The following is a 186,495-nucleotide window of genomic DNA, read 5'->3' on the forward strand; positions in this document are numbered from 1 at the left end:
CTGGTGTACGGCCCGATGGACCACGACGGGGCGTGGCCGGCCCACTTGGTGTGGGGGGCCGTGCTGCGCGGCGGCCGCGGCGGGGTGTTTTTCCACGTGAAACACGACCCGACGCCCTATCGAGGGGGCGATGTTTCACGTGAAACATCGCCCCGCTTGTTGTCTCGGCGTGCTTCGAAGCGAGCCATGGCCGCAGCGACCCCGCCATAGATCAGGGCGACAAGTACCACCAGCACCACCGAACGGCCGTCCGGTGGGAGCATCAGGGCGGCCACTCCGGCAGCGCCGACGAAGGCGACGTTGAACAGGACGTCGTACACGGAGAAGATCCGGCCCCGGAATCTGTCCTCGACCGACGCCTGGACGATCGTGTCCGTGGCGATCTTGGCGCCCTGGGTGATCAGCCCGAGGACGAAGGCCGCGACGAGCATGGGGCCGGTGGCGAACGGCAGACCCAGTGCGGGTTCCAGAACCGAGGCGGCGCCGGAGCAGACGGCGATCCAGCGGCCGGGGCCGAGCCGCCCCACTGCCCACGGTGTCACCACGGCGGCCGCGAAGAAGCCCGCGCCGGAGGCGGCCAGTGCGAGTCCGAGCAGTCGGAGCCCGGCGTTGGGGGTCGTGGAGAGGGCGTACCGGCACAGCATGAGCAACAGGACCAGGAGCGCGCCGTAGCAGAAGCGCATCAGCGTCATCGCCGCCAGCGCCCACGCAGCTTCCCGGCGCCGGGGCTCGGCAAGATGCCGGACGGATGCGAGCAGGGCGCGAGCGGTGTCTGCGAGCACGGTCTGCAGGCGAGGTGGTGCCGGCTCCCGGTCGGGCCCGAGGAGTGTGGGAGCCATGCTCAGTGAGGTCAGAGCGGCGCACAGATACAGGAAGGCGCCGAGCAGTACCACCGCGGCATCGGAGCCCGATGCCACGAGCCGTACGGCGAACGCGAGGCCGCCGCCTGCGGTGGCGCTGAGTGTGCCTGCCGTCGGGGACAGGGAGTTGGCGAGCACCAGACGCTCGGTGTCGACCACGCGAGGCAGGGCGGCGGACAGCCCGGCGAGCACGAAGCGGTTGACGGCCGTGACACACAGAGCGGAGACGTAGAACAGCCAGTCCGGCACATGGCTGACCATCAGTACGGCGGTGGCCACCGCCAGCAGCGCGCGCAGCAGGTTGCCGTACACGAAGACCTGGCGGCGCCGCCAGCGGTCGAGCAGGACGCCTGCGAACGGGCCGACCAGAGAGTAAGGGAGCAGCAGGACGGCCATCGCCGAGGCGATGGCCGTGGCCGAGGTCTGTTTCTCCGGGGAGAAGACGACATACGCGGCGAGCGCGACCTGGTAGACGCCATCGGCGCCCTGAGAGAGGAGACGTACGTACAGCAGGCGTCGGAAGTCCCGCAGGCGCAGCAGGACGCGCAGGTCACGGACGACGGGCATGGGGCCCAGCCTCACACATGCGGAGGGTCCCCGGGTCGGGAAACCCGGGGACCCTCACAGCCCTGGCAGGAGCGTTCTCTTCGGCGTGATCAGCGCACCGTGTCATGCCGAGCCGGCGCGCTGCGCAGAGTCGAGCTAGCGCTCGACGTCGCCGCTGATGAACTTCTCGACGTTCTCGCGGGCCTCGTCGTCGAAGTACTGGACCGGCGGGGACTTCATGAAGTAGCTCGAAGCGGAGAGGATCGGGCCGCCGATGCCGCGGTCCTTGGCGATCTTCGCGGCGCGCAGGGCGTCGATGATGATGCCGGCCGAGTTCGGGGAGTCCCAGACCTCGAGCTTGTACTCCAGGTTCAGCGGGACGTCACCGAAGGCACGGCCCTCGAGGCGGACGTAGGCCCACTTGCGGTCGTCCAGCCAGGCGACGTAGTCGGACGGGCCGATGTGGACGTTCTTCTCGCCGAGGTCCCGGTCGGGGATCTGGGAGGTGACGGCCTGCGTCTTGGAGATCTTCTTGGACTCGAGGCGGTCACGCTCGAGCATGTTCTTGAAGTCCATGTTGCCGCCGACGTTCAGCTGCATCGTGCGCTCCAGGCGCACGCCACGGTCCTCGAACAGCTTCGCCATGACGCGGTGCGTGATGGTGGCGCCGACCTGGGACTTGATGTCGTCACCGACGATCGGGACGCCCGCCTCGGTGAACTTGTCCGCCCACTCCTTGGTGCCGGCGATGAAGACCGGAAGGGCGTTGACGAAGGCGACCTTGGCGTCGATGGCGCACTGGGCGTAGAACTTCGCCGCGTCCTCGGAGCCGACGGGCAGGTAGCAGACGAGGACGTCGACCTGCTTGTCCTTGAGGACCTGGACGACGTCGACAGGCTCCTCGGCGGACTCCTCGATGGTGAGGCGGTAGTACTTGCCGAGACCGTCGAGGGTGTGGCCGCGCTGGACCGTGACGCCGGTGTTCGGCACATCGGCGATCTTGATGGTGTTGTTCTCCGAGGCACCGATCGCGTCCGCGAGGTCGAGGCCGACCTTCTTGGCGTCCACGTCGAAGGCGGCGACGAACTCGACGTCACCGACGTGGTAGTCACCGAACTGCACGTGCATCAGGCCGGGGACCTTCGACGCCGGGTCGGCGTCCTTGTAGTACTCGACTCCCTGCACCAGCGACGCAGCGCAGTTGCCCACGCCGACGATGGCTACGCGAACCGAACCCATTCCGGTTGCTCCCTGTGTGTACGAGTGAGGCCCTGAGTGGGTCTCACGTGGCGGTGTCGCCGGGCGTATCCGTCCGGGGTGTTTCCCCGGGACGGGGCAGGCCGCCCGTCGCTCCAGATGTGGTGTCCTGCTGAGCGGACCCCCCGGATACGGAACCCCTCAGGTCCCGCCCGGCCCGCTCGCTCTCGATGAGCTCGTTCAGCCAGCGCACTTCGCGCTCCACGGACTCCATCCCATGGCGCTGGAGCTCAAGCGTGTAGTCGTCGAGGCGCTCCCGGGTGCGCGCCAGAGAGGCGCGCATCTTCTCCAGGCGCTCCTCCAGGCGGCTGCGCCGGCCCTCCAGCACGCGCATGCGCACATCGCGCGAGGTCTGCCCGAAAAAGGCGAACCGCGCGGCGAAGTGCTCGTCCTCGTACGCGTCGGGACCGGTCTGCGAAAGAAGCTCCTCGAAGTGCTCCTTACCTTCTGCCGTCAATCGGTACACGATCTTCGCGCGGCGTCCGGCGAGGGGAGCGGCAAGGGCGTCCTCGTGGGTGCTGCCCGGTTCCTCGATCAACCAGCCGTTGGTGACCAGCGTCTTGAGGCAGGGGTACAGGGTCCCGTAGCTGAACGCCCGGAACACACCCAGAGACGTGTTGAGTCGTTTGCGCAGCTCATAGCCGTGCATCGGGGACTCGCGCAGCAGCCCGAGTACGGCGAACTCAAGGATGCCGGAACGTCGGCTCATGATCGCCTCCTCTCGGTCCGTGCGCCTTTATGTCGTGCTGATGTATCGACTCGATACATCCAGACGATAGAACGGCCTTCCGCATGGGACAAGAGGGAGGACGGTGAACGGGATCACATCACCGATTCGCAGGAGGCAAGTTGCCTGTTTTGGGGTGAACTTCGGGGCTCGGATGGTTTTGGTGGTGCGTAGTCTGTGCGGCATGCAGACCACCGGGAACCAAGTGACGCCTGGGGGGCGTCATCGTCCCCGGTGCAGTACGGGTGAATGCGGGACCGACCACATCCGTACTTCGGGGGGACCGGAAACCAGCCGCCGTTACAGGCGCGCACGGGTGCGCCTGCCCGAGGAGTAATCGTTCGATGAGCGAGCACCGTCGCAAACCGCCGCAGCCGCAGGGAGGCGGACGTGCCGCGGCCCGACGCGGCCAGTCCGGCTCGTCCTCCGGCCGCCGTGCGGCACCGCGAGGCGCCACCGGGTCTTCTGCCGACTCCTATGGTTCCAGTTCCCATGGGTCGGACTCCTACGGCTCGGGGGGTGAAGAGCGCCCCTACAGCGGCCGTGCCGAGGCCCGCCGGGCGGCGCAGAAAGGCGGCGGCCGACGCAAGGCCGCCGACAACACAGGTCCGGGTGGCCGGCGTGGCGGTCCGGGCGGACCGACTGGTCCCGGTCGCGGCAGAGGCCGTGCGGCGACAGCACCCGGCAAGAAGCGGTTCATCGACTACCCGCGGGCGGGCAAGTACGGGTGGCATCGCTGGGTGCCGTCCTGGAAGCTCGTCTCGGGTCTGTTCGTCGGCTTCTTCGGCTGTCTTGTCGCCCTGGTCGGCATCGGCTTCGCGATGGTTCAGATCCCCAGCGAGAACATCGCCGCCAAGTCGCAGAACAACGTCTACTACTGGGCAGACAAGAGTCAGATGGTGGCCACGGGCACTGGCGTGAACCGCCAGAACGTCACCATCGACAAGATCCCCGAGGCCATGCAGTGGGCCGTGATCTCGGCCGAGAACAAGAGCTTCTACCAGGACTCGGGCGTCGACCCCAGGGGTATCGCACGAGCGCTGGCCAACATGGCCCGAGGCGGTCAGACGCAGGGTGGTTCGACCATCACCCAGCAGTTCGTCAAGAACACCTACCTCAGCCAGGACCAGACCGTCACCCGTAAGTTCAAGGAGATGTTCATCTCCATCAAGGTGGGGACGAAGCTCCAGAAGCCGCGGATCCTGCAGGGCTACCTCAACACCTCGTACTACGGCCGGGGTGCCTACGGCATCCAGGCCGCAGCTCAGACCTACTACGGCAAGGACGCGGTCGACCTCGAGCCGAGCGAGTGTGCCTTCCTCGCGGCGCTGCTGAAGGGCCCGACGTACTACGACCCGGCCGGCAACCAGGACCTCGACAAGGCGGCGAGCCAGGCGGCCAACACCAAGCGCTCCCAGGAGCGCTGGTCCTGGATCCTCGGTGAGATGCACAAGGACAAGCACCTCACCGATGCCCAGTACCAGGAAGCCATCAAGAAGTACCCCGAGCCTCAGGGGCGCAAGGCGACGAAGGGCATGACCGGCCAGATCAGCTACCTGGCGGACACGGCGAAGAAGTACGTCCTTGCGCACTCCAACATCTCGGAGACGGACTTCGACAGGGGCGGCTACCAGATCTACACGACGTTCAAGAAGGACAAGGTCAACGCCCTCAGCGCAGCCGTGAAAAAGATCCAGAAGGAGCGGCTCAACCCCAAGCGCAGCCTGGACAAGTACGTCCAGTTCGGTGCGGCGTCGGTGGTTCCCAATGACGGTGCGATCGTCGCTCTCTATGGCGGTGACGGCTACGAGAACGGCCACTTCACCAACAACGCCGACACCTCCGGTGTCCCCGTCGGTTCGACGTGGAAGCCGTTCGTGCTGGCCGCGGCCATGGAGTACGGCACGTACAAATCTCCGGGCACACCGGTGTCGCCGCTGAGCAAGTACAACGGCAACGACCATCTCAAGGTCGCGAGGCCGGACGGGTCATACTATCTCAACAAGGACAACTCGACCTTTTTCCAGAAGAACGAGAGTCCGCACAAGTGGGGTTACATCACGCTGCGCAAGGCGATGGAGCAGTCCATCAACACGCCTTTCGTTCAGCTCGGCGTGGATGTCGGAATGACGCACGTGCGGGACGTCGCCAAGTCGGCCGGCATCCTCGACCAGAGCATGTCGCAGGACCTCAACCCGTCGTTCGCCATCGGTACCTCCACTCCCAGCGCGATCCGCATGGCCGATGCCTACGCGACCTTCGCGGCGTCCGGAAAGCAGGCGGACCCGTACTCGGTGACCGCCGTCAAGAAGGACGGCGAGGACCAGTTCGGCTTCGACAAGCCCAAGGTCAAGCAGGCCATGGGCTCGGACATCGCCGACAACGTCACGGACGTCCTGCAGAACGTCATCCAGAACGGTACGGGTACGAACGCCAAGGCCCTGGGCCGTACGGCGGCGGGCAAGACCGGTACCACCGACAAGAACAAGTCGGCCTGGTTCGTCGGCTACACCCAGCAGCTGTCGACCTCGGTGGCGATGTTCCGCGAAAACCCGAAGGACCACGAGCTGCTCTCCATGAACGGCACGGCGGGCAAGGACTCCATCCACGGTGGTGACATCCCGACGTCGGTGTGGACCGAGTACATGAGAGCCGCACTGAAGAACGCGAATGACCCCGGCTTCCCGGACGCCGGGAAGATCGGTGAGATCCAGGACGAGGCAGGTGCGCCTTCCCCGACCCCGTCGGTCACCATCACGCCGAGCCAGACCCCCAGCAACTCGCCGAGCCCGACGCCGAGCGACACGGCCACGTCCCCGTCTCCGTCGGCGAGCGAGTCCTGTCAGTTCGGCTGGGGCAACAACTGCAACAACAACGGCGGCACGGGGAACGGCGGCACGGACGGAGGCACGACGCCCACGCCGACAGTCACCGATACCTCCGGCACCGGCACCACCAGAGGCAATGGCAACGGCAACGGAGGAATCTTCGCAGGTCAGAACGGGTAGCCCGATGGCCTGACCGGTTGGCGGTCAAATCGCCCGCCAAGGGTGTTTCACGTGAAACACGGGCCGCCGCACCCACGAGGTGCGGCGGCCCTCGCCGTATTCCTAGGCAGGTACGGCAGGATGTGCCCCATGCCCAGTGCAGAGATGACGCCCGCGAGCGTGCACGAGCCCGAGCCTGTGCGGCCTGCCGGTGCGGAGCCGGTGCAGCCGACCCGGGAGGACGAGGTCGCCGCGGCCGGGAGTGAGCTGATCGGCGGCCCCATCGGGCGACGTGCCCTGCTCGGGGCGTCCTGGTGGACCCCCGTGAGGGTCATCACGATCGTCGCGATCGGCATGTTCGCGCTCGGCCTCGTACAGAAGGCGCCCTGCTACCACAGCGCCTGGTTCTTCGGCGCGAGCTCGCAGTACACACACGCCTGCTACTCGGACATTCCGCACCTCTACCAGGGGCGCGGCTTCGCCGACGGGCTGGTGCCGTACTTCGACAAGCTGCCGGGCGACATGGACTACCTCGAATACCCGGTGCTGACCGGTGTGTTCATGGAAGTGGCCGCCTGGCTCACCCCCGGCAGCGGCACCATCCAGCACCAGGAGCAGTGGTACTGGTTCGTCAACGCCGGGATGCTGATGGCGTGCACGGCCGTCATCGCCGTCTGTGTGACCCGCACCCACCACCGGCGTCCCTGGGACGGTCTGCTGGTCGCGCTGGCGCCCGCCTTCGCCCTCACCGCAACCATCAACTGGGACCTGCTCGCGGTGGCCCTGACGGCCGCGGCAATGCTGATGTGGTCACGTGGCCGCCCCGTGGCCTTCGGAGTCCTCCTGGGGCTCGCCACGGCCGCCAAGCTCTATCCGATCTTCCTGCTCGGCCCGCTGTTCGTGCTGTGCTGGCGGGCCGGCAAGTGGCGGGAGTTCTTCCAGGCCGTCGGCGGAGCCGTCGTCTCCTGGCTCGTCGTGAACCTGCCGGTGATGCTCTTCGCCTTCCAGGGCTGGTCGAAGTTCTACACATTCAGTCACGACCGGGGCGTCGACTTCGGCTCCTTCTGGCTGATCTGGGCGCAGAACTCCAGCAACCCGCCCACCACCGACTTCGTGAACACCTCGGCCAGTGTGCTGGTGGCACTGTGCTGCGTCGGTATCGCGGCGCTGACGCTCACCGCACCGCGCCGGCCGCGCTTCGCCCAGCTCGCCTTCCTGATGGTGGCCGCCTTCATCCTCACCAACAAGGTCTACTCCCCGCAGTACGTCCTGTGGCTGGTGCCGCTGGCGGTCCTCGCCCGGCCGAAGTGGCGGGACTTCCTCATCTGGCAGGCGTGCGAGGTGGCGTACTTCCTGGGCATCTGGTTGTACCTCGCCTACACGACCAGCGGAGACGCCCACAAGGGCCTGCCGACGCAGGGCTACCACTGGGCGATCGCACTGCATCTGCTGGGCACGCTGTACCTGTGCGCCGTCGTCGTACGGGACATCCTCATGCCCGAGCGGGACGTGGTGCGCCGGTCCGGGGACGACGATCCCTCGGGCGGGGTGCTCGACGGGGCGAAGGACGTCTTCGTGCTCGGCGCGGCGGCCCATCCTCCGCGGCACGCCGCCCACTTCGACGCGCCTCCGGTGGACTGGGGAAGGCCGGAACCGCAGCGGCACGACGACCGTTCGCTCTGAGCGAACAGGGTCTTCGGCGGCCGTGGAGAAGGCCGTACACGAGCGATTCGTGTACGGCCTTTTCGCTTCGGCAGCCCGCCCGGGCCGGCCCTAGCGGTCGACCAGCCGGTCGAACTGCGTGGTGGTGTGCCGCAGGTGGGCCACCAGCTCGTCACCGACCTTCGGCTCGGGGGCGTCCGACGGGACGAACAGGATCGACACCTGCATGTGCGGCGGCTCGGCGAACCAGCGCTGCTTGCCGCCCCAGACGAACGGAGAAAGGTTCCGGTTGACCGTGGCGAGGCCGGCCCGTGCGACGCCCTTGGCGCGCGGCATGACGCCGTGCAGGGCCTTCGGGGCCTCCAGGCCCACTCCGTGCGACGTACCGCCCGCCACGACCACCAGGAAGCCGTCAGAGGCCGCCTTCTGCTGCCGGTAGCCGAAGCGGTCGCCCTTGGCCACGCGCGTGACGTCCAGGACGGCACCGTGGTACTCGGTGGCCTCGTGGTCCCCCAGCCACAGCCGCGTGCCGATGCGGGCGCGGAACCGGGTCTGCGGGAACTGCTGCTGGAGTCGCGCGAGTTCCTCGGCCTTCAGGTGGCTGACGAACATGGTGTGCAGCGGCAGCCGGGCCGCGCGCAGCCGGTCCATCCAGCCGATGACCTCCTCGACGGCGTCCGAGCCGTCGGTGCGGTCCAGCGGCAGGTGGATGGCGAAGCCCTCCAGCCGGACGTTCTCTATGGCGGCGTGCAGCTGCGGCAGCTCCTGCTCGCTGATGCCGTGCCGCCTCATCGAGGACATCACCTCGATGACGACACGGGCACCCACCAGGCCGTACACGCCGTCGACCGACGACACCGACCGGATCACCCGGTCCGGCAGCGGGACGGGTTCCTCACCGCGCCGGTACGGCGTGAGCACCAGCAGGTCCCCGCTGAAGAAGTCCTTGATGCGTGCGGCCTCGTACGTGGTGCCGACGGCGAGGACGTCCGCGCCAAGTCGCGTGGCCTCCTCCGCGAGCCGTTCGTGTCCGAAGCCGTAGCCGTTGCCCTTGCAGACCGGGACGAGACCTGGGAACTGCTCGTGCACGTGCTTGTGGTGCGCCCGCCAGCGCGCGGTGTCGACGTAAAGCGTGAGCGCCATGGCCGGACCCGGAACCTTTCTCGTGGCTGCGGTGTATCAGAGGTGTGAAAGCTGTGAAGCCTATGGAATCAAACGCCCGCGGCTCAGCGGCGCGACATGTAGATGTCGAGCGCCTTGTGCAGCAGCTTGTTCAGCGGGAAGTCCCACTCGCCCAGGTACTCCGCGGCCTGCCCACCAGTGCCCACCTTGAACTGGATCAGGCCGAACAGGTGGTCCGTCTCGTCCAGCGAGTCGGAGATGCCGCGCAGGTCGTAGACGGTGGCGCCGAGCGCGTAGGCGTCGCGCAGCATCCGCCACTGCATCGCGTTCGAGGGCCGGACCTCACGGCCGATGTTGTCGGAGGCGCCGTAGGAGTACCAGACGTGCCCGCCGACGATCAGCATGGTCGCGGCGGACAGGTTCACGCCGTTGTGGCGGGCGAAGTACAGCCGCATGCGGTTGGGGTCCTCGGAGTTGAGGGCCGTCCACATGCGCTGGAAGTACGACAGCGGGCGGGGCCGGAAGTGGTCGCGCACGGCCGTGATCTCGTACAGCCGCTGCCACTCGGCGAGGTCCTGGTAGCCGCCCTGGACGACCTCGACGCCGGCCTTCTCGGCCTTCTTGATGTTGCGTCGCCACAGCTGGTTGAAGTTCTTGTGGACCTCTTCCAGGGAGCGGTTGGCCAGCGGCACCTGGAAGACATAGCGGGGCTGCACATCGCCGAAGCCGGCGCCGCCGTCCTCGCCCTGCTGCCAGCCCATACGGCGCAGCTTGTCGGCCACCTCGAAGGCGCGCGGCTCGATGAAGTCGGCCTCCATGTCGCGCAGGCGCTTCACGTCCGGGCTCTGGATGCCCCGCTTGATGGTCTCCGCGTTCCAGCGGCGGATGATGACCGGCGGGCCCATCTTCACGGAGAAGGCGCCCTGCTGCTTGAGGTGTGCCAGCATCGGCTGGATCCAGTCGTCCAGGTTCGGTGCGAACCAGTTGATGACCGGGCCCTCGGGAAGGTAGGCGAGGTAGCGCTTGATCTTGGGCAGCTGGCGGTAGAGGACCATGCCCGCACCGACCATTTCGCCGGTGCGCTCGTCGAACCAGCCGAGGCTCTCCGAGCGCCACTCAGCCTTCACATCGGCCCATGCCGGGACCTGCATGTGGCTCGCCGCCGGCAGGCTCTGGATGTAGGCCAGATGCTGCTCGCGGCTGATGGTCCTCAGGGTCAGGCTCATGTCGGGGCGCTCCTCGGGCTGGTGTGTCCCCATGGGTACAGGGGCTCCGGCTCTCGCGCCGAAGCCTACTGCGCCTTGCGAGCGCCCCGACTGGGCGTACGGCACCTTCGCCCCGGCTGTCGGGCCGCTGGGGCGTTTTTACGGCGTCGGAGACGGTGCCGGACCGATGGCCGGGAGGGTCAGCCGATGAGCCCGCCGAACAGCCCGCCGTGTGCCATGCCGATCAGGAAGCCGACCCCCGAGGCACCGAGACCCAGGATCAGACCGGTCCGCTCGCGCGTGGTCTCCGAGATCCACTGCCCGTACATCCCGACGATGATCCCCAGCAGGCCGGTCCAGGACGTGAGCAGATGAAGGCCATGGAAGAAGGAGGTGGCGAAGGACAGCACGCCCAGGACCAGTGTCGCCACCGTCAGGGCGTCCTGGAGTGGATGGGCCTTGCCGTCAGTGGCGAAGAAGGATCCGGCGGTGTTGGGTCGCAATGCCTGGGTCATGAGGGACCTCCTGCGGATCGCGGCGCACTGTAGCGCCTTACACACCCGATGTGTACAGACTGACGGTCCCCACCGCCGGATTTCAACCGGAAGCGGGTGTGCGGGTAGTCTGTACGGTCTGCACCGGTGTCTGCCCAGGCCGCTGTGGGGATCCCCGCGGAAACCCCCGATTGTCAGTGGTGGCCGATACCGTTGCGTACGCATCACAACCCTCCTGCCACGGAACGACCGTGGCCGCTGAGTCCAAAGGAGGTGGGTTCCACATGCGTCACTACGAGGTGATGGTCATCCTCGACCCCGATCTGGAGGAGCGCGCTGTCGCCCCCCTGATCGAGAACTTCCTCTCCGTCGTCCGTGAGGGCAACGGAAAGGTCGAGAAGGTCGACACCTGGGGCCGTCGTCGTCTCTCGTACGAGATCAAGAAGAAGCCCGAGGGCATCTACTCGGTCATCGACCTGCAGGCCGAGCCTGCGGTCGTGAAGGAGCTCGACCGCCAGATGAACCTGAACGAGTCGGTCCTCCGGACCAAGGTCCTCCGCCCCGAGACCCACTGAGCTTTCCCGCTCAGCCGATCTCGGGATTCGAGTAGCAGCACCAGCAGCCAGCAGCAAACCCGCCGAGAGGTTCCCCCATGGCAGGCGAGACCGTCATCACGGTCGTCGGCAACCTTGTCGATGACCCCGAGCTGCGCTTCACCCCGTCCGGTGCGGCGGTCGCGAAGTTCCGCGTCGCGTCCACTCCCCGCACCTTCGACCGCCAGACGAACGAGTGGAAGGACGGCGAAAGCCTGTTCCTGACCTGCTCGGTCTGGCGTCAGGCGGCGGAGAACGTCGCCGAGTCGCTCCAGCGAGGCATGCGCGTCATCGTGCAGGGCCGGCTGAAGCAGCGGTCCTACGAGGACCGTGAGGGCGTCAAGCGCACGGTCTACGAGCTGGACGTCGAGGAAGTCGGCGCCAGCCTGCGCAACGCCACGGCCAAGGTCACCAAGACCGCCGGTGGCGCTCGCGGTGGCCAGGGTGGTTACGGCGGCGGTGGCGGCCAGGGTGGCGGCGGCTGGGGCGGTGGCTCCGGTGGCGGCCAGCAGGGTGGCGGCGCTCCGGCCGACGACCCGTGGGCCACCAGCGCTCCCGCCGGTGGCGGCCAGCAGAGCGGCGGCCAGCAGAGCGGCGGCTGGGGCGGAAGCTCCGGCGGCGGTGGCGGCTACTCGGACGAGCCCCCCTTCTAGGTCTTCGGACCGAGGGTGGGTCGTACCCAAACTTCTTGATCACACAGGAGAAACACCATGGCGAAGCCGCCTGTGCGCAAGCCTAAGAAGAAGGTCTGCGCTTTCTGCAAGGACAAGGTCACGTACGTGGACTACAAGGACACGAACATGCTGCGGAAGTTCATTTCCGACCGCGGCAAGATCCGTGCCCGCCGCGTGACCGGCAACTGCACGCAGCACCAGCGTGACGTCGCCACGGCCGTCAAGAACAGCCGTGAGATGGCGCTGCTGCCCTACACGTCCACCGCGCGCTAAGGGAAGGGTGACTGACACATGAAGATCATCCTCACCCACGAGGTGTCCGGCCTCGGTGCCGCCGGCGACGTCGTCGACGTCAAGGACGGTTACGCTCGCAACTACCTCATCCCGCGGAAGTTCGCTATCCGCTGGACCAAGGGTGGCGAGAAGGACGTGGCGCAGATCCGCCGCGCCCGTAAGATCCACGAGATCCAGACCATCGAGCAGGCCAACGCTGTGAAGGCCCAGCTCGAGGGCGTGAAGGTCCGCCTGGCCGTCCGCTCCGGCGACGCCGGTCGTCTCTTCGGTTCCGTCACCCCGGCCGACATCGCTTCCGCGATCAAGGCTTCCGGTGGCCCCGAGGTCGACAAGCGTCGTATCGAGCTGTCCGCGCCGATCAAGACCCTGGGCGCCCACGAGACGTCCGTGCGTCTGCACCCCGAGGTTGCCGCCAAGGTCAACATCGAGGTCATCGCGGGCTGATCGCCGCGTGATCGCTGTGCTCGCTTGAGCCGGTGAAAGGGGTCGCATCCTGGATGGGGTGCGACCCCTTTCTCATGCCCGGGGGTGGTGGCGACACGCTCATGTTTCACGTGAAACGGTCAGCGCGTCGCACCGGTCACGATCCAACGGCCCGACCGGGCGCGCAACCAGAGGGTCAGCATCCTGACCGTCATCATGAGCGTCATGGCCGCCCAGAGTGCGGTGAGGCCGGCACCCATCGTCGGGACGAGCAGCGCCACCGGGGAGAACACCACCAGGGTCACCACCATGGCCCTGGCCAGATAGGGCCCGTCCCCGGCTCCCATCAGGACACCGTCCAGGACGAAGACAATCCCGCAGACGGGCTGCGAGAGGGCCACCATCAGCAGTGCGGGCAGCGCCGTGTCCGTGACGTCGGAGTCGCTGGTGAACAGCGGGAGGAAGAGCGGCCGGGCGGCCACCACGAGCAGTCCGAGCACGGCACCGGCGGCGATGCCCCACTGGACCATGCGGCGGCAGGCCGCCCGGGCGCCTTCGGTGTCGTTCGCGCCGAGGTGGCGGCCGATGATGGCCTGGCCGGCGATCGCGACCGCGTCCAGAGCGAAGGCCAGCAGGCTCCACAGGGACAGGATGATCTGGTGGGCGGCGATGTCGGCGTCACCGAGGCGTGCCGCGACAGCGGTGGCGATCATAAGGATCGCCCGCAGCGACAGCGTGCGGACGAGCAGAGGAACTCCGGCCTGGGCCGAAGTCCGGATGCCTGCGGCGTCCGGGCGCAGGGAGGCCCCGTGCCTTCGTGCACCTCGTACGACCACGGTGAGATAGACGGCCGCCATGCCGCACTGTGCGATGACGGTGCCCCACGCTGATCCGGCGATGCCGAGGCCGAGGCCGTAGACGAGTCCCGCGTTGAGTCCGGCGTTGGCTATGAACCCGGCGACGGCGACGTAGAGCGGGGTCCTGGTGTCCTGCAGGCCACGCAGCACTCCGGTGGCGGCGAGGAGGATCAGCATGGCCGGTATGCCGAGCGCGGAGATACGCAGGTACGTCGTGGCGTAGGGGGCCGCGGTGGCGGATGCGCCGAAGAGGTCCACGATGCCTGGGGCCAGAGGGAGGACGAGGGCGATGACCGCCACGCCGAGGAGCAGTGCAAGCCAGATGCCGTCCATGCCCTGGCGGATGGCTGACTGGAGATCGCCGGCACCGACGCGTCGGGCCACGGCGGCCGTGGTGGCATAGGCGAGGAAGACGAAGACGCTCACAGCGGTGGTGAGGAGGGCCGAGGCCACGCCCAGACCGGCGAGCTGGGCGGTCCCGAGGTGGCCGACGATCGCGCTGTCCGCCATGACGAACAGAGGCTCGGCGACGAGTGCACCGAAGGCCGGAACAGCCAGCGCGATGATCTCTCGGTCGTGCCGGCGGCGGGTGGCCTGGGGTATCGCTGGAGCCTGTGTCATGAGCACTAATCTAATCGTCCACAGGTAAGAGATGCAATTGCCAAGTGACCCTTACTTCCAGTCTTGAACCGTGCACATGCGCGTACCGTTCGAGGCGATCTTGGTCCGACTGGGGAAGTTTTTCTTCTGCACAGCCGGTGGACGGTAAGAGTGCAGGTCAGAGCATTGTGTCGGGTGAGATCGAGGGCTTGTTCACAGGGCTGTCCACCGGGTCGTGCACAGGTTTCGGCGGGTTCTCCACAGCATCGGGGCCGTCGTCCACATGGCCTGTGGATAACCAGATTGGCTGACGGTGCCGACAGGCCTACCGTTGTCCGGCGCCCGCTCCTTTCCTCGACCCGGGAAACGTCACAAATCCGACGTGCCAGAACCGGAGTTGGGCCTCTCATTTGTCAGTGTCGTGCCGTACAACAGAGGGCACGGCGAGGTCCGCCGTGCGGACGGGAGGAGGTGGCTCGGTGAGCATTTCCGAGCCCTTGGACGATCCGTGGGCCGACAGCGGACCCAGCGATCGTCTGCCCGCCTCCCGCCGGCGAAGCGACGGTGGCCGGGGTCGTGACGAACAACACGACCGGGGCCGGGACAGCGGTGACTGGGACGGCGGGGGCTCTTCCTTCGAACGGGTGCCACCGCAGGATCTGGACGCCGAGCAGTCCGTGCTGGGTGGCATGCTGCTGTCCAAGGACGCCATCGCCGATGTGGTCGAGATCCTCAAGGGCCACGACTTCTACAAGCCCGCTCACGAGACGATCTACCAGGCGATCCTGGACATCTACGCGAAGGGCGAGCCGGCCGACCCCATCACCATCGCCGCCGAACTCACCAAGCGCGGCGAGATCAACAAGGTCGGCGGCGCGTCGTATCTGCACACCCTCGTCCAGACGGTGCCGACGGCGGCGAACGCCGAGTACTACGCGGAGATCGTCCACGAGCGAGCGGTCCTGCGTCGCCTGGTCGAGGCCGGCACCCGGATCACGCAGATGGGATACGCGGCCGACGACGACGTCGACGAGATCGTCAACCGCGCCCAGGCCGAGATCTACGCCGTCACCGAGCAGCGCACCAGCGAGGACTATCTGCCGCTCGGCGACATCATGGAGGGCGCCCTCGATGAGATCGAGGCGATCGGCTCGCGCAGCGGTGAGATGACCGGTGTGCCCACCGGATTCACGGACTTCGACTCACTGACGAACGGCCTGCACCCGGGCCAGATGATCGTCATCGCAGCCCGTCCCGCCATGGGTAAGTCGACCCTCGCGCTGGACTTCGCGCGTGCTGCCTCGATCAAGAACAACCTCCCCAGCGTCATCTTCTCGCTTGAGATGGGCCGCAACGAGATCGCGATGCGTCTGCTGTCCGCCGAGGCCCGCGTCGCCCTGCACCACATGCGCTCCGGCACCATGACCGACGAGGACTGGACCCGGCTCGCCCGTCGCATGCCGGACGTCTCTGCCGCTCCGCTGTACATCGACGACTCCCCGAACCTGTCGATGATGGAGATCCGCGCCAAGTGCCGGCGGCTGAAGCAGCGCAACGACCTGAAGCTGGTCGTCATCGACTACCTCCAGCTGATGCAGTCCGGCGGCTCCAAGCGCGCCGAGAGCCGTCAGCAGGAGGTCTCGGACATGTCCCGTAACCTCAAGCTGCTCGCCAAGGAGCTGGAGCTCCCGGTCATCGCCCTGTCCCAGCTCAACCGTGGCCCCGAGCAACGCACCGACAAGAAGCCGATGGTCTCCGACCTGCGTGAGTCCGGCTCCATCGAGCAGGACGCCGACATGGTCATCCTGCTGCACCGCGAGGATGCCTACGAGAAGGAGTCCCCGCGCGCGGGCGAGGCCGACCTGATCGTCGCCAAGCACCGAAACGGCCCCACGGCGACGATCACAGTCGCCTTCCAGGGCCACTACTCCCGCTTCGTGGACATGGCACAGACCTGACCCGCCCGTCTGCTGGGGAAATGAACTCGACGCACGCCGTCCCAGCGGATGGACTGGGCCCATGACCACATCTCAGGAAGAGCTGCTCCCGGGAACCCGGCGGGCCCTGCTGCACCGGATCGCTGTCGCACAGGCCGAAGGCCGGGCGCCGTCCCTGGTCGCGGCAATCGTGCGGGGCGGCGGGGCTGTCTGGCACGGTGCACGGTCCTCGGTGGACGGACATGGCCCGGACGAAAACGTGCAGTACCGGATCGGCTCGATCACCAAGACATTCACCGCCGTACTGGTGCTGCGGCTGCGTGACGAGGGTGTGCTCGATCTCGGTGATCCCCTGGAAAAGCATCTGCCGGGCACAGGTGTCGGTGAGGCGACGATCGCTGAACTTCTCGCACACACCGCCGGATTGGCTGCCGAGTCGCCCGCCCCCTGGTGGGAACGGACGCCGGGCTCGTTGCGCCCCGAGCTGAGCGATGTCCTGGGTGAGCAGCCGCTCCTGCATCCCGTCGGCCGACGCCACCACTATTCCAACCCCGGCTACACGCTGCTCGGCGCATTGGTGGAGGAGCTTCGGGGCGCCTCCTGGGAGGAGGTGCTGCGCAGAGAGGTACTCGAACCGCTCGGCCTCCACCGCACCTCCGCGCAGCCGCAGGCGCCGCACGCGGGCGGCTGGGCAGTGCATCCCTGGGCCGACGCGCTGCTACCCGAACCGCTGGAAGATCTCGGCCGGATGGCCCCCGCCGGTCAGCTGTGGTCCACCACCGGGGACCTTGCGCGATTCGCCGCTTTCCTGGCCGGGGGAGACGACCGGGTGCTGAGCGCCGAGTCGGTGCGGGAGATGCGGACGCCCGCGGCGCCTGCCGAGGCCGCGGATGTGGTGGACGGGGCGACCTATGGCCTCGGCATGCAGATCCAGCACCGGGACGGCAGGCTCCTCGTCGGGCACTCCGGCTCGCTCCCGGGTTTCCTGGCGAACCTCACCGTCAGCGTGGAGGACGATGTGGCGGCGGTGGTGCTGGCCAACTGCACCAGTGGCCCGCTGCTGGGAGGGGTGGGAGCCGACCTCGTCCGTATCGTGGCCGAGGCGGAACCGCGTATCCCCGAGCCCTGGCGGCCGCTGCGTGAAGTCGACCCGGACGTGCTTGAGTTGGCCGGGCAGTGGTACTGGGGGACTCAGGCCTTTGCCCTGAGAGTGATGGCCGACGGGCTCATCTCGCTGGGACCGCTGAGCGCCGGCGGCCGCCGGGCCCGCTTCCGCTCGAACGGGGACGGGACGTGGACGGGCCTGGAGGGCTACTACGCGGGAGAGCTGCTTCGGCCCGTACGTCGCCCGGACGGGGCCATGAGTCATCTGGACCTCGGGTCGTTCGTGTTCACCCGGCAGCCGTACGAGGAGGGGGTGGACGTGCCCGGCGGAGTGGACCCGAAGGGCTGGCGGGGCATCGCGGAGTAGCCGCTCGAACATGGCCGGGGGCGGGTGTTTCACGTGAAACACCCGCCCCCGGCCACTTTTCAGAGCTGGAGTTTGAAGCCCACATGCGAGGCGGTGAAGCCGAGCCGTTCGTAGAAACGGTGGGCGTCCGTGCGGCTGCTGTCGGAGGTGAGCTGCACCAACTGGCAGTCCTGGCGACGGGATTCCTCGACAGCCCACTCGATGAGCTGTGTGCCCAGGCCGCTGCCGCGCTCGTCGGCGTGGATGCGGACGGCCTCGATGATCGAGCGGGTCGCTCCCTTGCGGGAGAGCCCGGGGATGATCGTCAGCTGGAGGGTACCGATGACCTGGCCCTCGCGCACCGCCACGACGAGATGCTGCTTCGGGTCGGCGCTCAGCCGCTCCAGCGCCGTCAGATAGGGCGTCAGATCGTCGGGTGACTCGCGCTGGGCGCCCAGCGGATCGTCGGCGAGCATGGCGACGATCGCGGGCAGGTCGTCCGCGGTCGCGCGGCGTATGTCAAGATCTCCCATGCTCGCACCCTATGCGGGCACGTTGAGGGACTCCACGACCTTGACCAACGGGGCCAGCTCGGGATTTCTGGCCGCCTCGTCCAGGGCCTCGCGCAGGGCGGCGTCATTGGTGGGCCGCGCCTCGCCCAGCAGCTGAAGCCCCGCCTCGGTGACGTTGGTGTAGATGCCGCGACGGTCGGTGGGGCACAGGTAGCGCTCCAGCAGGCCGCGGTCCTCCAGTCGGGTCACCAGCCGTGTGGTGGCGCTCTGGCTCAGCACGACCGCGTCGGCGACCTGCTTCATCTGCAGATGGCCCCCCTCGCCCTCGTGCTGCCGGCTGAGCACGTCGAGCAGGGAGTACTCGCGCACGCTCAGGTCGTGCTTGGACTGCAGGGCGCGCTCGATGTGCGCCTCGATCCTCCCGTGCAGCAGTGAGAGGGCACACCAGCCCTGGGCGAGGGCGGTGAGCGCGGGGTCCGTCGCTGTCATTGGCGTTTTCCTCCGTCCCGGAGCGACTGAATCCAGAGTAGAGCACTCCCGCAATAGTCCGCTGTTGCACGTAGCCCGCGTCTGCAATTATTGTGGACGCACGCAAAGTGCTTCTGCAATCGTCTGGAAGGTGTACCCCCACATGCCTCTCGCGCTTCTGGCTCTCGCGATCGGGGCCTTCGGAATCGGAACGACCGAGTTCGTGATCATGGGCCTGCTGCCCGAGGTCGCGGGTGACTTCGGGATCTCGATCCCCACGGCGGGCCTGCTCGTGACCGGATACGCCCTCGGCGTGGTCATCGGTGCCCCGCTGATGACCGTGCTCGGCACCAAGATCTCGCGCAAGCGGGTGCTGATGTTCCTGATGGCCCTGTTCATCGCCGGAAACCTGATCTCCGCCGTGGCCCCCACTTTCTCGATCATGCTGATCGGACGGGTGATCGCCTCCCTCGCGCACGGTGCCTTCTTCGGCATCGGCTCGGTCGTCGCGGCCGAGCTGGTGGCTCCCGACAAGAAGGCCGGCGCCATCGCGATGATGTTCACCGGTCTCACCGTCGCCAATGTCGTCGGCGTCCCGCTGGGCACGCTCATCGGGCAGAACGTCGGCTGGCGTGTCACCTTCGGCATCGTCGCCGCCCTCGGTGTCGTCGGCCTGGCCGGCATCGCCAAGCTGGTGCCCGAGATGCCCAGGCAGGAGGGCGTGCACCTGCGCCATGAACTGGCCGCCTTCAAGAACGCCCAGGTCCTGCTCGCCATGGCGATGACCGTGCTCGGCTTCGGCGGTGTCTTCGCGGCCGTCACCTACATCGCGCCGATGATGACCCACATCGCCGGCTTTGCCGACGGGTCGGTCACCTGGCTGCTGGTCCTGTTCGGCCTCGGCATGGTCGGCGGCAACCTCATCGGCGGAAAGTTCGCGGACCGCGCCCTGATGCCGATGCTGTACGTCTCGCTGGGCGCCCTGGCCGTCGTCCTCGCACTCTTCACGGTCACCGCTCACAACAAGATCGCGGCCGCCGTGACCATCACCCTGATCGGCGCCCTCGGCTTCGCGACCGTCCCGCCGCTGCAGAAGCGCGTCCTCGACCAGGCCCACGGCGCCCCGACTCTCGCGTCGGCCGTGAACATCGGCGCCTTCAACCTGGGCAACGCCCTCGCCGCCTGGCTCGGCGGCATGGTGATCGCGGCCGGCTTCGGCTACACCGCCCCCAACTGGGTCGGTGCTGCCCTCGCCGCGGCCGCCCTGGTCCTCGCCGTCCTCTCGGCCGCCCTGGAGCGCCGGGACGGCGCGCGGAGCGCCGTGGTGGCCTCCGGAGCGCCCGTCGGACAGCGGGCCCCCGTCCACCACTGAGCCCGCCCGCACCACAGGGCATCGCCACCTGTACCCGACCGATGGCAGGACTGCCGTGGCGTACATCGCCCCGGCCCGTCCGGTGCCACCTCACCTCACGCACCACCGCACCAAGGAGAACGCTCCATGACCACCGCAACAGTCGCCCCGCTCACCACCGAGGACGCTGAGCTGCTCGTCGCCACGGCCCGTCGCGCGGCAGAGGAGGCCGGAGTCACCGTCAGCGTCACCGTCCTGGACGCGGGGGGCCACCTGCTCGCCTTCCGCCGGGACGACCGGGCCGTGCTGATCTCCGGTGAGACCAGCACCCGCAAGGCCTACACGGCGCTCCAGCTGAACGCGGCCACCGCGGACCTCGTCGACGCCGTCCAGCCCGGGGGCCTCTTCCACACGCTGCCCACGGCCCTCGACCGGCCCCTGCTGTTCATCGCGGGCGGTCTCCCCGTCCACCGGGACGGCCGTCTGATCGGCGCGATCGGCGTCGGCGGCGGTGCCCCGGACCAGGACCACGGCTTCGCCACCGCGGCCGTCCAGGCGCTCGTCTGACCGCACGCGCCGAGGCGTGACATCGCCGGCCCTGCCCTGGAGCGGTGGCCGGCGTTTGCCGTGCGGCCGCTCAGCCCGCGGCGACCGTCAGCGGCGCGAACCGGCGCGTCCAGTCTCCCGGCAGATCCGTGATGCCGTACGTCATGACGGCGTTGAACGCCACGGACGCCAGCCCCCGTGCCTTGGCCCAGGTCAGCAGCTCCTCGTGGCGTACGTCGATGTCGGTGCGCAGCGGGCGGTCCGTATGGGCCGCGAGCGAGGCGATGAGTGCCTTGGCCGTTTCCGTGTCCCGTGCGATCAGCGGACCGACGACATGGGTGTCCATGTTGGGCCACGCGGCCGTGTAGCCGGTGATCCGGCCATCGTCCTCGGCCACGCGCAGTTGGTCGGCGAAGGCGGGCAGGCGGGTGATGAGGGGAGTGCGGTCGGTGCCGAACACCTCCTCGTCGAGACGGAGGATGGAGGGCAGGTCCTCAGCGGTGGCAGCACGCGTCGCCACGTCGCACTCCGGTCCGCCGGGGATGAAGTGCCCCATCAGCATCTCCGCCCGGCCCGTGACCTTGAAGCCGAGTTCCTCGTAGAGCGGCCGCCCGTTGGGCGTGGCGTGCAGGGTGAGGGGGGTGGTGCCCATGGCCGCTACGACATGCCGCATCAGGCGGCGTCCGACACCTTGGCGGGCGTGGCGCCCGGCCACCAGAACCATGCCGATCGCGCCAAGCTCCGACCGCTCCCAGGAGCCGTACTCCGTGACGACACAGGCGGCGACGAGCCCGCCGTCGGGGGTGTCGATGCCGTATCCCTTACCGGCAGTGAGGAGAAGGCTCCATTTGTGCTCCTCGCGTGGCCACCCCCGATCCTCGGACAAGTCGGCGCAGGCGGTGAGATCGCGAAGCGTCAGACGGCGGATGGGCAGAGCAGCGAGGGAAGGAGTCGACACGCAGGTCAGGCTGTCCGACCGGCACCCCTGACGTCCACCTGTTTCGGTGCAGACGCAGGTGCTTTTGGCCATGTCGTGGCCATTCGTACAGGTCGTGGACAGGCAATAGGTGTTTCACGTGAAACACCGGGGGCCCATTAACCTCGGGCCATGGCGAGACTTCATCTCTTCGACCTCGATGGCACTCTGCTGCATGGCACCACCGCTCCCGTGGAGATTTCCCGCCAGTTGGGCAGGGAAGCGGAGGCGGCGGCGCTGGACCGGGCGATCGCGGCGGGAAGGATAGGTCCGCCGGAGTATGCGACCCAGGTGTACGACCTGTGGGCGGAGTTGACCGAGGCGCATGTGAGCGCGGCTTTCGAAGCCGCCCCCTGGCTGACGCGGATCCGTGAGGTCTGGGCAGAGATCCGGGGCGCGGGCGACTACTGCGCGGTGGTGTCCCTCTCACCGTCCTTCTTCGTGGAACGCCTTCTCGGCTGGGGTGCACACGCGGCCTACGGGTCGCGCTTCCCCGCCGTGCCGTTCACCGAGCCCGTGGATCCGGCCGGGGTGCTCAGCGCCGCGGCCAAGGTGACCATTGCGGACCGGCTCTGTCAGGAGTTCGGTGTGACCAGGGCGAACTGTGTCGCGTACGGCGACTCGCTCTCGGACCGGGACCTGTTTGCTGCTGTACCGGTTTCCGTCGCGGTGAATGCGGATGGCCATGTGGCCGGACTCGCCACATATTCCTACACCGGGCGGGATCTGTGGGATGCCTATGAATTGGTGACACGCGTCCGGTAGTTGAGGGAGCTCATGGTTTCGACCCTTGCTCGTTCCATGGGGAAGCAAGGGGGGACTTGTGCGCATGGCGTCGGCCGGTAGGGTCGACTCCGGTTCACGTCCGGGATGGAGTGCACGCATCCCGTGCGGGCCGCGAGCAGGGCAGGCAGCCTAACGGGACGAAGAGATCGAAGACCCGCGTTTCCGGGTAAAGGGCGCGGCATCCGCTCAGGATGGGATGCTGCGGAGAGAGTGCTACGGCTGGCCGCCCGCCGGGGGAAAGCATGCACCTTCCGAGGAGGAGGTGTGCAGTCCGACCGAAAGATGTTCGAGGCGAGGGCACCATGGATGCTCCGACCACCACGTCGGGGGAGAACGGCATAGCGGGCGGAGGCGGCTGGTTCACGCCGCGCAAGGTGCCTCCTGCCCCGCCGCCTGAGGGTGATCAGGAGACGGCCGAGGGGCGCAGGCCCGCGGTCGTACGTCCGGTGGGCCGGCCGTCCCGTGAGGCTGCCGCCCGCCCCGCGCCCGACGCTTCCGCCGCCCCTCCCACGCCGGCGGCTCCCGCCGCGCAGCCGGCCGGGCCTTTCGCACCAGCCCCGCCCGGCCCTCCGGCGCCCCGGCCGGCAGGGGCCTTCGAGCCGTCGCCCCCGACTTTCGGGTCGACCGCTCCGCAGCGGGTCCCTCCCCAACGCCCCGCTCCACCCGTCGAGGAGGCTTCCCCGGACGCGGTTGTCATCCGCCGCACGATGGCCGAGATCGCACCCCTCGCCGACAAGGTCACCTCCTACTTCTATGCGCTCCTCTTCGTCCGCCATCCCGACCTGCGGCCCATGTTCCCGCCCGCGATGGACACCCAGCGGGACCGGCTGCTGAGGGCCCTGCTCACGGCCGCCGAGCACATCGACAACACGCCTGTCCTCGTTGACTACCTGCAGAACCTGGGCCGCGGACACCGGAAGTACGGCACCCGCGCCGAGCACTATCCGGCCGTGGGCGAATGCCTCATCGGTGCGTTGAGCAAGTACGCAGTCGCCGTCTGGAGCCCGGAGACCGAGGCGGCCTGGGTACGGACCTACACGACGATCTCCCAGGTGATGATCGACGCAGCGGCTGCGGACGGACTGCGCGCGCCTGCCTGGTGGCATGCCGAGGTCGTCACGCACGACCTCAGGACCCCCGATGTCGCGGTCCTCACCGTCCGCCCGGACCAGCCGTATCCTTTCCTCGCCGGGCAGTACACCAGTGTGGAGACGCCCTGGTGGCCGCGGGTCTGGCGGCACTACTCCTTTGCCTCGTCGCCCCGCTCCGACGGCCTGCTGACATTCCATGTGAAGGCCGTTCCGGCCGGCTGGGTCTCCAACGCACTGGTGCACCGCGCCCGGCCCGGAGACGTCATACGCCTCGGCCCGCCGACCGGCTCGATGACCATCGACCACACCACCGACAGCGGGCTGCTCTGCCTGGGCGGCGGCACCGGAATAGCGCCCATCAAGGCCCTGGTCGAGGACGTGGCCGAGCATGGCCGGCGCCGTACGGTCGAGGTGTTCTACGGCGCCCGCACCGGCCACGACCTGTACGACATGGACACCATGCTCAGGCTCCAGCAGAGCCATCCGTGGCTCTCCGTCCGCGCGATCATCGACCAGCAGGCCCATCTCCAGCTTCCCGACGTCATTCGGGAGTACGGCCCCTGGAACGAGTACGACGCCTACCTCTCGGGGCCGCCCGGAATGATCCGCAGCGGGGTCGACGCACTGCGCGACATCGGTATCCCCTCGGACCGCATACGGCATGACTCGGTCGAGGAGCTGGTCGTCGTAGGGAACTGACCGGGTGCCTGACTACCCGAGGTCGGGAGCGTGCATGGCGCGGACGCCCTCGATATTGCCGTCCAGGTAGTGCCGCAGCGACAGCGGAACGAGATGGACGGAGGCGATGCCGACCCGGGTGAACGGGACCCGGACGATCTCGTACTCGCCCGCAGGCTCGTCCACCTCGGGGCCGTGGCGCAGCGACGGGTCCATGGACCCCAGCCGGCAGACGAAGAAGTGCTGCACCTTCACGCCGGTTGCGCCGCCGTCCTCGCCGATGTGCTCCACGGTGTCCACGAAGCAGGGCACGACGTCGGTGATCTTGGCGCCGAGCTCCTCGTACACCTCACGGTGCAGGGCGTCGACGACGGTCGGGTCCCCGGGCTCGACCCCGCCACCGGGGGTGACCCAGTAGGGATCGACACCGGGTTTGGTGCGCTTGATCAGGATGAGGTCGTCACCGTCCAGAAGAACGGCGCGGGCGGTGCGCTTGACCACGGGTCGGACGGTCATGGGAGAAATGTGGCCCGACTGGTTCCACGTGAAACATCGCGAGGCACCACGGCCCGAGCGCATCGCGTAGCTGCGCCTCAGCACCAGCTCGCGGCCGTCCGCTGCAGCCACTCGTGCGCCCGCGCGATATGCGGCATGGCGAGCGTTCCGGTGCGCACCGCCAGGAAGTACGTGCGCAAAGGCGGCACCGCCGGGTCGTGCAGTGCCACGATCTCGCCCTGTTCAAGGCCGGTGGAGCACAGATAGCGGGGCAGCACCGCCAGCCCGGCGCCCGCGATCGCACAAGCGAGCACCGCGCGCAGATCGGGGACGATGACCGTGCCCGAGGCAGCCGGGCGCGAGTCGAAGACGGAGGCCCAGTAGCGCGAGACGAAGGGCAGCGACTCGTGCACCTCGACGACAGGCAGGTTCTCCAGGGCGGGCGCCCCCTTGAGGCGCAGTGCTCCGGAGCCGATCCGCTCGGCCCAGCGCGGGGCGGCGACCAGCATGTGCTCCTCGTCGCAGAGCGGGCTGGCGGTCAGCAGGGCGCCGCGAGGCCTGACGGTGCTGATGGCCAGGTCATGGTGTCCGGCGGCCAGCCCCTCCAGTGTCTCCTCCGCGGTGCCGAAGGAGGCGCGCAGGGCAAAGCCCTGGCCGTCGTCGCCGGTCAGCTCGGTCAGGGCGGGCAGGGCGCGCTCGGCGGTGAACTCCGGCGGGCCCGCCAGGTGCAGAGTGCGTAACGCGGACTCGTCGTCCAGGCCGGTCTCGGCTATCTCGACGAGGGCGTCGAGGTGCGGCGCGGCCTTGTGGGCGAGTTCGTCGCCGATGGTCGTGGGCGTCACCCCGCGGGCCTGCCGCAGGAACAGGGGGCGGCCCAGCTGCCGCTCCAGGGTGCGGATCTGGGAGGTGACGGCCGGCTGCGAGAGGCCCAGCAGCGCGGCGGCGCGGGTGAAGGAGCCGGCCCGGTGCACGGTGACAAAGGTGCGCAGCAAGGCCAGATCCATGGCGGGCTTCCCCTTTCCCTGCCCCTCGTCCGGCACCCAGGCAGGCACCAACTATAAATAAGTCGATAGGTCTCTGTCGCTACCGTGATTGGACACTGACAGAGAGTCAACTAGCCTTGGTCGCGCGGTTCTTCGCGCGCGGAACCGGAGGCGGTCCGAGCCACGAGGGGGGAGGCTCGGACCGCCGGCAGAGCGGGCCGGGTGCCCCTCATCCCCTCACTGCGCCGACTCGTCGAGGGCGCGCAACACATCCGCCACCAGATCCTCGGGGTCCTCCGCGCCCACGGACAGGCGGATGAAGCCCTCCGGGACCGGGTCTCCGCCCCAGCGGCCGCGGCGTTCGGCCGTGGAGCGCACGCCGCCGAAGCTCGTCGCGTCCTCGACCAGGTGCAGCGCCTCGAGGAACCGCTCGGCACGCGCGCGCGTGGGCAGCGTGAAGGAGACCACGCAGCCGTAGCGGCGCATCTGCTGGACGGCGATCTTGTGCGCCGGGTCGTCCGGCAGCCCGGGATAGCGCAGCCCGGTGACCTCGGGCCGCTGGTGCAGGGCCTCGGCGACCGTGAGAGCCGTCGCGTTCTGCCGGTCGATGCGCAGCTGGAGCGTCGCGATGGAGCGGTGCGCGAGCCAGGCCTCCATGGGCCCGGAGATGGCACCGACGATCTTGCGCCAACGGCGTACGGCGGCCATCGCCTCGGCGTCGCGACCGGTGACATAGCCCAGCAGGACGTCACCGTGCCCGGTCAGCTGCTTGGTGCCGCTGGCCACGGAGAAGTCGGCGCCCAGCTCCAGCGGGCGCTGCCCGAGCGGGGTGGCGAGGGTGTTGTCGACGGCCACCAGGGCGCCGCGCGCGTGTGCCGCCTCCACCAGTCGCCGGATGTCGCACACGTCGAGCCCCGGGTTGGACGGCGACTCGATCCACAGCAGCCGCGCGCCGTCGAGGACCTCCAGCTGCGCGTCACCCGCCGTGGGCGCGGTGCGCACCTCGATGCCGTACGCCTCCAGCTGGGCGCGGACCAGCGGCAGCACCTGATAGCCGTCGGAGGGCAGGACGACCGCGTCCCCGGCGCGCAGCTGCGAGAACAGCACCGAGGAGATCGCCGCCATGCCGGAGGCGAACACCAGCGTCTCGGCGTCGTCCCGCCCGGGCGCCTCCAGCTCGCCGATGGCCCGCTCCAGCAGCGTCCAGGTGGGATTGTCGTCCCGGCCGTAGGAGTACGGTCCGGTCACCTCGCCCGGCAGATGGAAGTGCGCCGCGAACACCGGTCCGGGCAGGGTCGGCTCGTGCTTGACCGGCTCGGGCAGTCCGGCCCGTACCGCGCGCGTGCCGTCGCCGGTGCGGTGCGCGTCCTTGGTGGCGTCGCTCATGCGGCCCGTCCCTCCAGTTGTTCCCGTACGGCGGCGAGCAGGCCGGTGCTCGCCGCCTCCACCATCTCAAGGCACTCCTCGAAGCCGTCCCGGCCCCCGTAGTACGGGTCCGGTACGTCGAGGTCGTCGCCGGCCGCCGGATCGTATGCGCGCAGCAGACGCACCTTGAGGGCGTCCTCCTCGGTGGACGCGAGGCGGCGCAGGGCTTTGAGATGGCCGGTGTCGAGGGCGATCACCAGGTCGAGACGGGCGAACCAGGAGGGCTGGAACTGCCGAGCGACGTGCTCGGTGCCGTAGCCGTGTTCATCGAGTACCGAGACGGTGCGTGGGTCGGCGGCATCCCCCTCGTGCCAGCCGCCGGTGCCGGCGCTGTCGATCTCCACGAGGCCGGCGAGACCGGCCTCCTCGACGCGCGCACGGAAGACGGACTCGGCCATCGGCGAGCGGCAGATGTTGCCGGTGCACACGAAACAGACGCGGTAGGTCATGGCGGGATCAGTCCTCGTCGGGCAGGACGAGGTTCAGGGCCCACGAGACGACGGAGATGATCAGACCGCCGAGCACGGCCGTCCAGAATCCGTCCACATGGAAGCTCAGGTCGAGCTTGCCGCACACCCAGGACGTCAGCAGCAGCATCAGTGCGTTGACGACCAGGGTGATCAGGCCGAGGGTCAGAAGGAACAACGGGAAGGTGAGCACCTTCACGATCGGCTTGACCAGGAAGTTCACCAGACCGAAGATCAGCGCGACAACGATCAGCGTCCCGGCCTTCTTGGCCGTGTTGTCACCTGTGAGGGTGATCTTGTCGAGCAGCCACACGGCAACCGCCAGGGCGCCGGCGTTGGCGATCGTCTTGACTACGAAATTCTTCATGTGTCTGATCGTGGCAGACCAGATCGACGGCGAGCAGTGGGGCGAGGGCGGACAACAGCGATGAAGGCATTCCGGCTGGACGAACTGGAGACGGAACGCGCCGCCAACGAGGGGGCCTACCTGCAGTTCCTGCGGGAGCGCAACATGTCGGTCGGCCTGTACGCCCTCAACGCGGGCGAGCACGACCCGCAGAAGCCGCACAGCCAGGACGAGGTGTACTTCGTCGTCAGCGGCCGCGCGTCGATCACGGTCGGCCCCGAGACCACGCAGGTGGCGCGGGGAAGCGTGGTGTACGTGCCGGCCGGCGTCGCCCACAAGTTCCACCACATCAGCGAGGATCTGCGGGTTCTGGTCGTCTTCTCTCCGCCTGAGGCCTGAGTCCGGGTCCCGGGGTTCCCTAGGGGGCGGCTCAGGGGAGGACAAGGGGTGCGGGACCCCCGCCGGCCCCTCCGGCGGCTCTAGCATCGGAGGCAGACATCGACAACTGCGTCCACGACAGCGGGCAGTACGCCGTGAACGCACCGGAACACAAAGGACGAGGGCAAATGCGAGAGATCTTCGCGGGGCTGCCGTGGTGGGTGAAGTGGGTCGCGGTGCCGGTCATCGCCCTGGTCGTGTTCGGCGGCCTGATAGCGACCGTCGTCGGTTTCGTGATCGGCCTGCTCTTCAAGGCGCTGGTCTTCGTCGCCCTGGTCGGCGGACTGATCTACATCGTGCGCAAGTTCATGTCGAACTCCTCGTCGCGCGGAGACTGGTGAGGCACGTGGGAGCCGGTGACCGGTAACGGGATTCACCGGTTCCCTCGGGGGAGGGAAGTTTCCCCGGCAGGCCGTCTGCACGCGGTGGCGGGCGGTTAGAGTCCGGAACCCCACGCGGGGCCGGGCCCCGCGGGCGGCGTACACCCCCACCCCGTGTTTCCTCCGCACGGGCTGCCCCACCCTCGCGCTCCGGGAGTGACCCTTGGCCACGGTTGACACCGCACCGTCAGGACCGCACGCACCGCTCACCTCGCCGCACTCCTGCACGCCCCCCGTGCAGCGACCGCCCGCCGCGACCGTCCCAGGACAGCCACACGCCGGCCCCCTCCCAGGACCAGCACACTCCGCGGACGTCCCGGGGCAGCCGACCGCCGCGACCCTCATCGGATCCGTCCAGCGCGCGATGCGACTGCTGGAGACCGTCGCGGAACACGAGTACGGCGCCCCCGCCAAGCAGCTGGCCCGCGAGACCGGTCTCGCCCTGCCCACGACGTATCACCTGTTGCGCACCCTGGTGCACGAGGGCTACCTGCGCCGGGAGAAAGGGCTGTTCTTCCTCGGCACCGCAGCCGAGCGGTTGAGCAGCAGCGGAGCGCAGCAGAAACGTCGCAGCACGGTGGCCGACACCCTCGCCCACTGGCGTGATGCCATCGGCGCGCCGGTGTACTACGCGATGTACCGGGACGGCGAGATCGAGGTCATGTACGTCTCCGACTCGCGGGAGTCCCCGGCGGTCGAGGAATGGGCCGACTTCCGCGAGACGGGGCATGCGCACGCGATCGGGCAGTGCCTGCTCTCCCAGCTGGACGAGGAGGCCCGCCGGGACCATCTGGCCCGCTATCCGGTGCAGTCCATCACGCCGTACACCGTGCGTGACAACCACTCCCTGCTGCGCCGACTGGCCCGGATCCCGCGGATGGAGCCGGTGGTGGAGCGCCAGGAGTACGCGCTGGGCACGGTCTGCGCGGCGATTCCGATCACGGTCGGCACCACCGCGGTCACGATGGCCATCTCGCTCCCCGCCCACCAGGCCGAACGACTGCTGCCCGCCGCCCACCGCTTGCAGGTCGAGATCGGGCGCCAACTGGGCTCGCTGATGCTCTCTATCAGTATCTGAAAACTCACTCCTTGTGATCTGCTGTGTACGTTCAGCAAGATTTGACCACGGTCGAGGGGATCAAACCCGGCCGGTCGATGTCATTTGACGGGGTAGGCGATGCGCGAATCCGTACAGGCAGAAGTCATGATGAGCTTTCTCGTGTCGGAGGAACTCTCCTTCCGCATCCCGGTGGAGTTGCGCTACGAGACCTGTGATCCCTATGCCGTGCGGCTGACCTTCCATCTGCCCGGCGATGCCCCGGTGACCTGGGCCTTCGGTCGTGAGCTGATGATCGACGGGGTCGGGCGGCCGTGCGGGGAGGGGGACGTGCACATCGCCCCCGTCGACTCCGAGGTGCTGGGCGAGGTGCTGATCCGGCTTCAGGTCGGTGGCGACCAGGCCCTGTTCCGCTCCTCGACGCCGCCGCTCGTGGCCTTCCTCGACCGTACGGACAAGCTCGTGCCGCTCGGCCAGGAGGCTGCGCTGGCCGACTTCGACGCCCACCTCGACGAGGCCCTGGACCGCATCCTGGCCGAGGAACAGAGCGCCGGCTGAAGCCTTACGGCAACGGGGCGCCAGGGCGCTCCGCCGTGCCGCGTGAGACTGTGCAGGAACGCTTCTCCGGCGGTTTTCCGGCCCTGGCCGGGCCGCTCACCGCTTCCGGCGCCGACCCCGGCCGCCGCGTGCCGCAGCGGGCTGGGCCCCGGCGGGGGCCGCCGTGTCCGGTCCCGGCCGGTCGGCCGACACCACCAGGGCGGCGAGGGCGGTGGTGACCGGGACGGAGGCGACCAGGCCGATCGAACCCACCAGCGTGCGCACGATCTCCTCGGCGACCAGCTCGCTGTTGGCCACCGTGCCCACGCTGCTCTGCGCGATCGAGAACAGCAGCAGCAACGGCAGCGCGGCTCCGGCGTACGCGAGGACAAGGGTATTGACCACCGAGGCGATGTGATCGCGGCCGATCCGGATGCCCGCCCGGTACAGCCCGCGCCAGCCCATCACCGGGTTGGCCTCGTGCAGCTCCCAGACCGCCGACGTCTGCGTCACCGTCACATCGTCCAGGACACCGAGGGAACCGATGATGACGCCGGCCAGCAGCAGGCCGCTCATGTCGATCGACGGATACAGGCCGTGGATCAGGCCGGTGTTGTCGTCCGTGTTGCCGGTGAGCGCGGCCCAGTCGATGAACTCCGAGCCGAGGACACCGATCAGCAGGAGGGAGACCAGCGTGCCGAGCACGGCGACCGATGTACGGGCCGACAGCCCATGGCACATGTAGAGCGCGATGAGCATGATCGCACTCGCCCCGACGACGGCCACCAGCAGCGGATTCGAACCCTGCAGGATCGCGGGCAGGATGAAGAGCGTCAGCACCAGGAAGCTCACGGCCAGCGCGACCAGCGCCATGACACCGCGCATCCGGCCCACCACCACGACGGCGAGCGCGAAGATCCCCGCGAGCAGTGCCATCGGGAACTTACGGTTCACATCGGTGACGGAGTACTGCAGCTCCTTCGGCGCCGAGGGCTCGTAGGCGACCACGACCTTCTCGCCCTGCCGCAACTGCCGCGACTGGTCCGGCTGCACGATCTCGGTGAACGTACGGCCCTCGTCCTTGCCGGTGTCGACCCGGACCGTCGCCTTCTTGCAGGTGCCCTTTGCCTCCTGCTGTGCCGAGTTGCCCTCCGCGGTGGAGGTGTCGCCGGTCGGGGCGTCCCCGGAGGCATTCACCGACTTGCAGCTCACCTCGACGACCTTGGCGACCGTCGCCTGCTGCGTCTGCCGGTCGAAGCCGACGCCGGTCCGCTCGTGGGACGGTGCTCCACCCGGCCAGAGCAGCACCAGGCCGACCACGACCGCCGCGGTGAACGGGATCAGGATCGCCGCGATGACCTTGCGCAGATGCTTCGAGACGGGCGCGGCAGGGCCATGGCTGTGGCTGTGACCGTGCGAGTGGCCATGCCCGCTGCCCGGACCCGGGCCGTGCCGGTGCCCGTTGCCGCCGTCGCCACGCGAGGCGTGGGCATGCCCGTCCCCGTGAGAATGCCCGGGAGCATGGCCGGTGCGCACCGGCCCGTGGTCGTGGTCGGCACCGCTGCTGCCGCGGGGGGCCTGACCGGGGCCGTCACCGTCTCCGTGGCCGTCATGGCCGTGTCCGCCGCCCTGTCCGGAGCCGCCTCCGCGCGGCGGCTCGGGTGGCGGGTACGGGTACTGCTCCATCGTGGTCACCGCCCGATCATCGCAAGAACGATAGGGGCCCTCTGTTCACCGCGCCCGAATTGACGCTAGCGTGGAGGCACCTTTGCACACGCGGGAGCTCGGAGCACCGGGCTGAGAGGGCGCTGACCTCCGTATTTGCGATGTTTCACGTGGAACGTGGTTTCACGGGAAACATCGACAGACGGAAACCGCTGCGTCGACCGCCGAACCTGTTACCGGGTAATGCCGGCGTAGGGAGTAGGTCTCATGACCAACAAGGACGCACGCACGCCTGCCTCCGTCCAGGACGACAAGTCCCAGGAGGCCGGGAAGTCCATCGGCTGGCACAAGGCGTACGTCGAGGGCACTCGCCCCGACCTGCACGTGCCCGTCCGCCAGGTGCACCTCACCAACGGGCAGTCGGTCACGCTGTACGACACATCGGGCCCGTACACCGATCCACACGTCGACACCGACGTCCGCAGGGGCCTGTCGCCGCTGCGCGAGAACTGGATCATCTCCCGCGGCGACACCGAGGAGTACGCGGGCCGTCCCGTCCGCCCCGAGGACGACGGGATCAAGCACACCTCGCCGCGCGGTGGGCTGCGCAACCTGGACGCGGTCTTCCCCGGGCGCCCGCGTCAGCCGCGCCGGGGCCGTGACGGCCAGGCGGTCACGCAGCTCGCCTACGCGCGCCGCGGCGAGATCACGCCCGAGATGGAGTACGTGGCCATCCGGGAGAACGTGTCTCCCGAGGTGGTCCGCGAGGAGATCGCCGCGGGGCGCGCGGTGCTGCCGGCCAACGTCAACCACCCGGAGATCGAGCCGATGATCATCGGCAAGCGGTTCCTGGTGAAGGTCAACGCCAACATCGGCAACTCCGCGGTGACGTCCTCCATCGAGGAGGAGGTCGAGAAGATGACCTGGGCGACCCGCTGGGGCGCCGACACGGTCATGGACCTCTCCACCGGCCGCAACATCCACACCACCCGCGAGTGGGTGCTGCGCAACTCCCCCGTCCCCATCGGCACGGTGCCGCTCTACCAGGCGCTGGAGAAGGTCGACGGCAAGGCCGAGGAACTGACCTGGGAGATCTACAAGGACACTGTCATCGAGCAGGCCGAGCAGGGCGTGGACTACATGACCGTCCACGCGGGCGTGCGCCTGCCGTATGTGCCGCTCACCGCCAACCGCAAGACTGGCATCGTCTCGCGCGGCGGCTCGATCATGGCCGCGTGGTGCCTGGCGCACCACAAGGAATCGTTCCTGTACGAGAACTTCGAGGAGCTGTGCGAGATCCTCGCCGCCTACGACGTCACGTACTCGCTGGGCGACGGCCTCAGGCCGGGCTCGATCGCGGACGCCAACGACGAGGCGCAGTTCGCCGAGTTGCGCACGCTCGGGGAACTCAACACGATCGCCAAGCGTTTCAACGTACAGACCATGATCGAGGGCCCGGGGCACGTCCCGATGCACAAGATCAAGGAGAACATCGACCTTCAGCAGGAGATCTGCGATGAAGCTCCGTTCTATACGCTCGGCCCGCTGACGACGGACATCGCGCCGGCGTACGACCACATCACCTCCGGCATCGGTGCCGCGATGATCGCCTGGTGGGGTACGGCGATGCTCTGCTACGTCACGCCCAAGGAGCACTTGGGCCTCCCCAACCGTGACGACGTCAAGACCGGTGTCATCACCTACAAGATCGCCGCCCACGCGGCCGACCTCGCCAAGGGGCACCCGGGCGCGCAGGAGTGGGACGACGCGCTGTCCGACGCCCGCTTCGAGTTCCGGTGGGAGGACCAGTTCAACCTCGCCCTGGACCCGGACACCGCACGGGAGTTCCACGACGAGACGCTGCCGGCCGAGCCCGCCAAGACGGCCCACTTCTGCTCCATGTGCGGGCCGAAGTTCTGCAGCATGAAGATTAGTCAAAGCATCACAGAGCGGTTCGGTGGTGCGGCGGCTGACGGGGCGTCGCCGGAGGAGGTCGCTGAGGGGATGCTCCAGAAGTCGAAGGAGTTTGCTGAGGCGGGGAGCCGGGTGTACCTGCCGATCGCGGACTGAGGCACACCTGTTGACGGTCCGTGCGGCCGGTCGGGGGAGATCCGACCCGGGCGCACGGACCGCCCCATCTTCCTGAAGCGAAGGGGCATGTACTGCTGGAGTCGACACTTTGCTAGATATGCAGTCTGCGTGGCCTTCCCCGATCCTGTTCGCCAGAGTTGGCTAGTTCTCAGTGGACCGGATGGGCCTCTGACGAGGGAAAACGAACCATATCGAATCCCTCTCCAAGAGATGGAGAGGCTCTTCTTGTCGACGCCTTCAGCCCAATGCAGCTTCGCCGAACTGGTTGTGGGGCCCTTGACTTTCCGGCCACTTCACCGCTGGCTTTGTTCACGAGTTGCTCGTGGGCAGGGCCACCGCGCCGTACCTGAGAGTCTGGGCCCCACTCGGCGGGGGCCCGGACGAGGTAGGTGACACTCAGAATGGAAGCTCGGGCTTGGTGGCGCCACGCTTGATCGTCATCACCTGCTCGTGGAAGTCACGCGAAGCAGCTTCGCGGGGGTATCGGGACCTGAGTTCCTTATCCAGCTCGTCAGCGACTAAAAAGCAGCGACGGGAGCGACTTCCGGTCCGCCTCCAGGGCCTTGGTCCCCATGCCGATGGCTTCTTCGATCTCACCCATGCGAGCGGCGGCGACTCCGAGTGTGAGGCGGGCTTCTGCGGCGCGCATGGGTGAGATCTCGGTGCCGTCGGGGCCGGTGCTGATGCGGATGCGCCGGCACTGGCCGGTGGACAGCGCGGGGTCAGGCGGTCAGGACGGTGACGACCCGGTTGGTCATGTCCTCGGCCGTGTTCAGCGGGGTCGGGGTGTAGGACAGGAGGAACCGGGTGGTCAGGTCGCGCGTGGCGAACATACGGGTGCGGTAGCCGTAGTTCTCGCCGGTCTTGCCCCAGAAGGTCACGCCGTTCACGGTGGCTGTCTGCAGGCCCATGCTGTAGCGGGCCGGGCTGCCGTCCAGCATGCGCACCGTGGCCGGTGGCAGGGTGAACAGCTTGTCCATCGCCTTCGGTGACAGCAAGGCTCCCGAGAACAGGGCTTGTTGGAAGCGGAAGAGATCGGCCGAGGTGGAAACCAGTTCGCCTTCGCCCCAGGAACTGGACGGGTTGTAGACCGTGGCATCACGCAGGGAGCCGTCGGTCAGGCGCAGATAGCCGTGGACGTGCGGGCCGTGCAGGCGCGGATCGTCACCCGGGAACAGGGTGCGGGTCAGGCCCAGCGGGCGCAGGATCCGGTCCGCGATTGCGTCGCCGTACCGTCGGCCGGTCATCTTCTCGAGGAGCAGGGCGAGCAGGACGTAGTTGATGCCCCGGTACTCCTGGCAGGTGCCCGGAGCGAATTTGAGGGGACTGCCGGTCACCGTCCGGACCCATTGCTGCGGGGTCCACCGGTCGAAGCGGTGTTGCAGGACGGCTTCCGGGGTGCCGAGGTCCGGCAGGCCCTGGTGGTCGGGCAGGCCGCTGGTGTGGTTCAGCAGCTGGGTCGCGGTGATGCGGCCGAAAGTGGGAGGAAGGCGGAGTCCTGGGAGGTAGCGGCCGATGGGGGCGTCGAGGTCGATGCGGTCCTGGGCCCAGAGTCGTAGAACGAGGGTGGCCACGAGCGACTTGGTGATGCTGCCCGCGCGGAAACCGTCGTCCGGGCGGACGTCTCGTCCACTGGTGAGGTCCGCCGCGCCCGCGGTGCCGTACCAGTGGGTGCTCCGGCACTCGACCAGTAGCTGGGCGGAGGTGGCGGGCGGATGGGAGAGGTCGCCGATCGCGGCCCGCAGCGCTGCGGTGTCCACCGGCGGCCGGAGGGCGGCGCGGTGAGGGCCGGCGGTCCGGGCCGTCGTCCGGGCCGCCGCTCGGGCGGTGGCGTTCGAGGATCCGAGCGTCAGTGTGGTGACGGCGCAGGCCCTCATGAGGGAGCGTCGGGAGAGGGAGTCCATGGGGGTCGATGCTGTCGGCGCCGAAGCGCGAAGACATCCGGGATGTCCCCCGATGAGACCCGGGCGGAGCCCCGAGGGGACACCCGCGGTGCGCGCTATGCGGCAGGTCCGCTTCCAGGACGCCTGTGGTCCTGGTGCGGGCGGGCCGGATGTCCGGCCGCGCCCCTGGCGGGGGCGCAAGCCGGGCTATTCCGGCTGGTGGTCCGGGCCGCCGAAGTCGGGGCTCGTGTAGTCCGGGCTGGTGAAGCTCGGGCGGCCGGAGGCAGAGCCGTCGTCGGGGCTGCTGAAGCCGGGCCGGTCGTAGCCGAGGCGCGGCATGCGGCTGGTCGGGGCCGACGGGGCCGTGCGGCGCAGGGCCGCCGTGCCGGGCTGGGCGAGCGCGTCCCGCAGGAACGGCAGGACGCCGCGCTCCAGCAGGGCCTCCCGCCAGGCCGCTCTGGCCCTGGCCACTTCCTCGCTCGCCGCTTCGTGGGCTTCGGCTTCCGCCGAGGCGCTGTTGCGCAGGGCCGTGAGCAGCAGCCCGACCGCGGCGACGAGGATAGCGGCCGCGGTCACGGCACCGAACACCCAGCCCGCGGTGAGCATGGTCTGGGCGAAGGCCTGGCCCGGGGCCAGCATTCTCAGGATGTAGCCGACGAGCAGGAAGATCGCCGCGGCGGTCCCGGCGAGGACGGGGGCCAGCACCGCGATCACGGCGATGGCACCCGCGCCGGTGGTCTCGGCGGCCTCGCCGAGGGTGGTGGCGAGCCCCATCGCGCCCGAAGCCGGCTCGGAACCGGAATCGCGGGCGGCCGAGGGGGTGGACGGCGCCGGGTGGCGCAGTTCCTCGCGGACCTTCACGTAGTGCTGGTACTCCGTCGTCGCGGCCGCCGTGATGAGTGCGGTGGCGTTGAGCGCCATGGTGCGCAGCTGTTCGGGGTTGAGCCGCTGTCCGACAGCGGCCAGTTCGGGTCGTTGTGGTGCGGAGCGCAGCGCCTCATCGAGGACCCGCGCGAATTCCTGGCGGTCCTCGTTCAGCAGGTGCTGCGGAACGCTGTTCATGTGCATCCCCCGATGCTCCGTAGGGCTTGGGGCTCGCACGCCGGCGAGCCGTCGGGCAGAAACGGAGGGGAGCCTGCTACGGATAAGCCGATGGTAGAGCCGTGACGGCACACGGTGACAGGGGGTTGCCGGAATTTACGTGCCGACCTGCGCGCATGCATTCGGGGTGCGTCTGCCCCGTAAACGCTCAGCCATCCAGGGGAAGTTGCTGGACCAGCAGCTTTCCGGCCATGGTCACGCCGCCGTCCATGGCGATGGCGAGTCCCCCGGCGTAGACGTGCGGTCCTTCGACGACGGGGCCGCTGCCCTCCTCGTCGTCCTCGGAGCCGACCTCGCCGAGCAGGTACGGAATGGGGCTGTGACCGTGAACGATGCGGGTGCCGCCGTACGTATCGAGCAGGGAGCGCACGGCGTCGGCGCCGCCCTCGTCGCGGAAGGAGAAGCGCTTGGTGAACTTGCGGAACAGGTCCCAGCACTCGTCCGCGTCGTTGCGGGTGAGCGTCTCGCGGACGGTGTCGTTGACCGCCTCGATCGAGTCGCCGTAGTCGAGGTAGGCGGTGGTGTCGGAGTGGACGAGCAGAAACCCGTCGACCTCCTCGACGGCGTCCAGGCGGGCCATCCACTGCAGGTGGTGGTCCTGGAGGCGGTCCATGTCGGTCTTCTGGCCGCCGTTGAGGAGCCAGGCCGCCTGGAAGGTGGCGGTGCCGGCGCCGGAGGTGACGGGGGTGTCGCCGAACCGCTTGGCGCCGAGCAGCAGCAGTTCGTGGTTGCCCATGAGGGCCTTGCAGTAGCCGCCGGCCGCGGCCGCCTCGGCGGACAGCCGCATCACCAGGTCGATGACGCCGATGCCGTCCGGGCCGCGGTCGGTGAAGTCGCCGAGGAACCACAGCCGGGCGGTGCCCGCGCACCACTGGCCGGAGGCGTCGATCAGCTCCTTCTCCCGCAGGGCGGCAACCAGTTCGTCCAGGTAGCCGTGGACGTCGCCGACCACGTACAGCGGGCCGGGCCCGGTGGTGGTCTGCGGGGCGGGGGCGGCGGCCACCGGCTCGACGGTGACCTGGAGCGTGTCGCCGCGGTTGATGACGGGCAGGTCGCGCTGGGTGGGTGTGTAGCCCTCGGGGTAGGCCTCGTCGACGGGCGGGAGGGTGTCACCGGGGTGGGTGTGGACGTACGGACCGGTCTCGTTGACGTACGCGGGCACCCGGAAGTCGCGCAACGTCGCCGTTCGCTCCGTCTCGGGTCCCTGACCGGCCCCCTGAGTCATCAGACCCCTCCACCATCACGCCGCAACTGCACCGCTTCGGACTGCCTGGTCGCAGCGGCCCGCGGTGTCGTGGGCCCATCATAGGAATGCGCGTCGCGCCGTGTGATGACCCAGGGGTGGTGAATCAGAGCAGGACTCCGGTTCACCGCGGCTTTCGCCCCGTTTGGGCAGGGGTTCGACCGGCTGTCCGTCATGCCTCGGCCGTGCGGCTTGACGGTCGACCGACCCGTTTGGGGGCGCGCGGCGCACGCAGTGAGGTGGCCGAGCCCTGACGGGTGGGCCCGCCACACCGTGCAGCCCGGTTCGGATCGCGCGCGGCGAGCCGTCCGGGAGTGCCCGGCGGGCGGCCATCGCGTGCCCGCGAGGCGCCCGCCCTGCCATCTCCCGGCTATCCCCCTTCCGGGGTCCGCGGCGGGCTGACGGTCGTACGCGGGGGCCGCCGCTGGGACGAGGTACGCACGATCAGTTCCGTCGGTATCACCTGCTCGACAGGTTGGTCCGACTCGAGGCCCTCGATGGCGTCGATGAGGAGCTGGACCACCGCCGTGCCGATCCGGCGCGGTTTCAGGGAGAGCGTGGTGACGGGCGGCTCGGTGTTGGCATACACCGTGGACTCGCTGCAGCACACCAGAAGCAGGTCGTCCGGGACGCGCAGGCCGTAGCGGCGGGCGGCGGCGAGCAGGTCGGTGCCGTTGGGGTCGAACAGGCCGTAGACGGCGTCCGGCCGGTCGGGCCGGGCGAGCAGCCGGTCGGCGGCGACGGCGCCCGCGCACGGGTCGTGCGCCGGGTAGGCCTCGTAGACCGGGTCCTGGCCGACGCGCTCGCACCAGCGCAAGTAGGCCGTGGTCGACAGATGGGTGTACGTGTCCGTCGTCGTGCCCGTGAGCAGGCCGATCCGGCGGGCGCCCGCGTCGGCGAGGTGGTCCAGGATGCCGAGGACGGCGGCCTCGTGGTCGTTGTCGACCCATGCGGTGACCGGGAGCGAGCCGGCCGGGCGGCCGTCGGAGACGACCGGCAGGCCCTGCCGGACGAGTTCGCTGACCACCGGGTCCTGGTCGGAGGGGTCGATGACGACCGTGCCGTCCAGCGCCACGTTGGACCACACGTCATGGCGGGAGGTCGCGGGCAGGATGACCAGAGCATAGCCACGGGCGAGCGCGGCCGAGGTGGCGGCGCGCGCCATCTCGGCGAAGTACGCGAACTCCGTGAAGGTGAAAGGTTCATCCCCGTACGTCGTCACGGTCAGGCCGATCAGACCCGACTTGCCGGTACGGAGGGTGCGGGCGGCGGCCGAGGGGCGATACCCCAGCCGGTCGGCGACCTCGCGGACGTGGCGGCGGGTGGCATCTGGGAGCCTGCCCTTGCCGTTGAGGGCGTCGGACACGGTCGTGATGGAGACCCCGGCGGCGGCGGCCACGTCTCTGATGCCCGCCCGGCCCGGCCGACTGCCTCGACGTGAGGTTTCCGCGCGGCTCACCTGGTGCTTCCCTGCTGCTGTCATGGCGAGCCGATAGTAGGGCTCATGCGGTGGGGTAGTGCGGACGCATATGCACGCGTTGACAGGCACGTTTCTGCAAGGTCATTCAAGGTCAACTGCCTTAGAATGCAAGACAGTTGAACGTTCCCATGGCAAGACGTGACTTGTCGACGCGCATGGGCCTGCCAAGTGCCCGATGTCTCGAAGAGGTCTCAACTCACCTTCACGGGTGATGCGCGCCACGGCGCGAGCTACCGGCGCGTAGATATATGTGCGGCGCGCCCCCCGATACGTACGCCTTCGTCGGGTGATGCCCCTGATGCCTGCGGGACCGATGAGGTTTGCCTCTTGCTGCCCCGCACCTGTACGCACGGGCGCCGAATCCTCATAAGGTGTGGAGTATTGGAAGCCGGCGGCGTCGACGGTCCGCCGGTGGTCGCGAGGAGGACTGCGGTGAGCGAGACGAGCCCCAAGCTGCGCGCCGAGCTGGAGGGTATTCCCACCTACAAGCCGGGAAAGCCCGCCGCGGCCGGCGGGCCGGTCGCCTACAAGCTGTCCTCCAACGAGAACCCCTATCCGCCGCTGCCTGGGGTGATGGAGAGCCTGACGGCCGCGGCCTCCACCTTCAACCGCTACCCGGACATGGCCTGCAGCGGGCTGATGGACGAGCTGGCGGAGCGCTTCGGTGTGCCGCTCTCCCACCTGGCCACCGGCACCGGCTCGGTGGGCGTCGCCCAGCAGCTGATCCAGGCCACCAGCGGCCCCGGCGACGAGGTGATCTACGCCTGGCGGTCCTTCGAGGCCTACCCGATCATCACGCAGATCAGCGGCGCCCGGTCGGTGCAGGTGCCGCTCACGCCGGGCGATGTGCACGACCTGGACGCGATGGCGGACGCGATCACCGACCGGACGCGTCTGATCTTCGTCTGCAACCCCAACAACCCGACCGGCACGGTGGTGCGGCGGGCCGAGCTGGAGCGGTTCCTCGACCGGGTGCCCGGCGATGTGCTGGTGGTGCTGGACGAGGCCTATCGGGAGTTCATCCGCGACACCGAGGTGCCCGACGGCGTCGAGCTGTACCGGGACCGGCCCAACGTCTGCGTCCTGCGGACCTTCTCCAAGGCCTACGGCCTCGCCGGGCTGCGCGTCGGTTTCGCGATCGCCCACGATCCGGTGGCTGCGGCGCTGCGCAAGACGGCGGTGCCCTTCGGCGTCAGCCAGCTCGCGCAGGAGGCGGCGATCGCCTCGCTGCGGGCGGAGGACGAGCTGCTCGGCCGGGTCGGCTCGCTGGTGTGTGAGCGCACACGCGTGGTCGACGCGCTGCGCGCCCAGGGGTGGACGGTCCCGCAGACCCAGGCCAACTTCGTGTGGCTGCGGCTGGGGGAGCGCACGGTCGCGTTCGCGGCGGCCTGCGAGGAGCACGGTGTGGTGGTCCGGCCGTTCGCGGGCGAGGGCGTGCGGGTGACGATCGGCGAGAACGAGGCGAACGACATCTTCCTGAAGGTGGCGGAAGCGTTCCACAAGGAGATCTGAGAGAGCTCCGCAGGAGTTCGAGCGGTTCCGAGGGGCCTCGCCTGGTGCGGGGCCCTACTCGTCGATCAGTTCCACGCGTACGGGGTCGCCGTCGCGCACGGTCGCCAGGACGGCGGGGTCCCCGTCCAGGCGGCCGAGTACGTTGCACGGGCTGGCGAGGCGGCACTCTCCTCCGAACTCCGTTCGGGGGGACCCCCAGCCCCGCGAGATCGGTGTGGGTCCGTAGGGGAGGGCGAGGGCATCGCCGTCCGTCCAGAAGGCCACCGTGCCAGGCTCCACGACCTGCCGGGCGTCCGTTTCACGTGAAACAGAGACACCTGTGTCGAAATAGACCTCCTCGCCCCAGGTGTGGGCGGTGGAGGCGAGCGGCAGGGCCTTGCCGAGGGCCCGGGTGGTCGGTGTGTCGTCGAGGGCCGCGGTGACGTTGCCCGCGGGCCAGGAAATCCGTATCTGCATGGCGTGCAATTCAACAAGATGTTGAAGTCGCTGCCAAGATCCTGACGTCACGGCGAAGGGGGGACCCCCCTTCGATCACCGAAAATCAGTGCGTCATAATGGCTTGTGAATGTGAACGCGTTCACAAGCGTGTCCCGGTTGCTCCCGTGTTGTACGTGACAAAAGGGGCAAACTGCCGCTACCGCGGCGGAGTAAGGAGCTGATGACGTGGACTTGGCTTTGGCGCCGGAAACATTGGCGCGCTGGCAGTTCGGCATCACCACCGTCTACCACTTCCTGTTCGTCCCGCTGACGATCTCCCTGGCCGCCCTCACCGCCGGGCTCCAGACGGCCTGGGTGCGCACGGAGAAGGAGAAGTACCTCCGGGCGACGAAGTTCTGGGGCAAGCTCTTCCTGATCAACATCGCGATGGGTGTGGTCACCGGCATCGTGCAGGAGTTCCAGTTCGGCATGAACTGGTCGGACTACTCGCGCTTCGTCGGTGACATCTTCGGCGCCCCGCTAGCCTTCGAGGCCCTGATCGCGTTCTTCTTCGAGTCCACCTTCATCGGGCTGTGGATCTTCGGCTGGGACAAGCTGCCCAAGAAGATCCACCTGGCCTGCATCTGGATGGTCTCGATCGGCACGATCCTGTCGGCGTACTTCATCCTCGCGGCCAACTCCTGGATGCAGCACCCCGTCGGCTACCGCATCAACAAGGCGAAGGGCCGGGCGGAGCTCACCGACTTCTGGCACGTCCTGACCCAGAACACCGCGCTCAGCCAGGCCTTCCACACCCTCTCAGCGGCCTTCCTGACGGGTGGGGCCTTCATGGTGGGCATCGCCGCCTACCACCTGACCCGCAAGAAGCACATCCGCGAGATGAAGACCTCGCTGCGGCTCGGCCTCATCACCGTGGTCATCGCCGGCCTGCTCACCGCTGTCAGCGGCGACGTGCTGGGCAAGGTCATGTTCAAGCAGCAGCCGATGAAGATGGCGGCCGCCGAGGCCCTGTGGGACGGCCAGAAGCCGGCGCCGTTCTCGATCTTCGCCTACGGCGACGTGGAGAAGGGCCACAACACCGTCGCGATAGAGATCCCGGGCCTGCTGTCCTTCCTCGCCGACGACAACTTCACCTCCTACGTCCCCGGCATCAACGACGTCAACAAGTCCGAGCAGCAGAAGTTCGGGCCCGGCGACTACCGGCCCAACATCCCGGTGGCCTTCTGGGGCTTCCGCTGGATGATCGGCTTCGGCATGGCCTCCTTCGCCATCGGCATCGCCGGACTGTGGCTGACCCGGAAGAAGTTCATGCTGCCGAAGCACCTGAGGGTCGGCGACGACGAAGTGCCGCACCTGGTGCTGTTCAAGAACAAGGCGCTGGGCCCGAAGCTGACCACTTGGTACTGGCGCATCGCGATCTGGACCCTGGCCTTCCCGCTGATCGCCAACTCCTGGGGCTGGATCTTCACCGAGATGGGCCGTCAGCCGTGGGCCGTCTACGGCGTCCTGCAGACCCGGGACGCGGTCTCCCCCGGTGTCTCCCAGGGCGAGGTCCTCACCTCGATGATCGTCTTCACCGCGCTGTACGCGATCCTCGCCGTCATCGAGGTCAAGCTGCTCGCGAAGTACGTCAAGGCCGGCCCGCCCGAGCTGACCGAGGCCGACCTCAACCCGCCCACGAAGATCGGCGGCGACACGCGTGACGCCGACAAGCCGATGGCCTTCTCGTACTAGGCCGAGGGAACAGTCATGGAACTTCACGACGTCTGGTTCGTCCTGATCGCCGTCCTGTGGACCGGCTACTTCTTCCTGGAGGGCTTCGACTTCGGGGTCGGCATCCTCACCAAGCTGCTCGCCCGGAACCGGCCCGAGCGCCGGGTGCTGATCAACACCATCGGACCCGTCTGGGACGGCAACGAGGTGTGGCTGCTCACGGCGGGCGGCGCGACCTTCGCCGCCTTCCCGGAGTGGTACGCCACCCTCTTCTCCGGCTTCTACCTGCCGCTGCTGGTCATCCTGGTCTGCCTGATCGTCCGGGGCGTGGCCTTCGAGTACCGGGCGAAGCGGCCCGAGGAGAACTGGCAGCGCAACTGGGAGACAGCCATCTTCTGGACCTCGCTGATCCCGGCGTTCCTGTGGGGCGTGGCCTTCGGGAACATCGTGGGGGGCGTGAAGATCGACCGGAACTTCGAGTACGTAGGCAGCCTCGGGGATCTGCTCACCCCCTATGCCCTGCTCGGCGGCCTGGTGACGCTCACTCTGTTCACCTTTCACGGGGCGGTGTTCACCGCGCTGAAGACCGTCGGCGACATCCGGCTGCGGGCACGGAAGCTGGCGCTGTGGGTCGGTCTCGTCACGGCTGTCCTGGCGCTCGGCTTCCTGCTGTGGACGCAGGCCGACAGCGGTGACGGCAAGAGCCTGGTGGCTCTGATCGTGGCGGTCGCCGCCCTGGTGGTTGCTCTCGTGGCCAACCAGGTGGGGCGCGAGGGATGGTCGTTCGCGCTGTCCGGCGTGACCATCGTGGCCTTCGTGGCGATGCTCTTCCTGTCGCTCTTCCCGAACGTCATGCCGTCCACGCTCAACGGGGACTGGAGCCTGACGGTCACCAACGCCTCGTCGAGCCCGTACACCCTGAAGATCATGACGTGGTGCGCGGCGATCGCCACACCGCTCGTCCTGCTCTATCAGAGCTGGACCTACTGGGTGTTCCGCAAGCGGATCGGCACGCAGCACATCGCTCCTGACGCTGCCGCCGGCGCCGCACACTGAGTCCGGCGAGGGTGTGTTTCACGTGAAACACACCCTCTGGACCGAAGGGCATGTTTCACGTGAAACCAATCGATCCACGCCTTCTGCGATACGCCCGTGCCACCCGCTTCTTCCTCATGGCGGTCGTCGGTCTGGGGGCCGTCGGGGCCGGGCTGGTCATTGCCCAGGCGATGCTCATCGCCGAGGTCGTGGTCGGAGCCTTCCAGCATGGACAGTCAGTCACTGAACTGCGCACTCCCCTGCTGCTGTTGGTGGCCGTGGCCGTGGGGCGATCGGTCGTCGCGTGGCTCACCGAACTCGCGGCGCACCGCGCGAGCGCGGCCGTGAAGTCGGAGCTGCGGGGTCGGCTGCTGGAGCGCGCCGCTCAGCTGGGCCCGGGGTGGCTGAGCGGGCAGCGGACCGGCTCGCTGGTCACCCTGGCCACACGTGGGGTCGATGCCCTCGACGACTACTTCTCTCGCTATCTCCCCCAGCTGGGACTCGCGGTGGTCGTTCCGGCGGCCGTGCTGGCGCGGATCGTCACCGAGGACTGGGTGTCGGCGGCGATCATCGTCGGCACTCTTCCGCTCATCCCCCTCTTCATGATGCTGATCGGCTGGGCCACCCAGTCCCGGATGGACCGTCAGTGGCAGCTGCTGTCCCGGCTGTCCGGTCACTTCCTGGACGTGGTCGCCGGGCTGCCCACGCTGAAGGTGTTCGGCCGGGCCAAGGCGCAGGCGGAGTCCATCCGCCGGATCACCGGCGAGTACCGCCAGGCCACCATGCGGACCCTGCGGATCGCCTTCCTCTCCTCGTTCGCCCTGGAGCTGCTGGCCACGCTGTCCGTCGCGCTGGTCGCCGTGACGATCGGCATGCGACTGGTGCACGGCGACATGGACCTCTACATCGGCCTGGTCATCCTGGTGCTGGCGCCCGAGGCGTATCTGCCGCTGCGCCAGGTGGGGGCGCAGTACCACGCGGCGGCGGAGGGGCTCGCCGCGGCGGAGGAGATCTTCGCCGTGCTGGAGACACCGGTACCGGCATCCGGCACCACGGGGGTTCCCGAGGGCTCGGTGGCCTTTGAAGGGGTGGCGGTCCGCTATCCGGGGCGGTCGGCGGCCGCCGTGACCGGCGTGTCCTTCACCGTCGAGCCCGGCGAGACCGTGGCGCTGGTCGGGCCGAGCGGCGCGGGCAAGTCGACGCTCCTGACCCTGCTGCTGGGGTTCGTACCGCCGGCCGAGGGCCGGGTGCGGGTCGGGGGAGCCGATCTCGCCGACGTCGACCTCGAGGCGTGGCGCTCGCGGATCGCCTGGGTACCGCAGCGGCCGCACCTGTACGCCGGGACCATCGCGGAGAACGTACGGCTGGCCCGGCCCGACGCGGACGACACCGCCGTGCGCCGGGCACTGCGGGACGCGGGCGCGCTGGAGTTCGTGGACGCGTTGCCCGAGGGGATCGGCACGGTGCTCGGTGAGGACGGGGCCGGGCTGTCCGCCGGGCAGCGGCAGCGGCTCGCGCTGGCCCGGGCCTTCCTCGCCGACCGGCCCGTGCTGCTGCTGGACGAGCCGACCGCCGCGCTGGACGGGGCGACCGAGGCCGAGGTCGTGGCGGCGGTGCGGCGCCTCGCGGTGGGCCGCACGGTGCTGCTGGTGGTGCACCGGCCGGCGCTGCTGGAGGTGGCGGACCGGGTGGTGCGACTGGACCTTCCCGAGTCCCCTGTCGCCGAGTCGTCCGCCGCCGTGGCCACCGGACACGACACCCCCGGGAGGCGCTCGCTGGAAGCGCGCGGCCCTGCTGAGGCCGAGGCCGCGACCGAGGCCGAAGACGGCGCCGCCGCCCCTCAACGACGTGTGCTCGCCCGGGTCCGGGCGCTGGCGGGTTCCCAGCGCGGCAGGCTTCTTCTCGCATTGCTGCTCGGGAGCCTGGCGCTCGGTAGCGCCGTCGGGCTCATGGCCACCTCCGGCTGGCTCATCTCGCGGGCCTCGCAGCAGCCGCCGGTGCTGTACCTGATGGTGGCCGTGACGGCGACGCGCGCCTTCGGGATCGGGCGGGCCGTCTTCCGGTACGCCGAGCGGCTGGTGTCGCACGACGCCGTGCTGCGGATGCTGGCCGACACCCGGGTCGCCGTCTACCGGCGGCTGGAGCGGCTGGCGCCCGCGGGCCTGCGGACGGTCCGCCGCGGCGATCTGCTCTCCCGGCTGGTCTCCGATGTGGACGCGCTCCAGGACTACTGGCTGCGGTGGCTGTTGCCCGCCGGTGTCGCGGTGGCCGTCTCCAGCGCATCGGTCGCCTTCACGGCCTGGCTGCTGCCCGCGGCAGGGGTCGCTCTCGCGGCGGGGCTGCTCGCGGCCGGTGCCGGTGTTCCCCTCGTCACCGCTGCCGCGGCCCGGCGTACCGAGCGTCGGCTGGCGCCCGCCCGGGGAGTGCTCGCGACCCGTGTGACCGACCTGCTCACCGGTACCGCCGAGTTGACCGTCGCCGGCGCGCTGCCGGCCCGTACGACCGCCGCCCGTCAGGCCGACGGAACGCTCACCCGGATCGCCTCGAGGGCCGCGACCGTCACCGCGCTCGGCGACGGGCTCACCGCGCTGCTCTCCGGCCTGACCGTCACCGCCTCCGCGCTGCTCGGTGCCCAGGCGGTGGCCGCGGGCCGGCTCGGGGGCGTGGCGATGGCCGTGGTGGTCCTCACCCCGCTGGCCGCCTTCGAGGCCGTACTGGGGCTGCCGCTCGCCGTGCGCCACCGGCAGCGGGTGCGCCGGAGCGCAGAGCGCGTGTACGAGGTACTGGACGCCCCGGAGCCCGTACGGGAGCCGGAGCGGCCCCGGCAGGCGCCTGCCTCGCCCTTCCCGGTCGTGGTCAGGGGCCTGGCCGCCCGGCACGCGGGCGGGCACCGGGACGCGCTCGACGGACTCGACCTGACGCTGGAGCAGGGCCGCCGGATCGCCGTGGTCGGCCCTTCCGGCTCCGGCAAGACGACCCTCGCCCAGGTGCTGTTGCGGTTCCTCGGCCCGGCGGCGGGCTCGTACACGCTCGCCGGTGTGGACGCGTCCGCGCTGGCCGGCGACGACGTACGACGGCTCGTCGGACTGTGCGCCCAGGACGCGCACCTCTTCGACAGCACCGTGCGCGAGAACCTGCTGCTCGCCCGGAAGGACGCCACCGAGGCCGATCTGCGCGACGCGCTGGCCCGTGCCCGGTTGCTGGACTGGGTGGACGGGCTGCCCGCCGGCCTGGACACGCTCGTAGGCGAGCACGGGGCGCGGCTGTCGGGCGGACAGCGGCAGCGGCTCGCGCTGGCCCGCGCGCTGCTCGCCGACTTCCCGGTCCTCGTCCTGGACGAGCCGGCCGAGCACCTGGACCTGCCGACTGCGGACGCGCTCACCGCGGATCTGCTGGCGGCCACCGAGGGCCGTACGACGCTGCTGATCACGCACCGGCTGGCGGGGCTGGGCGCGGTGGACGAGGTGATCGTGCTCGATGCCGGCCGCGTGGTGCAGCGGGGGACGTACGCGGAGCTGGCCGCCGTGGACGGGCCGTTGCGGGAAATGGCACGGCGGGAAGCGGCGGTGGAGCCCCTGGCGGGGGCGGTGGCAGGAGCGCGGTGACGGGGGAGGCGGCCCTGCGGGAGGCGCGGTCCAACGCCTTCCGGCATGCCGGGACCTCCCGGATCGACGTCGTGGTCGATGCGACCGTGACCCTGCCCGACGGGCGGCCGGGCGTGCGGCTGACCGTCGCTGACGACGGTGCCGGCCTTCCCGAGGGCGGCCGCAGCAGCGGCCTGGAGAACCTGAAGCGGTGCGTCGAGTGGCTCGGCGGCGACAGCCGGCACGGGCCGGACATCGAAGTGGACGGCAGCGGCGGAACGCCGGTGGCGCGGGGGCACTCCCGGCAACCGCCCGCCGGGAGCCCCTTGTCGCCGACCGGGATCAGACGCGTTCGGCGATCATCCGCTCGATCACGACGGCCACGCCGTCCTCGTTGTTGGCGACCGTACGGCCCGAGGCGGCGGCGATGACGTCCGGGTGGGCGTTGCCCATCGCGTACGACCGGCCGGCCCAGGTCAGCATCTCCACGTCGTTGGGCATGTCCCCGAAGGCGACGACCTCTTCGGGAGAGATGCCGCGCTCGGCACAGCACAGGCCGAGCGTGCTGGCCTTGGAGACGCTCGGGCCGCTGAGTTCCAGCAGGGCGCTGGGGCTGGAGCGGGTGACGTTGGCGCCGTCGCCGATCGCGAGGCGGGCGAGGGCGAGGAAGGCGTCGGGGTCGAGGTCGGGGTGGTAGGCAAGGATCTTGAGCACGGGCTGGTCCGCGTCCGGGCCGTCGGCCGCGAGGAGGGCCTCGGCGGGCAGGAGGTTGTCCGGTATCTCCCTGTGCAGCTTGGGATAGGCCGGCTCCTGGTGGAAGCCGTACGTCTGCTCGACCGCGAACACCGTGCCGGGCGCCGCGGCGCGCAGCAGCCGTACCGCGTCCAGCGCGTTCTCCCTGGCCAGTTCGCGCACCTTGACGAAGCGGTGGGCGCCGGGGCCGCCGTGCAGGTCGACCACGGCCGCACCGTTGCCGCAGATCGCCAGGCCGTGGCCGTGGACGTGGTCGCTGACGACGTTCATCCAGCGGGCCGGTCGACCGGTGACGAAGAAGACCTCGATGCCCGCCGCCTCGGCGGCGGCCAGCGCGGCGACCGTCCGCGGGGAGACCGACTTGTCGTCACGCAGCAGAGTGCCGTCGAGGTCGGTGGCGATCAGCCGCGGCGGTAGGGCGGCGGCCGGGGTCCCGGGCTGTCTGGTCGCTGAGGTCACCGCGCCATTCTCGCGCATATGCCAGCACGGCCGTGCGGGAGTCCGCACAGATGAGTCCACGGACACATCACAGATGGCTGACGGACGACGTCTGTCACGGGGTCACGCCAGCTGGGCGGGGGCCTCCATGGCGATCCGCTCGAAGGCCTTCTCGTCCGCGGCGAAATCGGAGTCCGGGATGGGCCAGTGGATCACGATCTCGGTGAAGCCCAGCTCCTGGTGGCGGCCGGCGAAGTCGACGAAGGCGTCCAGGGAGGCGAGGGGCCGGCCGCGGTCCGGGGTGAAGCCGGTGAGCAGGACCTTGTCCAGCTCGGCCATGTCCCGGCCGGCCGCCGCGCATGCCTCGGACAGCTTCTCCAGCTGCCCGCGCAGCGCCTCGACCGACTGCTCCGGGGTGCCGCTCTCGTACAGCCTCGGGTCGCCCGTGGTCACCCACGCCTGTCCGTACCGCGCGGCGAGCTTCAGGCCGCGCGGGCCGGTGGCCGCCACCGCGAAGGGCAGCCGGGGCCGCTGTACGCACCCGGGTATGTTGCGTGCCTCGTGCGCCGAGTAGAACCGGCCCTCGTGCGACACCGAGTCCTCGGTGAGTAGTCGGTCGAGCAGCGGCACGAACTCGGCCAGCCGGTCGGCACGCTCGCGCGGTGTCCACGGCTCCTGGCCGAGGGCGGTCGCGTCGAAGCCGGTGCCGCCCGCGCCGATGCCCAGGGTGACGCGGCCGCCGGAGATGTCGTCGAGGGAGATCAGTTCCTTGGCGAGGGTCACCGGGTGCCGGAAGTTCGGCGAGGTGACCAGCGTGCCGAGGCGGAGCCGGTCGGTGGCGGCCGCGGCGGCGGTCAGCGTCGGTACGGCGCCGAACCACGGGCCGTCGCGGAAGCTGCGCCAGGACAGGTGGTCGTAGGTGTACGCGCTGTGGAAACCGAGCTGCTCGGCCCGCACCCAGGCGGCACGGCCGCCTTCGTTCCAGCGGCGGTACGGCAGGATCACGGTGCTCAGACGCAGACTCATGCGTCCGAGAGTACGGGTGCCCCGTGACAATGGCCGAAATCGGTCACCGTACGTGCCTGCTGAGCCACGGGCTGAGCAGGACCGCGGGGACGTACTCCTTGTGCGCCCGGTCACCGGGGAGCGGTACGACGAGGCGGTAGCCGGGCGGGAAGCGCCGGGCCCTGACGTGGGCGAGGCCGCCGAAGACGGAGCGGAGGAAGGCGGGGACGTCGTCGCGTGCGATGTCGTCGCACTGGACGCCCTCGACGGTGATCTGCGCGTCGTTCTCGGGGTAGAGCCGCACACCGACCCGGGGCAGGCCGCCGAACTCCACGTACGCCTCGTGCGGAAGGGAGCCGTCCGGGTCGGTGGTGACGCCGACGCCCGCGGCGCTTCGGCGCGAGGTCCGGTCGGCGCCGATGTCGTGGGTCACCTCGATCTCGCGCGCGTACTCGGCGGCCAGGGCGCGCAGGGCGGTGACGGCGGCTTCGGTGGTGGGCAGGTGTTCGGGCGAGTGGTCCACACCACTGATCATGAGGGGTGCCAGGTCCCGATGTCAGTGCGGATCGGAAAACCGCAGGTAGCGGGGCGGTACGGCCTTGGTGAGCCACACTCCGTTCGCGCTCACGTGGAAGGTGTGGCCGTCGCGGTGCATGGAGCCGGTGTCCACGGTGAGCACGACGGGGCGGCCGCGGCGGGCGCCGACCCGGGTCGCGGTCTCGCGGTCGGCCGAGAGGTGGACGTCGTGCCTGTTCATGGGCCTGAGGCCCTCGGCGCGGATCGCGTCCAGGTTGCGGGCCACGGTGCCGTGGTAGAGGTACGGCGGTGGGGTCGCCGCGGGCAGGCCGAGGTCGACCTCGATGCTGTGGCCCTGGCTGGCGCGGATCCTCGTGCCCTCGACCGCGAAGCGCTGCTTGTCGTTCGCGGCCACCACGTGGTCGAGCTCCTCGCGGGTGAACCGGAACCCGTGCGCGGCGGCCGCGGCGATCAGGGTGTCGATCTCGACCCACCCGCTCGCGTCGAGCGTGAGGCCTATGCGTTCGGGCTGGTGACGAAGGTGCTTCGAGAGGTACTTCGACACCTTCACGGTGCGTCTTTCATCCATCTCTCCAGCGTGCGGGAGAGACGCGGATCACGCAGGTTATTTTTCCGTCCGGGGTTTGGTCCACAGCCAAGTGCGGTTATCCACAGGGGAATTGAAGAAGTTGTGGACAACTGGTGGGCAGTTTAGAGCGATTCGCCAAGTTCCTTGCTGGATCGCTTCGGTGTAGCCAGATCGTCCAAAGTGCGTGCACTCACCTCGCGTTCGGCTGCCAGAGCGATGAAGGCGGCCAGGTGTTCGCTGCCAACGAGCCGCTCCACAGCGCTGATCGTCTCCGCGGGCAGATCGATGGAACGCGTCCGACCGCGCGGCTCCAGCGGCTCCTGCGGCTTCTCGGTACCGAGACGTGTGCGCAGGTGTTGAACGGCGAACACGCGCATGGCGCGGGCCAGTTCGGCATCCACCGTGTGCTGGGCCAGGGGGCGCAGCCGGCGCACCAGCGCGGCCGCTTCCGCCGCGTGCGCGTCCGTACGGCGGCCGGGGTCGTCGAGGTAGCGGGCGAAGACGTACTCCGTGGTGAACTCCAGGAAACGGGCGGCTATGTGCTCCACCTGGCCCCTCAACTCCCTGAGGTGGCCCGAGATCGCGGAGAGCGGCACTCCGGCAGCATGCAACTCGGCCGCCACGGAAAGCTCTTGGGGGCTCGGTACGAGGAAGGTGTCCGGGTCGCCGTCGACCGCCTCCAGTACGCCGAGCTCGACCGCCTCGGCCACGGCGTCCTCGTCGGGGGCGCCGCCGAAGCGGGCGTCCAGCTCGGTACGGCTGATGCGGGCCGGTTCCTCGTCGGTCCACGGTCCCTCCACCTCGGTGACCAGGCCGAGGACGCCGCCCAGGCCACGGCCGGTGTCCCAGGCGTCCAGGAGTTCCTTGATCGAGGCGAGGGTGTAGCCGCGGTCGAGGAGGTGGGCGATCTGGTGGAGGCGGGTGAGGTGGATGCCGGAGTAGAGGTTCGCGCGGCCTTGGCGCTCGGGGCGGGGGAGGAGTCCTTTGTCCTGGTAGGCGCGGATCGTTCTCACGGTGGTGCGGGTCTGGTGGGCGAGGTCGTCGATGCGGTACGTCGTGCGGGTCGGGGGGTCGGTCATGCGGGGTTCCTTTGCGGTGACCGGAGTCGGGCTCGGGCAGCGGTGGTTCTCGCGTCGGCACGCACGCTTCCCGCTGAACTACACCGACTTGCCCTTCACAACTTCGGCTCCACCCGTGCGATCCCTCTCAACACCCCGGGCATGAACCGCGCCAGCAGATGCGCGCCCCGGGCCTCCGGTGTCACCGGAACCACCGCCTTGTTGTCGGTCACCGCGTCCAGGACCGCCTTGGCGACCTTCTCCGGGGGGTAGTTGCGCAGACCGTACAGGCGGGCCGAGTGCTTCTGGCGGCGGCGCTGCTCGGCCTCGTCGACTCCGGTGAAGCGGGCCGTGGAGGTGATGTTGGTGTTGACGAAGCCGGGGCAGATCGCCGTGACTCCGATGTCCTGCGCGGCCAGTTCGGCGCGCAGGCACTCGGAGAGCATCAGGACCGCAGCCTTGGAGGTGCTGTAGGCGGGCAGCGCCCGGGAGGGCTGGTATGCGGCCGCCGACGCGATGTTGACGATGTGGCCGCCCTGGCCGCGCTCGGCCATCCGCGCGCCGAAGAGGCGGCAGCCGTGGATCACACCCCAGAGGTTGACGTCCAGGACCTTGCGCCAGTCGTCGGTCGTGGTGGTGAAGAAGGAGCCCGAAAGGCCTATCCCCGCGTTGTTGACCAGCACGTCCAGCACGCCGTACGCGCGGTGCACCCTCTCGGCGAGCTTCTCCATGGCCTGCTCGTCGGAGACGTCCGCCTGCTCCGCCCACGCCTCGGGGGCGCCGATCAGCCGGGACAGCTCGGCGGTGCGGGCGGCGGCCTCGGTGTCCCGGTCGACGGCCACCACGCGGGCGCCGGCCTCCGCGAACGCGAACGCCGTGGCGCGGCCGATGCCACTGCCCGCTCCGGTGACGAGCACCAGCTGCCCGCCGAACCGGTCGGCGTGCCGGCCGGCGGGCCTGGGTTCGGGCCGTCCGCCCTCGACACTCGTCACGAACTCCTCCACCCATGCGGCCACTTGGTCGGGGCGTGTGCGCGGGATCCAGTGCTTGGCCGCGAGCGTGCGGCGGGTCAGCTGCGGCACCCACCGCTCCAGATCGTCGTACAGGCGCTCCGAGAGGAACGCGTCCCCCAGGGGCGTGATGAGCTGCACGGGCGCGTGCGCGAAGGCGTCCGGGCGCGGCCTGCGCAGCCGGGCGCGGACGTTGTCCCGGTACAGCCAGGCGCCGTGCGCCGCGTCGGAGGGCAGGGACGAGGTCGGGTAGTCCCCGCCGGGGACCTTCTCGGCCCGCTGGAGGATCTTCGGCCAGCGCTTGCCGAGCGGGCCGCGCCAGGCCAGCTCCGGCAGAGCGGGTGTGTGCAGCAGATAGACGTACCAGGACTTGGCGCCCTGGCCGAGCAGCTGGCCCACCCGGCGGGGCGTGGGGCGCTTCACGCGCGCGTTGATCCAGTGCCCGAAGTGGTCAAGGGAGGGGCCGGACATCGAGGTGAAGGAGGCGATGCGCCCCTCCGTGCGCCCCACCGTGACGAACTCCCAGGACTGCACCGAGCCCCAGTCGTGACCCACCACGTGCACCGGGCGGTCCGGGCTCACGGTGTCCACGACGGCCAGGAAGTCGTCCGTGAGCTTCGCCAGGGTGAAGCCGCCGCGCAGCGGCTGCGGTGCCGTCGAGCGGCCGTGGCCCCGGACGTCGTACAGGACGACATGAAATCCGCAGTGGTCGGCGAGGCGGACGGCGACCTCCGACCAGACCTCCTTGCTGTCCGGGTAGCCGTGCACCAGCACCACCGTCGGCCGCTCGGGGTCACCCAGCTCGGCCACGCACAGCTCGACCCCGCCGGTCCGCACCCGGCGCTCCCGCGCACCCTTCAGCGTCACTTCGCCTCCGCCCAGCGCCGCACGTGCGGCAGATCGTCGTCCAGCCAGAACGCGCTCTGTTCCGCGTCCCGGGAGTCGGTCACCACCAGGATCTCCTCGAACTTCGCGCCGGTACCCCGGAAGCCGAGGTGGGGTTCGACCGCCCACAGGCCCGGCAGCGGCGGGTGGTTGGAGAATCGGTACGGCGACCACAGGGGCGACCAGCCCTCGCGGTGGCCGTGCAGGGCGTCGGCGGCCAGGCCCTTCAGGGACTGGGTGCCGAACCCGAACAGGTGCGGTGACCAGCGGCGCTGCTTCACCCGGTCGACCTTGTGGGCGATCACGCCGAACGGATACGCCCGGTGCCGGTTGGCGTAGCCCTGGCGGGCCATCAGGCGGTCCACGTCCTCGTAGATCTCGCGCAGCGGCCGCCGCTCGCGCACCTGGCGCAGGATCAGGGCACGGTGCGCCTCCAGGTCGGCCATCAGCCGGTCCTGCACCGGGTTCACGCCGAGGGAGCCCGAGTAGCCGATGTCGGCCGTGTATCCCTCGTAGACCGGGGCCATGTCCAGGATGAACGGCATCCCGGGCTCCAGGGCGCGGTCGGTCGGGAAGAACTGCAGCGGGATGCGGAAGTTCGCGAACGCCGTGCGGTCGCCGAACCAGGCGAAGGGCAGGTGGAACCAGTCCCGCACCCCCCGCTCGCGCAGCCACTCGCGCTGCATCCGCGCCGCCTCGCGCTCGGTCATCCCGGGTTCGAGGCGTGCCGCGACCGCCTCCGCGCACTCGTAGGCGAGGCGCTGCACCCGCCTGAACCCCTCCAGCTCCACGGAGAGTTCGCTGCTCACTGCCGTCGTCATGCCGCCCCGTCCCGTCGACTGCGGTACGCGTCCGTAACTTGACACTGGTGAATGTGACAGTTGTTAGAGTCGGCGTCAATAGGCGGGATCAAGGGCTGTGGACAAGGGCCCCTGCGTCGCCGTGGATAACTCTCAGGCAGGGGATCCCCTAGGGCCCCGTAATACTCGAGTCTGACGCGAAGACGGCTCTGAGGTCTGACGACCGTCGTGGTCTGCGTCACTATCTTCGATGGCGTGACTGTGATCGCGACCGAAAGCCTGAGCAAGCGGTTCCCCCGGGTGACCGCGCTCGACCGGCTGTCCGTGGACATCGGAGCCGGTGTGACCGGACTCGTCGGAGCCAACGGCGCCGGCAAGTCCACGCTCATCAAGATCCTGCTGGGTCTGTCCCCCGCCACGGAGGGCCGCGCCGAGGTGCTCGGCCTCGACGTCGCCACCAAGGGCGCCGCCATCCGTGAGCGCGTGGGCTACATGCCGGAGCACGACTGCCTGCCGCCCGACGTCTCGGCCACCGAGTTCGTCGTCCACATGGCGCGCATGTCCGGCCTGCCGCCCACCGCCGCGCGCGAGCGCACCGCGGACACCCTGCGCCATGTCGGGCTGTACGAGGAGCGCTACCGCCCCATCGGCGGCTACTCCACCGGCATGAAGCAGCGTGTGAAGCTCGCCCAGGCCCTGGTGCACGACCCGCAGCTGGTCTTCCTGGACGAGCCGACCAACGGCCTCGACCCGGTCGGCCGCGACGAGATGCTCGGCCTGATCCGCCGCATCCACACCGACTTCGGCATCTCGGTCCTGGTCACCTCCCACCTGCTGGGCGAACTCGAGCGCACCTGCGACCACGTCGTCGTCGTCGACGGCGGCAAGCTGCTGCGCTCCAGCTCCACCACCGACTTCACCCAGACCACGACGACCCTGGCGATCGAGGTCACGGACAGCGACGAACACCCCGACGGCACCCACGCGGTCCGCGAGGTGCTCCACGCGCGCGGGGTGGACACCCACGACAGCAGCGGTCTCCCGGGCGCCGGGCACATCCTGCTGCTCACCGCGCAGGGCGAGGAGACGTACGACCTGGTGCGCGACGTCGTCGCCGACCTGGGCCTCGGGCTGGTGCGCATGGAGCAGCGCCGGCACCACATCTCGGAGGTCTTCACGAGCGAGGAACAACAGCGGAAGGAGGCGGTCGGCCATGGCGGTTGAGCAGCCCACGCGGACACCAGTACCGACCCCGGGTGACCAGACCCGCATTCACAACATCGGTTACCGCAACTACGACGGCCCCCGCCTCGGCCGCTCCTACGCCACCCGCTCCCTCTACTCGCAGTCCCTGCGCGGCGCCTACGGCCTCGGCCGCTCGGTCAAGTCCAAGGTGCTGCCCATGCTGCTGTTCGTGGTGATGTGCGTGCCCGCGGCCATCATGGTCGCCGTCGCGGTCGCCACGAAGGCGAAGGACCTGCCCGTCGAGTACACGCGCTACGCGATCATCATGCAGGCCGTGATCAGCCTGTACGTCGCCTCGCAGGCTCCCCAGTCCGTCTCGCGCGACCTGCGCTTCAAGACCGTGCCGCTGTACTTCTCGCGGCCGATCGAGACCGCCGACTACGTACGCGCGAAGTACGCGGCGCTGGCCTCCGCGCTGTTCATCCTCACCGCGGCACCGCTGCTCGTGCTCTACATCGGCGCGCTGCTGGCCAAGCTCGACTTCGCCGACCAGACCAAGGGATTCGCACAGGGACTCGTCTCCGTGGCTCTGCTCTCGTTGCTCTTCGCCGGTATCGGCCTGGTCATCGCCTCGGTGACACCGCGGCGCGGGTTCGGCATCGCGGCCGTCATCGCCGTCATGACGATCTCCTACGGCGCGGTCTCCACGCTCCAGGCCATCGCCGAGGCGCAGAACAGCACCAACGCCATCCCCTGGATCGGCCTCTTCTCGCCCGTCACGCTCATTGACGGAGTCCAGTCCGCGTTCCTCGGCGCGAGCTCGGCGTTCCCCGGCGCGATCGGACCCACGAACGGCGAGGGCGTGGTCTACGTGCTCGTCGTCCTGGGCCTGATCGCCGCCAGCTACGGCCTCCTGATGCGCCGCTACCGGAAGGTGGGCCTGTGACCACGCTCTCCATCGACCACGTCTCCCGCTGGTTCGGCAACGTGGTCGCCGTCAACGACATCACGATGACCATCGGCCCGGGCGTCACGGGCCTGCTCGGTCCGAACGGTGCCGGAAAGTCCACCCTCATCAACATGATGGGCGGCTTCCTGGCCCCCTCCACCGGCACCGTCACCCTCGACGGCCGGCAGGTGTGGCGCAACGAGGCCATCTACAAGCACATCGGCATCGTCCCCGAGCGGGAGGCGATGTACGACTTCCTCACCGGTCGTGAATTCGTCGTCGCCAACGCCGAGTTGCACGGCCTGGGCGCCAAGGCCGCCGGGCGGGCCCTCGCGACGGTCGAGATGGAGTACGCACAGGACCGCAAGATCTCGACGTACTCCAAGGGCATGCGCCAGCGCGTGAAGATGGCGAGCGCCCTGGTGCACGACCCGTCGCTGCTCCTGCTCGACGAGCCCTTCAACGGCATGGACCCGCGCCAGCGCATGCAGCTCATGGAGCTGCTGCGGCGCATGGGCGACGAGGGCCGCACGGTGCTGTTCTCGTCCCACATCCTCGAAGAGGTCGAGCAGCTCGCCCGGCACATCGAGGTCGTCGTCGCCGGGCGGCACGCGGCCAGCGGTGACTTCCGCAAGATCCGTCGCCTGATGACCGACCGCCCGCACCGATACCTGGTGCGCTCCAGCGACGACCGCGCGCTCGCGGCCGCGCTGATCGCCGACCCGTCGACATCCGGCATCGAGGTCGACGTCACCGAGGGCGCGCTGCGCATCCAGGCCGTCGACTTCGGCCGCTTCACCGCCCTGCTGCCCAAGGTCGCCCGCGACCACGGCATCCGGCTGCTCACGGTCTCGCCGTCCGACGAGTCCCTCGAGTCCGTCTTCTCGTATCTGGTCGCGGCGTAGGAGGCCCAAGATGTACGACCCCACAGTCGCCCGGCTCACCTACCGGGCTCTGCTCGGCCGGCGCCGGGCCCTCATCCTGGGCGCCCTGCCCCTTCTGCTGATCGCGATCTCCGTCGTCGTCCGCGGTCTCGCGGGCGCCGACGACCAGACCGCCTCCGACCTGCTGGGCGGGCTCGCGCTCGCCACGATGGTGCCGATCATCGGCGTCATCGCGGGCACGGGCGCGATCGGGCCGGAGATCGACGACGGCTCGGTGGTGTACTTGCTGGCCAAGCCGGTGAAGCGGCCGACGATCATCTTCACCAAGCTGATCGTGGCGATCGCAGTGACGATGGTGTTCTCGGCCCTGCCGACGCTCGTCGCGGGCTTCATCCTCAACGGCAACGGCCAGCAGATCGCCGTCGCCTACACGGTGGCCGCACTGGTCGCGTCGATCGCCTACGCGTCGATGTTCCTGCTGCTCGGCACGGTGTCCCGGCACGCGGTGGTGTTCGGTCTCGTCTACGCCCTCGTCTGGGAGGCCCTCTTCGGCTCCCTGGTGTCCGGCGCCCGCACCCTGAGCGTCCAGCAGTGGTCGCTCGCCGTCGCCCACAAGGTGGCCGGCGGTGACCTGGTGACCTCGGACGTCGGGCTGCCCACGGCGACGGTGCTGCTGGTCGCGGTCACCGTTCTGACCACCTGGTACGCCGGCCAGAAGCTGCGGGCGCTCACGCTGGCGGGCGAGGAGTAGCCCCGCACGAGCCCCGGTGGCCTTGACGGGGACTTCACCCCTGCCGGCGCACACTGGGCACAGCGGATGTACGGCTAGGAGGCCGCAGATGGCAGAGGAGATACCGCAGCACGACGCCCGTGGGGGGTCCGACGGCGACGTCTGGGACGAGCTGGTCCTGGACGAGGCCTTCGTAGGGGCCGCCGAGACGTCCGAGCCGTCCGCCCGGGCCCGGATGCTCGCCGCCCGCTGGCGCGCCGAGGAACCGGATCCGCAGCCCTGGCGGTCCGACGAGCCCCCCGCGGGCTGGTTCTTCAGCAAGGCGCGGCGACGCAGATGGCGTCGCCAGTAGGGCGGCCTCCGCGCACCGGCCAATTCAGTGGCGTCCAACTCGGCGGTGAGGCACAGTGGTTGTGCCCCATCCGCCGGGAGTGTCCCGGCGTCACGATCTGGGAGAGGAGCTGGGCGATGTCCATGCACGGCAGTACGTCCAGCTCCCGACAGGGCAGCCCGAGGCGGGCTCCGGAGTGATCGTCACCCCTCCGTAGAGCTCATGGGAGCTGCCCGGGGCGGCCGCTTCGAGCACGCGATGTGTCTCTCGCGTGGGCCGCCCACCCGGAGGATTGGCCGAGTGGTAAGGCACTGGCTTGCTAAGCCAAGGTCGGGCCTGAACAGCCCGCGCACGTTCGATTCGTGCATCCTCCGCAAGAACTGTCACGGGAAGTCACCGGGACCGGGCCGCTGCCCGTTCGTCGGCGATCCGGTCCAGCTCGCGCATCGCCTCTGCATGAGCGCTCATCCGCCTGCTCACGGCTCCCGTGGTGAACAGCGCGACGCCCGTGACGGACACCGGGATCGACAGACCGAGCACGGCGAGCGCCTCGGGCCAGTCCCGTTCGTTCGCGCAGTGATCGCCCTTGTAGAGCCCTTCGTTGGCTGTGCCGCGGTCCGTCAGCAGCCGTGACTCGCACTGGTCGGGGTATCGGTCGCCGGGCTCCCGGTCGACCTCATACGGAGTGAGCAGCAATACGGCACACCAGGTCCACAGCAGGCCCGCGACAGCCAGCAGGCCGATGCCCCAGGCGCGTATACGGGCGGCGCGGTCGCGGAAGTCGAGATCGTACTCGCGTGATCGCATGGCTGCCGAATGTAGCAGCGCGCCCCGGGCCGGTCGGCCTCAGCCCAGCAACCGCTCCAGCACCACGGCGATCCCGTCCTCCTCATGGGAGGCCGTCACCTCGTCCGCCACCGCCCGCAGCTCCGCGTGCGCGTTGGCCATGGCCACCCCGTGGGAGGCCCAGGCGAACATCGGGATGTCATTGGGCATGTCACCGAAGGCGATCGTGTCGGCGGCCTTCAGGCCCAGGCGGCGGGCCGCCAGGGACAGGCCCGTGGCCTTGGACAGGCCGAGGGGCAGCAGCTCCACGATGCCCTCGCCGGCCATGGCGACGGTGACGAAACCACCGGCCGCCCGCCGCGCCGCCTCCGCCAGCTCGTCGTCGCTCAGCGTCGGATGCTGTATGTAGATCTTGTTGAGCGGCGCGGTCCAGAGGTCGGAGGCGTCCGTGAAGGGGGTGGCGGGGAGCGTGCCCGTGACCGCGTAACCCGGCCCCACCAGCACCTCGCCGTCCAGCCCGTCCCGGCTCGCCGCCAGGTGCAGCGGACCCACCTCGGCCTCGATCTTCGCCAGGGCCACGCCCGCCAGCTGCCGGTCCAGGGTCACGGAGGTCAGCAGGCGGTGCGCCCCGGCGTCGTACACCTGGGCGCCCTGGCCGCAGACGGCGAGGCCGTCGTACCCGAGGTCGTCGAGGATGTGCCGGGTCCAGGGGACCGCGCGACCCGTGACGACGATGTGCGCGGCGCCCGCCGCGGTGGCCGCGGCGAGCGCGTCACGGGTGCGCTGCGAGATCGACTCGTCGGAACGCAGGAGCGTTCCGTCGAGGTCGGTGGCGATGAGTCGGAAGGGGAATCCGGCGCTCACTTGGCGACCGGCTCCAGGACCTCCCGGCCGCCCAGGTACGGGCGCAGCACCTTGGGGACGTACACCGAGCCGTCGGCCTGCTGGTGGTTCTCCAGGATCGCCACGATCGTGCGCGGTACGGCGCACAGGGTGCCGTTCAGCGTCGCCAGCGGCTGCACCTTCTTGCCGTCACGCTGCCGCACCGACAGGCGCCGGGCCTGGAAGCTGTCGCAGTTGGAGGCCGAGGTCAGCTCGCGGTACTTGCCCTGGGTCGGGATCCACGCCTCGCAGTCGTACTTGCGGGACGCCGACGCTCCGAGGTCGCCCGAGGCCACGTCGATGACCTGGAAGGGCAGCTCGAGGCCGGTCAGCCACTGCTTCTCCCAGTCGAGGAGCCGCTTGTGCTCGTTCTCGGCGTCCTCGGGGGCGACGTACGAGAACATCTCGACCTTGTCGAACTGGTGCACGCGGAAGATGCCCCGCGTGTCCTTGCCGTAGGTGCCGGCCTCGCGGCGGAAGCACGGCGAGAAGCCGGCGTAGCGCAGCGGCAGCTTTTCGGCGTCGAGGATCTCGTCCATGTGGTACGCGGCGAGCGGGACCTCGGAGGTGCCGACCAGGTAATAGTCGTCCTTCTCCAGGTGGTACACGTTCTCCGCGGCCTGGCCGAGGAATCCGGTGCCCTCCATGGCGCGCGGGCGGACCAGCGCGGGGGTCAGCATCGGGATGAACCCGGCCTCGGTGGCCTGGGCGATCGCCGCGTTGACCAGCGCCAGCTCCAGCAGGGCGCCGACACCGGTGAGGTAGTAGAAGCGTGAGCCGGACACCTTGGCGCCGCGCTCGACGTCGATCGCGCCCAGCGCCTCGCCGAGCTCCAGGTGGTCCTTGGGCTCGAAACCCTCGGCGCCGAAGTCGCGGATGGTGCCGTGCGTCTCCAGGACGACGAAGTCCTCCTCGCCGCCGACCGGGACGTCGGGGTGCACGAGGTTGCCGAGCTGCAGCGCGAGACGCTTGGTCTCCTCGTCGGCCTCGTGCTGCTCGGCGTCGGCGGCCTTGACGTCGGCGGCGAGCCGGCTCGCCTTCTTCAGCAGCTCGGCCTTTTCGTCCCCGGAGGCCTTGGGGATCAGTTTCCCGAGCGACTTCTGCTCGGCACGCAGCTCGTCGAAGCGGACGCCGGACGACCTGCGCCGCTCGTCGGCAGACAGGAGAGCGTCGACGAGCGCGACGTCCTCTCCACGGGCGCGCTGGGACGCGCGCACACGGTCGGGGTCCTCACGGAGCAGGCGAAGGTCAATCACGTGGCCAAGGCTACCGGTGCGGGCTCGCACGCCACGACCCACTATTGCGACTCGCGCCCTACGTGACGTTATGGGGCAATTGCGCAGAGTGTCGGTACCTGTCAATAAAAGCCGTCTCATTCCCTGGAACGGGGCAGTCGGTGGACCCCTGGTTGACCGGATTCCCTTGTGGAGAGCGGCACTTGGAAGGGCCGTTGTCCACAGGAATCCACACGCCGGGGAGAGTTATCCACAGGCTGTGCGGAAAGTCTGTGGATTTCGGAATTGATCACTCCGGAAGTTTCGGCCGGACTGAAGAATTCCCGGTTCGAACAGGGGCGACACCCACTTTCGGGTGGAAAGAGGTCGCTCCAAAAGATGAACCAAAGGAAACGGGTGGACGAAGGGTGACCTGCCGGGCGGTGGCCACATCTGGGGCGTCCAGGGCGATTTGTCGACCGGATGGCACTGCCGTGTCGACTTGTCCCCAGGTCGAGAAGCGGACCTGTGGATAACTTCTGTGGATAACGAAGATATGCAGGTACGACTGGCTAGAACCGGCCGTCCTGACAGCGCGCCACCCAGTCCGACGCCACCACGAACTCCTCGTCCGAAGTCCCCGGCAAGGTGGACCGGGCCTCGCCCGGCCGGATGTCCGCGCGCGGATAGGACCCGAGAAAACGCACCTGGAGGCAGATCCGCTTCAGCCCCATCAGCGCCTCGGCCACCCGCCGGTCGGAGATATGGCCCTCGGCATCGATGCAGAAGCAGTAGTTGCCGATACCGGCACCGGTCGGCCGGGACTGCAGCAGCATGAGGTTGATGCCGCGGGTGGCGAACTCGCCGAGGAGGTCGCGCAGGGCGCCGGGATGGTCGTCCCGCTGCCACAGCACCACCGAGGTCTTGTCGGCGCCGGTCGGCGCGGCGGGCCGGGCCGGGCGGCCGACCAGCACGAACCGGGTCTGCGCGTTCTCCGCGTCGTGGATCCCGGTCTCCAGGGCCTCGAGACCGTACCGGGCGGCGGCGAACTCGCCCGCGAAGGCGGCGTCGTACCGGCCCTCCTGGACCAGCCGTGCGGCGTCCGCGTTCGAGGCGGCCGACTCCCAGAGGACGTCCGGGAGGTTCTTCTTGAGCCAGTTGCGGACCTGCGGCTGGGCGGCCGGATGCGCGGAGACCGTCTTGATGTCCGAGAGCTTCGTGCCCGGCCGGACCAGCAGCGCGAAGGTGATCGACAGCAGCACCTCGCGGTAGATCATCAGCGGCTCGCCCGCGACCAGCTCGTCCAGGGTGGTGGTGATGCCTCCCTCGACGGAGTTCTCGATCGGCACGAATGCGGCCTCGGCCTCGCCGGTCCGCACCGCGTCGAGTGCGGACTGCACCGAGACGTACGGGATCAGTTCCCGGGTGGCCGCCTCCGGAAGCGTGCGCAGGGCGACTTCGGTGAAGGTGCCTTCGGGACCGAGATACGCATAGCTCGCTGGCATGTCCTCACCCTAATGGCCGCCGGTGCACGCGGCCCCCGCGTTTCACGGATGCCACTCGACCGGGTGGTTTAGAGCCCGGAATCACCCCTCCAGGAGGCGCTGGCCCACGTACTCTCCCTCGGTCGCGCCCCCGGGCACCGCGAACAGACCACTCGCCTCGTGCCGGATGTACTGCGACAGCGCGTCCCCGCGGTCGAGCTTGCGCTGCACCGGCACGAAGCCGCGCAGCGGGTCCGCCTGCCAGCAGACGAACAGCAGTCCCGCGTCCGGCGTCCCGTCCGCTTCGATGCCGTCGTGGTAGGAGAACGGACGCCGCAGCATGGCCGCGCCGCCGTTCCGGTCGGGCCTGGTGATCCGGGCGTGTGCGTTGACCGGGACGAGGTATTCGCCCTTGGCGTCGGCCTTCTCCAGATCCATCGGGGTCGTCTCGCCGCCTCCGGACAGCGGCGCCCCGTTGGCCTTCCGGCGCCCGATGACCGCCTCCTGGGCCCCCGGCGACAGCTTCTCCCAGTCGTCGAGGAGCATGCGGATACGGCGTACGACGGCGTAGGAGCCGTTCACCATCCAGGCAGGCTCCGCCGAGGCGGGGACGAAGATCCGCCGGTCGAAGTCGGCGTCGGCCGGCTTCGGATTGCGGGTGCCGTCGAGCTGGCCCATCAGGTTGCGGGCCGTCATGGGGCGGGCGGTGGCGCCGGGGGTGCGGTTGAAGCCGTTCATCTGCCAGCGGACGCGGGCAGCGCTGCCGGCGTCCTTCTGGATCGCGCGCAGCGCGTGGAAGGCGACCAGGGCGTCGTCGGCGCCGATCTGCACCCACAGGTCGCCGTCGCTGCGTGCCTTGTCGAGCTGGTCGGAGGAGAAGTCGGGCAGCGGGTCCAGGGCGCCCGGTCGCTGCTTCTCCAGACCGGTCCGGGCGAAGAAGCTGTGGCCGAAGCCGAAGGTGATCGTCAGTGCCGAGGGGCCCGCGTCCCGGGCCACACCGGTGTCGTCGTGCGGCGCGGCCTCGCCCGCCATCAGCCGCTCGGCCGTCGTGGACCAGCGCCGCAGCAGGGCCGCCGCCTCCTTGCGGCCCGCGCCCGCGGCCAGGTCGAAGGCGACGAGGTGGCCGCGGGCCTGCAGTCCCTCGGTGATCCCGGGCTGATGTTTCCCGTGAAACATCGCCCGGTCCGAGCCCACCGAGGTCAGCGGAGTGGCCGGGGCGGGCGCGGCCGCGTAGCCCACGGCTCCGCCGGCCGCGCCGAGCACCAGCCCGGTGGCTCCGGCGGTGCCGAGCAGTGCGCGCCTGGAGATGCCCCGGCCGCCGTCGGTATCGGGTTCCCGCACCGCGGGGTCGGCCGTACGGGCCTCGGGAATGGACTGGTCGGGCATGGTGTGGTTCAGCCGATCTGCGCGTTCTTGGAGACGGTCACCTGGTCGATGTCGGAGGTCCGCACGGTCACGGCGATCTTCCAGTCGCCCGCCATGGGGATCTGCAATCCGGCCGCCGACCAGTGGCCGGTGGTGACGTGGTCGGGGGTCACCGGAAGCGGCCCGATCTTCTTGGCCGTGAGGGTGAAGGCGACCTTCACCTCGGGGACGTCGAAGGCGCGCCCGTTGGGCCGCTGTACGTAGACGTGCATCTCGTTGCCGCCCACGCGCGCGGGGTCGAGATCGATCCGGACCAGGCCCTTGCCGTCGGTGCCGCCGGTGTCGAAGGGCATGTCCAGGGTCAGCGCGCCGGACGAGGACGAGGCGGAGGAACTGGAGGACGACGAGGTGGCGGACTTGGCGTCCTGCTCGGTGCGGCCCGGCTCGGTCTGGGTCAGCCAGGTGGTGACGGCGAGCAGCACGACCGCGACGCCGGCCTCGGCGAGCACCGAGCGGCGCAGGCCGAAGCGGTTCGGGTCACCGTCCCGCAGCTGCTTCTGCCGGGCGGCGGCCACCGCGGCCCGCTGCCGGGCGAGCTGGGCGGCGCGCTTGCCGTCGCCGGAGGCGGCCCCCTTGCCGGCGCCGGTGCCCTTCGACGCGGAGACGTGCTCCTTCTCGGGCTGTTTCACCTTCTTGGCGGCGGTGACCGTGTCCGCGAGCCGTCCGGTCCAGCGCCGCGAGATCCACGCGATGCCCACCAGCAGCGCCACCAGCCCGATCTTGACCAGCAGCAGCTGCCCGTACCGGGTCTCGGTGAACGCCGACCAGGAGCCGAGCTGGCGCCAGGACTGGTAGGTGCCGGTGGCGACCACGACGAGGACTGCACCGAAGGCGAGGCGGGAGAAGCGGTGGACGGCGGCGGTCTCGACCGGGGTGTCGGCGGGCGCCCGGTACAGGGCGACCAGGAGGGCGGTGAGGCCGCCCAGCCAGGCGGCGACGGCCAGCAGATGGAGGACGTCGACGGGCATGGCGATGGCCGGCTGGAGCCCGGTGGAGGCGTGCTCGGCCATGGCCCAGCTCGCCGCGAGCCCGGCGGCCACGACCACCCCGCCGACGGCGAGCCCGAAGGTCAGATCCCGTTTCTCCTCGTCCTCACGCCGGTTGAAGGCACCGAAGAGGACGGCGATGAACAGCGCGGCGGCGGCGAGCAGCAGCAGCCGGGAGACCAGCGCGGCGCCGGTCTTGGTCTGCAGCACCTGGCCGAGCAGGTCCAGGTCGAAGACGTCGGCGAACTTCCCCGAGGAGGTGTAGGAGCCGCGCAGGAGCAGCAGCCACAGGGTCGCCGCGGTGAGCGCGAGCCAGCCGCCGACCACGAGCCGCTGCACGGCCCGTACGCCCGAGCCGCGCTGCCAGCAGGCCAGCACGAAGGCGGCGCCGCCGGCCAGCACGATGAAGCCGGCGTACGAGGCGTACCGGCCGAACGCGTAGAGCCAGCCGACGACTCCGCCGCCCGCGGCGGTCCCGACCCCGGAGACGACGGTCTGCGAGGGCGCGCCGATGGAGAAGGTGTAGGCGCCGGAGACGGGGTGGCTGTCCGCCGAGACGACCTGGTAGGCGACGGTGTAGGTGCCCTTGCCGAGGCCGCTCCTGAGCTTCACGGCGTACGTGGTCCCGCTGACGTTGGTCGGCGAGCCCACCTCGACCTTCTTGCCCTTGGGGTTGAGGACCTGCAGCGAGTCGTCGCTCATCGCCACCTTCTCGGAGAAGGTGAGCGACACCTGGGTGGGCGCCTTGTCGACCACCACCCCCTGTGCGGGGTCGCTGCCGGTCAGCGCGGCATGCGCGGAGGCCGGCCCGGCGCCCGCCAGCAGCGCGCCGGTGACGGCGAGGAGCAGCAGCACCAGGGTCCGCAGGCGGGGGGTGATGGTCCGGGTCAAGGTGGTCCCTCCCTCAGTGGCCGGTCGACGGGTTGTACGTGGCGGACTTCACCGGCATCTCGACGGTGACGGGCCCGGACTTGGCAAAGGTGAGTTTCAGGGTGACCTTCTGGCCCTGCGCCGGCTTGTGCTTCAGCTTCTCGAACATCAGATGGTTGCCACCGCTTTTGAACACGAGTTGACCATGTGCCGGGACGGCGAAGGAGTTCTGCTCCTCCATGGCCCCGCCGACGGTGCTGTGCATGGTGACCTGGCCGGCGACATCGCTGGTGACCGAGGTCAGCTCGTCCTTCACACCGCCCTTGTTGGTGATCGTCAGGAACCCGGCGGCCATGTCGGCGGAGACCGGCTGGGGCATGTAGGACGAACTCACCGACACCTCGGCCTCGGCGGAGCCGGAATCCGAGCCGGATCCGCAGCCCGTCAGGGCCAGGGCGCCGGCGAGCGCGGCCGCGGGCAGGAGCGCACGCCTCACGGGTTCGCTCCCTCGACGAGCTTGGGCAGGTCCTTGGTGTAGTCGTCGACCGTGGCGTCCTCGCCGTAGAGGACGTAACCCCCGTCGGTCTTCGGCGAGAACGCCATGACCTGGGTGCCGTGCACCGAGACGAGCTTGCCGTTCTTGTCCTTCGACGTCGGCTCGATCGAGATGCCGAGGGACCGGGCGCCGGCCTGGATGGTGGAGAAGTCACCGGTCAGACCGATGAACTGCGGGTCGATGCCCTTGAGCCACTTGGCCAGTTCGGCAGGGGTGTCGCGGTCGGGATCGGTGGTGACGAAGACGACCCTGAGGTCGTTCTGCTCGGCCTTGGGCAGCGCCTTCTTGGCGACGGCGATGTTGCTCATCGTCGTCGGGCAGATGTCGGGGCAGTGTGTGTAGCCGAAGTAGACCAGGGTCGGGTGGCCCTTGGTCTCGGCGCGCAGGTCGTACTTCTTGCCGTGCGTGTCGGTGAGGACCAGGTCCGGCTTCTCGAACGGCTGGTCGAGGATGGTCGCGGCCTTGCCCGAGTCGGTCTCCTCGGAGACCACGGCGACGGGCGACTTGCTGTCGTCACCGCTGCCGCAGGCGGAGAGGGTCAGGGCGGCGGCGGCGAGCAGCGCGGCCGCCGCGAACGTCTTCTTGCGCATAGAAAAATGTCCCAGATGTGAGAACTCCGGTGCGCACCGGGGGCGTACGACAGCGTCGCACGACCCCTGGTGCGCCCGCGGAACGGTGGGTCAGGCGGTGCGGCGGCGGCTCGCGAGGACGCCGTAGCCCACGCCCGCGACACCGATGACGATGCCGACCACGCCCAGCACGCGTGCGGTGGTGTCGCTGCCGCCGTTCGAGTCCTCGGCGGCGGCCGTCTTCTCGGACTTGGCGTCGCTCTTGTCGGAGGCGTCCTCGGCGGTCGAGCCGCCGTGGTGGTCGTCGGTGGCCGCGGACAGCTCCAGCACCGGGGCCGGCTTCTCGGGCTCCTCCTGGCCCTTCTGCTGCACCTCGATCCAGCGCACGACGTCCTTGTCGGAGTACGTCTGGATCGCCTTGAAGGTGAGCTGGTCGGCGTCCTCGGGCAGAGCGCCGAGCGAGAGCGGGAACTTCTGGAAGAAGCCGGGCTCGATGCCCTTGCCGTCGGCGGTCCAGGTGACCTTGGTGACGGCCTCGTCGATCTTCTCGCCGTGCATCTCGAGCGGCTTGTCGAGCTTGGACTTGGTGACCGTCACGTTCCAGCCGGGCACCGGCTGGGGCCTGACCGAGGCGATCGGGTGGTCGGCCGGGAGACTGACCTCGAGCTTGGTGGTCGAGGCGTCGTCGCGCTCGTTGGGGACCTTGAAGTCGACGACCGCATAACCGCCCTTGGCGGCCGGGCCCTCGGGCTGCACGGTGACGTGCGCGAAGGCCGGGGCGGACAGGGCGAGAACGGCCGAGCCGGCGACGACGGTGGCGGCGGCGATACGAGAAGCCTTCATGGCGGGGAGCACTCCACTCCGAGTAGGTCCGGTGGTGATCAGGAGTACGCGTGCGCGTGGCGGTACCACTCGCGGTGGCACCGTTCGATGTGCGCACGCGTGCGTGCCGCACGACGGCGGCCTCTCCTGTCCCGGCTTTCCGTCTCCGGCTCCGGTGGAGTGTGGTCGCGTCGCGTCAGGCGGCGAGAAGGAACGCGGCGGCGGGCGGGCCGCGCCGGATCACCGTGTGCTGGAGTGCGGTGGTGTGCGGGGCGGGCGCCTCGTCCCGGGCGGTACGACAGCCGCGCGGGCCGGGCTCGGGTGCGGGCAGCAGCCCGGCGCACAGGGCGTGCGCCAGTGCGAGCGCCCCGCGCAGGGATCGTACGAGCGCCCCCTCCGCGACTCCATGCGCCGACAGCTCGATCAGCCGCAGCAGGGCCAGATCGCCGCGGCGCAGCAGCCAGCCCACGGCGACGGCCGCGAGGACGTGGGCGAGAAGCATCGGCAGGGAGGGCAGCAGCGGTGCCGGGGAGCCGGCGGCGTCGCCCATGTGGTGCATGGCCGGCATGGTGCCCGCAGCCTGGCCCGAGGAGTCGATGAGGCGCGCGTCGAGCAGGAGCCGGTAGGCGTGCCCGGGGGTGAGCGCCGAGGGGCTCGACCCGCACACGAGCCGGGCGGCACGCTCGACGAGCGCGCCGTCGCTCAGCGAGCCGTCCGCCGGGCCCATCGGCATCGCGGCGGACGTCCCGTGCTGACCCAGCCCGAACAGCGTGTGCAGCACGGTCTGGCCGAGCGCGAGGAGCGCGGCGATGCCGGGCAGCGAGCGTTGCCGCCCGGCGAGCGGAGCCACGAGCAGCAGGGAGCCGAGGAAGCCCGCCCCGAGCGTCCACAGGGGCACCCGCGCGCAGGAGGCCAGCGTGTGCCCGGCCGCGGCCAGCACGACGCAGACCGCGGCGAACACCGCGGCCCGCAGGATCCGGAGCCCGGCTCCGGGGCGCGCCGTGCGCGGGTGGGGGGCAGTCATGGCGGGGTCATCATCGCACTGGCCTTGCCCGGTCCCTGCGGCAGGTCGCGGGATTCCGTCACGACGGGAGGACCGCCGCGACGACCGGAAGATCATCCTCCGCCGGAATTTCATGCCCTCATACACCGATTCCTCCCGGGACGCATCGCCTGTATGGGCGGAGTCACGTCAACGGTGCGCTTACGGGTGCGTACGGGCGGCAATAGGTAACGGTATGTCGAGCCGCGGCCAGGAGGCTGGAGCATGAGCATCTGGTGGTCTCTCCATCTGCGACGCGAGGCCGCGAGCGTTCCGCTCGCCCGGCGGCTGCTGATCGGCACGATGGAGACGGCGGGCGTCGACCCGGACGTCTCCTACGACCTGTCCGTCGCCCTCAGCGAGGCCTGCGCGAACGCGGTCGAGCACGGCGGGGACGTCACGGGCGGCGGCCGCTCGGAGGCCTACCGGGTGACCGCCTACCTCGACGGCGAGACCTGCCGGATCGAAGTGGCCGATTCCGGACCCGGGGTCGTGCGCGCCCAGGACATCAGACCCGCTCGCACGGATGCCGAGCACGGCCGCGGGCTGTGTCTGATCCGGGAACTCGCCGATCACGTGCATATCGGAGCCAAGCCGGGCCGGGGCGGGACGGTGGTGAGCTTCGACAAGATCCTCAAATGGAAGAAAGATCCTTCCCTGCTTACGGCATGACGAGCGCTCTGACCGGCCCGCGCGGCTAGGGTGCGCGCATGTATAGCGATCATCTGGAAATGAAACACGAGGAAATAGCGGGCGGAGTGACACTGCGCCCCCTTGCCGCGGCCGACGCATTCACACTCGCCTGTGCCTATACCGAGAACCGCAAACACCTCGAACCGTGGGAGCCGGACAGGCCGGAGTCCTTCTTCACCGCGGAGGGCCAGAAGGAGCGCATCGACGGGCTGTTGCGGCAGTTCACGGAGGGTGGGGTGGTGCCCTGGGTGTTGGCGGCTCCGGGCGGCCGCATCGTGGGGGCGATCACTTTGTCCGGGATTTCCCGGGGCCCTTTCTGCAGTTCCTATCTCGGCTACTGGGTCGCCGCCGACCAGCAGAACAAGGGCCTGGCGAGCTCCGCGGTGGAGCAGGTCTGCCGTATCGCCCGGGACACGATCGGACTGCACCGCATCGAGGCGTCCACACTGACCGAGAACACCGGCTCCCAACGGGTGCTGGTGAAATGCGGATTCGAACCGATCGGGCTCGCTCCCCGTTATCTGCACATCAACGGGAAATGGCGGGACTGTCGGCTCTTCCAGCGTGTGCTGCACGATCACGCGCCCGTTGCGTGACGGTGCGATTCCGGCCTTCTTGCCGGGGGTAGCGGCCTTCACCGCTTTTTCCGGGACGTGCCCGCTGTTCCTGGACGCGTTGCCGGTCAGCCCGCGAACACCCCCTCCGTGACCGTCCGGTCGGCACGGTCGGCACGGTCGGCGGCCCGGCGGGCCGCCGGCCCCATCGCGCAGGCCGCCACCGGCATCAACGCGCCCGGCAGCAGCCGGCCCGGCGTGCCCCAGCCCGTCAGCAGCGAGGTCACCACCAGCGGGCCCAGGGTGCGGGCCACCGTGACGCCCGTGCCGAAGAAGCCCTGGCACTCGCCCATCCGGTCGGCCGGGCCAGGTCGAAGGACAGCTGCCACGAGCCCGCCGACTGCTGCATCTCCGCGACGACCCGCAGCACCGAGCCGACCACCAGGATCACGGCCGCGGACCATGCGGACCGGCCCGCCGTTCGGCGTCGCCTGCAGCCGCGCCGGCAGTCCCGTCCGCTCACCGGCCGGCACCGGCCCCGCCAGCAGTGCCCCGTCTCAGGTGTCGAGGACCTTCGCCAGCACCTCCAGCGCCTCCGGATAGGCCCGCTCCCGAGGGGTGCCGTAGCCGACCACCAGGCCTTGCGGCCGCCCCTCGCCGGGCGTGTGCCAATGGCTTCCCAGGTGGCCGACGGCGAGCCCCTCCGCCTCGGCGCGGACCAGGACCTCGGCCTCGTCGGGTACGTCGATCAGCGCGTGCAGCCCGGCCGCGATGCCGCGCACGCTCCGCCGCGCCCCCAGCCGGTCCAGCAACTGGTCCCGGCGGCGCCGGTACCGCAGCCGGCACGCGCGCACGTGCCGGTCGTAGGCGTGGCTGTCGATCAGTTCGGCGAGTGCCAGCTGCCCGATGGTCTCGGTGTGATGGTCACTGTGCAGCTTGGCGTCGGCGACCGCGTCGGCGAGCTGCGGGGGCAGCACCATCCAGCCGAGCCGCAGCGCGGGTCCGAGGGTCTTGGAGGCGGTGCCCAGGTAGACCACCTGGCCCGGGGCCATGCCCTGCAACGCGCCTACCGGCTGGCGGTCGTAGCGGAACTCGCCGTCGTAGTCGTCCTCGATGATGACCCCGCCCCGCGCGCGTGCCCAGTCGGTGAGCGCGCGGCGCCGCTCGGGATGCAGGGTCACCCCGGTCGGGTACTGGTGGGCCGGAGTGACCACCACGGCGGCCGCCTCGCCCAGTTCCCCGGGCCGGACCCCGCGCTCGTCCACCCCGACCGGCAGCACGGTCCCGCCGTTGCGCCGCACCACGTCCCGGTGGAAGGGCAGCCCCGGGTCCTCCATGGCGATCGAGGCGCCGTCCAGCACGCGCGTGAGAAGCGCGAGTCCCTGGATGTACCCGGAGGTGATCACGATCCGCTCCGGCGGCGCGAGCACCCCGCGCGCACGCCCCAGGTAGCCCGACAGCGCGGTGCGCAGTTCGATCCGGCCGCGCGGGTCGCCGTAGTCGTACGCCAGTGAGGGCGCCGTCGCTATGGCACGGCGCAGCGCGCGCAGCCAGGCCGCCGCGGGGAACGCGCCCACGTCGGGGCTGCCCGGCCGGAGGTCGAAACGCGGCGCACGCGCGTGGGCCGCCGTTCCGGGCTTCTCCTCCTGCACGGCGGGCAGCTCGGCGACCTGGGTGCCGGATCCCTGCCGCGCGGTCAGATAGCCCTCGGCGACGAGCTGGTCGTACGCCGCCTTCGCGGTGCCGCGCGAGACGCCGAGTTCCGTCGCGAGCCGCCGGGTGGCCGGCAGCCGGGTGCCGGGTGCGAGCCGCCCGTCGCGTACGGCGTCCCTGAGCGCCCGCTCCAGACCGACCCGGCGGCCGTCCGCCGCGTCGGGTTCGAGATGCAGGTCCACACCCACACCGGACCAGAAGTCGTCCACGAAAACCCTCCCCCTAGGCACGTGAAGCCCTCGCACGTGTACGGACACGCCGATGGCCGGGCACCTTCCGGGTGCCCGGCCATCAGTGTCCTATCAGCCCTTCAGGGCTGCCATCCACGCCTCGACCTCGTCGGAGCGGCGCGGCAGGCCCGCCGAGAGGTTCCGGTTGCCGTCCTCGGTGACCAGGATGTCGTCCTCGATACGGACGCCGATGCCCCGGTACTCCTCGGGGACCGTCAGGTCGTCGGCCTGGAAGTACAGGCCGGGCTCGACGGTGAGAACCATGCCCGGCTCCAGCGTGCCCTCGACGTACGTCTCGGTCCGCGCGGCCGCGCAGTCGTGGACGTCCATGCCGAGCATGTGGCCGGTGCCGTGCAGCGTCCAGCGGCGCTGCAGACCCAGCTCCAGGACGCGCTCCAGCGGGCCCTCGACCAGGCCCCACTCGACGAGCCTCTCGGCGAGCACGCGCTGGGCGGCGTCGTGGAAGTCGCGGTACTTGGCGCCCGGCTGCACGGCCGCGATACCGGCCTCCTGGGCCTCGTACACGGCGTCGTAGATCTTCTTCTGAAGCTCCGTGTACGTGCCGTTGATCGGCAGCGTCCGCGTGATGTCGGCGGTGTACAGCGTGGTCGTCTCCACGCCCGCGTCCAGCAGGAGCAGGTCGCCGGAGCGGACGGGGCCGTCGTTGCGCACCCAGTGCAGCGTGCAGGCGTGCGGGCCGGCCGCGCAGATGGAGCCGTAGCCGATGTCGTTGCCCTCCACACGCGCGCGGAGGAAGAACGTGCCCTCGATGTAGCGCTCGCTGGTCGCCTCGGCCTTGTCGAGGACCTTGACGACGTCCTCGAAGCCGCGGGCGGTCGAGTCGCAGGCCTTCTGCAGCTCGCCGATCTCGAACTCGTCCTTGATCAGCCGCGCCTCGGAGAGGAAGACCCGCAGCTCCTCGTCACGCTCGGCGGTGACCTTGTCGGTCAGGGCGGCCTCGATGCCGGCGTCGTGGCCGCGGACCACCCGGACCGGGCCGGTGGCCTCGCGCAGCCGGTCGGCCAGCTCGCGCACGTCGGCGGCCGGGATGCCGTACAGCGCCTCCGACTCGGTGAGGGAGTGGCGGCGGCCGACCCACAGCTCGCCCTGGCCGGAGAGCCAGAACTCGCCGTTCTCGCGGTCCGAGCGCGGCAGGAGGTAGATCGTCTCCTGGTGGCCCTCGGTGGTGGGCTCCAGGACGAGGACGCCGTCCTCGGTCTGGTTGCCGGTGAGGTAGGCGTACTCGACCGAGGCGCGGAAGGAGTACTCCGTGTCGTTCGAGCGGGTCTTCAGGTTGCCCGCGGGGACGACGAGACGCTCGCCCGGGAAGCGCGCGGAGAGCGCGGCACGGCGCCGGGCGGTCTCGGCGGCCTGGGGGACCGGCTGCAGGTCCCGCAGCTCGGTGTCGGCCCACCCGGACTTCATGTTCTCGGCCAGCTCGTCGGAGACGCCCGGGTACAGGCCGTTCTTCCGCTGCTTGATGGGCTCCTCGGACTCGGCTTCCGGGCCCTCCGCGGTGGCGGCGGAATCGAAAACGGCCGGGTTGAGCTCGTCGGACACGTGATCCTCCTCGGTACGGCGTGTGATCTCCCCCGGGCCCGCGACGCTCACGCTTGTGGCCGAGCGGAGGGACCTCCATCATCGTACGGGCGTACGGAAAGCGGCCCAGGGCCGGAAGATCTGTTATGCCCGGCCATGCCAGAGGACGCGTGCGGCCTCAGTCGAAGCGGGCCGCGAGCAGGACCACGTCCTCCCCGCTGTCCGCCGTGTCCATGCCGTCCGGCAGAACCGTGCGCAGCACGTGGTCGGCGACGGCCCCGGGGTCACGGCGCAGCGTGCGCGGGACGCTCGCGGCGGCCGCGTGCAGCCGGGCGAACGCACGGTCCATGGGGTCGCCGGTACGGTGCAGCAGCCCGTCGGTGTAGAGCAGCAAGGTCTCCCCGGCCTCCGCCTGGATCTCCACGCTCGGCGCCTCCCAGCAGGCGAGCATGCCGAGCGGTGCGGAGACGGAGGTCTCGGCGAACTCGGTGCGCCGCTCGCCGATCAGCAGGGGCGGGCTGTGCCCGGCGCCGGCCAGGGTGATCTTGCGCAGGACCGGTTCGCAGTAGGCGAACAGGGCGGTGGCCGAGCGCGCGGGCTCGGTCAGCCGCAGCAGCAGCTCCAGGTCGGACAGGACGGCGACCGGGTCCTCGCCCTCCATCACGGCGTAGGCCCGCAGGGAGGCGCGCAGCCGGCCCATGGCGGCGACCGCGCTCGGCCCGGAGCCGGTGACCGAGCCGACGGAGAGGCCCAGCGCCGCGTCGGGCAGCGGCAGCGCGTCGTACCAGTCGCCGCCGCCGCGCGGGCCGGTGCGGTGCCGGGCGGCGAGCTGGACGCCGGCCACCCGCGGCAGCCGGGACGGGAGCAGCTCCTCGGTGATGGTCGTCATGGACGCGCGCGTGCGCTCCACTTCCACCAGCCGTGCGAGGTGCTCGGCGGCGTGGCGGACGTACAGGCCGACGAGGTGGCGGCGGTGTTCGTCCGGCTCGGCGGGCTCGTCGTACAGCCACACGGCGGCGCCGAGGCGGCCGGCGGACTCGGTGGACAGCGGGAGGGCGTAGCTGGCGGCGTAGCCGAGGCGGGCGGCCACCTCGCGGTGGCGGGGGTCGAGGCCGTCCTCGGCGAGCAGGTCGGCGTGCACGATCTCGGCGCCCGCGCCGGGGCCCTGGTCGAGGAGAGTGCCGTAGGGCAGCGACCCGGGCGGCACGGTCTCCATGTGGCCGAGGTCGGCGCGGCCGAGACCGAGGCCGATGGTGGTACGGGGGCCGAGTCCGTCGCCGGGTTCCAGGACGACCAGGCCGCGGCGGGCGCCGACGAGGGCGGATCCGGCGCGCAGCAGCTCCTCGAGAGCGGGCTCGAGTGCGTTCGTCCGGGACAGGCGTTCGGTGAGCTCGTGGAGGGTCGTGAGGTCCGAGACCCAGGCGGCCAGCCGGTCCTGGAGCAGGGTGCCGGGGGCGGGGGCACTCGTGACGGGAAGTGCGCTGTCCGGGGAGGGGGCGGCGCCCGGGGCGGGGGGCGTGGGCGCGACAGTGTGTGCGGGCGTGGGGACCGCCGGATCGATTCCAGCCACTTTCGGAGGGTGGGGGGCGTTCATGGCGTCCGGCCTTCAGACCGGTGCGTATTGCTCAAAAGCATCGCAAACCCCCATGTCATTCTGCGCCGCTAGCAGTGTCTCCACATGTACACGCACTCGTAAGGGGATGTCCAGCATTGTCCTGCAGGGATTCCTGGTGTCCATGGGTCTGATGTGGGTTTCTTTCGAAACCCTTGCCTTACTGCCAAGTTGGCTGAAAACTGCCTCGGGTAACGGTTCATTGCGGTCGACTGGGCCTGCTCCACGGAGCGTCACAGCGGTCGTGATGGGTACGTACTCGGAGAAGGCCAGGGGTGGTTGGGGGCCACCCGGAACCTGGCGACGGACCCGGGCGTCATAGCCACCGACGGCCGAGCCCCATCCTCCCGTGGCGGAGGCGAAGAGACATACGCGCGACGCGAAAACGCCAGACTTCGCCACCCCCGCGCCGCACCCGTGCTTTTGATAGACGCACTATGGACGCGGCCAACGCTCGACCCCCTGGGGTTCCCCTTGCCGTGCGCAGGGATGTGATGCGCCAACAGGTACGCACAGTGAAGTGATCGACACATGGTGTGATGTGGTCCACGGTGTTGCCAGCGGTGCAACGGAAAGGAACGAGCGCTCATGCGCGAGATCCTCGGAAGGCGACGCAGGCTCCTGTCCAGGCGGAAAGGCGGGAGGCTCGAGCTGATCAGCGCGGCCCTGACCTTCGCGACGGAATGGCAGTGGCCCGTACTCCCGGGCGTGGCCCCGGACCCGCAGGGCCGGGCCCGCTGCGCCTGCCCCGACCCCGAGTGCACGGTGCCCGGTGCGCATCCCTTCGAGCCCGGCCTGCTCGCCGCCACCACCGACGGCCGCATGGTGCGCTGGTGGTGGACCAACCGGCCGGGCGCGCCGATCGTCCTGGCCACCGGCGGCACGGCGCCCTGCGCGGTCAGCCTGCCGGCGCTCGCGGCGGCCCGCGCCCTCGACCTGCTCGACCGGCGCGGCATGCGCCTCGGCCCGGTGATCGCCTCGCCGACCCGCTGGGCGGTGCTCGTCAAGCCGTACTCCATGGAGCAGCTCGGCGAACTGCTCTACGCCAAGGACTTCGTGCCCGGCTCCCTGCGCTTCCACGGCGAGGGCGGCTATCTCGCCCTGCCGCCCTCCGAGACCGGCCAGGGTGCCGTCCGCTGGGAGCGTGCCCCGCTGCCCGGCTCGGCCTCGCCCTGGGTGCCGGACGTGGAGGCCGTGGTGGACGCCGTGGTCGACGCCCTCACTCGTACGGGTGTGAGCGCACCCGAGTTGTAGGGGTGTCGGGCGCGGCCGACGCCTGATGTCCGCCTTTGGTCGTTATCTTCCGCTACATGCTGCGTAATTCTGGGGGCCATGGCACTGAATCGCCGCACCGCGGCGGGCCGGACCCCCGAAGGCTCCGTCTCCTTGCCCTCGTGGGCGTCGTGGTGGCCGCGGTCGTGCTGCCGCTGGCCGTGGCGTCCGCGGGGCAGGTGGGCGACTCCGCGGGACGCTCGGCAACGGACGGCCGGGCCGCCGGACGCCCGTCGTCCTCGCCGACTCCGCCTGCCCCGGCCTCCGACGACGACGCGAAGATGCCCTCCGTCGGCCCCACACGCTCCCCGCTGCTGCTCGGGCTGGGCGTGGCCACCGCCGCGCGCTGCGGACCGGAGCTGTCCTCCCCCGACGGCGTCGAGGCGCAGACCTGTGTGCTGACGCAGGGTGAGGACACCTGGGCCCGTACCTACTACCGCAACGCCACCGGCGAGGCTGTGGACGCCGTGCTGAGTCTGATGGGGCCGGGCGGCCGGACGGTGCAGATGCACTGCCCCGCGGGCGCCGACGACGAGCCCGCAACCTGTGAGACGCCCCGCGAACGCACCCGGGGCGCGCTGGACGGCTATACGGCCGTCACCGAGTTCGCCGCCCGCGGGGCAACCGGACTGCTGCTGCGCTCGGGCAGCAACTCCGAGGAGACAAAGGGGAGTTGACGCTCCGCGACGTGCTGTACACCGTGCGCGGACATGGAAAGACCCGGTTGCTGGCGACGGGGGATGCACCAGCAACCGGGCTACTGGAACGGTAACAAGAGATCGGCGGTTCGCAAATTCGATCTCGGCTATTCGGACACCGATTTGCCTGTCACGACGGGGAGTTGTGACAGGAGTCACCTGTTTCGGTGCCCTCCTCACGGCTGACCGGTCGGTCAGCCGTGAGCCGTGTCCGGGCGGTGTCTCAGCTGAGCGTGACCTGCCGGTTGGTCAGCCCGCCGCGCGCCCGGCGCTCGTCGGCCGTGAGCGGCTCGGTGACGGCGAGGGTCGTGGCGAGCCGCTCGGCGAACTCGGCGGCCGGCTTCTCCACGTCCTCGGCCGTGACCCCGCTCGGCAGGTCCCAGACCGGAACGGTCAGGCCGTGAGCACGGAAGGAGCCCACCAGCCGGGTGCCCTCGCCGAGGCTGGAACGGCCCGCCGCGTGCAGCCGGGCGAGCGCGTCCAGAAGCAGTTCCTCCGGATGCGGCATGACCCAGCGCAGGTGGTTCTTCTCGGGGGTCTCGCACCAGTACGCGGCGTCCACGCCGGACAGCTTCACGGTCGGGATGGCGGCGGCGTTGGCCCGCTCCAGGGAGGCGGCCACGTCCGGGGTGGCGTTCTCCGCGTCCGGCACCCAGAACTCGAAGCCGCTGTGCACAACTGGCTCGAAGGCGCCTTCCGGGTCGAGCAGGTCCTGCAGCCGCGGACCCTCGGTGGGCGCGCGGCGGCCCTCCACCGGCGTACCGGGCGCGGCTTCCAGCGCGCGCTGGAGGGTGTCGGCGAGGTCGCGGCTGATGTCGCCGGAGGGCGTGTCGTTCTGCAGGCCGAGCAGGACCGCGCCGTCGTCGCGGCGCAGCGCGGGCCAGGCCATCGGCAGCACCGTGGCGAGCGTGACCGACGGGACGCCCTCGGGCAGGCCGTCCTTCAGGGGCAGTTCCACCGTGGCGGCCGGAACCAGCTCGCGCAGCGCCACCCAGTCGCACTCACCCGGCAGCCCCTCGAACGGACGGTGCACCAGCTCGGTCGCGGCATGCGCGGCGGCCCGGCCGTGGCACGCCTTGTAGCGCCGGCCGCTGCCGCAGGGGCAGGGCTCGCGGGCGCCGACAACCGGGATCTCTCCGTCCGTGATCTGCGGCTTGGCCTTTGTCTGGGGTCGCTTCTTGGCCATCGTGGGGTCTCCCGGTTACGGCTTGTCTCGTACGGGCGGGAGCCTAGCCGTTCGCGCCCCTGACGACGGGAACCTGTGGACAACGGACGCGTGGGCGAGGCCGAGGGGGTGAACCTGGGGACAACTCCCCTGTCCCGCGCGGCCCGAGCGGTGCGGGTCCGCACATGCCGCCGCGCGCTCAGTCCAGGTCTTCGAAGGCGTCCGCGAAGTCGAGTTCGGCCATGGCCTGAACTCCGGCGGTGGTGACGCGCGTAGCGAAACCGCCGCGGTGGCACCCGGCGTCCGGATCGTGCACGTCCTCGTTGACCACGACCCAGACCGTCACTTCGCCGTGGATGTCGTCCCGGACGCCCCAGTCGTCGGCGAGGGCCGTGATGATGTTCAGCCCGCGGCCGCCGTGCGCGGTGACCGACGGGGTGGCCGGAGCCGGGCGGGTCGGGCCGCCGCCGTCCGTCACCTCCACGGTGAGCCGCCCGCGCGGGTCCACCCGCCAAGCGGCGCGCACATCCCCGTCCCCGACCGGAGCGTCGCCCAGCGGCCGCCCGTGCTTGCAGGCGTTGCTCAACAATTCGGACAGGATCAGTACGGCGTCGTCGATGACCGTTTCCGATACGCCACCACTGCGCAACTGCGCACGCATCCGGTGTCGCGCCTTCCCCACGCCCGCAGGGCCATGGGGAACGGCCATGCTCGACGACGTGGGCACCTCCTGTGCCACCACCAACGCCACCCCCGAGACCTCCTTTGCCCCACGCCACGGTGTGGATGCCCCATTGGCCTGTACCGGAAACCGGCCAATCCTCTTCCGGTGACGCATTCGCAACGACCGCCTACGGAACGAATGCGCCGGAGCACTCCCGGTGACGGTCCTGTCGTCGGGTGGCTGGATTTCATTGGTGTGGCCGAGAAGGGAGAATGCTCGACCCCGGCGGCCGGGTCAAGGGATCTGCACGGGTGCTTACCCGGCTCTTGGGCTCCGCTTCCCCGGGCTCAGCGGCCCAGTCGGTCCAGTACCGCGCGCGGGCGGTTGGTGATGATGGCGTCGATGCCCAGGTCGACGCAGAGGTCGACGTCCTCGGGCTCGTTCACGGTCCAGACGTGGACCTGGTGGCCGGCCCGCTTCAGCCGCTCCACATACGCCGGGTGATTGCGCACGATGCGGATCGAGGGGCCCGCGATGCCCACCCCCGCCGGCAGCCGTCCGTCACGCAGCCGGGGCGAGACGAACTGCATCAGGTAGACCGTCGGCAGCGTCGGCGCGGCGGCACGCACGCGGTGCAGCGAGCGCGCCGAGAAACTCATGATCCGTACCGGCGACTCGGCGGGCGCGGCCGGGGCGTCCAGTCCGAAGCGCTTCAGCAGGACCAGCAGCCGCTCCTCCACCTGTCCGGCCCAGCGTGTGGGGTGCTTGGTCTCGATGGCCAGTTCCACCCGCCGTCCGGCGTCCGCGACCAGCTCCAGCAGCCGCTCGAGGGTGAGTACGGAGGTGTCCGCCGGGTCCTCCGGCCGGTGCACCCAGTCCGGCTCCTCGTCGCGTCCGCGCCAGGCCTCGCGCGTCTTCCGGGAGCCGAAGTCCAGGGCGGCGAGATCGGCCAGCTCCAGGGCGGAGACCGCCCCGCGGCCGTTGGAGGTGCGGTTCACCCGGCGGTCGTGGACGCACACCAGGTGGCCGTCCGCGGTCAGTCGTACGTCGCACTCCAGGGCGTCCGCCCCGTCCTCGATCGCTTTCTTGTACGCGGCCAGGGTGTGCTCGGGCGCGTCCTCGGACGCCCCCCGGTGGGCGACGACCTGGACGGGGTGCTGTGGTGCGTGGGTCACCGCGTCATGGTGCCACCGACACGGGGTGCACCGGGCGGCGCGGGTGCGTCCGTGCGGCGAACGGGGGCATCCACCCTGATCGTCTATGTGAGGTTTGCTGGAAAAGTCCTATATAAAGAATGGCCCTGGACCCACAGCCACCGCTTATGGTGCTCTGACGGCCCATGGGAAAAGCTGACTGCATACAACAGGAACACGGAACCATGCACAGCTGTATCGCGCCGGGCCCACGCTTCACGGGCGAAAAACGTGCACGCCGCGACAAGCGTGACGAGCATGAGCGAGTGTGACCGAGTGCGACCGAGGACAACTGCCGTGGATCGAGGAGAAGAGCTGTGAGCACCGAGAACGAGGGCAACGCGGTACCCCCGGCCCCGTCCGCACCTCCCGTGCCGGTGGCCTCTCCCACTGCTTCCCCGCAGGACTCAGCGCCTGACGGGAATGCGCCGACGGCGCCGCTTCCGCCCGTGCCGCAGGGCGCCCCCGGCGCACCGGAGCAGGGCATGGCACCCATGGCGCAAGCCCCTGCGGGCCCGCCCGAGGCGATGCACGCCTCCGGCCCCGCCCCTGACGCCCACCAGCCCTACGGCGGCCCGGCACCCGAGGGCTCCTGGCCGCCCCCGCCGCCGGCCACGCCCTCCTACGCGGACGGCTCCGATGGCGCGGGTGCCGGCTGGGGAGCGTCGTACCAGCAGCCCGCCCCCAAGCCCCGCAGCGGGCGCGGCGGGCTGGTCGCCGCGGTCCTGGTGGCCGCGCTGGTCGCCGGCGGCCTGGGTGGCGGCCTCGGCTACACCCTGGCCAAGGACAACGACAGCAGCGGCTCCACCACCGTCTCCGCCTCCGACAGCAGCGCCTCGCAGGTCAAGCGCGCCCCCGGCACGATCGCCGGTGTGGCCGCCAGGGCGCTGCCCAGCACGGTGACCATCGAGGCGGAGAGCACCAGCGGCGAGGGCGGCACGGGTACCGGATTCGTGTTCGACACCCAGGGCCACATCGTCACCAACAACCACGTGGTTGCCGAGGCCGTCGACGGCGGCAAGCTGACCGCGACCTTCCCCAGCGGCAAGAAGTACGACGCCGAGGTCGTCGGCCACGCCCAGGGGTACGACGTCGCCGTCATCAAGCTCAAGGACGCGCCCTCGGACCTCAAGCCCCTCGCCCTCGGCGACTCGGACAAGGTGGCCGTGGGCGACGAGACCATCGCCATCGGCGCCCCCTTCGGGCTGTCCAACACGGTCACCACCGGCATCATCAGCGCCAAGAACCGCCCGGTGGCCTCCAGCGACGGCAGCTCCTCCAGCAAGGCGTCCTACATGAGCGCCCTGCAGACCGACGCGTCCATCAACCCCGGCAACTCGGGCGGCCCGTTGCTCAACGCCTCCGGCGCGGTCATCGGCATCAACTCGGCGATCCAGTCCAGCAGCAGCGGCGGCTTCGGCTCCGGCCAGTCCGGTTCGATCGGCCTCGGCTTCGCGATCCCGATCAACCAGGCCAAGTACGTCGCCCAGCAGCTGATCAAGACCGGCAAGCCGGTGTACGCCAAGATCGGCGCGTCCGTCTCCCTGGAGGACTCCACGGACGGCGCGAAGATCACCGACCAGGGCGCGGCCGGCGCCGCCGCGGTCGAGTCGGACGGCCCGGCCGCCGACGCCGGCCTCAAGCCCGGGGACGTCATCATCAAGCTCGACGACAACGTGATCGACAGCGGTCCGACCCTGATCGGCGAGATCTGGACCCACAAGCCCGGTGACAAGGTCAAGGTCACCTACAAGCGGGGCGGCCAGGAACACACGGTGGACCTGACCCTCGGCTCCCGGAGCGGCGACAGCTGACCGCTCGGCGACACGGACAGGGGCGCCTCTCGGGGAGGGGCGCTCCTTCCATGTGTTCCTTGTGCTGCTCGCGGGAAGTGCCGGCGGGCCGGCACAAGATCCGGCGACGACCGCTCCCGACCGGACCACGGCCCACGACCCGCCGCGCTCCCGGTACGCTGTACCCGCTCCGGCCCGGGTGGGCGGAGCCGAGGTGGGTTGCCCGAGCGGCCTAAGGGAACGGTCTTGAAAAACGTGAGAGCGCGACGGCGTTCCCGTGGGTTCGGATTGCAGCGCCTCCACAGGTCATAGACGTGCTGGTCAGAAGGGGCACCCGTCTCTGAGGGGTACCCCTTCTGCGTTGTCTGTCTCACCTTGACGCAGCTCTGTCGCGTTGTCGATCAACGTGTGTGGACCAGGCGTGGACCACGGTCCATAGCGATCAACTATGGGCTTCAGGGCGCGGTGGTGTCTGCTGCTGCTACCTGAGCGAAGGTGCTGTAGTCGGTGGTCCTGGTGATCAGGACCAATTCCATGTCGCCAGCGGTGAATCGATCGGTGTAGTAGCGACCAGCGAGTGCGGTGGGGGTTCTACCTGCCAGGCTCAACCGGCACGCACCAGTGTGCCGAGGGCTGCGTTGCTGGTGAGCCACCTGTGGGATGTTCTCGTAAAGAAATCGCAGTTCAGAGATACCTGATCCGTCCGTCTTATCGACGGTCGCATTGCTAGAGCGGGAGCTGCTCTCAGCAGTGCGCAGCGTGGCGTGCAGGCTCCAGTAGGACTGCTCGACTGTGAGGTAGGCCCGTATGGGTCCCCGGTTGCCGCCGGCAGGGATATGGCTTTCGGTGCTTGGGGTCAGCGTCGTGCGCCAAGTGCCATCCAGGCGCGGGTGCCCGGTGAGTCTGTGAACACCGGGCCAACGCCAGGCCCACTTGTCGAAGACCAGAACCAGGTAGCCCAGGACTGTAGGCACGTAGGCAAAGGCGTACTTCAACTCTTGGTTAGGGCGTAGGCCCAGCAGATAGAGCAGGACGCCATAGATGGTGGAGGCGGCTGCTGCGCCCCAACGTATGGACCGAGCTGGTGAAGTCATCGACATTCATCCGTAGTTGAGGTAGTGCCATGCCGCATTGAGGAGTCTGCGGGCGTCGTCCGTCTTCCACTTCTGGCCGCTCTGGAAGAGCTTCTTGATCTCGTTAGGTTCGACCAACGCGTCAGGGTGTCCCCACCAGAAGCTGAACTGTTGGCGCAGGTGGCTCAGGGCTCGCTCGAAGGCCGTGTCGAGGGAACCATGCGTGAGCACCGAATCGGGGACGTTGTAGATCAGACACTCCATGAAGTAGGACGGGAGGTCTTCGATCTCGCCAAGCTGGACCAGGTCGTTCTCAATCGCCTTCAGCGCGCGGACAGCGAACTTGTAACGGTGATTGGTCCGCTTGTTCTTCTCTCTGCCGTTGATCAGCTGCTGGTGGGACCAGTTGACGATGTGCTTGCCGTCCTTCGTGAAGACGACCGTGCCCTGGGCTGCAGGATGGCCCCAGCCGGGCTGGCGAATGTACGTGAAGCACGGGACAACGTCTGTGCTGGGACGGCTGCCGGGAACATCTGGTACGTAGAAAGCGACGTTGTGTGTTGCGTCTACAGCACTGGAGACCCCCTTCAGCGCCACCCCAAGCTCCTGCCGGAATACCTCGGGTGTCCACGGACCCGCGTACCTGTTGGGAGACAGGGCCAGCTCCCAGTAGTTCATCCCGCTCGCTGAGGAGCCCTGGTAGGCGCGCTGGGTGAACTCCACTTTGATGTCGACGTCGCTGTCGCTACTCACGTTCGTGTTGTTTGCCCAGGAACCCTTGGCCTCGACGCTGAGACCGAGGCCAGCGAACGGAGGGTGTTGCTGCACCGCGCGGGTGACCATGCGGCGTGCGCGTTCAAGGCGCTGCTCCTCTGCCGCGCTCGGCGGGCTCTTCCAACGGGCCAATTTGGCGACTCGTTCGTCAGGTGAGAGTTGCATGGTCCCCTCCTCCAGTACTGGCAGTTGGACCTGGCGCACAGTCGCGGTCCTAGCCCGCGCGCAGGCTATGCCCCAGCACTGACAGTTGGGCGGGGATGGACATCAACACGTGGTGCCTCTCACGGAGAGGCTGCCCTTCTGCATCGGCTCGTCTCACCTTGATCCGCTCTGGCACAACTTGGATCAACTTCTACAGACCAGGCATGGACTACCTGTTGAGGCCGCTGCAGCGCTTGCTTGATTGGGCCGACTGCTCCTGATGGCAGGCGCTATGCGACCTTGCCGCCGATGAGCCCCACGATCGCCCCGAAGCCCATCATGTAGGTCGTGGAACACGCCTCCACAGCGGCTTTGACCTGCTCGGAGTTGTCGCCGAATGCTGCCAACAGCACATTCAAGATCAGCGCCAGGGTCGTCAGCACAGCCACGGTGGAGAAGATCAGCTTGAAACGGGGCGTCAGGTCAGAATTTTCCTCAAGCATTCGGGGACTCTCTTGATCGGGTTCATGCGATCGCGCCCGCTTGAGGCTGGGATTTTTGTTCTCCATGCCCTCGTATACTGCCCGCATGGGACATTGGTCCGAAGGTCTTGAGGATGAGGCTGCGCAGCTGATCGGAGGGAACCCGGACCGCCGTGTACTCAGAGAGTTACTTGTCCAGGCCGGCCGCGAGATCGACGCTCTGTCCGGCCGTAGTTTCCATCCGGTACGCCGGAAGACCTCCCTTTTCGAGCCCAACGGTTTGCCTTTCGTGGACATCCCTGACCTGCAGGCCGGCTCAATGGAGCCTGTGGCAGGGGTATGGGAGGTCCCTGACCCGACGAACGCTGAGATCAGCACCGTCCTGCAGGTCTCACCCCTCGCTGACCCTGTCCCGAGTGCCGCACCTACCGCGGATGCACTCTGGATCGCCGGCCAACTAGTCGCTCATGCATCGCAGGCGGGGCGCCTCTCGGGTGACTACGTCCTTCACTGGCTAGGCACGTCAACGAACCACGAGCAGCGGAAAGAGCTGTTTCGCCGTGTTATGGATCCTGCTCTTCGGTACTACGTTCCGATCCTCGGAGTCCCCGTCAACGGGTGGTGGATCCAAATTGCTCGCCGCCTCATTTGGGTGACCAGCGAGACTGAGGACGATGGCCGACTTGTCGAGCTGTTGTTGAACGAGGCAATGGCTGGCGGAGAGGTCCCGCCGCTCGCGGCTGTCGAAGCCATCCTGGTCGTAGTTCCAATAACGCGGCAGCCAGCCGAGTGGGCATTTACTGCGCGCCTCTGGACCGATCAGGTCCAGCGTCCCTCCAGCCGGCCGTGGAGTCGGATTGCCAAGGCTATCCATGGCCACGGTATACCGACCATCACCCTTGACCCCCTCTCGACCCCGTACGAGATCGCGTGCCAGGTAGTCCTGAAGGGCTATTGGCACAGCTACATCACGGGTGACGAACCGGCACTGGCGAACGCTGTTGCTATGGCGTACCCGCTGCAGGTTGACCGTATCCAGCGTCAGACCCATGCCCCGGACAGGATTTCCGCTGCAGCGACGCTGCTCGAACAGCTGATCCGCCCCGGCTTCGACCCGGCCCGGGGCGCAGAAGCGACTCGGCGGTACGTGCGCCGCAAGGCGAGTATCGCGGTAATGCAGTACCGAAAGAATGTGGCACCAGATCGGTACCCGTGGACCCAAGTTGGCATCAGTGAGCGCCGCTACTACAAACTCCTGCCGATGTTCGCCCAGAAGGTCAACGGTCGTTACGACTACGACTACAACGACGTGGTGGCACGTATGAAGGTCTATCTGGACGAAGGAGACAGGAAACAAACCATACGAGCAGCTGCCCTCGAAGTCCTCCGAGAACACGGCTTCGGCGAAGAAGCCGCACGCAAATGGCTACAACGGCATCCGCCCGAGGAGGCTGTAGATGCGTGGCCGCGCGGCCGACGCCCGTAGCCCTGCTCATGAGCCCGCAGACCCTGGAGATCAGCTACTCAGATTCGTCCAGTGCGCGCTCGATCTGCTCATTCGCCCGCTGCTGGTTGCGGTGGATCGCCTTGGCATAGAAGCGGAACAGAACTGCGATGCTGTGGCCAGCCCGCCGCGCGACCTCAGCCGGGGAGACTCCGGACTCAAGCCAGAGTGAGACGCCCGCGTGACGCAGGGAGTACGGCACGTCAGCCAGGGGGGAGGCCGCTTCAGATTCGGTCAGCACCGCGAGTCGAGCCGCCTTCCAAGCCTCCCCGTACTCCTTGGACAGCAGGCCGCCACCCTGGGCCGCGCGGAACAGCCGGCCGTCTTCAGCGGTACCGGACTCCTTGATGTGCTCGCGGACCAGGCGCACGAGGACGGGGGGAATCGGCACACGCCGGGTCGCCTTGCGGGCCCGCTTCTTCAGGCCGCGTGTATCGAACGACTCGCCCGTGTCGGTCCACCCGGAGCCGACGCGGGGCGTGCTCGTGGACAGCAGCACTTCTCCCCAGCCCTCTTCGGGCAAGGTGAAATTTTCTTCCCGGAGATTGGCCGCCTCCCCAGGACGGTTGGCCGCGTAGTAGAGGCAGCCGAAGAACGCCATCAGGTGGCATCCGCGTGCCCCCTGCTCGCCTACGGCGTCGATCAGTGCCTTCGCCAGCCTGGGGCCGGGGACGAACCGAAAGTCGATCTCGTCGTCAGTTTCGGGCGGGGTCCAGTCGACCTTGTCGAGCGGCAGGGTCGCCAGCAACTCCCGTTCCACCGCGTACCGAAGGCAGTTGCTGAAGACCGTTCGCTTGCGATTCACCGTGTTCTCGGCAGCGGCCGTGCCGTCTTGCTTCAGCTTCAGAGCGTCGAGCGCCGTACGCACCACCGAGGGCGTATTGAGCGCGGTGATGTCGACGGACTTCCGGCTGATCCAATCCAGCGCTGACACGATTTCGGCGGGCGGCTCCCCGACGTCGATACGGGGCTTCAGCGTCCCGTCGTCGCCGAGGACGAAGCGGTAGACCCACGAGTAGAGGGCGATGCGGAGGACCTTCGGAGCCGGAGCCCCACGGTTGTCCTTGACCAGCTTCGGCGTGATGGTGGCCAGCGTGTCAGCGATGCTTGCGCGGTGCTTGGCCGAGGCACCGGGCCACTTCATCTCCGCATAGGCGCGTGTGTGTGCGTACCACGTGGTGGAGTTGAGCGCCTGCACCTCTGAGACGGGCAGGCCGGTTTCCGTGTCGAACTGCTCGCGGTTGCGCAGGGCGGCCAGCAGCTCCGAGCGACGACCGTCGGCCTGAGCCTTGATCTTGTAGCTCTTGGAGAAGGGGCGGGGGCCGACCCGCCAGCGGAGCTGATAGGCCGCCACACGGTTGGACCGCTTGCGGATGCCCCAGATCTGCACGTCGTAGGTCAGCACGCTTCCTGCACCTCGCAGGAGTCGAACCAGGCATCGAGGTCGGCCCGGCGTATGCGGATCTGACCGTTGGGGAGCTTCAGGTGCCTGGGAGCCTGGCCCCGAGCGCGCATGCGGTAGAAAGCGGCGCGGGACACCCCGATCTCGGCAAGCGCCTCCCCCAGCTTCAGCGTCTGCCTGTTGAGCTTGGTCGCAGTGGTCACAGCCAGGGTTCTCCTTCGGACTTGATGCGTTCGGCGTGGGCGATGTCGCTGCGGACCTGGGCGGCTAGGAGTTCTTCGCCGGGGCGGTAGCCGCTGGCGAGGTAGGTCCAGGAGGAGGCGGTGAACAGGGTGGTGGTCTCGTCGGGGGTCGGGAGGCCGGCGCGGGCGCGGGCGGCTTCGGCCTGGGCGAGGCGCCAGGCGCGGCGTACGTCGCGGAGTGCGCCGAGGGTGGTGGAGTAGGCGCGGGATTTCGTGGAGAAGTGGCCGCGGAAGCCGAGCATGTGGGCCCACTTCCAGAGCTTGAGTTCGGCGAACTCCGGCAGGTGGCCGAGGGCCCAGGCGGTGCGGATCATCTGGCGTACGTGTTGCTGGATAGGCAGGGCTTTGATGGGTTCGGCCTGTCCGGTGCCGTGGCAGTTGGTGCAGCCGACGGCGAGGGGGGCGGTGCCGCGTACGTAGCCGCGTCCCTGGCAGGGGCGGCAAATGAGTGTGCGGTCCACGGTGCCCGCGCCTTCGGCGTTCTTGGTGGCGTACTTGGCGATGTATCCGGCGACCTTGGTGTCTGTGTACTCGGCAACCCTGGCGTCGGTGAGTTCGCCGTCGCCCAGGGCGGTGATGGGGTCGACCTTGTACTGGCCGCCCCAGGCGATGACGCGTTCGCCGATGAAGTCCGACTCGATGGTGAGCCGGGCGCGCTTGACCGCGAGGCCGACAGCGATGTGGAGGGCATCGAAGGTGGCCCAGGCCGGGGGCGCGGTGGTGTGGCCGTCGGGGCCGTCGAAGCGGATCACAGCGTGGAAGTGGACCAGGCCACGCTTTTGGTACTCGGCGACCTTGGCGAAGGAGACGCGCAGCGCGGCGTTCAGCGCCTTCTGCGTCATGCCGAGGTGTTCGGCCAGGGCGCGGCGCAGGTAGGTGGTGAAGCGTGCCCAGAGCTGCCCGGCGTGGGCGTTCCAGAGCACGGCGCCGGTGTAGTCGTAGGTGGCCGGGTTCAGCGGGGTCCCGAGTTCCGACGCGTCTTCGGCGTGAGTGTCGCCGCAGGCGCAGGGGCGGGACTTGCCCGCACTGGTGGTGGGGCGGTTGTGGACGGGGCCGAAGGAGGGGGCGGTGAGGGTGACGAAGGCGCGGGGGTGGTCGCGGACGGTTTCGGCGACGTTCTTGCCGCCGGACAGTCCGGCCTTGATCAGGTGGTAGGTGTCGGCGGCGTAGACGCGGGAGCAGGAGGGACAGCGGGAGGCACGGCGGTTGCCACAGGTGGTCAGCAGCCGTCCGGACGGTTCGTCCTCGGAGCGGTAGGAGCGGACCACTTCCTTGGTGGCCGGGTCGGCTGTGATGGTGAAGCCGTGGAGGTTAACGGGGCTGGTGCAGCCGCGCAGGTCGTAGACCTGCTGCTGTACGCGGTCGAAGTCGTGGGTGTTGGCCAGTTCGATCAGGTCCCGCAGGCCGGGGCTGACGACGTGCCGTAGGTCGAGGGGGCGGCGCATGGGTGGCGGGGTCTCCTTCCGGGCGCGAGGGTGGGACCTGCGGGCAGCAGCGATCAGGTGCGCTCGGGCTGCTGCCCGCAGGCATGACGGGTCGACCCAGGGCTGGGCGAGAGTGGGAGATGCCGGGGAGGCCGGCTGAGGGTGGGGCCCTACAGGGCGGAGTGGAGGGCGGTGGCCATGGGCAGGCCGATGCCGAGCCGCCTCTTGAGCTGGGCCGCTGTGATGGGTTCGCCGTGTTCGTCGCGGTGGGAAGCGGCGATGCAGCGTGCTTCGGTCAGCAGCGGCTCAGGCACCTTGACCGCAGGCGCAGGCGCAGGCGCAGGCGCAGGGGCGACGGGGGCCGGGGTAGCGGGTGGAGCAACCGGAGTCGGCTCCTGTGTGACGAGCGGCGCAGGCGTCGGGACGGGTTCCGGCTCGTTGGAGACCAGGGCGGGCTCGTCGGCCGCTTCCGGGTCGGTCGCGGGGGCCGGGTCGGCTGCTGTGGTGGCGACGGCGTGGAAGGAGCGCAGGAGCTGGGGGCCGACCGCTCCCCAGCCGAGGAGCAGCACCGGGGCTACGGCGTCGACAGCGGCGCGGCCGTAGTGCCGGGCGACGATCGGCTCGGCGATGTTGAGGGCCAGGGTCAGCAGCCCGGACACGTGCATGAGGCGAGTGGCCGCCTTCATCTGCTCGGGCGGGACGCCCCGCAGGGAGAGGTAGCGCAGGGCGACCAGGAGCCCGACCACGGACAGGTCAACCATGGGGGCGATCAGGGGCGCGATGGGGGCAGGGACGCCCAGGCGCAGGGCCAGGGCCCAGACGTTTCCGAAGGAGAAGACGAATGCCAGAGCGGCGATGATGCCCATGACCACGGTCACGGTGCGCTGGGTGATCCTGGCTTCAGACATTGGGTGTTCACCTCCTTTCGTGGCTGCGTGGGACTCGTTGTCAGGGCCCGTCAGAGCTTGAGCCTGGCTATCTCGGCTGCGTTGGGGCCGAGGAACCTTTCGAGGAGTTGGCGTTCCCTGCCGTTCGCAGTGCGGTAGGCCGTGACGCCGATCGCTGCGGCATCCAGCAAGCGCCCGTCAGCGGTGGCCCGCCTCATGGCCCGTACGGCTTTGCGGATACTGGGGCGCATCTGTCCTCCCTGTGTGTCAGGCCGCCAGCGGCGTGGAGCCGTCGTCGTCCGGGTCGTCCTTGGTGAGGTCCACGACCGTCTGTCCGGTCAGGTCCTCCAGGAGCCGGGCCGGGTGGTGCATCAGGTGGGCGGTGGCTTCGGCGACGCGGGCGGCGTCCTCGTCGGCGACGTAGGGGGTGCGGATGCGGATGAAGCCGGGGCGGCCGTGCTGGGACATGACCGCGACACCGACGTACGCGGGGTCCTGGAGATGGACCGGGCTTGCGTCGGGCCATTCGCGGATGTCGTCACCGAGCGCGGCCACGGCGGCGTCAGCGGTCTTCTGCGCGAAGGACAGGCCGACCGGGCAGACATCGCGGATGAAGGTGGGGATGGCGTCCCCGGTGGTCTTCTGCGTGGTGAGCAGGGTCAGGAAACCGACAGAACGGCCCTTCTTCACCAGGTCCTCCGTGAGCCGGGCGTTCTCCGCAGCGAACGCCGCCAGCCGCTTCGTGGCCGGGTCGGAGCCCTTGTGGTCGCGGAAGTAGGTATGGGCCTCGTCGATGACGATGACGATCAGGGGCCAGTGGGCCGACGGGCCGACGTGCCACATGTTCTTCTTGCCCAGCACCTTGCGGATGCTCGCGGAGCGGGCACGGCGCAACTCCACCAGCTCCCTGAGGAGCTTGTTCGCTTCCTCCAGGTCATCCCCGCAGAACGCGAACGCCCGCTGTACCAGGTCGGCGTAGTCGCCCTCGTAGGCGTGGGATACCTTCCCGTCGAAGAAGACGAACTGCACGGTCGGCGAGGGCGCCCAGTCACACACCAGCCGGTTCACACACGAGGTCTTCCCGAAGCCCGGCAGGCCGCCGACGGCCACTCCGGGCACTTCCTTGAGGGGCACGAAGACGGGCATGCCGAACTCGTCCACCCCCAGGTCCCACTTCGCGTACTCCTCAGGCGGGCGGCCGGTGGGCACGTGAACGGTCGGCGTGATCAGCGGGTCCACGCGCACCCCGCGCAGCATCACCTGTCCCGGCTTGTCCCCCGGCAGCGCGGACACGCGGGTCATACGCCAGGCATCCGCCAGGTAGGGGGCCGCCTTCTGGAACTCCGCCAGGCCGACGCCCGGCAGACAGGTCGCCCGTGCGATCACCCCGAACGCGTCATGCGTGACCTTCAGCGCGGGGACCTGGACGCGGGGCTTGACGGGCTTGCCGTCCGTGTTCGCCAGCGAGGCCAGCGGGGTCGGCATCCTGTCCGTGGCGCACAGCTTCAGCATCTGCGCGAGCCGCTTCCAGGTCCGCCGAACCCGCACGGCCTGCCGGATGGACTGCCGGGTCATGGAATCGGCCCGCACGTAGCGCACCACCCACCACACCGACCAGCCGACCAGCACGACCAGCGCCACGCCGACGACCAAGGGGCCGTAGCCGAAGGCCCCTCCCGTCGGGTCGTTGTCCTTCATGTCTTGCTCTCCTGCGAGTTGTAGAGGAAGGCCGCAAGGGCCGTTTCAAGGGCCACCCGATCCGGGGCGGTAAGGCGGGGGAAGCCGTAGCCGACAAGCACGGCCGCCACCGAGTTGATGAGGGAATCGGTGATCCGGGCATCCGGCCCGGCGCGAGGCAGCGGGTAACTGCGCTCGACGCCGGACCGGAACGCAGTACCGCTCACGCCGCGTCAGCGACCGGGGCCGGGGCGACCAGGTCGAGACGGTCAGCGCGGTAGGCGATGCCGTCCGAGAGCGAGCCGTTGAAGATCCGGGCCCACGGAGTGGCGAACAGCTCCATCGGCATCACCGGCACACCCGGCTTGAGGCCGTTGGGGAGGCCGGTCTCCGGAACCGTGATCTTCAGCGCCTCCGCACGGTCCTCCTCCATGAAGAAGAGGGTGACCGTGAACAGCTTCGCGCCGGTCTCGCGGTCCACGGCGAATTGGGTCTTCTCTGCGTCCGCGTACTTCGGCACCGCCATGTTGCCGACCATGAACGACGCAGACGGAAGCAGGCCAACACGGATACGAGCCATGGGTGTTACGTCCTTTCGGTAGGTGCTCCGCCGGGTGGCGAAGCGAGATCAACAGTGCACTATCCGCCATGAGTCCGTCAAGCGCCTAGCGCACATCGCACCTATGGTGGGGTAAGCCCATACGGGAATCAGGGGGTGCAACAGGGTCTTACTGCGGTAGACGGGCCAGGCCCGCTACCCTCGGGTTATGAAGCTGCCCAAGGACTCCGACACCCCGCCGTACCGTCTGGTCGCCGAAGAGCTGCGGCGGCAGATCCGGTCCGGCCGGCTCAAGCCGGGCGAGCGGGTGCCTTCGTCTCGCGACCTAGAGGCGACCTACGAGATCGCGAACATGACCGCGCGTTCCGCCCTGCGCATGTTGCGCGACGAAGGGCTGATCAACACAATGCCGGGTCGGGGCAACTTCGTCGCTGACCCTCTACCAGAGGCCGACCCGAAGGTCGGCGCTCCCGAGGCGGCAAGCGGCGGGCAGATGCCCACGAAGGAATACGTCGAGCTGTCCGAACGACTGGATGCGATAAATGCCAGGCTGGACACTCTGTTCCAGGTCTTCGGGCAGCTCGGTGGCGTCACTGAGGCGAAGAGGGCGCCGAAGAAGTAGCGCGGACGTTTTCGAGGACCCGACGCGCCAGATCTTCCAACCGCGCCACCTTGTCTTCAACTTCCTTGAGCTTCGCGGCTATCAGTGCTGCCTCGTGCTCGTTCATTTCCACCCGTTCGTTGTTGTGCCGTTCCTGCGCGTCGAGTTCAGCCAACCGCCGGGGGCTTGCCCGAAGGCTTGCCCAGCGGTCATCCACCACTGGATCAGGGCTTGCCCGTGCCGCTCGGCAAGCCGTCATCCCGGCTGTTGAGCCAGGTCTACCGGCCGAACCGGACAGGTGCGAGGGGCGTAGCTCCGCGCTCCCATCAGGCGGGCAAATACCTTCTTTCCCGTCCCGCCGTACGGGCCCGTGCCTTTTCTGCTCGCTCATGTCGCTTGTCCTTCCAGTCATCCGGGCAGTGCATCAATGGTCTGGAGAAACGCCGGGTTGGGTAACCGGCGATCGTCGGCTATGTTCCGCCGCCCCGTTTTGAGGGACGCCCATAGAGGTCGGATTTTCGGGTCGCGTGTGACCCCGAACAGATGTGACGCCGATCACTTCCCTCGCTCCGTCCGTACCTAGGTCTGCCGGGCTCTCCGGTGTGCGCAGCAGCAGATCATCGAAAGCGGACACCTCCACCGCGACGGGCGATCCCCTGCACTTGCTACAGGTCCGAAAATCCGCTCTGGTGTGACACCGCCTTGCGTGACCTGCCTCACAGCTCACCGGAGGCCCGCGCTGCCAGCCCATCACCCGCTACCAACCACGCCACTGACCACGGAGGGGCGACCAAGGTCGCGAACACATAACAGCCGCGCGCTATCACCAAGCGCCAGCACACCCAACCGACCAGACCACCTACCACCAGAGGCTCTCCATGGTCATGAGCGCATAACGAAGACTGCGGTAAGCCACCGGCTTTTCCACAGGCCCCAACCATGGACCGACCAACCTGTGGATAGATTCCGCCGACCGCCAGGACAAATGGTCAGCAATACGACCATGGGTGTTCATAACAGTTGGGGAGCTGCGGAACGGATGGGAAGGCAGAGACACCGCATGGCGGCATGAGCGGCCGGGGCCCACCGCAGCGGAGCTGTTCAGAGTTTCTTTACTGGATCAAGGCGGCCCGCCTACGGCGGACCGCGCGCGCGGGCGGCCACGGGCCGCCGCCGCTCCTTGTCTCCGCCACCGCTCCGGCGGCCCCTGCCGCTCAGCGCGCAGCATCGCCATGGCGGAGAGCCAGACCAGTAAGCAACCCGACCACTCCGAGCAACAGGACCAGGCCGACGCCGACCTGGTGTGAGCGCGCCGCCCAACCTGCCATCGTTCCAAGCAGGGTCGGCCACAGAGCCTCAGACAGAGCCCGTCCGTGAGGCAGCTGCGTCGACAACGCCCACGCTGGAACGAGGCCGAGGCCCGTGACGTATCGAAGAAGCGTGGCTGAGGCCGGCGGGTGGTTGCTGGAGCCACACGTGGCGGGTGCTCGTTCGGCGCACCCGCCGTCGTGGCTGACTTTCGGTGGCTCAGGTCAGGACTCCTCTCCAATTCGGCAACAAGGAGCCAGGGTTGCAGCAGCACCCGAATCCGAGCACGCCAACCACCCCGGTACCATCGGCACCGGGGTCCTGATCAGGGCTTCCGCGACCGGACCACCCGGAATGCTGTCCAGGCTGAGGGTGGTCCGGTCTTTGCGCGGTCGGTCTTCGCTGCGCGTCGCGTCGCCGGAGAACACCGGCGCTTCGGGTTCAGCTCATGGCCCTACCGATCTCGTAGATCGTTGGCCTGTCTTCGGGAGCAGGGCAGAGCATGGCGTCGATCAGCTCGCCGAGCTCGCCGTTCACCTTCGCGGTCCGACGCTTGCCGTTCGCGACGGCTCGTCTCTGCTCGGGGCGCGGTGCGTCGTCCGGGTACTCGACGATTCGCCATCCCGTGGCGGAGATGAGCAGTGAGGCGCCGAGCGCGTAGATGTCGGCTTCCGGCGTAGGCTCCGCCTCTCCGGTGGCGAGCACGCTGCGCGCGATCTCTGGTGCCTCGTAGTGGACGAGGCAGCCGCGGAACGGGAAGTCGTACCCCTCAGGCACGTGCCCGCCGCGCGCCAAGGCCAGGTCGATGAGGTGCGTGCGTTCCGGGCCGATGATGAAGTGCGCGGGCTGCACGTCGCCGTGGGCCCAGCCCTTGGAATGCAGTTCGGCCAGCGCTTCCACGCAGCCCAGGGCCACGCTGGTGTGCGGTTCGATGCGCGAGCCCGGCTCACGGCAGGGCGCCCACAGCTGGTAGAGATCCGGTCCCTCGCGCCACGGCTGGAAGTTCCAGGTGCCCAGCTCCCATTCGCCGTACGCGAAGTCATGGAAGCCCAGGCGGTGCAGCACGGCGCCTTCCCGTGCCGGTGCTAGCGCCGTCCACGGCTGGGCGGGCCAGTCGGCCGTAGCCTCAATCGGATAGCCGACCTTCACGGCGCACTGACCCCGATGGCTCTCGACCTCCCAGACCATCGAGCCCCGGCGATTGACGACCAGGCGCTGAGCTGTGGGCATGAGCGCGTCGAGCACGACGATCGGCAGTTCAGGGGGTGTCCCGGACAACGTCAGTTCTCCTTCCGGGCAACGCGGCCGACCACGCGTCGAGGCCGGCCGCGCGCTGGTGTCGTGTAGCTACGCCTGACCGTACGGGCGGCCGCAGTCCGAGTCGCACTGCGCGAGGTTAGTGCCGTCCACGGTCCAGAGGCCGTCGAAGACCATGAACCCGGCCGCCTTCATCGCGTGTGCCGAGGCGGCAACCTTCTCCGGGTCACGGGCCCCTCCGCCCGGCATCGGGTTGTGGTGCAGGAAGCGGCCCGCGTACCGCTCGCACAGTGCGGCGTACTCCTTCGTGTGCAGGATGAGCGCGTGCAGACCGAGGTCCACGTCGTCCGACGGGACCATGGGGACGGTGGCGGTTGCTGCGGTAACCACGAAGGCCACCGCCTGGTCCGCGATCCGCTCGGCCCGCTCGCGCGTCTGCCCGCTGTGGACGACCACGAAGTGCGTGAGGCTGTCGAACAGGTCCTCACCAGCCACCGCGCGACCGGTCTTCTGATCGTTGGCCGTTGCCGTCATGCGAATACTCCTTGAGTGTCGCTGTGCTCTGGCACTTACGCCCGCATCGATCGCCCAGGCACGGCCCGGGACAACCGGGGGATGGAAGGCCGGCCCCGAACGGGGAAGGGGGGAGCCAATGAAGGTGGCACCCCGTTCGGGGCGGCCGGTCTACTGGCTGATACCGAGGGCCATGCCGATCACCAGGCCGCACGAGCTGCTGATCACGATGATGAACAGGACCCCCGCGTACCGGCCGATGGCGCGCATCACAGGCCGTCCCGGCCGTTGCCGTTCTTGATGGCCAGGCGGGCGGTCAGTTCCTCCCGCGCAGTCGGCGCCACCACGTTGCCCGGCTTGGCGTCCCACTCGACGCCGCCACCGATGGGCCTTATCTGCACCCGGGCGCCGACCTCACCCATGACGACGCCGATACGTCCACTGGCTGTGTCCTTCGCCAGTTCGCCGATGCCTGGTCTGGTCTGCTGGTTGCTCGCCATGGGCATGAGCATCCTGCCGCCCAACAGGACGTCGGAACCTCCGACAAACCCCACTTCGGGACGTCCCGCGTCAGGTAGAACGTCCCTAGTGCCGTCCCCGGATGTTAGGAGAGATTGGGATGCCGAACGAGAGATTACGTGCCGCCATGGTGGCCGGCGGCTGGACGTACTCCGCCCTCGCGGACAAGGTCGAAGTTGATCCCAAGTCCGTAGAACGCTGGGTCAATCTGGGGCGTACGCCGCGCCGGGCCACGGCCATGTTGGCAGCGGAAACGCTAGGAGAAGACGTGCACGCTCTATGGCCAGCGCTCCGGCAGGCACGCCCCGCCCGCGCCGTCAGTCCGGAACTTGTGGCTCTCTACGACCAGCGGGCGGACATCCCCGTGTCCACGTTCGTAGACATGCTGACCCAGGCCCGCGAGCAGATCGACGTGCTGGTGTACGCCGCCGTCTTCTTGCACGAGGCGTACCCAAGACTCAACGAGCTCTTGAAGGAGCGAGCGGCCGAGGGCTGCGCAGTCCGTATTGCACTCGGCGACGCGGACAGCTCAAACGTCCAGCAGCGCGGCGAGGAAGAGAAGTTCGGCCACGGGATCCAGTCCCGTTGCCGCCTCGCGCTGATGCACTATCGCCCCCTTGTCGGGGTCCCTGGCATCGAGGTGCGGACCCATGGCACCACGCTTTACAACTCGATTTACCGGGCCGATGATCAGGCACTGGTCAACGCTCATGTCTGGGGAGTGAACGCCTACGGTGCCCCTGTCTGGCACCTGCGTCGAAGTGGGGAAGGCGGCATGTTCGACACGTACGCTGACAGCTTCGCTGCGGTGTGGGCGACCGCGACGCCAGTCCGAAAAGGGTGAGCATGGCACGGACCGAGTACTACGACGACCCGGCGGCACCTGAGCCGAACAGCTTGGTGGTCGCCGCGTCCGCCGTGGTTACCGACGACGAAGGGCGCATGCTCCTTCAGCGCCGACGGGACAACGATCTTTGGGCGCTCCCTGGTGGCGGCATGGACATGACCGACTCACTCCCGGGAACGGCCGTCCGCGAGGTGAAGGAAGAAACGGGTCTGGACGTGGAGATCACCGGGCTCGTGGGCACGTACACCGACCCTCGCCACATCATTGCCTACTCGGATGGTGAGGTGCGCAGACAGTTCAACATCTGCTTCACCGCCCGTGTCGTCGGCGGTCGACTCGCAATCTCGGACGAGTCCACGGAGCTGCGGTTCGTCAAGCCGGAGGAGGTCGATCAGCTGCCGATGCACCACACGCAGCGCCTCCGGATCCGTCACTTCCTGGACGACCGTGAGCGGCCCTATCTCGGCTGACCTCATGGCGCCTGTGGCGGGTACTTCGCCAGCGACGATGGCACGCAGGGCCCGTTGAACACACCATCAGCCCGGAGGCCGAGCGCTCGCACACCTGCTGCCCGACCCTGCCTCCGTGACCACGGACCGTCGTCACGGCAGAAGAGCACCCCGGGCGCTTGGCTGGGTGGGATTCTTCATTACTTACCCGAAGTGCCGGGCTCCGTGCTGAGGTTGACAGCTACCATCAGTTGTCTGCACGCAAACGGGGAGGGGACACCGTGGACCCGGCACTCATCACGTTGGCCAGCGCAGGCGGCACAGCCGTTGTATCGGCTATGGCAACGGACGGGTGGGACACCCTTCGATCGGGCGTTGTCGCTCTGTGGCAACGATTCCGCCCTGGCTCCACTACTGAGCTGGAGAGAGAGCTTGAGACCTCTCGTTCGGCATTGCTTGCTACTCCGGACACTGACATTGACCAGGCCCGGCAAGCGCTTCAGTCGGCGTGGCAGGGGCGCATCCTGACGCTGTTCTTGGAGGACCGGGCTGCCGCGGCTGAGTTTGAGGCGCTGCTATCTAAGCTCACGGAGTCCGGACAGTTGAAGGCCAACATCACCTTCAATGCTGAGGCACGTGATCAAGGCCGCGTGTACCAGGCAAACGGCAACCAGTTCATCAGCGAGCGATGACCCCAGATCACCGCGGAAATAAGGGTGACTCGCAGTGGTACATGCATGCGAGCGCTGAGGCTGAGGGGCGCATCTATCAAGCGGGCCGCGACCAGCACATTACGGAATATCACTTTCACCGGCGGGATACCCTTCCGGCCGATCTCGAGTCCGCGATCACGCTGGAAGACACCACTTTTGAAGAGAGGTACCTCTCCTATGTGGCAAACAAGCATTCCCATCTGACTATTTACGGCATCGACCTGACTGAGGCTCCGGGCCAGTGGCCGATCGACACTGCTTACCTGACCCTTCAAGCAGGATCGACGGAGTTCACAACTACAGTCCGGCACGATCTGGTTGCTCCCTCTAAATATGTGACAGTTTCGAACGTCAATCTCCCTTCCGATCAAGTGCTCGCGGAAAAACCTCGGGTGATGCTGTACGGAGTAGCGGGGTCAGGTAAGACCACGTTGATCCAATGGCTGGCTGTCACCGCGGCTACTCAGAAATTGGACAGTTCACTCGAGTATCTGAGGGGGCGAGTCCCATTTGTGCTCCCCTTGCGTAGCATCAGCCGCGCAGGGAAGGAGTTACCACTGCCTAGTGACTTCCTCGCTTCGGTCGGGTGCCCTTTATCGGGGATGCAACCCACCGGATGGACGGAAAGAGTTCTGTCTGCCGGGCGAGCGCTGGTCATGGTTGATGGTGTCGACGAAATTCCGGAAGCGGAACGCAAGGAGATGCGCACCTGGATAGGTGATTTGCTTGCCAGCTTTCCGGGCAACCTGTGGTTAACGACTTCGCGCCCTTCAGCTGTTCCGGAAGAGTGGCTCGAAGGTGACGGTTTCGCTGAGCTGATGCTAGCCCCTATGGGATACAGTGACGTTGCCTCATTCATACAGCGATGGCACGCAGCGGCAGGTGCGCCAGACTCGTTCAGAGATTCACTCCTTTCCGCCGTGAGGGCTAAGCAAGACTTGAGTCGCCTTGCGACTAATCCGCTGATGTGCGGGCTCATATGTGCGCTTCATCGAGACCGACATGCCTTCCTTCCCGAAGGTCGGAAAGAACTATACGAAGCCGCGCTCTCCATGCTTTATCGACGCGACCGTGAGCGAAATATGGGCGAGCCTGACGGCATTCATCTCAGAGAAGAGCCGCGCATTCAGCTGCTTCAAAAGATTGCCCATTGGCTCATTCGTAACAACCGAGCAGAAATGGATCGCAGGCTAGCTGAGAGGATCATTGCAGACGCGCTTCCCTCGGTCGCGTCTGCTGCCTCTCAGGGCGATGCTCAGCAGATTTTTCGGCACCTACTTCTGCGTAGTGGGCTACTCCGCGAGCCAAGCTCGGGGCGCATCGACTTCGTCCATCGAACGTTCCAAGACTATTTGGGAGCAAAAAGGGCCGTTGAGCAGTGGGATATTGGGCTTCTGGTCTCCAACGCTGGTTTCAGTCAGTGGGAGGACGTGATTCGCATGGCGGTGGCACACGCCCGTCCGCATGAGCGGGCTGAACTTATCCGTCATGTAATTGCCGATGGTGATGCTAGTTCCTCTCGCGCCACCCGGGCTCGACTTCATCTTCTGGCGATGGCGTGTCTGGAGCACGCAACCGAATTGGACCCCCAGGTGCGCAATGCCGTAGAGGATCGAGCCACGGCCCTGTTCCCACCTCGAAGTATGGATGAGGTCATGGCCCTCGGTGAAGTCGGGCCGATTGTTCTCGAATTCCTGTCCACTGATTCGAGTCAGGTGGGCGAGCAGGCTCGTTATACCGTTTTGATCGCTTCTATGGTTGGGACGGACCAGGCCATCCCCATCATGGCTGCGCATCGCCATTCGCGCGATGTCGTAATGCGCACACAACTCGCTAACGCTTGGCACCGATTCGACGTGAAGCGGTATGGCGACGAGGTGATCTCTCACCTGCATGAAGCGGACCTGTTTTTTTCGGTCTCTAGCTTGCAGGAGCTCCAAGTGCTCCGGAGATTGGGTGGCAGGCCGATGATCCGAGTTGACGCCTCCATTTCGGCCGAACAGCTAAGAGAAAACATCGACCCTTCCACGCTTTGGCAGCTTTGGATTACAAGAGAAGCTTGCAGAGGCGATCTCAGTTGGCTGTCATATTTCCATAACCTAAGAGTGCTTCACCTGACCGATAGGGAAGCCGAGGTGAATATTGTCGGCCTTGCCGATATGGCGAGGCTCCGGACTATTCACACTAGCTGTAAGAGCGTGCTAGGTGCCGAGAGTCTCCCTCCTTCGATCGCAGTTTTCAAATACTCCTGATAGGAGTTCTAGCGACCCGTTCCGTCGCAGGTGGACGGTGCTGGGTGTGCGTCTCTGAGGGGAGCGGACGTGGCAATGGTTGTTACAGCCCCTGGCACTGTTCCTGGCTGACGGAAACCCTGACGGACGGCACATGATGATCGTTGATCACGACCAGCAGCGATCAGTTGGGCTGAAGGCGGAGTCGCCGCTCAATCGACTACCCAATCCTACGGATCAGAAGGTGTAGGCCCCGTGCTGCACTGCTACGCAATGGAGCCACGGTGGATGTCCGTGGGCGCGGGAGCCAGCGGTGAGCAGTTCCCTTGGAGATGCCCGTACGGCACTAGGCTTCGGTGTGCCGGCGTGGGCCTCGGACCAGGTGCCTGATCTATGCAGTGGCCCTGGGGCGGAGCAGAGCCAGTGGACCCTGCGTGGACCATGGCCCCCGCGAAACGCTCGCGGCCGGTACTCTGTACCCGCTCCACCCCAGGTGGGCGGAGCCGAGGTGGGTTGCCCGAGCGGCCTAAGGGAACGGTCTTGAAAACCGTCGTGGCGCGAGTCACCGTGGGTTCAAATCCCACACCCACCGCTTAGCAGGTCAGAAGCTTGCAGGTCAGAAGGGGTGCCACTCTCCGGAGCGGCACCCCTTCTGCATGACCTTGTCTCACCCTTGGCCCGCCGGTATCCCACCGATGACCAGCGCGTGCGGCCAACCTGCGGCCAAGATTCAGGGCCCCTCGGCCCCACTCTGGTGCTCCGCCAACCCTTGCTCGATCAGCGCGTTCATCTTGGCTTCCTCGCCGTCCAACGCCTTGGCGTAGTACCGCTGGAGCACGGCAACGCTCTGTCCCGCACGGCGGGCCGTCTCGGCCAGGCTCAGCCCGGAGCGGAGCCGGAACGATACGCACGCGTGCCGCAGGTCGGTAGGGGATGGCAGCGAGCGGAGAAGCCACCTGCGCGGCGGTGAGCGCCTTCCTGCGAGCCTCCTTCCACGCCGCGCCGTACTCCTGCGACCCCGTCGTGGCTGGGGCGGTCGACTCCACGGACCTACGTCCAGCTCAACGGCCCTGCCCTGGTAGAAATTGACGTCGTTGCAAACGTCTTGCTACCGAGCAGGGCCGTCCTCGTGATCGAGTAAAGCCGGCCGAAATCTTCCGTGAATAGGCCTCGCTCGCCCGTTGGGAAGGCACGAGGCGGGCTACGGAAGCGTGCTGCAGTCTATGAGTTGCACCTTCCACTGCCCGTCGGCTTCGCCGGTGGCCGCAACGAGCTCCGGGCTCCATGTCTGAAGGTACGGCTGGCGGACGCTTTCAGTGCTCCAGAGAGTGTATCCATCGGTGTTCTTCGGATACAGGGCTACCCACTGGCCTGTTGTGTGGATGATGCGGGGCTGGAATATGAGCCTCCCTGCGGTCCCGGGGTCGACGCCCAGAGTGTTGGTCTCCAGGGTACTGGTGGCGTTTATCGTGGCCACCGTGTGCTGGTATTGGTAGGCGAGGTCGATACCGGCCTTGATGTCCTTGGGGAGCTCTATATCCGCTTTGAGAGTGATTTGAACGCCCTGCGTGTCCTGCACCAAGGTGCTGACCGTCGACGTGATCCCCGCGCTGAAATTGGCGGGCGATGTATTGTGGCAACGGTTGATGATGGCGGATTCCGGTACCACCGGCCCCCAGTCTTCGCTTTTGGTTTTCGGTTGGAAAGTGCACGTTGGGTTCTGCAGCTGCCCGTATGCCCATGTGTAGTTATTGAGGTAAGTGTATTGATTCCACACGCTCGAACCGGTCGTGCTGGCGCAGTCTCCGTTGACATTCGGCGTATACGGGTAACGGGAGGGAGCTATCGTGCACCAAGGCTGTAGACCGGGGATACAGCCTGACGGCATAGGGTGTGCCGTCCCGTCGACGATGGCAGACGCGTAGGCGGAGGTACCGTTGGCGAGGATCAGTGCCGGGGCGCAGAACACCGCAAGTGCGGCGGGGAGTCTTCGCAGCCAGGCCGCTCGTCTGAAATGTTTCATGGCGGTTCCAATCCTGTCCCGGCAAGCGGGAGCTGCCTGCCGGGCAATTGTTGATAGCCGGGACATGCTCGGGTAAACAACCTGGCCTTCCGTCACACCGAGACGACACTAGGGCGTGGGCCGGAGGGAATGGGCTGCGGCATGGGAGAGTGCCCAGGCAGCCGATAACTCTATTGACCGCCTGCGCGCCGGCATCAGAACCGTGTCGCAGTAAAACCGAGTAGCCGAAGTATCGCGAGGCAAAAGGCTGCTATCCAGAGCCCTCAGCCCATATCTCGGCAAAGTCGCTGTGATCTCGTGAGTGTGCAGGTCACGACGGTATGGCGATGCCCGGAGGGCGCGCCAGCGGACACAACGAAGCTCCGTTGTGGACGTGACCTTGCCAAGTCGCCCGCGTCCAACGGAGCTTCGATGTGCCGTCAGAAGCGTGTGGGTGGCCTGACGGAGAGCCCGTACGCCTCGCGCGTGGCCGACGCGACTAGGGTCCCAGCCGGGCGAAGTCGTAGCGCAGAGGAAGTCGCGCGCGGTCTCCAAAATCGCGAGGACGCCGGTTCGAATACGGTCGGCTTCGTCCGCAGCGCGTCCAGATGCATGTCCTAGGGTCACCAAATGGCCCCGTCAGCGGTACGGATCATGCGTGGCTTGGGAATCCGCCTGAGTGTCTAACTGCGCTACAACGGCCCCGTGCCACGGCGCACCATCACGGAGGCTCGTGGACGGTCCGCCGAGGTCACGACCGGTTTGGCCGCAGGTCACGCAGTCGCTCGCATTGTTTCGGGACGAAGAGGTCACCCCGTCAGGCGCGGCGCATGGCCAAGGTCACCCTGGTGTGCCTCAAATGCAGCCCGTCCATCAGGAGTGCGAGGCATCCGGCGACATCCTTGGCCATCCTCCGGCCAGGGCGCTGCTCACGAGATCGGCAACGGTGAATAGGCAGGTCACAGGGGTAGTCGGCACTGAAATGCGGTCGGTCTTGAAAACCGTCGTGGCGCGAGTCACCGTGGGTTCAAATCCCACACCCACCGCGTAGTTGAACGGCCCCGGACCGGGCGAAACGGTCCGGGGCCGTCGCCGTTGCCGGCCGGGAGGGGCGTTTCGGGGCCCGGCCTGTGCACGTCACATGATCCGTGCGCCGTGACGGCACCGTCCCGAGTCCGTGACACGGGTTCTCGCGGTGGTGCGGTGCGCACACGGAGGGCGTTACGGTCCGGATCCGGGGCGGCCGGTCGGGCCGCCCGTGAAGGGGGGACCTCCGATATGCATGCCCATCGCCTCAGACCCGTCGTCGTCGCGCTCGCGGCCGTCGCACTGGCCGCCGTGCTCACCGGGTGCCAGGGAGACGACTCCGCCGCGGGGTCCGCCGGTTCGTCCGGCGCCGGAGCCACGGCCGGTTCGGCGCCAGGCACGGCGGACGGAAAGGGCACGGGCAAGGGCGAGGGCACGGGCACGGCGGGCGCGGGTGCCACCGCGACCCCGACGCCCGCCGCCAAGGTCACCGGACCCGCCAAGCCCACGGCACCCGCCAAGCCCGCGGCACCCGCCGCCGACTGCGTCGACGAGGCACCGGACCCGGACCACGTCGATCCCGACGAGATCGCCGTCTACCGCGTCGAGGAACTCGACGGCAGTACCGGCAAGGTGAACCTCGTCATCCAGCACGGTGCCTGGGGATGTGCCGGCAAGGACGGCGACGGTGCGCCGTTCGTCGTCACCGGCGAGGACAGTCGCTGGGCCCTGGACCAGGCGGCGTACGTCACCGCCACCAACCCCGTCACCGGGAGCAGTGAGAACCAGCGCATCGGCGTGCAGGAACTGATCGACTGGATCAAGGCGCACCCCGACTCCGGCCTGGTGTTCAAGTACGAGACGGGCGACGACGGTTCCATCGACCGGCTGGAGCAGGTCTACACGCCGTAGTCGCCCCATCCACCGCACGCGCGCGGGGGTGTCGTGTCCGGGAGACGTACTCGCGGGCCGCGTTCCTCTCCCGGTTCCCGCGTCTCACGGCCGGTGCCCCGTCATCCGGGCGGCCGACGCGATCGTCGCACGGGCCTCGCGTTCGGACAGGCCGGTGTTGAGGGCCGCTTCGATCAAGGGGAGGAGCAGGGCGGGGCCGAGGCCGTTCTCGTAGGCACGGCAGGCCGCCCAGAAGAGCCGGGTGTTGCGCTGGCCCTCGTGTGCGGTCAGGACGAACTGGACCAGGCCGCGGCCGTGGTCGCCGGCGGGCGGCGGCGGCGCCGGGGGCGCGGTGCGGGGCGGGGGCAGGAGCAGCCGTAGCAGGGCGGGCGGGCAGGCGGCGGGGGCGAGGCGCGCGGTGCCGGGCGCGGCGGCGTACACGCCGTGCTCGGTGCGGGAGCCGGGTCCCACGAGATAGCCGCCGGCGCCCCGGATGTCGATGCCGGGGGCGAGCCGGCCGGCCGAGTTGGGGACGACGACGTCCGGCGGGCCGGTCAGCCACACGTGGCGGCCGCCGCTCGGGGTGAGGACGACGACCGTCTCGGGGATCGTGAACAGATGCCGCAGGGCCAGTTCGCGCAGGGCGGCCGAGGAGTCCGTGCCGGACTTGGTGTCGAGGTCGACGCCGATCAGGTGGTGCGGGGGCAGCCCGCAGGCGATGCCGTAGCCGGTCGCCCAGGGCGCGGCGGCGAACAGCTCGCGGATGCGGACCGGGTCGGTCGAGGCGTCGTACACGCCGTGACCGAAGCGGCCGCACTCGCCGTGGCAGGGCCCGGGGTCGGGGTCGGGGTCGTCGCGGTGCGGGGAGCGCAGGGCCGGGAGTTTCGTCCGGGACAGGGGGATGACGGCCAGTCCGCGTTCGGCGGCTGACAGAGCGTGTGCGAGGGCCAGCGTCGTGGCCTGCCGGTCGGTGGTGGCCATGCCTCCATGTTCGTACTCATGTTCGAAAAAGGGAAGAGGAGCCCGGTTGCGACGCGCCGGGACGGGGAGATTGGCCGGAAAGGCGCTGGAACGATTCACCCGTTGCGGTGCTTGGGGAGTGAAGGTCCCTCCTGTGCCGTCCTGTGACATGAGGTGAGCAAAGGTGGCGATAAGGGTTTATCGACTTGTCATCACGCTTGCGTGCGAATCAGGGCTTCCGGGGTGGTTCGCCGGGGATTCGGTGGGCAACTCTGGTTGCGCGACGTCGTTCACGACAACCGAGGCGGTCGGCCAACTGCCTTGGTGCAAGCCGTACTTCACGTACTTTCGGCCCTAGGGCCGCTCAGTGCTCGGTTCTGGAGGAACAACATGGCAAGCATCCGTACCGCCCGCGTTCTCGCCGCCGTCTCCGCCCTCCCTCTTGCAGCCGCCCTCTTCGCCGGTGTCGCTGCCGCGGACAACGGCGCCTTCGCGGACAACGGATCGAACGCCGGAGTGTCGAGCATCATCGGCAGCGGTGTCGGCCACAACAACAACGGAAACTCGTCCACCACCCAGCAGAACGCGGTCGGCTCCGGCGCCTCGAACCAGAGCAACACCGCGCAGGTGAACGGATCCGCGTTCACGTCCGTCCAGCAGGGCAACGAGAACGTGGCCGTCAACTTCACCCCGCTGTGGTGAGCCTCGGCCGAGGCCCCTTGTGGTGAGGGTCCTCGGGGGGTGTGCTTCGGGGTCGTAACGCGTCTGCGCGGCGGTGCTTCGGTGCCGCCGCGCAGACGTTTTCCCGGCGCGCTTACGGCCGCGCTGACGGCCGTACGGACGGCGCTGCGGCCGGGTGGGCGGCCGACCTTGACACCGACCAGTATCTGACGGACAGTCAGAAACCGTCCTGTCAGGCAAGCGAGGCCGGGAGGGCCCGTCGTGCACCTCGCCCCCACCGAGCGGCAGCAACGCCTGCGCGCCGAACTCCGTGCATACTTCCGTAGCTTGATGCCCGAGCCCGGCCGGCCCGCCGACGGACGCGCCCTGCTGCGCCGTATCGGCGCCGACGGGTGGCTGGGCCTCGGCTGGCCGGCCGAGTACGGCGGTCAGGGGCGGGGCGCGGACGAGCAGTTCGTGTTCTTCGACGAGGCGTACCGGGCCGGCGCCCCCGTCTCCATGGTCACGCTCAACACGGTCGGCCCCACGCTGATGAAGTACGGCAGCGAGCGCCAGAAGGACTGCTTCCTGCCCCGGATCCTCAGCGGCGAGCTGGTCTTCGCGATCGGCTACACCGAGCCCTCCGCCGGCACCGACCTCGCCGCACTGCGGACCCGGGCCGTACGGGAGGGCGACGGCTGGCGGATCGACGGGCAGAAGATCTTCACCTCGGGCGCCCAGCACGCCGACTGGATCTGGCTCGCCTGTCGCACCGACCCCGACGCACCCAGGCACCGGGGCATCTCCCTCCTCCTCGTCCCCACCGACGCCCCCGGCTTCTCCTGGACGCCGATCGAGACCGTGGGCGGGCAGACGACGACGGCCACGTACTACGACGGTGTCCGCGTCCCGGCACACAACCTGGTCGGCGCCGAGAACGAGGGCTGGTCGCTGATCACCAGCCAGCTCAACCACGAACGGGTCGCCCTCGCCGCCATCGGCATGCAGGCCGAGGAGTTCCACGCCGCCGTCCTCGCCGCCGCCCGTACACCCGATCCGGTGAACGGGCGGCGCCTGATCGATGAGCCCTGGGTGCGCGAGCGACTGGCCGAGGCACATGCCCGGCTGGCGGCAACGCGCCTGCTCAACTGGCGTCTGGTGGGGGACGTGGGGGCGGGCCGACTGGCTCCTGGCGACGCCAGCGGCGTCAAGGTCGTGGGGACCGAATCGGCGGTCGCGGTGTACCGGATGTGTCAGCACGTGCTCGGGACGGACGGGCTGGCGGGACTGGTCCGCTCGGGGTCGCCGGGAGCGTTCGGGGACGGCGAGCTGGAGCGGCTGAACAGGGCGGCGCAGATCAACACGTTCGGGGGCGGGGTAAGCGAGGTGCAGCGGGAGATCGTCGCGACGATGCGGCTCGGGATGACGAGGGGACGGAGGTGAGCACGGTGGACGGTGTGGGGCCCGATGAGCTGGGCGTGCGGCTCAAGGAGTTCGAGGGACGGCCCGCCGCGGTCGCGGGCGTGGGCAAGGACCCGGTGAACGCGCCGATGATCCGGCACTGGTGCGAGGCGATGGGCGACACCGCGCCGGCGTACCGCGGACCCCGTGCCGTCGCCCCGCCCACCATGCTCCAGGTGTGGACGATGGGCGGCCTCCGGGGCCACGAGGGCCGCACCGGAGCCTACGACGAACTCCTCGGCCTGCTGGACGGGTCGGGCTGTACGTCGGTGGTGGCCACCGACTGCGAGCAGGAGTACCTACGACCCCTGCGCCCGGGCGACGAGGTCACCTTCGACGCGGTGATCGAATCGGTCTCCGGCCGCAAGACGACGAAGCTGGGCACGGGGTACTTCGTCACGACCCGCATGGACGTACGGGTGGACGGCGAGCTCGCGGGCACCCACCGCTTCCGCATCCTCAAGTACGCCCCGGCCCGCCGCACACCCCCGGCCCGGCGCCCCGGGCGCCCCCGCCCGGTGGTCAACCGGGACAACGCCGGCTTCTGGGAGGGCGTGGCCGAGCACCGGCTCCTCATCCAGCGCTGCACGGGCTGCGGCATCCTGCGCCACCCCTGGCTGCCGGGCTGCAATGCCTGCGGCTGCCTGGACTGGGACACGGTCGAGGCGAGCGGCGAGGGCACGGTCTATTCGTACGTGGTGATGCACCACCCGCCCTTCCCGGCCTTCACGGAATCCGATCAGGCCGCTGACGCGGCGGGGCCCTACGCGGTCGGCCTGATCGAACTCGCCGAGGGCGTGCGGATGGTGAGCAACGTGGTGGGGGTGCCGTACGACAAGGTGCGCATCGGCCTGCCGGTCCGGGCGGAGTTCAGGAGCTACGAAGACGAAGGTGCCGAGCAGGGCGCACTGGCCCTGCCGGTCTTCCGGGTCGTCGAGGGCGAGGGGTGACATGGACTTCACACCCACCGAGGCGCAGGCGGAGGCCCGTGACCTGGCCGCGCGGATCTTCGGCGACCTCGCCACCCACGAGCGGCTGAAGGCCGCCGGCACCGGAAGCGACCCCGAGCTGTGGAAGGCCCTTTGCACCGCGGGCCTGGTCGGCGCCGTGACGGAGCTGGGCCTGCTCGGGCTCGTGCTGCTCCTGGAGGAACAGGGGCGTACGACGGCCCAGGTGCCCTATGCGGCGACGTGCGTGTACGGCCTCCTGGCGGTCGCCTCCCATGGCACCCCGGAGCAGCGGGAGCGGCTGCTGCCGGGCATCGAGGACGGTTCGGTGGTGGTCGGCGGCGCGCTCCTGACGCAGGGAGGCGTACGGGCTCCAGCGCGAGGTGAGCTGACCGGCTCCGTCCCCGTCGTCCCCTGGCTCCGGGACGCCACCCACGTCCTGGTCGCCGACACCGAACGCCGCCTGTGGCTGGCCCCGCTCGGCGAGGGCACCGGGATCACCCCGGTGGAGCTGACCGCCCCCTGGTCCGCGGCCCGCCTCACCCTGGACCGCGCCCCGGCGGAGCCCCTCGGCGCCCCGGACACCGCCGTCCACGCCGACGTCCTCGCCACCGCCCGTACCGCCTTCGCCGGGCTCCAGGCCGGGGTGTGCGCCGGATCGCTGGCGCGGGCGGTGGCACACACCGACACCAGGGAGCAGTTCGGGCGCCCGCTGGCCACCCGGCAGGCCGTCCAGCTCCGGGCCGCCGACGCCCACATGGACACCGAGGCGATACGGGTGACGGCGTACGAGGCCGCCTGGCGGCGGGACGCGGGGCTGCCGTACGCCACGCATGCGCTGACCGCCGCCTGGTGGGCCTCCGAGGCGGGGCAGCGGGTCGTCCACACCGGTCAGCATCTGCACGGCGGGACCGGAGCCGACCTCGACCATCCGGTGCACCGGCACTTCCTGTGGGGGCGGCAGCTGGACGCCTATCTGGGATGCGGGGCCGAAGTACTTCAGGAACTGGGGGAGTTGATCGCACATGGGGAGTGAGAAGCGCACCGAGAGGCCGGAGGTGGGCGCCGAACTGCCGCCGCTGGAGATCCCGGTGACGCGAACCCTGATCGTGGCCGGGGCGATCGCCTCCCGGGACTACCAGGACGTGCACCACGACGCCGAGCTGGCCCGGCAGAAGGGCTCACCCGATGTCTTCATGAACATCCTGACGACGAACGGACTGGTCGGCAGATACATCACGGACCACTTCGGCCCGGCGGCGGTGCTCCGCAAGGTCGCCATCAGGCTGGGAGCGCCCAACTATCCGGGGGACACCATGGTGCTGACGGGCAGGGTCGAGGCGGTCGACGGCGACACGGCGACGGTGCGTGTGCTCGGGGACAACGCCATGGGCCGGCATGTGACCGGCACGGTGACCGTCAGAGTCCCGGCACCGCCCCAGGACCGGGGGGCCGCGTCATGAGCGTGCGCGCGCGGGACTCCCTCGGCGGCCGGGCGGCGATCGCCGGCATCGGAGCCACGGAGTTCTCCAAGGACTCCGGGCGCAGTGAGCTGCGCCTGGCGGTGGAGGCGGTGGGGGCCGCGCTGGCGGACGCGGGGCTCACACCGGCGGACGTGGACGGTCTGGTGACGTTCACGATGGACACCAGCCCGGAGATCACGGTGGCCCAGGCCTGCGGGATGGGTGAGCTGTCCTTCTTCTCCCGCGTCCACTACGGCGGCGGGGCGGCCTGCGCGACGGTCCAGCAGGCGGCGCTCGCGGTGGCGACGGGCGTGGCGGAGGTGGTGGTCTGCTATCGCGCCTTCAACGAGCGGTCGGGCCGCAGATTCGGCGCCGGCGTGCAGCACCGCGAGCCGTCGGCGGAGGGTGTGGCGCTCGGCTGGGTGCTGCCGTTCGGGCTCCTCACCCCGGCCTCCTGGGTGGCGATGGCGGCCCAGCGGTATCTGCACACGTACGGGCTGACCCCCGAGGCGTTCGGGCACGTGGCCGTGGTGGACCGGAAGTACGCGGCGACCAACCCGGCGGCCTACTTCCACGGCCGCCCCATCACCCTCGCCGACCACACGGCCTCCCGCTGGATCGTGGAGCCGCTCAGACTGCTGGACTGCTGTCAGGAGACCGACGGCGGGCAGGCCCTCGTCGTGACGTCCCTGGAGCGGGCCCGGGACCTGCCGCGGCCGCCCGCCGTGATCGCGGCGGCCGCCCAGGGCGCCGGCCGCGGGCAGGAGCAGATGACCGGCTTCTACCGGGACGAGCTGACCGGCCTGCCCGAGATGGGCGTGGTGGCCCGCCAGTTGTGGCGGACGTCGGGGCTGGGCCCGGACGACATCGACGTGGGGATCCTGTACGACCACTTCACACCGTTCGTGCTGATGCAGCTGGAGGAGTTCGGGTTCTGCGGAAACGGGGAGGCGGCGGACTTCGTGGCCGAGGAGCGGCTGCCGCTGAACACCCACGGGGGTCAGCTGGGGGAGGCGTATCTGCACGGGATGAACGGGGTGGCGGAAGCGGTGCGCCAGCTGCGCGGCACGGCGGTCAACCAGATACCGGGGGCGGCCCGGACCCTGGTGACGGCGGGCACCGGGGTGCCCACATCGGGGCTGGTCCTGGCGGCCGACGGGTGAGCCCTCAGGGGCGAACCCGCAGATGCGGTCACCCCGTAGTCCACCTTCAGGAGGTGTAGGCAACCCCACCCCTACAACCTGAGGGGGACCCGGCTTCGGGACCTGGGGCCGATCCGTGGGAGCACGGTCCGCTCCTAGCGTGGAGCCATGACCACTCCCGTCTGCACCAGCGCCTCGGCCGCCGCTGCACCAAGCCGGCAGACCCTCCCCCACCCTCGGCTCCGTCCGAGCGTGGCGACCGCCATGTACCCGTCGTTCGCGTCGTACGTGAGGGCCCGCCAGCCGGTCCTGCTGCGCACGGCGCGCTCGCTGACCGCGAACCCCAGCGATGCCGAGGACCTGCTGCAGACCGCGCTCGCCAAGACCTATGTGGCCTGGGAGCGGATCGAGGACCACCGGGCGCTCGACGGCTATGTGCGCCGGGCCCTGCTGAACACGCGGACCTCGCAGTGGCGCAAGCGCAGAGTGGACGAGTTCGCCTGTGACGAGCTGCCCGAGCCGGAGCCGGCATCCGCCGCGGACGACCCCGCCGAGCGGCAGGCGCTGCACGACGCCATGTGGCGGGCGATCGCCAAACTCCCCGCGCGGCAGCGGGCGATGGTCGTCCTGCGGTACTACGAGGACCTCAGCGAGGCCCAGACGGCCGAGGTGCTCGGCGTGTCGGTGGGCACGGTGAAGTCGGCGGTGTCGCGTGCGCTCGGCAAGCTGCGCGAGGACCCGGAGCTGGGCCCGGTCCGTTAGGCCCGTTCGGGATTTCGGGCGGCCGAGTTGTCCTCCCCTAGTGACATACCGCGCGGTATGTGAGCAGAATCGGGCCAGCCCTTTGCCGCCGCGTAGGCGACGCCGCCCCGGGAGGACGCTGTGCTGAGCACCATGCAGGACGTACCGCTGACCGTGACCCGCATCCTCGAGCACGGGGTGCTGGTGCACGGACGGTCGCAGATCACCACCTGGACCGGGGAGGCCGAGCCGCAGCGGCGCAGCTTCGCCGAGGCCGGGGTGCGCGCGGTGCAGCTGGCGAACGCCCTCCGGGACGAACTCGGAGTCCGGAGCGACGACCGGGTCGCCACACTCATGTGGAACAACGCCGAACACGTCGAGGCGTACTTCGCGATCCCGTCCATGGGCGCGGTGCTGCACACGCTCAATCTGCGGCTGCCCGCCGAGCAGCTGGTGTGGATCGTCAACCACGCCGCCGACCGCGTGGTCATCGTCAACGGCTCGCTGATCCCGCTGCTCGCTCCGCTGCTGCCCAAGCTGCCGACCCTGGAGCACATCGTCGTCTCCGGCCCCGGTGACCGCGCACCGCTGGCGGGCACCACCGCGCGGGTGCACGAGTACGAGGAGCTGATCGCCGGCCGGCCCACCACCTACGACTGGCCCGAGATCGACGAACGCCAGGCCGCCGCGATGTGCTACACCTCCGGCACGACCGGCGACCCCAAGGGCGTGGTGTACAGCCACCGTTCGATCTACCTGCACTCCATGCAGGTCAACATGACCCAGTCGATGGGCCTGACCGACGAGGACACCTCCCTCGTCGTGGTCCCGCAGTTCCACGTCAACGCCTGGGGCCTGCCGCACGCCACCTTCATGACCGGCGTCAACATGCTGATGCCCGACCGCTTCCTGCAGCCCGCCCCGCTGGCCGAGATGATCGAGCGGGAGAAGCCGACGCACGCGGCCGCCGTCCCCACCATCTGGCAGGGCCTGCTCGCCGAACTCCTCGCACGCCCCCGGGACGTCTCCTCCCTCACCCAGGTCACCATCGGCGGCTCGGCCTGCCCGCCGTCCCTGATGGAGGCCTTCGACCAGCTCGGCATGCGGGTCTGCCACGCCTGGGGCATGACGGAGACCTCTCCGCTCGGCACGGTGTCCCGCCCGCCGGCCCATGCGGTCGGCACCGAGGAGGAGTTCGCCTACCGCCTCACCCAGGGCCGTTTCCCGGCCGGTGTCGAGGGCCGCCTCACCGGCCCCGGCGGCGAGCGCCTGCCCTGGGACGGCGAGTCGGCGGGCGAGCTGGAGGTGCGCGGCCCGTGGATCGCGGGCGCCTACTACAACGGCCCCGACGCCGAGCCGCTGCGCCCCGCCGACAAGTTCAGCGAGGACGGCTGGCTGAAGACGGGTGACGTCGGCACCATCTCCCCCGACGGCTTCCTCACGCTCACCGACCGTGCCAAGGACGTCATCAAGTCCGGCGGCGAGTGGATCTCCTCGGTCGAGCTGGAGAACGCGCTGATGTCCCACCCGGATGTCGCCGAGGCCGCCGTGGTCGCCGTACCCGACGAGAAGTGGGGCGAACGCCCGCTGGCCACGGTCGTCCTCAGGGAGGGCGCCCTCACCGACTTCGAGGCCCTGCGCACCTTCCTCGCCGAGGAGGGCAAGATCGCCCGCTGGCAGCTCCCCGAGCGCTGGACGGTCGTCGAGTCGGTGCCGAAGACGAGCGTGGGCAAGTTCGACAAGAAGGTGCTGCGCAGGCAGTACGCGGAGGGCGGGCTGGACGTCACCAGCATCTGACCGGCCGAGGAGTGGGTGGCCGCACTGCCGTGGCCGCCCACCCCGGCACGGGCCACGTCTCCGGCACGGCTGTCTCCCCGGCACCGGCTGTCTCCCCGGCACCGGGCATGTCCCCGGCACCGCGTCGACCCACCCGCCCGACAGGCAGACGTCGCCTGCCGCGGCCCTAGTTCGTACCGATCCGCGCCAGCAGGTCGACGATCCGGCTCTGCACGTCGCTGCTGGTGGACCGCTCCGCGAGGAACAGCACCGTCTCGCCGGACGCCAGCCGCGGCAGGTCGGCCTGGTCGACGGCGGCGGTGTAGACGACGAGCGGGGTGCGGTTGAGCTGCCCGTTCGAGCGCAGCCAGTCGATGATCCCGGTGTACCCGGCCTGTCGCCGGTGCACCTGCATCAGGTCCATCACCACGAGGTTCGGCCGCAACTGCCCCGCCAGCGTCACCGCGTCGTTGTCGTTCGCGGCCCGCGCCACCTGCATCCCGCGCCGCTCCAGCGTCGAGGTCAGCGCCAGCGCGATCTCCGCGTGCTCCTCGATGAGCAGCACCCGCGGCGGATGCTGCTCGCTGTCGCGCGGCGCCAGCGCCTTCAGGAGTACGGCGGGGTCGGCGCCGTAGGCGGCCTCGCGTGTAGCCTGCCCGAGCCCGGCCGTGACCAGCACCGGCACCTCGGCCGCGACCGCCGCCTGGCGCAGTGACTGCAGCGCGGTGCGGGTGATCGGCCCGGTCAGGGGGTCCACGAACAGCGCGGCGGGGAAGGCCGCGATCTGCGCGTCGACCTCCTCGCGGGAGTGCACGATGACGGGCCGGTAGCCGCGGTCGCTCAGCGCCTGCTGGGTCGTCACGTCCGGCGCGGGCCACACCAGCAGCCGGCGCGGGTTGTCCAGCGGCTCCGGGGGCAGCTCGTCGTCCAGCGGCTGAAGGCGCGGGGGGTCCGCGATCTCGACGGCCCCGCCCGGACCGTCCAGCGGTTCGGGTCCCTCGGCCGCGTCCGCGTCCGGGGCGCCTATGGCGTACGACCGTCCGGCGCCCTCGGTGGCGGGGGCGAGCCGGGACTGCCCCGCGAGCGAGGGCTGCGCGGGCGGCTGTTCGGCCGGCGGATGCGGACGGGCCGCCTGCTCCGGCTGCGACTCCGTGCGCGCGGCCGGGTCGGGCGGTGTTCCCAGCTTGCGCCGTCGGCCGCCTCCGCCCGGCGTGTGCGGGGGCGGGGTCGCCGTCGGCTGCTGCACCTGCGCGGCCTGCCGCGAGAACGGCACGCCCTGTCCCAGCGTGCGCACGCTGATGGCCCGGCCCTGCGTGGAGTTCGGGTCGACCGCGGGCCCCGAGGCCTCGGCGGGCAGCGGCTGAGCCGCCCGCGCCGGCGGGACGGCGGCGTGCTCCGGGGGGAGCGGGGTGCCGGGCGCCGGGGTGTCCGGCTGCGCGGCCCGGACGCCCGCGCCGGAGGTGTCGTCGGTGCCGGGCCACTGCTGGGGCACCGCGGCCGCGGGGGTGCCGGCGGCCGGGGCCGGCGCGGTCCGGCCCACCGGCACCTGGCCGGTGGTCGCCTCGGCCGGGAGCGGCTGGGCGGGCTGGGGTGCCGTCGGGGTGCCGGGCGGCACCGGTACGCCCTGACCGGCGGTTCCCTGCGCGGGTACGGCGGGCGGCTGCTGGCCCTGGGGGGTCTGCGCGGGCACGGGCCGGCCGACGGCGGCCTGCGCGGGCACCGGCCGGCCCGGGGCCTGCGCGGGTACGGGCTGTGCGGGAGCCACCTGCGCCGGCATCGGCCGGCCGGGCGGCACCGGTACGCCCTGACCGGCGGTTCCCTGCGCGGGCGCGGCGGCGCGGGGCAGGGCCGCCGGCCGACCGGGGGCGGCCGGAGCCGCGACGCCCGCCCGGCCTGCGGGACCCGGCGGCGTGACCGTGCCCTGGGCCGGGGTCGGCCGACCCGCGGCGGCCCGGGACGCCTGCGGAACCTGACTCGGCTGCCCGAGGGCGGCCTGGGCCCCGGTCGCCTGAGCCGGAAGTGCCGGCACGGCCTGGGCGGGAGCCCCGGGAACGTGGCCCGGCACCCCGGGAGCGGCGGCCGCCTCGCCCGGCTGGGCCACGGCCCGCCGACGGCGGCCGGTCGGTGCGTTCGTGGGGTGCGGCTGAGGCGGGGTGTGGTCCTCGGCCTGGTCGAGCGGTACGGCGTCATGCCGGCCGTCGTCGTCCGCAACCCCCGCGACGGGCGCGGGCACCCGCACCTGACCAGGGACCGGGACCTGCGCATCCGCACCCGGAGCCACGGCCACACCCCTGCCCGCCGCCGCGTCGGCGGAGGCGGGTGAGCGGTCGGCCTCGGCCGGGGGCAGGGCGAAGACCGTACGGGTCCCCGCCTCCTGCGCAGCGGCCCGTTCAGCGGCGGCGGCCAGCGCACGCCGGCGCCGCCCGGTCGGCTGCTCGCTCTCGTCCGCAGCGGGCTGAGCCGTCTCCGTACCGGCCGCGGGCAGCGCGGGCGGCAGAGCGGCCTGCGGTGCACCGGAGTCGCGCCGGGCACGGCGGCCCGTGGGCGCGGGCACGCCCTGCGGCGGCACGGTGCCGCCGAGCCCGCTGCCCGAGGCGGCGGTCCCGGCAGCATGCTCGGCCGCGGTCATCACGGCACCCTCGGCCACGTCCTCAGCCGGATCGGCACCGGTCTCGGCGGGCCGTCCACGGCGCCGTCCGGTCCCACCGGACGCGCTCTCGGGGCCCTCGATCGCCACCGGAGCGGCTGCCTCGACGGCGGCCGCCGCACGCCTGCGGCGCCCGGTCGGCGAGTGGGCCTCCGCCTCACCGTCACCGGACTCAGCGGGAGTGTCGCTCTCCAGGAAAGCGTCAGTGGAAGCGCGCCGGGCCCGCCGCCGCCCACCGCCGGTGCTCTGATCGGCGGCTGCGGCACCCTCGGCCGTGGTGTCCTCGGCGTCCGGAACCCGGGCGGCGACCGCTCCGGCCCCACCGCCGAGCGGCACTTCGAGCACATAGGCGTTGCCGCTCATGCCCGGCACCTCGTGCGTCTGCAGCACACCGCCGTGCGCCCGCACGATCCCGCGCACCATCGGCTCGTGCACCGGGTCTCCCCCGGCGTACGGCCCGCGCACCTCGATCCGTGCCACCTCGCCGCGCTGCGCGGCCGCGACCACGACGGTGTTGTCCAGGTAACCGCCCGCGGACACGGGCGTGTTGCCGGTGGCGTCGACGCCCGCCACGTCCGCGACGAGATGCGCGAGCGCGGTGGCGAGCCGCTGCGGGTCGACCTCGGCCTCGATGGGTGGCGCGTGCACGGCGAACTGCACCCGCCCCGGCCCGATCAGCTCGACGGCCCCGTCCACGCCGGCGGCGACCACGGCGTCGAGCATGACCTTCGTACGGGTGATGTCCTCCGTGCCGGCGTCCAGCCGCTGGTAGCCGAGGACGTTGTCGATGAGGGTGGTGATGCGTGAGTACCCGGCGGAGAGGTGATGCAGCACCTGGTTCGCCTCGGGCCACAGCTGCCCGGCGTCGTCCGCGGCCAGGGCGGACAGCTCGCGCCGCAGCTCGTCGAGCGGGCCGCGCAGGGACCGCGCGAGCAGCGTGAGCAGCTGATCGTGCCGCCCGGCGAGGGCCTCGAACCGGTCCTTCTCCCGCTCACCGAGGGCGGCGTACCGCTCCTCGCCCGACGCCAGCTCCTCCTGGTGCTTCTCGCGCAGTTCGTCGAGTTCGGTGACGTGCTGCTGGCGCAGCGCGGTCAGGTCGGAGGCGTGCTCCTCGGAGAGCCGTTCCAGCTCCTCGGCGTGCGCCTGCTCCAGCGCGGCCTTCTCCTCGGCGAGGGTGTCGTACGGCCGCCGGTCCGTGAAGGTCATGACGGCGCCGACGAGCTGGTCGCCGTCGCGCACGGGAGCGGTGGTCAGATCGACCGCCACCTGCCCCTTGCCCTTGGACCACAGCACCTGTCCGCGCACCCGGTGCTTGCGCCCGGAGCGCAGGGTGTCGGCGAGCGGAGACTCGTCGTACGGGAAGGGGGTGCCGTCGACGCGCGAGTGCAGCACGAGGGCGTGCAGCTCCTTGCCGCCCAGCTCACCGGCCCGGTAACCCAGTATCTGGGCGGCGGCCGGATTGACGAGCACGATCCGCCCGTCGGTGTCGGTGCCCACGACGCCCTCGGCCGCGGCCCGCAGGATCATCTCGGTCTGCCGTTGCGAGCGGGCCAGCTCGGCCTCGGTGTCCACGGTCCCGGACAGGTCCCGCACGACGATCATCAGCAGCTCGTCGCCGGTGTAGCCGTAACCGTCGTAGGCCTGCTGCCCGTTCTCCAGATTCGCGCTCGTGACCTCGACCGGGAACTCGGACCCGTCGGTGCGCCGCGCGATCATCCGGGTGGGCTTGGTCCGGCCCTGCGGGTCCATGTGATCGGGCCGTCGCATGGAGCCCGGGATCAGCCTGGAGTCGAACTGCGGCAGCAGATCGAGCAGCCCGCGCCCGACGAGGGCGGTGCCCGGCGCCTCGAAGGCCTCCAGGGCGATCGTGTTGGCGTTGACGACGGTTCCGTTGGCGTTGACCAGGACCAACGCGTCGGGCAGCGCGTCGAGTATGGCTGCGAGGCGAGCAGCGCCTCGGGATGGCCTGCTGCTCACGAGACGCTTCCTCCCTGTTACCGCACCTTGCCGACCGCTCGAGCCATCTTGCCAACCGGCTCGCGACGTGTCACGCGAGGGAGTCTAAGGGCTCGGGTTGCGCTCGCGACGCCGGATGAGAGGGAGGTCGCACGAGGAAGTGATGGCGAACGTATGACCGTATGCCCGGGGGTGCTCGGTTCCGGGTCCGGTTCCGGCCTCGGCTCCGCGAGACCTTCGCCGGACCTTCACGATGCCCGTGATGTCCGCCGAGAGGACTGTTGTCCGCCGAGGAGCACCTACGAAGGCGCACCGATCCGCGGCAGGAGGGGCACCAGGCGGTCCCACCGCCCGATCTCGCATCCGTTGCTGCGGTCGTAGGAGGTGTCGACCGGGCGTCCCGCCCAGGTACCGGTGACATGGGCGGTGGCCGGGCCGCCGTACATCATGGTGCAGGTGCTGCCCGGGGCCACCGGGGCGAAGGTGTCCCGCCCCCAGCGCGTGTTCGAGTCGAGCGCGCGGCAGGCCCCCGCCACGTCCGGGTGACTCCCGGCTCCGGGGTGACAGGACACCTCGTACGTCCCGTCCTGCCCCGCGCCGGCGTGCTGCAGGACGACGGTGATGTGATCGCCGGCCCGGTCCTCGGGCCGTACCGGCGGGGGCACGGCGGGCGCGGCCGCGGCGGGTACGGCGGCGAGGACGGCCAGGGACGACACGGAGACGGCGGCGAGGGACGACACGAGGGCGCCGCGCGGGACGATCGACAGGACAGAGAGCATGCCCTGCCCAACGTCCGGGCGCCCGGTTCGTTGCGCCCGCCACGCATCTGCCGCCTCGCCGGGGGAAGCCCTTTGCCCTGCGGGCCTCGTGCCTAGTACCGTGGGGGGCGATTGGTGACACCGCGCTCGACTGTGTCATCATCTGCACGCACCAGTCGCGCGCTCGCGTGAATGGTTGTGCTGGAGGCGTCGCCTAGTCCGGTCTATGGCGCCGCACTGCTAATGCGGTTTGGGACGCAAATCCCATCGAGGGTTCAAATCCCTCCGCCTCCGCGCCTGATCCCGAAGCCCCGGTCCCCAGGACCGGGGCTTCGGCGTTCCCAGGCCACCCCCGCACTCCCCGCCCGATCGGCGTTTTCGCAGGTCGCAAGGGGTATGTGAATCGGATTTCACATGGCGGCGGCAGTCATGTAATGTTCTTCCTGTCGCCGCGAGCGGGCCGGAAGGGCCGGGAGTGAAGACGAAAAACAGAAAAATACAAGCACTCGTAGCTTAACGGATAGAGCATCTGACTACGGATCAGAAGGTTGCAGGTTCGAATCCTGCCGAGTGCACAACAGACCAGAGGCCCTGTGGAGTGATCCACAGGGCCTCTGGCTTTTGCGTTGACGGCAAGCCGCTCGTCGGGTTACCGCACGTCGACGTAGTCACCTGTGGCGGCGATGGAGGAAGTCGTCGCGCTGCCGCCGTAGTACAGACGCCAGTAGCCGTCCGACGTGGTGGACGTGGTGGTGGTCTTCACGTAGCCGGTCGAGTCGGCGGTGACCGTCTTGACGGTGGTGTACGTGTTGCTGTCGGCCTTGCGGAACTGCAGCGCGATCTTCTGGTTGCCGTAGCCCGTGTACGTGCCCCTCTCCCAGTCGGCCCGGGTCAGCTTGCCGGTGACGGTGAGGGTCTTGCCCTTCTTGACCGGCTCCGGCGACGCGTTCACCGTGAGCTTGGAGAACCGCTTGATGTAGTGGTTGTGGTAGAAGACGTTCTCGTAGATGCTGCCGTCCTTGGCGAGCACGTCCGCCGTGATGAGCCAGGCGCCCGCCAGGGCGTTCTTGTACAGGTCGCTCTTCGGGTCGACGGTGATCGTCAGCGTGCAGGTGGACGTGGTGGCGGTGGTGGCGGTGCATTTCGCCGCGTCCTCGTTCGGGCCCAGGTAGCCGTCGACGTGGTTGGGGTCGGCGCCGTGCCACAGGGCGATGTAGGCATCCTGGATGCCGGAGGCGTGCGTGGCCGTCAGCGAGACGTTGATCTTCTGCACGGTGGCTGTACCCGCCACGATCGCCCTGCCGCCGTTGACGGTGACATTCGAGACCGTCGGGCTGACGGAGGCGGTGGTCGCAGCGGACGCCGACTTCGCCTGCTTGCCGAAGACGGAACCGATGGCCGGCTTGGTGACGGGCGGGGCGTCGGCCGCCTGTGCGCTCGGCAGAGCGACGGCGGTGAGAGCCAGGGCGCCGGTGAGAGCTGCGGCGGCCGCGAAGGCACGTATGCGCATGCTGTTGTTCTCCGGGAGGAGAAGGGGTACCTCGGGTCGTCGTCTCGTGGTACCCGAGTGATCGAGGAGTCTGGTGACTCGGCTGATCAGACCTGCGGTCGCGGTGCAGGGTTGTACGAGATGTGGAGCGATCTCGCTCCCGCGGGCGCAGAAGCGGTGGGCGTCCGGGATGCGCTGCCCCAACGGGAACGCGGCGAGCGAGGCTGGGTGGGGCTTGAAGGAGTCGCTGCCGACGGGCTGGTGAAACGACGTAGTCGAGCCGGCGCCGGCTGATGCGGCTCAGCACTCCTCTTCCGGGTCGTTCCTGTTCAGCTTCTCCAGATAGTCGTGGGCCAGTGCCGTCGCCCGGGTGAACCAGTCCGTGATGATCGCCAGCTCCTCGGGGGAGTAGTCGGCGAACAGGGCCGTGAGGCGTTCGTAGTGGCCCGCGTACACCGCCTCGACCCGGGCCACCGCGGTCGGAACGGCGGCGACACGCACCCGGCGGCGGTCCGCGGGGTCGGGGCGGCGGGTGACGTAGCCGGTGCGTTCGAGGCGGTTGAGGATGCCGGTCACCGCGCCCGTGGTCACGTGGGCGCGGGCCGCGAGGTCGCCGGCGGTGAGCAGTTCCTCGCCCGCCTCCAGCACGAAGGCGAAGCAGGTGAGGTCGGTGACGTTCAGCCCCAGCCGCCGGGCCAGTTCCTGCTGCCCGATCAGGTGGGCGGCGATGAGGTGGTCCATCGCCGACCGCGCCTGTGCCGGGGTGGCGGGCGGTCGGGGCGTGCCGTCCATCTTTCTAAATCCCTTAGCTCGTGAGATATTCGGGGGGCTAATTTCTTAGTTCATGAGGGAGTATCGTCCCTGGAGGCGGCTGCATGAGTCTGTACGACGAGGGTCACACGATCGCCGGCTGGACCGGCTTCGGTATCGCGACCGTCGGAAGCGGTCTGGTGGGTCTGGGAGTGTGCGCGGTCTCCACGCCGGCCCTCGTGGGCGGGCTGGCGATCGTGGGCGCGAGCGTCCTGGTGACATGGGCACTACACCTGACGGGCTGGGGCAAGCCGCCGGGGGTACGGCCGCGGGGCCAGTGGGGCCTGCGGGTCCGGGACACGCAGGCCCGGGGCGGACACCCAGGGTGCGTCAGCTGCCGGCTGGCGGGGCGGGGGCGGCCCGCGCCCGACGCGGCACCGGTGCCCGTGGCGCCCGGGGAGGCTCGGGCCGGATCGACACCTCTGTCACCGGTCGAGTGAACGTACTTTCCGCGAACGGATCCCCGCCCACCCCCGGGGCAGTGTCAGCGCCACCTTCTACCCTCACGAGTGATGGCACACGGATGGACATGCTCGGGACTGCGCTGGACGTCTGACGGCCCCGTGCTGGTGTGGGACGGCGGGCGGCGCAGTGCGCTGCCGTGGGGGAAACGGGTCGCGTTCGCCGTCGGGGAGGGGACGGCGCGGCAATGTGCGGGGGCCCGCGGACATGCGTGTCCGATGCGGTCCGTGGTGTCCGCGCGGAGCACGGGTGCCCGGTGCGAGGAGTGCGCGCGGCTGGACCGGGCCCATTCGGTGGCCGCCGACACCATCGCCGATGATCCGCGGCCGTACCGCGTCTATCTGGCCTGGTTCGGACCCGGCATGGTCAAGGTCGGCATCACCGCCGTCGAGCGCGGCTCGGCGCGACTGCTCGAACAGGGTGCCGTCTGCTTCAGCCGGCTGGGCACCGGCCCGCTGATGGCCGCGCGGCGTACCGAGGAGCTGCTGCGGGCCGCCCTCCAGGTCCCGGACCGGATTCCGTACGCCGAGAAGCGGGCGGTGCGGGCATCGCTGCCGGAGACGGAGGGTGAGCGGGCCGCCGAGGTGCGGGAGTTGCACGCGCGGGCCGTCGTACTCGACGGGTGGCCCGAGTCGTTGGTCCGGGAGCCGTGCCGACCGGTGGACCATGTGAGCCGTTTCGGTCTGTCCGCCGTACCGGCAGCCGTCGGTGACGTCGTCGAGCTCGTCCCGGGTGGGGTCGTCAGCGGTGAGCTGGTCGCGGCCGCCGGGCCCGATCTTCATCTGGCGGTCGCCGGGCGCGGGGTCGTCGTCCTCGACACGCGGCTGATGACCGGATGGGAGCTGGAGCCGCTGCCCGAGGCGGCCGGCGCGTTCACCGTCCCGGTGAGGGAGTTCAGGAGGGAGCAGGACGGGCTGTTCTGACGGACGCGGGTGCCACGGTCCGAGGCCGGAAGGTCAAGACTTGGATCCCGTACGGATCCCTTCGGGCAAGGTCCATGGACCTGTGGCACCGGCCGCGGTCATCGTGGCGACATGAGCGAACAACATCTTGCCCCTGTCGGTCCCGTTCCCGTGCCCGCCCACGAACCCCCGTACTACGTCGTCGTGTTCACCTCCACCCGAACCGGCCACGACCCCGACGGGTACACCGACACCGCCCGCCGCCTCTCCGCCCTCGTACGCCAGATCCCCGGCTTCCTCGGTGAGGACTTCGCCCACACCCCCGGCGGACTCGCCGTCTCCGTCGCCTACTTCCGGGACCTGGCCGGCATCGAGGAGTGGCGCAGGCACCCCGAGCACGCCGACGCCAAGCGGCGCGGGCACGAGCGGTGGTACGAGCGCTACGTGATCCACATCGCCCGGGTCGAGCACAGCCACGGGTTCACGCGCACGTGACCGGTTCCCAGGTGTTCCCTGAGCGGCGCCTGTGTGTTTCTCAGGGAAATCACAGATTTGTGAAAGCGTGTTCTCAGAGGGCCCCGACAAGGTGTCCACCATGACCACGACCTCGCCCCAGGGGCGCACCGAACTGCTGAGGCCGGACGGGAGCCCCGTCCGAGTGCTTGTGGTGGACGACGAGCTGTCGATCACCGAACTGCTGAGCATGGCCCTTCGTTACGAGGGCTGGCAGATCAGGAGTGCGGGTGACGGACAAGGGGCCGTTCAGACCGCACGCGAGTTCCGGCCCGACGCCGTCGTCCTGGACATGATGCTGCCCGACATGGACGGGCTGGCCGTCCTCGGGCGGCTGCGCCGCGAACTGCCGGACGTGCCCGTCCTGTTCCTGACCGCCAAGGACGCCGTGGAGGACCGTATCGCCGGACTCACCGCCGGCGGCGACGACTACGTCACCAAGCCGTTCAGCCTGGAAGAGGTCGTGGCCCGGCTGCGGGGACTCATCCGTCGCTCGGGAGCCGCCGACCGCCGGTCCGACTCCGTGCTCGTCGTGGGGGATCTGACCCTGGACGAGGACAGTCACGAGGTCTCGCGGGCCGGGGAGTCCATCCATCTCACCGCCACCGAGTTCGAGCTGCTGCGCTTTCTCATGCGCAATCCGCGGCGCGTGCTCAGCAAGGCGCAGATCCTGGACCGCGTGTGGTCGTACGACTTCGGCGGGCAGGCCAATGTGGTCGAGTTGTACATCTCGTATCTGCGGCGGAAGATCGACGCCGGACGGGAGCCCATGATCCACACCCGGCGCGGGGCCGGTTACCTGATCAAGCCCGCCGCGTCATGAGCGGGCGACGACGGCCGCGTCCGCAGAAGCGGCATGCGGGGCAGGGACAGCCGCGCACCCTGCGGACCCGGCTGGTCGTCGCATCCGTGGTGCTGATCGCCGTGGTGTGTGCGGTGATCGGCACCGTGACCACGCTCGCCCTGCGGAGTCACCTCTACAACCAGCTCAACGACAAGGTGACCGACATCGCCATGCGTGCGACGGGTGGCCACCTGCAGGACCAGGGCGGCAAGGAGCCCGGCGGCCCGGACGGCCCCGGCTCCCTGTCCAAGATCCCGACGACGCCGAGCGGAAGGATCGCGCGCCTGCTCACCAACGGCCCGACGCAGCCCGGCACCGTCGCGGCGTATGTGCGCGGCGGATCGATCGCCAGCGCCGCCAAGGCCGTTCAGCTGAAGGACGGCGGGTTCGGGAAGATGGGCACCGTCGCTCTCAGCGCCGCGCAGAAGCGCGCGCTCGCCGAGGTGCCGAAGGACGACAACCGGCACTCGGTGGAGCTGCCCGGCCTCGGGGACTACCTCGTCCGCTACAAGGTGAGTCCGGACGGCAGCGGAGACGCCTACTACGTCGCCCTGCCCACCAAGGACGTCGACGACAACATCGACACCCTGATCGTGGTGGAGGTCTGTGTCACCGTGGCGGGCTTGCTCGCCGCCTCCCTCGCCGGCACCGTCATCGTCGGCCTGGCCACCCGCCCCCTGCGCAAGGTCGCCGCCACCGCCACCCGGGTCTCCGAACTCCCCCTGCACACCGGCGAGGTGAACCTCAGCGAGCGGGTCCCGGAGTCGGAGTGCGATCCGCACAGCGAGGTCGGACAGGTCGGCGCCGCGCTCAACCGGATGCTCGACCATGTGCACGGCGCCCTGCACGCCCGGCAGCAGAGCGAGACGCGGGTACGGCAGTTCGTCGCCGACGCCAGTCATGAGCTGCGGACTCCGCTCGCCTCCATCCGCGGGTACGCCGAGCTGACCCGGCGCGGGAGAGAGCAGGTCGGGCCCGACACCCGGCACGCCCTCGGGCGGATCGAGTCCGAGGCCGGGCGGATGACCCTGCTGGTCGAGGACCTGCTGCTGCTCGCCCGGCTGGACGCCGGACGGCCGCTGCAGTTCGAGCAGACCGACCTCGTTCCGCTCGTCGTGGACACCATCAGCGACGCCCGCGCGGCCGGCATGGACCACAACTGGCGGCTCGACCTGCCCGACGAACCGGCCCTCGTCTCCGCGGACGCGGCGCGCCTGCAACAGGTGCTGGTCAATCTGCTGGGCAATGCCCGCAACCACACCCCGCCCGGTACGACGGTCACCGCCCGCGTGCAGCGGCGCGGGCCGTGGCTGTGCATCGACGTCGAGGACAACGGACAGGGGATCCCTCCGGACCTGCTGCCGCACGTCTTCGAGCGGTTCGCGCGCGGGGACTCCGCGCGCTCCCGCTCCACCGGCTCCACCGGGCTCGGCCTCGCCATCGTGCAGGCCGTCGCGGCCGCTCACGGCGGTGCCGTGACCGTGGACAGCGTTCCGGGGCGGACGGTGTTCACCGTGCATCTGCCCGCGCACGTCCCGGCCGTGCCGCAGCCGGCCCCCGGAACGGGCCGGCCATCGCACTCACAGGCACAGCACAGTGCCACCACATGGGTGCGACAGGGCGCCTGACCAAAGTCGGTTCCATGCGAACCGACTCTTCTCCCGGCACCCTGCCGGCGCGGGAGCACCTCCCGGCCGGAAACGCCGGTACGCCTGTCCTGGACGTAGTGATCCCCGTCTACAACGAGGAGAAGGACCTCCACCCGTGCGTGCTCAGACTGCACGAGCACCTCACGCGCACCTTCCCGTACGCCTTCCGCATCACGATCGCGGACAACGCGTCCACGGACAGCACGCCCCTGGTGGCGGCCCGGCTGGAGGCGGAGATCCCCGAGGTCGCCAACTTCCGGCTGGAGCAGAAGGGCCGCGGACGCGCCCTCAGGACCGTCTGGTCCGCGTCCGACGCACCGATCCTCGCGTACATGGACGTCGACCTGTCCACCGACCTCAACGCCCTGCTGCCGCTGGTGGCGCCACTGATCTCGGGCCACTCGGACCTCGCGATCGGCTCCCGGCTCGCCCGTACCTCCCGGGTGGTGCGCGGCCCCAAGCGGGAGTTCATCAGCCGGGCCTACAACATGATCCTGCGCGGCAGCCTGCAGGCCCGCTTCTCGGACGCGCAGTGCGGCTTCAAGGCGATCCGGCGCGATGTCGCCCAGGTGCTGCTGCCGCTGGTGGAGGACACCGGCTGGTTCTTCGACACCGAGATGCTGGTACTCGCCGAGCGGGCGGGGCTGAGGATTCACGAGGTGCCGGTCGACTGGGTCGACGACCCGGACTCGACCGTGCACATCGTGAAGACGGCCACCGACGACCTCAAGGGCGTGTGGCGCATCGGCAGGGCCCTGGGCACCGGTTCGCTGCCGCTGGACCGGCTCACCCGGCCCTTCGGCGACGACCCGCGCGACCGCGAGATCCAGGACGTGCCCACGGGGCTCGCCCGCCAGCTCGTCGGGTTCTGCGTCGTGGGCGGCCTGTCGACCCTCTTCTACCTCCTGCTCTACAGCGGCTTCCGCCAGTTCTCCGGCGCACAGGTCGCCAACGCGCTCGCCCTGCTCGTCTCGGCGGTCGCCAACACGGCCGCCAACCGCCGCCTGACCTTCGGGGTGCGGGGCCGGGGCGGAGCCGTACGGCACCAGGCGCAGGGCCTGGTGGTCTTCGGCATCGGACTCGCCCTGACCAGCGGCTCCCTGGCCGCCCTGAACGCGGCCACCGGCAACCCGGCGCACTCCACCGAGGTGGCGGTGCTCATCGCCGCCAACCTCGCGGCGACCGTGCTGCGCTTCCTGCTCTTCCGCGCCTGGGTGTTCCCGGACCACCAGGAGTCCGGCGGTTCGACGGTGGCCGCCGCGCACACCCCGTCCTCACCGTCCTCAACGTCGTTTCCGACCCGCACGACGACCGTGCCGTACCGGCCCGACGGGCCGTTTCCGCAGCGCCCGGCGCCGTACCCGTCGTACGACCCGTACCCGACCACCCAGGTCCGCGCCGGTGAGGCCGCGGACGGCAGCTGGAGGGACGCCACCATGCGGCTGCAGCCGGTGCGCCCTCACGACACCGACCCGGGGGACCCCCGATGACCACCCACTACGACCGGCCCGCCCCGCAGGACACCCCCGGGGCCTGGGGACCGCCGCCCACGACGCCCCCGCAGGCCCCCGGATCCGGTGAGCCCGGGCAGCCCTTCACCCGCAGACTGTGGCGCGGCCGCCCCGAGGACCCGCGCTGGGCACGCCCGGCCTTCCTCGGTCTGCTGGCCGTCACCCTGGTCACCTACCTGTACGACCTGAGCGCCTCCGGCTACGCCAACTCCTTCTACTCGGCGGCCGTCCAGGCGGGCAGCAAGTCCTGGAAGGCGTTCTTCTTCGGCTCGCTGGACGCGGGCAACGCCATCACCGTCGACAAGCCCTCGGCCTTCATGTGGCCGATGGAGCTGTCGGTCAGGATCTTCGGCCTGAACTCGTGGGCGATCCTCGCCCCCGAGGTCCTCATGGGCGTCGGCACGGTGGCGGTCGTGTACGCGGCGGTACGGCGTCGCTCCGGCCCGGCGGCCGGTCTGATCGCGGGCGCGGTGCTCGCGCTGACCCCCGTCGCGGCGCTGATGTTCCGGTTCAACAACCCGGACGCGCTGCTGGCTCTGCTGATGTCGCTGGCCTGCTACTTCGTCGTGCGCGCCGTGGAGGACGGGCGCACCGGGTGGCTGGTGTGGGCGGGTGTCGCGATCGGCTTCGCGTTCCTCGCCAAGACCCTGCAGGCCTTCCTGATCCTGCCGCCGCTGGCGATCGTCTACGCCGTCTGCGGTCCGGTGAGGCCGATGAAGCGGCTGGTGCAGCTCGGCCTCGCGACCGTCGCGCTCGTCGTGGCCGGCGGCTGGTGGGTCGCGATCGTGGAGCTGTGGCCGGCCTCCTCCCGCCCCTACATCGGCGGTTCGCAGAACAACAGCTTCCTGGACCTGACCTTCGGCTACAACGGCCTCGGCCGGATCAACGGCGACGAGACCGGCAGCGTCGGCGGCGGTGGCGGGGCGGGCGGCACCGGCCGCTGGGGCGAGACCGGCTGGGACCGGATGTTCAGTTCCGAGATCGGCAGCCAGATCTCCTGGCTGATCCCGGCCGCACTGATCCTGCTGGTCGCGGGCCTGTGGGCGACCCGGAAGGCACGGCGTACGTCCGTCACGCGCGCGTCGTTCCTGGTGTGGGGCGGCTCGCTGCTGATCACCATGGTGGTCTTCAGCTACATGGCGGGAATCTTCCACCAGTACTACACGGTGGCCCTCGCCCCCTACGTCGCGGCGGTCACCGGCATGGGCGCCGGGCTGCTGTGGGAGAAGCGGAAGGAGACCTGGGCGTCCCTCACGCTCGCCGCGTCCGTGGTGGCCGCGGCGGCCTGGGGCTACGTCCTGCTCAACCGCACCTCCGGCTATCTGCCCTGGCTGAAGTGGCTGGTCCTGATCGGCGGGCTCGCGGCCGCGTTCGGCCTGGTCTTCGCCGGCCGCCTCGCGCGACGGCTCGCTCTGGGTGCGGCGGCGGTGGGCCTGCTGGCCGCGCTCGCCGGTCCGGCGGCGTACACGCTCAGCACGGTGAACTCCGCGCACACCGGCTCCATCCCGACGGCCGGCCCGGCGGGCGCGAGCATGATGGGCTTCGGCGGCGGCCGGCCCGGTGGCGGCAACGGCGGGGGCATGCGCGGCGGCTTCGGCGGCGGAATGCCGGGGCAGAACCAGCAGGGCCAGCAGAACCAGCAGGGCCAGCAGAACCAGCAGGGCCAGCAAAACGGCAACGGGAACATGCCGGGGCAGGGCCAGGGCTTCCCCGGCGGCGGCATGCCGGGCCAGAACGGCAACGGGCAGGGCGGCCAGGGGCAGGGTCAGGGCCAGCGGAACGGCAACGGCTTCCCGGGCGGCGGCGCCATGGGCGAAGGCGGCCGTACGGGCGGTGGCGGTGGCGCCGGCGGCCTGCTGAACGGAGCGAACGTCAGCTCCGCGGCCAAGAAGCTGCTGGAGACGGACGCGGACAAGTACACCTGGGTCGCCGCCTCCATCGGCTCCCAGAACGCGGCGAGCTACCAGCTGGCCACCGGTGACCCGGTGATGGCGATCGGCGGCTTCAACGGCACCGACCCGTCCCCGACGCCGGCCGAGTTCAAGAAGTACGTGGCGGACGGAAAGATCCACTACTTCATCGCCGGCGGCGGCATGGGCGGTGGCGCGGGAGGCGACGCCAGCGGTACGGCGTCCCGGATCACCTCATGGGTCGAGAGCAACTTCAAGAAGGTGACGGCCGGTTCGGCCACCTTCTACGACCTGACGCAGCGCAGCTGACAGAAATCGACTGTACACCGTATAGTGGCCGCTATACGGTGTACAGCATGTCCGCTTCCCAAGGTCACCCCCGGCGCTGGCTGATCCTCGGTGTCATCTGTCTCGCCCAGCTCACCGTGCTGCTCGACAACACCGTCCTCAACGTGGCCATCCCTTCGCTCACCCGCGAGCTGCACGCGGCCACCTCCGACATCCAGTGGATGATCAACGCCTACTCACTGGTGCAGTCCGGCCTGCTGCTCACCGCGGGCAGCGCCGCCGACCGCTACGGCCGCAAGAAGATGCTGATCGCGGGGCTCGCCCTGTTCGGCATCGGTTCCCTGGCGGCCGGACTCGCCGGTTCCACCGGCCGGCTGATCGCCGCCCGGGCCGGCATGGGCATCGGCGGTGCCCTGCTGCTCACCACCACGCTCGCCGTGGCGATGCAGATCTTCCCGTCCGAGGAACAGCCGAAGGCGATCGGCATCTGGAGCGCGGTCAACGCGCTGGGCTTCGCGGCCGGCCCGCTCGTCGGCGGCTTCATGCTCGGCCACTTCTGGTGGGGCGCGATCTTCCTGATCAACATCCCGATCGCGATGCTGGGACTGGTCGCGGTCGTGGCCCTCGTACCCGAGTCGAAGGCCGCGCCGTCCCGGGGGGCCGCCCCCGGATCCCCGGTCCGCGGCGACCGCCCCGATCTGCTCGGCGCGCTGCTGTCGACCATCGGCATGGCCTCGCTCGTCTTCGCGATCATCTCCGGTCCGGGCCATGGCTGGACCTCACCGCGCGTGCTCGGTACGGCCGCCGTGGCGGTCGTGGTGCTCGGACTCTTCGCGTACTGGGAGAACCGGGTCGACGCGCCGATGCTCGACCTGTACTTCTTCCGCGACCGCAGGTTCACCGGAGCGGTCGCCGGGGCGGTGCTCATCACCTTCGGGATGGGCGGGGCGCTGTTCCTGCTGACCCAGCACCTTCAGTTCGTGCTCGGGTACGGGCCGCTGGAGGCGGGTCTGCGCACGGCTCCGCTGGCGCTGTCGGTGGTGCTGCTCAACTTCACCGGCCTGTCGGCGAAGTGGGCGACGCGGATGGGGACGCCGGTGTCGATCGCGCTCGGGATGGTGCTGATGGCGCTGGGGCTGGTGTCCATAGCCGAGCTGGACTCCGGGGGGTATGCGGGGACGCTGGTGGGGTTGCTGCTGATCGGTGGGGGGTGTGCGGTGGCCAATCCGGCGATGGCGCACGCGATCATGAGTGCGATTCCTCCGGAGAAGGCCGGAGTGGGGGCCGGGATCAACGGCACGCTCGCCGAGTTCGGGAACGGGCTCGGGGTTGCCGTTCTGGGAGCTGTGCTCAGCTCTTCCGTGGCCTCGGGCGAGTCGCTGTCAGCCGGGCTGGGGACCGGTCAGCTGGTGGGGGCCGTCGCCGTGCTGCTCGGGGGATTCCTCGCCGCGGGGCTTCTGCGGCGGGCGGAGCGGAGTCTCGCCTAGGGGGTGTCGTTCGGATCGCCGCGGACCCGGGGTGATCCGAACGACACCCCTCGGGGCCCGGGATGGATGTGCGTGCGGCGGCGGGTCGGCTGTGGCTGGTCGCGCCCGCGCGGCCGGGCCGCAGATCGACACGGCCCCGAGCCCCTTGGGAGACTTCTGGCATCGTGAGAAGTGGCCGTAACTCCGGAAAGGTGCGTCGATGGCGAAGGCGGATGCGCGGTCGGCCCGGGACAGCGTGTGGTGGGAGGGGAAGGCGCGGCGCGGTGGGCGCAGCGCGCAGCCCTCGGGGCTCGACCGGGAGCGGATCACCACCGTGAGCGTGCGGCTGCTGGACGCCGAGGGACTGGCGAAGTTCTCCATGCGGCGGCTGGCCGGTGAGCTGAACGTCACCGCGATGTCGTTGTACTGGTACGTCGACACCAAGGACGACCTGCTCGAACTCGCCCTGGACGCGGCCTACGGCGAGCTGCGGCTGCCCGAGCCGGAGGGCGAGGGCGAGGACTGGCGCGACCAGCTGCGCAGCCTGGCCACCGAATACCGCCTGCTCCTCGTCCGCCACCCCTGGCTGTCGCCGCTCGCCGGGCGGTACCTCAACATCGGGCCCAACTCGCTCGCCTTCTCGCGGCGCGTGCAGCAGGTGGTCCGCGGCTCGGGGCTGCCCGCACACGGCATCACGGGCGCCATCTCCGCCGTCTTCCAGTTCGTCTACGGCTACGGCACCATCCAGGGCCATTTCGCCGACCGGGTCGCGGCCGCCGGCATGACCCCGGACGAGTACTTCCGCACCGTCATGAGCGCGGTGTCCGAGTCCCCGCAGACCGCCGACGTCGTCGAGGAGTCCAAGGACATCATGGCGGCCCGCGGCGGTGACACGGTCGAGGAGATGCTCGACCGGGACTTCACCTTCGCCCTGGACCTGCTGGTGGCCGGGATCGAGGCGATGGTCGAGCGGGGCTAGGACAGGCCCTGATCCCCGGCCACCAGCCGGGCCGGAAACCCCCCGGTCGCCACGGGTCCCCACCGTTCGGGTGTCACCCGGATGATGGATTTTCCCTGCTTGACCATCGCCTCGCGGTACTCGTCCCAGTCGGGGTGTTCGCCGGCGATGTTGCGGTAGTACTCCACCAGGGGCGCCACGGAGTCGGGGCTGTCGACGACCTCGGCGGTGCCGTCGACCTGGACCCAGGGGCCGTTCCACTCGTCGCTGAGGACGAGCAGGCTGACCCGCGCGTCCCGCTTGGCGTTGCGGGTCTTGGCGCGCTCGGGGTAGGTGGAGACCACGATCCGGCCCGAGTCGTCGACCCCGCAGGTCAGCGGGGAGGCCTGGGGGCTGCCGTCGGCCCGGCGGGTGAGCAGGATGGCGCGGTGGCGGGGGCGTACGAAGTCCAGCAGGTCGTCCAGCGATACACGGGTGTTCGTCGCGATGTTCGGTGCCATGGGCGCAGCCTAGGGCGAGGACGGCCCGGTCAGCCCGACCCTGTCGGGCTCGGGCTCAGGATGTCGGCGCCGCGGACGGGCCGTCGTGCGCCGGGAGGACGTCCCGGCGCACCTCTCCTCGCCTCAGGCGGTGGGCAGGGCGTCGCCCTGCACCGCCTGGATGTCCAGCTCGACCCTGAGGGTGGTGCCGATGGCGGCGATGCCCGCCTGGAGGACCTGGTTGTAGTTCATCGCGAAGTCCTCGCGGTGCAGTTCGGTGGTGGCGCGGAAGGCGGCGCGGGTGCCACCCCACGGATCGGGGCCGGTGCCGAGGTAGGCCAGGTCCAGGTCGACCGGCCGCAGGACCCCGTGCATCGCCAGCTCGCCGTGGACCGTCCAGCGGTCCGGGCCGGCCTGGGTCAGGCCGGCCGAGCGGAAGGTGATCTCCGGATGCCGCTCGACGTCGAGGAAGTCCGCGGACCGCAGATGGGTGTCGCGCATCCCGTTTCCGGTGTCGACGGACGCCGACCGGATCACCGCCTCCACACGGGACTTGGTGACGTCGTCCGGGGCGATCTCGATGCTCCCGCCGAACTCCGCGAACCGGCCGTGCACGCTGGAGATGCCCAGGTGCTGGGCGACGGCGGCGACGGAGGAGTGCACCGGGTCGATGGTCCAGGGTCCGGGCGGCGGCAGTTCCGTGCCGCCCTGCCGGGCCAGGGTCACCGTGCCGACCTCGGCCCGCCCGGCGGCGGTGACGATCGCGCTGGAGGCGGCGGGCGCGTACCCGACGGCGGTCACGATCACCGTGTACGGCCCAGGCGCCAGCTCGGTGACGTCCCGTACGGCTCCCTCGGCGTCGGCCTCGGCCCGCAGCACCTGCGAACCGGTCATGTCGGTCACCGTGACGACCGCGTGCGACACGGCCCATCCGTCCCGGGTACGGATCCTCGCGGTCAGTCCCATCCCGTTTCTCCCTGCAAAGGCTTACAAATTGGTCATAAGAAGTCCGGCCCGTGGTGCGCGCATGGCGGTGCGCGCACCACGGGCCGGAGGTGGACTACTCGCCGGGGTGGGCGAGTTCGATGTCGTGGCCGTCGACTCCGGCACCGGTGACGGTCAGCGCGGTGGCCGCCGGCGGGTAGCCCGTCGCGATGACGGTGTACTCGCCGTTGTCCAGGTCGGTGAATGCGTACGCCCCGTCCGTCCCGGTGGTGGACGTGCCGACCACGTTGCCCGCCGCGTCCACGAGGGTCACGCGAGCGTCGGCCAGCGGTCCGTACGGGGCCCGGACGACACCCTGCAGCTGGGCGCCGGCGTCCAGGGCGACCTCGATCCGGGTGACACCGGTGGCGCCGATCTCGACCGGCAGGGCCCGCGGGCGGTACCCGGCCGCGTTCACCGCGACGGTCACCACGCCCGGCACCAGCTCGGTGAAGGCGAACTCGCCCTGCTCACCACTGGCCGCGGTGGCCAGCAGATCCCCGCGCACATCGGTGACGATCACCATCGCGTCCTTGACCGGCAGCGCGCTCCCGGCCGCCCGGACCACACCGGTCAGTCCGCTGGTGCCGCTGAGCAGGATGTCGTACGGCAGCGGCTCCTCGCCCACCACGATCGTGGCGGCCTGCGGCTGGTAGCCGTCGGCGGAGGCGATCAGCACGTACGAGCCCGTGCCCGGCGCGTCCAGTCCGTAGGAACCGTCGGCCTGGGCGACCGAGCGGCCCAGCTGGCGGCCGGAGAGGGATATCAGGGTGACCGCGGCCTGCGGGACCGGGACGCTCTCGGCGCCGCGGACGAAGCCGTGTACCGGGGTGCCGCCGCCGGCGCCGGGTTCGGCGACCGTGGCGACAGCGGTGAGCTGCTGGACGGCGGTGGCGGTGGCCGGTGCCTCGAAGATGTCGTTCGCCGGGACGGCGGGCTCGGCCCAGGCGGGCACCTGCTCAGGGGCGGATTCCTGCACCGACTCCTCCAGGGTGTGCTCGACGGGGGCGGCTGCCGGGGCCTTGGCCTCGGCAGCCTGGGCCAGGGCGCCCTGCGTCTTCAGCGGGACCTCCTTGATGAACAGCGTGATCAGGAAGGCGATGGCGGCGAGGCAGCCGGCGATGAAGAAGACGTCGGCTATGCCGTGGCCGTAGGCGCTCTCCAGCAGCGTGCGCAGCGGGAGCGGCAGCTTGTCCATCTCCGGGATGCTGTCGGTGGAGCTCGAACCGGCGAGGGCGGCCTGGTACTTCGGGGCGAGGGCGGGGATGCCGTCCTTGACGTAGTCGGTGATCCGGTGGGCCATCACCGCGCCGAGCGCGGAGACGCCGACCGCACCGCCGAGGGAGCGGAAGAAGGTGACCGTGGAGCTGGCCGAGCCGAGGTCGGAGGGCGCCACCTGGTTCTGCGTGGCGAGGACCAGGTTCTGCATCATCATGCCGATGCCGAGGCCCAGCAGGGCCATGAAGATGGCCATCTTCCAGTAGTCGGTGTCGTACCGGATGCCGCCGAGCAGCAGCAGTCCGGCCGTCACCAGCACGCCACCGCTGACCAGCCACGCCTTCCAGCGGCCCGTGCGGGTGATGAACTGACCCGAGACGGTCGAGGAGATGAACAGACCGCCGATCATCGGGATCGTCAGGACGCCGGACATCGTCGGGGACTTGTCGCGGGCCAGCTGGAAGTACTGGCTGAAGAACACCGTGCCGCTGAACATCGCGACACCGACGAACAGCGAGGCGAGGGACGCCAGCGTGATGGTGCGGTTGCGGAACAGACGCAGCGGGATGATCGGCTCGTCGGCCTTGGCCTCGACCAGGATGAAGAGGGCGCCGAGCACGATCGAGCCGCCGACCATCGCGTAGGTCTGCCAGGACACCCAGTCGTACTTGTCACCGGCGAAGGTGACCCAGACCAGCAGCACCGACACGGCCGCGGAGATCAGGAACGCGCCGCCCCAGTCGACCTTGACGTCCCGCTTGACCACGGGCAGGTGCAGGGTCTTCTGCAGCACGATCAGCGCGATGATCGCGAAGGGGACACCGACGTAGAAGCACCAGCGCCAGCCCAGCCAGGAGGTATCGGTGATGACACCGCCGAGCAGCGGGCCGCCGACGGTGGCGACGGCGAAGGTGGCGCCGAGGTAGCCGGAGTAGCGGCCGCGCTCGCGCGGGGAGATCATCGCCGCCATGACGATCTGTGCCAGCGCGGACAGACCGCCGACGCCGATGCCCTGGAACACCCGGAAGGTGATGAGCATGCCGGGGTTCTGCGACAGGCCCGCCGCCATCGAGGCGACGACGTAGATGATCAGGGCTATCTGGACGAGCGCCTTCTTGCTGTACAGGTCGGCGAGCTTGCCCCACAGGGGAGTGGCTGCGGTCATCGACAGCAGGGCCGAGGTGACCACCCAGGTGTAGGCGGACTGACCGCCGCCGAGGTCCCCGATGATGTGCGGCAGAGCGTTGGAGACGATCGTGGACGACAGGATCGCCACGAACATGCCGAGGAGCAGCCCGGACAGGGCCTCCATGATCTGCCGGTGCGTCATCGGGGCGTGGTCTGCGCCTCCCCCGTGCTTGGCGTGAGCCCGCACACCGGCTGGTGTGGTCGTTGCCATGGGCTTCCTTTTCTTACGTGTTTGCGGGTGTACGGGTGGTTTCCTGGACTACGGGTGCGGGCGGCCGCGGAGGGGCGGAGCGGCAGTCGCCGAAGCTGGCGCGCAGGCGCGTCATCAGCCGGATGAGCTGGCCGACCTCCTCGTCGGTCCAGTCGCTCAGCCGGTCGGCGAGCAGATGGGTGGTCCGCCGGGACAGCTCGTGGAGCTGCTCCAGACCCGCGGGGGTCAGGTGCAGGATGCGCGAGCGCTTGTCCGCGGGGTCCGGTGACCGCTCGATCCAGCCGCGCGCGGCGACGTGCGCGACATGCCGGCTGGTGACCGACATGTCCACGGACAGCAGCTCGGCGAGCTTGCTCATGCGCATGTCGCCGTGGCTGCCGAGCAGGGTCAGCACGGCGGCCGAGCCGGTCGGGCAGTCGGGCGGCAGGATCCGCCCCAGGTCCCGTTTCACGGCTCCGACGGCACTGAGCTGACGCGCCAGCTCTTCAAACTGCGGCCGCTCGGCCATCACACCTCCCGCATTCGTTGCTTGGGGCAACCATAGAGGCGGTTGGTTGCTGCAGGCAAACAAATCGGGGCGGGGTGGCGCAAAAACTTGGCAAAGGCAAGTATTGCGAACGTAAACGTGCAGGTGGAGGCGGGTGGGGTGTCCCCGTCTGTCCCGGTGGCCCCGCACTTGGGTCGGTCACCGGGATTCGCTAGTGTCTCGGGCCATGGCTAACACCCAGGGCCCCCAGGGCAATCACGACCCCGCAGGCAGCACCCAGATGTTCCGCGCGTTCGTCGACGAGGCTCCTCAGGGACGCCGTCAGCAGGCGGCCGCCCCCTCCGGCCCGCGCATCGGCCTGATCATCGGTGTCGTCGTCGCCGTGGTGGTCGTCGCCGCGGTGGCCTGGCTGGCGATGTAGTAGGGGGCGATCCCTTTCGGGATCACTCGTTCCACCGGACGGACACGTCCCGCGTCTCGATGTGCATGCCCAGCGGGACGCGCCAGGCGTCGACGCACACCGTCCAGGTGTGGTCCGTCCGTGCTCCCGGTCCGATCGGTACCGGGAGGTCCACGGCCGACTCGCGCGTCCCCCAGTCGATGCCGAGTGCGCCGATGATGTGCGTCCCGAACGTCACCGTGCCCGAACGCACCGCCGTACCACCGGTGTTGTGGAAGGCGACGGTCACCTTCTCGCACCAGCGCTGATCCGTGTCCTTGCGCGCGGGGTCGCCCCAGCTCAGGTCGGCGGGCGCGGGAGGCGCCGTACGAGAGGGAGTCGGCGTCGGCGACGGCCGCTCCGGCACAGTCGTACCTCCATCGGCCCCGCTCGGTGAGGCGCCGGGTGCCCCGGCCGAGTCGGGCGCGTCGGGGGTGTCGCGGGCGGTGCCTGCGGCGGCCGTCGGCGGCTTCGTGGCGGGCGGCTGTGAAGCCTCGTCCGTCGAAGGAGGGTCGGCATCCCCGGTCGGCCCGTCCAGCGGGACCATACGGACCGCTCCCGTCGGTGCCCCCGCCGTGGCCGCCGGTCGCGGCACACCGCCCACCGCCACATACCCGTCCCGGCCCCCGCCCCCGCACGCGGCCAGGGCCGCGCCCAGGCACACGACGGCCGCCGACGCTGCCGTAACGGCGCCTCGGCGGCCATGTGTCCATGTCGTGGTGCGCGACGTCCGGGTACGAAGCATCCGGCCATGGTGGATGACGCTCCGTCAGATGGGAAGCCTCAGTCGGAGATGAGGCCCTCGCGCAGCTGTGCCAGCGTCCGGGTCAGCAGCCGGGAGACGTGCATCTGGGAGATGCCGACCTCCTCGCCGATCTGCGACTGGGTCATGTTGGCGAAGAAGCGCAGCATGATGATCCGGCGCTCCCGGGGTGGCAGCTTGGCCAGCAGCGGCTTGAGGGACTCGCGGTACTCGACGCCCTCCAGCGCGGTGTCCTCGTAGCCGAGCCGGTCCGCGAGCGAGCCCTCGCCGCCGTCGTCCTCGGGGGCCGGGGAGTCGAGCGAGGAAGCGGTGTAGGCGTTGCCGACCGCCAGGCCGTCGACCACGTCCTCCTCGGAGACACCGAGGACCGCGGCCAGCTCCGTGACCGTCGGGGAGCGGTCCAGCTTCTGGGACAGCTCGTCACTGGCCTTGGTGAGGGCCAGCCGCAGCTCCTGGAGCCGGCGCGGCACACGCACCGACCATGAGGTGTCGCGGAAGAAACGCTTGATCTCGCCCACGACCGTCGGCATCGCGAACGTCGGGAACTCCACGCCCCGTTCGCAGTCGAAGCGGTCGATCGCCTTGATCAGGCCGATGGTGCCGACCTGGACGATGTCCTCCATCGGCTCGTTGCGGGAGCGGAAGCGGGCCGCCGCGTAGCGCACGAGGGGGAGGTTCAGCTCGATCAGGGTGTCCCGGACGTAGGCGCGCTCGGGGCTGTCCTCGTCGAGTGCGGCGAGCCGCAGGAACAGGGAGCGGGACAGGGTGCGGGTGTCGATGTCCGTCGAGGCCGGTAGGACCGGGACGGCTTCAGGGGCCTCGACGGGCGGGGCCTGCACGGCTTCGAGGGGCGTGACGCCATCGAGTACGTCGATTGCGGCAAGCTCCTTGGGCGCTGCCTCGCTCGTCGGTGTGAGCACCTTCGAGCTGCCCTGGTCTGCGGACATGCCACCCCCTTTGGGTCGCGGGACGGTCGTGGCGGCGATGCTTTCGAGCAACGCAACCTTCACCTGAATACCGGAGCCGGAGCCTCGGCAAACGCGCTTCCCGCAGAATGTCACATGTCGGCAACACGCTGTAGTGACATGTCGACACGTGAGATGCGAATCGGCCCTGGAAAGAAGGGGTCTGACGGTTTTTCGGCGCACAACTGTCGGGAACCGCCCTGGTGAGCGATTCGCTCGTGCCGGTTACCAATCGATCCTGCTTGCGATCCGGTGCGATCTGGTGTGTTCCGGACCGTGCGCCTGTGCGCCGGTTATGCCTCGATCCGATTCGCGGACCGCAGCCGCTGGAAGCTACGCGCGAGTAGCCGGGAGACGTGCATCTGGGACACACCGAGTTCCGCGCTGATCTGAGACTGGGTGAGATTGCTGTAGTAGCGCAGCAGAAGGATTCTCTGTTCCCGCTCGGGAAGCTGGACGAGAAGATGGCGGACCAGATCGCGGTGTTCCACGCCGTCCAGGGCGGGGTCCTCGTAGCCGATGCGGTCCAGCAGGCCCGGCAGCCCGTCGCCCTCCTGCGCCGCCTCCAGCGAGGTGGCGTGGTACGACCGTCCCGCCTCGATGCAGGACAGCACCTCCTCCTCGCTGATCCTGAGCCGCTCGGCGATCTCGGAGGTCGACGGTGAGCGCCCGAAGGCCGTGGTGAGGTCCTCGGTGGCGCTGTTCACCTGCACCCACAGCTCGTGCAGCCGGCGCGGTACGTGGACCGTGCGGACGTTGTCCCGGAAGTACCGCTTGATCTCGCCGACCACGGTCGGCATCGCGAAGGTCGGAAACTGTACGCCCCGGTCGGGGTCGAAGCGGTCGATGGCGTTGATCAGGCCGATGGTGCCGACCTGGATCACGTCCTCCATCGGCTCGTTGCGGGAGCGGAAGCGGGCGGCCGCGTAGCGCACGAGCGGGAGATTGGCCTCGATGAGCGCCCCCCGTACCCGGTTGTGCTCGGGTGTGCCCGGTTCGAGGTCCTTCAGCTGGGCGAAGAGCACCTGGGTGAGCGCGCGGGTGTCGGCGCCGCGGCGCTTCTCGGGGGCCGGAGGAGGGGACGCCGGAGCGGGCACCTCGTCCTGGGGCGGCGCAGTACTGGCCGACACGGTCAACGCCACCTCTTCATCGGTCAATCATCCGTCAAAAGCGGTCATAGCATCACAAGACATGTGCACTGTGTGCAAGCACCCGATAACGCCGTGTTGTGGTTAAACAGCGCCAAGTTGGGTCATAAAACGCAGGAAAGCCCCCCGCCGGAACGGCGGGGGGCTGCTGGAGCGTGAGGCTCAGAATTCGTAGTCGGCGATCACCCACGTGGCGAACTCGCGCCACATGGCGACACCCGCCTGGTGGGCCGGGTGCTCCAGGTAACGCTTGAGCGCGTCCGTGTCCTCGACCGCCGAGTTGATCGCGAAGTCGTAGGCGATCGGCCGGTCGCTGATGTTCCAGGCGCACTCCCAGAACCGCAGCTCCTCGATCTGGCCGCCGAGGGCCCTGAAGGCCGTCACGCCGGCGACAACTCGCGGATCGTCGCGCTCGACACCCTCGTTGAGCCTGAAGAGGACCAGGTGGCGGATCATGGGGTGTACCTCAGCTCTCTCAGCTCTTTGCTCCGTCGGCGATCCACGTCATGAAGTCGCCTATGGCCTTGGCCGCGTCCGATATGCCCTCGAAGGCTATCTGGACGTAGTCGGCCGCCTTGGCCGGATCCGTGATGATCACGTACAGCGCGAAGACCACGAGCACGTACACGGCGATCTTCTTGGCGTTCACCGTCACCGCGGCCTCCCTGTGCCTGTGTGCCCCGTGGGACCCCTGTTGCCGGCGGCGAGTGTAACCTTCACGCCCGCTTCGGGAACCAACGGCCCGGCCGTCGAGGGATTTTGCCGCGCACCATGCACGAAGGGCCCCGTCGTACGACGGGGCCCTTCTACAGCGGTAGCGGAGGGATTTGAACCCTCGGTGACTTGCGCCACACTCGCTTTCGAGGCGAGCTCCTTCGGCCGCTCGGACACGCTACCGAGGGAGACCTTACAGCAAGGTGGGGCATGGTTTGAAATCGGTATTCAGCGGTCCCGGAAGAACTCGGTGAGAAGCCGGGCACTGTCGTCCGCCAGGACTCCCTCGATGACCTCGGGCCGGTGGTTGAGCCGCCGGTCGCGTACGACGTCCCAGAGGGAGCCTGCCGCTCCCGCCTTGTCGTCCCGGGCTCCGTAGACCACCCGGTCCACCCGGGACTGCACCAGCGCGCCCGCGCACATCGTGCAGGGTTCGAGCGTGACGACCAGCGTGCAGCCGGTCAGCCGCCACTCGCCGAGCAGGGCCGCGGCCCGCCGGATCGCCAGGACCTCCGCGTGGGCCGTGGGGTCGCCGGTGGCCTCACGCTCGTTGTGTCCGGTCGCGAGCACCGTCGTACCGTCAGGGGACAGCACGACGGCGCCGACGGGAACGTCCCCGCCCCGGACGGCCAGAGCGGCCTGGTCCAGGGCGAGCCGCATCGCGGGCCGCCAGCGGTCGCGTACCGGGTCGGGTACCCGCTCCGTGTCCGCGGCGTCCTGCGGCTTCTCGGGCGTGGTCAGCGGACGGTCTCCAGCACCTCCGAGGCGCCCAGGGCCTCGGCGATCTCGGCCAGCGCCTCGTTCGGGTCGAGGCCCAGCAGCTCCTTCTCGCCGACACCCAGGTCGTCGAGGATCCGGCCGTCGCCCACCGGGCCGTGCGGCACCGCGCCGACGGCGGTGGTCTCCTCGTCCTCGTCCGCCTCCTCGGACTCGCCGTCCTCGGTGCCGTCGAGGTCCAGGGAGTCCAGGTCGGGGCCGTCGTCGGCGCCGGGTTCACGGCCGAGCAACTCGTCCGTGAGCAGCAGCTCCCCGTAGGCGCTGCGGGCGGCGGCGGCGGCGTCCGAGACGAAGATGCGAGGGTCCTCCTCGCCGTCCACGCGGACGAGACCGAACCAGGAGTCCTCCTGCTCGATCAGGACGAACACCGTGTCCTCGTCGGGAGTGGCTTCCCGGGCCAGGTCGGCCAGATCCGACAGGGTCTCCACATCGTCGAGCTCCGTGTCGCTCGCTTCCCACCCGTCTTCGGTGCGCGCGAGCAGTGCGGCGAAGTACACCGTGACTCTCCCACTGGTCTTAGGCGTGCCGGTTGGGGGTCCCCCCGGCGGAGGTTCTGGGTGGGGAGAGTTGGGCTCCGAGCCCCACCCACTCGGAATCGTGGCAGAAACAAGGCCTCCAGGGGACGTCTTCGGCTCCCTGTGTCTGGCTGTTTTGATCGTGCGTCCGGGTCATGAGGGCGAACGACCCACCAGCGCGCTCATTGCCGCCACCTGCGGATCGTACGCGGCTTTTCCCGGCGCTCACGCACCCCCACGTCGGCGACACCGGAGCGGGCCGTGATCTTCCTTACCGTGATCTTCCTTCCGGGCCGTCCACCCGCGACCCGTCGACAGCCCGCCTACCAGCGGAACGTCCGCATCCGCATGGTGTGCCGCAGCCGGGCCGCCTTGGCCCGCCGAGGCTGGACGCGCTCGCGCAGGGCGCGGGCCTCGGCGAGTTCACGCAGGAACCGGGCGCGGCGACGCCGGCGCTCGGCGTCGGTCTCGGGCTGTTTTGGCCCGACCGGAACCCCGGCGCCCTCGGCGGCGCCGCTCGCGCGGTCAGGCAGGTCAGGCACAGTCACACCACCCCGGGTCCCTCCCTCCCACTTTCCCTCGGACGGGCGGTTTGATGCCAGAGCCAGGGGCCGCCGAGCGCGGTTACTGTTATGGGCATGCGTCTCCACGTCGTCGACCACCCCCTGGTCGCCCACAAGCTCACCACGCTGCGCGACCAGCGCACCGACTCCGCGACCTTCCGGCGACTCGCCGACGAACTGGTCACCCTGCTCGCCTACGAGGCCACGCGGGACGTGCGCACCGAGGCCGTCGACATCCGGACACCGGTCGAGCCGACCACCGGTGTCAAGCTCGCCCGCCCGCGCCCGCTCGTCGTGCCGATCCTGCGCGCCGGTCTCGGCATGCTGGACGGCATGGTCCGGCTGCTGCCGACCGCCGAGGTGGGCTTCCTGGGCATGATCCGCAACGAGGAGACGCTGCAGGCCTCCACGTACGCCTCGCGCATGCCGGAGGACCTCTCGGGTCGTCAGGTGTACGTGCTGGACCCGATGCTGGCCACGGGCGGCACGCTGGTCGCGGCCATCCGGGAGCTGATCAAGCGCGGTGCCGACGACGTGACCGCCGTGGTCCTGCTCGCCGCCCCCGAGGGTGTCGAGGTCATGGAGCGCGAGCTGGCAGGCACCCCGGTGACGGTCGTGACGGCGGCCGTCGACGACCACCTCAACGAGCACGGCTACATCGTCCCCGGCCTCGGGGACGCGGGGGACCGGCTGTACGGCGCGGCCGAGTAAGCGCTTCGCCCGGGGCGCCGGGGCGGGGCGCCTCGGCGCCGTAGGGGTGCGGGCGGCTGCGGGTTCGTCGTGGCTTGTCGCGCAGTTCCCCGCGCCCCTGGGTGGTGGGCCCTTACGGGGTTGTTCAGCAGTTCTTCTTCGCGGCGGGCGTCTGCTCGGGCGCGGTCAGCTTGACCAGGGCCCGGTCGGCGGCCGTCCGCTGCGTGAGGTTCTTGAACCCGTCGCCGATGATCAGGTCGAGACCGGCGCCCTTGCGGCCGGCGTCGGCGCGCCGCTCGGCGCCGGTCAGCTGGGTGGCCAGCACCGGCAGCGAGGTGTTCAGCGCGGAGGCGGGGCCCAGGAGGAGCCCGGTGCCCTTGACCTTCTTGTCGAACTCCTTGGACGCGTTGCCCACGTCACCGATCTTGAAGCCGCGCTTCTTCAGCTCGTCGGCGGTGTCCCTGGCGAGCCCGGAGCGCGCCGTCGCGTTGTAGACGTTCACGGTGATCTCGCCGGGCCTGGGCAGCGTCCTGGTCTGTGCGGCGGGATGCGCCTTGGTGTGGCACTCCGCCTTGGCGCCGGCCGCCGAGTTCTTTCTGCCGCCGGTGAAGACGTCGATGAGCTGCAGCGTGCCCCAGCCGATCAGGCCGAGCGCGGCGACGGACGCCACCACGGCGAACACGAGCCTGCCGCGCCGCCGGGGAGGGCGCATCCGAGGGTATTTGTCCCCCGTGATCCGGTACTGGCCGCCCATGCCAGGGGGAGTCAGCATGCTCATGGGCGCAGCGTAGTGCGCCTGAGCGGCGATGCCTATTAGATGATCAGTCGACGCCGCTCAGCGGAACCCGAAAGGGGCAACGGCCGTGTCGCGCCGGGGTCAGTCGAGTTCGAGTACGCGCGCGTGCAGCACCTGGCGCTGCTGGAGGGCGGCGCGGACGGCGCGGTGCAGGCCGTCCTCCAGGTACAGGTCGCCCTGCCACTTCACGACATGCGCGAAGAGGTCGCCGTAGAACGTCGAGTCCTCGGCGAGGAGGGTCTCCAGGTCGAGCTGGCCCTTGGTCGTCACGAGCTGATCGAGGCGGACCGGGCGCGGCGCGACGTCCGCCCACTGCCGGGTGCTTTCCCGGCCGTGGTCGGGGTACGGCCGGCCGTTTCCGATGCGCTTGAAGATCACACGGAAAGCCTACCGGTCAAGACGTTCCGGGCGCAGCCATGGCGGCGGAGTGCGACGCTGGAAAAGACGCATCCAAGCGGGGCATACGGGTGACTATCGGGAACAGGGGCCGCAGATGAGTGACAGCGAGACGCTTCCCGCAGAGGCCCGGACGATCGCCGCCGGGTACGCGTTCACGGGTCCCGCCCTCGACCTCGGCGCCCTGCTGTGGGACGGCCACTGCCACCCGGACGCACCGGTCCGCATCCCGCTCCCCATGCTCAACCGGCACGGTCTGGTCGCGGGCGCCACCGGCACCGGCAAGACCAAGACCCTCCAGCTGATCGCCGAGCAGCTGTCGGCGCAGGGCGTGCCGGTGTTTCTCGCCGACATCAAGGGCGACCTGTCCGGGATCTCGCGGCCGGGGCAGCCCGACGACCGGGTCCAGGGGCGGGCCGCCGAGGTGGGCCGGCAGTGGACGCCGGCCGGCTTCCCGGCCGAGTTCCTCGCGCTCGGCGGGTTCGGCCACGGCATCCCCGTGCGGGCCACGATCACCAGCTTCGGCCCGGTGCTGCTGTCCAAGGTGCTCCAGCTCAACCAGACCCAGGAGCAGTCTCTCGGCCTGGTGTTCCACTACGCCGACACCAAGGGCCTGGAGCTGATCGACCTCAAGGATCTCAGGGCGGTGGTCGCGTTCCTGACCTCCGATGAGGGCAAGACCGAGCTGAAGAACATCGGCGGCCTGTCCACCGCCACGGCCGGGGTGATCCTGCGCTCGCTGACCGCTTTCGAGGCACAGGGCATGGCGGACTTCTTCGGCGAGCCGGAGTTCGGCACGGCCGATCTGCTGCGGACGGCGCCGGACGGGCGGGGCATCGTCTCGGTGCTCGAACTCCCCGCCGTCCAGGACAGACCACAGCTGTTCTCGACGTTCCTGATGTGGCTGCTGGCCGACCTCTTCCACGACCTGCCCGAGGTCGGCGACGCCGACCGGCCCAAGCTGGTCTTCTTCTTCGACGAGGCCCATCTGCTGTTCAGCGACGCCTCCAAGGCGTTCCTGGACTCGATCACCCGGACGGTGCGCCTGATTCGCTCGAAAGGGGTCGGCGTCTTCTTCGTCACGCAGACCCCGAAAGACGTACCGTCCGACGTCCTCGCCCAGCTCGGCAACCGCGTCCAGCACGCGCTCAGGGCCTTCACCCCGGACGACCAGAAGGCGCTGAAGGCGACCGTGAAGACCTTCCCGAACTCCGCCTACGACCTGGAGGAGCTCCTCACCGGCCTGGGCACCGGCGAGGCCGTGGTGACCGTGCTCGGCGAGAAGGGTGCCCCGACCCCGGTCGCCGCCACCCGGCTGCGGGCGCCGGAGTCCCTGATGGGCCCGGTGGACGGCGCCGAACTGGACCGCGCGGTGCAGGGGTCCGCACTTCACGGGCGTTATGCACAGGCTGTGGATCGCGAGTCGGCGTACGAGAAGCTGAGCGCCGAGCGGCCGCAGGCTCCCGGGGCCCCGAAGACCCCCCGGGCCGCGAAGGCCCCCAAGGAGGAGCCCTCGCTCGTCGAACAGGTCGTCGGCAGCGGGATGTTCAGGTCCCTGGCCCGCTCGGTCGGCACCCAGATCGGCCGCGAGATCACCCGTTCGCTGTTCGGTACGGCCCGGCGGAGGCGGTAGGGCCGCCCCCGCCGGCGCATCAGCGGCCGCTCTCCTTCGCCGGCTGCTGCGGTTGCGGCTTCTTCCGTTCCTGCTGGTGCGGCGCGCTGCGCCTGGCCTCCGCGCGCAGCAGGGCGCGCAGGACCGCGTACGGGTCTGTGGGCATGGTTCGTCCTTGCGTCGAGCTGACTGGCCTCGGGGGAAAGGCACGGTCAGCAGCGCAGGACCACCGTCCGCAGCAGGGCCACGGCGTACGGGGGCCGGGGCATGGCCGGGCACGGGCGCGGCGCCGGGCGGGCCGGCGCCGCCGGATCGGGCAGGGGCGCGGTGCGCTCGGCCGCGTCGGCCTGATGGAGGGAGCGCGCGGGCGGCCGCAGCAGTGTGTCGAGGACGTCGTGCTCGGCGGTCTCGGACGAGGCGGCCAGGGCGGGCGCCGCCTGGGCCTGCACATGGGCGCCGGGCACCCACAGGGCCAGGAGCAGCACGAGCACCCGCAGCCAGGTACGGCTCCGGGGAAGGCTCGGGGTCCTGCTCACGGCAGGTGCCTGCCCGCGCCGCACCCGTACCGCACCGCGCACCGCCCGAGAACCACCCGTTCGGCCCCGCACATCACACCGTGCGTGGTACCTGCCGGGCGCGGCCCCGGATGCGGAACGCGGTGACGATCTCCACGACGCCGACGACCACCAGCCACCAGCCGCCGACCAGGGTCAGCACGGCGACCGACTCGAACGGCGAGTCGATCAGCACGATTCCGGCGATGAAGGTGACGACCCCGAGGAAGATCTGCCAGCCCCGGGCGGGCATGCGGCTGTCGGAGGCGGCGGCCAGGGTCTGGGTGATCCCGCGGATCACCCAGCCGATGCCGATCCACAGGGCGAGCAGCAGGGTCGACTGCATGGGCCCGCGGAAGCAGAAAAGGCCCAGCAGGATCGACACGGCGCCGCTGATGAAGGCGAGCACGCGCAGCGAGGTCGTCTTGTGGGTGCCGAAGGCGGAGATCAGCTGGAAGACGCCGCTGATGAGGAGGTAGAGGCCGAACAGGACACCCGCGGCGAGCAGCGAGGCGCCCGGCCAGACGAGCACCAGCACGCCGAGGACGAGCGACGCGATGCCGGTGACCAGGACCACCTGCCAGGCGGCCCGGGACAGCGCGTGCAGGGGGCCCTCGAACGGCGGCTCCGGCTCATGGTGTCCCTGCGGATGCCCCGCGTGGACGTTCCGGTCGTTGTACTCGTGGCCCCGGGAGGGGCCGCCGCTGGGTACCTCGGTCATGCTCCATGCTCGGACCGGCCGGGCGAGCCCCGCCACCCGGGCGGGGCCACCCGGCTGAGGCTCACTTCCCCGCCGTCTTCGCGGCCTTGGCCGCCGCCTTCATCTCCTGCTTGTGGGCGCGCACCTTGGCCAGTGACTCGGGCCCGGTGATGTCGGCGACGGACCGGAAGGACTTCGCCTCGCCGTAGGCCCCGGCCGCCTCCCGCCACCCCTCGGGCCGCACGCCCAGCTGCTTGCCGAGCAGGGCGAGGAAGATCTGCGCCTTCTGCTTGCCGAACCCGGGCAGGTCCTGGAGGCGCTTCAGCAGCTCCGGTCCGTCCTCGACGCCCTGCCAGACCTGCTCGGCGTTCCCGTCGTAGTGCTCGACGAGGTACTGGCTCAGCTGCTGGATCCGCTTGGCCATCGAGCCCGGGTAGCGGTGCACGGCGGGCTTGTCGGAGAGCAGCGCGGCGAAGGCCTCCGGGTCCATGACCGCGATCTCGTGCGCGTCCAGGTCCTCGGCACCCAGCCGCCCGGCGATGGTCGCCGGCCCCTTGAACGCCCACTCCATCGGAACCTGCTGGTCCAGCAGCATTCCGGTCAGCGCGGCGAGCGGACTGCGCCCGAGCAGCGCGTCGGCCTCGGGGTCCTGGGCCAGGTGCAGAGTGACGTCCATGGCTCGATGATCGCCCGTCGGGGGACGGGGCGCAGCCGGGGGGAGGAGGAGGGCCGTTCTCAGTCCGCGCGCCAGTACCCGAGGGCGTGCACCCGGCCCTTGGGCACGCCCAGCTCCTTGCGCGCGTACGACGCCAGCGTGCGGGTGGTAGCCGTGTCGCAGGCGATCCACACGTACGGGTCGGGGGTGGCGTCGAGCACGGCGGGCAGTTCGGCGCGGACCCGGTCGGTGAGGTGGGCGCCCGCGTCGCTGCGGGGCACCTCGCGTATCTCGTGGCGGGCCGGGTCGGCCTGGCAGGGGAGCCCGTCCAGGGTGCCCTCGAACCAGATCGTCGCCGGGGCCGAATCAAGGGTGCCGAGCAGGGAGTTGATCGCGGGCAGCGAGGCCGGGTCGCCGATGGCCACGACGTGCGAGGGTGCGGGGTCGGGGTGCTGGAAGCCGGTGCCCTGGACAGTCGCCTCGATGGTGTCGCCGGGCCGTGCGGCGCGCGCCCAGTCGGCGGCGCATCCCTCGTGCAGTGCGAACTCCAGGCCGAAGGTGCCGGTCGCCGGGTCCGGGTCGACCAGGGTGTAGGCCCGCTGGTGCGGTCGGCCGGCGTCGGAGAACCACAGCCGTACCCACATCGTGGGGTGGACGCCGGTCGTGGCGAGCAGCCCGCCGTCGCTCAGCCGCAGCCGCCGGTAGTGCGGGGTGACGTCCTCGGCCTCGGTGACCGTGCACACGAAGTCCTTCGCGCGCAGCAGTTTCAGGACCGCGCCCTCCCATCCACGCCCCTGGCCCATCGCGTCTCCACCCCTCGCGTACGATTCCCCACCAATGACTTAGGCAAGGCTAACCTAAAGCAAAGGGGAGTCCCAGGGTGACCACCGAGACCTACCGCGACGCCTGGGGCATCCCCCACCTGCGTGCCGCCGGCACCTTCGCCCTCGCCCGCGCCCAGGGCCGCGTCACCGCCCTGGACCGTGCCTGGCAGATCGAGGTCGAACGGCACCGCTCCCAGGGCACCTCGGCCGCCTTCCTCGGCGCGAGCGCCCTCCCCTGGGACGTCTTCGCCCGCCGCGCCCGCCTCGACGACACCGCGAGACGCTGCTTCAGCACGCTGGAGAGAGAGGACCCGGAGACGGCGGACTGGGTCCGGGCGTACGTCGACGGCGTCAACGCTGGCCTGGCGGAGGGCGCCCGCCGCGCCCCCGAGTTCGCCCGCACCGGTCTCACCCCCACCCCCTGGCAGCCGTGGACCCCGCTCGGCATCTGGCTCGGCACGCACATCCTCTTCGCGGGCTTCCCGGCCAAGCTGTGGCGCGAGGAGGCGATACGGCACCTGGGCCCCGAGGCGGTCGCCCTGTTCGCCACCGACGGCCCCGGCACGTCCGGCAGCAACGGCTGGCTTCTCGCCGGCGAGCGCAGTGTCACCGGGCACGCCCTCATCGCCGGCGACCCGCACCGCTTCATCGAGGACCCCGGCGTCTACCAGCAGATCCGCCTCTCCTGCCCGGAGTTCGACGTCATCGGCCTCGCCGTCCCCGGCGTCCCCGGCATCGCCCACTTCGGCCACACCGGCACGGTGGCCTGGGCCATCACCAACGCCATGGCCGACTACCAGGACCTCTACCGCGAACGCCTCCGCCGCACAGGCGCCGGCATCGAGGCCCTGCACCCGGACGGCACCTGGCGGCGCGCCCGACGCCACACCGAGACGGTGGAGGTCGCCGGCGAGGACCCGGTCGAGATCGAGGTGATCGAGACGGACCGGGGTCCGGTGATCGCAGGCGGGCCCGAGGGGTTGGAGTCGGGCGTCGCCGCACAGCCCGATCCGACGCCCGCCCCGGAAGCCGCCGCACCGTCCGGGCCCGAACGCGCGCACGACCCGCGAGGCGGCGACGGTGAGGACGCCCCACTGGCGCCACCCGCAGCCGGCGGCCAAGGCCGCACGGGTGGTGCGGGCGGTGCGGGCGGGAGCGAAATGCCCGCCGAGGGCGGAGCCGAGCCGGACCCGGAACCCACCGCCCTCGCCCTCCGCTACCCGCCCCGGGTGACCGAGGACCTCGGCTTCAGCACCCTCCTCCCCCTCCTCCGCGCCCGCCGGGTCGAGGACATCGACACCGCCTTCGACACCTGGGCGGAGCCCGTGAACGTCGTACAGGCAGCCGACACCGAGGGCGGCCTCCTGCACCGGGTGGCGGGCAAGGTCCCGCTGCGGGCGGAGCCCAACCGCACCCGCCCGGTCCCCGCCTGGCAGCCCGGCCACGAATGGCGGGGCTGGCACGAGACGCCGTACGCCGGCCTGACCGACGGCATCGCCGTGATGGCCAACCAGCGCGGCCCGGCAGCCCCCCTCGGCGTCGAGTTCGCCCCGCCCCACCGCGCCGACCGTATCCGCGCCCTCCTGGAAGAACGCCGCACCTGGTCCGCCGCCGACCTGCACGCGATCCACACCGACACCCACCTCGCCTCCGCGGCCCCCCTCCTCGGCCGTCTCGCCGCCCTCGACGGCCTCACCCCCGAGGCCGCCCGCCTCCGCGCCCGCCTGCTGTCCTGGAACCGCCGTATGGACGCCGACAGCACCGGGGCCGCGGCCTACGCGGCGGTGCGCTCGGCGGTCGTACGCCACCTCGCCGCGCACCCGGCCTTCGCCGCCCTGACCGAACCGCCCGCCCATCCCGAGGTCCTGCTCCCCTGGCTGGCCCTCGCCCCACGCATCGCCTTCGCCCTCGAACACCTTCTGAGCGCCGAGGAGTTGTACGGCATCGACCGCCCCGCCGCCGTGCGTGCCGCCGTGGAGGAGGTCGCCGCGGCACCGCCGGCCGGCACCTGGTCCGACACCCACCGCCTCGCTCCCTGGCGGGCGCTGCCGGGGGAGTCGTACGACGAACCCGGTCTCGCCGGCGACCACGACTGCGTGCTGTGCACCTCGGCCGTCCCCGGCCTCACCGATCTCTCGGCCCGCGGGCCGGCGGCCCGCTACGTCTGGGACCTGGCCCGCCGGGAGGACAGCCGCTGGGTGGTCCCCTTCGGCGCCGACGGCGTCCCCGGCGCACCGCACCACCGCGACCAACTCCACCTGTGGCTGGGGGGCGAACTGGCCCCGGTCGTCACCGACTGGGCCCTCCTCACCCTCGAACGCACCGACACCGACGACGCCACCGAAACCGTCACCTACCCCGCCACCGCCACCGACACCGACAACGACGACTCCGAGGCGAGACCGATGACCGACCCGCACACCCCCGCCGCCACCCCCGCCCACGAGCACCGCATCGACGGCTACGGCACCGTCCGCATCCGCCCCCTCGACCCGGCGGCCGACGCGGAGGTGGTCCACTCCTGGGTGAGCGAGGAACGCGCCGCGTTCTGGGGCATGACCGGCCTGACCAGTTCCCAGGTGGCGGACATCTACGCCCACATGGCCACCCTGGACACCCACCATGCCTACTTCGTCACCAAGGACGGCGAGCCGGCGGCCCTGCTCCAGACGTACGAGCCCGGGGCCGACCGGGTCGGCGAGTGCTACGAGGTCCTCCCCGGCGACATCGGCGTCCACCTCCTCCTCGCCCCCGCCGGACCCGACGGCCGGAGCCCCGGCTGGACCTCGGCCCTGCTGACCGCGATGACGTCGTACGTCCTGCTGGGGATGGACCGCAGGCGGGTCGTGGTCGACCCGGACGTACGCAACGTCAAGGCGATCGCCCGCTTCGAGCGCCAGGGATTCCTGCGCGGCCCCGAGGTGGTCCTCCCCGAGATCGACATCCCGGACGTGTACCTGCCGGAGAAGCGCGCCCAACTGGCCTTCCTGGCAAGGGGGGTAGCCTTCCCCGGTGACCACGCCTGACGAGCTGATCGCCCAGTACGGCCTGGAGCCCATCCCCCGCGAGGGCGGCCTGTTCCGGCGCACCTGGGCGGGGCCCGAGCGACCGGACGGCCGCCCCGAGGGCTCCGCCATAGTGGCCCTGCTCACCGCGGACGACTTCTGCGCTCTGCACCGCCTGCCCAGCGACGAGGTCTGGCACTTCTACCTGGGCGACCCGCTCCGGCTCCTGCTCCTCTCCCCCGACGGCACGACCCGCACCGCCGTCCTGGGCCCCGGACTGCGGGCCGGCCAGCACGTCCAGCTCACCGTGCCCGCCGGGACCTGGATGGGCGCCCAGGTGGCGTCCGGCGGCGCGTGGGCCTTCTTCGGCTGCACGATGGTCCCCGGATTCACCTACGAGGGGTACGAACACGGCGACGCGGCGGACCTGTCGGCGCGTTACCCGGCCGAGGCCGCCCGGATCGCGGAACTGTCCCGACCATGAGCCTGCTCGACGGACAGATTGCCCTGGTGACCGGAGCGGGCGGCGGCCTCGGCTCCGCCCTCGCCCTGCGCTTCGCCGAGGAGGGCGCGTCGGTGGCCGTCCACTGCCGTACGGCGGTGGAGGCGGCCGGCGACGTCGTCGCGCGCATCCGGGACCTGGGCGGCGAGGCGGTCGTCCTGCGGGCGGACCTGACCGACGAGGAGGCGTGCCACCGGCTGATCCGCGAGAGCACCGACTGGTCCGGCGGCCGCCTCACGGCCGTCGTCAACAACGCGGCCGTCCAGCCCTCGCGGCCGCTGGCCGGCATGTCGGCAGCCGAGTGGCGCACGGTCGTCGACACCAACCTCACCAGCGTCTTCGCCTGCACCCAGGCCGCTGCGGCGCACATGAGCGAGCACGGCGGCGGCACCATCACCCACATCGCGTCCATCGAGGCGGGACGGCCCGCACCCGGTCACGCCCACTACAGTGCCTCCAAGGCCGCGGTGGTCATGCACGCCCGCGCGGCCGCCCTGGAGTACGGTCCCCTCGGCATTCGCGTCAACTCGGTCTCGCCCGGCCTCATCGACCGGGAGGGCCTGGCTCGGGCCTGGCCGGACGGGGTGCGCCGCTGGCTCGACGCCGTCCCCGCAGGCCGCCTGGGCCGTGCGCGGGACGTGGCCGACGCCTGTGTGTTCCTCGCCTCGCCCCTGGCCTCCTGGATCACGGGCCACGACCTGGTCGTGGACGGCGGGGTGTCGGCACGGCCTACGTGGTGAGCACGGCGGCCGTTCCCCGCGTACCTACGGGGAGGGCATGCGGGCCCGTGGACGGAGGGATCAGGTGCGCGACGAACACCGGTGGCTTCGACGGCTGACCGTCCTGGCCGCGGGCCTGCTCCTGCTCCTCCTCGGTACGGCGGCCCCCGCCTCGGCCCACGCGGCCCTGCGCGAGACGGACCCCGCCGACGGAACGGTCCTCAAGTCCGCCCCGCGCCACGTGACACTGACCTTCACGGAATCGGTCGGCCTGCTGACCGACTCCCTCCGCGTCTACGACCCCGAGAACCACCGCATCCGTACAGGCGAGGCGGACCACGCCCCCGGCCGCTCCGACACGGCCCGCGTCTCCCTGCCCGCCCGGCTCGGCACCGGCACCTACACGGTGGCCTGGCGCGTGGTGTCGGCGGACAGCCACCCGGTGTCCGGCGCGCTCACCTTCTCGGTGGGCAAGCGCACGGCCACGACGACGAGCGTCCTCCCGGACCGGACGGAGAACCCTGCGACGACGAGCCTCTTCAACATCGCTCGCTACGTCTCCTACCTGGCCGTGGCGCTCCTCCTGGGCACGGCGGTGTTCGTGGCGTACTGCCGCCCGCCGGCCCGGGGCCACCTGCGGGTACCGGCACTGGCCGCCTGGTGGACCCTGTCCGCCTCGACGGTCGCCCTCTTCCTCCTGAGAGCCCCCTACGAGGAGGGCACACCCCCGACGCGGGCGCTCGCCCTCTCCTCCCTCACCCACACCGCGACGACCCGCCCCGGCGAACTCCTCCTCACCCGCCTGGCCCTGCTGATCCTGGCCGGGGGCTGCGCGCTGTCCCTGCGGAGACGGCGCCGCAGGATCCCCCGCCGGGCCGCCCTGACGACCGCCGCGATCCTCTCCGTCGCCCTCGCCCTGACCTGGGCCGCCTCGGAGCACGCCTCGGCGGGCCTCCAGGTCCCCCTGGCGATCACTTCGGCCACGCTCCATCTGCTGGCGATGGCGGCCTGGCTGGGCGGCCTGACCGCGCTGCTGCTGACACTGCGCCGCACGGCACCGGACCCGGCCGCGCTGCCGGCCCGGACCGTCATCCGCTTCTCCCGTCTCGCCTTCGCCTCGGTGACGGTCCTGGTGGCGACCGGCGTCTACCAGTCCTGGCGCGGCCTGGGCTCCTGGCAGGCGCTCACCGACACCTCGTACGGCCGCATCCTGCTGGCGAAGCTGGCGGCGGTCACCCTCCTGCTGGCGGCCGCGTCCCGCTCCCGCCGCTGGACGGCCCGCCTGGCGAGCCCGGCCCCGGCCCCGCACCACGACCGCGTCCCCGAACCGGCCGGCGGCCCCCCGCTCCCCCCGGAGCCCGCCCCTGCCCCGGCCCCCGCGCCCTCCCACCGCCACCTGCGCCGTTCGGTCCTGGCCGAGATGGCGACGGGCGTGCTGGTCCTGGTCCTGACGACCCTTCTGACGAGCACGCTGCCGGGCCGGGCGGCCGCCGAGGCGGCTCAGTCCCCCGCGTCGACGACGACCGGCATCCCGGCCGCCTCGGTCACCACGGTCCCCTTCGACGTGGGCACCCCCGGCGGCCACGGCGAGGTCCAGATCACCCTGGATCCCGGTCGGGTCGGCGCGAACGCCGTCCAGGCGGTGGTCTACGGCCCCGACGGCGGCCTGTCCTCGGTGCCCGAACTCCGTATCACCCTCACCCTCGCCGACCGGCGGATCGGCCCCCTGGACAGCAAGGTCACCGACCGGGGCGGCTACTGGGCCGCCGACTCCTTCGACGTGCCGATGCCGGGAACGTGGACGATGAAGGTGACGGTACGGGTGTCGGAGGTGGACCAGGTGACCGTGGCGAAGACCGTGCGGGTGGTGCGGTAGCGGTCGCGGCAGCGGTCCCGGGGGAGAGGGCGAGATGGTGCGCAACGAGCGAGTGGTGATCGAGGGCGTGGAGTTCCTCGCCGCCCTGACGACCCGGTCGGACATCGGGCTGCTGGCCCTGCACGGCAGCAAGGAGGGCGGTACGGCGGAGCTGGCCCACGAGGTGGCGGCACGCACGGGAGCGACCGCCCTGGTCTTCACCCAGCCGACCGGCGACCCCGTCCACATCCCGTCGCACCGGATGTCCGCACCCCACTGCGAGACCCTCCGGGAGTTCCTCGCCTCCGTGACGGTGGTGATCTCCCTGCACGGTCACCTGAGACCCGGCTCCCCCCGCGCGATCTTCCTGGGCGGCAGCAACCGCGCCGCCGCCACGACCCTGGCCCGCAGCCTCACCCTGCTCGCCCCGGCCTTCGACACCGTGACGGACATGGCCCGCATCCCGAGCGGCCTGCGAGGCCTGAACCCACGCAACCCCGTGAACCTGGCCCCGGCCGGAGGCGTCCAGGTCGAACTCCCCCTGACCGCCCGAACCCAGCGTCCCGAAAAGATCCAGGGAGCCCCGGACCTACCCCCGCGCCCGGTGGCGGACGCGCTGGCTGCCGGGGTCGAAGGGTTGACGGTACGACGGGCTTGAACTGCACTTCGCAGACCGGGCAGCAGCCCGCTCCACGCAACCCCGGCCGCCTCACCCCCGGTGGGCTGAGGGGACCGGCCACCCCGCCCGTACCATGGCGGTGTGAACGCGTACTGGCACGTCGTACTGCCGCCTCTCTGCGCCTGACCGGGCGCGGACACCGGCGGTGTGATCCCCGGCCCCCCACCGAGCCGTAGCTCGGCCAGGGGCTTTTGTCGTGCGCCCGTTTCGGATCCAGTCCCGGACGAATGCGACGACGGAAGTTCACGACCGTGCCCAACCGCACTTCTCAGCTCAGTCCCGCGCGCCCGGCCGCAGCCGGCTCGCGGCCCTCTCGCGCCGGACTCCTCGGCGGCTCCGCACCCATCCTGACCTCGGCCGTGCTGTGGGGCACGACCGGGACCGCCGGCTCCCTGGCACCGGCCGGCGCGCCGGCGGCCGCCATCGGCTGTGCCGGTCTCGCCCTCGGCGGCATCCTGCTGTTCCTCACCTCCCGGGGCGCCCGCTCCCTGCCCGCGCGCTGCACGGGCCGCGAGCGGTGGCTGCTCGTGCTGGGCGCCCTCGCGGTGGCCGGGTATCCGGTCACCTTCTACCCGGCCGTGGCCCGCACCGGCGTGGCGGTGGCCACCGTGATCGCGCTGGGCAGCGCGCCGGTCTTCGCCGGACTGCTGTCCTGGCTCTGCGGACAGGCCCGGCCGACCGCACGCTGGACCACCGCGACCGCGGCGGCCGTGCTCGGCTGCACCCTTTTGGTGCTGGGCCCCGAGCTGACCGGGCAGGCCACGCCGACGGACCTGACAGGGGTGGTCCTCGCCGTCTGCGGCGGACTGTCGTACGCCGTCCACGCGCTGATCGGCGGCAGGCTCATCACGCACGGACACCCCTCCGGCGCGGTGATGGGCGTCCTGTTCGGCGCCGCCGGGCTGCTCGTCCTGCCCCTCGTGCTGCTCGCCGGCCCGCACTGGCTCGCCACCGCCCGCGGCGCGGCGGTGGCGGTGTACCTCGCCCTGTTCACCGTCTGCCTGGCCTACCGGCTCTTCGGGCACGGGCTGCGCCGTACTCCGGCGTCGCTGGCCACGTCGCTGACCCTGGCCGAGCCCGCCGTCGCGGCGGTCCTGGGCGTCACCGTCCTCGGAGAACGCCTTCCGGCCGCCTCCTGGACCGGGCTGGCCGTCCTGGCCCTGGGCCTGGTCCTCCTGGCCCTCCCACGCAGCCGGAGCCGACAGCGGTAGCCGCCGCCTGTCGGCAACGCCTTCCCCCATCGGGTGTCCGATGGCACACCTGTCCGGTGAACTGAGGCATCCGTCTGGCTCACACATTCGAGTCAGACCCCTCGAACGAGGTATCTGAAGTCAACTCTGCTTGACGTGATCAAGAACCTCAGGTGGGCCGCCCTTGCGGTCGCACTCCTCGTCGTGCCCTTCGCGGCACCCACTCCGGCCCAGGCGCGTGACCGCTCCGCCCCCGCGTTCGCCCTCTCGGTGACGGCCGCGGTCCATGCGCTTCCGCTCGCCGCGGAGGCGCGGGACGGGTATCAGCGCACGAGCTTCAAGCACTGGAACGCAGGCAAGAACCCCACCGACGGCTGCAACACCCGAGCGGAGGTGCTCCTCGCCGAGGCGGTCGACCCTCCCCAGGTCCTCCCGGGCTGCAAGCTGTCCGGGGGGCGCTGGTGGTCGTACTACGACGGCAAATGGATCACCGCGGCCTCCGCCCTGGACGTCGACCACATGGTGCCGCTCGCCGAAGCCTGGGACTCCGGGGCGTCACAGTGGACCGCGGAGCGGCGTGAGGCCTACGCCAATGACCTCGACGCCCCGACCTCCCTCGTCGCCGTGTCGGCCGCCACGAACCGCAGCAAGGCCGACCAGGACCCGGCCGAGTGGCTGCCGCCGAGCGTCGATGTCATGTGCCGCTACGCCTCGGAATGGATCGGAACCAAACTCCGCTGGGGACTGACCGCCGACGCCGTCGAACTCGAAGCGCTCGACCAGCTCGCGGAAGCGTGCCCCGGTACGACCGTGAGCTACCGGCCCGCTCCATAAGAAAGCGGCGGGCAACGTCGAAGGGCCCCACTGCGAGCAGTGGGGCCCTTCGACATCGTGCCCGGTGAGGCACTGGCGGAGGATACGAGATTCGAACTCGTGAGGGTGTGAACCCAACACGCTTTCCAAGCGTGCGCCCTAGGCCTCTAGGCGAATCCTCCGCTGGGAACATTACATGACCGAGGGGAGTGCTCGCGAACCCGTTCCTGCAGGCCGTCATCGGGTACAGCCCGTGGGCCGCGATCGGGTACTGTTGGGCGCAGCCCCTCACGCGGCGCTATCTGACTGAACTCCCCCAGGGCCGGAAGGCAGCAAGGGTAGGTCGGCTCTGGCGGGTGCGTGGGGGGCGTTTGCGTCTGCCGGGCGAAGGCCTTCGGCGGGGTGGGTTGTCGGTGGGCGCCTATAACCTCGTATGCGTGTCGTCTCTCGCGCTGTACCGCCGCTATCGCCCGGAGACCTTTGCCGAGGTCATCGGGCAGGAGCATGTCACCGACCCGCTGCAGCAGGCGCTGCGGAACAACCGGGTCAATCACGCGTACCTGTTCAGCGGTCCGCGTGGGTGCGGCAAGACCACCAGCGCGCGCATCCTGGCCCGCTGTCTCAACTGTGAGCAAGGTCCCACGCCGACTCCCTGCGGCGAGTGCCAGTCCTGTCAGGACCTGGCGCGGAACGGCCCGGGATCGATCGACGTCATCGAGATCGACGCGGCCTCCCACGGTGGTGTGGACGACGCCCGTGAGCTGCGCGAGAAGGCCTTCTTCGGCCCCGCCGCCAGCCGGTACAAGATCTACATCATCGACGAGGCCCACATGGTCACGTCGGCCGGCTTCAACGCGCTGCTGAAGGTGGTCGAGGAGCCGCCGGAGCATCTCAAGTTCATCTTCGCCACCACCGAGCCGGAGAAGGTCATCGGGACCATCCGGTCGCGTACGCACCACTATCCGTTCCGGCTCGTGCCGCCGGGGACCCTGCGGGACTACCTCGCCGAGGTGTGCGGACGGGAGAACATCCCCGTCGAGGAGGGTGTGCTTCCGCTCGTCGTGCGGTCCGGCGCCGGGTCTGTGCGTGACTCGATGTCCGTCATGGACCAGCTGCTCGCCGGGGCGAGGGAGGAAGGTGTGACGTATGCCATGGCCACCTCCCTCCTCGGCTACACCGACGGCTCGCTGCTCGACTCCGTCGTGGAGGCCTTCGTCACCGGTGACGGGGCCGCCGCCTTCGAGGTGGTCGACCGCATCATCGAGGGCGGCAACGATCCGCGTCGCTTCGTCGCCGATCTGCTGGAGCGCTTGCGGGACCTCGTGATCCTCGCCGCCGTTCCCGACGCCGTCGAGAAGGGTCTCTTCGACGCCCCGGCCGACGTCCTGGAGCGCATGCAGGCTCAGGCAGGCACCTTCGGCGCCGCCGAGCTGAGCCGTGCCGCCGACCTCGTCAACGAGGGCCTCACCGAGATGCGCGGCGCCACCTCCCCCCGCCTCCAGCTGGAACTCATCTGCGCGCGGGTGCTGCTCCCCGCCGCCTACGGGGACGAGCGCTCCGTGATGGCCCGCCTCGACCGCCTGGAGCGCGGCGTCAACTTCGCGGGCGGGGCCGGTGCGCCCGCCATGGGGTACGTCCCCGGACCCGAGGCCCACGCGGGCACGGCCGGCGGCGGGGGCGTCGGCATGGCCCAGGGGGGCGCGCCGGTGCCGCCCGGCGGCGGTCCTGCCGCCGCCCGCGCCGCCGTGCGCGGCACGGGCGGGCCCGGCGGCTCCGGCGGCCCGGCGCCCGCGGCTCCCGCTCCCGCACCTGCTCCCGCACCTGCTCCTGCTCCCGCACCTGCTCCTGCTCCCGCACCTGCTCCCGCCCCGGCAGCCCCTGCCCCGGAGGCTCCCGCGCCCGCGGCGGCCCAGGCTCCCGTGTCCGCCCCCACGGCACCCTCCGCCCCCGCCCCCGGCGCCTGGCCCACCGCCGCCCCCGCAGGCGGCGGCCGTCGCCCCGGCGGCTGGCCCACGGCCGCTCCGGCGGGCGCCCAGCAGAGCCCGGCACCGGCCCAGCCCCAGACACAGCACCAGCCCCAGACCCAGCCCCAGTACCAGGCGTCCCCGGCCGCGGCGGCTCCCGCCGCCCCGGTCCCGGCCGCACCCGCCGGTGGGCTCGACCCCCGCATGCTCTGGCCGAACATCCTGGAGGCCGTCAAGAACCGCCGCCGCTTCACCTGGATCCTGCTCAGCCAGAACGCCCAGGTGGCCGGCTTCGACGGCACCACCCTCCAACTCGGCTTCGTCAACGCCGGCGCCCGCGACAACTTCGTGAGCAGCGGCAGCGAGGACGTGCTGCGGCAGTCGCTGGCCGAGCAGTTCAACGTGCAGTGGAAGATCGAGGCTGTCGTCGATCCCTCGGGTGGCTCCGCGCCCCCGCCGTCCGGCGGCTCCCCGGGCTTCGGCGGAGGCGGCGGCCCGGGCTACGGCGGCCCGCCCGCCGGCGGTGGCTACGGCGCCCCCGCGGCCCCCCGCCCCGCGGCATCCCAGCCGCCTTCAGCGCCCGCCGCGCCCCAGGGCAGCGCCCCGGCGCCTGCCACGCCTGCCTCGCAGCGGGCGCCCGAGCCGCCGCCCCCCGTGGCCCCCGAGGACGACGTCCCCGAGGACGACGACCCCGACCTCGACGAGTCGGCCCTGTCCGGCCACGAACTGATCGTGCGGGAGCTGGGGGCGACGGTGGTGGAGGAGTTCTCCAACGAGTAGGCGCGGTCCCCGCCGGCACGTGGGACGACCGCTCCCACCGTCGTTCGTAGGAACCCACAGGATGCCCGCCCCCCGGTCTTCGGCGACCTTGCCAGTAGGCTGACCCCGTGAAGGTCCTCGTCATCGGCAGCGGCGCCCGCGAACACGCCCTGTGCCGCTCCCTGTCCCTCGACCCCGACGTCACCGCGCTCCACTGCGCCCCCGGCAACGCCGGCATCGCCGAGGTCGCCGAGCTGCACCAGGTCGACGCGCTCGACGGCAAGGCCGTGGCCGCGCTGGCCGGCGGCCTCGGCGCCGAACTCGTCGTGGTCGGCCCGGAGGCCCCGCTGGTCGCCGGTGTGGCCGACGCTGTTCGGGAGGTGGGCATCCCGGTGTTCGGCCCCTCCGGTGAGGCCGCGCAGCTGGAGGGGTCCAAGGCCTTCGCCAAGGACGTGATGGCGGCGGCCGGCGTGCCGACCGCGCGGTCCTACCTCTGCACGACGGAGGAAGAGGTCGCCGAGGCCCTCGACGCCTTCGGCGCCCCCTACGTCGTCAAGGACGACGGGCTGGCAGCCGGCAAGGGCGTCGTCGTCACGCACGACATCGAGGCCGCCAAGGCCCACGCGGCCGCTTGCGTGGGGGCGGCTCCCGCGTCCTCCGGGCAGCGGGGGAGGGTGGTCATCGAGGAGTTCCTCGACGGACCCGAGGTGTCCCTGTTCGCCGTCACCGACGGCCGCAACGTCGTCCCGCTCCGGCCCGCGCAGGACTTCAAGCGCGCCCTGGACGGCGACGAGGGCCCGAACACCGGTGGCATGGGCGCGTACTCGCCGCTGCCGTGGGCCGACCCGAAGCTGGTCGAAGAGGTGCTGCAGACGGTGCTGCAGCCGACCGTGGACGAGATGCGCCGCCGTGGCACGCCGTTCTCCGGTCTGCTCTACGCCGGGCTCGCGATCACCTCGCGCGGGGTCCGGGTCATCGAGTTCAACGCCCGCTTCGGCGACCCCGAGACCCAGGTCGTGCTGGCCCGTCTGAGGACCCCGCTGGCCGGTGTCCTGCTGGCCGCCGCGAACGGCACGCTCGCCGACCTGGAGCCCCTGCGCTGGAGCGAGGACGCGGCCGTCACGGTGGTCGTCGCCTCGCACAACTACCCCGGCACCCCGCGCACCGGCGACCCGATCACCGGCCTGGACGAGGTGGCCGCCGAGGACGCCCCGCACGCCTACGTCCTGCACGCCGGGACGAAGCGGGCGGGCGACGCGGTCGTCAGCGCGGGCGGCCGGGTGCTGTCCGTCACGGCGACCGGCAAGGACCTGACCGAGGCCCGCGAGCGGGCGTACCGGGCGGTGGCCCGCGTCCGCCTGGACGGCTCGCAGCACCGCACGGACATCGCGGCGAAGGCGGCGGAGGCAGCCATGGCTGCGGAGGCGGCGGAGGCGTAGAACCGCCGGTCGGGCGTATGCCGAACCCACTCAGGCCCCGGACAGGAATCCGGGGCCTGATCTTTGCTTTCTGTCACCCAGCTCTGACCAAAGCCATTCCATCGAGTGAGCAATCGCCCATCCGGCTGACGGGGGCCGAGGCCCCAACTAGGGTGCGGCGAAAGCGTTCCGGCACTTGGCCCACCGGCATTGCGATGTCGGTGGCGGGTGCCACAGTGGGGGAGTGAGCAACGCCAGGACAGTCCGGGATCCGCAGGGAGGGGGTGAGGTCGGCTCGTGACCGGAATCGGTGTGGAGATGGGTGCGCAGGCCGCGCGCTCGCGGGCGCTGGCCGTGCTGCGCATCCGGGGCCGGGCGCTGGCCGTGGCCCTGCTGCCGGCGGCCGCCGAGGTGATCCTGCTGACCGGCGGCTCCACCGGCCATTTCACCGGCCCGGGCTGGGACACCGCCCGCTGGGCCGTGGGCGTGCCGGCCGTGCTCGTGCTGCTGGCCGCCGTCGGCATCGCCCTGGTCGTGGCCCGTGCCCGACCCGCCGTGAGTCCCACGGTCCCGATCCCGGAGAACTCCGCCCCGGACCTGTACCGGCTGGTGCGCGACCTCGCCGAGCGGCTCGACGTCCCCGCACCCTCGGCCATAGCGCTCACCCCGGACTGCGACAGCTGGCTGGAGGACCGCACCCACCCGGCCCACGGCCCGCCCCCGCGGCCGACGCACGACGAACTGGCGGGCCCCGGCCAGGGATCCGGCCTCGGCGCCCGCCGCCGCCCCGTCGTCGCCCCGGTCCTCGTCATAGGCTCCCCGTTCCTGTGGTGGATGCGCGTCGGCGAGCTGCGCGCCGTCCTCGCCCCGGTCATCGCCGGCACGGGCCCCTCCGCGCACCCGGACATAGCCGCCGCCCGCCGCTTCGTGCGCGGTCTGGACGCGACGGTGGCCGTGGCCTCGACATCCGGCCGCCGGCCGCTGACCCGGGGCGTGTGCGCGGCCCTCAGCTGGGTCGCCCGGCTGCTGCTGCGCGGCTGCCGCGAGCACGCGGTCCAGATGGAGCGCGGGGTAGCGACGGCGGCGGCCGAGCGCGCGCAGGCCGTCGACTACGGACTGCGGATCGTCGCCCAGGAGCAGGTCGGTCTCGCCTACGCGGGCTGGGACCGGCTGCTGACCAGGGTGGCGCTGCCCGCCTGGCGCATGGGCCGCTGGCCCGCCCGGCTGGACGCGGGCGTGGTGGCCGCGCTCACCGAGCTGTCCCGGCGCGACCGGCTGGCCGAGGGTTTCGCCTCGCGCCTCGGCGAGCGCCCCGCCTGCGACCTCCTGGAGGAGCCCGGCGCGGTGGACGAGGCCGCCTCCCTGCTCGCCGCCCGCCTCTTCCACGGCGGTCCGGCCGAATGCGGCCCGGACTGGGCCCCGGTGGACTGGCAGGCGTACCCGGAGGAGGTGGTCGACCGCACCTGGCGCGCCGACGCGGCCCGGCTGCACCGCGTCCTCGACTCCCTCGGCGTCCGCCCCACCCCCGGCCCCACCGGCCCCGAGCCCGGGGGCCCCACCCTGGCCCGTGTCCTGGACCACCTCACCGAACTCCCCGGCCCGGCCGCCGCCCACACGCGCCGGCACCCGGACACCCACGACACGGAGACCACCGGCATCACCGCCTACGGGGACCAGGGCACGGCCCCGGACACGGTCTCCATCGCCCACGGCGACCAGCTCCCCGGCGCGTACCCCGACGAGGACGCCGTTCCGGGCACCGACCGCAGCGCCGCCCTCGCCGCGGGTCTCAGCGCGGCGATGGCCCGTGAGGAGGCCCGCACGCCGAGAGGCGCGACCGCTGCGGGACAGGGGCCCGACAGCGCCCTGTGGGACGACGGCGCCCTGCCGCTGTTCCCGCTCCAGCCCCCACGCACCGCCCGCGAACTGCTCGCCGACCACGTCATGGCGATGGTGTGCTGCGCGGCCGTCGACACCGCCGGCGCGGCCCCCGCCCTCGACTGGCTCGACGGCCCCTCGCTGCTGCTCGGAGGCGAGCGAGCGGCCGACCTCGCACCGAAGGTCCTCAGCCTGATCGAGGAGGGAGACCCGGGCCCGCTGCGCGACTGGCTGGCCGCGTCCGGCATACGCCCGGAGAAGCCGGTACGGCTCGTCTGACCCCGGCCTCGTCCGCCCCGGCGTGCTGCCGAGTGTCCCGGCCGATCCGGCGTCGTAGCGGAGAACCGTCTTCCACTTCAGGTCAATTCGCAACGAATAGTGACCAGGCCCGTGCGTTATGTGATGTGCTGGGGATCGACCTCGCACATGGCAAAGGCATGCGACATACGACAGCACGACCGAGCACCACCGTCAGAGGACACGGGGGCATGAGGGAGGGGAGCGACCATGGCCTCGGACCACATCCGCCGCTGGGAGTCCGGAGCGCTCGCGCACGCCGTCACGGACCCCTTCGGCCAGGGCCCGGTCCCCTGGCTGCGTGGCAGTGAGACCTACTTCGACGACACGGGACACGTCGTGCCGTGGTACGTCGATCCGAGCCCGCAGCAGCCGGCCGGCGAGAAGCCGCGCGTCCCCGCGCCGCGCTCGGCCGGCTCCGGGCCGCGCTCGGCCGACGACGTGTACCGCCAGATCAAGGGATTCACCTCTACCGGTGCGGTCACGCCCGGCGACGCGATCGACTTCCACATCACGGTCGACCCGCCGCAGCAGTTCAGCGTGGACATCTACCGAATCGGCCATTACGGCGGCGACGGCGCCTCCAAGATCACCACGAGCCCCCGGCTCTCCGGCATCGTCCAGCCCCCGCCGCTGGCCGCCGACCGCACGGTCTCCTGCCACCACTGGTGGCTCTCCTGGCGGCTCCAGGTGCCCTCGTACTGGAGCATCGGCGCCTATGTGGCCGTCCTCACCACCGCCGACGGGTACCGCTCCCACGTGCCGTTCACGGTCCGGGACGACCACCCCGCCGATCTGCTCCTGCTGCTGCCCGACATCACCTGGCAGGCGTACAACCTGTACCCGGAGGACGGCCGCACCGGCGCCAGCCTCTACCACGCCTGGGACGAGAAGGGCTGCCTCCTCGGCGAGGCGGACGCGGCCACCACGGTCTCCTTCGACCGCCCGTACGCGGGCGCGGGCCTGCCCCTGCACGTCGGTCACGCCTACGACTTCATCCGCTGGGCCGAGCGCTACGGCTACGACATCGCCTACGCCGACGCCCGCGATCTGCACGCGGGCCGCATCGACCCCACCCGCTACCGGGGCCTGGTCTTCCCGGGCCACGACGAGTACTGGTCGGCGTCGATGCGCCGGGCCGTCGAGGACGCCCGCGACCGGGGTACCTCGTTGGTCTTCCTCTCCGCCAACACCATGTACTGGCAGGTGGAGTTGGGCCCGTCCCCGTCCGGGGTCCCCGACCGGCTGCTGACCTGCCGCAAGCGCAAGGGCCCCGGCAGACCGGTGCTGTGGCGCGAGATCGACCGGCCCGAGCAGCAGGTGGTCGGCATCCAGTACGCGGGCCGGGTCCCCGAGCCGTATCCGCTGATCGTCCGCAACGCGGGCCACTGGCTGTGGGACGCGACCGGCGCGCGCGAGGGCGACGAGATCGAGGGCCTGGTCGCCGGAGAGGCCGACCGCTACTTCCCGCGCACCCCGCTGCCCGAGCACGAGGAGCGCATCCTGCTCGCGCACTCCCCCTACACCGACAACGACGGCGCGCTGCGCCACCAGGAGACCTCCCTCTACCGCGCCCCCTCCGGCGCCTGGGTCTTCGCCTCCGGCACCTTCGCCTGGTCCCCGTCCCTGGACCGCCCCGGCCATATGGATCCCCGGATCCAGCGGGCCACGGCGAATCTGCTGGACCGCATCTGCAAACGCGACTGACCACCGGCCCCGCGCGCCGCCCACCCGCTGTCCTTGATCGATGTCTCATACGGGAGAATCGAGGCAGTTGGACAGAACCACGGGGAGGAACCGTGTCCGGATTCGTAGAAAAGCCCGAGCCGATCCAGGTTCCGGGCCTGGTGCACCTGCACACCGGAAAGGTGCGCGAGCTGTACCAGAACGAGGCGGGCGACCTCGTGATGGTCGCCAGCGACCGCATGTCCGCCTATGACTGGGTGCTGCCCACGGAGATCCCCGACAAGGGCCGCGTCCTCACCCGGCTCTCCCTGTGGTGGTTCGACCAGCTGCGCGACCTGGCCCCCAACCATGTGCTCGGCACCGAGCTGCCCGAGGGCGCCCCCGCCGACTGGGCGGGCCGCACGCTCGTCTGCAAGTCACTGCGGATGGTCCCGGTGGAGTGCGTGGCCCGCGGCTACCTCACCGGCTCGGGCCTCCTGGAGTACGACGAGTCCCGGACCGTCTGCGGCCTCGCCCTGCCCGAGGGTCTGGTCGACGGCTCGGAACTGCCCGGCCCGATCTTCACACCGGCCACCAAGGCCGAGGTCGGCGAGCACGACGAGAACGTCTCCTACGAGGAGGTCGCCCGCCAGGTCGGTGCGGAGACCGCGGCCCAGCTGCGCCAGGCCACCCTCGCCGTGTACTCCCGCGCCCGGGACATCGCCCGCGACCGCGGGATCATCCTGGCCGACACCAAGTTCGAGTTCGGTTTCGACGGTGACGCGCTCGTCCTCGCCGACGAGGTCCTCACCCCGGACTCCTCCCGCTTCTGGCCGGCCGACCAGTGGCAGCCGGGCCGCGCGCAGCCGTCGTACGACAAGCAGTACGTCCGCAACTGGCTGACCTCGGCCGAGTCCGGCTGGGACCGCAGGAGCGAGCAGCCCCCGCCGCCGCTGCCGCAGCAGGTCGTGGAGGCGACCCGGGCGAAGTACGTGGAGGCGTACGAGCGGCTGACGGGCACCAGCTGGTCGTAGACACGCGAAAGGCCCCCGGTGGGAACCGGGGGCCTTCGGTGTGGAGCGGACGACGAGGCTCGAACTCGCGACCTCAACCTTGGCAAGGTTGCGCTCTACCAACTGAGCTACGTCCGCAGTGCGCCGTGGCGCGTGAGCAACTATACCCAACCTCGCTCGCGTGCGAGACGCACCGCCGTATGACGGTTCTCCGCGCCGAGCTTCGTGGCGGCCGAGGAGAGGTAGTTCCGCACGGTTCCCGGCGACAGTGCGGCCCGCTCGGCGATCTCCGCGACCGGGGCACCGTCGGCGGCCAGCTCCAGTACCTCGGCCTCGCGCGTGGTCAGTGGGGAGTCCCCGGCGGAGATCGCGTCCGCCGCCAATTCCGGGTCGACGTAACGGTTTCCCGCGTGCACGGTCCGGATGATCTCGGCGAGCCGCTGGGCGCTGACCGTCTTCGGGACGAACCCGCGCACCCCGGCCGCGAGCGCCCGCTTCAGGTGTCCGGGCCGTCCATGACCGGTGACGATCAGTACCCGGCAGCCGGGCAGTTCGGTGCGCAGGGATGTGGCGACCTTCACACCGTCGGCGCCCGGCATCTGGAGGTCCAGCACGGCCACGTCGGGTTCGTGCGCCCGCGCCATGGCCAGCGCCTCGGGCCCGCTCGCCGCCTCCGCCACGACCAGCAGGTCGTCCTCCAGGGAGAGCAGGGCGGCCAGTGCGCCGCGGATCAGATGCTCGTCGTCGGCGAGCAACAGCCGTACCGGGCTGCTCATGAGGTGACTTCGCCTGCTTTCTGACTCAACGGCACCTCGGCCACCAAACGGAACCGGTCCTTGCCGGCGCGGCCCGCCTCCAGTGTCCCGTCCACCAGGGCCAGCCGTTCCCGCAGCCCGGCGAGCCCCGAGCCGCCGCTGTCCAGGGCGTCCGCCGCCCCGTCGTTCTCCACCGTCAGCACCACTCTCCCCTCCCGCACCCGCACCCGCACGGAGCACCGTCCCGCGTCCCCGTGCCGCAGCACATTGGTGGCCGCCTCGCGCACCACCCAGCCGAGCGCCGCCTGCACCTCGGCGGGCAGCCCCCCGGCCTCGGCACGGACCTGGCAGTCGATCCCGGCGGCCGACAACACCCCCTGTGCTCCGGCGAGTTCGACCAGGAGGTCGGCCTCCCGGTAGCCGCGCACGACATCGCGCACCTCACGCTGCGACTCCTGGGCGATGCGCTGCACCTCGATCATCTGTTCCACGGCCTCCGGCCGCCCGCGCCTGGCCAGTTGCACGGCCAGCTCGCTCTTCAGGGAGATCACGGACAGGTTCCGCCCCAGCACGTCGTGCAGATCCCGCCCGAACCGCAGCCGCTCCTCGGCGACGGCGAGCCGGGCCTCGACCTCGCGGGCCCGTTCCGCCTCCCAGAGCACGGCCAGGGTCCAGGCGCCGCAGCGGCCGGCCGTCAGACAGAAGCCGGCGGCGAAGGCGGTCATCATCACCGTGGCGAAGATGCCGAGGCCGCTCGCGTCCCCGACCGCGAAGGCGGCCACGATCAGCACCGCGAGGCCCGCGGCCCGGCGCAGGAACACGGGGACGGGCACGGTCAGCGCATACGGCAGCCCGAACGGCATGAGCACCGCTCCGATCGCCAGCCGGGTGGTGACCGGATCCGTTCCGCCGAGCACGGCCAGCGTCACGATCGCCGCGAGCGCCAGGCCGAGCAGGACGGCGGGAGCGCGCATGGCGCGTGGCGGCAGTCCGGCGCGTCCGAGGTAGTCGTCGAGCGCGGGCCGGAGCACCCGGCTCGCGGCCGCGCACTGCAGCAGGTCCACGGCGACCAGCAGAGCGCCGAGCGCCATCGGTACCGGCCGCCGGTCGAGCTCGCCCACGAGCGGCAGTGCCAGCCAGCTCAGCGGGAACACCCAGATGCTGGCGTGCCAGGTGACCAGGCTCTGCAGCTCGACCCGCTGAGCCTTGCTGCGCTCGCGCCAGTGCCGCTGGTGCCACCGCCGTATCCGCCCGATCATGTGTTCCCCCGTGCTCAGCGCCGCGGTTCCCACCTGAACCACCGCCGTACAGCAAACACCGCCACGACGGTCCAGGCCAGCGCGGTCGCCGTGGTGCCGAGGGCCTCGTACGCACTCAGCTCGCCGGTCCAGCCCGCGCGGACCAGCCGGACGGCGGGGGACAGCGGAAGGAATTCGCAGACGGAGGCGACCCGGTCGGGCAGGAGCTGGGTGGGGATCGCGATACCGGAGCCCAGCATGGATACGAACACCACTGGAGACGCGGTGACCTGGGCGCTCTCGGTGGTCCGGGTGAAGGACGCGGTGAGCGCGGCCAGCGCGGCGCTCAGCACGAGCCCCGTCGTCAGCCCGAGCAGGGTCAGGTACGGCGCCTCGGGCGCGCCCGTGTCCAGCAGCACCACACAGCCCGCGCACAGCAGCAGGGCCTGGGCGAGGCCGAGTCCGACGGCCGGCAGGGCCGTGCCGGTGAGGATCTCGGCGTCCGAGAGTTCGCCGGTGCGCAGCCGTTTGAGGACGAGTTCCTCGCGGCGCGCGACGTAGGCGTTCACCAGGGAGGTGTAGACGGCGAACAGGAAGGAGAAGCCGATCGCGGCTGTCATCATCACCGCGCCGGCGGTCAGTCCCTCCTTCTTCAGATCCATCTGGTCGATGGCCGGCCGCACGCTGAAGGGCACGACGAGCGGTACGACCAGGGCGGTGAACACGACGCCGCGGTTGCGGCCGAGGAGGGCGAGTTCGGCGCGGGCCAGGGCCCGCAGCCGACGGCCCGCCGGTGCCCATGCGGCGCTGCTCATGCCCAGACCCCCTGCTCCCGTGCCGCTCATGCCATGACCTCCTGCTCCCGCGCGATCCCGAGGAACGCCTCCTCCAGGGAGGCGGAGCGCACGTCGAGGCCGTGCAGCTCGACCCCGGCCCGCTCGGCCCAGGCCAGCACCCCGGTGGCGGTCCGCTGCAGGTCCCGGGTGCGCAGTCGCACGACCCGGCCGTCGGTCTCGTGCTCGCACACGCCCAGGCCGGCGAGGGGCGGCAGGTCGCCGAGGAAGTAGCCCGCGGGGAGGGCGAAGGACATCCGGGAGGGCCGGCCTGCGGTGACCTCGGCGGGGGTTCCGGAGGCGGCGATGCGCCCCTCGTGCAGGATGGCGAGCCGGTCGGCGAGGCTTTCCGCCTCCTCCAGGTAGTGCGTGGTGAGCAGCACGGTGGTGCCCGCGTCCCGCAGGCCGCGCACCAACTTCCAGGTGTCCCGGCGGCCTTCGGCGTCCAGCCCGGTCGTCGGCTCGTCCAGGAACAGCACCTCGGGGTCGCCGAGCAGGGCGAGCGCCAGGTCCAGGCGCCGCCGCTCCCCACCGGACAGCTGCTTGACCCGTACGCCGGTCTTCCCGTCCAGCCCGACCAGGCCCAGCGCCTCCGCCTCGGGCCTCGCCCCGCTCGTGCAGCCCGCCCACATCCGCGCGGTCTCCGCGACGGTCAGGTCGGAGGGGAAGCCGCCCTCCTGGAGCATGACTCCGGTGCGCGGGCGTACGGCGGCCCGCTCGCGGTAGGGGTCGTGGCCGAGGACCCGGACCCGGCCCCCGGCCGGTGCCGCGAGCCCTTCCAGCAGCTCGACCGTCGATGTCTTGCCCGCTCCGTTGGTGCCCAGCAGCGCGAAGATCTCCCCGCGGGCCACGGAGAAGGTGATTCCGTGTACGGCCTCGAACCCGCCCCCGTAGACACGCCGGAGGTCTGTGACCTCGATCATGTGTTCGTGTTCGTTGGTGTTCATGGCTTCAGCGTCCCGGCGGGCGGGTCTGATCAGCAGTGCGCGGTGTCATCGCTCGGCATGACAAATGTCAGAGGGACGCTCGCCGCGGGCACGAAAAGACCCCGGTCCAGTGGACCGGGGTCTCTTTCCCGAGCGGACGACGAGGCTCGAACTCGCGACCTCAACCTTGGCAAGGTTGCGCTCTACCAACTGAGCTACGTCCGCACTGCTCCCGACCGGCTCCCACCGATCGGTGCGAGCACCAGCCTACCTGATCCACAGGAGTGGTCATGTCGACCGGTGCCAGAGCGGGTGACAGGAATTGCACACTGCGCCTTCCCCCTGGAAGGGGGATGTTCTGCTACTGAACTACACCCGCACGGTCCGTGGGATCCAGCCTTTCGGCCTCGCCCCTCGGCGTGTCCCAGACATTAGCTGATCTGCAGGGGGGTAGCGCAAGTCGGATCCCGCGGCGGCCAAGTGCACAGTCCTCAGGGTCCGCTGACGGACCCTGAGGACTGCCCCTTCGCGGGCCTCACTGCGCGGCGCTGAACGCCTCGTAGACCTTCTTCGGGATGCGTCCGCGCGCCGGCACGTCCATCTTGTTCGCCTGGGCCCAGGCGCGGACGGCCGCCGGGTCGGGAGCGACCTCCGTCTGCTTGTACGCCTTGCCGGACCGCGACCGCTTGCGGCCGGCGTCCACGTAGGGCGCGAGCGCCTTGCGCAGCTTTTTGGCGTTGGTTTCGTTCAGATCGATCTCGTACGACTTGCCGTCGAGTCCGAAGGCGATCGTTTCCGCCGCTTCCGAGCCGTCGATGTCGTCAAAGAGAGTGACCACGACCTTTTGCGCCACGAATATCGGTCCCTTCGTGCGGCACGTCGATACAGCTCATCGGCGATGACGTGCCGAGTATCGGCTATTGCCAATTCATTTGTACAGTGCCCGGCAATGCAAAGTGAAGCCCGACTAAAACCTTCCGCGTGTCCCAGTGCAATAGGTGTCGTGGGCGGACCTGTGGAACTTTCCCAGAACTTTTCGTGAGGGCCCCCACCCGTCACCCGATCGTGATGCGCCTCACGTAGTTTCCTACAACTCTACTCGCGTAGAAATTTTGTGCGGGTAGTCTGAAGGAACCTGCTCAGCACCACACACCGGGAGTGCCAGTGGCACGCGTCGTAGTCGACGTCATGCTCAAGCCGGAGATCCTCGACCCCCAGGGCCAGGCGGTCCAGCGTGCGCTGCCGCGCCTGGGTTTCGAGGGGATCTCGGACGTACGTCAGGGAAAGCGTTTCGAACTGGAAGTTGACGGGCCGGTTGACGAGGCCGCGCTCGCCCGCATCCACGATCTTGCGGAATCCTTCCTCGCCAACACCGTGATCGAGGACTTCACCGTCAAGGTGGAGGAAGTCGCGGAGGCTGCGAAGTGACCGCTCGTATTGGCGTCGTCACTTTCCCGGGGAGTCTCGACGACCGGGACACACAGCGTGCGATCCGCCTCGCGGGCGCCGAACCGGTGGCTCTCTGGCACAAGGACAAGGACCTCAAGCAGGTCGACGCCGTGGTGTTGCCCGGCGGTTTCTCCTACGGCGACTATCTGCGTGCCGGAGCCATCTCCCGCTTCTCGCCCGTGATGGAGACCGTCATCGAGCAGGCGAAGGCCGGACTTCCGGTCCTCGGTATCTGCAACGGCTTCCAGGTCCTCACCGAAGCCCACCTCCTCCCGGGCGCGATGCTCGGCAACGACCACCTCCACTTCGTCTGCCGCGACCAGAAGCTGCGGGTGGAGAACGCGGGCACGGCCTGGACCGGCGACTACCGTCAGGGCCAGGAGATCCACATCCCGCTGAAGAACATGGACGGCCGGTACGTCGCCGACGCGTACACGCTCGACCAGCTGGAGGCGGAGGGCCGGGTCGTCTTCCGGTACCTGGACGTCAACCCGAACGGCTCGCTGCGGGACATCGCCGGCATCACCAACGAGGCCGGGAACGTCGTGGGCCTCATGCCGCACCCCGAGCACGCCGTCGAGCCGCTGATCGGCACGGGCCGTACCGACGGCCTCCCCTTCTTCACCTCGATCCTCAAGAAGCTGGTCAACGCATGAGCCGGACGCCTCTGGACACGGTCGAGCACGCGGCCGCGACCCCCGACGTCGAGCTGCCCTGGGCCGAACTCGGTCTGAAGAAGGACGAGTACGAGCGGGTGGTGGAGATCCTCGGCCGCCGGCCCACCGGCGCCGAACTCGCCATGTACTCGGTCATGTGGTCCGAGCACTGCTCGTACAAGTCCTCCAAGGTCCACCTGCGCCAGTTCGGCGAGAAGGCCCCCGAGTCGGACGCCCTCCTCGTCGGCATCGGCGAGAACGCGGGCGTGGTCGACGTCGGCCAGGGCTACGCGGTCACCTTCAAGGTCGAGTCGCACAACCACCCGTCGTACGTGGAGCCCTACCAGGGCGCGGCCACGGGTGTCGGCGGCATCGTCCGCGACATCATCGCGATGGGCGCGCGGCCGGTGGCCGTGGTCGATCCGCTGCGCTTCGGTGCGGCCGACCACCCCGACACCAAGCGCGTCCTGCCGGGGGTGGTCGCCGGCATCGGCGGCTACGGCAACTGCCTGGGGCTGCCCAACATCGGCGGCGAGGTCGTCTTCGACGCCTGCTACCAGGGCAACCCGCTGGTCAACGCCGGCGCCATCGGTGTCATGCGGCACGAGGACATCCACCTCGCCAAGGCCTCCGGCGCGGGCAACAAGGTCATCCTGTACGGGGCGCGTACCGGCGGCGACGGCATCGGCGGCGCCTCGATCCTCGCCTCCGAGACCTTCGACGACGCCAAGCCGTCGAAGCGTCCCGCCGTCCAGGTCGGCGACCCCTTCCAGGAGAAGCTCCTCATCGAGTGCACCCTGGAGGCGTTCCGGGAGAAGCTGGTCGTCGGCATCCAGGACCTGGGTGCGGCCGGTCTGTCCTGCGCCACCTCCGAGCTGGCCTCCAACGGTTCCGGCGGCATGCGCGTGACCCTGGACGACGTACCGCTGCGCGACTCCACGCTCTCGCCCGAGGAGATCCTCATGAGCGAGTCGCAGGAGCGCATGTGCGCGGTGGTCGAGCCGGCGAAGGTCGACCGCTTCCTGGAGATCTGCGCCAAGTGGGACGTCATCGCCACCGTCATCGGTGAGGTCACCGACGGCGACCGCCTGGAGATCTACTGGCACGGCGGCAAGATCGTCGACGTCGACCCGCGGACCGTGGCCCACGAGGGCCCGGTGTACGAGCGCCCGTACGCACGTCCGGACTGGCAGGACGCCCTGCAGGCCGACGACGCGAACAAGCTCCCGCGGCCGAAGACCTCCGAGGAGCTGAAGGACCAGGTCCTGAAGCTGGTGGGCTCGCCCAACCAGGCCTCCAAGAAGTGGATCACGTCCCAGTACGACCACTTCGTGCAGGGCAACACGGTCCTCGCCCAGCCGGAGGACTCCGGCATGATCCGCGTGGACGAGGAGACCGGCCTCGGCGTCGCGATCGCCACGGACGGCAACGGCCGCTACGCCAAGCTGGACCCGTACACGGGCGCCCAGCTGGCGCTGTCGGAGGCCTACCGGAACGTGGCGACGACGGGCGCCAAGCCGCTGGCCGTCTCCGACTGCCTGAACTTCGGTTCGCCCGAGGACCCGGCGGTCATGTGGCAGTTCGCCGAGGCCGTGCGTGGTCTTGCCGACGCCTGCCGGCAGCTGGGCACCCCGGTGACCGGCGGCAACGTCTCGCTCTACAACCAGACGGGCGAGGCGGCCATCCACCCGACGCCGGTGGTCGCCGTCCTCGGTGTCATCGACGACGTCGCCCGCCGTACGCCGGTCGCCTTCCAGGAGGAGGGTCAGCTGATCTACCTCCTCGGCGACACGCGTGAGGAGTTCGGCGGCTCGGCCTGGTCCCAGGTGGTCCACGACCACCTCGGCGGTCTGCCCCCGCAGGTAGACCTGGAGCGCGAGCGGCTGCTGGCCGAGATCCTGATCTCCGCCTCCCGCGACGGCATGATCGACTCCGCGCACGACCTGTCCGACGGCGGTCTGGTCCAGGCGGTCGTGGAGTCGGCGCTGCTCGGTGGCAAGGGCGCGCGTCTGGTCGTACCGGACGGGCTCGACGCCTTCACCTTCCTCCTCTCCGAGTCGGCCGGCCGCGCGATCGTCGCCGTGCCGCGCTCCGAGGAGGTCCGCTTCAACGACATGTGCGGTGCGCGCGGCCTGCCGGCCACCCGCATCGGTGTCGTGGACGGTACCGAGTCCGAGGCGACTGCGGTGGTCGAGATCCAGGGCGAGTTCGCGCTGACCCTGGCCGAGCTGCGCGCGGCGCACGAGGGCACCATCGAGGCGCTGCTGGCGTAACGCCTTGCCTGCCGAGAGCAGGGTGGGGGTCCCGTCCGGTTTCCCGGGCGGGACCCCCACGCGTTGTGGCCCACGACGGCCACCGCGTCAGAACCTGGTTCCGGAATCCGGTTCTGGAATCCGTTCTGGAAACGAAGGGTGCCCGTCGGTTCTCCGTCCGCGGCTCACACCGCCACCGTGTCGCGCACCGGCTCCGCCTGCGCGGGCCGGTCCTTCGGCAGCCTCAGAGCCAGCAGCAGGCACAGCGCCATCACCCCGGCCCCGCACAGGAACACCGTGTCCATCGCGGAGACGTACGCCGCCACGCCCTCCGTGTGCGCCGCGCCCCGCAGCGCCGCGAGGGAGCCGACGTCGCCGGGGCCGTCGTACAGGCGGTTGAGGAGGGTGCCGAAGAGGGCGGCGCCGAGGGCCGTGCCGAGGGTCTGGAAGAACCGGACGGCGGTGGTGGCCACGCCCAGCTGGTGGCGGGGTGCGGCCTCCTGCACCAGCTGGATCAGCTGGCCGAGCAACTGGCCGAAGCCGATGCCGACGAGCAGCAGGGCGGTGCGCAGCTGCCACAGCGAGGTGGTGGTGCCGGTGGTGGCGAGCAGCAGGAACGCGGCCGTGGTGACGACGGCGCCGCTGATCACGAAGGTCCGCTCGGACCAGCCGCGTTCGGTGAGCCGGCCGGCGGCGATGCCGACCGCCGTGATGCCGGCCGCCATCGGGATGAGGAACAGCCCGGCGGAGGAGCTGGCGACGCCACGGGCGACCTGGAGATAGACCAGTACGTAGTACATCGCGCCGGTCATGGCGACGCCCATCAGCCCCTGGATCGCGAAGCCCAGGCGCAGCTCGGGGACACGGAACAGCGAGGGCGGCAGGATCGGTTCGGCGGTGGTGACCTGGCGGCGCAGGAACAGTGCGAGCGCGGCCGCGGAGGCCAGGGCCAGGCCGAGGATCTGCGGTGAGGCCCAGGCGTACTGCCTGCCGCCCCACTCGGTGACCAGCAGCAGCGTGGTGGAGAAGGCGGCGGCGAGGGCCGCGCCGGGGAAGTCGATCGCGCGGCTGTGGGTGACCCGGGGGAGCTTGAGGACCACGACCGCGGTGGCGAGGGCGGCGATGCCGAGCGGCAGGTTGACGTAGAAGGCCCAGCGCCAGCTCGCGTGGTCGGCCAGGAAACCACCGAGCCACGGGCCGACGGCCATGCCGCCGCCGGCGACGATTCCGCCCGTCCCCGCGCCCTTGTTCTTCTTCTCGCCGGGTCCCTTCAGCTGGGCGATGACGACCATCGTGACGCTCATCAGCCCGCCCGCCCCGACACCCTGCACGGCCCGGGAGGCGATCAGCCAGCCGATCGACGGGGCCGCGCCGCACAGCGCCGAGCCGGCCAGGAAGGTGCCGAGGGCGCCGAGGAAGACCCGCTTGGCGCCGACCACGTCGCACAGCCTCCCGTAGAGGGGCAGCATCGCGGCCGATGCCAGGGAGAAGGCGCTGACCAGCCAAGGGATCTTGTCGATGCCGTGCCCGGGGTCGAGGTCCCGGACGATCGGGACCGTCGCGGCGGACACGATCTGCAGATCCAGGACGGCGAGGACGATCGTGACGAGGCAGACGAGGAAGCCGAGTTTGCGCCGGGTTTCGGTCATGGGCATCACCATGCCGGGCATTCATGTACTGAGTCAATGTTTCGTCTCAGCTAAAACTTCGGCCTGACATAAATTTCATCGCGGTAAGGTGTCCGCATGGCTGAGGCGATGGGACTGCGTGAGCGCAAGAAGCTGCAGACCGCGATGCGGATCTACCGGGTCGCGGTCGCCCTGTTCGCCGAGCGGGGCTTCGACAACGTCTCCGTGCAGGAGATCGCCGACGCCGCCGAGGTCTCCAAGATGACCGTCTTCAACTACTTCGGCACCAAGGAGGACCTGGTCTTCCGGCCGATGGAGGAGCACTTCGGCGACACGGCGCGCGCCGTGCGCGAGCGGCAGCCGGGCGAGTCCGCCGTGGCCGCCGTGCACCGGCAGTTCCTGGAGCTGGTCGAGGTCCGGGATCCGTCGATCGGGCTGAACCCCGAGCCGTTCGCCCGCCAGGTGCGCCAACTCGTCGTGGAGACCCCGGTCCTGATGGAGCGTGCCGTCCTCGCCGCGCAGAAGGGCACCCGGGAGCTGGCCGGCCTGCTGGCCGCCGAGACCGGGGACCTGATGGGCGCCACGGTCGCGGCCGCCACGCTCAGCGCCGCCCGCAACGCCCTGATCGAGGAGCACCACCACCGGATCGCCGAGGGCGAGAGCCCCGACCGGGTCGCCGCCGACGCCCCCGAACGCGCCGGGCTCGCCTTCGGCCTGGTCGCGAACGGCCTGAAGGACTACGCGGTGAAGGCATGACCGGCTGCCGTCCCGCCCCCGTCAGGCCATAGGGTCGCCGTCATGCCCCCGGCCAGGAAACGCGCCCGCAGCTACGACCCCGCCAAGATCCGCGCCGCGGTCTTCGGCCAGCTCGGCACCGTACGGGAGGCCGTACACGGCCTCACCCCCGAGCAACTCGCCCTGCCCACCCGGCTCGGCGAGTGGACCGTACGCGAGCTGGTCGCGCACATCGGCATGGCCGTCACGGCCGTCCACCGGTCCCTCGACCGGCCGGCCCCGCCGAAGCAGGACGTCCAGGTGGCCGAGTGGCCCTTCGCCACCGCCGCCGACTCCGCCGCGATCGCCGGCTTCACCCGCAACCCCACCACCGGGCACCCCGACCTCGGCGCCTACCTCGCCGACGTCGAGCAGAGCCTGCGCACCGTGCTCGCCGAGCACCCCGGCAGCCGGCTCCTGGACACCGACGCGGGCGCCCTGCCCCTGGACGACTACCTCGTCACCCGGGCCGTGGAACTCGTCGTCCACACCGACGACCTCAACGCCGCCGTCCCCGGCCTCCAGGTGCCCTACGACCGCCAGGCCCTGGCCGCCGCCACCCGGCTCCTCGCCGACGCCCTCGCAGTGAAGGCGCCCGGCGGCTCCACCGAGGTGCGCGTGCCGCCCTACGCCGTGGTGCAGTGCGTCGAGGGGCCCCGGCACACCCGCGGCACCCCGCCCAACGTCGTGGAGACCGACCCGCTGACCTGGCTCCGCCTCGCCACCGGGCGGCTGGCCTGGCCGGACGCGGTCCAGGAGGCCAAGGTCAGCGCGAGCGGGGAGCGCGCGGACATCGGGTACCTGCTGCCGCTCATGTCCTGACGGAACCGGCGGCCCCGGCGGGCCGTCGAATTCATATGAACCGGCACAAGCAGCGCATGACTCTGACAGCGGCCGCCGTGCTCGTTCCGCTCACGGTGGCATGTGGCAGCACACCGGGCGAGCAGATGGGCAGCGGATCGGTCGGCGTGCGGCAGACCGTGACCGGCGTCGACTGGCGGGTCGACAGCCTCACCGCCGAGGGCACCACCCGGCACGCGCCCGCCGCCGCCCGCATCCGGATCGGCGCGGACGGCAAGGCGGCCGGCAACCTCGGCTGCAACCAGTTCAGTGCCCGGGCCACCGTGCACGGCGACCGGATCACGATGGGTGACCTCCGCGCGACCAAGATGGCCTGCGACCGGGACCGGATGACGTTCGAGCGCGCCTTCGCCCGCGTCCTGACCACCGGCACCCTCACCGCCGGGGCGGACGACGGGAAGCTGACGCTCACCGACGGTGACGGCGACGTGGTCCACCTCAGCCGCGGCGCACCCGAATGATGTGCGACACCTCACTCATGGATCCGGCGAGCGGGCCGGAAATCGTTGCCCACCGGGCGGCCGATCACCGACCCCGCACCCCTGCCACCTGACTGACCTGCGGAAACGAAGAAACCGCCAAGGTGATCGACAAGCCCTGATCCAGGACCGCGGTGCTGGTCACGTATTCCCCAATTCGGACCAGTGGTCGACCTCGCCTACACTCGGAGCCGTGCCACGTGGTGACGGTCGACTCAATCACGATCTGCTTCCCGGCGAAAAAGGCCCCCAGGACGCTTGCGGCGTCTTCGGCGTCTGGGCTCCGGGCGAAGAGGTCGCAAAGCTCACGTACTTCGGGCTCTACGCCCTCCAGCACCGGGGTCAGGAATCCGCGGGAATCGCGGTCAGCAACGGCTCCCAGATCCTCGTCTTCAAGGACATGGGCCTGGTCTCCCAGGTCTTCGACGAAACCTCGCTCGGTTCGCTCCAGGGTCATATCGCGGTCGGACACGCCCGCTACTCGACCACCGGTGCCTCCGTGTGGGAGAACGCCCAGCCGACGTTCCGTGCCACCGCGCACGGTTCGATCGCGCTCGGCCACAACGGCAACCTGGTCAACACGGCGCAGCTCGCCGAGATGGTCGCCGACCTGCCCAAGGACACCAACGGCCGGTCCACCCGGGTCGCGGCCACCAACGACACCGACCTGCTGACGGCCCTGCTGGCCGCCCAGGTCGACGAGGACGGCAAGCCGCTGACCATCGAGGAGGCCGCCCACGCGGTCCTCCCGAAGGTCCGTGGTGCCTTCTCCCTCGTCTTCATGGACGAGCACACCCTCTACGCCGCCCGCGACCCGCAGGGCATCCGCCCGCTGGTCCTCGGCCGCCTGGAGCGGGGCTGGGTCGTGGCCTCCGAGTCCGCCGCACTCGACATCTGCGGTGCCAGCTACGTTCGCGAGATCGAGCCGGGCGAGTTCGTCGCCATCGACGAGAACGGCCTGCGCACCTCCCGATTCGCGGAAGCGAAGCCCAAGGGCTGTGTCTTCGAGTACGTGTATCTGGCCCGCCCGGACACCGACATCGCCGGCCGGAACGTGTACCTCTCCCGGGTCGAGATGGGCCGCCGCCTGGCCAAGGAAGCCCCTGCCGAGGCCGACCTGGTCATAGCGACACCGGAGTCCGGCACCCCGGCCGCCATCGGCTACGCGGAGGCCTCCGGCATCCCCTTCGGCGCCGGCCTGGTGAAGAACGCCTACGTGGGCCGCACCTTCATCCAGCCCTCGCAGACCATCCGCCAGCTCGGCATCCGCCTGAAGCTGAATCCGCTGAAGGAAGTCATCAAGGGCAAGCGCCTGGTCGTCGTCGACGACTCGATCGTGCGCGGCAACACCCAGCGGGCCCTGGTCCGCATGCTGCGCGAGGCGGGCGCGGCCGAGGTCCACATCCGGATCTCCTCGCCACCCGTGAAGTGGCCCTGCTTCTTCGGCATCGACTTCGCCACCCGCGCCGAGCTGATCGCCAACGGCATGAGCATCGAGGAGATCGGTACCTCGCTCGGCGCCGACTCCCTGGCGTACATCTCCATCGACGGCATGATCGAGGCGACCACGATCGCCAAGCCGAACCTGTGCCGCGCCTGCTTCGACGGCGAGTACCCGATGGAGCTGCCGGACCCCGAGCTGCTCGGCAAGCAGCTCCTGGAGACCGAGCTGGCCGCAGGTCCGGCCGCCACGGCCGCGGCCGACGCGATCCGTCGTCCGTAAGCCCCGTAGAAACCAACCCGAAAGATCCCAGGCAATGTCTGAGAGCCGTTCCACCGGTGCTTCCTACGCGGCTGCCGGAGTCGACATCGAGGCGGGCGACCGCGCCGTCGAGCTGATGAAGGAGTGGGTGAAGAAGACCCAGCGCCCCGAGGTCCTCGGCGGCCTCGGCGGCTTCGCCGGCCTCTTCGACGCCTCCGCCCTCAAGCGCTACGAGCGCCCGCTGCTCGCCTCCGCCACGGACGGCGTCGGCACCAAGGTCGACATCGCCCGTCGGCTGGGCGTCTACGACACCATCGGCCACGACCTGGTCGCCATGGTCATGGACGACATCGTCGTGTGCGGTGCCGAGCCGCTGTTCATGACCGACTACATCTGCGTCGGCAAGGTCCACCCCGAGCGGGTCGCGGCGATCGTCAAGGGCATCGCGGAGGGCTGTGTGCTGGCCGGCTGCGCCCTGGTGGGCGGCGAGACGGCCGAGCACCCCGGTCTGCTGGGCGAGGACGACTTCGACGTCGCCGGCGCCGGTACGGGCGTGGTGGAGGCCGACCGGCTGCTGGGCGCGGATCGTATCCGTACGGGTGACGCGGTGATCGCCATGGCGTCCTCGGGGCTTCACTCGAACGGGTACTCCCTGGTGCGCCACGTCCTGCTCGACCGGGCCGGCCTGGCCCTGGAGGCGGAGATCGCGGAGCTGGGCCGCACCCTCGGCGAGGAGCTGCTGGAGCCCACGAAGATCTACTCGCTGGACTGCCTGGCGCTGACCCGCACCACACAGGTGCACGCGTTCAGCCACATCACCGGCGGTGGACTCGCGGCCAACCTGGCCCGGGTCATTCCGGACGGGCTGCACGCGAGCGTCGACCGTGCCACCTGGACCCCGGGCGCGATCTTCGACCTGGTCGGCAGGACCGGGGACGTCGAGCGCCTGGAGCTGGAGAAGACCCTGAACATGGGCGTCGGCATGATCGCGATCGTGCCGGAGGAGTCCACCGAGGTGGCGCTGGCCACGCTGGCCGACCGCGGGGTCGACGCCTGGGTCGCGGGCGAGATCACCGACCGCGGCGACAAGGAGACCGGCGCCGAGCTGGTCGGCGACTACGCCGTCTGAACCCACAGGCAGCGCAGAACCCGGCCGGTGGCAGTGCCACCGGCCGGGTGAGTGCTCAGTGCAAGGTCAAGCGCCGCGACGGTGTTGTGAAGGACCTTCATCCTCATCCTCGTCGTCGTCCTCATAGAGGTCGGCGTATCGAGAGTAAAGATCGTCCTCGTCATCCTCATCGTCCTCGAACGGCTCGCCGTTCGGCGGCTGGCTCGAAGTCGATGCGCCCAGTTCATTGGCCAGACGCGAGAGGTCAGTCCCACCGCTGTTGTACTTCAGCTGGCGGGCGACCTTCGTCTGCTTGGCCTTGGCCCGGCCGCGCCCCATGGCTCGACCCCCTCGGTGACGGGGCTTGACGGCCCCAGAGTCTGACACGCGTTCATGATCCGGAACGGACCCTCCGCAGAGAGGCCGGTCCGTAGGGCTTCCACGGTACCTGAGCCCGCGCCCATACGGTACGTCGCCCGCAGCACGCGCGTGTGCACAGGACCCTCGAGGTGCCCTGTCCTCGCTGGTCAGTGGCGATTTTAACCACTTATCGGGGTACGACCCGCCGGTGGAAGTGAGAGTTCTCTCTAAGTTCCCGCCGGCGGGTACCGCTCACTCGTGCGATCGGACACCCGATCGCGGCTCTTCGCAGCTCTCCTACGGCCCTTTACGGCCCGTGCCGGGCCGGCTCGGGCCGGCACGGCTCGTCTCAGCGTGCCGGGCGGGCCTCAGCCATGCGCTGCTCGGCGATCCGGTCGGCCGCGGCGGCCGGCGGAATGCCGTCCTCCTTCGCACGTGCGAATATGGCCAGCGTGGTGTCGAAGATCTTCGCCGCCTTCGCCTTGCACCGGTCGAAGTCGAACCCGTGCAGCTCGTCGGCCACCTGGATGACACCGCCCGCGTTCACCACGTAGTCCGGCGCGTAGAGGATCCCGCGGTCGGCGAGGTCCTTCTCCACCCCCGGGTGGGCGAGCTGGTTGTTGGCGGCACCACACACCACCTGGGCGGTCAGCACCGGCACGGTGTCGTCGTCCAGGGCGCCGCCGAGGGCGCACGGAGCGTAGATGTCGAGTCCCTCGACCCGGATCAGCGCCGCGGTGTCGGCGACGGCCGACACGCCCTTGGGGTGCTGGTCGAGGATCCGCCGGACGGCGTCGGCGCGCACGTCCGTGATCACGACCTCGGCGCCCTCGTCGAGCAGGTGCCGGACCAGGTGGTGGCCGACCTTGCCGACACCGGCGATGCCCACCTTGCGGCCGCGCAGCAAGGGGTCGCCCCACAGGTGCTGGGCGGAGGCGCGCATGCCCTGGTAGACGCCGAAGGCGGTGAGTACGGAGGAGTCGCCGGCCCCGCCGTTCTCGGGCGAACGGCCGGTGGTCCAGCGGCACTCGCGGGCCACGACGTCCATGTCGGCGACATAGGTGCCGACGTCGCAGGCGGTGACGTAGCGCCCGCCGAGCGAGGCGACCATACGGCCGTAGGCGAGCAGCAGCTCGTCGGTCTTGTCACGCTCCGGGTCGCCGATGATCACGGCCTTGCCGCCGCCGTGGTCCAGACCGGCCATGGCGTTCTTGTACGACATCCCGCGCGCGAGGTTGAGGGCGTCGGCGACGGCCTCGGCCTCGGTCGTGTACGGGTAGAAGCGCGTGCCGCCGAGGGCCGGGCCCAGGGCGGTGGAGTGGATGGCGATCACGGCCTTGAGGCCGCTGGCGCGGTCCTGGCAGAGCACGACCTGCTCATGGCCGCCCTGGTCCGAGTGGAACAGGGTGTGCAGGACATCAGCAGGTGCGCCGGTTACGTCGGTCACTGTGGTGACTCCTGTGTAAATAGCGGCGAGTGGGGCGTAGCCCCCGTGCGGGTGGCGGGGTGCTGGCATGAGCGTAGAGCCTGTGCCCACCCGCCATCCGCGAGGTGTTCAGGATCACTCTCCAGAGCCGTTCGTGCACGCATCACCGTGCGACGATTTGCTGTGGTTTCGAGCTGAGCCCGATGGGGAGGGAGCAGGCGTGCCCAAGGTGTCCTCCGTGGTCGTCCCCTATGCCGCGTACCTGCGCGTCTACGAGCCGCTGGCCGCCTTCCCGGAGCCGGAGCGCAGCCATTGGGCACGCTATGCCCGGCGCCCCGAGCGCCCCTCCTATCAGGACGAACTGCGCCGCTCGCTCGCCGACTTGCTGCCCACCCCGCCGATCCCCGTGCCGGTGCACGAGAGCAGCGACGCCTTCGTGCTGGACGTCGACGGGGTCGTCTGCGTCTGTCCGTGGCGGACCAGGCTGCGCGGCTGGCAGGCCCTGGCCGACCTCGACGAGGAACTGCCCCCGCCGGTGCTGGACGCGGTGCTGCCGCCGCTGGTGCGCCACCAGGCCGCCCAGGACTACGAGCGCTGGCTCGCCCGCAACCCGGACGCCCGCCCCTGGATCCGCACGGCGACCTGGCAGGTCCCGCTGAACTGGTTCGTGCTCGTCTCCGACGAGGAGCGCCGGTACGAGAAGCGGTCCGGCGAGGTGCCGCCGATGCTGCGCTACCGCACCCCGATGGTGCAGGCCCGGCGCCGGGTGGCGCGGGCGCTGCGCACGCTGAAGGACACCATCGAGGAGGGGCCGCTCATCGACAGCCTGGTGGACGTGGGCCGCTGGCTGGAGGAGTTCCACCCACGCTCGCTGGTGGAGCTGGACTACGGCGGCCTGGTGCACACGGTCCCGGCCGGCGAGCTGGAGGACGACCATTCGGCGGCGGACGTGACCGACGGCATCGAGGCGCTGAGCCGGGGCGACGGGATGGCCGCCGGGGAGGCCTACGGGCGGCTGGTGGAGCGGTGGCGGGCGGTACGGGACCGGCGTTCTGCGAACTGAGTGACGCACGCCACGGTCAAAACGGCACCGAACGACGTACCGTCAACGGCACTTAACCACCTGACGGGATGTTGGTCCCGATCCGGGCTTTTGTCCCAAGGGTGATGGACGGCACTTACATGGCTCTTGCGCCGGTTGCCGCCCCTCGTGCCAAAATAGGACAAGGAGTCCGGGGAGGGCTCTGTCCGTCCAACTATGCTCCACTGTGGGCGGAATCTCAGCATTGCACGCTTTGGGGGGTCTGGTGCCTCCTGATCGCCCTGTGACTGATCGTCACAGCGGCGTGACTGTCCGCTATGGCATGGTCCATCGGCTTCCGTCGCTGATGGACACCTGGGAGGGCAATTCCATCGGTTTGGCCTACGCGGTTGGACAGATGGTGTAGTTGTAGTGCCGAGGACAAGCCGTTCGTCCTATAACCGACTCGACTCGCGTCCGCCATTTCGGGCAACGCGGGTCAAGGTGCAGAATTTAGAGGAAAGAACCGAGAAGGTTCGGTTCTCCCGAGGAGGCCGCTCATGACCGCTCGCACCCCTGATGCCGAGCCGCTGCTGACCCCGGCTGAGGTCGCCACGATGTTCCGTGTGGACCCCAAGACGGTCACGCGGTGGGCGAAGGCCGGCAAGCTCACTTCGATCCGCACGCTCGGCGGCCATCGCCGCTACCGCGAGGCTGAGGTCCGCGCTCTGCTCGCGGGCATCCCGCAGCAGCGCAGCGAAGCCTGAACAACTGAATACGGGCGAAACGGCCGGTCCCCCAACTGGTCGAAGCGCCCGAAACCCTAGCTCCAAGCGACGCGGGACCTGCCCCAACAGGGCCCACGCCCAAGCCGAAGAGAACGTTGTTGGCAGCGACACAGGGTGCGTCGTAGATCGCGCTGGACTCCGCCGGGTCCGGCGCGATCTTTTTTGTGCGCTGGTCGGGGATGTTCCGGGCTCTCTGTGAGCGGCCTTGTCGGAGTCTGGGGAGGGCTGTCGGAACGGCTGTGCGGTACCCCTGAGGGGGATGCAATTGCACATATTAAATTGACCAGTTGTATGTGGGGGGTAAGCTCCACCGTTTCAAAAACTCGTCCGGTGACTCCCGTCACATGCCGGAGGGCTTGTTGCCTCTGGCTCGTGTGCGGTAGTGGAACCACACGTTCCAGCGTCCCATGTCCGGACGGGTGTTGGGGCCGGCGGTGGTCACGCGCTTCGGGGACTCTCGTCCTCGCGGATCTCCTCGTCGGCCTCCTGGGGTCGTGGGCCGGCGGCCATCGCCAGCCGCAGCAGCCGATGGCAGATGGGGCAGTGGCGGGTCAGATGCCGGTAGGACGTGGCGGCCGACAGGTGCGCCCGGAGCAGCGCCCGCGTCTCGTGCCTGGCCGATGCCGCCATACGCCACCTCCAGGGGCCGCACAGGGGGACGGGCCCTGGTTTCTGGGTACCGGCGGAATGTGACGTCGTCAAGGGCGGGGGCTACGCCGGTCCGCCGATGCCCGGCGCCATGCCCGGCGCCGGTGGCGCCCGTCTCCGGGGGCTGCCGCCCCCCGGCCCCCGTTACGGCCCTGAACGGGCCTGGTCCTCAAGCGCCGGACGGGCTGGACACGGCTTGTGGGGGGGACGGGGTGGCCGCGGGCATACGGAAGGCCCTCATCCGGCTGGGATGTGGGCCTTCTTCCTGCGGTCCTGACGGGATTTGCTGTGTCTGATTGCGGCTGCGCCGCGGGCGTGGCCTCCGGCTTGTGGGGGGACGGGGTGGCCGCGGGCATGCGGAAGGCCCTCATCCGGCTGGGATGTGGGCCTTCTTCCTGCGGTCCTGACGGGATTTGCTGTGTCTGATTGCGGCTGCGCCGCGGGCGTGGCCTCC

At 70.2% G+C, this 186,495-nt stretch carries 174 protein-coding genes, 10 tRNA genes, 1 other RNA gene, 1 pseudogene and 1 riboswitch; of the genes and pseudogenes, 87 read left to right on the plus strand and 99 right to left on the minus strand.

Going from position 1 to position 186,495, the window contains the following annotated elements; all coding sequences use genetic code 11:
- Nucleotides 1–116 precede the first annotated feature (116 nt).
- The 3 genes from ACIRU3_RS11885 to ACIRU3_RS11895 form a co-directional block, all read right to left on the minus strand.
- Complete coding sequence (locus ACIRU3_RS11885; protein ID WP_404054983.1) at nucleotides 117–1,427, minus strand: MFS transporter; 1,311 nt, start codon at nucleotides 1,425–1,427, stop codon at nucleotides 117–119.
- Between the two features lie 135 nt (nucleotides 1,428–1,562).
- Complete coding sequence (locus ACIRU3_RS11890; protein ID WP_404054986.1) at nucleotides 1,563–2,645, minus strand: inositol-3-phosphate synthase; 1,083 nt, start codon at nucleotides 2,643–2,645, stop codon at nucleotides 1,563–1,565.
- A 43-nt stretch (nucleotides 2,646–2,688) separates the two neighbouring features.
- Nucleotides 2,689–3,372, minus strand: coding sequence for a helix-turn-helix transcriptional regulator (locus ACIRU3_RS11895; RefSeq protein ID WP_404054989.1), 684 nt, complete (start codon nucleotides 3,370–3,372; stop codon nucleotides 2,689–2,691).
- 758 nt (nucleotides 3,373–4,130) lie between these two features.
- On the opposite strand from ACIRU3_RS11895, the gene ACIRU3_RS11900 reads away from it, so the two are divergent.
- The gene (locus ACIRU3_RS11900) at nucleotides 4,131–6,398 is read left to right on the plus strand and encodes a transglycosylase domain-containing protein (protein WP_404054992.1); all 2,268 of its coding nucleotides are present in this window, start codon (nucleotides 4,131–4,133) and stop codon (nucleotides 6,396–6,398) included.
- Nucleotides 6,399–6,527: 129 nt separating this feature from the next.
- Complete coding sequence (locus ACIRU3_RS11905) at nucleotides 6,528–8,060, plus strand: glycosyltransferase family 87 protein (protein ID WP_404054995.1); 1,533 nt, start codon at nucleotides 6,528–6,530, stop codon at nucleotides 8,058–8,060.
- Nucleotides 8,061–8,150: 90 nt separating this feature from the next.
- On the opposite strand, the gene ACIRU3_RS11910 is transcribed toward ACIRU3_RS11905, so the two are convergent.
- From ACIRU3_RS11910 to ACIRU3_RS11920, 3 genes are all read right to left on the minus strand, one after another.
- Nucleotides 8,151–9,182, minus strand: coding sequence for an alanine racemase (locus ACIRU3_RS11910; RefSeq protein WP_404054998.1), 1,032 nt, complete (start codon nucleotides 9,180–9,182; stop codon nucleotides 8,151–8,153).
- An 83-nt stretch (nucleotides 9,183–9,265) separates the two neighbouring features.
- Nucleotides 9,266–10,387, minus strand: coding sequence for a peptidoglycan bridge formation glycyltransferase FemX (gene femX / locus ACIRU3_RS11915; protein ID WP_404055000.1), 1,122 nt, complete (start codon nucleotides 10,385–10,387; stop codon nucleotides 9,266–9,268).
- Nucleotides 10,388–10,566: 179 nt separating this feature from the next.
- The gene (locus tag ACIRU3_RS11920; RefSeq protein ID WP_404055003.1) at nucleotides 10,567–10,881 is read right to left on the minus strand and encodes a hypothetical protein; all 315 of its coding nucleotides are present in this window, start codon (nucleotides 10,879–10,881) and stop codon (nucleotides 10,567–10,569) included.
- A gap of 263 nt (nucleotides 10,882–11,144) precedes the next feature.
- Here ACIRU3_RS11920 and rpsF point away from each other — a divergent pair, with 263 nt between their 5' ends.
- The 4 genes from rpsF (at nucleotide 11,145) to rplI (ending at nucleotide 12,865) form a co-directional block, all read left to right on the plus strand.
- Nucleotides 11,145–11,435: a 30S ribosomal protein S6 gene (gene rpsF / locus ACIRU3_RS11925; protein WP_005482942.1), complete on the plus strand. Its 291-nt coding sequence runs from the start codon at nucleotides 11,145–11,147 to the stop codon at nucleotides 11,433–11,435.
- A 77-nt stretch (nucleotides 11,436–11,512) separates the two neighbouring features.
- Nucleotides 11,513–12,106: a single-stranded DNA-binding protein gene (locus ACIRU3_RS11930; protein ID WP_404055006.1), complete on the plus strand. Its 594-nt coding sequence runs from the start codon at nucleotides 11,513–11,515 to the stop codon at nucleotides 12,104–12,106.
- A gap of 57 nt (nucleotides 12,107–12,163) precedes the next feature.
- Nucleotides 12,164–12,400: a 30S ribosomal protein S18 gene (rpsR, locus tag ACIRU3_RS11935; RefSeq protein ID WP_003949403.1), complete on the plus strand. Its 237-nt coding sequence runs from the start codon at nucleotides 12,164–12,166 to the stop codon at nucleotides 12,398–12,400.
- Nucleotides 12,401–12,418: 18 nt separating this feature from the next.
- Nucleotides 12,419–12,865 (plus strand): 50S ribosomal protein L9, encoded by a 447-nt coding sequence (rplI, locus tag ACIRU3_RS11940; protein WP_404055009.1) that lies wholly within the window; start codon nucleotides 12,419–12,421, stop codon nucleotides 12,863–12,865.
- A gap of 119 nt (nucleotides 12,866–12,984) precedes the next feature.
- Here rplI and ACIRU3_RS11945 read toward each other — a convergent pair whose 3' ends face one another.
- The gene (locus ACIRU3_RS11945; RefSeq protein ID WP_404055012.1) at nucleotides 12,985–14,322 is read right to left on the minus strand and encodes an MATE family efflux transporter; all 1,338 of its coding nucleotides are present in this window, start codon (nucleotides 14,320–14,322) and stop codon (nucleotides 12,985–12,987) included.
- A 458-nt stretch (nucleotides 14,323–14,780) separates the two neighbouring features.
- Between ACIRU3_RS11945 and dnaB the strand changes: the two genes are divergently transcribed.
- Together dnaB and ACIRU3_RS11955 are read left to right on the plus strand one after the other, a co-directional pair.
- Complete coding sequence (gene dnaB, locus ACIRU3_RS11950) at nucleotides 14,781–16,259, plus strand: replicative DNA helicase (protein WP_404055015.1); 1,479 nt, start codon at nucleotides 14,781–14,783, stop codon at nucleotides 16,257–16,259.
- 61 nt (nucleotides 16,260–16,320) lie between these two features.
- The gene (locus ACIRU3_RS11955) at nucleotides 16,321–17,709 is read left to right on the plus strand and encodes a serine hydrolase domain-containing protein (RefSeq protein ID WP_404055018.1); all 1,389 of its coding nucleotides are present in this window, start codon (nucleotides 16,321–16,323) and stop codon (nucleotides 17,707–17,709) included.
- Nucleotides 17,710–17,768: 59 nt separating this feature from the next.
- Here ACIRU3_RS11955 and ACIRU3_RS11960 read toward each other — a convergent pair whose 3' ends face one another.
- Entirely contained in the window at nucleotides 17,769–18,221 is a 453-nt protein-coding gene (locus ACIRU3_RS11960) for a GNAT family N-acetyltransferase (RefSeq protein ID WP_404055021.1), read from the minus strand.
- A gap of 9 nt (nucleotides 18,222–18,230) precedes the next feature.
- A complete protein-coding gene (locus ACIRU3_RS11965; protein ID WP_404055024.1) occupies nucleotides 18,231–18,689 on the minus strand; it encodes a MarR family winged helix-turn-helix transcriptional regulator in 459 nt (152 codons plus the stop codon).
- Nucleotides 18,690–18,831: 142 nt separating this feature from the next.
- Between ACIRU3_RS11965 and ACIRU3_RS11970 the strand changes: the two genes are divergently transcribed.
- Entirely contained in the window at nucleotides 18,832–20,040 is a 1,209-nt protein-coding gene (locus tag ACIRU3_RS11970; protein ID WP_404055027.1) for an MFS transporter, read from the plus strand.
- A 126-nt stretch (nucleotides 20,041–20,166) separates the two neighbouring features.
- The gene (locus ACIRU3_RS11975) at nucleotides 20,167–20,586 is read left to right on the plus strand and encodes a heme-binding protein (RefSeq protein ID WP_404055030.1); all 420 of its coding nucleotides are present in this window, start codon (nucleotides 20,167–20,169) and stop codon (nucleotides 20,584–20,586) included.
- 70 nt (nucleotides 20,587–20,656) lie between these two features.
- Here the strand turns inward: ACIRU3_RS11975 and ACIRU3_RS11980 are convergent, their stop codons facing one another.
- Nucleotides 20,657–21,523, minus strand: a complete 867-nt coding sequence (locus ACIRU3_RS11980) for a GNAT family N-acetyltransferase (protein WP_404055033.1) — start codon at nucleotides 21,521–21,523, stop codon at nucleotides 20,657–20,659.
- Between the two features lie 150 nt (nucleotides 21,524–21,673).
- On the opposite strand from ACIRU3_RS11980, the gene ACIRU3_RS11985 reads away from it, so the two are divergent.
- Nucleotides 21,674–22,306 carry an HAD family hydrolase gene (locus ACIRU3_RS11985; RefSeq protein ID WP_404055036.1) on the plus strand — a complete coding sequence of 211 codons (633 nt, stop codon included), beginning with the start codon at nucleotides 21,674–21,676 and terminating at the stop codon, nucleotides 22,304–22,306.
- A gap of 323 nt (nucleotides 22,307–22,629) precedes the next feature.
- A complete protein-coding gene (locus ACIRU3_RS11990) occupies nucleotides 22,630–24,117 on the plus strand; it encodes a globin domain-containing protein (RefSeq protein WP_404055039.1) in 1,488 nt (495 codons plus the stop codon).
- 12 nt (nucleotides 24,118–24,129) lie between these two features.
- Here ACIRU3_RS11990 and ACIRU3_RS11995 read toward each other — a convergent pair whose 3' ends face one another.
- The 5 genes from ACIRU3_RS11995 to ACIRU3_RS12015 form a co-directional block, all read right to left on the minus strand.
- On the minus strand, nucleotides 24,130–24,612 hold the full coding sequence (locus ACIRU3_RS11995; protein WP_404055042.1) for an NUDIX domain-containing protein: 483 nt from the start codon (nucleotides 24,610–24,612) through the stop codon (nucleotides 24,130–24,132).
- Between the two features lie 77 nt (nucleotides 24,613–24,689).
- Nucleotides 24,690–25,595: a LysR family transcriptional regulator gene (locus ACIRU3_RS12000; protein WP_404055045.1), complete on the minus strand. Its 906-nt coding sequence runs from the start codon at nucleotides 25,593–25,595 to the stop codon at nucleotides 24,690–24,692.
- 216 nt (nucleotides 25,596–25,811) lie between these two features.
- On the minus strand, nucleotides 25,812–26,960 hold the full coding sequence (locus ACIRU3_RS12005; RefSeq protein ID WP_404055048.1) for a cystathionine gamma-lyase: 1,149 nt from the start codon (nucleotides 26,958–26,960) through the stop codon (nucleotides 25,812–25,814).
- Nucleotides 26,957–27,448 carry a low molecular weight protein-tyrosine-phosphatase gene (locus ACIRU3_RS12010; protein ID WP_404055051.1) on the minus strand — a complete coding sequence of 164 codons (492 nt, stop codon included), beginning with the start codon at nucleotides 27,446–27,448 and terminating at the stop codon, nucleotides 26,957–26,959. The genes ACIRU3_RS12005 and ACIRU3_RS12010 overlap by 4 nt, the downstream gene beginning before the upstream one ends.
- Nucleotides 27,449–27,455: 7 nt before the next feature.
- Nucleotides 27,456–27,833, minus strand: a complete 378-nt coding sequence (locus ACIRU3_RS12015; protein ID WP_404055054.1) for a phage holin family protein — start codon at nucleotides 27,831–27,833, stop codon at nucleotides 27,456–27,458.
- A 60-nt stretch (nucleotides 27,834–27,893) separates the two neighbouring features.
- On the opposite strand from ACIRU3_RS12015, the gene ACIRU3_RS12020 reads away from it, so the two are divergent.
- From ACIRU3_RS12020 to ACIRU3_RS12035, 4 genes are all read left to right on the plus strand, one after another.
- Complete coding sequence (locus tag ACIRU3_RS12020) at nucleotides 27,894–28,211, plus strand: cupin domain-containing protein (protein ID WP_404055057.1); 318 nt, start codon at nucleotides 27,894–27,896, stop codon at nucleotides 28,209–28,211.
- Nucleotides 28,212–28,378: 167 nt separating this feature from the next.
- Nucleotides 28,379–28,591 (plus strand): DUF5326 family protein, encoded by a 213-nt coding sequence (locus ACIRU3_RS12025; RefSeq protein WP_351802827.1) that lies wholly within the window; start codon nucleotides 28,379–28,381, stop codon nucleotides 28,589–28,591.
- 202 nt (nucleotides 28,592–28,793) lie between these two features.
- Nucleotides 28,794–29,708, plus strand: coding sequence for an IclR family transcriptional regulator (locus ACIRU3_RS12030; RefSeq protein ID WP_404055061.1), 915 nt, complete (start codon nucleotides 28,794–28,796; stop codon nucleotides 29,706–29,708).
- Between the two features lie 99 nt (nucleotides 29,709–29,807).
- Nucleotides 29,808–30,245 carry an SsgA family sporulation/cell division regulator gene (locus ACIRU3_RS12035; protein ID WP_404055063.1) on the plus strand — a complete coding sequence of 146 codons (438 nt, stop codon included), beginning with the start codon at nucleotides 29,808–29,810 and terminating at the stop codon, nucleotides 30,243–30,245.
- A 96-nt stretch (nucleotides 30,246–30,341) separates the two neighbouring features.
- Here ACIRU3_RS12035 and ACIRU3_RS12040 read toward each other — a convergent pair whose 3' ends face one another.
- On the minus strand, nucleotides 30,342–31,910 hold the full coding sequence (locus tag ACIRU3_RS12040) for a YibE/F family protein (RefSeq protein ID WP_404055493.1): 1,569 nt from the start codon (nucleotides 31,908–31,910) through the stop codon (nucleotides 30,342–30,344).
- A gap of 80 nt (nucleotides 31,911–31,990) precedes the next feature.
- A riboswitch (TPP riboswitch) is annotated at nucleotides 31,991–32,164 on the plus strand.
- On the opposite strand from ACIRU3_RS12040, the gene thiC reads away from it, so the two are divergent.
- Nucleotides 32,157–33,959 carry a phosphomethylpyrimidine synthase ThiC gene (gene thiC, locus ACIRU3_RS12045; protein WP_404055066.1) on the plus strand — a complete coding sequence of 601 codons (1,803 nt, stop codon included), beginning with the start codon at nucleotides 32,157–32,159 and terminating at the stop codon, nucleotides 33,957–33,959. It overlaps the preceding riboswitch by 8 nt.
- Nucleotides 33,960–34,702: 743 nt before the next feature.
- Here the strand turns inward: thiC and ACIRU3_RS12050 are convergent.
- The 4 genes from ACIRU3_RS12050 to ACIRU3_RS12065 form a co-directional block, all read right to left on the minus strand.
- Nucleotides 34,703–35,884, minus strand: coding sequence for a serine hydrolase domain-containing protein (locus ACIRU3_RS12050; protein WP_404055068.1), 1,182 nt, complete (start codon nucleotides 35,882–35,884; stop codon nucleotides 34,703–34,705).
- A gap of 186 nt (nucleotides 35,885–36,070) precedes the next feature.
- Entirely contained in the window at nucleotides 36,071–36,931 is an 861-nt protein-coding gene (locus ACIRU3_RS12055) for a hypothetical protein (protein WP_404055071.1), read from the minus strand.
- Between the two features lie 181 nt (nucleotides 36,932–37,112).
- Nucleotides 37,113–38,189, minus strand: a complete 1,077-nt coding sequence (locus ACIRU3_RS12060) for a metallophosphoesterase (protein WP_404055074.1) — start codon at nucleotides 38,187–38,189, stop codon at nucleotides 37,113–37,115.
- A gap of 388 nt (nucleotides 38,190–38,577) precedes the next feature.
- Nucleotides 38,578–39,690: a LacI family DNA-binding transcriptional regulator gene (locus tag ACIRU3_RS12065; RefSeq protein WP_404055076.1), complete on the minus strand. Its 1,113-nt coding sequence runs from the start codon at nucleotides 39,688–39,690 to the stop codon at nucleotides 38,578–38,580.
- A gap of 429 nt (nucleotides 39,691–40,119) precedes the next feature.
- On the opposite strand from ACIRU3_RS12065, the gene hisC reads away from it, so the two are divergent.
- Nucleotides 40,120–41,199 (plus strand): histidinol-phosphate transaminase, encoded by a 1,080-nt coding sequence (gene hisC / locus ACIRU3_RS12070; protein ID WP_404055079.1) that lies wholly within the window; start codon nucleotides 40,120–40,122, stop codon nucleotides 41,197–41,199.
- A 54-nt stretch (nucleotides 41,200–41,253) separates the two neighbouring features.
- On the opposite strand, the gene ACIRU3_RS12075 is transcribed toward hisC, so the two are convergent.
- On the minus strand, nucleotides 41,254–41,655 hold the full coding sequence (locus ACIRU3_RS12075) for a cyclophilin-like fold protein (protein WP_404055081.1): 402 nt from the start codon (nucleotides 41,653–41,655) through the stop codon (nucleotides 41,254–41,256).
- A gap of 207 nt (nucleotides 41,656–41,862) precedes the next feature.
- Between ACIRU3_RS12075 and ACIRU3_RS12080 the strand changes: the two genes are divergently transcribed.
- The 4 genes and pseudogenes from ACIRU3_RS12080 to ACIRU3_RS12095 form a co-directional block, all read left to right on the plus strand.
- Nucleotides 41,863–43,371, plus strand: a complete 1,509-nt coding sequence (locus ACIRU3_RS12080; RefSeq protein ID WP_404055084.1) for a cytochrome ubiquinol oxidase subunit I — start codon at nucleotides 41,863–41,865, stop codon at nucleotides 43,369–43,371.
- 15 nt (nucleotides 43,372–43,386) lie between these two features.
- A complete protein-coding gene (gene cydB / locus ACIRU3_RS12085; RefSeq protein WP_404055085.1) occupies nucleotides 43,387–44,406 on the plus strand; it encodes a cytochrome d ubiquinol oxidase subunit II in 1,020 nt (339 codons plus the stop codon).
- Between the two features lie 59 nt (nucleotides 44,407–44,465).
- Complete coding sequence (gene cydD / locus ACIRU3_RS12090) at nucleotides 44,466–47,990, plus strand: thiol reductant ABC exporter subunit CydD (protein WP_404055087.1); 3,525 nt, start codon at nucleotides 44,466–44,468, stop codon at nucleotides 47,988–47,990.
- Between the two features lie 8 nt (nucleotides 47,991–47,998).
- A pseudogene (locus tag ACIRU3_RS12095) lies at nucleotides 47,999–48,256 on the plus strand (ATP-binding protein); the annotation flags it as partial.
- Between the two features lie 55 nt (nucleotides 48,257–48,311).
- Here ACIRU3_RS12095 and ACIRU3_RS12100 read toward each other — a convergent pair.
- The 7 genes from ACIRU3_RS12100 to ACIRU3_RS12130 all read right to left on the minus strand — a co-directional run bounded on the left by ACIRU3_RS12100 (nucleotide 48,312) and on the right by ACIRU3_RS12130 (nucleotide 55,044).
- A complete protein-coding gene (locus ACIRU3_RS12100; RefSeq protein WP_404055089.1) occupies nucleotides 48,312–49,199 on the minus strand; it encodes an HAD-IIB family hydrolase in 888 nt (295 codons plus the stop codon).
- An 84-nt stretch (nucleotides 49,200–49,283) separates the two neighbouring features.
- Nucleotides 49,284–50,186 carry an LLM class flavin-dependent oxidoreductase gene (locus ACIRU3_RS12105; protein ID WP_404055092.1) on the minus strand — a complete coding sequence of 301 codons (903 nt, stop codon included), beginning with the start codon at nucleotides 50,184–50,186 and terminating at the stop codon, nucleotides 49,284–49,286.
- 43 nt (nucleotides 50,187–50,229) lie between these two features.
- Nucleotides 50,230–50,700, minus strand: a complete 471-nt coding sequence (locus ACIRU3_RS12110; protein ID WP_404055094.1) for a hypothetical protein — start codon at nucleotides 50,698–50,700, stop codon at nucleotides 50,230–50,232.
- Nucleotides 50,701–50,721: 21 nt separating this feature from the next.
- The gene (locus ACIRU3_RS12115; protein ID WP_404055097.1) at nucleotides 50,722–51,270 is read right to left on the minus strand and encodes an RNA 2'-phosphotransferase; all 549 of its coding nucleotides are present in this window, start codon (nucleotides 51,268–51,270) and stop codon (nucleotides 50,722–50,724) included.
- Nucleotides 51,271–51,392: 122 nt separating this feature from the next.
- Nucleotides 51,393–52,349: a MerR family transcriptional regulator gene (locus tag ACIRU3_RS12120; protein ID WP_404055100.1), complete on the minus strand. Its 957-nt coding sequence runs from the start codon at nucleotides 52,347–52,349 to the stop codon at nucleotides 51,393–51,395.
- 95 nt (nucleotides 52,350–52,444) lie between these two features.
- Nucleotides 52,445–54,205 carry an SDR family oxidoreductase gene (locus ACIRU3_RS12125; RefSeq protein WP_404055103.1) on the minus strand — a complete coding sequence of 587 codons (1,761 nt, stop codon included), beginning with the start codon at nucleotides 54,203–54,205 and terminating at the stop codon, nucleotides 52,445–52,447.
- Nucleotides 54,202–55,044 (minus strand): M24 family metallopeptidase, encoded by an 843-nt coding sequence (locus ACIRU3_RS12130; RefSeq protein WP_404055106.1) that lies wholly within the window; start codon nucleotides 55,042–55,044, stop codon nucleotides 54,202–54,204. The genes ACIRU3_RS12125 and ACIRU3_RS12130 overlap by 4 nt, the downstream gene beginning before the upstream one ends.
- Before the next feature lie 240 nt (nucleotides 55,045–55,284).
- Between ACIRU3_RS12130 and ACIRU3_RS12135 the strand changes: the two genes are divergently transcribed.
- The 6 genes from ACIRU3_RS12135 (at nucleotide 55,285) to ACIRU3_RS12160 (ending at nucleotide 59,476) form a co-directional block, all read left to right on the plus strand.
- Nucleotides 55,285–56,247, plus strand: a complete 963-nt coding sequence (locus ACIRU3_RS12135) for an ABC transporter ATP-binding protein (RefSeq protein ID WP_404055495.1) — start codon at nucleotides 55,285–55,287, stop codon at nucleotides 56,245–56,247.
- Nucleotides 56,237–57,154, plus strand: a complete 918-nt coding sequence (locus ACIRU3_RS12140; protein ID WP_404055109.1) for an ABC transporter permease — start codon at nucleotides 56,237–56,239, stop codon at nucleotides 57,152–57,154. The genes ACIRU3_RS12135 and ACIRU3_RS12140 overlap by 11 nt, the downstream gene beginning before the upstream one ends.
- Entirely contained in the window at nucleotides 57,151–58,062 is a 912-nt protein-coding gene (locus ACIRU3_RS12145; RefSeq protein ID WP_404055112.1) for an ABC transporter ATP-binding protein, read from the plus strand. The genes ACIRU3_RS12140 and ACIRU3_RS12145 overlap by 4 nt, the downstream gene beginning before the upstream one ends.
- Nucleotides 58,063–58,072: 10 nt before the next feature.
- Complete coding sequence (locus ACIRU3_RS12150) at nucleotides 58,073–58,792, plus strand: ABC transporter permease subunit (protein ID WP_404055115.1); 720 nt, start codon at nucleotides 58,073–58,075, stop codon at nucleotides 58,790–58,792.
- 88 nt (nucleotides 58,793–58,880) lie between these two features.
- On the plus strand, nucleotides 58,881–59,123 hold the full coding sequence (locus ACIRU3_RS12155) for a hypothetical protein (protein WP_404055118.1): 243 nt from the start codon (nucleotides 58,881–58,883) through the stop codon (nucleotides 59,121–59,123).
- Between the two features lie 265 nt (nucleotides 59,124–59,388).
- A tRNA-Ser gene (locus ACIRU3_RS12160) sits at nucleotides 59,389–59,476 on the plus strand.
- A 19-nt stretch (nucleotides 59,477–59,495) separates the two neighbouring features.
- Here ACIRU3_RS12160 and ACIRU3_RS12165 read toward each other — a convergent pair.
- The 10 genes from ACIRU3_RS12165 to ACIRU3_RS12210 all read right to left on the minus strand — a co-directional run bounded on the left by ACIRU3_RS12165 (nucleotide 59,496) and on the right by ACIRU3_RS12210 (nucleotide 69,720).
- Complete coding sequence (locus ACIRU3_RS12165) at nucleotides 59,496–59,909, minus strand: hypothetical protein (RefSeq protein WP_404055121.1); 414 nt, start codon at nucleotides 59,907–59,909, stop codon at nucleotides 59,496–59,498.
- Nucleotides 59,910–59,948: 39 nt separating this feature from the next.
- Entirely contained in the window at nucleotides 59,949–60,752 is an 804-nt protein-coding gene (locus ACIRU3_RS12170) for an HAD family hydrolase (RefSeq protein ID WP_404055124.1), read from the minus strand.
- A complete protein-coding gene (gene serS, locus ACIRU3_RS12175) occupies nucleotides 60,749–62,026 on the minus strand; it encodes a serine--tRNA ligase (RefSeq protein ID WP_404055126.1) in 1,278 nt (425 codons plus the stop codon). Before serS ends, ACIRU3_RS12170 begins: the two co-directional genes overlap by 4 nt.
- A gap of 530 nt (nucleotides 62,027–62,556) precedes the next feature.
- Nucleotides 62,557–63,489: a prephenate dehydratase gene (gene pheA / locus ACIRU3_RS12180; RefSeq protein ID WP_404055129.1), complete on the minus strand. Its 933-nt coding sequence runs from the start codon at nucleotides 63,487–63,489 to the stop codon at nucleotides 62,557–62,559.
- Nucleotides 63,490–63,570: 81 nt separating this feature from the next.
- Nucleotides 63,571–64,854, minus strand: coding sequence for an iron uptake transporter deferrochelatase/peroxidase subunit (efeB, locus tag ACIRU3_RS12185; RefSeq protein ID WP_404055132.1), 1,284 nt, complete (start codon nucleotides 64,852–64,854; stop codon nucleotides 63,571–63,573).
- An 8-nt stretch (nucleotides 64,855–64,862) separates the two neighbouring features.
- Nucleotides 64,863–66,770 carry a copper resistance CopC/CopD family protein gene (locus ACIRU3_RS12190; RefSeq protein ID WP_404055135.1) on the minus strand — a complete coding sequence of 636 codons (1,908 nt, stop codon included), beginning with the start codon at nucleotides 66,768–66,770 and terminating at the stop codon, nucleotides 64,863–64,865.
- 13 nt (nucleotides 66,771–66,783) lie between these two features.
- Nucleotides 66,784–67,245: a copper chaperone PCu(A)C gene (locus ACIRU3_RS12195; protein ID WP_404055138.1), complete on the minus strand. Its 462-nt coding sequence runs from the start codon at nucleotides 67,243–67,245 to the stop codon at nucleotides 66,784–66,786.
- Nucleotides 67,242–67,895: an SCO family protein gene (locus ACIRU3_RS12200; RefSeq protein ID WP_404055141.1), complete on the minus strand. Its 654-nt coding sequence runs from the start codon at nucleotides 67,893–67,895 to the stop codon at nucleotides 67,242–67,244. Before ACIRU3_RS12200 ends, ACIRU3_RS12195 begins: the two co-directional genes overlap by 4 nt.
- Nucleotides 67,896–67,985: 90 nt before the next feature.
- Entirely contained in the window at nucleotides 67,986–68,717 is a 732-nt protein-coding gene (locus ACIRU3_RS12205; protein WP_404055144.1) for a YcnI family protein, read from the minus strand.
- A 175-nt stretch (nucleotides 68,718–68,892) separates the two neighbouring features.
- Nucleotides 68,893–69,720: a hypothetical protein gene (locus tag ACIRU3_RS12210; protein ID WP_404055147.1), complete on the minus strand. Its 828-nt coding sequence runs from the start codon at nucleotides 69,718–69,720 to the stop codon at nucleotides 68,893–68,895.
- Between the two features lie 243 nt (nucleotides 69,721–69,963).
- On the opposite strand from ACIRU3_RS12210, the gene ACIRU3_RS12215 reads away from it, so the two are divergent.
- Both ACIRU3_RS12215 and ACIRU3_RS12220 read left to right on the plus strand, forming a co-directional pair.
- Nucleotides 69,964–70,410: an ATP-binding protein gene (locus tag ACIRU3_RS12215; RefSeq protein ID WP_404055150.1), complete on the plus strand. Its 447-nt coding sequence runs from the start codon at nucleotides 69,964–69,966 to the stop codon at nucleotides 70,408–70,410.
- Nucleotides 70,411–70,469: 59 nt separating this feature from the next.
- A complete protein-coding gene (locus ACIRU3_RS12220; RefSeq protein WP_404055153.1) occupies nucleotides 70,470–71,027 on the plus strand; it encodes a GNAT family N-acetyltransferase in 558 nt (185 codons plus the stop codon).
- An 86-nt stretch (nucleotides 71,028–71,113) separates the two neighbouring features.
- On the opposite strand, the gene ACIRU3_RS12225 is transcribed toward ACIRU3_RS12220, so the two are convergent.
- From ACIRU3_RS12225 to ACIRU3_RS12240, 4 genes are all read right to left on the minus strand, one after another.
- Nucleotides 71,114–71,374 (minus strand): hypothetical protein, encoded by a 261-nt coding sequence (locus tag ACIRU3_RS12225; RefSeq protein WP_404055156.1) that lies wholly within the window; start codon nucleotides 71,372–71,374, stop codon nucleotides 71,114–71,116.
- A gap of 168 nt (nucleotides 71,375–71,542) precedes the next feature.
- Nucleotides 71,543–72,907, minus strand: a complete 1,365-nt coding sequence (locus ACIRU3_RS12230; protein WP_404055158.1) for a PLP-dependent aminotransferase family protein — start codon at nucleotides 72,905–72,907, stop codon at nucleotides 71,543–71,545.
- A gap of 93 nt (nucleotides 72,908–73,000) precedes the next feature.
- Nucleotides 73,001–74,488: an aminopeptidase P family protein gene (locus ACIRU3_RS12235; RefSeq protein WP_404055160.1), complete on the minus strand. Its 1,488-nt coding sequence runs from the start codon at nucleotides 74,486–74,488 to the stop codon at nucleotides 73,001–73,003.
- 157 nt (nucleotides 74,489–74,645) lie between these two features.
- Nucleotides 74,646–76,061, minus strand: a complete 1,416-nt coding sequence (locus ACIRU3_RS12240; protein ID WP_404055162.1) for a PP2C family protein-serine/threonine phosphatase — start codon at nucleotides 76,059–76,061, stop codon at nucleotides 74,646–74,648.
- Nucleotides 76,062–76,667: 606 nt separating this feature from the next.
- On the opposite strand from ACIRU3_RS12240, the gene ACIRU3_RS12245 reads away from it, so the two are divergent.
- Nucleotides 76,668–77,333: a bifunctional DNA primase/polymerase gene (locus tag ACIRU3_RS12245; RefSeq protein ID WP_404055164.1), complete on the plus strand. Its 666-nt coding sequence runs from the start codon at nucleotides 76,668–76,670 to the stop codon at nucleotides 77,331–77,333.
- Nucleotides 77,334–77,389: 56 nt separating this feature from the next.
- Nucleotides 77,390–78,028, plus strand: coding sequence for a hypothetical protein (locus ACIRU3_RS12250; protein WP_404055166.1), 639 nt, complete (start codon nucleotides 77,390–77,392; stop codon nucleotides 78,026–78,028).
- A gap of 244 nt (nucleotides 78,029–78,272) precedes the next feature.
- On the opposite strand, the gene ACIRU3_RS12255 is transcribed toward ACIRU3_RS12250, so the two are convergent.
- The 3 genes from ACIRU3_RS12255 to ACIRU3_RS12265 form a co-directional block, all read right to left on the minus strand.
- Nucleotides 78,273–79,235, minus strand: coding sequence for a DUF5926 family protein (locus ACIRU3_RS12255; protein ID WP_404055168.1), 963 nt, complete (start codon nucleotides 79,233–79,235; stop codon nucleotides 78,273–78,275).
- 178 nt (nucleotides 79,236–79,413) lie between these two features.
- Nucleotides 79,414–80,052, minus strand: a complete 639-nt coding sequence (locus ACIRU3_RS12260) for an ATP-binding protein (protein WP_404055170.1) — start codon at nucleotides 80,050–80,052, stop codon at nucleotides 79,414–79,416.
- A 173-nt stretch (nucleotides 80,053–80,225) separates the two neighbouring features.
- A complete protein-coding gene (locus tag ACIRU3_RS12265) occupies nucleotides 80,226–81,053 on the minus strand; it encodes a glycerophosphodiester phosphodiesterase (RefSeq protein WP_404055172.1) in 828 nt (275 codons plus the stop codon).
- A gap of 335 nt (nucleotides 81,054–81,388) precedes the next feature.
- Between ACIRU3_RS12265 and ACIRU3_RS12270 the strand changes: the two genes are divergently transcribed.
- Nucleotides 81,389–82,885 (plus strand): trypsin-like peptidase domain-containing protein, encoded by a 1,497-nt coding sequence (locus ACIRU3_RS12270; RefSeq protein WP_404055174.1) that lies wholly within the window; start codon nucleotides 81,389–81,391, stop codon nucleotides 82,883–82,885.
- A 434-nt stretch (nucleotides 82,886–83,319) separates the two neighbouring features.
- On the opposite strand, the gene ACIRU3_RS12275 is transcribed toward ACIRU3_RS12270, so the two are convergent.
- From ACIRU3_RS12275 to ACIRU3_RS12285, 3 genes are all read right to left on the minus strand, one after another.
- The gene (locus ACIRU3_RS12275; RefSeq protein ID WP_404055176.1) at nucleotides 83,320–83,958 is read right to left on the minus strand and encodes a hypothetical protein; all 639 of its coding nucleotides are present in this window, start codon (nucleotides 83,956–83,958) and stop codon (nucleotides 83,320–83,322) included.
- Nucleotides 83,959–83,964: 6 nt separating this feature from the next.
- Entirely contained in the window at nucleotides 83,965–84,876 is a 912-nt protein-coding gene (locus ACIRU3_RS12280; protein ID WP_404055178.1) for a hypothetical protein, read from the minus strand.
- A 269-nt stretch (nucleotides 84,877–85,145) separates the two neighbouring features.
- Nucleotides 85,146–85,424 (minus strand): hypothetical protein, encoded by a 279-nt coding sequence (locus ACIRU3_RS12285; protein ID WP_404055180.1) that lies wholly within the window; start codon nucleotides 85,422–85,424, stop codon nucleotides 85,146–85,148.
- Nucleotides 85,425–85,443: 19 nt separating this feature from the next.
- On the opposite strand from ACIRU3_RS12285, the gene ACIRU3_RS12290 reads away from it, so the two are divergent.
- Nucleotides 85,444–86,823, plus strand: coding sequence for a hypothetical protein (locus ACIRU3_RS12290; protein WP_404055182.1), 1,380 nt, complete (start codon nucleotides 85,444–85,446; stop codon nucleotides 86,821–86,823).
- 34 nt (nucleotides 86,824–86,857) lie between these two features.
- On the opposite strand, the gene ACIRU3_RS12295 is transcribed toward ACIRU3_RS12290, so the two are convergent.
- The 8 genes from ACIRU3_RS12295 to ACIRU3_RS12330 all read right to left on the minus strand — a co-directional run bounded on the left by ACIRU3_RS12295 (nucleotide 86,858) and on the right by ACIRU3_RS12330 (nucleotide 93,053).
- Entirely contained in the window at nucleotides 86,858–88,246 is a 1,389-nt protein-coding gene (locus ACIRU3_RS12295) for a tyrosine-type recombinase/integrase (protein ID WP_404055184.1), read from the minus strand.
- Nucleotides 88,240–88,452: a helix-turn-helix transcriptional regulator gene (locus tag ACIRU3_RS12300; RefSeq protein WP_404055497.1), complete on the minus strand. Its 213-nt coding sequence runs from the start codon at nucleotides 88,450–88,452 to the stop codon at nucleotides 88,240–88,242. The genes ACIRU3_RS12295 and ACIRU3_RS12300 overlap by 7 nt, the downstream gene beginning before the upstream one ends.
- Nucleotides 88,443–89,930 (minus strand): replication initiator, encoded by a 1,488-nt coding sequence (locus tag ACIRU3_RS12305; protein WP_404055186.1) that lies wholly within the window; start codon nucleotides 89,928–89,930, stop codon nucleotides 88,443–88,445. Before ACIRU3_RS12305 ends, ACIRU3_RS12300 begins: the two co-directional genes overlap by 10 nt.
- A gap of 149 nt (nucleotides 89,931–90,079) precedes the next feature.
- Nucleotides 90,080–90,817 (minus strand): DUF2637 domain-containing protein, encoded by a 738-nt coding sequence (locus ACIRU3_RS12310; RefSeq protein ID WP_404055188.1) that lies wholly within the window; start codon nucleotides 90,815–90,817, stop codon nucleotides 90,080–90,082.
- A 50-nt stretch (nucleotides 90,818–90,867) separates the two neighbouring features.
- Nucleotides 90,868–91,047, minus strand: coding sequence for a hypothetical protein (locus ACIRU3_RS12315; protein ID WP_404055190.1), 180 nt, complete (start codon nucleotides 91,045–91,047; stop codon nucleotides 90,868–90,870).
- Nucleotides 91,048–91,063: 16 nt separating this feature from the next.
- On the minus strand, nucleotides 91,064–92,494 hold the full coding sequence (locus tag ACIRU3_RS12320) for an FtsK/SpoIIIE domain-containing protein (protein ID WP_404055192.1): 1,431 nt from the start codon (nucleotides 92,492–92,494) through the stop codon (nucleotides 91,064–91,066).
- Nucleotides 92,491–92,700 carry a hypothetical protein gene (locus ACIRU3_RS12325; RefSeq protein ID WP_404055194.1) on the minus strand — a complete coding sequence of 70 codons (210 nt, stop codon included), beginning with the start codon at nucleotides 92,698–92,700 and terminating at the stop codon, nucleotides 92,491–92,493. Before ACIRU3_RS12325 ends, ACIRU3_RS12320 begins: the two co-directional genes overlap by 4 nt.
- A complete protein-coding gene (locus tag ACIRU3_RS12330; RefSeq protein WP_404055196.1) occupies nucleotides 92,697–93,053 on the minus strand; it encodes a hypothetical protein in 357 nt (118 codons plus the stop codon). Before ACIRU3_RS12330 ends, ACIRU3_RS12325 begins: the two co-directional genes overlap by 4 nt.
- 187 nt (nucleotides 93,054–93,240) lie before the next feature.
- Here ACIRU3_RS12330 and ACIRU3_RS12335 point away from each other — a divergent pair, with 187 nt between their 5' ends.
- Complete coding sequence (locus ACIRU3_RS12335; protein ID WP_404055198.1) at nucleotides 93,241–93,654, plus strand: GntR family transcriptional regulator; 414 nt, start codon at nucleotides 93,241–93,243, stop codon at nucleotides 93,652–93,654.
- On the opposite strand, the gene ACIRU3_RS12340 is transcribed toward ACIRU3_RS12335, so the two are convergent.
- From ACIRU3_RS12340 to ACIRU3_RS12355, 4 genes are all read right to left on the minus strand, one after another.
- Entirely contained in the window at nucleotides 93,623–93,853 is a 231-nt protein-coding gene (locus ACIRU3_RS12340) for a hypothetical protein (protein WP_404055200.1), read from the minus strand. The genes ACIRU3_RS12335 and ACIRU3_RS12340 overlap by 32 nt on opposite strands.
- A gap of 1,529 nt (nucleotides 93,854–95,382) precedes the next feature.
- Nucleotides 95,383–96,219, minus strand: coding sequence for a protein kinase (locus tag ACIRU3_RS12345; protein ID WP_404055202.1), 837 nt, complete (start codon nucleotides 96,217–96,219; stop codon nucleotides 95,383–95,385).
- A gap of 69 nt (nucleotides 96,220–96,288) precedes the next feature.
- Nucleotides 96,289–96,732 (minus strand): hypothetical protein, encoded by a 444-nt coding sequence (locus ACIRU3_RS12350; protein WP_404055204.1) that lies wholly within the window; start codon nucleotides 96,730–96,732, stop codon nucleotides 96,289–96,291.
- Nucleotides 96,733–96,980: 248 nt separating this feature from the next.
- Nucleotides 96,981–97,211: a hypothetical protein gene (locus ACIRU3_RS12355; RefSeq protein WP_404055206.1), complete on the minus strand. Its 231-nt coding sequence runs from the start codon at nucleotides 97,209–97,211 to the stop codon at nucleotides 96,981–96,983.
- Nucleotides 97,212–97,330: 119 nt separating this feature from the next.
- On the opposite strand from ACIRU3_RS12355, the gene ACIRU3_RS12360 reads away from it, so the two are divergent.
- From ACIRU3_RS12360 to ACIRU3_RS12380, 5 genes are all read left to right on the plus strand, one after another.
- Nucleotides 97,331–98,074 (plus strand): XRE family transcriptional regulator, encoded by a 744-nt coding sequence (locus ACIRU3_RS12360; RefSeq protein WP_404055208.1) that lies wholly within the window; start codon nucleotides 97,331–97,333, stop codon nucleotides 98,072–98,074.
- Between the two features lie 2 nt (nucleotides 98,075–98,076).
- On the plus strand, nucleotides 98,077–98,547 hold the full coding sequence (locus tag ACIRU3_RS12365; RefSeq protein ID WP_404055210.1) for an NUDIX hydrolase: 471 nt from the start codon (nucleotides 98,077–98,079) through the stop codon (nucleotides 98,545–98,547).
- Nucleotides 98,548–98,807: 260 nt separating this feature from the next.
- Nucleotides 98,808–99,218, plus strand: coding sequence for a hypothetical protein (locus ACIRU3_RS12370; RefSeq protein WP_404055212.1), 411 nt, complete (start codon nucleotides 98,808–98,810; stop codon nucleotides 99,216–99,218).
- Nucleotides 99,215–101,491, plus strand: coding sequence for an NACHT domain-containing protein (locus ACIRU3_RS12375; protein ID WP_404055214.1), 2,277 nt, complete (start codon nucleotides 99,215–99,217; stop codon nucleotides 101,489–101,491). The genes ACIRU3_RS12370 and ACIRU3_RS12375 overlap by 4 nt, the downstream gene beginning before the upstream one ends.
- Nucleotides 101,492–101,977: 486 nt before the next feature.
- Nucleotides 101,978–102,062, plus strand: a tRNA-Ser gene (locus tag ACIRU3_RS12380).
- 609 nt (nucleotides 102,063–102,671) lie between these two features.
- On the opposite strand, the gene ACIRU3_RS12385 is transcribed toward ACIRU3_RS12380, so the two are convergent.
- Nucleotides 102,672–103,052, minus strand: a complete 381-nt coding sequence (locus ACIRU3_RS12385; protein ID WP_404055216.1) for a hypothetical protein — start codon at nucleotides 103,050–103,052, stop codon at nucleotides 102,672–102,674.
- A 937-nt stretch (nucleotides 103,053–103,989) separates the two neighbouring features.
- Between ACIRU3_RS12385 and ACIRU3_RS12390 the strand changes: the two genes are divergently transcribed.
- Both ACIRU3_RS12390 and ACIRU3_RS12395 read left to right on the plus strand, forming a co-directional pair.
- Nucleotides 103,990–104,064, plus strand: a tRNA-Trp gene (locus ACIRU3_RS12390).
- A gap of 686 nt (nucleotides 104,065–104,750) precedes the next feature.
- Entirely contained in the window at nucleotides 104,751–105,410 is a 660-nt protein-coding gene (locus tag ACIRU3_RS12395) for a hypothetical protein (protein ID WP_404055218.1), read from the plus strand.
- Nucleotides 105,411–105,494: 84 nt separating this feature from the next.
- Here the strand turns inward: ACIRU3_RS12395 and ACIRU3_RS12400 are convergent, their stop codons facing one another.
- Nucleotides 105,495–106,370, minus strand: a complete 876-nt coding sequence (locus ACIRU3_RS12400; RefSeq protein WP_404055220.1) for a bifunctional DNA primase/polymerase — start codon at nucleotides 106,368–106,370, stop codon at nucleotides 105,495–105,497.
- 369 nt (nucleotides 106,371–106,739) lie between these two features.
- On the opposite strand from ACIRU3_RS12400, the gene ACIRU3_RS12405 reads away from it, so the two are divergent.
- The 8 genes from ACIRU3_RS12405 to ACIRU3_RS12440 all read left to right on the plus strand — a co-directional run bounded on the left by ACIRU3_RS12405 (nucleotide 106,740) and on the right by ACIRU3_RS12440 (nucleotide 114,560).
- Nucleotides 106,740–107,051, plus strand: coding sequence for a hypothetical protein (locus ACIRU3_RS12405; RefSeq protein ID WP_404055222.1), 312 nt, complete (start codon nucleotides 106,740–106,742; stop codon nucleotides 107,049–107,051).
- Between the two features lie 240 nt (nucleotides 107,052–107,291).
- On the plus strand, nucleotides 107,292–108,452 hold the full coding sequence (locus tag ACIRU3_RS12410) for an acyl-CoA dehydrogenase family protein (RefSeq protein WP_404055223.1): 1,161 nt from the start codon (nucleotides 107,292–107,294) through the stop codon (nucleotides 108,450–108,452).
- On the plus strand, nucleotides 108,449–109,420 hold the full coding sequence (locus ACIRU3_RS12415; RefSeq protein WP_404055225.1) for a bifunctional MaoC family dehydratase N-terminal/OB-fold nucleic acid binding domain-containing protein: 972 nt from the start codon (nucleotides 108,449–108,451) through the stop codon (nucleotides 109,418–109,420). Before ACIRU3_RS12410 ends, ACIRU3_RS12415 begins: the two co-directional genes overlap by 4 nt.
- 1 nt (nucleotide 109,421) lies before the next feature.
- Entirely contained in the window at nucleotides 109,422–110,453 is a 1,032-nt protein-coding gene (locus tag ACIRU3_RS12420; RefSeq protein ID WP_404055227.1) for an acyl-CoA dehydrogenase family protein, read from the plus strand.
- The gene (locus ACIRU3_RS12425; protein ID WP_404055229.1) at nucleotides 110,443–110,880 is read left to right on the plus strand and encodes a MaoC family dehydratase; all 438 of its coding nucleotides are present in this window, start codon (nucleotides 110,443–110,445) and stop codon (nucleotides 110,878–110,880) included. Before ACIRU3_RS12420 ends, ACIRU3_RS12425 begins: the two co-directional genes overlap by 11 nt.
- Entirely contained in the window at nucleotides 110,877–112,043 is a 1,167-nt protein-coding gene (locus tag ACIRU3_RS12430; protein WP_404055231.1) for a lipid-transfer protein, read from the plus strand. Before ACIRU3_RS12425 ends, ACIRU3_RS12430 begins: the two co-directional genes overlap by 4 nt.
- A gap of 147 nt (nucleotides 112,044–112,190) precedes the next feature.
- Nucleotides 112,191–112,784 (plus strand): SigE family RNA polymerase sigma factor, encoded by a 594-nt coding sequence (locus ACIRU3_RS12435; protein WP_404055233.1) that lies wholly within the window; start codon nucleotides 112,191–112,193, stop codon nucleotides 112,782–112,784.
- Nucleotides 112,785–112,916: 132 nt separating this feature from the next.
- A complete protein-coding gene (locus tag ACIRU3_RS12440) occupies nucleotides 112,917–114,560 on the plus strand; it encodes a long-chain fatty acid--CoA ligase (RefSeq protein ID WP_404055499.1) in 1,644 nt (547 codons plus the stop codon).
- A 166-nt stretch (nucleotides 114,561–114,726) separates the two neighbouring features.
- On the opposite strand, the gene ACIRU3_RS12445 is transcribed toward ACIRU3_RS12440, so the two are convergent.
- Both ACIRU3_RS12445 and ACIRU3_RS12450 read right to left on the minus strand, forming a co-directional pair.
- Nucleotides 114,727–119,163 carry a PAS domain-containing protein gene (locus ACIRU3_RS12445; RefSeq protein WP_404055235.1) on the minus strand — a complete coding sequence of 1,479 codons (4,437 nt, stop codon included), beginning with the start codon at nucleotides 119,161–119,163 and terminating at the stop codon, nucleotides 114,727–114,729.
- A 278-nt stretch (nucleotides 119,164–119,441) separates the two neighbouring features.
- On the minus strand, nucleotides 119,442–119,921 hold the full coding sequence (locus tag ACIRU3_RS12450; RefSeq protein ID WP_404055237.1) for an SSI family serine proteinase inhibitor: 480 nt from the start codon (nucleotides 119,919–119,921) through the stop codon (nucleotides 119,442–119,444).
- A 182-nt stretch (nucleotides 119,922–120,103) separates the two neighbouring features.
- Here ACIRU3_RS12450 and ACIRU3_RS12455 point away from each other — a divergent pair.
- Both ACIRU3_RS12455 and ACIRU3_RS12460 read left to right on the plus strand, forming a co-directional pair.
- Nucleotides 120,104–120,194: transfer RNA gene (locus tag ACIRU3_RS12455), tRNA-Ser, on the plus strand.
- A 208-nt stretch (nucleotides 120,195–120,402) separates the two neighbouring features.
- Nucleotides 120,403–120,475, plus strand: a tRNA-Arg gene (locus tag ACIRU3_RS12460).
- A 74-nt stretch (nucleotides 120,476–120,549) separates the two neighbouring features.
- Here ACIRU3_RS12460 and ACIRU3_RS12465 read toward each other — a convergent pair.
- Nucleotides 120,550–121,410, minus strand: coding sequence for a DUF5707 domain-containing protein (locus ACIRU3_RS12465; protein ID WP_404055239.1), 861 nt, complete (start codon nucleotides 121,408–121,410; stop codon nucleotides 120,550–120,552).
- A gap of 279 nt (nucleotides 121,411–121,689) precedes the next feature.
- On the minus strand, nucleotides 121,690–122,181 hold the full coding sequence (locus tag ACIRU3_RS12470; protein ID WP_404055240.1) for a MarR family winged helix-turn-helix transcriptional regulator: 492 nt from the start codon (nucleotides 122,179–122,181) through the stop codon (nucleotides 121,690–121,692).
- 83 nt (nucleotides 122,182–122,264) lie between these two features.
- Here ACIRU3_RS12470 and ACIRU3_RS12475 point away from each other — a divergent pair, with 83 nt between their 5' ends.
- From ACIRU3_RS12475 to ACIRU3_RS12515, 9 genes are all read left to right on the plus strand, one after another.
- Nucleotides 122,265–122,639, plus strand: a complete 375-nt coding sequence (locus ACIRU3_RS12475; protein ID WP_404055242.1) for an HGxxPAAW family protein — start codon at nucleotides 122,265–122,267, stop codon at nucleotides 122,637–122,639.
- A gap of 72 nt (nucleotides 122,640–122,711) precedes the next feature.
- The gene (locus ACIRU3_RS12480) at nucleotides 122,712–123,584 is read left to right on the plus strand and encodes a DUF2797 domain-containing protein (RefSeq protein ID WP_404055244.1); all 873 of its coding nucleotides are present in this window, start codon (nucleotides 122,712–122,714) and stop codon (nucleotides 123,582–123,584) included.
- A gap of 111 nt (nucleotides 123,585–123,695) precedes the next feature.
- Nucleotides 123,696–124,058: an antibiotic biosynthesis monooxygenase family protein gene (locus ACIRU3_RS12485; protein WP_404055246.1), complete on the plus strand. Its 363-nt coding sequence runs from the start codon at nucleotides 123,696–123,698 to the stop codon at nucleotides 124,056–124,058.
- A gap of 100 nt (nucleotides 124,059–124,158) precedes the next feature.
- Nucleotides 124,159–124,899: a response regulator transcription factor gene (locus tag ACIRU3_RS12490; RefSeq protein ID WP_236053546.1), complete on the plus strand. Its 741-nt coding sequence runs from the start codon at nucleotides 124,159–124,161 to the stop codon at nucleotides 124,897–124,899.
- Nucleotides 124,896–126,548, plus strand: a complete 1,653-nt coding sequence (locus ACIRU3_RS12495) for an ATP-binding protein (protein WP_404055248.1) — start codon at nucleotides 124,896–124,898, stop codon at nucleotides 126,546–126,548. The genes ACIRU3_RS12490 and ACIRU3_RS12495 overlap by 4 nt, the downstream gene beginning before the upstream one ends.
- A 14-nt stretch (nucleotides 126,549–126,562) precedes the next feature.
- On the plus strand, nucleotides 126,563–128,059 hold the full coding sequence (locus tag ACIRU3_RS12500; protein WP_404055249.1) for a glycosyltransferase: 1,497 nt from the start codon (nucleotides 126,563–126,565) through the stop codon (nucleotides 128,057–128,059).
- Nucleotides 128,056–130,299: an ArnT family glycosyltransferase gene (locus ACIRU3_RS12505; RefSeq protein ID WP_404055251.1), complete on the plus strand. Its 2,244-nt coding sequence runs from the start codon at nucleotides 128,056–128,058 to the stop codon at nucleotides 130,297–130,299. Before ACIRU3_RS12500 ends, ACIRU3_RS12505 begins: the two co-directional genes overlap by 4 nt.
- A 47-nt stretch (nucleotides 130,300–130,346) precedes the next feature.
- A complete protein-coding gene (locus tag ACIRU3_RS12510) occupies nucleotides 130,347–131,765 on the plus strand; it encodes an MFS transporter (RefSeq protein WP_404055253.1) in 1,419 nt (472 codons plus the stop codon).
- A gap of 199 nt (nucleotides 131,766–131,964) precedes the next feature.
- A complete protein-coding gene (locus ACIRU3_RS12515; RefSeq protein ID WP_404055255.1) occupies nucleotides 131,965–132,723 on the plus strand; it encodes a TetR/AcrR family transcriptional regulator in 759 nt (252 codons plus the stop codon).
- Here the strand turns inward: ACIRU3_RS12515 and ACIRU3_RS12520 are convergent.
- The 4 genes from ACIRU3_RS12520 to ACIRU3_RS12535 form a co-directional block, all read right to left on the minus strand.
- Entirely contained in the window at nucleotides 132,720–133,202 is a 483-nt protein-coding gene (locus ACIRU3_RS12520) for a PPOX class F420-dependent oxidoreductase (RefSeq protein ID WP_404055257.1), read from the minus strand. The two genes, ACIRU3_RS12515 and ACIRU3_RS12520, sit on opposite strands and share 4 nt — an antisense overlap.
- A gap of 123 nt (nucleotides 133,203–133,325) precedes the next feature.
- Nucleotides 133,326–134,147: a YceI family protein gene (locus tag ACIRU3_RS12525; protein ID WP_404055259.1), complete on the minus strand. Its 822-nt coding sequence runs from the start codon at nucleotides 134,145–134,147 to the stop codon at nucleotides 133,326–133,328.
- Between the two features lie 94 nt (nucleotides 134,148–134,241).
- Nucleotides 134,242–136,782, minus strand: a complete 2,541-nt coding sequence (locus tag ACIRU3_RS12530) for an MFS transporter (RefSeq protein ID WP_404055261.1) — start codon at nucleotides 136,780–136,782, stop codon at nucleotides 134,242–134,244.
- A 13-nt stretch (nucleotides 136,783–136,795) separates the two neighbouring features.
- Complete coding sequence (locus ACIRU3_RS12535; RefSeq protein WP_404055263.1) at nucleotides 136,796–137,290, minus strand: MarR family winged helix-turn-helix transcriptional regulator; 495 nt, start codon at nucleotides 137,288–137,290, stop codon at nucleotides 136,796–136,798.
- Nucleotides 137,291–137,495: 205 nt separating this feature from the next.
- Here ACIRU3_RS12535 and ACIRU3_RS12540 point away from each other — a divergent pair, with 205 nt between their 5' ends.
- Nucleotides 137,496–137,690 carry a hypothetical protein gene (locus tag ACIRU3_RS12540; protein WP_404055265.1) on the plus strand — a complete coding sequence of 65 codons (195 nt, stop codon included), beginning with the start codon at nucleotides 137,496–137,498 and terminating at the stop codon, nucleotides 137,688–137,690.
- Between the two features lie 22 nt (nucleotides 137,691–137,712).
- Here ACIRU3_RS12540 and ACIRU3_RS12545 read toward each other — a convergent pair whose 3' ends face one another.
- From ACIRU3_RS12545 to ACIRU3_RS12585, 9 genes are all read right to left on the minus strand, one after another.
- Complete coding sequence (locus tag ACIRU3_RS12545) at nucleotides 137,713–138,255, minus strand: hypothetical protein (RefSeq protein WP_404055267.1); 543 nt, start codon at nucleotides 138,253–138,255, stop codon at nucleotides 137,713–137,715.
- A gap of 236 nt (nucleotides 138,256–138,491) precedes the next feature.
- Nucleotides 138,492–139,418: an RNA polymerase sigma factor SigF gene (locus ACIRU3_RS12550; RefSeq protein WP_404055269.1), complete on the minus strand. Its 927-nt coding sequence runs from the start codon at nucleotides 139,416–139,418 to the stop codon at nucleotides 138,492–138,494.
- 311 nt (nucleotides 139,419–139,729) lie between these two features.
- Entirely contained in the window at nucleotides 139,730–140,572 is an 843-nt protein-coding gene (locus tag ACIRU3_RS12555) for an RNA polymerase sigma factor SigF (RefSeq protein WP_404055501.1), read from the minus strand.
- Nucleotides 140,573–140,746: 174 nt separating this feature from the next.
- Nucleotides 140,747–141,040, minus strand: coding sequence for a Dabb family protein (locus tag ACIRU3_RS12560; protein WP_404055270.1), 294 nt, complete (start codon nucleotides 141,038–141,040; stop codon nucleotides 140,747–140,749).
- 19 nt (nucleotides 141,041–141,059) lie between these two features.
- Nucleotides 141,060–141,239 (minus strand): hypothetical protein, encoded by a 180-nt coding sequence (locus tag ACIRU3_RS12565; RefSeq protein WP_404055272.1) that lies wholly within the window; start codon nucleotides 141,237–141,239, stop codon nucleotides 141,060–141,062.
- A 157-nt stretch (nucleotides 141,240–141,396) separates the two neighbouring features.
- Nucleotides 141,397–141,481: transfer RNA gene (locus ACIRU3_RS12570), tRNA-Ser, on the minus strand.
- Nucleotides 141,482–141,526: 45 nt separating this feature from the next.
- Nucleotides 141,527–141,958, minus strand: a complete 432-nt coding sequence (gene tadA, locus ACIRU3_RS12575; RefSeq protein WP_404055274.1) for a tRNA adenosine(34) deaminase TadA — start codon at nucleotides 141,956–141,958, stop codon at nucleotides 141,527–141,529.
- Nucleotides 141,959–142,035: 77 nt separating this feature from the next.
- Nucleotides 142,036–142,572: a hypothetical protein gene (locus ACIRU3_RS12580; protein ID WP_404055276.1), complete on the minus strand. Its 537-nt coding sequence runs from the start codon at nucleotides 142,570–142,572 to the stop codon at nucleotides 142,036–142,038.
- A 341-nt stretch (nucleotides 142,573–142,913) separates the two neighbouring features.
- Complete coding sequence (locus ACIRU3_RS12585; RefSeq protein WP_404055503.1) at nucleotides 142,914–143,123, minus strand: hypothetical protein; 210 nt, start codon at nucleotides 143,121–143,123, stop codon at nucleotides 142,914–142,916.
- A gap of 105 nt (nucleotides 143,124–143,228) precedes the next feature.
- Between ACIRU3_RS12585 and upp the strand changes: the two genes are divergently transcribed.
- Complete coding sequence (gene upp, locus ACIRU3_RS12590; protein ID WP_404055277.1) at nucleotides 143,229–143,864, plus strand: uracil phosphoribosyltransferase; 636 nt, start codon at nucleotides 143,229–143,231, stop codon at nucleotides 143,862–143,864.
- A 124-nt stretch (nucleotides 143,865–143,988) separates the two neighbouring features.
- Here upp and ACIRU3_RS12595 read toward each other — a convergent pair whose 3' ends face one another.
- Nucleotides 143,989–144,597 carry a LytR C-terminal domain-containing protein gene (locus ACIRU3_RS12595; RefSeq protein WP_404055505.1) on the minus strand — a complete coding sequence of 203 codons (609 nt, stop codon included), beginning with the start codon at nucleotides 144,595–144,597 and terminating at the stop codon, nucleotides 143,989–143,991.
- A 123-nt stretch (nucleotides 144,598–144,720) separates the two neighbouring features.
- Entirely contained in the window at nucleotides 144,721–145,017 is a 297-nt protein-coding gene (locus ACIRU3_RS12600; protein WP_003999914.1) for a type II toxin-antitoxin system VapB family antitoxin, read from the minus strand.
- Nucleotides 145,018–145,132: 115 nt separating this feature from the next.
- Between ACIRU3_RS12600 and ACIRU3_RS12605 the strand changes: the two genes are divergently transcribed.
- A complete protein-coding gene (locus tag ACIRU3_RS12605; protein WP_404055279.1) occupies nucleotides 145,133–146,668 on the plus strand; it encodes a helicase HerA-like domain-containing protein in 1,536 nt (511 codons plus the stop codon).
- A gap of 19 nt (nucleotides 146,669–146,687) precedes the next feature.
- Here ACIRU3_RS12605 and ACIRU3_RS12610 read toward each other — a convergent pair whose 3' ends face one another.
- The 5 genes from ACIRU3_RS12610 to ACIRU3_RS12630 all read right to left on the minus strand — a co-directional run bounded on the left by ACIRU3_RS12610 (nucleotide 146,688) and on the right by ACIRU3_RS12630 (nucleotide 149,359).
- Nucleotides 146,688–146,813: a hypothetical protein gene (locus ACIRU3_RS12610; protein ID WP_404055281.1), complete on the minus strand. Its 126-nt coding sequence runs from the start codon at nucleotides 146,811–146,813 to the stop codon at nucleotides 146,688–146,690.
- Nucleotides 146,814–146,859: 46 nt separating this feature from the next.
- Complete coding sequence (locus ACIRU3_RS12615; RefSeq protein ID WP_404055283.1) at nucleotides 146,860–147,183, minus strand: hypothetical protein; 324 nt, start codon at nucleotides 147,181–147,183, stop codon at nucleotides 146,860–146,862.
- A gap of 73 nt (nucleotides 147,184–147,256) precedes the next feature.
- Nucleotides 147,257–147,922 (minus strand): HdeD family acid-resistance protein, encoded by a 666-nt coding sequence (locus ACIRU3_RS12620; protein WP_404055285.1) that lies wholly within the window; start codon nucleotides 147,920–147,922, stop codon nucleotides 147,257–147,259.
- Between the two features lie 61 nt (nucleotides 147,923–147,983).
- A complete protein-coding gene (locus ACIRU3_RS12625; RefSeq protein WP_404055286.1) occupies nucleotides 147,984–148,577 on the minus strand; it encodes an HhH-GPD-type base excision DNA repair protein in 594 nt (197 codons plus the stop codon).
- Nucleotides 148,578–148,636: 59 nt separating this feature from the next.
- Nucleotides 148,637–149,359, minus strand: a complete 723-nt coding sequence (locus tag ACIRU3_RS12630; RefSeq protein ID WP_404055288.1) for a siderophore-interacting protein — start codon at nucleotides 149,357–149,359, stop codon at nucleotides 148,637–148,639.
- Between the two features lie 77 nt (nucleotides 149,360–149,436).
- Here ACIRU3_RS12630 and ACIRU3_RS12635 point away from each other — a divergent pair, with 77 nt between their 5' ends.
- The 7 genes from ACIRU3_RS12635 to ACIRU3_RS12665 all read left to right on the plus strand — a co-directional run bounded on the left by ACIRU3_RS12635 (nucleotide 149,437) and on the right by ACIRU3_RS12665 (nucleotide 158,164).
- Nucleotides 149,437–152,406 carry a GNAT family N-acetyltransferase gene (locus ACIRU3_RS12635; RefSeq protein ID WP_404055289.1) on the plus strand — a complete coding sequence of 990 codons (2,970 nt, stop codon included), beginning with the start codon at nucleotides 149,437–149,439 and terminating at the stop codon, nucleotides 152,404–152,406.
- A complete protein-coding gene (locus ACIRU3_RS12640; RefSeq protein ID WP_404055291.1) occupies nucleotides 152,393–152,869 on the plus strand; it encodes a cupin domain-containing protein in 477 nt (158 codons plus the stop codon). The genes ACIRU3_RS12635 and ACIRU3_RS12640 overlap by 14 nt, the downstream gene beginning before the upstream one ends.
- On the plus strand, nucleotides 152,866–153,627 hold the full coding sequence (locus ACIRU3_RS12645) for an SDR family NAD(P)-dependent oxidoreductase (RefSeq protein WP_404055293.1): 762 nt from the start codon (nucleotides 152,866–152,868) through the stop codon (nucleotides 153,625–153,627). The genes ACIRU3_RS12640 and ACIRU3_RS12645 overlap by 4 nt, the downstream gene beginning before the upstream one ends.
- Before the next feature lie 37 nt (nucleotides 153,628–153,664).
- Nucleotides 153,665–155,482: a copper resistance protein CopC gene (locus ACIRU3_RS12650; RefSeq protein WP_404055295.1), complete on the plus strand. Its 1,818-nt coding sequence runs from the start codon at nucleotides 153,665–153,667 to the stop codon at nucleotides 155,480–155,482.
- A 34-nt stretch (nucleotides 155,483–155,516) separates the two neighbouring features.
- Complete coding sequence (locus tag ACIRU3_RS12655; protein ID WP_404055297.1) at nucleotides 155,517–156,119, plus strand: poly-gamma-glutamate hydrolase family protein; 603 nt, start codon at nucleotides 155,517–155,519, stop codon at nucleotides 156,117–156,119.
- 272 nt (nucleotides 156,120–156,391) lie between these two features.
- On the plus strand, nucleotides 156,392–157,351 hold the full coding sequence (locus tag ACIRU3_RS12660; protein ID WP_404055299.1) for a DMT family transporter: 960 nt from the start codon (nucleotides 156,392–156,394) through the stop codon (nucleotides 157,349–157,351).
- A 135-nt stretch (nucleotides 157,352–157,486) separates the two neighbouring features.
- A complete protein-coding gene (locus tag ACIRU3_RS12665; protein ID WP_404055301.1) occupies nucleotides 157,487–158,164 on the plus strand; it encodes an HNH endonuclease family protein in 678 nt (225 codons plus the stop codon).
- A 73-nt stretch (nucleotides 158,165–158,237) separates the two neighbouring features.
- Here ACIRU3_RS12665 and ACIRU3_RS12670 read toward each other — a convergent pair.
- Nucleotides 158,238–158,325, minus strand: a tRNA-Ser gene (locus tag ACIRU3_RS12670).
- A gap of 98 nt (nucleotides 158,326–158,423) precedes the next feature.
- Between ACIRU3_RS12670 and ffs the strand changes: the two genes are divergently transcribed.
- From ffs to ACIRU3_RS12700, 6 genes are all read left to right on the plus strand, one after another.
- Nucleotides 158,424–158,518, plus strand: an RNA gene (gene ffs, locus ACIRU3_RS12675) — signal recognition particle sRNA small type.
- A gap of 62 nt (nucleotides 158,519–158,580) precedes the next feature.
- Nucleotides 158,581–160,887, plus strand: coding sequence for a DNA polymerase III subunit gamma and tau (locus ACIRU3_RS12680; protein ID WP_404055303.1), 2,307 nt, complete (start codon nucleotides 158,581–158,583; stop codon nucleotides 160,885–160,887).
- A gap of 107 nt (nucleotides 160,888–160,994) precedes the next feature.
- Nucleotides 160,995–162,305, plus strand: coding sequence for a phosphoribosylamine--glycine ligase (purD, locus tag ACIRU3_RS12685; RefSeq protein ID WP_404055305.1), 1,311 nt, complete (start codon nucleotides 160,995–160,997; stop codon nucleotides 162,303–162,305).
- 276 nt (nucleotides 162,306–162,581) lie between these two features.
- Nucleotides 162,582–164,441, plus strand: a complete 1,860-nt coding sequence (locus ACIRU3_RS12690; RefSeq protein ID WP_404055307.1) for a hypothetical protein — start codon at nucleotides 162,582–162,584, stop codon at nucleotides 164,439–164,441.
- A 228-nt stretch (nucleotides 164,442–164,669) separates the two neighbouring features.
- On the plus strand, nucleotides 164,670–166,166 hold the full coding sequence (locus tag ACIRU3_RS12695) for a N,N-dimethylformamidase beta subunit family domain-containing protein (protein ID WP_404055309.1): 1,497 nt from the start codon (nucleotides 164,670–164,672) through the stop codon (nucleotides 166,164–166,166).
- 92 nt (nucleotides 166,167–166,258) lie between these two features.
- Complete coding sequence (locus ACIRU3_RS12700; protein ID WP_404055311.1) at nucleotides 166,259–167,158, plus strand: phosphoribosylaminoimidazolesuccinocarboxamide synthase; 900 nt, start codon at nucleotides 166,259–166,261, stop codon at nucleotides 167,156–167,158.
- Nucleotides 167,159–167,199: 41 nt separating this feature from the next.
- Here ACIRU3_RS12700 and ACIRU3_RS12705 read toward each other — a convergent pair.
- The 8 genes from ACIRU3_RS12705 to ACIRU3_RS12740 all read right to left on the minus strand — a co-directional run bounded on the left by ACIRU3_RS12705 (nucleotide 167,200) and on the right by ACIRU3_RS12740 (nucleotide 171,742).
- Nucleotides 167,200–167,275 (minus strand) — tRNA-Gly (locus tag ACIRU3_RS12705).
- A 23-nt stretch (nucleotides 167,276–167,298) separates the two neighbouring features.
- The gene (locus tag ACIRU3_RS12710; protein WP_404055312.1) at nucleotides 167,299–167,913 is read right to left on the minus strand and encodes a response regulator; all 615 of its coding nucleotides are present in this window, start codon (nucleotides 167,911–167,913) and stop codon (nucleotides 167,299–167,301) included.
- The gene (locus tag ACIRU3_RS12715) at nucleotides 167,910–169,151 is read right to left on the minus strand and encodes a sensor histidine kinase (RefSeq protein ID WP_404055314.1); all 1,242 of its coding nucleotides are present in this window, start codon (nucleotides 169,149–169,151) and stop codon (nucleotides 167,910–167,912) included. The genes ACIRU3_RS12710 and ACIRU3_RS12715 overlap by 4 nt, the downstream gene beginning before the upstream one ends.
- Before the next feature lie 14 nt (nucleotides 169,152–169,165).
- The gene (locus ACIRU3_RS12720; protein WP_404055316.1) at nucleotides 169,166–169,975 is read right to left on the minus strand and encodes an ABC transporter permease; all 810 of its coding nucleotides are present in this window, start codon (nucleotides 169,973–169,975) and stop codon (nucleotides 169,166–169,168) included.
- Nucleotides 169,972–170,910: an ABC transporter ATP-binding protein gene (locus tag ACIRU3_RS12725; RefSeq protein WP_404055318.1), complete on the minus strand. Its 939-nt coding sequence runs from the start codon at nucleotides 170,908–170,910 to the stop codon at nucleotides 169,972–169,974. The genes ACIRU3_RS12720 and ACIRU3_RS12725 overlap by 4 nt, the downstream gene beginning before the upstream one ends.
- A 131-nt stretch (nucleotides 170,911–171,041) precedes the next feature.
- Nucleotides 171,042–171,114 (minus strand) — tRNA-Gly (locus ACIRU3_RS12730).
- Nucleotides 171,115–171,196: 82 nt separating this feature from the next.
- Nucleotides 171,197–171,268 (minus strand) — tRNA-Gly (locus tag ACIRU3_RS12735).
- Nucleotides 171,269–171,424: 156 nt separating this feature from the next.
- A complete protein-coding gene (locus tag ACIRU3_RS12740) occupies nucleotides 171,425–171,742 on the minus strand; it encodes an Lsr2 family protein (RefSeq protein WP_404055320.1) in 318 nt (105 codons plus the stop codon).
- Between the two features lie 311 nt (nucleotides 171,743–172,053).
- Here ACIRU3_RS12740 and purS point away from each other — a divergent pair, with 311 nt between their 5' ends.
- Genes purS through purL form a run of 3 tightly spaced genes read left to right on the plus strand, consistent with a single transcriptional unit; the run spans nucleotide 172,054 to nucleotide 175,267 of the window.
- A complete protein-coding gene (gene purS, locus ACIRU3_RS12745; protein ID WP_015659417.1) occupies nucleotides 172,054–172,317 on the plus strand; it encodes a phosphoribosylformylglycinamidine synthase subunit PurS in 264 nt (87 codons plus the stop codon).
- Entirely contained in the window at nucleotides 172,314–172,994 is a 681-nt protein-coding gene (gene purQ, locus ACIRU3_RS12750; protein WP_404055322.1) for a phosphoribosylformylglycinamidine synthase subunit PurQ, read from the plus strand. Before purS ends, purQ begins: the two co-directional genes overlap by 4 nt.
- Nucleotides 172,991–175,267 carry a phosphoribosylformylglycinamidine synthase subunit PurL gene (purL, locus tag ACIRU3_RS12755; protein ID WP_404055323.1) on the plus strand — a complete coding sequence of 759 codons (2,277 nt, stop codon included), beginning with the start codon at nucleotides 172,991–172,993 and terminating at the stop codon, nucleotides 175,265–175,267. The genes purQ and purL overlap by 4 nt, the downstream gene beginning before the upstream one ends.
- A 164-nt stretch (nucleotides 175,268–175,431) precedes the next feature.
- Here purL and ACIRU3_RS12760 read toward each other — a convergent pair whose 3' ends face one another.
- A complete protein-coding gene (locus ACIRU3_RS12760) occupies nucleotides 175,432–176,895 on the minus strand; it encodes an MFS transporter (protein WP_404055325.1) in 1,464 nt (487 codons plus the stop codon).
- Between the two features lie 96 nt (nucleotides 176,896–176,991).
- On the opposite strand from ACIRU3_RS12760, the gene ACIRU3_RS12765 reads away from it, so the two are divergent.
- The 5 genes from ACIRU3_RS12765 (at nucleotide 176,992) to purM (ending at nucleotide 181,819) form a co-directional block, all read left to right on the plus strand.
- The gene (locus tag ACIRU3_RS12765; RefSeq protein WP_404055327.1) at nucleotides 176,992–177,630 is read left to right on the plus strand and encodes a TetR/AcrR family transcriptional regulator; all 639 of its coding nucleotides are present in this window, start codon (nucleotides 176,992–176,994) and stop codon (nucleotides 177,628–177,630) included.
- Nucleotides 177,631–177,672: 42 nt separating this feature from the next.
- A complete protein-coding gene (locus ACIRU3_RS12770) occupies nucleotides 177,673–178,470 on the plus strand; it encodes a sterol carrier family protein (protein WP_404055329.1) in 798 nt (265 codons plus the stop codon).
- A 56-nt stretch (nucleotides 178,471–178,526) separates the two neighbouring features.
- A complete protein-coding gene (locus tag ACIRU3_RS12775; RefSeq protein ID WP_404055331.1) occupies nucleotides 178,527–178,970 on the plus strand; it encodes an META domain-containing protein in 444 nt (147 codons plus the stop codon).
- A gap of 211 nt (nucleotides 178,971–179,181) precedes the next feature.
- Entirely contained in the window at nucleotides 179,182–180,711 is a 1,530-nt protein-coding gene (purF, locus tag ACIRU3_RS12780) for an amidophosphoribosyltransferase (protein ID WP_404055333.1), read from the plus strand.
- Nucleotides 180,712–180,745: 34 nt separating this feature from the next.
- Nucleotides 180,746–181,819, plus strand: a complete 1,074-nt coding sequence (purM, locus tag ACIRU3_RS12785; protein ID WP_404055335.1) for a phosphoribosylformylglycinamidine cyclo-ligase — start codon at nucleotides 180,746–180,748, stop codon at nucleotides 181,817–181,819.
- Between the two features lie 66 nt (nucleotides 181,820–181,885).
- Here purM and ACIRU3_RS12790 read toward each other — a convergent pair whose 3' ends face one another.
- The gene (locus tag ACIRU3_RS12790) at nucleotides 181,886–182,137 is read right to left on the minus strand and encodes a DUF3073 domain-containing protein (protein ID WP_404055337.1); all 252 of its coding nucleotides are present in this window, start codon (nucleotides 182,135–182,137) and stop codon (nucleotides 181,886–181,888) included.
- Between the two features lie 370 nt (nucleotides 182,138–182,507).
- Nucleotides 182,508–183,605, minus strand: coding sequence for a Leu/Phe/Val dehydrogenase (locus ACIRU3_RS12795; protein ID WP_404055339.1), 1,098 nt, complete (start codon nucleotides 183,603–183,605; stop codon nucleotides 182,508–182,510).
- A 199-nt stretch (nucleotides 183,606–183,804) separates the two neighbouring features.
- Here ACIRU3_RS12795 and ACIRU3_RS12800 point away from each other — a divergent pair, with 199 nt between their 5' ends.
- Both ACIRU3_RS12800 and bldC read left to right on the plus strand, forming a co-directional pair.
- Nucleotides 183,805–184,647, plus strand: coding sequence for a hypothetical protein (locus ACIRU3_RS12800; RefSeq protein WP_404055341.1), 843 nt, complete (start codon nucleotides 183,805–183,807; stop codon nucleotides 184,645–184,647).
- A gap of 518 nt (nucleotides 184,648–185,165) precedes the next feature.
- Nucleotides 185,166–185,372: a developmental transcriptional regulator BldC gene (bldC, locus tag ACIRU3_RS12805; RefSeq protein ID WP_003949541.1), complete on the plus strand. Its 207-nt coding sequence runs from the start codon at nucleotides 185,166–185,168 to the stop codon at nucleotides 185,370–185,372.
- Between the two features lie 459 nt (nucleotides 185,373–185,831).
- Here bldC and ACIRU3_RS12810 read toward each other — a convergent pair whose 3' ends face one another.
- Complete coding sequence (locus ACIRU3_RS12810) at nucleotides 185,832–186,023, minus strand: DUF6274 family protein (protein ID WP_404055343.1); 192 nt, start codon at nucleotides 186,021–186,023, stop codon at nucleotides 185,832–185,834.
- Between the last annotated feature and the right edge of the window lie 472 nt (nucleotides 186,024–186,495).

Source organism: Streptomyces sp. NPDC101151 (assembly GCF_044768335.1).
In the GTDB taxonomy this organism is placed as follows: Bacteria; Actinomycetota; Actinomycetes; order Streptomycetales; family Streptomycetaceae; genus Streptomyces.

Excerpts from the sequence above, each read along its gene's own strand:
- rpsR (WP_003949403.1), top strand. The coding sequence starts at position 12,164 with ATGGCGAAGCCGCCTGTGCGCAAGCCTAAGAAGAAGGTCTGCGCTTTC.
- ACIRU3_RS12475 (WP_404055242.1), top strand. The coding sequence starts at position 122,265 with ATGAGTCTGTACGACGAGGGTCACACGATCGCCGGCTGGACCGGCTTC.
- ACIRU3_RS12650 (WP_404055295.1), top strand. The coding sequence starts at position 153,665 with ATGCGGGCCCGTGGACGGAGGGATCAGGTGCGCGACGAACACCGGTGG.
- ACIRU3_RS12695 (WP_404055309.1), top strand. The coding sequence starts at position 164,670 with ATGGCCTCGGACCACATCCGCCGCTGGGAGTCCGGAGCGCTCGCGCAC.
- ACIRU3_RS12495 (WP_404055248.1), top strand. The coding sequence starts at position 124,896 with ATGAGCGGGCGACGACGGCCGCGTCCGCAGAAGCGGCATGCGGGGCAG.
- ACIRU3_RS12480 (WP_404055244.1), top strand. The coding sequence starts at position 122,712 with ATGGCACACGGATGGACATGCTCGGGACTGCGCTGGACGTCTGACGGC.
- ACIRU3_RS12470 (WP_404055240.1), bottom strand. The coding sequence starts at position 122,181 with ATGGACGGCACGCCCCGACCGCCCGCCACCCCGGCACAGGCGCGGTCG.
- ACIRU3_RS12255 (WP_404055168.1), bottom strand. The coding sequence starts at position 79,235 with ATGGCCAAGAAGCGACCCCAGACAAAGGCCAAGCCGCAGATCACGGAC.
- ACIRU3_RS12250 (WP_404055166.1), top strand. The coding sequence starts at position 77,390 with ATGCTGCGTAATTCTGGGGGCCATGGCACTGAATCGCCGCACCGCGGC.
- ACIRU3_RS12210 (WP_404055147.1), bottom strand. The coding sequence starts at position 69,720 with ATGACTGCCCCCCACCCGCGCACGGCGCGCCCCGGAGCCGGGCTCCGG.
- ACIRU3_RS12315 (WP_404055190.1), bottom strand. The coding sequence starts at position 91,047 with ATGCGCCCCAGTATCCGCAAAGCCGTACGGGCCATGAGGCGGGCCACC.
- ACIRU3_RS12515 (WP_404055255.1), top strand. The coding sequence starts at position 131,965 with ATGGCGAAGGCGGATGCGCGGTCGGCCCGGGACAGCGTGTGGTGGGAG.
- ACIRU3_RS12000 (WP_404055045.1), bottom strand. The coding sequence starts at position 25,595 with ATGGATCTGGCCTTGCTGCGCACCTTTGTCACCGTGCACCGGGCCGGC.
- ACIRU3_RS12220 (WP_404055153.1), top strand. The coding sequence starts at position 70,470 with ATGAAACACGAGGAAATAGCGGGCGGAGTGACACTGCGCCCCCTTGCC.
- ACIRU3_RS12395 (WP_404055218.1), top strand. The coding sequence starts at position 104,751 with ATGCATGCCCATCGCCTCAGACCCGTCGTCGTCGCGCTCGCGGCCGTC.
- ACIRU3_RS12720 (WP_404055316.1), bottom strand. The coding sequence starts at position 169,975 with ATGAGCGGCACGGGAGCAGGGGGTCTGGGCATGAGCAGCGCCGCATGG.
- ACIRU3_RS12775 (WP_404055331.1), top strand. The coding sequence starts at position 178,527 with ATGACTCTGACAGCGGCCGCCGTGCTCGTTCCGCTCACGGTGGCATGT.
- ACIRU3_RS12375 (WP_404055214.1), top strand. The coding sequence starts at position 99,215 with ATGACCCCAGATCACCGCGGAAATAAGGGTGACTCGCAGTGGTACATG.
- ACIRU3_RS12205 (WP_404055144.1), bottom strand. The coding sequence starts at position 68,717 with ATGAAGGCTTCTCGTATCGCCGCCGCCACCGTCGTCGCCGGCTCGGCC.
- ACIRU3_RS12535 (WP_404055263.1), bottom strand. The coding sequence starts at position 137,290 with ATGGCCGAGCGGCCGCAGTTTGAAGAGCTGGCGCGTCAGCTCAGTGCC.
- ACIRU3_RS12165 (WP_404055121.1), bottom strand. The coding sequence starts at position 59,909 with ATGCGATCACGCGAGTACGATCTCGACTTCCGCGACCGCGCCGCCCGT.
- ACIRU3_RS12430 (WP_404055231.1), top strand. The coding sequence starts at position 110,877 with ATGAGCGTGCGCGCGCGGGACTCCCTCGGCGGCCGGGCGGCGATCGCC.
- ACIRU3_RS12365 (WP_404055210.1), top strand. The coding sequence starts at position 98,077 with ATGGCACGGACCGAGTACTACGACGACCCGGCGGCACCTGAGCCGAAC.
- ACIRU3_RS12610 (WP_404055281.1), bottom strand. The coding sequence starts at position 146,813 with ATGCCCACAGACCCGTACGCGGTCCTGCGCGCCCTGCTGCGCGCGGAG.
- ACIRU3_RS12015 (WP_404055054.1), bottom strand. The coding sequence starts at position 27,833 with ATGAAGAATTTCGTAGTCAAGACGATCGCCAACGCCGGCGCCCTGGCG.
- ACIRU3_RS12405 (WP_404055222.1), top strand. The coding sequence starts at position 106,740 with ATGGCAAGCATCCGTACCGCCCGCGTTCTCGCCGCCGTCTCCGCCCTC.
- ACIRU3_RS12200 (WP_404055141.1), bottom strand. The coding sequence starts at position 67,895 with ATGCGCAAGAAGACGTTCGCGGCGGCCGCGCTGCTCGCCGCCGCCGCC.
- purM (WP_404055335.1), top strand. The coding sequence starts at position 180,746 with ATGTCTGAGAGCCGTTCCACCGGTGCTTCCTACGCGGCTGCCGGAGTC.
- purL (WP_404055323.1), top strand. The coding sequence starts at position 172,991 with ATGAGCCGGACGCCTCTGGACACGGTCGAGCACGCGGCCGCGACCCCC.
- ACIRU3_RS11965 (WP_404055024.1), bottom strand. The coding sequence starts at position 18,689 with ATGACAGCGACGGACCCCGCGCTCACCGCCCTCGCCCAGGGCTGGTGT.
- femX (WP_404055000.1), bottom strand. The coding sequence starts at position 10,387 with ATGAGCCTGACCCTGAGGACCATCAGCCGCGAGCAGCATCTGGCCTAC.
- ACIRU3_RS12120 (WP_404055100.1), bottom strand. The coding sequence starts at position 52,349 with ATGACCGACCCCCCGACCCGCACGACGTACCGCATCGACGACCTCGCC.
- ACIRU3_RS12770 (WP_404055329.1), top strand. The coding sequence starts at position 177,673 with ATGCCCCCGGCCAGGAAACGCGCCCGCAGCTACGACCCCGCCAAGATC.
- ACIRU3_RS12310 (WP_404055188.1), bottom strand. The coding sequence starts at position 90,817 with ATGTCTGAAGCCAGGATCACCCAGCGCACCGTGACCGTGGTCATGGGC.
- ACIRU3_RS12400 (WP_404055220.1), bottom strand. The coding sequence starts at position 106,370 with ATGGCCACCACCGACCGGCAGGCCACGACGCTGGCCCTCGCACACGCT.
- ACIRU3_RS11975 (WP_404055030.1), top strand. The coding sequence starts at position 20,167 with ATGACCACCGCAACAGTCGCCCCGCTCACCACCGAGGACGCTGAGCTG.
- ACIRU3_RS12010 (WP_404055051.1), bottom strand. The coding sequence starts at position 27,448 with ATGACCTACCGCGTCTGTTTCGTGTGCACCGGCAACATCTGCCGCTCG.
- ACIRU3_RS11905 (WP_404054995.1), top strand. The coding sequence starts at position 6,528 with ATGCCCAGTGCAGAGATGACGCCCGCGAGCGTGCACGAGCCCGAGCCT.
- ACIRU3_RS12465 (WP_404055239.1), bottom strand. The coding sequence starts at position 121,410 with ATGCGCATACGTGCCTTCGCGGCCGCCGCAGCTCTCACCGGCGCCCTG.
- ACIRU3_RS12275 (WP_404055176.1), bottom strand. The coding sequence starts at position 83,958 with ATGACTTCACCAGCTCGGTCCATACGTTGGGGCGCAGCAGCCGCCTCC.
- ACIRU3_RS11990 (WP_404055039.1), top strand. The coding sequence starts at position 22,630 with ATGGATGCTCCGACCACCACGTCGGGGGAGAACGGCATAGCGGGCGGA.
- ACIRU3_RS12790 (WP_404055337.1), bottom strand. The coding sequence starts at position 182,137 with ATGGGGCGCGGCCGGGCCAAGGCCAAGCAGACGAAGGTCGCCCGCCAG.
- ACIRU3_RS12710 (WP_404055312.1), bottom strand. The coding sequence starts at position 167,913 with ATGAGCAGCCCGGTACGGCTGTTGCTCGCCGACGACGAGCATCTGATC.
- ACIRU3_RS12025 (WP_351802827.1), top strand. The coding sequence starts at position 28,379 with ATGCGAGAGATCTTCGCGGGGCTGCCGTGGTGGGTGAAGTGGGTCGCG.
- ACIRU3_RS12545 (WP_404055267.1), bottom strand. The coding sequence starts at position 138,255 with ATGGTCCCGCTGGACGGGCCGACCGGGGATGCCGACCCTCCTTCGACG.
- ACIRU3_RS12155 (WP_404055118.1), top strand. The coding sequence starts at position 58,881 with ATGGCAGAGGAGATACCGCAGCACGACGCCCGTGGGGGGTCCGACGGC.
- ACIRU3_RS12485 (WP_404055246.1), top strand. The coding sequence starts at position 123,696 with ATGAGCGAACAACATCTTGCCCCTGTCGGTCCCGTTCCCGTGCCCGCC.
- rpsF (WP_005482942.1), top strand. The coding sequence starts at position 11,145 with ATGCGTCACTACGAGGTGATGGTCATCCTCGACCCCGATCTGGAGGAG.
- ACIRU3_RS12130 (WP_404055106.1), bottom strand. The coding sequence starts at position 55,044 with ATGACGACGGCAGTGAGCAGCGAACTCTCCGTGGAGCTGGAGGGGTTC.
- ACIRU3_RS12435 (WP_404055233.1), top strand. The coding sequence starts at position 112,191 with ATGACCACTCCCGTCTGCACCAGCGCCTCGGCCGCCGCTGCACCAAGC.
- ACIRU3_RS11930 (WP_404055006.1), top strand. The coding sequence starts at position 11,513 with ATGGCAGGCGAGACCGTCATCACGGTCGTCGGCAACCTTGTCGATGAC.
- ACIRU3_RS12060 (WP_404055074.1), bottom strand. The coding sequence starts at position 38,189 with ATGACTCAGGGGGCCGGTCAGGGACCCGAGACGGAGCGAACGGCGACG.
- ACIRU3_RS12150 (WP_404055115.1), top strand. The coding sequence starts at position 58,073 with ATGTACGACCCCACAGTCGCCCGGCTCACCTACCGGGCTCTGCTCGGC.
- ACIRU3_RS12425 (WP_404055229.1), top strand. The coding sequence starts at position 110,443 with ATGGGGAGTGAGAAGCGCACCGAGAGGCCGGAGGTGGGCGCCGAACTG.
- ACIRU3_RS12245 (WP_404055164.1), top strand. The coding sequence starts at position 76,668 with ATGCGCGAGATCCTCGGAAGGCGACGCAGGCTCCTGTCCAGGCGGAAA.
- tadA (WP_404055274.1), bottom strand. The coding sequence starts at position 141,958 with ATGCGGCTCGCCCTGGACCAGGCCGCTCTGGCCGTCCGGGGCGGGGAC.
- ACIRU3_RS12655 (WP_404055297.1), top strand. The coding sequence starts at position 155,517 with ATGGTGCGCAACGAGCGAGTGGTGATCGAGGGCGTGGAGTTCCTCGCC.
- ACIRU3_RS11895 (WP_404054989.1), bottom strand. The coding sequence starts at position 3,372 with ATGAGCCGACGTTCCGGCATCCTTGAGTTCGCCGTACTCGGGCTGCTG.
- upp (WP_404055277.1), top strand. The coding sequence starts at position 143,229 with ATGCGTCTCCACGTCGTCGACCACCCCCTGGTCGCCCACAAGCTCACC.
- ACIRU3_RS12595 (WP_404055505.1), bottom strand. The coding sequence starts at position 144,597 with ATGGGCGGCCAGTACCGGATCACGGGGGACAAATACCCTCGGATGCGC.
- ACIRU3_RS12285 (WP_404055180.1), bottom strand. The coding sequence starts at position 85,424 with ATGGAGAACAAAAATCCCAGCCTCAAGCGGGCGCGATCGCATGAACCC.
- ACIRU3_RS12510 (WP_404055253.1), top strand. The coding sequence starts at position 130,347 with ATGTCCGCTTCCCAAGGTCACCCCCGGCGCTGGCTGATCCTCGGTGTC.
- ACIRU3_RS11995 (WP_404055042.1), bottom strand. The coding sequence starts at position 24,612 with ATGACCGTCCGACCCGTGGTCAAGCGCACCGCCCGCGCCGTTCTTCTG.
- ACIRU3_RS11970 (WP_404055027.1), top strand. The coding sequence starts at position 18,832 with ATGCCTCTCGCGCTTCTGGCTCTCGCGATCGGGGCCTTCGGAATCGGA.
- ACIRU3_RS12330 (WP_404055196.1), bottom strand. The coding sequence starts at position 93,053 with ATGGCTCGTATCCGTGTTGGCCTGCTTCCGTCTGCGTCGTTCATGGTC.
- ACIRU3_RS12765 (WP_404055327.1), top strand. The coding sequence starts at position 176,992 with ATGGCTGAGGCGATGGGACTGCGTGAGCGCAAGAAGCTGCAGACCGCG.
- ACIRU3_RS12540 (WP_404055265.1), top strand. The coding sequence starts at position 137,496 with ATGGCTAACACCCAGGGCCCCCAGGGCAATCACGACCCCGCAGGCAGC.
- ACIRU3_RS12240 (WP_404055162.1), bottom strand. The coding sequence starts at position 76,061 with ATGAACGCCCCCCACCCTCCGAAAGTGGCTGGAATCGATCCGGCGGTC.
- ACIRU3_RS12500 (WP_404055249.1), top strand. The coding sequence starts at position 126,563 with ATGCGAACCGACTCTTCTCCCGGCACCCTGCCGGCGCGGGAGCACCTC.
- ACIRU3_RS12525 (WP_404055259.1), bottom strand. The coding sequence starts at position 134,147 with ATGGGACTGACCGCGAGGATCCGTACCCGGGACGGATGGGCCGTGTCG.
- ACIRU3_RS12100 (WP_404055089.1), bottom strand. The coding sequence starts at position 49,199 with ATGCGCGAGAATGGCGCGGTGACCTCAGCGACCAGACAGCCCGGGACC.
- ACIRU3_RS12005 (WP_404055048.1), bottom strand. The coding sequence starts at position 26,960 with ATGAGCGACGCCACCAAGGACGCGCACCGCACCGGCGACGGCACGCGC.
- ACIRU3_RS12630 (WP_404055288.1), bottom strand. The coding sequence starts at position 149,359 with ATGGGCCAGGGGCGTGGATGGGAGGGCGCGGTCCTGAAACTGCTGCGC.
- bldC (WP_003949541.1), top strand. The coding sequence starts at position 185,166 with ATGACCGCTCGCACCCCTGATGCCGAGCCGCTGCTGACCCCGGCTGAG.
- ACIRU3_RS11985 (WP_404055036.1), top strand. The coding sequence starts at position 21,674 with ATGGCGAGACTTCATCTCTTCGACCTCGATGGCACTCTGCTGCATGGC.
- rplI (WP_404055009.1), top strand. The coding sequence starts at position 12,419 with ATGAAGATCATCCTCACCCACGAGGTGTCCGGCCTCGGTGCCGCCGGC.
- ACIRU3_RS12065 (WP_404055076.1), bottom strand. The coding sequence starts at position 39,690 with ATGACAGCAGCAGGGAAGCACCAGGTGAGCCGCGCGGAAACCTCACGT.
- efeB (WP_404055132.1), bottom strand. The coding sequence starts at position 64,854 with ATGCCCGACCAGTCCATTCCCGAGGCCCGTACGGCCGACCCCGCGGTG.
- ACIRU3_RS12560 (WP_404055270.1), bottom strand. The coding sequence starts at position 141,040 with ATGATCCGCCACCTGGTCCTCTTCAGGCTCAACGAGGGTGTCGAGCGC.
- ACIRU3_RS12140 (WP_404055109.1), top strand. The coding sequence starts at position 56,237 with ATGGCGGTTGAGCAGCCCACGCGGACACCAGTACCGACCCCGGGTGAC.
- ACIRU3_RS11910 (WP_404054998.1), bottom strand. The coding sequence starts at position 9,182 with ATGGCGCTCACGCTTTACGTCGACACCGCGCGCTGGCGGGCGCACCAC.
- cydB (WP_404055085.1), top strand. The coding sequence starts at position 43,387 with ATGGAACTTCACGACGTCTGGTTCGTCCTGATCGCCGTCCTGTGGACC.
- ACIRU3_RS11960 (WP_404055021.1), bottom strand. The coding sequence starts at position 18,221 with ATGGGAGATCTTGACATACGCCGCGCGACCGCGGACGACCTGCCCGCG.
- ACIRU3_RS12115 (WP_404055097.1), bottom strand. The coding sequence starts at position 51,270 with ATGGATGAAAGACGCACCGTGAAGGTGTCGAAGTACCTCTCGAAGCAC.
- ACIRU3_RS11885 (WP_404054983.1), bottom strand. The coding sequence starts at position 1,427 with ATGCCCGTCGTCCGTGACCTGCGCGTCCTGCTGCGCCTGCGGGACTTC.
- ACIRU3_RS12305 (WP_404055186.1), bottom strand. The coding sequence starts at position 89,930 with ATGCGCCGCCCCCTCGACCTACGGCACGTCGTCAGCCCCGGCCTGCGG.
- ACIRU3_RS12645 (WP_404055293.1), top strand. The coding sequence starts at position 152,866 with ATGAGCCTGCTCGACGGACAGATTGCCCTGGTGACCGGAGCGGGCGGC.
- ACIRU3_RS12020 (WP_404055057.1), top strand. The coding sequence starts at position 27,894 with ATGAAGGCATTCCGGCTGGACGAACTGGAGACGGAACGCGCCGCCAAC.
- ACIRU3_RS12605 (WP_404055279.1), top strand. The coding sequence starts at position 145,133 with ATGAGTGACAGCGAGACGCTTCCCGCAGAGGCCCGGACGATCGCCGCC.
- ACIRU3_RS12035 (WP_404055063.1), top strand. The coding sequence starts at position 29,808 with ATGCGCGAATCCGTACAGGCAGAAGTCATGATGAGCTTTCTCGTGTCG.
- ACIRU3_RS11890 (WP_404054986.1), bottom strand. The coding sequence starts at position 2,645 with ATGGGTTCGGTTCGCGTAGCCATCGTCGGCGTGGGCAACTGCGCTGCG.
- ACIRU3_RS12760 (WP_404055325.1), bottom strand. The coding sequence starts at position 176,895 with ATGACCGAAACCCGGCGCAAACTCGGCTTCCTCGTCTGCCTCGTCACG.
- ACIRU3_RS12490 (WP_236053546.1), top strand. The coding sequence starts at position 124,159 with ATGACCACGACCTCGCCCCAGGGGCGCACCGAACTGCTGAGGCCGGAC.
- ACIRU3_RS12260 (WP_404055170.1), bottom strand. The coding sequence starts at position 80,052 with ATGCGTCACCGGAAGAGGATTGGCCGGTTTCCGGTACAGGCCAATGGG.
- ACIRU3_RS12105 (WP_404055092.1), bottom strand. The coding sequence starts at position 50,186 with ATGAGTCTGCGTCTGAGCACCGTGATCCTGCCGTACCGCCGCTGGAAC.
- ACIRU3_RS12440 (WP_404055499.1), top strand. The coding sequence starts at position 112,917 with ATGCAGGACGTACCGCTGACCGTGACCCGCATCCTCGAGCACGGGGTG.
- ACIRU3_RS12055 (WP_404055071.1), bottom strand. The coding sequence starts at position 36,931 with ATGCACATGAACAGCGTTCCGCAGCACCTGCTGAACGAGGACCGCCAG.
- ACIRU3_RS12530 (WP_404055261.1), bottom strand. The coding sequence starts at position 136,782 with ATGGCAACGACCACACCAGCCGGTGTGCGGGCTCACGCCAAGCACGGG.
- ACIRU3_RS12420 (WP_404055227.1), top strand. The coding sequence starts at position 109,422 with ATGGACTTCACACCCACCGAGGCGCAGGCGGAGGCCCGTGACCTGGCC.
- ACIRU3_RS12350 (WP_404055204.1), bottom strand. The coding sequence starts at position 96,732 with ATGACGGCAACGGCCAACGATCAGAAGACCGGTCGCGCGGTGGCTGGT.
- ACIRU3_RS12280 (WP_404055178.1), bottom strand. The coding sequence starts at position 84,876 with ATGCAACTCTCACCTGACGAACGAGTCGCCAAATTGGCCCGTTGGAAG.
- pheA (WP_404055129.1), bottom strand. The coding sequence starts at position 63,489 with ATGCCAGCGAGCTATGCGTATCTCGGTCCCGAAGGCACCTTCACCGAA.
- ACIRU3_RS12040 (WP_404055493.1), bottom strand. The coding sequence starts at position 31,910 with ATGGAGCAGTACCCGTACCCGCCACCCGAGCCGCCGCGCGGAGGCGGC.
- ACIRU3_RS12335 (WP_404055198.1), top strand. The coding sequence starts at position 93,241 with ATGAAGCTGCCCAAGGACTCCGACACCCCGCCGTACCGTCTGGTCGCC.
- ACIRU3_RS12075 (WP_404055081.1), bottom strand. The coding sequence starts at position 41,655 with ATGCAGATACGGATTTCCTGGCCCGCGGGCAACGTCACCGCGGCCCTC.
- ACIRU3_RS12625 (WP_404055286.1), bottom strand. The coding sequence starts at position 148,577 with ATGGACGTCACTCTGCACCTGGCCCAGGACCCCGAGGCCGACGCGCTG.
- ACIRU3_RS12505 (WP_404055251.1), top strand. The coding sequence starts at position 128,056 with ATGACCACCCACTACGACCGGCCCGCCCCGCAGGACACCCCCGGGGCC.
- ACIRU3_RS12320 (WP_404055192.1), bottom strand. The coding sequence starts at position 92,494 with ATGAAGGACAACGACCCGACGGGAGGGGCCTTCGGCTACGGCCCCTTG.
- ACIRU3_RS11945 (WP_404055012.1), bottom strand. The coding sequence starts at position 14,322 with ATGACACAGGCTCCAGCGATACCCCAGGCCACCCGCCGCCGGCACGAC.
- ACIRU3_RS12550 (WP_404055269.1), bottom strand. The coding sequence starts at position 139,418 with ATGTCCGCAGACCAGGGCAGCTCGAAGGTGCTCACACCGACGAGCGAG.
- ACIRU3_RS12725 (WP_404055318.1), bottom strand. The coding sequence starts at position 170,910 with ATGAACACCAACGAACACGAACACATGATCGAGGTCACAGACCTCCGG.
- ACIRU3_RS12715 (WP_404055314.1), bottom strand. The coding sequence starts at position 169,151 with ATGATCGGGCGGATACGGCGGTGGCACCAGCGGCACTGGCGCGAGCGC.
- ACIRU3_RS12110 (WP_404055094.1), bottom strand. The coding sequence starts at position 50,700 with ATGATCAGTGGTGTGGACCACTCGCCCGAACACCTGCCCACCACCGAA.
- thiC (WP_404055066.1), top strand. The coding sequence starts at position 32,157 with ATGACCAACAAGGACGCACGCACGCCTGCCTCCGTCCAGGACGACAAG.
- ACIRU3_RS12215 (WP_404055150.1), top strand. The coding sequence starts at position 69,964 with ATGAGCATCTGGTGGTCTCTCCATCTGCGACGCGAGGCCGCGAGCGTT.
- ACIRU3_RS12810 (WP_404055343.1), bottom strand. The coding sequence starts at position 186,023 with ATGGCGGCATCGGCCAGGCACGAGACGCGGGCGCTGCTCCGGGCGCAC.
- ACIRU3_RS12360 (WP_404055208.1), top strand. The coding sequence starts at position 97,331 with ATGCCGAACGAGAGATTACGTGCCGCCATGGTGGCCGGCGGCTGGACG.
- ACIRU3_RS12520 (WP_404055257.1), bottom strand. The coding sequence starts at position 133,202 with ATGGCACCGAACATCGCGACGAACACCCGTGTATCGCTGGACGACCTG.
- ACIRU3_RS12355 (WP_404055206.1), bottom strand. The coding sequence starts at position 97,211 with ATGGCGAGCAACCAGCAGACCAGACCAGGCATCGGCGAACTGGCGAAG.
- ACIRU3_RS12290 (WP_404055182.1), top strand. The coding sequence starts at position 85,444 with ATGGGACATTGGTCCGAAGGTCTTGAGGATGAGGCTGCGCAGCTGATC.
- ACIRU3_RS12050 (WP_404055068.1), bottom strand. The coding sequence starts at position 35,884 with ATGGACTCCCTCTCCCGACGCTCCCTCATGAGGGCCTGCGCCGTCACC.
- ACIRU3_RS11955 (WP_404055018.1), top strand. The coding sequence starts at position 16,321 with ATGACCACATCTCAGGAAGAGCTGCTCCCGGGAACCCGGCGGGCCCTG.
- ACIRU3_RS12450 (WP_404055237.1), bottom strand. The coding sequence starts at position 119,921 with ATGCTCTCTGTCCTGTCGATCGTCCCGCGCGGCGCCCTCGTGTCGTCC.
- ACIRU3_RS12620 (WP_404055285.1), bottom strand. The coding sequence starts at position 147,922 with ATGACCGAGGTACCCAGCGGCGGCCCCTCCCGGGGCCACGAGTACAAC.
- ACIRU3_RS11920 (WP_404055003.1), bottom strand. The coding sequence starts at position 10,881 with ATGACCCAGGCATTGCGACCCAACACCGCCGGATCCTTCTTCGCCACT.